This window comes from Sulfitobacter sp. M368 (assembly GCF_025141875.1).
GTDB lineage: Bacteria > Pseudomonadota > Alphaproteobacteria > Rhodobacterales > Rhodobacteraceae > Sulfitobacter > Sulfitobacter mediterraneus_A.
In genome coordinates this window covers 2,444,470-2,670,638 of record NZ_CP081113.1, presented here as the reverse complement: position 1 = coordinate 2,670,638, position 226,169 = coordinate 2,444,470, and the positions used below count along the sequence as shown (strand labels likewise).

The following is a 226,169-nucleotide window of genomic DNA, read 5'->3' as shown; positions in this document are numbered from 1 at the left end:
TTCGGCTTGCCCAGACGCGGATCATCGGCATCGGTCATCACCGCGAGACCCTCGGCGGTGATGTCGGCCACCACGGCTTTGCGCGCCTCGAACCTGTCCATGCCGCGATAGGCGTCAGGGACAAGGTTCATCGCGGCGATCTTCGCCACGTCGAATGCTTCCTCGCCAGCCGCGATGCGTTGGGCAATCGCGGCTTCTTCGGCGTAGGGGCGGCCATCGGCCCGCATGGCGCCCTTGGTGTCCATGAGGTTGTACATCGGAATGTTGCCGCGTTTGGCGACCTCATAGTCGTTGAAATCATGGGCGCCGGTGATCTTCACCGCGCCAGAGCCAAAATCCTTGTCCGGATATTCGTCCGTGATGATCGGGATCAAACGGCGGCTTTCCTTGGGGCCAACCGGAATTTCGCAAAGCTGGCCGACGATGGGCGCATAGCGTTCATCGGAGGGGTGCACCGCCACAGCGCCATCGCCCAGCATGGTCTCAGGCCGCGTGGTGGCGATGGAGATGTAGTCACGTTCCTCTTCCAGCGTGACGTTGCCGTCCTCGTCTTTTTCGACATAGGTGTAAGTGGCACCACCGGCGAGCGGGTATTTGAAGTGCCACATGTGGCCGTCAACTTCGATGTTCTCGACTTCCAGATCTGAAATCGCGGTCTCGAAATGCGGATCCCAGTTCACCAGACGCTTGCCGCGATAGATCAGGCCCTTGTTGTACATCTCAACAAAGACCTTGATCACCGCATCGTGGAAATTGCCCTCTTCGCCCGCAGGGGCATTCGGTGCGCCGGACATGGTAAAGGCATTGCGATCCCAGTCACAGGAGGCGCCAAGGCGCTTGAGCTGGTCAATGATGGTGTTGCCGGATTCGGCCTTCCATTCCCAGACTTTTTCAAGAAACGCCTCGCGGCCCATTTCACTGCGGGAGGGTTGCTGGGTCTCGGCCAGTTTGCGCTCCACCACCATCTGCGTGGCAATGCCCGCGTGGTCCTGACCGGGCTGCCACAGCGTGTCAAACCCGCGCATCCGGTGCCAGCGGATCAGGATGTCCTGCAGCGTGTTGTTGAACGCATGGCCCATGTGCAGAACGCCGGTGACATTGGGCGGCGGGATCATGATGGAAAAGGTCTCATCCCGGCTGGCATTTGCGCCCGCTTTGAAGGCCCCAGCCTTCTCCCATGCCGCATAAAGCCGCTTTTCCGCTTCGGCAGCGTCGAATGTTTTGTCCAGAGCCATGATCGTAAATCCTGTGGTCGTTTGGGATGGGGGTCTACCGGAGGATTGCAGCAAGGGAAAGGGTGGCCGGTCGCCGCTCCTGCGCAAAAGCCCAGATCGCCCCGCCCCACGGCCCGTGTTCTAGCGCTGCCGCCGCAAAAGCACGGCGAAAGCGGTGAGAGCGGGAGAGTTTTTGGAGCCAAATGAAACGGGATAAGGGCATGCCCCTTGTTGCACAGACTTCGTTTAATGTCAGAGCGGTTGTATTGCGTCATTTGGCAAGAAAAACTCTACCCTGCGTTACCAGCGCGATCTGCCGGTTCTGGCTGGACAAGCGGCCTCAGCCCTTTATCTGTTGTACCAGATATAGCGTTGGAGGTCCGCAGATGGATAAGTTTGGTAAAAGTCAGCCGGTCAAGCGGACCGAAGACATGCGGTTTCTCACCGGCGAGGGGCAGTATGTCGATGATATCGCGCCCGAGGGTGCGTTGCATGGTTTCTTCTTTCGCTCGCCGGTGGCCCACGGGGTGATCACCGAACTGGACGTCAGCGACGCTGCCGAACTTGAGGGCGTGCATCTGATCCTGACCTGCGCGGATCTTGAAGCGGCGGGCATGGATATTTCCATGGCCGGGGCCGTGGTCGACAACCGCGATGGCACCAAAGGGGCCGAGCCGCAGCGCCCGATGTTGGCCAAGGGCAAAGTGCGCTATGTGGGAGAACCGGTGGCCTTGATCGTGGCGGACACGCTGGCGCAGGCACGGGATGCGGCCGAGATGATCATGTTCGACGTCGACGATCTGCCGGCCAAGGTGGATATGGCCCGCGGCGGCGCAGCCGTGCACGATGAGGCGCCCGACAATTGTGCCTTTGATTGGGGCATGGGCGATGAGGCGGCAACGCAGGCCGCCTTTGACGCGGCGGCAAAGACCGTGGCCTTGCAGGTGGACGACAACCGCATCATCGTCAATTCGATTGAGCCGCGCGGCTGTTACGCCGAATGGGACAATGGCCGTGTGCATGTGTCGATCAACGGGCAGGGCGTCTGGGTGCACAAGGGGTTCTTGCAAAAGGCCTTTGGTCTTGAGGAAGAGCAGGTGCGCGTTACCAACCCTGACACCGGCGGCGGCTTTGGCATGAAGGGCATGACCTATCCGGAGTATTTCAGCGTGGCGCAGGCGGCGCGGGTCTTGGGGCGTCCGGTGCGCTGGATGTCGGAGCGGACAGAGGCGATGCTCACCGACAATGGCGGGCGTGATCTGACCTCATTGGCGGAATTTGCCTTTGACGAAAACCACAAGATCACCGCTTATCGGGTCAGCACGCGCTGTAACCTGGGCGCCTATAACTCGCAATTTGGCCAGCCCATTCAGACCTTGTTGTTCAGCCGCGTATTGATGGGTGTTTACGACGTTCAGACCACCTGGTTGCAGGTAGAGGGGTATTACACCAACACCGTGCAGGTGGACGCCTATCGCGGGGCCGGACGGCCCGAGGCGATTTATGTGCTGGAGCGGTTGATGGACCGTGCCGCCCGCGAGCTGGGCATTGACCCGTGGGAGCTGCGGCGCATCAACTTTATCAAACCGGACCAGTTTCCCTATACGTCGGCCACGGGTGAGACCTATGACGTGGGTGAGTTCAACCGCCTGTTGACGCGCATGGCAGCCGAGGCCGACCGCGCTGGATTTGAGGCCCGCCGCGCTGCGGATGCCAAGCGTGGTCTGCTGCGCGGGCAGGGCCTGTGTTACTATATCGAAAGCATTCTGGGCGATCCTTCGGAAGGGGCCAAGGTGGTCTTTGAAGAGGATGGCACGGTGAAGATCTTTGTCGGCACCCAAAGCAACGGTCAGGGGCATGAAACAGTTTATGCGCAGTTCCTGTCGGATCAGACGGGCATTCCCGCAGATCTGATCACCGTGGTGCAGGGAGATTCCGATCTGATCAAACAGGGTGGCGGCACCGGCGGTTCACGCTCGGTCACCACGCAGAACACCGCGACGCTGGCAACGGTTGCCAAGATGACCGAGGCTTTCACTGCCTTTCTGGCCGAGGAAATGGGCGTGCCTGCCAGTGCGGTTGAGTTTGATGATGAACGGTTCCGCGCCGATGGGTCCAACCTGACGCCCACGATGCTGGAGGTCGCCGAGATGGCCCGCGAGAAGGGGCGCGAGGATCTGCTAGAACATCACGAACGCGCCACCCTGCCGGGGCGCAGCTATCCAAATGGCGCACATGTTGCCGAGGTCGTGATTGATCCCGAGACCGGCGTTGTCACCACCGACCGATATACCGTGGTTGACGATTTTGGCAATCTTATCAACCCGATGCTGGCCGAAGGTCAGGTGCACGGCGGGGTCGCTCAGGGCATTGGACAGGCCGTGCAGGAACGGGTTGTCTATGACGAGGATGGCCAGCTGCTCACGGCATCGTTTATGGACTATGCCTTGCCCCGTGCGGCGGATCTTCCCAATATTTCTTTCACGTCAGAGCCGGTGCCCTCAACCGCCAATGTTATGGGGATGAAGGGCTGCGGCGAGGCGGGCACCGTTGGGGCGCTCGCGGCGATATCGAATGCAGTGCAGGATGCATTGTGGGATCAGGGGGTGCGGCAGGCGGATATGCCCTTCACGCCGCACCGAGTTTGGGAGATGTTGAAAGGTGCGTCCATCGCTGCGGAATGACAGCTTTCTGAGCCGCCTGTTCGGGCGGCTTTGGCACCGCCCTGCCTCTGACTTCGGTCCGCGGCGGGGCAACGTGACCCATGTGATCATCCTTGATGGCACGATGTCTTCATTGGACCCGGACGATCAAACCAACGCCGGCCGGGCCTATACCCTGCTGCGCGAGATGGGCAGCGAAATTTCCATCTACTACGAGCCGGGTTTGCAATGGCGCGACTGGCGGTCGGCGGTTGACGTGGCGATGGGGCGGGGGATCAATCGGCAAATCAAGCGCGCCTACGGGTATCTGGCCTCACGGTTTCGACCGGGTGACAAGATTTACATGCTGGGATATTCGCGCGGCGCCTATGCAGTGCGCAGCCTTGCCGGCATCATGGATCAGGTGGGCTTGCTGCGGGCCGATTGCGCGACCGAGCGGAACATCCGCGATGCCTACCGCCATTATGAGAACAACCCCGCAGGCGCAGCCGCCCGCGCCTTTGCCGATGTGCACTGCCACGAACGGGTTGAGATCGAGGCAATCGGCGTTTGGGACACCGTCAAATCACTGGGCATTAACGCGCCCGTGCTATGGCGCCTGACAGAGCCGCGCCATGCCTTTCACAACCATGATCTGGGCGGCACAATCCGCAACGGGTTTCAGGCCTTGGCGTTTCACGAATCCCGCCTTGCCTTCGCGCCGGTGCTTTGGGAAACCCATCCCGGTTTTGAGGGACATGTCGAACAGGTGTGGTTTCGCGGAACCCATGGCGATGTCGGCGGCCAGCTTGGCGGGTACGAGGCGGCCCGCCCCCTGGCCAACATCCCGTTGGTCTGGCTTTTGGCCCGGATTGAGGAAACCGGCTTGCCTATGCCCGCCGGATGGAAGCTGCGATTTGAGCAAGACATTGATGCGCCGTCGGCAGGCAAATGGCGCGGCTACGGTAAAATGTTCATGAGCCGCCGCAAGCGCAAGGTTGGGGCCGACCCGTCAGAGCGGTTGCACGAAACCCTGCTGGAATACAGCCAGAGGGCCAAACCCATCCGCGCAACCCTCGTTGATGCGGTCACGCGCTAACCCAGTTTCATGACGATGCAGGTGGTCGATCCGGTGGCATAAAGCTTGCCATCCTCAATGCCGCGAATTTCGCCGTGGGCCACACCGGTTGAGCGTCCGACGTGATCGGCGATCCCGATGCAGTCGATTTCCATGCCAGTCGGGATCGCCCGCAGGATGTTGATCTTGTACTCCAGCGTTGTGTAAACGCTGCCGCGCGGCACCTTGGTCATCACCGCGCAGGCCATCGCACTGTCAAGAAGCGTGCCGTACCAGCCGCCATGCACCGTGCCCATCGGATTGGTCATCATGAATGTGGGCGCACCCCGAAACACGGCGCGGCCGTCCTCGACGGAATGCAGGGCATAGCCCATGGTCTGCCCGATCGGCGGGCCGGGGTTGGTTCCGTCCACAATCCGCTGCATGAATTCGAGACCGGACAAGGCCAGTGCCTCGCTCTGGCTCAGCAGGTCTTCGGGGCGTTCGGCAACGCGGGGCATGGCTCTCTCCGATCTTGGTCCTTGCACAAATGCTAGGGTGCAAAACCGTGAAAGAGCAACCTGTTACGCCACGTCCGAAAGGGCAATCTGTGGCATGACACCCAGCGCCCGGCAAACATTGCGGGTCAGATCAGGGCGATTCAAGGTGTAGAAATGCAAGGCATCGACCCCTTCATCCACCAGTTTGCTGCACATCTCGGTGCACAGGGCCGTGGCCAGCAAATCATGCCGATCATCACGGATGGCCGCATCAAAGGCCTGATCCAGCCAATCGGGGATCGGCGTGCCGCAACGCTCGGCAAAACTGCGGGCGGATTTCCAGTTCACGATGGGCAAAATACCGGGGGTCACCGGCTTGTCGATGCCTGCCTTGGCACAGGCATCGCGGAATCGCAGAAAGCTGTCCGCATCAAAGAAAAACTGGGTGATCGCCTCATCCGCGCCTGCCTCGAACTTGCGTTTGAGCCAGTTTACATTGGCCTGCGCATCGGCGGCTTCGGGGTGCACATCGGGATAGGCGCCCACCCGAATGTTGAATGTACCAGTCTCCGCCAATGCGGTGATCAACTCGCAACTGTCTTCAAACCCGTCAGGGTGGGGGGTGAAACTGTCGCCCCCGCCTTCAGGATCGCCGCGCAGGGCAACGATGTCGGTCACACCGATCTCTGCATATCCTTTGGCAACCGCCAGCGTATCGGCGCGGCTGGCCCCGACGCAGGTCAAGTGCCCGGCTACCGGCAGCCCGGATGTGCGCGCCAGGACATGTGCGGCGTCATGAGTCAAATCGCGCGTTGTGCCGCCCGCGCCATAGGTGACCGAGAAAAACCGCGGGGCCAGCGGCGCCAGCGCCTGCGCGGTGTCCCACAGCTTGAACGCGGCATCGACGTTGCGGGGAGGGAAAACCTCAAAAGAAACGGCAGGGGTTGGCATATCGGTGATCCTCATGTGCGAATTTACCTGCTTGTCTCATGTTTGTTGATGTGAGACAAATTCATAACTTTCATCTTGAACATGAGTGATGCCTCATATGCACATCGAATTCCGCCACCTGCGTACCATTCAGGCCATCCACGAGGCTGGCGGTCTGGCCCGCGCCGCCGAACAGATGAACATCACCCAATCCGCGCTCAGCCATCAGGTGAAAGGGTTGGAGGATCAGGCCGGTGTGGAGCTGTTCGTCCGCCGCTCCAAACCGTTGAAGCTGTCGCCAGCCGGACAACGGCTGCTGAAACTGGCACAGCAGGTGTTGCCGCAGGTCCAGGCCTTGCAAGACGAATTTGCTGGTCTGCGCGAGGGCAGCACCGGACGCATGCATATCGCCATCGAATGCCACGCCTGTTTTGAATGGCTCTTTCCGGTGCTCGAACACTTCCGCCGCGCCTGGCCGGATGTCGATGTGGATATCCGTCCCGGACTGGCCTTTGACGCGCTGCCGGCGCTGCTGCGAGAAGAGGTGGATCTGGTGGTGTCTTCCGATCCCGAGGAACTGCCGGGCGTAAAATTTGTCGAACTTTTTGATTACAATCCGGTCTTTGTTGCTTCGGCCAATCATCCATTGGCGCAAAAATCCTATGTCGAGGCGGCAGATTTCCGCAGTGAAACCCTGATCACCTATCCTGTTGAACGCACAAGGCTGGATATCTTCAGCCAGTTGCTGATCCCCGCCAAAGTCGAACCCGCCGCCATCCGGCAGGTTGAACTGACGGCGGTGATCTTGCTGCTTGTTGCCTCAAATCGCGGCGTTTCGGTGTTGCCCGATTGGGTGGTGCGCGAAGTCAAGTACAGCTCTGACTACGTGACCCGCCCGCTGACAAAGGACGGCATCACCCGCCGCCTTTACGCCGCCGTGCGCGAGGATGATCTCGGCAAACCTTTCATGGATGAATTGTTGCGCCTGGCCGGTGAAGAGGCGCGCAAACTGCAGGCACAGTAGGGGGCCGGCCCCCATCGCCGCAAACGGCGATTCCCCCGGAGGTTTTTCTGGCCAAATGAAGCAGGGATCTTTCTTGCTTCATTTGGCCTTGGGGGCCGGGGCAAGGCACCGGATGTCAGCCGACTTTCACAATCGCTTTGCCCTGGTTGCCGCCGGTCAGCAACTCCATGAAGGCTTGCGGCGCGTTCTCCAGGCCTTCGGTGATGTCCTCTTTGTATTTGACCCGGCCATCGGCGATCATTGGGGCGACCTCAGCAACAAATTCCGGGAAGCGGTCCCAGTGGTTTGAGATGATAAAGCCGTTCACGCTGAGGAAATTGACGAGGATCGTCCGCCAGAGCTTGGGCGCGGTCAGCCCCTGACCCGCGGCGTTCGCACCAAGGCCACCGGCGTTGTACCATGCGATCATCCCGCAAACCGGAATGCGGCCATGGGGGTTCATCAAGGACAGCGCCGCATCCAGAACCGGCCCGCCAACGTTTTCAAAGTAGACGTCAATGCCATCTGGCGCGGCTGCCTTCATGGCATTGCGCAGGTCTTTGACGTTGTCATAGGCGCGGTGGTCGATGCAGGCGTCAAAGCCAAAGCTGTCTTTGGCCAAGGCACATTTGTCTGCGCCGCCAGCGATACCCACCGTGCGCAGCCCCTGCGCCTTGGCAAGCTGCCCGACCATGGAACCGACCGGCCCTGTCGCGGCGGCAACGGCAAGGGTTTCACCCGCCTTGGGGCGGCCATATTCCTTAAGGCCCAGCCAGCCGGTGAAACCGGGCATGCCCAGCACGCCGAGCGAGGTGGTCACGGGCGCTTGTGACGGATCCAGCTTGCGGCACATTTTGGCATTGGCGGTGCTGTGCGTGGCCCAGCCGAACGGGCCGAACACGTGATCGCCCTCGGCAAAACCCGGCGCGTTGGATGACAGGACCACACCAACGCTGCCGCCTTCCATCTTGCCACCGATGGGCACCGGGGCGGCGTAGGATTTGGCGTCGTCCATGCGGCCGCGCATATAGGGGTCCAGCGACATATGGCTGACCTTGACCAGGATCTCGCCCTCCCCGGGGGTCGGTATCGCGGCGGTTTCTAGGCGAAAATTCTCTTGGCTGGGCGCGCCCGTGGGGCGGCTGGCCAGCACGATCTGTTGCATCTGGTCGCTCATCTGTCTCTCCCTTTGATCTGTTGATTGGCGGTCATGGTGCCGCGTGGTGCAGCGATTGCAAGGGCAGATCAGAATCACGGTGCGTCAGTTTGGATCTGCCCCTTGGCATTCGCGGCATTGGCGCTTATACGCAGCGCCTGATCCATCGAAGGTACAGCAAATGGTTGGCAGTGCGAATCTCAACATCATGATCAAGGCTGCCCGCAAGGCGGGCCGTGCGTTGATCAAAGACTTCCGTGAAGTCGAAAACCTGCAGGTCTCTGTCAAAGGTGCCGGGGATTTTGTCAGCAAGGCCGATATCGAAGCGGAACGGACGCTGAAGAACGAGCTGATGGGCGCACGCCCGACCTATGGCTGGCTTGCCGAAGAGGGCGGCGAAGAGGTGGGGCAAGATCCTACGCGCCGCTGGATCGTGGACCCACTGGATGGCACGACCAATTTCCTGCACGGCCTGCCGCATTGGGCGATTTCTATCGCACTGGAGCACAAGGGCCAGATCGTTGCGGGCGTTGTCTTTGACCCCGCCAAGGACGAAATGTTTTTTGCCGAAAAGGGCGCGGGCGCCTGGATGAATGAAAGCCGGATGCGTGTGTCGGGCCGGAACCGGATGATCGAGAGCATCTTTGCAACCGGTCTGCCCTTTGGCGGGCGTTCTGATTTGCCTGCGACCTTGCAAGATCTGGCGCGTTTGATGCCGGTTTGTGCGGGCGTGCGGCGATGGGGCTCTGCGGCGCTGGATTTGGCTTACGTTGCCTCTGGCCGTTACGACGGTTTTTGGGAGCGTCGTTTGAATTCCTGGGATCTGGCCGCCGGCATGTTGATCGTCAAAGAGGCGGGCGGCTTGGTTGAGCCGATGAACCCTGCGGGCGACGTGCTGACCGATGGAGAGATCATTTGCGCCAATGAGGCGATCTTCTCGGGCTTTGCCAAGGTTGTGCGCGGTTAATCTATTGATCTGAGGGATGGTTTACGCCGTCGTTCCATGGGAACGGCTCGTGCTCCCATGTCTTGACCCCGTCAATACAACCCAGATTGATCCCGCATTCGTCGGGGTCTGACCGGCGTTGATGATGGGTGTAGATTCCGCAGGTTTTGCAAAAGTAATGCTGCGCGGTTTTGGTGCCCCATGTGTAGAGACCAAGGTTGTCGGCCCCTTGCTGGATCTTGAGGGAGGCCGTCGTTGCAGTGACCGCAGCGGCCTGTCTGCGGGCGCAGAACGAGCAGGTGCAGCGGGCCGCATCGGACAGGCCATGGGGCAGGGTCGCCGTCAAAACCACAGCGCCGCAGTGGCAACTGGCACGGATATGAATTGGGTCGTTGTTCATTTGCGCCGCACCTTTGGGATACTGCTTTTGAGCAGGGGATATTCGGCGGGCGGATGCGGTGGGTGCCCGTCATTGCGGGCCCAAAAAGAACCCGCTCCGCGCCGCAGCCACAGGGGCAGCGCAAAGATCAGCCCGGCCACAAAACCGCCCGCATGGGCCCAATAGGCCACGCCGCCTGTTTCGGCCTCTGCGGCGATGCCCCCCAGAAACTGCGCGCCAAACCACAGGGCCAGCATGATCCAGGCCGGGATCGGAAAAATGCGGAAGAACACCACAAAGATGATCAGGATATCGACCTTGGCCTTGGGGAACAGCAGCAGATAAGCGCCCATAACACCCGCGATCGCGCCTGACGCGCCGACCATCGGCACGCGCGATGTTGGCTCAAACCACACCTGTGCAAGACCGGCGGCCACCCCGCAGGCGATATAGAACAACAGATAGCGGGAGTGCCCCATCTCGTCTTCGATGTTGTCACCAAAGATCCATAGAAACAGCATGTTACCCAGAAGATGCATCCAGCCGCCATGCAGGAACATCGAGGTGAACAAGCCCTCGAACCCCTGGCCCATGCCGATCCGCGCGGGGATCAAGGCCCAAGCATCATAAAAGGCATAAAGCGCTCGCGGTTCGCTCAACAGCGGCACATAGCTGAGAAAAATGATGATGTTCAGCGCCATCAGCGCATAGGTGACATAGGGCGTGCGCCCTGACGGGTTGTGATCACGGATTGGAAACATATCCGCACGCTCTGCGATTGGCCCGCCGGGGTCAAGACAGGAGTGGTGCATCCGTAGAAAGGGCCGGGCGTGTTTGCCCGGCCCGGGCCGTTTAGGTCACCGCGCCCAGCAAGGCCGCGTTGCCACCAGAAGCAGTGGTGTCCACGCAAACGTGGCGCTCAGCCCGCACGCGTGCAGTGTCAGGCAGGCCGCGGATCAGGGGCAGGATCGGGCCGTTGCGCCGCGCCAGCGCCTGTTCGATCTGCCGTGCGACTTCTTCATCGCCCCACCACAGAACGCCGCCGTAGGCAGGGCCGTCTGTCAACGCCGTTGGATCGATACTGCCACTGGCCTGCACGGCAACGCCGCCGAGCGCCCTGACCGTGCGGGCCTGTTCGGCAGCGACATCCGCCCCTGGCCCCATACAAAGCAGTGCGGGGCGGGGCAGGGTGGACAGGCGATTGGATTCGCCGGTCGGCCCCGGCATCGAGAGTGTCTCAATCGGCTGGACCGGACCATGAGCTGGCAGCGGTGGGAGTGCGTCTTGGGTGCCATCCCATTTCCCATCGACGGTTTTCAGATCCGGAGCCGAGAACCGGGGCAGGTAATTTGGCCCGCCCGCCTTGGGGCCGGTGCCAGAAAGCCCCTCGCCGCCAAAGGGTTGGCTGCCGACAATCGCGCCGATCTGGTTGCGGTTGATGTAGATGTTGCCCGCCTCAATCCGTTCGGAGACATGTTGCACCCGATCATCAATGCGCGTGTGCAATCCAAAGGTCAGCCCATAGCCGGTGCCATTGATCGCGTCGATCACGTCATCCAGTTCATGCGATTTGAATGTGGCAAGATGCAGAACCGGACCAAAAATCTCACGCTCCAGATCGCCAATGCCGTTTACCCGGATGATGGTCGGTGCAACGAAGGTGCCGGCTTTTGGCGCGTCAATTTCGGCCAGAACACGGCCTGCAATGCGGGCAGATTCGATGTGGTCGGCAATGCCTTTGCGGGCCTGTTCGTCAATCACCGGGCCGACATCCGTGCGCAGCTGCCATGGATCGCCCATAGTGAGCGCCTTCATCGCGCCGATCAGCATTTTTGTGAGATCATCGGCAATGTCTTCTTGAACATAAAGACAACGCAAAGCCGAACACCGCTGCCCTGCGGATTGGAACGCGCTTTCGACAATTGCCTGCACGGCCTGTTCGGGCAGGGCAGTGCTGTCCACGATCATCGCATTCAGCCCTCCGGTCTCGGCGATCAAAGGGGTGCCGGGGGCGCAATGTTCGGCCATCGCCGCGCGGATGCGCATCGCGGTGGCGGTCGATCCGGTAAAGGCCACGCCGCCGATGCGCGGGTCTGAAGTCAGCGCTGCGCCCACAGCGCCGCCGCCGGGCAGCAATTGCAAGGCACTGCGCGGCACACCCGCCTTGTGCAGCAGCGACACGGTGACATGGGCCACCAGCGGAGTTTGCTCCGCAGGTTTGGCCAAAACCGCATTGCCCGCCGCCAAGGCCGCCGAGACCTGCCCGACAAAGATCGCCATCGGAAAGTTCCACGGTGAGATGCAGGTGAAGACGCCCGCGGGCGGCATATTGGTGGCTTGTCCGGCATAATAGCGCAAAAAATCAACGCCTTCGCGCAATTCGGCGACACAATCGGGCAGGCCTTTTCCGGCCTCCCGTGCCAGCAGTGCAAAAATCTCGCCATAGTTTTCTTCGATCAATGTGGCGGCTTTGAGCAGCACATCCCGGCGGGTCGCCAAGGGCGCATCCCAGGGCGCGGCGTGATCAAGGGCGGTCGCAACATCGGCAGCGGAAGCATTGCGAACAGTGCCCGGCGAGAGTTCGGGATCGGCGGGATTGACCACAGCGACAGCAGCATCAGGGGCCGCCTTGGCCGCCAGCAGCGGGGCAGCGTCCCACTGCTTGTCTGCAAACGGGCCCCGGGCATCTTCGATGGCCTGCAAGGTCGGTGTATGGGCCAGATCAAACCCGATGGCATTGCCGCGCTGGGGCAAAAAGACCTCTGGACCTTTCGGGATCACCATGCTGGCCTGACCAAGCGTTTCAAACGGATCGGCCGCGACGACCTCTGGCGGGACATCCTCATCGACGATCTGGTTCACAAAACTGGAGTTCGCGCCGTTTTCCAACAGACGCCGCACCAGATAGGCCAGCAAATCGCGATGCGCACCCACGGGGGCGTAGATGCGGCAGCGCGTGCCGTTTTGGTCCAGAACCAAGTTGTGCAGCGTCTCGCCCATGCCGTGCAAGCGTTGGAATTCAAATGCTTCCTTGTCCTGTGCCATTTTGAGGACGGCGCAAACCGTATGGGCGTTGTGGGTGGCGAACTGCGGATAAATCCGGTCCGTCATGCCAAGCAGTTTACGGGCATTGGCGATATAGCTGACATCGGTCGCGGCCTTCTCGGTAAAGACCGGAAAACCATCAATCCCTTCGACCTGCGCCCGCTTGATCTCGGTGTCCCAATAGGCGCCCTTGACCAAACGTACCATGATCCGGCGGTCATGCCGCTCTGCCATATCATAAAGTGCGTCAATCACGCGGCCTGCACGCGGGCCAAAGGCCTGTACCACAACGCCAAATCCGTCCCAGCCCGCCAGGGCCGGTTCGGACATCACGCGGTCAATCACCTCCAGCGACAGGGCAAGGCGGTCGGCCTCTTCGGCATCGACATTCAGACCCATGCCCGCCGATTTCGCGAGCAGCGCCAGCGCCCGCAAACGCGGCACCAGATCACGCATCACCGCATCATGCTGCGCCACCTCGTACCGGGGGTGCAGGGCGCTGAGTTTGACTGAAATACCGGGGTTCTTGCGAATATCCTCGTCCGTACAGGCCGTGGCAATCGCCGAAATCGCGCGGCTGTAGCTCAGGTGATAACGTTTTGCATCCGCCTCGGTCCGGGCCGCTTCGCCCAGCATGTCATAGCTGTAGGTATAGCCCTTTTTCTCCATCCCCTTGGCGCGGGTCATGGCGGCGTTGATATCCTCACCCAGCACAAACTGGCGGCCCATTTCCTTCATCGCGCGGGACACGGCGGTGCGGATCACCGGCTCGCCCAGACGTTTGATCGCGGCGCGCAGATGGCGCACGGGTCCGGGCTGATCGTCGTCCAGCACACGGCCAGTCAACATCAGCGCCCAGGTGGAGGCATTCACCAAACTTGAGGTCGAATGCCCCATATGGCGGCCCCAGTCAGAGGGCGCGATCTTGTCTTCGATCAGCGCATCGATGGTATCGGCATCGGGCACACGCAAAAGCGCCTCGGCCAGACACATCAGGGCGACGCCTTCATCCGTGGACAGACCATATTCGGCCAGAAACACCTCCATCATACCGGGGGCCGTGGCCCCGCGAATACCGCGGACAAGAGCAGCGGCATCCGCGCTGATTTCTGCGCGGGTGTCTGCGGACAGATCAGCAGTGCGGATCAATTCCGGCAAGACCTGTTCAGGATCGGCATAGGTGCCTTGATCAATCATCAAGCTCAGCGCGGAAGCGACGTCATGGGCCATTGGAAACTCCAGTCAGAAGGGATTTATCGTAAGTACACTGGATCTGGCGGGCTGACTGACTTAGTTTATGCATAATCAAGGTCGAATAGACTGAAATTCTGGAGATACGCGATGCAAAGTGGAAAGGTCAGTTTGGATCGCTTCGACTCGGCGATCCTTGCCGTTTTGGGGCAGGACGGGCGGATACCTGTTACGGAACTGGCCAAGCGCATCGGCTTGTCGAAGTCCCCGACGCAGGCGCGGCTACGACGGCTCGAGGAAAGCGGCGTGATCCAGGGCTACCGCGCCATGCTGGATCCGATCCGCCTGGGGCTGGATCACGTGGCCTTTGTCGAGGTGCGACTGGATGACACCCGCGAGGCCGCGCTGCGCAAATTCAACGCCGCCGTTCTCAAGGTGCCGGAGATTGAACAGGCGCATATGATCGCCAGCCACTTTGATTATCTGCTCAAGGTACGGACCCGCGATATGTCCGCCTACCGGCAGTTTCTGGGCGAGACAATCTCGGCCCTGCCGCATGTCTCCAACACCTCGACCTATGTGGCGATGGAGGTGGTCAAGGGCACGATGCTGACGGACGGCACTTGACGGAACTGCGCCGGGCGCTCTTTATTACAGGATGATCCGGCTTGGTTTGCTCCCTTCTTTCGTGATCGCCCTTTGGGCGGGACCGCTGTTTGCTGAGTGTCCTGCACCCGCCGACACCCGCTCGGAACTGCTTGATCTTTTTGCCGATGCGCAATCGGCACAGACCTTTACCGATGGTCGGCGGGCATCGCTGGCGATGTGGCAGGTTTGGCTGCGGGCCCCGGATGAAGCCGCCCAAGAGGTGCTGGATGCCGGGATGCGCAAACGCGATTCTTATGATTTTCTCGGAGCGCTGGCGGCTTTTGACCGGTTGGTCGCCTATTGCCCCGACTACGCCGAAGGGTTCAATCAGCGGGCCTATATCCATTTCCTGCGGCAGGACTACGCCAAGGCGTTGGTTGATCTCGATGCCGCGCTGGCGTTGCAGCCTTTACACGTCGCGGCGCAATCGGGCAGGGCGCTGACATTGATGAACCTGGGCCAACTTCCTGCGGCCCGCGAGCAGCTGCTGGAGGCGGTCAAGAACAATCCCTGGCTGTCCGAAGCGGCGCTTTTGGCGAAGGGCGCACCACTTGGACCGCAGGGGGAGGATCTATAGGCATTTACACCGCCCGCCGCATGACTATTGTGCGCCCATCACCCGGCGCGGGCGTGATGGAATGGTAGACATACCAGACTTAAAATCTGTTGGGGCGTAGCCCCGTGTGGGTTCGAGTCCCACCGCCCGCACCACAGTTCCTTTGCGCAGCAAAGGGACCACCCCACTCGAAGTGGTGCACTGGGCGGCAGTCGCTCTGAAAGAGCGATGAGAGCTTCGACAGTTCTAGCTTCGTCCCACCGCCCCCACCAAAGCCTCTTCCAAAGGAAGATGCCGAAACGACCGGATCAGTTGAATGCGGCAGTTGCTCGGCAGGAGCAATGAGAGCATCTGCTTCCAGATTTGTCCGCGCTGCCGCACCACCGTCGCTTTCTTGCAATACCAAAAGCTGATGCATGGCTGTCGTTCTGCAAGAACGATAAGAGCTTTGGCGCTAAACTTCACCTCACCCCGATCTGCCCGATCACCCCGCCCGTTGATTGACCCGTTTGATCAAGGCCGCGCCGGTTTCCTTGCGTTCGCTGTAGCGTTCCACCAGATAATCCGCCCGTCCGCGCGTCAGAAGGGTGAATTTGACCAATTCTTCCATGACATCCACCATCCGGTCGTAGTTGGGCGATGGCTTCATCCGGTCATTGTCGTCGAATTCCAGAAAAGCCTTGGGCGTTGAGGATTGGTTGGGGATCGTCAACAGGCGCATCCAGCGGCCCAGGATCCGCAACTGGTTCACCGCGTTGAAGCTTTGCGAGCCGCCGTTGACTTGCATCACTGCCAGCGTTTTGCCCTGTGTCGGTCGAACGGCGCCCAGCGACAGCGGGATCCAGTCGATCTGCGCCTTCATGATCGCCGTCATCGCCCCGTGCCGTTCGGGAGAGCACCAAACCATGCCCTCGCTCCAACTGACCAGATCGCGCAATTCCTGGACTTTGGCATGGTCGGCCTCGGTCTCATCGGGCAGAGGCAAACCGCGCGGGTCAAAGGTTTTGGTCTCGGCGCCAAAACGGTTCAACACGCGGGCGGCTTCTTCGGTCATCAGCCGGCTGAAGGACCGCTTTCGCAGGGAGCCATAGAGCAACAGTATCCGTGGAGCATGGTCGGATTGATCGGTTTCGAACAACCTGCCGGTGTCGATGGCGCGAAAGTGGTCCGTTTCGATGTTGGGGGTGTCGGTCATTTTGTCGTCTTTCGGTTTCATTGGCCTCATACCGCTGTGGGCAAGGACCGATCTCAATAGGGAGGGGACTGCAGCTATGCCGCCTCGTCGGAGTTCAACAGCCACCCGAAAAACAGGGTCGCCAAAACGGCCGCAATCAGCTGCACCGCGATGAACGCGGCCACATCCACAGGGGCGATCCCGGCAAACGTGTCTGAAAATCCGCGTGCGATGGTCACCGCCGGATTGGCAAAGGAGGTGGAGGAGGTAAACCAATAGGCCGCCGTGATATAGAGGCCAACCGCCATCGGAACCGCGCTGGGTTTCGCCTTGATACAGGCCAAAATGGTGCCAACCAGACCAAAGGTGGCAACAAATTCGCCCGCCCATTGGCCGGTCCCGCTGCGTATGGTGGCGGAGGGGTCAATCAGCGGATGTTCAAACATCACATGTGCGGCAAGGACACCGATGATGCCTCCAAACACCTGCGCAACCACATAAAGCGCGGCATCTCCCTTGGTGATTTCGCGGCGCATGACAAAGCTCAACGTAACCGCAGGGTTGAAATGTGCGCCGGAGATCGGGCCGAAAATGGTGATCAAAACCACCAAGATAGCCCCCGTCGGGATGGTGTTTCCCAATAGCGCAATGGCGATATTCCCGTCCGCCAACCGCTCCGCCATGATGCCCGATCCAATGACCGTCGCCAAAAGCGAAAACGTGCCCAACCATTCTGCCATCAACCGGCGTTCAAGTGTCATTCTGTGTCTCCAGTAAGGGCTGCTGCGATGGCGCCGCCGCCGAAATCTTCCGATTGCCCCATGCAAATGCACAGCGCGATATACGGCCAGGGCACTGGCCATTTGTTGCTTCTTTCTTACTCAATTCGGTAAATGCCGAAGTAACTCTGGGCTAAGTCAGGCTTTGCATCTTGTCAAGCTTCGATATTTCGGGCATTACCGAATAATGAAGCAAGACACCGCCATCGAGGCCTTTGCCGCCCTTGCGCAGCCGACGCGGCTCGAGGCATTCCGTCTTTTGGTCAGGGTTGGGCCGAAAGGCTTGCCCGCACTGGAAATCTCGCGGCAATTGGGGACAAAACCCTCAACCCTGTCGGGGCATCTGGCCATTCTGAAACGGGCAGGGGTGTTGTCCGCGACCCGCCATCAGCGCGAAATCCACTATTCGGCCAATCTGGCCAGTGTGAATGCGCTTGTGCAGTTTCTGATCGCCGATTGTTGTGGCGGGAAGATCGAAAACTGCTCAGAAATTGTTGCCCTGCTTGAGTGCCAAGGCACGGATTGCTAGGCCATCCAGCGGGCCAAAGCCATCTGCCAGATCAGTTCAACCGCAGCCCCGTGTCCGGCGCGAAATACGACACTTTGCCAAGGTCGAAGGCCAGCCGTTGTGCATTGCCGGGGGCAGCGTTGGTTTCGGAATGCAGACGTGCGGTGACATGTTTCCCGCCAAGTTGCATAACGGCATAGGTGTCCGCGCCCGCAGGTTCCACGATATCAATCAGGCACTCGGCCTCCTGTACATGGGCCCCCGACCGCATCGCCGCATCACCGATGTCCTCGGGGCGTACCCCCAAAATGACATCCTCGGGCAGATCGCGGTTCTTGGTGTCGGTCAGCACAATCGGATCACCGCGATCCTGGGCGATCTGGATGTCGGTTCCGCTGCCATTGGCGCGGGCTTTGGCCGGTATCAGGTTCATCGCAGGGCTGCCCATGAAATCCGCCACAAAGAGATTGGCCGGGCGATTGTAGATCTCTGCGGGGGTGCCGATCTGCTGGATCACGCCGCCTTTCATGACCACGATTTTGGTCGCCAGCGTCATCGCTTCAATCTGGTCATGGGTCACATAAACCATGGAGGCGCCAAGCCGTTGGTGCAGCTGCTTGATCTCGGTGCGCATCTCGACGCGCAGTTTGGCGTCAAGGTTGGACAGGGGTTCGTCAAACAAGAACAGCTTGGGATCACGCACCAGGGCACGGCCCATGGCGACCCGCTGACGCTGACCGCCCGACAGCTGGCCGGGCTTGCGCTTGAGCAGGTTCTCGATCTGGAGCTGTTGCGCCACATGGGCCAGCTTTTGGTCCTGCGTCGCTTGATCCACGCCGCGCACCTTCATGCCAAAGGTGATGTTCTTGGCAACTGTCATAGTGGGGTAGAGCGCATAGGACTGGAACACCATTGCGATATCGCGGTCTTTGGGGCTGACATCGGTCATGTCCTGACCGCCAATGTGCAGTGATCCGCCGGTGATCGGCTCAAGCCCCGCAATGCAATTGAGCAAGGTGGATTTGCCGCAACCGGACGGGCCAACCAGGACAAGGAAATCGCCCTGTTCGATCTCTACGTTGATGTCTTTGAGGATCTCGACGGATCCGTAGTTTTTGAAAAGATGTTCGATTTTCAGGATGTTGGCCATGGGATTATCCTTTCACGGATCCGGCGGTCAGACCGCGGACGAAATATTTGCCGGCAACGACATAAACAAGCAGGGTCGGCAACGCGGCGATGATCGCGGCGGCCATATCGACGTTGTATTCTTTGACGCCGGTGGTGGAATTGACGATGTTGTTAAGCGCGACCGTCACAGGCTGGGTTCCGGCCTGACTGAAGGACACACCAAACAGGAAGTCATTCCAGATCTGTGTGAACTGCCAGATCACGGTCACAACGATGATTGGCAGCGACAGCGGCAGGAAGATCGACCAGAAGATGCGGAAAAATCCTGCGCCGTCCACTTTGGCAGCCTTGGTCAGATCCGCCGGGATAGACACGTAATAATTGCGGAAAAACAAGGTGGTGAAGCCCAGCCCATAGATCACATGGACAAAGATCAAACCCGGAATAGTTCCGGCAATTCCCATCATCCCCAACACCCGCGCCATTGGCAGGAGAACCACCTGAAACGGGATGAAACAGCCAAACAACATTAGCGAAAAGATGATATTTGCGCCGCGAAACCGCCATTGCGCCACGACATAGCCGTTCATCGCGCCCAAAAGGGTTGAGATGGCCACGCCGGGAATGGCGATCAGGACAGAGTTCCAGAAATACGGCCGCACCCCTTCGCATTGGATGCCGGTGCAGGCTGTGGACCACGCGGTGCGCCATGCGTCGAATGTCACTTCGCGGGGCAGGGAAATCAGATCACCTGTCCGAATTTCATCCAGACTTTTCAGCGAGGTGGTGATCATGACGAACAGTGGCAGCAGATAGAACAGCGCAAACAGGCACAGCAGCGTATACAGCGACCAGCGCAGGGCGACTTTGCCCTTCTGGCTTTGCCCCGCGAGGGAGGCAGCGGAGACAGACAGATCAGCCATCTTTGGACCTCAATTCCGAATAAAGGTAAGGAACCACAATCGCAAACACGACCAGCATCATGATCATCGCGGAGCTGGCCGCCTGACCGATATCACCGCGCGAGAACGCCATGGCATACATATAGGTCGCCGGCAGATCGGTGGCATAGCCGGGGCCGCCGCCTGTGAGCGCGATAACCAGATCAAAGCTTTTGATCGCAAGGTGCGACAGCACGATGAACGCGGACAGGAAAATCGGGGCCATCGAAGGGATGATAATCGCGGTATAGACACGCCATGTGGGGATGCCATCGACCTGCGCAGCCTTGATGATCTCTTCGTCCACGGACCGCAGGCCCGCCAGGAACAGCGCCATCACAAAACCCGAGCTTTGCCAGATCGCGGCCAGCACAATGGTGTAGATCGCCATGTCCGGATCGACCAGCCAATCGAAGGTGAAATCTTCGAACCCCCAGCCGCGCACCATGGCTTGCAGGCCCAAACCGGGGTTCAAGATCCATTTCCACGCGGTGCCGGTGACAATCATCGAAAGTGCCATTGGGTAAAGATAGATCGTTCGGATCGCGCCTTCGGTGCGGATGTTTTGATCCAGCAGGATCGCCAGCACCAGCCCAAGGATCATCGCGATCACAATGAACAGGGTGCCAAATATGAAAAGATTGCCAAAGGCCGTGTCCCAGCGCGGCGATGCAAACAGCCGGTCATACTGGATAAACCCTTCGATCTCGTACTTGGGCAACAGCCGCGAGCGCGTCATCGAAACCCATGCTGTCCAGGCGATAAAGCCGTAGACGAACACGAGAATGGCAATGAAAGAGGGCGCCAGCACCAGTTTGGGTGTGTTTTCTTCAAGCCATTTTGTCATGAACGTTATCCCCCCGGAAAATCTGCCGCCCCGGCCAATGGGCGGGGCGGCAGCGTGGTTTACATGCTGTTTGCAACAGCCTCGGCCAGCATCTGAACCGCATCCGCAGAGGACATGTCAGAGTTGAAATGTGCGGTCACAACGTCGGTGATCGCTCCGGCCTGTGCGCCGCGCAGGGCCATGCCGTGTGCATAGCTGGGCAAGAGCGACCCGTTCTCAGAGCTGGCTGCCATATCTGCCGCAGACAGGACCGCGCAGCTGTCAAACTCGTCCAGTGGCACGTCCGTGCGTGCAGGGATCGAGCCTTTGTTCAGGTTGAACACCTTTTGGAAATTCTTGCCGACGACCAGCTCGGCCAGCAGGGCTTGACCCGCCTGTTTGTCCGCGCCGCCCACTTCGAACATCGCAAAGCTGTCGACGTTGTAGAGGAAACCGTCACCGGGGGTGGAGGCACAGAGGAAGTCCTCGCCGGGCGCTTTGCCCGCTGCCATAAATTCGCCCTTGGCCCAGTCGCCCATGATCTGAAACGCCGCTTCGCCGTTCATTACCATGGCTGTGGCCAGGTTCCAGTCGCGGCCAGAGAAGTTCGGATCAACATAGCCGCGCATTTTGCGCATCTGGTCGAAGGTGGCGACCATCGCATCAGAGGTCAGCGTGTCTTTGTCCAGCTCGACAAAGGCCTTGTGAAACCCCTCGGCGCCCAGAATGCCAAGCGCGACAGCCTCAAACACTGTCGCGTCTTGCCAGGCCTGACCGCCATGGGCCAGTGGAATGATCCCCGCCGCTTGCAGCTTGTCTGCGGCGGCGTTGAACGCGTCCCAGCTGGTTGGCATTTCGATGCCATTGGCCTCAAGCACATTTGCATTGGCCCAGATCCAATCCACGCGGTGGACGTTCACAGGGGCCGCACACCAGGTGCCCTCGCATTTCATGTGGCCCGCAATAGAGGCTGGCAATACCGCCTCCCAATTGTTGGCCTCGGCAACCGCAGAGATATCGGCCAGCACGCCTTCTTCGTACCATTCCTGAATGGCAGGGCCTTTCAGCTGTACGGCGGTGGGCGCATTGCCCGACAGAACCCGCGCCCGCAAAGCGGTCATCGCGGCATCACCGCCGCCGCCTGCCACTGGCATGTCCGTCCAGGTGCCGCCATTCGCGGCAAACTCTTCTTGCAACACGGCAACGGACTTGGCCTCACCGCCGGATGTCCAGTAATGCAGCACCTCGGCTTGCGGTTCGGCAAAGGCCGCGCCGGATGTGCCCAGTGCGACACCGCAGGCAATACCCAAAGCATAGGATTTCATGTGTGTTTCCTCCCAGAATTATCCGCAAAAGCGGTCATGATGGCGCAAGTCTGTGGGAATGGCGGCCCGCCATGCAATCCACTTATAGCGGCACGAGGGCGCAAAACGGCATTTAAACGGCGGCCCCGTTACCAGTTGTTACAAAGCCCTCGATTTTGTTGCATTGTGTTACATGAATTGGATCACCGGCGGTCAGAACGGCCCGCCACACAGGAGAGACAAAGGTGACAATCCCCCGGATTCTTGTGGTTGATGACGATCAGGACGTGCGCCAGATGGTGACGCAATTCCTGCGCCAGAACGGTGCGATGGCCCTGCCTGCGGGGACCGAAGCGGAAGTGCGCAAACATCTCGATGGCGGGCGGGTGGATCTGATCTTGCTTGATGTGATGCTGGGGGATGAAAACGGTCTTGAGATCTGTGCGAGGTTGCGCAGTGAACAGGACGTGCCGATCATCATGGTCTCGGCCCTGTCAGCCGATCATCAGCGCATGGAAGGCTATGAGGTTGGCGCGGATGATTACATCGCCAAACCGTTCAATCCTGATCTGCTTCTGGCGCGGGTCAAGGCCGTGCTGTCACGGGCGCGGCGGTCGTCGTCCTTGGTCCATCGGCGCAATACCAAGACTTTTGAATTTCACGGTTGGGTCTACAACGCCAAACGCGGCGAGGTTCTGTCGCCAGCGGGTATTCAGGTCACCCTGTCACGGCGCGAGCTGGCTTTGCTGCAAACACTGGTGGCCAATCCGCATATCCCCTTGACCCGCGAAGAGATCGCCGCCGCGCTGGATGTGACGGGCGAGGCGGGCCAGACAGCCGATGCCACGGGCCGCGCCATTGATGTGCTGGTGGGGCGGCTTCGGTCCAAGATTGAGAAAAACCCCAAAGACCCGCAAATCCTGCGCACTGAACGCGGGGTCGGCTATGTCTTTGTGGCGGATGTTACGGTGCAGGACCAGTGAAGGCTTTGCACAGCCTTCGCGCCATTGTCAGCGCCTTGGTGCTGGCGGCCTTTGTATCGGCAGCAATGGCTGTGGGCCTTTGGATGCAATCGACCCAAAACTGGAAATCCCATCTGGCAAAGGCGCAACTGGCGGGGACAACCCTTTATTATGCGATGCAAAACGGCACCGCCCCGCCCGAAGGCGTCCGCGTCACGCCCTTGTCAGGGGTGGATCAAAGCCACGCAGAGGCCGGGGCCTTTCACCAGATCAGTGGTGCACCCAATGGAGCGCGGATCACCAATGTGCCAATCCTTGCAGATGCCCTGAACCGCACCACCAGCAAACCGCTGATGCTGGCGATCCTGTCGCCTGACTTGACCTATCGTCTGGCCGGACTGCCACACCGCGACGGGCAAACAGCGGCGGAAACCACAGGCGCGGTGCTGCGGCTCCTGGCCTCTTATTGCAGCGATCCTGTGGTGGTGGCCCAGATGGGGCAGGCGCCCTGGGTGCGGATCGAGGGTGCACCCGTCTGGGGCTGCGATGCGGCGCCTGCGGACCTGCGCCTGCCTGCGGTTCTCTTTGCCATTGTCGCTTTTGGCATTCTGATAACCATTGCCCTCAACCAATCCTCCGACTTCGCCCGCTTTGCCGCGCAGTTGCGGGATCGCCGCCGGGTGGGCGGGCCAGCGAGCTATGATCTGCCCGGTCCGCAAGAGCTTCAGGACATCGTTGCGGCGGTGAACAGCTATCTAGAAGCGGAACGGGAGCAACTGGCCAATCGGGCTGCGGTTTTGTCGGGTGTCAGTCATGACCTTGGCACACCTGCCACACGGCTGCGGCTGCGCACGGCGCTTATTGGCGATCCCGAACTGCGCGGCAAACTGGACGCGGACATCGACAGCATGACCGGCATGATCGAAAGCGTTCTGACCTACACCCGCGCCGAGATGAACGTGGAGGAGCCGCGCAAGCTGTCGCTGAATGCGCTGATCGATGCGGTGGTGACGGACTATCAAGATATGGGCCGCGCCGTCAGTTTTCGCGCCGCACAGGATGTGGTGATGCAGGGGGGCGGCTCGGTTTTCATGTCCCGTCAGGGGCAAAGCGTGATGGCAGGAGATCGCCAGATCACGGTCACAGGCCGCCCGATTGCCCTGCAACGGGCGATGGCCAATCTGATCGACAATGCATTGAAATACGGGCGGCGGGCGACGGTTTCGTTTGAGGCAGACGCAGACACCGCAACGATCATTGTCGAGGATGAAGGCTCCGACAGTTCCGCCAAGGACATCGAGGCATTGCTGGCCCCGTTTCAACGGGGCGACAATACTGCCACGATTGATGGCTATGGTCTTGGTCTAACGATCGTCTCCACCATCGCCCAATTGCATGGCGGGGCATTGTCGTTTGAAGACACGGCTGTTGGCGTCTCGGCGCGGTTGATGATCAAGCGCGGGTAGAGGCCTACAAAACCACATCGTCAAGCGCTTTGGAGTGGTCCGTGATCTGTTCAAACCCGTCTTCGGTGATAATAAAACTGTCACCAACCTGTGCCCTGAAATGATCGGTGTTCACCGACCCGTCCACGGCCAGAACCATGCCGGGCTGCAGGATCGTGGTATCACCCGTCACCAGTTGTGGATCTTCGAGATAGCTAAACCCCGTCGCGCGGCCACAGCGGAACGGATACTCATAGCCCGCCGTCTGGATCACCTCGGCATAGGCGGCATGCACAGTCTCTGCCGTTACGCCGGGGCGCAAGATTTTGAGCGCGGCCTTTTGGCTGGCCACGGCAACATCATAGATTGGAATCTGCCGCGCATCCGCAACCTCGCCAATCCAGAAGGTCCGGTCAAAGCCCAGCTTGAAGCGGTGAAAATTGGTCATGCCGCAAAAGCAAAGAAACACCGGCTCTCCGCGCCGCATCACGCGGGTCGAGGCGCGGTGGTGGGTTTTTGTGATCTGATCCCCAGAGGCCATGATCTGCAGGAAATGGGTGTTGGGGGACATGTCGGCGTCATCATAATGCGCGGCCAGCAGTTGCGCGGCCTTCCGCGTGCCCGCCTGTGAGGTTGCGATGGCCACCTCAAATTCTGGCACACCGTCTCCTATGGCGTCCCGTCCCGCCTGCATCATCGCACTGGCGACTTGCCCGGCATGGCGGGCCAGCTGCAATTCGGCGGGCGATTTGATCATCCGCATCTTTGACAGGATCGGCGTGGCATCCACCACCATTTGCGCCCCTGCGAGGTCATCCACAAAACGGCGGACAGCGGGCGGCATATGCGCGGTTTCAAGCGCAATCTTGTGGGCTCCTTTCAAAGCGGCGGGAAGTTCGGCCCGCCATTCTGCGCCAGCCCCATCATTCCATGGGGCGATCCTGTCCACCTGCGCCGCATTTTGCGCCGCCACATAGTCAATGGTCGGGGTGATAAGAACGCTTGACCCGTCACGCGGCACAACCAAAATCGTCGGGCGGCCAAATTCCATATGCAAATAGTCGTAATAGCCGGTCAGGTAATAGACGCTGTCCTCATCCGTGATCAGCGCCACATCCAAACCCACCTCGGTCATCCTTATGCGAAAGGTCTCAAGGTTGCGTTGGAACATCGGCTTTCCCTTCATGTCTGGGCGGGCAGTCGGCTGCGCACAAGCTGCGCCCAAAACGCCGCGCCAATGGGCAACAGATCATCGTTGAAATCGTAATCTGATGCATGCAGAGGCCGCCCGTTGGCCCCCTCGGTCCCGTTGCCCATCAGCATGAAACACCCCGGAATGGCAGCACTGAAATGGGCGAAGTCCTCGGAAAAGCTCATCGGTTCGCGGTTTCCGATCACGTCAAGCTCCAAAGCTCGCCCTGCCTCCAAAGCAGCCTCTACCGGTTCGGGTGCATTCACCGTTTCAATAAATTCCGTGTTGAACGCCACAGTCACTTCAACGCCATGTGCCATGCCGATCCCCTTGGCGATCTGGTCCATCAATGCTGCGACGGCTTTCCTGTCCTCACCGGACCGGGCACGCACATCCCCCTTCAGAACCGCAGATCCGGGCAACACGTTGCGCTGACCATCGGTCAGAAACTCTGTCACCGAAACCACCACACCAGCGCCGGGTGCCAGTTTGCGCGATACGATGGTTTGCAAGGCCAGTACAATCTCAGATCCGATGGTGATACTGTCGCGCCCCGCCTGCGGCATCGACGCATGACCGCCCTGACCTTGGATGGTGACCTCAAACAGGCTTTCGCTGGAACAGATCAGGCCGGGACGGGTGGAGAGTTGCCCAAGCGGCGCGCCGGGCAGATTGTGAATGGCGTAGATCTCCTGAACAGGAAACCGTTCGAGCACCCCTTCATTTATCATGGCATTGGCGCCCAGCCCGTGCTCTTCGTTGGGCTGAAAAATCAGGACCACCGTGCCATCAAAACCATTATTGCCAGCCAGATCTGCCGCTGCCCCCAAAAGCATCGACATATGCCCGTCATGGCCGCAGGCATGCATTTTGCCAGGGGTCTGGGATGGGTAGTCGTGCAAACTGGTCTCTAGAATGGGCAAGGCATCCATATCGGCCCGCAGGGCGATGGCGCGATTGCCGGTGCCGCGCTTGAGGATGCCAATAATGCCCGCGCCGCGATGCACTTCGATCCCGAGATCCGTCAAAATCTCGGCCACTTTGTCCTTGGTTTGGTCTTCTTCGAAGCCGAGTTCGGGATTGCGATGAAAATGCCGCCGCAATTGGCGCAGATCTTTTGGCGTCATGGCATGGCTTTCCTGCAGTGTGCCGCGCAAGCCTAACCGCAAGCGCAGGCCGCGGGGAAGGGCAAACTAGGGGGCAGGGGTGCCCGCCATCTTGTGCAGAACCGCCCGCCGTGTGAGGCTTTCTGGGCTCCATACATCTTTGATGACGAAATATTCCTCAAAGGCAGGCGCATCCTGCGGCAACACCACCCACGGCTGTTTTGTCGAGGTGAAAATATGCACATCGGGCGGAAAGGCGTCAGGATTATCAAGGGTGCCAACCCGGATAAACCGCACCAATTGACCCAAACCGCCGCGCATCGCCAGATATTTGGTCCATAGTGTGACCTGACACTGCGGACACTTTGAAAACAACTGTCCGATGCCGCTTTGCGAGGGAACCAAAATATCGGCCACGTCACCCTTGGTGACCGTCACGCGGTCCGCTTCGATCAATGCATTCACCGCCAACGCGCCGCCACTTTCGCGCTGGCACCAACGGCAGTGACATCCGTGGACAATCATTGGAGTGCTGCTGATCTCATAGCGGACATGCCCGCAGGCGCATCCGCCCTGAAAGGGGCCATTTTGTGCGGTCATGATGTGATCCTTAAATGTTTCTGTCCCTCACTCTGTCAGCTCGGTGAGCATGGACCAGATCACACTAGGGCAAGAGGCCAGCCGCGCCTAGCGTCCAACAACATGCACAGAATCCACCTCGCCCAGCGATTGCAGCAGACTGCTGGTGTTGGCGACGCCGAATTTCTTGAGCAGCTTGGCACGGTAAATCTCGACCGTTCTATGAGAGATATCCAGCTTGATGGCGATCTCTTTGCTGGTCAGGCCAAGCGCAAGAAAAGAGACAATCTCGCGCTCGCGGCGGGTCAGGGGCTTGTAGGGGCGCACCTCGGACAGATCCGCGAAACTCCACACCGCGCGACCCAAGGGCGCGTCTGGGGTGAAGGAATGGCCGCGCACCCGGCACCAGAACAGGCTGCCGTCCTTGCGTGCCATGATCCGCTCGTCCCAATAGTGGTTGGTGGTTTGCAGCTCTTTCACACCGCGGTCGCGGATATTGGCGAACTCCTCGTCCGATGGATAGAGAACCGCAAAAACTTGATCGCGCAAGTCCTTGATTTCGTATCCGAACATGCTGGCAAATGTAAGGTTGCAATCGCGGATCACTCGGTTTTCCGTGACCACCAGACCCACAGGCGCATAAAGATAGGCCAGCTCTGCGAACTGCCCTTCTCGAAAGCTGTCGTCTATACGTGTTTCCACAATATTGCGCCCAATCGCACGACCTGAAACATTTCCACCTACAGAAGTAAGGGACCGATCAGACGGGCGCAATGCCCGGCTGTGCCAGGTTGCTGTAGGGAGAGAAAGAATGAAATTATTCACACGGCGGCTTGGGGCCGCCTTGTTTGGTCTGGCCATCGCGACCACTGCGCAGGCCGAAGATCCGGTCAAGATCGCGCTGGTACACGGCATTTCGGGGCACTCGTTCGAGGTGTTCTCAAAACAGGCCCAAACCGGGTTTGAGCTGGGCATCGAATATGCAACGGGCGGCACCAATATGATCAAGGGCCACCCGATCGAGATCATTCACAAGGACACGCAGTTCAAACCGGATGTGGCCCGCGCCGTTCTGGCCGAGGCTTACGGTGACGATGAGGTCTTGCTCGCCGTTGGGGCGACATCCTCTGGCGTGACCAAGGGATTGCTACCGATTGCCGAGGAATATGAGCGTATCTTGATCATTGAACCGGCCGTTGCCGACAGCCTGACCGGGCCGGACAGCAACCGCTATGTTTTCAAGACATCGCGCAACTCGTCGATGGACATGCAAGCGCAGGCTTTGGCCTTGGCACCGGATGAGAACCTTTTTGTGGCGACCTTGGCCGAAGACTATGCTTTTGGCCGTGATGGCATTGCCGCGTTCAAGGCGGCGCTGGATGGCTCTGGTGCCACCATCGTGACCGAGGAATACACACCGCAAGGCACCACAGATTTCACCGCTGCAACGGAACGAATGTTCAACGCGCTGAAGGACAAGGAAGGCCGCAAGGTTATCCTGATCTATGTGGCGGGCGGCGGCGACCCGATGGGCAAAATTCTGGCCATGCAGCCGGAACGCCACGGCATCGAGATCTCCACTGGCGGTCACATCCTGCCGGTACTGCCGACCTACAAACGCGCGCCGGGCATGGAAGGGGCGATCTACTATTACTACGAAATGCCCAAGAATCCGGTCAACGAATGGCTTGTGAAAACCCATCAGGAACGTTTCGACGGCCCGCCTGATTTCTTTACCGCCGGCGGGATGGCCGCAGCACTGGCCGTGGTCAAGGCGCTGGAGACAGCCGAAGACTGGGAAACCGAAGCGCTGATCACCGCGATGGAAGGCATGAGCTGGGAAACGCCCAAGGGCACAATGACCTTCCGCCCCGAAGACCATCAGGCGCTGCAATCCATGTATCACTTCAAAATCCGTGTGGATGATGATGTGGCATGGGCGATCCCTGATCTGGTGCGCGAAATCACCGCCGAAGAGATGGACATCCCCATCGGGCGCAACAATTAAACCCAATGCATCCGGCCCCTTATACAGGGGCCGGACAGCCACCGGACAAAATTCATGACAATGCAACCTTCCTTGGAAACGCGCGATCTGACGATCCGCTTTGGCGGCCATGTGGCCGTAAACGCGGTCTCATGCGCCTTTCATCCCGGCGAATTGACCGTGATTGTCGGCCCAAACGGCGCGGGCAAGACGACCTATTTCAACCTGATCTCGGGGCAACTGGCGGCCACGCGAGGGCAAGTGATGAAATCCGGCACCGACCTCACGCGCATGTCCCCTTCTGCACGGGCGCAGCGCGGCATTGGCCGGGCGTTCCAACTGACCAATCTGTTCCCTCAATTGTCGGTCCTTGAAAACATCCGCCTTGCGGTTCAGGCCCGCTCCGGCGACGGCTGGCGGATCCTGCGGCAGGTGGCGGGCCTGAGACATCTCGAAGAACAAGCCGAGCATTACCTTGAAGCCGCCAAGCTGAGCGGGGTCGCGCATTTACCAGCGTCGGCCTTGCCCCATGGCGATCAGCGCAAGCTGGAGGTGGCGCTTTTGATGGCGATGGAGCCGGATATCTATATGTTTGATGAACCCACTGCGGGCATGTCTCTTGATCATGCGCCGGATGTGCTGGACCTGATTGCAGGCATCAAGAAAGACACCACCAAAATCGTTCTGCTGGTGGAGCATAAGATGGACGTGGTGCGCAGCCTCGCCGACCGGATCATCGTTCTGCACAATGGAGAGCTGCTTGCGGATGGGGCGCCGGATGCGGTGATGTCCAGCGATATCGTGCGCGATGTCTACCTTGGCAAATCGGCGGTGCCCGCATGAGCCTTCTGACCCTCAATGCGATGAAAACCAACATCGGCCAATATGCGGTTTTGCATGATGTGACCCTTGATGTGCCCGAAGGTGGCGTGTTTGTCCTCTTGGGCCGCAATGGTGCGGGTAAAACAACCACGCTGCGCTCGATCATGGGGCTCTGGCAACCCTCGCCAGGATCGGTGCTGTTCAATGGCAAAGATATTTCCGCGATGCACACGGCAGACATCGCCCGGTTGGATATCGCCTTTGTCCCTGAAAATATGGGTGTTTTTGGAGGCCTGACCGTTGAGGAAAACCTGATCCTTGCCACCGCCAAAGGCCGGTTTGATCCTGCCCGTCTGAAACGGATTTACGAGCTGTTCCCCGCGCTTGAGACCTTTTGGACCAAACAGGCGTGGTCGCTGTCAGGGGGGCAGAAACAAATGCTGGCCGTGGCCCGCGCCATTATCGAGCCGCGTGCGCTGATCCTGATTGACGAGCCGACCAAGGGGCTGGCGCCCGCGATTGTGGATGCGATGGCCGATGCCTTTCGCGAGATCGCGCAGAACACGACAATCCTGCTGGTCGAACAGAACTTCGAATTCGCCAAATCGCTGGGCCGCGACATGGCGGTGATTGACGACGGCCGGATTGCCCACAGCGGCACAATGGCCGATTTCGCCGCAGATACGGCACTGCAAGACCGGCTGTTGAGCCTGTCAGCCTGAGGAAGAATGATGCAACAGATAAACGATTTTGCAGGCCGGTTGGGCGGGGTGTACCTCTTGCCGGTTGTGGTGGCGGCGCTGGCCTTTGTGATGATTGGTGCGCCGTCCTCCTGGGTGACGCTCACCGTGGCCGGATTGGCGATGGGCATGATGATTTTCCTGATGGCCTCGGGCTTGTCACTGGTGTTTGGCCTGATGGATGTGCTCAATTTCGGCCATTCGGCTTTTGTCAGCTTTGGCGCGTTTATCGCGGCCAGCGTGCTGGCTTGGCTTTCTGGCTGGCTTGAGGCAGATGCGGTCTCGCTCAACATTGCTGCGTTGTTTCTGGCCTTTGGTGCGGCGATCCTTTTTGGGCTGGTGGCCGGATGGTTCTTTGAAACTGTAATCGTCAAACCTGTCTACAAGGATCACCTGCGCCAGATCCTGATCACCATGGGGGCGCTTATTGTGGCCGAGCAGATGATCCTTGCGATCTGGGGCGGCACGCCGGTGTCTGTGCCGCGCCCTGAGTTTTTGGAAGGATCGCTGCTGATCGGGGATATCACGATCGAGATTTACCGGATCTTCGCCTTTCTTCTGGGGCTGGGGGTCTATGCCGCGCTGTATCTGACGTTGAACCGGACGCGCATTGGTTTGCTCATCCGTGCCGGGGTGGAAAACCGTGAAATGGTGGAGGCGCTGGGCTTTCGCGTGGACCGGCTGTTTGTGGCGGTGTTCATGCTTGGCTCTGCCCTCGCGGCCCTGGGCGGCGCGATGTGGGCGGGCTATGAGACCTTGATCACACCTGCGCTGGGCGCCGAGATGATGATCGTCGTCTTCATCGTGGTGATCATTGGCGGGCTCGGGTCGATCCAGGGAACGTTGCTGGGCGCGATCATGGTCGGGCTGATGGCCAACTACATCGGGTATCTTGCGCCCAAGCTGGCGTTGGCGTCGAACATGATCCTGATGGTGGCGATCCTTCTGTGGCGGCCCAATGGCCTCAAACCGGCGGTGAAGTAAGATGAACGCGTTGTCTCAAACCACCACCAGCGGCACCAAGGCCGTGAAAGCCGCCGTTTTGTTGATCTTTGCCCTGCTGCTGTTTGCACCTTTCCTGTTTCAGGATGTGCGGGCGCTGGAAGTTGCGGCGCGGGTCTGTGTGTTTATCGTTCTGGTGGCAAGCTACGACCTGCTGATCGGGTATACCGGGATCGTCAGCTTTGCCCATACGATGTTTTTCGGCTTTGGCGCTTATGGCGCTGCGATCAGCCTCAAACAGATGGGGCCGGGGTGGGATGCCGTTCTTGTCGGTGCCTTGGCCGGGATGGCGGTCTCGCTGATTGTGGCGGTTGCGATTGGCCTGTTGTCCCTGCGGGTCAAGGCGATCTTCTTTGCGATGATCACCCTTGCCACGGCCAGTGTGGCGCTGGTTCTGGCCTCACAGCTGAGCGATTTTACCGGTGGCGAAGATGGCATCACCTACCGCGCACCGGCGCTGTTCAAAACCGCGACCAAACTGATGCTGGATGAAAACGGCAAGGTGCTGCGGGTCTTCGGTGTCAAAATCAATGGCAAGCTGGCGGCTTATTACTTTGTGTTTTTCACCTGCCTCGCCCTGTTTGTGATGATGCTGCGCATGGTTGGATCGCCGCTTGGGACGGTCCTGAAAGCGATCCGGGAGAACGAGGCGCGGGCTGAGGCGATTGGCTATCGCGTGGTCAGCTACCGGACTTTCGTGTTTTGCATCGCGGCGCTGGTGGCCTCGCTGGCGGGTACGATCTACGCGATCTGGCTCAAATACACCGGACCGGACACCGCGCTGAGCTTTGCGATCATGATCGACATCCTGTTGATGGTGGTGATCGGCGGCATGGGCACAATGTGGGGCGCGGTGATCGGCGCGACGATGCTGGTGTTGGCGCAATATTACCTGCGCGATCTGATGGGGGCGGCGGCCAAGGCCACTGTGGATATTCCGGTCCTGCCGCATGTGCTGGACCCTGATCGCTGGCTGTTCTGGCTGGGCATCATCTTTATCCTGCTGGTCTATTTCTTCCCCAAAGGGATTGCGGGCACGGTGATGGCCAAAGGGGCCCCTCGGTGAGCCAGAGGGCACAGCCGCGCCATGCATTCTTTGCTGTGCTGGGGCATGAGGTGCATGTCACGGAATGGGGCGACCGATCCGCGCCGCCGCTGGTGATGTGGCATGGGCTGGCCCGCACGAGCCGCGATTTTGATGAACTGGCGGCAGGATTTGCCGCTGATCATTTTGTCATTTGTCCCGACACCATTGGCCGTGGGCAATCCAGCTGGTCGGAAAACCCTGAAGCGGAGTATTCAATCAAACACTACGCCCGGATCGCATTGGGCGTGATGGACCACTACGGGATGGCCAAGGCCGGATGGTTCGGCACCTCCATGGGCGGATTGATCGGGATGCGCATCGCGTCCGACCCGATGGCGGATCGGCTTCGCTATCTGATCATCAACGATATCGGCCCGGAAGTGCCGCAACCGGCCATTGACCGGATATTGGCCTATGCCGCGGATCTTCCCAGCTTTGCCACCGTGTCAGAGGGCGAAGCATGGCTAAGGACCACCTACGCCCCCTTTGGTGCGGCGGAAGATCCGTTTTGGCAGCGCATGGCCATGACATCTCTCAGGCGGATGGGCAACGGCAGGCTGACCCTGCACTATGACCCCAAGATCGTTGTGCAATTCACTGCCTCGGCCGAAGAGTTGCTGTCTTGGGAACGCTATGACCGGATTGGGGTGCCCATGCATGTCTTTCAGGGCGCAAACTCCGACATTCTGCCACCGCAGATCTTGCAGCGCATGTGCGCCAGCGGCCCTCGCCCGACATCAACCACAATGCAAGGGTGCGGCCATGCGCCCAGCCTTTCCCTGCCCGGTTATGTAGGTTTTGTCCGCGAGGTTGTGGCGAGATTGCAGACCCGCTGCGGCTAGGGGCGGGGCCCCTTAAACCTGCAAGACTTTTCCTGTTTCGGTCTTGATATGGATCAACGTGACCGCCCGGCAAAGCCGTTAGACCCGCATTGAACAAATGCGGCTGCGGTGCCGACGGAACAAAGGATCAATGACATGGCAAGCTGTAGACACTGGGGGAACGCGATCTTGGGTTTGATCGGCTATGCCTTGGTCTGTGTGATGCTACTTTCTGGTGCGGCGCAGAGTGAACCGATTGTCGGAAAGTTCATTGGCAAGGTACCCGTGGGTGAATTGGTGCCGGGCGCCGATGCCTACGGAAAAATGCACGCGGATCTGCCAGTTTTACCCGCGCAAAAAGACGGTAAAATAATCGGTTATGTCTTCCTGACCTCGGATTTCGTGACGACGACCGGCTATTCGGGCAAGCCCATTCATGTGCTGATGGGGGTGGATCAGGACGCCAAGGTGACGGGGGTGAACCTTGTCAAACATTCCGAACCCATTGTTCTGATCGGCATTCCGAACTCCGAGATCAGGGCCGTCACCGAAAGCTATAAAGGCATGGATCTGACCGAAGAAGCAGCGAGCGGCGGCAGCGCGCATGAGCTCGATATCGTCTCGGGTGCCACGGTGACGATCATGGTTATCGACGATTCCATCGTGCGGGCAGGGATCAAAGTCGCACGGCAGCTTGGCCTTGGCGGGCTGCAACCGACTGTTCGCAACAGCGGTCCGCAAAAAACCATCAAGCGGCCCGATGCGGCAGAGGCACCTGTTTCCGATTGGCAAACTCTTGACGGGGATGGCTCCATCCGGACGCTGCGACTGGACGTAGGGCAGGTCAACCAAGCCTTCATCGACAGCGGCGATGCTCGCGCCATTGCACGGCCCGACAAGGGCGCACCTGAGGATACATTCATCGAGATGCACGTCGCTTTGGCCAGCGCACCGGAGATCGGGCGCACGCTTTTGGGCGATGATGAGTATGCCAACCTGCTAGAGTGGCTGGACGAAGGAGAAGAAGCGATCCTCGTGCTGGGCCGCGGCAAATATTCGTTCAAAGGCTCGGGCTATGTGCGGGGCGGTATTTTTGACCGCATACAATTGATCCAGCAGGACAATTCGGCACGGTTCTTTGACAGGCAGCAGCGCCGCCTTGGCCGGCTGGCCCCCGAAGATGCGCCCTCCTTTACAGAGCTGGACATCTTCAAGATACCTGCCGATGTCGAGTTTGATCCCGCAGAGCCATTTCGACTGCAACTGCTTGTGCAGAGGGCCGTGGGGGCAATTGACAAGACCTTCATCACTTTCGATCTGGGCTACCGTCTGCCAGACCGCCATCTTGAAACCGTGACCCCCGCTGCGGCGCCGACAAACGGCGGATCGATTGCGGCCTCCAGCGATCCGGATGAGTTGAGCCACTTGTGGCTGCGCATCTGGGATCAAAAAAGGATCGAAGTGGCGCTGCTGGTCGCGGCCATCGGGGGGCTGACGGTGGTGTTCTTTTTCCAGATGCAGGTCACACGCAATGCGCGGTTTGCCTATTGGTTCCGCATCGGGTTCCTCAGCTTTACCCTGATCGTGCTGGGTTGGTATTCCAACGCGCAATTGTCGGTGGTGAACGTTCTGGCTTTTTTTGCGGCGGTCACGACAGATTTCTCATGGTCCGCATTCCTGATGGACCCGCTTGTCTTTATCCTTTGGTTCTCGGTGGCCGCGTCACTGTTGTTCTGGGGCAGGGGGGTGTTCTGTGGCTGGCTCTGCCCGTTTGGCGCATTGCAGGAACTTTCAAACAAGATCGCACGGTTCTTCAAAGTGCCGCAGATCACCGTGCCCTGGGGCCTGCACGAACGGCTTTGGCCGATCAAATATATGATTTTTCTGGGGCTCTTTGGACTGTCGCTCTATTCGCTTGAGTTGGCCGAACGGTATGCCGAGGTCGAGCCGTTTAAGACCGCGATTATCCTGAAATTCCAACGCTCATGGCCCTATGTTCTGTTTGCTGTGGCGCTGCTCGGGGCTGGGCTGTTTATCGAACGGTTCTATTGTCGCTATCTGTGCCCGCTTGGCGCGGCGCTGGCGATCCCGGGCCGGTTGCGGATGTTTGATTGGCTCAAAAGGTACAAGGAATGCGGCAGCCCCTGCCAGCGCTGTGCCAAGGAATGCATGGTGCAAGCCATTCATCCTGAAGGGAATATCAATCCCAACGAATGCCATCAGTGCCTGCACTGTCAGGTTTTGTATCAAAGTGAAAAGGATTGTCCTGTCTGCATCAAGAAGGCCGTGCGCCGGGCGCGAGACAAGGCAAACCATCCAAATGCATTTGTTGTCCCAGATCAAAGACAGAAAGAATCGACCTAGGTACTCAGTCCTTAATGTTACCGAATCTCGGAAACATATTCAAGATTTAATATCTGAAAAAGGAAGAGAGATATGTCTGCTGAAGAAACCCGGAAAAAAGGCTTCTCGCGGCGCGGTGTGCTGACAGCGGGTGCCGCTGCTGCTGCCGGTGCCGGTCTGGCGTCCGGCTTCGTCCCTGGGTCTGCCAAGCCTGCTGCGGCGGCTGGTGCGTCCAAAGTGAACCTCGCCCCCGGTGAGTTGGACCCCTATTACGGTTTTTGGTCGTCCGGCCAAACCGGTGAAGTGCGCATTCTCGGCTTTCCTTCCATGCGCGAACTGATGCGTATTCCGGTGTTCAACCGATGCTCGGCCACCGGTTGGGGCCAGACCAACGAAAGTCTGAAAATCCTGACCGAAGGTCTGATGCCCGAAACCAAGGAATTTCTTGCCGCCAAAGGCATGAAAACCTACGACAACGGCGATTTGCACCACCCGCATATGTCCTTCACCGATGGCACCTATGATGGCCGCTATCTGTTTGCCAACGACAAGGCCAACACCCGCGTGGCGCGTATCCGTTGTGACGTGATGAAATGCGACAAGATCATCGAAATCCCGAACGCCCAAGACATCCACGGCATGCGTCCGCAGAAATACCCGCGCACCGGTTACGTCTTTGCCAACGGTGAACACGAAGTGCCGCTGGTCAATGATGGCCAGATCCTGAACGAGCCTGAAAAATACGTGAACATCTTCACCGCCATTGATGGTGACGAGATGAAAGTGGCCTGGCAGGTGATCGTCAGCGGCAACCTTGATAACACCGATTGTGACTATCAGGGCAAATACGCCTTCTCGACCAGCTACAACTCTGAAATGGGTATGACCCTTGCCGATATGACCGAAGCAGAGATGGACCACGTGGTTGTATTCAACCTCAAAGCCATTGAAGAGGGCGTCAAGGCCGGTGACGTGCAGATGTTGAACGGTGTGCCTGTTGTCGATGGCCGCAAAGGTCAGAACAAGAAATACACCCGCTATATCCCGATCCCGAACAGCCCGCATGGCGTGAATACCGCACCGGACAAACGCCACGTGGTGATCAACGGTAAACTGTCCCCGACAGTGTCGATCATCGACGTTGAAAAACTGGATGCGCTGTTCGAAAGCGATATCGATCCACGGTCCTGCATCGTCGGCGAGCCAGAGCTGGGCCTTGGCCCGCTTCACACCGCCTATGACGGCAAAGGCAACGCCTTTACCACGCTGTTCCTCGACAGCCAGGTTGTGAAATGGAACATCGACAAAGCCATCCGCGCCTTTGCGGGCGAAGATGTCGATCCGATCATCTCCAAAGTGGACGTTCACTACCAGCCCGGCCACAACTCTACCTCGATGGGCGAAACCGCCGAGGCGGATGGTGAATGGCTAATCTCGATGAACAAGTTCTCCAAGGACCGGTTCATCAACGTAGGCCCATTGAAGCCTGAGAACGAACAGCTGATCGACATTGCCTCGGGCGACGAGATGTCTGTTGTGCATGACGGCCCAACATTTGCCGAGCCACATGATTCCATCATCGTTCGCGCCGACATTGTGAAGCCTGTGAATGTCTGGGATCGTGCTGATCCGGTTTTTGCAGATGCGGTCAAGCAAGCCGCGGCTGACGGTGTGGATCTGGAATCCGACGATGTGGTGATCCGCGACGGCAACAAGGTGCGGGTCTATATGACCTCTGTTGCGCCGCAGTTCGGTCTTGAGGAATTCACTGTCAAGCAAGGCGATGAAGTCACCGTTTACGTGACCAACCTTGATGATGTGGATGACGTGACCCACGGCTTCTGCCTCTCCAACCACGGCATCGCGATGGAAGTTGCGCCACAAGCAACCTCTTCGGTGACCTTCGTGGCCAACCGTCCGGGCGTGCACTGGTTCTATTGCCAGTGGTTCTGCCACGCGCTGCACATGGAAATGCGCGGCCGGATGTTTGTTGAGCCTCGAGCAACTTAAGGCAAGCTGACATGAAACGGATGGCCCTGACCTTTGCGAGCGTGCTCAGCCTTGTGCTGCCGGTGTCTGCCCTTGCGGCAGATATCCCGGTGGCACCGGGGCAGGGCAGCTTGGCCGGGGCCATCCGAACCGCTGACGCCGGCGACCGTCTGATCTTGCAGGCTGGCACCTATGGCGGTGGCGTAACTTTGGGAAAAACACTCTCCATCATAGGACAGAACGGATCAGAGGTGATCGGCCCGGACGCAGGATCGGTGATCACCGTCGATGCGCCTGATGTGACCATTGCGGGCCTGACAATTCGTGGCTCCGGATCGGACCACCAGAATATCGACAGCGGCGTGCAGCTGACCAAAAAGGCCAAGGGCGCGCAGATCACGAACAACCGGTTCGAGGGCAATCTTTACGGCGTGGATGTGCATGGCGCCAAGAACGCGCTGGTCGAGAACAACACAATCATTGGCCGCCGCGACCGCCTGATGAACCGCCGCGGCAATGGAATTTATATCTGGAATGCGCCGGGCACAAAGGTGGTCGGCAATTCCGTTCGCTATGGGCGGGATGGTATTTTTGTGAACTCCAGCCGCAAAAACGTGTTTTCGGACAACCGGTTCGAGGATCTGCGCTTTGCGGTGCATTACATGTATGCGGACAACACCGAAGTATCCGGCAACATTTCGATCGGCAATCACCTCGGCTTTGCCATCATGTTCAGCACACGGGTCAAGGTGATCGGCAACACCTCTATCCGTGACCGCGACCACGGCATCATGCTGAACTACGCCAATTCATCGGTGATCAAGGACAACATCGTGCGAGAGGGCGGCGAAAAATGCCTTTTCATGTACAATGCCAACAAGAACAAACTGCTGAACAACACCTTCGAGAAATGCCAAATCGGCATTCATTTCACTGCTGGATCGGACCGCAATACCATTGCCGGAAACGCCTTTGTCGGCAGTAAGACCCAGGTCAAATATGTCGGGACCAAAGACCATGTCTGGACCGGCAATTACTGGAGCGATCACAGCGCCTATGATGTCAACGGCGACGGCATCGCGGATCAGGCGTTCCGCCCCAACGACGCGATGGATCACATCCTGTGGACACAGCCTTCGGCCAAACTGCTGCTGGGCAGTCCTGCGATCCAGTTGATCCGCTGGGCGCAAAAAGAGTTTCCCGCGCTTTTGCCCGGCGGTGTGGTTGATGACGCCCCCCTGATGAACCCGCCGCCGCAGCCGGCAGCCCCTCTCGTACAACAGGCCTCCCTCAGATGACCTCCTTGCTCAATATTTCCAACGTTTCCATGTGCTTTGCCCACCGCGACGTCCTGTCAGATGTCTCCTTTGATGTGGCGCCGGGTGAACGGGTGGCCCTGCTGGGCCACAATGGCGCGGGCAAAACCACGCTCTTTCGCATCATTTTGGGTTTTTTGAGCCCCAGCGACGGACAGATCACCATCAATGGCGCGGCGCCCGGCACTTCGGCGGCCCGCAATACGGTGTCCTACCTGCCAGAAAGCGTGTCATTCCCCAAGCTTTTGACAGGCCGCGAAACAGTTGCCTTTTACGCCAAGCTGAAGGGCGTTGCGCCCGCTGCGGTGGATCAGGTTCTGGACGATGTGGACCTTACGGAGGCCGCAGATCAACGATGTGGCACTTATTCTAAAGGCATGCGCCAGCGGCTTGGCCTTGCGCAGGCGATGCTGGGCGATCCCAAACTGCTTTTGCTGGATGAACCAACCTCAGGTCTGGATCCTCTGGCGCGGCAACGGTTCTACCACCTGATCTCGAAAATGGCGGAACGCGGCACTGCGGTGCTGCTGTCCTCTCATGGTCTCAGCGAGATCGAAGCGCGCACCGACCGGGTTGCGATCCTGCGCAAAGGCAAGCTGGTGGCGGATGCGCCCCTGACCGATCTGCAACATTCGGCAAACCTGCCGCTGCGCATTCGGGTGCAAGCCGACACGGCGCATGTCGATAAAGTGCACCAGCAGATGGGCGGCCAGCGGATCAACGGCGCCACGGTCGAATTGGAATGCCGCTATCCCGAAAAAATGCAGCGTTTGACGGCCATCTCGGCCCTTGGCACGGTCGTACGGGATGTGGAGGTCTACCCACCCAGCCTTGATGACATTTACCGCCACTATTCGGCGGATACGGAGACAAGACAATGAGCGGCCTGATCGCCATCGCCCAGAACGAAGTGCGCATCGGTATGCGCAACAAATGGATCATGCTGGCAACCGCGATCCTGCTGGTGTTCGCGCTGTTGCTGGTTTTGCTTGGCTCTGGCCCCGCCACTTCTAGCAGCACGGACGGATTGACGATCATCTCCGCCAGCCTCGCGACACTTTCGGTCTATCTGGTGCCGTTGATCGCCCTGTTGCTGTCATTTGACGCGATTGCCGGGGAAATTGATCGCGGGACATTGCAACTGACCCTTGCCAGCCCGGTCAGCCGCGCCGCGGTGGTCATGGGAAAGTTTCTGGGTCATGTGATCGTTTTGTCCATTGCGGTATTGATCGGCTATGGCTTGGCGGGGGTCTGTGCCTTCTTCGCCATCGACAACGTGGCCTTGGCAGGTGTTCTGGATCTGGCGCGGGTGATTGGCACCAGCATTGCCCTGGGCGCCACATTCGTCGGCATCGGATATGTCGCCAGCGCCTGTGTGCGCCAGACCGGCACGGCTGCGGCCCTGGCCATTGCGATCTGGCTTTTTGCGGTGGTGCTGTATGATATGGCGCTGCTGGGCGGCTTGCTGGCAGATCCCGAAGGGGTTTTTGCCACCGATCTGTTTCCTTACCTTCTTGTGGCCAATCCGGCAGATGCCTTTCGCCTGTTTAACCTCACAGCTCTGGATGCTGCGGGTGCCAGCACCGGGTTTGCGGCGGGCGGTGACGTTTTGCCCTTCGCGCCTCAGCTAGCCATTGCCAGCCCATTCATCTGGATCGTTGTGGCACTTGCACTGACTGTTGTGATGATGCGGAGGATCAAACCATGAGACAGCATTTGAAGCTGGCCGCCCTGGCAATCTGTGCCTGCGTTGCCCTTGCTGGATGCAAGGAAGAGCTAGCCGCCGAACGCCCCGTTGCCATCGCCATGACCGAAGAGGCGGTTGGCCATTATTGCAACATGACCATTCTGGAACACACCGGACCCAAGGCGCAGATCCATCTCAAGGGCATCGACCATCCGATCTGGTTCTCGCAGGTCCGCGACGCCATCGCCTTTACCCGCTTGCCCGAAGAAACGCAGGAGCCCGTGGCGATTTACGTCAATGACATGGGCCGCGCGGCAGATTGGGATTTTCCCGCTGACGACACTTGGATTGATCTTTACGAGGCGTTCTTTGTGATCGAAAGCACCCGCACCGGCAGCATGGGCGCGCCTGAGGCAGTGCCTTTCGGAACGCAGGCCGCCGCAAATGACTTTGCCCAGATCCACGGCGGCCGTGTGCTGCAATTACACCAGATCCCCGATGACTATGTGCTGGGTCCGGTTGAACTGGGTTTTCAGGATTCTTAAGAAACAAGGACGCAGGCCATGACTGTTTCACGCCGCCGATTTATCGCGATCACCGCTGGTTTTGCATTGGTCTCAGGGCAGGCCAGTGCCGCCCAAGCCACGGCGGATTGGCAAGGCGTGGCGCTGGGCGCTCGGGTGCAGTTGCGGCTTGTCGGGCTGGATCAGGACCATGCGGCACATCTGATTGAAATCACCCGCAATGAACTGTTGCGGTTGGAAAAACTTTTTAGCCTTTATCAACCCGGCAGTGCCCTGTCGCAATTAAACGCCAAGGGGCGCTTGCAAGCGCCGCCGCCTGAAATGCTGGAACTTCTGGGGCAGGTCGGGGCCATCCACGGCGCCACGGATGGCCTTTTTGATCCCACCATTCAACCGCTTTGGACCGCCTATGCCAATGCCAACGGGACGCCCACACAGGACACAATTGCCTCCGCCCATGCCAAGATCGGCTGGGAAAAAGTCCGCTTTGGCGCGGGCGAAATCTCCTTTGACCAAGGGGGCATGCAACTGACCCTCAACGGCATCGCGCAGGGCTATATCACCGACCGCATCACCGCATTGCTTCGCAGCAACGGTGTGACAGATGCCGTGGTCGATATGGGCGAGATTTCGGCGATGGGGCATGGGCCGGACCAAAAGGCATGGCGCGTCGGGCTGGCCGAGAAAAGTGACCAACCGGCGGCGCAGTCTATCCGGCTGAGCAATAAATCGGTGGCAACATCTGCCCCGCAGGGCATGACAATCGCCGGACAGGCCAGCCATATTCTTGATCCCCGAACAGGCAACCCCGCCCCGCAATATTGGAGCCGTGTCAGCGTGATCCATCCATCCGCTGCGATAGCCGACGGGCTCTCGACCGCCGCGAGCCTGATGCAGGCAGATCAAATGCGTAGCTGTATCAAGGGCTTCGCTTGCGTTGATATTATCGCGGCAGGGCCGGAAGGGCGCCAGCTGCGGCTGCGCGTGACCTGACGTTCAGATATCTTTCACGAGTCGCAGCGCATCATAAATCGCCGCATGGGTGTTGCGGGCTGACACGGCATCACCAATCCGGAAGAGTTGAAACTGGCCCTCCGGGTTGGTCAGGATCCCCTGGGGCTGTCCCGCGATCAGTGCCTCATAATCCACCGCGCCGCCATTGGATGACTGCGGTTTGAGGTCGAAATAGAGATCATCCAGTGGCAGTGTACCGTAGTTCAGAACCACCTGATCATAGTCTTTCTCATAGGTGTGATCAGAGTAGTCGGTCCCGATGGTGGCCCGCATTTTGTTCCCCGCCGGGGCCACATCCACCAAGCGGCGCGTGACGGTAAAGGTCACATCCTTGTCCTGAAGGCTGCGCATATAGGGCACTAGGTTCATGCCCATCACCTCGGGGGCAAAGCTGCGATCGGGTGTCATGATCTCAACCGATGCACCGCTTTGTGCCGCAAGTTCAGCGGCTTGCAGGGCAGGGTGGTCACCGCTTTCATCATAGATCAGGATATGCCCGGCAGGTTTCACATCGCCCGAGATCAGATCCCAACTGGTGATCACATGCGGCGCCTCGCGCCCGGTCTCGAACAGTTCGGTGTTCGGCAGCCCGCCTGTGGCAACGATCACCACAGCGGGGTTAAGTGCAGTGACATCCGCCGCCTCGGCCCATGTGTTGAAGTGGAAAGTCACATCCCGCGCCGCACATTGCGCCATGCGCCAATCAATGATGCCGATCATCTCGCGCCGCCGTGGCGATTGCGCGGTCAGCCGGATCTGCCCGCCGGGGTCTGCGGCGGCCTCAAACACCGTCACCTGATGACCGCGCATCGCGGCCACCCGGGCGGCTTCCAATCCGGCAGGGCCAGCGCCGATGATCACCACCTTGCGCGGCTGCGGCGCTGGGGCAATATCATGCGGCATGCTCAGCTCTCGTCCCGTGGCGGCATTGTGAATGCACAGGGCCTCGCCTGCCTGATATATCCGGTCCAAACAATAGGTTGCCCCGACACAGGGGCGAATGTCATCCTCGCGCCCTTCGGTGATTTTGCGCACGATATGTGGGTCCGCCATATGGGCGCGGGTCATGCCAACCATATCCAGAAGGCCCGAAGCCACCGCATGCCGCGCCGTGGCCACATCGGGAATGCGGGCCGCGTGAAAGGTTGGCATGCCGGTCGCCGCTTTGACCGATCCGGCAAAATCCAGATGTGGGGCAGATTGCATGCCCTGAACCGGGATAATGTCGGTCATCGCCGGATCGGTATGAATGCGCCCCCGGATCACATTGAGAAAATCCACCTGACCGCTGTTTGCCAGCCGCTTGGAAATCTCAAGGCCTTCTTCGGCAGAGATCCCGCCCGCCTGCGCCTCATCAGCGGTATAGCGCAGGCCCACGATGAACTCCGACCCGACGCGTTTGCGGATCGCCTCCAGCACATCCATCGGAAACCGCATCCGGTTTTCCAGTGTATCGGCGCCATAAGGCCCGGTCAGATCATTGGTCAGAGGCGACCAAAGCTGATCCAGAAGATGGCCGTAAACCTGCAATTCAATTCCATCCATGCCGCCGTCTCTCATCCGTTCTGCGGCATCGGCAAAATCGGTGATGATCCGGTCAATATCCCAGTCTTCCAACAGCTTGGGAAAGGACCGGTGCGCCGGTTCGCGGTGTTTGGAGGACGACACAGACGGCAGCCAATCGCCCTTGTTCCACCCCGTGCGCCGCCCCAGATGGGTCAGTTGGATCATCACCGCGCAGCCATGTTCATGCACCGCATCTGTCAGTTTGCGCACCCATGGCACCACGTCATCGCGGTAGGCCAGAATATTGTTGAACACTGGCGGGCTGTCCCGGCTTACAGTCGCGGATCCGGCGGTCATCGCCAGCGCAACACCGGCCTTGGCCCGCTCTGCATGATAGGCGGCATAGCGGTCCTTGGGCATGCCGTTTTCGGGATAGGCGGGCTCATGGGCCGTGGTCATGATCCGGTTCTTGAGCGTCAGGTGTTTGAGCTGAAAAGGCTGGAGCAGTGGATCTTTTGACATGGGCCTCACCATCGGATTGCGCGGGCCAGTATTGCGCCCGCATGGGCAAAGCTTAGCGTCCCTTTTGAACAATCGAAAAACAAAAAGCGGCGCTTCCATGAACAGGAAACGCCGCTTTTCATTGGTATCGGGTCCTTGGCCGGGATTTAGGCCAGATCAAACCGATCCGCGTTCATCACCTTGGTCCATGCCGCGACGAAATCCGGGATAAAGGTATCCTTGGCATCCGCTGCGCCATACACCTCTGACAAGGCGCGCAATTGCGAGTTGGAACCAAAGATCAAATCGGTTCGCGTCGCGGTCCATTTGACCTCACCACTTGCGCGGTCACGCCCTTCAAACACCTCTTCCTTGTCGTCTACAGGTTTCCATTCGGTGCCCATGTCCAGAACGTTGACAAAGAAATCGGTTGTCAACGCACCGGGACGGTCGGTGAAGATGCCATGGGTTGAACCGCCTGCATTGGCACCAATCGCCCGCATCCCACCAACCAAAACGGTCATTTCGGGCGCGGTCAGGGTCAGCAGTTGCGCACGGTCCACCAACAGCTTTTCTGTTGGCACCGCATAATCCACCTTGAGATAGTTGCGGAACCCGTCTGCCTGCGGTTCCAGCACGTCAAAGCTTTCGGCATCGGTCTGATCGGCAGAGGCGTCCATGCGGCCCGGTGTAAACGGCACCTCGATGTCGTGGCCTGCCGCCTTGGCCGCCTGTTCGACCCCGACAGACCCGGCCAGCACGATCAGATCGGCAAGGGAGACTTTCTTGCCGGCAGCTGCAGATGCATTGAAGTCGGATTGGATCTGTTCCAGCGCATCCAGGGTTTTGGACAGCGTTGCCGGTTCGTTGACTTCCCAATCCTTCTGCGGGGCCAGACGGATACGGGCGCCATTCGCGCCGCCGCGTTTGTCAGAACCGCGGAAGGTCGCGGCAGAGGCCCATGCGGTCTTGACCAGATCGGCGGTGGACAGGCCAGTCTCGGCAATCTTACCCTTGAGGGCCGCGATGTCTGACGCATCCACCAACGGGTGATCGACGGCAGGGATGGGATCCTGCCAGATCAGATCTTCAGCCGGCACTTCCTTGCCCAGATAGCGGGCTTTTGGCCCCATATCGCGGTGGGTCAGCTTGAACCAGGCCCGCGCGTAGGCATCGGCAAACTCTTCGGGGTTTTCATGGTAATGCTTTGAAATTTTGGCGTATTCCGGATCAACCTTGAGTGCCAAATCGGCGGTGGTCATCATCGGTTGATACTTTTTCTCGCCGCTGGCCGCATCCGGCACGGTGCCCGCCATTGCATCGCCCTTGGGCTTCCACTGGTTGGCGCCTGCGGGGCTTTTGGTCAGCTCCCATTCGTTGTTCAGCAGAGTGTCGAAATAGCTCATATCCCAAGTGATCGGCGTCGGGGTCCATGCGCCTTCGATGCCGGAGGTTGTGGTATGCGCCGCCAGCCCGCTTTCAAATGTGTTGCGCCAGCCAAGACCCATCTCGTGGATCGGCGCTGCTTCCGGCTCTGCCCCCACGAGTGACGGATCGCCCGCGCCATGCGCCTTGCCAAAGGTGTGACCACCAGCAACCAATGCAACGGTTTCGGCATCATTCATCGCCATCCGCGCAAAGGTGTCGCGGATATCATGGGCTGAGGCCTGCGGATCGGGGTTGCCGTCCGGGCCTTCGGGGTTCACGTAGATCAGGCCCATCTGCACAGCGGCCAGCGGGTTTTCCAGATCGCGTTCGCCGGAATACCGGCTGCCGGGTTTGTCTGACGTGGCCAGCCATTCCTCTTCGGTGCCCCAGTAAATGTCTTCCTCAGGCTCCCAGATGTCCTCGCGGCCACCGGCAAAACCAAAGCACTCGAAACCCATGGTTTCCATGGCGACATTGCCGGTCAGTACAAACAAATCGGCCCAAGAGATCGCATTGCCGTATTTCTGTTTGATCGGCCACAGCAAACGGCGGGCCTTGTCGAGGTTGCCGTTGTCAGGCCAGGAATTCAGCGGCGCAAACCGTTGCGAGCCGGAAGAGGCGCCGCCGCGACCGTCGCCAGTGCGGTAAGTGCCGGCAGAGTGCCAGGTCATGCGCACGAACATCGGGCCGTAGTGACCATAATCGGCGGGCCACCAATCCTGCGAATCTGTCATCAGATCCGCCAGATCCTTTTTCAGCGCGTCCAGATCCAGAGATTTGAACGCTTCGGCATAGTTAAAGTCCTTGGCCATCGGATCAGACAGGGGGGTATTTTGATGCAAAATTCGCAGGTTAAGCTGATTGGGCCACCAGTCCCGGTTGGACCGGACGCTTTGTGTCGTATGCTTGGCCGCGCCGTGCATCACGGGGCATTTGCCACCTGTATCCATGTCATTGCCGTCCATTGGTCTCTCCCTTTTGTGTGATTTGGAATCTTTCTAACAAGGTGGCGCGGTAAATAAAAATTGGATTTTCGGATGGCTTTGATAGTTTGAGGTTATGATAAATCTAACACTGAAACAGCTCCGCTATTTCGAAGCCTTGGCGCAGCAGCAACATTTTGGCCGCGCTGCCGCCTTTTGCTCCATCTCGCAGCCCGCGTTGTCCGTGCAGATCAAAGAGATGGAGACCCAATTGGGCCGACCCCTGTTTGAACGTGGCGCCCGCGAGGTGCGGCTCACCGCCTTTGGGGCCGAAATCAGCGCAAAGGTGCGCGGTATCCTAAGTGCGGTGGATGATCTGGGCGATTTCGCCCGTGCGGGGCAGGACGGATTGGCCGGCACGTTCCGGTTGGGTGTCATCCCGACCATCGCGCCTTATTTGCTGCCCCGGCTAATTGGCGATCTGACGCGGCGCTATCCGCGGATGGACCTACATCTGCGCGAAACCTTGACAGCGCGGCTGGTGCAAGAGTTGCTGGAGGGCGGCCTTGATGCGGCGATCGTGGCATTGCCGGTGTCCGAGCCATCCCTGATTGAGACACCATTGTTTTCTGAAGATTTCCTTCTGGTGCGCCCGGCAACGCAAGCCGATGCGCCGGTGCCAACCCGCGAAGAATTGCGCGATATGCGGCTTCTTCTGCTCGAAGAAGGGCATTGCTTTCGCGATCAGGCTTTGTCGTTTTGTCAGGCGGATGCCAGCCCCCCTCGGAACGGTCTGGACGGCAGTTCACTTGCAACATTGGTACAGATGGTCGGCGCGGGCATCGGCGTGACAATGATCCCCGAAATGGCGCGGTCAGTTGAGACCCGTTCTGCGGCTGTGGATTGTGCGCGGTTTGCGGGTCAACAACCTTCGCGCACAATTGGAATGATCTGGCGGCGCACGACCCCGCTGGCATCACAATTGCAAGAATTGTCCGAAGTCGTGCGTTTGGCGGCGCAGGATCAACGACGCACAAACTAAGAAAAAAGCCATGGTGATTTGGGCGGCGTATGAGGCAATATGTTTTGATTTCAAAGTGTTGACGCCTTCCTGTGCCATTCAACTCACTCGTCCACGTTAATCTGGTTGTAACGACTGATGTTCTAGATGCCCCAAACGGACATGGCCGTCCGTGCAGGTCGAAGGAACACCATATGTCTGAAAGCGACAGCCAGAAACCGCGGATGAACCCCATTCACTCGCTGTTCTTCAAATGCACATTCATGGTGGCAATTTGTGTGATTGTTGTCGTGGCGGTTATCGAGTTCCGAAACAACGTTTATGTCCGCGCAAAGACACAGCAAAATATCGCCGAACGCGCCGAAGAGGTGACAAACCTGCTGGCGGTTCAAATGGGTGGATCGGTGAAATTTGGCAACACAGACGCGGTTGAAGGGATCGTCAGCGGCGTTGTGACCGAGGCGCGGCGGGAGGCCGTTGGCGCGGTTGTGATTGATCTCGATGGAAATATCGTATTTCAAGGTGAGACACCCGAGTTTGAACCCCTGCGCGAGACCGCCGAAGAACTGGCGCGGCAGTCGTTGTCCAGCGGTGAAGTTGTCTCGGCGGACAACGGGAAAATGATCGCAATGCCCCTGCGCTTCGGCCGGGAGAACGCGGTGGTTGGTTCCGTTGTCACCGCATGGAGCGATGCCTATGCCCTGCAAGCCTTGGCGCAGGAAAATGTGATAACGCTGGCGGTCGCGCTGGCCATTCTCCTCGCTGCATTGGGGGTCGCGGCGTATTATCTGCGCACACGGATGTCTCAACCCCTCGGCGCGTTGGAAGCCGCGATGGAGCGGATTGCGGGCGCAGACTATGAAACGTCGGTCCCCTTCATCAACCGTCGCGACGAGATTGGCAAGATGGCAGGCAAGCTGGATGCGTTTCGCGGGTCTTTGAGTAAGGCACATCAGGCACAGCGTGAAAATGCTTTCAAAAGTGCGGCTTTTGCAGGGTCTTCTGCATCCTTGATGGTTGTCGACGAGAACGCCAATGTGATTTTTGCCAATCCCGCCTGCATCGCCATTATCGAAAGCCTGATGCCCGAACTGGAAGAACATTGGCCGGGCATTTCGCCTCAGAACCTTGTTGGTGCGCCGCTGACGGAACTTTACGGGATGCAATCTGCGATCACCGGCATTCTGGACGGAGACGATGCACCCGCCGCATCCGGCGAAACTGAAGTGACTTTGCGCGTCGCGGATCGGATTTTGCGGATCCGGACCAACCCGGCCTGTGATGCGGACGGCCATGTGATCGGATGCGTGGTCGAATGGACCGACCGCACGGAAATCCAACATAATGCCGCCTTGCTGGACGCAATCAACACAGGTCAGTTGAGCGTGGAATTCTCGATCAATGGGCAAGTTCTGGATGCCAACGACAATTTCCTGAAAATGATCAATGGCACCAAGAAAGACACGGAAGTTTGCTCGCTTTTCTCGATGTTTGCGAACAATCTGGAAGGAGACACGGACGGGCGGCGCTTCGCGGCTGAAGCCTGCGCAGGCAGAATTCCCCCAGGTCGGTTCAAGGCCTACAGCATCCACGCCGACAAGGTGTTTGTTGTCGAAGGCAGCCTTGCCGTGATCAAGGATGAAAGTGGTGCACCGGAAAAGGTTATTTTCTTGGGTGCCGATGTGACCAGCCAGGATGAGGCAATGCGGGCGGCGGAGCAAAGCAATGCAAAATCTGCAGAAGAGCAAGGCAATGTCGTCGCCTTGCTTGGCGAGGCGTTGAACCGACTTGCGGATGGCGATCTGGAGGCGGAAATCTCTGATCATGTGCCGCCTGCCTACGAAAAGCTGCGCTCGGATTTCAACGGCACGGTGGACAGCCTGCGCAACGCCATCTCCACCGTGATCCACAATTCGGACTCGATCCGCAGTGAAACCAATGAGATCACCTCAGCGGCCGACGACCTGTCGCGGCGCACCGAAAAACAAGCCGCGACATTGGAAGAAACAGCCGCGGCATTGGACGAATTGACGGTGTCTGTGCGATCTGCGGCTGAGGGCGCAGATGACGCCAGCAAAATGTCGGCAGATGCCCAGAAAAATGCCGAGCAGGGCGGCGAAGTGGCGCGCCAGGCTGTCGAGGCGATGGACGGGATCAAGAATTCGTCACAGGAGATTTCCAAGATCACCAGCGTGATCGATGACATCGCGTTTCAGACCAATCTTCTGGCGCTCAATGCCGGGGTTGAGGCCGCGCGGGCAGGGGAGGCAGGCCGCGGGTTTGCCGTGGTCGCGACCGAAGTCCGGGCGCTTGCCCAACGGTCGTCTGACGCGGCGCGCGAGATCAACACCCTGATCTCTTCAAGCGGTGAACAGGTGCGCCAGGGCGTCGATCTGGTGGATCGCACCGGCAGTGCGCTGGCTTCCATCGTGACTTCTGTTTCAGAGATTTCCAACAGGGTGTCGAATATCGCCGCATCCGCAAGGGAACAATCCAGCGGACTGGCCGAGATCAACACAGCGGTCAACGAGCTGGATCACGTCACCCAACAAAACGCTGCCATGTTCGAAGAAACCACTGCGGCCAGCCATGCTTTGACCAGTGAGGCCGATGCATTGGCACAAGCGGTTGCGCGGTTCCGATTGGGCAGCAGCCATGCGGCGCACCCTACGACCATAAAAACGCCCGTCCCGGTGAGCCAAGCGAAACCACCCATGCCAGCATTGCCCACAAGCCAAGGCAACGCCGCCCTGAGTCTTTCCGCCGATGCGGATGGATGGGAGGAATTCTAGTGAAGTAACCGTTGCCCGGGAAGGTCGTCAAATGAGCCGTTTAAAAACAGTCCGCTGGAATGCAGAAGGCCGCTTGCCGGAAGTGGTTTGCACTGTAAGCCGGACGTCCCTTCAAAAAACGAATGTTGATCAATCGCGTGTTCCGGCAAAACGCTCTGCCCAGTTTTCGCGATCTTCATCGCTGATCTTTGCGAACAACACCTCGGGCACCTCGAATGCATGACCCGGCGCCATCACGGATAGCGTGGCAGGCACATCATCTGGCCAGACCTGATCCGAAAGATGCACGGCTGACAGCATTTTGGCGGCCGCATCAGGAATGAACGGCGCCGACAGGTTGGCGTAGAATGGGATCAGATTCAAAGCCAAACGCACTTGCGCTGCGGCTTTGTCCGGATCGGTCTTGAAGGTTGTCCAAGGCGCTTGTGCCTGCAGATATTCGTTGCCCGCTGCCCAGATTGCCCGCAATTCCTGCGCGGCCTTGCGCACTTCGATCGCATCCATATGACCTTGATACCGCGCAACCCGTTCCGTCAAATCTGCGATCAATGCCGTTTCCGCATCACCAAATTCGCCGGCCTCGGGCACGGTTTCACCAAACTTGGATCGGCAGAACTTGGTGATCCGGCTGACAAAATTGCCCAGAACATCGGCCAAATCCTTGTTTACCGACGTCTGGAAGTTCTCCCAGGTGAACTCCGCATCCGAAGTTTCCGGCGCATGGCTCAGAAGCCACCAGCGCCAGTAATCGGCAGGCAACAGCTCAAGCGCCTGATCCATAAATACACCGCGACCGCGCGAGGTGCTGAACTGGCCGCCATCATAGTTCAGGTAGTTGAAAGATTTGATGTAATCGACCAATTTCCATGGCTCATCCGACCCCATGATCGTTGCGGGGAAACTGAGCGTGTGGAACGGTACATTGTCCTTGCCCATAAACTGGGTATAGCGCACATCATCTGCGCCTTGATCGGTGCGCCACCAGCGCTGCCAATCCGTCCCCTTGCCCGCATCAACCCATTCCTGCGCACAGGCGATGTATTCGATCGGCGCATCAAACCAGACATAGAAAACCTTGCCTTCCATGCCCGGCCATTCCGCCTCGCCGCGCTTGACCGGCACGCCCCAGTCCAGATCTCTCGTGATGCCGCGATCTTGCAGTCCGTCACCATCATGCAGCCACTTTTTGGCAATCGACGTGGTCAACACAGGCCAATCGGCCTTGCTGTCAATCCATTGATCCAGTCGGTCCTTCATCTTGCTCTGCTTGAGAAACAGATGTTTGGTGTCGCGCATTTCAAGCTCGGTCGAGCCTGAGATGGTGCTTCGGGCGTCGATCAAATCAACAGGATCCAACTGCTTGGTGCAATTGTCACATTGATCGCCTCGGGCGCTGTCGAAGCCACAATTGGGGCAAGTCCCTTCAATATAGCGGTCAGGCAGGAAGCGCCCGTCAGCGACGGAATAAACCTGCTGTTCCACCACGTCCTCGATCAGACCTTGATCGGCCAGAACGCCCGCGAAATGCTGGGTCAGCTTGTGGTTTTGCGGGCTGGAAGACCGGCCGAAATGGTCAAAAGACAGGCCAAACCCATCCGCGATCCTGGACTGCACCGCATGCATTTCAGCGCAATATTCAGCGACCGGCTTGCCTGCCTTGGCGGCGGCCAACTCGGCGGGGGTGCCGTGTTCATCCGTGGCGCAGAGGAAAAGAACCTCATTGCCGCGCGCCCGCAGATAACGGGCATAGAGATCCGCAGGCAGTTGGCTGCCCACCAGATTGCCCAGATGTTTGATCCCGTTGATGTAGGGGATGGCCGATGTAATCAGATGTCGGGTCACGCGCGAAATGCCTTTAGCCGTTGTTTGATGCTGCTTTAGCAGGCGGCGGGATCACTTGCCAGCCTGCACAAACGGCATCCCCTATTTCTCGCGGCTGCGGCGCAAAAGGCGCCCTACCTGAAAGCTGGTGCGCGGCGCATAGACATAGCGGGTGCGATCCTTGCGGGTGGGCCGGGCGCGCATCCGGGTCAGGCCAAAGATCACCAGCACGGCGTGGCCGGCTGATATCATCAAGAACAGCGCCGATGCGCCGAAGTTCTCGATCAGGACCGAGGCCAGGTAGGGGGCAAAGATTGCGCCGAGGGCAAAGAAAAACATCAGTGCGGCGGACAGTTCCACCCGTTCTTCGCTGCTGGCGAAATCATGGGCATGGGCAGCGGCGACAGAATAAATTGGAAAGGTCGTCAATCCGAACAATCCGGCGGTCAGCATGATGCCGACAGTGCCCATCCCCGACGCCATCACGGTGATGAAACAACTGGCCATGGCCGCAACCGACAACCAGATCAACACCGCGCGGCGGTCGTATTTGTCCGCAAGCCAGCCAATGGGAAACTGCGCCAGAGCCCCGCCCAGAACAAAGGCCGAGAGGAACCAAGCGATCTGGCCCGCACTCAGCCCGACTTCCTGGCCGTAGATCGGACCAACCATCCGGAACGACGCGCTGGAGAGGGCGGCAACCACCACGCCCGCCGCCGCAAGAGGGGATCGCGCAACCGCCAGCATGGGCCGCAGCCGGGGGGATTCGGGTGTTTCTGGCTGCTGCACCTTGGTCAAGGTCAGCGGCAAAAGCGCAGCACAACAGCCCATCGCCAACAGGTTGTAGGAGATATAGCTGGCAGGTGCCAGAATGCCGATGATCATCTGTGCGCCCAATGATCCTGTCATATCCACAACCCGGTAAATGCCCATGGCGCGGCCGCGGGTCTCATTCGTGACTTTGGATTGCAGCCATGCCTCAATCACCGTGTAACAGCCCGCCACGCACAGGCCGGAGGCCACGCGCATCACGGCCCAGGCATAGGCATCAATGATGACCATATGCGCCATGAGGCCAATCGCACCGGTCGCGGTAAAGGCGGCAAAGGCGCGGCTGTGGCCCACCGATCCCATCAGGCGCGGCGCCCACCAGCATCCAATAAAAAAGCCGAAGAAATGCGCCGAACCGAGCATCCCGATCTCTTGCCGGGAAAAGCCCAGAACAGTGCCCGACAACACGTCCAAGGGGCCAGTGCCACCAGAGGAAAGTTGCAGCAAGATGACGGAAAAGAAGAGGGCGGCAAATGAAATGAGCAGGCGCATACCTGCTGATAGGCCGAATGCATTGGCAACCCCAAGAGGTTTAACGACAAAATCCGGTCGTTTTCGAAAAGCGACAGCACTTTTTAACGTTTTTCACAGACATAGGCTTGCGGGAAAGTGGCTTGCGACGGCCGGCAGAGGGCTTAGTGTGTCGCCAAAAGGAGAGGCGGAATGAAGCGGAACAAACTCGGCCAAAGCGATATCGAAGTGTCTGATCTGTGTTTGGGGTCGATGACATGGGGCACCCAAAACTCGGCAGAAGAGGCGCATGAACAGATCGACCGCGCGCTGGACGCGGACATCAACTTTGTCGATACGGCGGAGATGTATCCGGTCAATCCGGTGAATGCAGAGACCATTGGCCGAACCGAACGCATTATCGGCCTGTGGTTCGAACGCGACAGCCGCCGCAGCGATATGGTGCTGGCCACCAAACACTCGGGCGAGGGGATGACCCATGCCCGCGATGGTGCGCCGATCTCCTCAAAAACCATTCCCGAGGCGATTGAGGGCTCCTTGCGCCGCCTCAAGACCGATTACATCGACCTTTATCAATTCCATTGGCCCAACCGCGGCAGTTATATGTTCCGCAAGAACTGGAGCTATGATCCCTCAAACCAAAACCGGGCAGAGACAATTGCCCATATGGAAGACACGCTGGAAGCCCTGCAAAAAGAGGTCAAACGCGGCACGATCCGCGCCTTTGGCCTCAGCAACGAAAGCGCCTGGGGTCTGACCCAGTGGGTCAACGTGGCAGAGCGGGTTGGCGGCCCACGCCCGGTGTCAGTGCAAAACGAATATTCGCTGCTGTGCCGGATGGCCGATACCGATGTGTCAGAGACTTGCATCAACGAGGACATTGATATGCTGGCGTTTTCCCCCCTCGCGGCGGGGCTGTTGACCGGCAAGTACCAAGGCGGCGCCGTCCCTGACGGATCACGCATGTCGCTCAATGCGGAACTGGGCGGGCGCAAGACCGAACGTGCCTTTGATGCGGTGGATGCTTATCTGTCCTTGGCGCAGGCTTACGGCCTTGATCCGGTACAGATGGCGCTGGCCTGGTGCAGGCAGCGCCCCTTCATGGGCTCTGTCATCTTTGGCGCAACAAATATGGACCAGCTTGAGCGTGCCATCGGGGCAGGGGATCTGGATTTGCCGGATCAGGTTATCAGTGCCATTGATGACGCACATAAATCGCACCCGCTCCCGTATTAAGTGGGTCCGGTTTCGCGGCGTGTATCAGCGCCCGCCGCTTCGCTCTTGGCGCATCTGGGTGGCAGACATCCCAAACTGGGCCCGAAATGCGCGGGCAAAACTGGCCTGAGACGCAAATCCGGTTGCGAACGCAATATCCTGCAAGCTGTGGTGTGTCTGGCGGACCAGTCTTTCCGCCTCTGTCAAACGCAGTTGCAGGTAATGCGCCTGCGGACTGCGGCCCAATCGCTTTTGAAATTGCAATTGCAGCGCCCGTTGGCTGAGGCCAAGCCGTTGTGCAAGCTGCGCGACGGGCAGCGGTTCATCAAGTGCGGCCTCCATCAATTGCTGGGCTTTCGCGGTGACTGCGTTGTGGCGCGGATCGCTGCTGCGGCTTTGCGGCTTTGGCGGGGCGGGATCATAGATGAACGTCCCGGCGATCTTTTGCGCCAATGTGACCCCATGCTGTCTGCCAATCAGATCCAGCATCATCTCAATCGCCGGGGCCGCGCCGGCGCAGGTCAGACGGCTGCCGCTGATCTCGAACCGGCTGTTGACCACATCAATCAGCGGAAAACGCTCCGTAAATTTTTCCAAGTCTTCCCAATGGGTTGTCGCGCGATGCTGATCCAATAGCCCGGCCATTGCCATCACCCAAGGCCCGCCGTCAATACCGGCGATCACACTGCCTTCCCCTTCCAGGCGCCTCAAACTGGCAATCAAGGCCGGGGTCGATTGGGCCTCAAGGTCAAAACCTGCAACGATGATCAAAAGATCGGTGCGCGTGACCTTCTGCAAGGGCGCGGCGGGGATCGTCACACCACTGGTCAGGGTCACGGGGACCGCGCCGGGCGTCGCAAATTGCCAGTCAAACAGGGTCCGGCCCGCTTGCCGGTTCGCGGCCCGCAACGGATCAACCGCCGCCGCAAAGCTCAGCGTGTTGCAATCGTCGAGAACCAGAAGAGTGGTGTGTGTGATTTTACCGGATTTCATCAAGTCATCTTCGTATTTCGCAAAGTCTGCAAGATCAAGCTGTCTCATAGTTGTTGCAACTCAGATCAAGGGAGCCTGACAATGCCGCTCAATATGAACAAAGATGTTTTTATCACCTGTGCCGTGACCGGATCGGGAGGCACCCAAGATCGCAGCCCGCATGTGCCGCGATCCCCCAAGCAGATCGCCGACAGCGCCATCGCGGCAGCCAAGGCAGGCGCGGCGATTGTGCATTGCCATGTGCGTGATCCCGAAACGGGTGCACCCAGCCGGGATTTGCGCATGTTCCGCGAAGTCACAGACCGGGTCCGCGACAGCGACACAGACGTGGTGTTGAACCTCACGGCGGGCATGGGCGGCGATCTGGTTTTCGGCGATGTGGAACATCCAATGCAATTGTCACAGCAAGGCACGGATATGGCCGGTGCCTCAGAACGGGTCGCACATGTGGCGGAATGCCTGCCGGAAATTTGCACGCTGGATTGCGGCACCATGAACTTTGCCGAGGCCGATTATGTGATGACCAACACCCCCGGTATGTTGACAGCCATGGGGCGGATGATGACCGATCTAGGGGTCAAGCCCGAAATTGAGGCCTTTGACACCGGCCATCTTTGGTATGCAAAACAATTGGTTGCCGATGGTGTTCTGGACAGCCCTGCCTTGGTGCAGCTTTGTATGGGCGTGCCATGGGGCGCGCCGGATGATCTCAACACTTTTATGGCGATGGTCAATAACGTGCCTGACGACTGGACCTTTTCTGCCTTCGGTCTCGGGCGCAACCAGATGGCCTATGTGGCCGCTGCGGTGCTGGCAGGCGGCAATGTACGGGTGGGTCTTGAGGACAATCTGTGGCTGGAAAAGGGCGTTTTGGCCGAGAATTATCAACTGGTGGAGCGCGCCCAAACCATCATCGAAAACATGGGTGCGCGGGTCATTGGCCCGGCTGAGGTGCGCGAAAAACTGGGCCTGACCAAACGGGCGCCCAAGTGAAACGGGCGCTGGCCCTTGTGCTGATGCTGGCGGGGTGCGCGGCAGCGCCTTTGCAGGATGTCGGTATCGGCTTGCGCAACCCAACCGCGCCCATCGGCGGAACCAGCCGGTTTGACGCGGCCCGATTTGCCGGGGATTGGCATGTGCTGCGCTGCCTTGGGGACTGCGCGGCGCAGGTGCGCTATGACCTTGGTGCAAGCGGGAAAATACGGCGGCAGACCGGGGCGGATCAAACACTATTCACCGTCACAGCCCCCGGCGTTCTGCGATCTGAAACGCCTGAACAAACGCTTGTGGTGATGTGGGTGGACGAAGGGTTCAGGACGGCCGCCGTCGGCGATGCCCATGGCAGCTGGGCCGCGATCCTTGACCGCAACGCCACATCCTCGCCTGACCGGATCAAGGCGGCCACTGAGATATTGGATTTCAACGGCTGGGACATCAGCCAACTTCGGAAAGTGAACAAATGACCAAGACAGCAGCAATTATCGGCGGCGGCGTGATCGGTGGCGGCTGGGCCGCGCGGTTTGCGCTGAACGGGTGGACGGTGAATGTCTTTGACCCCGACCCGGAAGCGGAGCGTAAAATTGGTGAGGTGATGGCCAACGCCCGCCGGTCTTTGCCTGGATTGACCGATGTGGCTTTGCCCGAGGAAGGCGAGATCCGGTTCTGCGGCACAATCGCCGAAGCCGTGGCAGGCGTGGACTGGATTCAAGAAAGCGTTCCGGAACGGCTTGAGATCAAACACAAAACCTTTGCCGAAATACAGGCCCATTGCACGGCGGATGCTGTGATTGGATCGTCGACCTCGGGCTTCAAACCCTCCCAATTGCAGGAGGGGGCAAGCCGCCCGGGCCAGATCATGGTCGCCCATCCGTTTAACCCGGTGTACCTGCTGCCTCTGGTGGAACTGGTGCCGGGGGATGCGGGCGATCCGGCTTTGATTGAGCAGGCCAAATCATTGCTGTCCGGCATCGGCATGTATGCGCTGCACCTCAAGAAAGAGATCGACGCCCATGTCGCGGACCGCTTTCTCGAGGCGGTCTGGCGCGAGGCGCTGTGGCTGGTCAAAGACGGCATCGCAACGACGGAAGAAATCGACAATGCGATCCGCTATGGCTTTGGCATTCGCTGGGCGCAGATGGGGCTGTTTGAAACTTACCGCGTGGCGGGCGGTGAGGCGGGCATGAAACATTTCATGGCGCAGTTTGGCCCCTGTCTGAGCTGGCCATGGACCAAGCTGATGGATGTGCCTGAATTCACCGACGAACTGGTTGATCTGATCGCGGGCCAGTCGGATGCGCAATCGGGCCATATGTCTATCCGGGAATTGGAACGGACACGCGACAACAATCTTGTGACCATGATGCGCGGGCTCAAGGCGCAGGACTGGGGGGCAGGGGCGTTGCTGAACCAGCAAGAAGCCCTGATGCGGCAAGGCACCGATCTTGGGGCAAGCGCCGCCGACCTGCCAGCGGACCAGCCCGTGCCAACGGCGCGGCGTACAGTGCCGCTCGATTGGACGGACTACAACGGCCACATGACCGAGAGCCGCTATCTGCACGCCTTTGCCGATGCCACGGACCGGTTCATGGAACTCATCGGCTGTGATGCGGCCTATATCTCTTCGGGAGGCAGCTATTTCACGGCCGAAACCCATATCCGCCATCTCGATGAGGTACATGCCGGTGCGGTGATCACGATCACAACCCGCGTTGTTCTGGGGGAGGGGAAAAAGATGCACCTGTTCCATGAAATGCGCGAAGGGGATCGGTTGTTGGCAACCGGGGAACATTTCCTGCTGCATGTGGACCTGAAGACCCGCAAGCCCTCGCCGCCGTCGCCACAGATTGAGGCTAATCTTTTGCGGTTTGCCAAGGGGCATGCGCAACTGCCCGCGCCCGATGGGTTAGGCCGGGCCATTGGCGCGCCACGATGAAGCGGGCGCTGATCACTGCAGGCGCGGCCGGTATTGGCCGCGCTATGGCCGATGGGTTCGATGCGGCGGGCTATGAGGTCTGGGTGACGGATGTTGATGCGGACGCCTTGGATCAATGCCCCGATCACTGGCGTTGCCACCACGCCAATGCAGCAGAAGAAACTGCCGTGCGGGATGTCTTTGACCAGATGGATCATCTGGATGTGCTGTGCGCCAATGCCGGGATCGCCGGGCCAACAGCGTTGGTTGAGGATGTGGCTTTGGCCGACTGGCAGGCCTGTGTCAGTGTCAATCTGGAAGGGGCTTTTCTGGCCGCGAAATACGCCGCCCCCCTGATGAAACGGGCAAAATCCGGCGCAATGATCCTGACCTCGTCTACGGCAGGGATCTATGGCTATCCCAATCGTGCACCCTATGCGGCGGCGAAATGGGCGGTGATCGGACTGATGAAAACCCTCGCGATGGAGCTGGGCCCTTTCGGCATCCGCGCCAATGCGATCTGTCCGGGCGCGGTGGAAGGGCCACGCATGGAAGGGGTGCTGGAGCGCGAAGCGGCAGCCAAGGGCATGACCCGTGATCAGGTCTATGAGGGCTACGCCGCTGGCACCTCGATGCGCAGCTTTGTGACCGCGCAGGATATCGCAGATATGGCGGTGTTTCTGGGATCAGATCAGGCGCGGATGGTGTCAGGTCAGGTGATCGCAGTGGATGGCCATACGGAAAACCCCGACCCGAAACTTTAACGGATCAACGCCCGCATCTCGGTCAGGAAGTCGGGAAACTCGCGGGCGGTGGTGCTGGCCTCGCGGATCAGATTGTCGAAATCTTCGGTCATGGTCTCGATCCGCTGGCGGTCGCGAAAGGCCATGTAATGACCGCCCGTATACAGCACCGCCAGCAAGGGGCCAAAGACGGTAACAGGGGCGCTGTACATCTGGCGGGCGTCGAACTGGTAGATGCGCAACCGCGGGTACAATTGCCGCGACAGGGCGATCAATTGGTCGGTCTGGGCAATGCGCCGAGGGGCCGATAACCCGGAATAATATCCGACACCGCGCACAAAACACTCGATCTCCGGCAGGGGCATGGCAATCTCGTATTCCGACCCCGCTCCGCGCATCCAATCCAGCCTGTCCCGAGAGGCATTGATTGCCTGCTGCGTGGTCCGGCCCAGATGCGGCCCGTATTCCCATTGCAGCATGTCTTGGGTCTTGAGCATATCCGGCAGGGTCGCGGGCACATGGCGGATTTTGTAACCCGCAGCCTCCCGATGCCAGCTGAAAATCTGTTCATCCACCAATGCACGGGGGGCTTGGGATACTTCAAAGCTGTTGGTTACCAGATCAGCCGCCGTTTCGGGCCGGTCTGACAGACCCAAAAGCCAATCGGACGACACCCCCAGAACCTGTGCACAGGCCGCTACCACATGTGCGCCCGGCATCCGGGCGCCGCTGTCTGTCAGGGCCTGAGACAAGGTGGATCTGTCTGTCCCTATGGCACGGGCAAGGGCGCTTTGCGAAATGCTGGCATCCTTGATGGCCTGCGTCAGGCGGGCGCGAAATTGGGCGGCGCGGTCAAGTTTGCTGTCTTTACTACTCATTTGATGACTTTTGTCACAGTCTGATCGCTTTGTTAATCATTATCTGGGTGGGCAGACGGGAAAAATCCAGTCATCACAAAACCGTTACAATTCAAAAATGAAGCGGGACTATATGCAGGCGGAACAGGTGCAGGCGACAATTTTTCCTGACCGGATGGACACAGACCCCGTCCCGAATACCCAGAACCTGTCTTTCGAATGGCCAACGGTTTGCCTTTTGGCAATTTGCGCCGCGCTTTGGATTGTTGCGCTTGCCCTGCCTGCGGGATGGTGGCCGCTGGCCTTGCTTTTGCTGGTGCCGGCCTTGGCGCAGCATTCCTCGCTGAGCCATGAAATCCTGCATGGGCATCCCTTTCGCGCCGAATGGGCCTGCACCTTGCTCGGGCTGTTTCAGCCGGGATTGTTTGTGCCCTATCTGCGGTTCAAGGCGCTGCACCTTGCGCACCATCACGATGCGCGGCTGACGGATCCCTATGACGACCCCGAAACCAACTACCTTGATCCGGCCGTTTGGGCAAAGATGTCAGGCTGGCAAAAACAGATCCTTCTGTTCAACAACACCTTGCTGGGGCGGATGCTGATCGGGCCGGCCTTTGGCACCCTGTGTTTTGTCAAATCAGATATCAAGCAGATCCGGCAAGGGCATCTGGACGTGGCGATGCACTGGATTTTGCATCTGCCAGGCGTTGCCTTGACGCTTTGGCTGGTGAGCCTTTCGGCGCTGCCGCTCTGGGTCTATCTTCTGGCCTGCTATGCCGCGCTGTCGATCTTGAAAATCCGCACGTTTCTGGAACATCAGGCCCATGAACGCGCCTCGGGACGATCGGTGGTGATCGAGGATCGCGGGCCGCTGGCGTTGCTGTTTTTGAACAACAACCTGCATGTGGTGCATCACATGCACCCCACCGTTGCATGGTATCGTCTGCCGGGTCTGTACCGCGCTCAAAAGGATCGGTTCTTGCGGCGCAATCATGGCTATGTCTTTTCATCATACGCCGAGATTTTCGGAAAGTTCCTGCTGCGCAGCAAAGATCCGGTGGCGCATCCGCTCTGGAAGCCGAAGGGCGAATGAGCCTATAGGAAGGGATGAACATCCCGTTTCCTGATCTTTGGATCATCGTTTCTCTGGCTGCGGCCGCCTTTCAGACTGTCCGTTTCATGCTGCAAAAGCACCTTGCGACGGCAACCCTGTCGGCGGGCGGCGCGACCTTTTCGCGGTTTCTTTATTCGATCCCTTTCATTCTGGCGCTGCTGGCAGCGTATTTGTTGATCTCTGGCAAGCCGATGCCCCAGATCGGTGCGGGGTTCTGGATCTATGGTTTGGCGGGGGCCACAGCGCAGATTTTGGCGACTGTCTGTGTGGTCCTGCTGTTCAAACAGCGCAACTTTGCTGTGGGCATCACATTCAAGAAAACCGAAGTTATTCAAACCGTTCTGATGGGATGGATCCTGCTGGGCGAGGGGGTGTCGACCCTTGGATTTGCCGCGATTGCACTTGGTATCGTTGGGCTTTTGTTGCTGTCTGGCGGGCCAGAGGCCAAGGGCTGGCGACTTGGCGATTTGCGCAACCGTGCGGCGGGCCTTGGGCTGGCTTCGGGCATTTTGTTTTCGATCTCTGCGGTCAGCTATCGGGGCGCGTCTCTGACCGTGGTTGAAACCGACCCGATCCTGCGGGCGGCGGTCACGCTGGCGGCGGTGGTGACGATGCAAACGCTGATCATGGTGATCTGGCTGCGTCTGCGCGAACCCGGAGAAATCACTGCGGTCTGGTCTGCCCGCAAGGTTGCGATCTGGATCGGGCTGACCTCTATGGGGGGCTCGCTGTGTTGGTTTATCGCGTTTACCTTGCAGAACGCGGCCTACGTCAAGGCGGTAGGTCAGGCGGAGCTGATCCTGTCTGTCGCAGCCTCCACCTTGTTTTTTCAAGAGAAAATCACCCCGCGCGAATGGGCGGGTATGGCGATCCTGATGGGGTCAATCTTGATGCTGGTTCTCGTAATCTAAAACGTATTGTCAGCCGGACGATTGCAGTGCTTTCAGCACCTGCATCGCGGTCTCGCTTAATGCTTCGGGGACGAAGGCATGGTCGTGATGGAAGGCGGCGACCATGTTGCAGGCGATCCCGTTGGCGGCCAGGGCAGTGGCAACCGCCGCCGTCAGGCCAACCCCTTCCAGTGATGAATAGACGTTCAAGGTGATGCAGCGCATGGGGTGATCTACGGGCAGGCCTGCCGCCTTGGCAACTGACAAGGGCAAGAGCAAGGACAGCCCTTCATCCTCACGAAACACCGAAATCGCCTGTCCGATCAGGCCGGCGGCCAACTGATCATCCACAGTGGCAAAGACAAAAATGCCCGGTCGCAACTCAGGCGACATGCCAGAGATCATATCGGCGGCGGTATGGGCGATCTTTGGCATCAATCTGCCTTTCTCAATCGGTCATCGGATGGCCGCGCAGACGCAAGAACAGGCTTTCTTCGTCGTTGTTTTTGAAAAACGGCACCGATGCGGGCGGGGCCAGATCGCGGGCGCGGGCCTGCACTTCTGCCATGACCACCTCGGTGATGAACGGCATGTCAAAGGAACGTGCCTCACTCAGCGCGACCCATTGCAGGTGTGAAAGCTCATCACAGGCGGCGCCGAAATCATCCAGATCGCTGGCGATGTCTTCGGCGTCCACAAGGAAGAACCGCGCATCAAAGCGGCGCGGGCGGCCCGGCGGTGTGAGCGCACGAAACACGAACTGCAACGGCGCGGCATGGGGCAAATGCCCGGTGGCAGCAAAGCTGGCCCAATCGGCGGGCGGCTCGATGTCCCATGTGCCGGGTTGGCCAAGGATCAGACCGGTTTCCTCCCATAACTCCCGCACCGCGGCCACGGCAACTGCATGGGCCAGCGCCGGATCTGCGTCTTCGCGCAGGCGGGCGGCGCAAGTTTCGGGAAGCGGGGCGGCCAGCGGGATTTGTGCATCTTCTGCATCTACAGCACCGCCGGGAAACACAAATTTATTGGGCATAAACGCCGCTTTTGCGCCGCGTTGACCCATCAGGATCTTGGGATCGTCATGGCGATCACGCAAAACGATCACGGTGGCCGCATTGCGGATCTTGCTTTTGTCGATGGTCATCTGTGGTTCCCCGTCCTGCCTCGGACCGAAGGGACAGATCAGGTGCCGCTGCCGAAGCCGCCCATTTCCTTGGCCCATTGAAAGCCGATCATGGCCCCCTTCAGTCTGGGCAGAAGGTAAAGCGACAGGCCGACACATCCAACCGCAAAAATCGTGAACAGCGTCAGCGGCTCGGGGCGCCATTGCACAAACACGATATGCAGCAGCGGCGCCATCAAATGACCCACGATCAAAATCGTCAGATAGGCAGGGCCGTCATCGGCGCGGTGATGGTGGAATTCCTGATGGCAAACAGTGCAATTGTCGCTGACCTTCAGATAGCTCTTGAGCAAGGGACCGGACCCGCAGTTGGGGCATTTGCGCCGCCACCCGCGCAGCATTGCCGCGCCGCGCGCACGTCCGCCTTCGGCATCTGTGGCGTAGGTTTGCATATCGGCCTCTGCGATCACGTTCTGGGTCATTTCAGCATCCTTTGATCGGTCCTAGATGGGGGGAACGCGGGCAAAAAGAAAGAGGGCAATTCTCGCTTGCGGCGGGATGTCGCAAATTCTCTTCAAGGATTTTATCAAAAAAACTTCGACGGAAATTCTGTTTGGCTCCGTTTGACCTGTATCGCACCTCAAAAGGGGGCGCAGAAAACAAAACCAAGGAGATCACACATGACTGTTCGAGCAACCCTTCACATCGTGTCTTTGGCCGCATTGATTGCCATCGGGGGCCAGGCCGCCGTGGCCAAGGGCGACGGCCAGGCATCCAAATTTGCCGAGATCGACAGCGACAGCAACGGACAAGTGACCGAGGCCGAAATGCGCGCCCATGCCGCCGCCCGCTTTGCTGCGGCTGACAGCAATGGTGATGGCTTTCTGACCACCGATGAGATGTTGTCGGCCCGCAAGGCACATGGCGGTAAACATGCCGAAAAGATGCTCAAGAAATTCGACAAAGACGGCAATGGATCGCTGGATGCCTCCGAACTTGAGGCCGCAGCAGAAAGCCGCCAAGGCAAACGCGGCAAACGTATGATGTCGCGTCTGGACGCCAATGACGATGGCAAGCTGGCGCTGGAGGAAATGACCGCCAGACGGGATCCGGCCAAGATGATCAAAACCTTGGACAAGGACGGCAACGGCACGTTGAGCGCCGATGAATTTGCCGAAATGCGCAAACATGGCAAGAAACGCCATGGCAATTACGGCTCTGACTAAGATCGGGCAGGGGGCGCTTGTCATGATCGCCCCCACAGCCTAGCACTGATGAATATGCACGCGGGCCATACCGAACCGGACACTGAGGCGGAGCTTCTGACGCGCTACGCGGCGGGTGATCCTGCGGCGGCCCGACTGTTGGCTGCACAGGTGACGCCGCGCATATTTGCCCATGCGCTTCGGGTTTTGGGAGATCCGGCCGACGCCGAGGACGTCACGCAAGATGCGATGATGCGGCTCTGGCGCATTGCGCCGGAGTGGCGGGCAGGCGAGGCAAAGGTCAGCACATGGCTGTACCGCGTGGTGGCCAATCTGTGCATTGACCGCCTGCGCAAACGCGGCGGTGTCCCGCTTGACGATGTCGCCGAACCGGCCGATCCGGCACCTTCGGCTGTGCAGGGCATGCAGCAGGCAAAACGGCTTGATGCCTTGCAAACCGCGCTCGATACCTTGCCGGACCGGCAGAGACAGGCGGTTGTGCTCCGCCATATTGACGGGCTTAGCAACATGCAGATCGCCGCTATTCTGGAGATCGGCGTGGAAGCCGTGGAAAGTTTGACAGCGCGAGGCAAACGGGCGCTGAAATCCGCACTTGAGGGGCAAAGGGACGCATTGGGGTTTGAAGATGACAGCATCTGACAAGAACACATCCGAAACAGATATCGAAACTTTATTCGCCACGGCGCGATCCGCCGCGCCGCGCGTGCCGGATGCCCTGATGATGCGGGTCTTGGCCGATGCGCAACAAATGCAGCCGGTCCAGCCGGTGCAAGGCGGCGTGATGTCGTGGCTGCGGGCCTTGGGCGGGGGGCCGGGTGTCGGCGGTCTGGTGTTCGCCACCTGTGTCGGGTTCTGGATCGGCGTCGCTCCGCCTTCCAATCTACCAGATCTGGCCGGGCAACTGTTGAACCTGCAATCCAGCGCGGACATTGACGACAGCGATCTGACCAGCTTTGGCTGGGATATCGAAGAGGGATAGATCTATGGACCATCAGACACCCACATCCAAAGCCAGCCGCAAGATCCGCTGGGCCTTGGGCCTGTCGCTGGCAGTGAACCTGTTGTTTGTCGGTGCAATTGGCGGCGCGATTTATCGCAACGCGGGCGGGCCGGGGCTGGACCGGTATCACGCCCCCGACCTGCGCAGCTATGGCACCCCTTACGTTCGCGCCTTGCCCCGCAAGGACCGACGTGACCTGCACGCGTATCTGAAGAAGAACAATGGCGCTGGGCGGCCCTCACGGGCAGAGCGGCGCGCCCAGTATGACAACATGCTGTCCGTGCTTCGGGCCGAGCCGTTCGAGGTTGACGCCGTGCAGGACATTCTCAAGGCGCAGGGCGCTGCTGCCCACGAGATGCAAACGGCTGCGCATCGCGCATGGCTTGACCGGATCAGCGCCATGTCTGCAGAAGAACGGCAAGCCTACGCAGACCGGCTTGAGCGGGAGCTGAAAAAGCCCAAACGTAAATTGCGCAAGCCGCTGCGAGACTAGGGTCAGGTGTCCCTGACCGTGTCGCGCTTGACTTGCTCTCTTTGGACCGGCGCGATAGGCACAGGCGGTATGAATTGGAGCAGCCGATGAAGTTCAAAGACAATGACGAAGTGGTTGCCACTGTGCAGGCGTCTTCAGGACGGCGGTTTTTGGGCGTTGTCTCGCTTGGGATATTGGGCGTATTGCTGATTTATATCGCGATGCTGCGCTCTCCGGGCTGGGAATGGCAGCTGTTCCTCATCGGCATCGGTGCCGCGTCGCTTTGGATGGCGCAGGCGATGTGGCGGGCCACGGCCAGCGCGGTTGAGCTGACGCCATTGGTGCTGCGGGATGCGGATGGCACCGTGATTGCAGAGGTGGCGGATATCGTCGGAATGGACCGCGGATTCTTCGCGTTCAAACCATCAAACGGTTTTTTGCTGAAGGTCGGTAGCGGCAGCACGCGCAACTGGCGACCGGGGCTGTGGTGGCGATTTGGCCGCCGGATCGGCATCGGCGGGATGACCCCCGGCAGCCAGACCAAATTCATGTCCGAGATTATCTCGGCAATGATGGCCACCCGCGATGCGGATATGCCTGAGATTTAGATGCCGTCCGGGCAGGTCTCCCAGCACACGCGCGGTGCATAACGGGGCCGTGTAAACACAAAGTTGCGGATCTCACGCTCTTCCAGCCCAGTTCTGAAAGGGGCTTCATAAGTCGTGAATGTCTCAACCACAATAACGCGTTCGCGGTCGGGCATCACCGGCAAAACATTGTGCCAGTTCTCGACATCCGAATTGCTGAGCGGCAGAGCACCGCCACCACGGGTTTGCGACCAATCCCGATAATAGCGATCCTCGGACTGATCATACAAGATCGACGTCACACGGATCGTTGAATCGCCCTGGCTGTTGCTGAGGTATTCAAACAGCTGGTGCAAACCGGTCAGGTATTCCCCATCAATCGGAACCGTCTCGCGAGAAATGGCATCGCCCAGGGAATAGGCTGCCCGCTGCGTCAGACCGTGGGTGCGAAACGAATGGAAGATCGAAAACATCGTCAGGAATGCCCAGAACATGGCGGGCAGAATGATCATGGCCTCAAGGGCGATCACACCGTCCTCGCGGCGCATGAAGTCCGCGCGAGCGATGTATCTCAGAGTGACTTTGAAACGCTGGTAAAGCATTAACCCGGCTCCTGAACAAATGTGGAGGATGAGAGCATCCTGGCCTTGCCAGAACCGTCCTTTTCAAACGCATAGCCAAGTCCGCTGGTCGGATAGACCGGATCAAAGCGCACACAGGCCCGCAGCATCATCAGCTCGTGTTGTTGGCCCAATGTAAACCCGCGCACCGGCTGGACCGGCTCCGCAGTGTCCACGCAGTCCGCTTGCTGATCAAAGGTTGCAAAGTTGCGCGGATCGACCGGCGTCATTTCAAGGCGCAGGGAGGAATCACAATCCTCAAGGAACCCGGCATTGTCACAAATCATGGTTTTGATCTGGTCATGGGTCATGGCGACATTGGTGTTCAACCGGATATAGCGCACGGCAATATCAAGCCCGCGATCCAGATACATCTGGCGCATGGAATAAAGGCCCATTTCGACCGACATCAGGAATGCACCAAACAAGATAGGCACGAAGATGCAGAATTCGATGACCAGCGCCGAGCCGTCCTCGTCACGGCGAAAACGCCGCAACTGTTTTTTAAGAACCGTCTTCATTGAGTCAGCCTCAACTGGTTGATCTGGCGGGCAATCGCCGAGAAGGCTTCGCTGATTTCCACACCTTCCACACGGAAGAAGTGGCTGGGCGAGGAGGCGCAGTTACGCATCACGGATGCACCGTGATCGGTGACCTCAAAGCCAATGGACCAAATAACCATTCTGTGCACCTTGGCCGCGTCGCAGATGTTGTCCAGCAGGCTGTCACCCAGCGATGCGGTGTACCGGCGCCAGTAGTAACGCGAACGGCGCGACGAGCTGACGGAGTTGTACAGGTAGTACTGCAGGTTATAGCGGTTCCAGTGCGCATACTCACTGTCGGAGTTGTAGTAGCGGTCTGAGATCCGATAGCTTTGGTCGTTCTGGCCATCGGTCATCAGAATGATGGTTTTCAGAGTTTCGTGATCACCATAAGTCGCTGGACGGTCGGCAAAGACCGCATCCACGTGACCTGCGTCGGACAATTGGCCGGTAATGGTCGTGAAGGAATTGTCCAACATCGAAACGGCCCATTTCATGCCAAGGAAAATCGACGTACCGGCACGTGGCTTGAACAGATCAATCCGGTTCTTCAGATCGTTCGCATCCTGGCTGAACGGCACAATCTCTTCGTACCAGTTGCGCGGGCAGACCGTGTCGTAACGTGTGTTACGCGTGCTGCCGGACTCGTTGGAATAATAGTTCCACTGGAAATGCTGCATCTGGTCGTAGGTCCGCCCATGGTTCAAGGACGCATGGCTGTACTCTGTGTCCGGCATTTCAAGGCAGTGGGAGAAATTGTGAACCTGATTGACGTTCAATTGGTCCATGATCTTTTGGCCCACATTCACATGTTCGGAATAGGGGATCATTGAGACCGAGATCAAATCGCGGTTGCCCGGCGTCAAGACAGTGTCGATGAAATCAGAGGCCGCATCTTGCAGGTTTTCCATCTTGTTGTTGTTTTTCATCGAACCGGAGATATCGAGCACCAGAGAGATTTCGACTTTGTTGATTTTTTCCTGCGCTCTTGAACGGGCGGGCACGTTCAGCTCTTCGACACCCATGGTGTCCATAAACTGTGTGTTCATGGTCATCTCGGCATCAACAGTCACTGTGCGGTAGTTCAGCCCCTCGTCGACGTCGACGTTTGACACATAACCGGCCATGCCCGATTTATCGAAATAGTCGCGCACAACGGCTTCGGGATCCAGGGTCTGGTCAAGGTCGGCCGCGGCCAGCACGGCCCGGTCAGAGACAGCTTGAATGCGCGTGCGCTCCATTTCGTGGCGCATCATGTCTGCGCCAATGCCGCCGATCATCACCATCATCAAGACCATGAACATCGCGAAGATGGTAATTGTACCTTCCTCTTCGCGGGCAAATTTCCGCGGTTGCCGCATGATCGCATCGATCATTTGTAGGTTCATATCTGGTTTCATTTCGTCACCTTTTCATGGATAGGCTGTTTCCAGCCCGCAGCGCGGATTACGCACTTAGCCTTAAGAAGGTTGTGATCCCGAAACGTGTCTTAAATAGGGCCATTGCGTGTCAATGCGGGCCCTTTTGACGGACATTTTAGCGTCAATGCAGATGCTTGCTTTGCTCTGTTTCCAGCCTGGGAACAAAAAGGCCGGTTTCCGGCGAATCACCGCTTGTGCTTACAAATTGAGCATTAACTATGAATATTGTCGCACCTTGCAATTCTGGCGGTTAGGGTGGTGACGCAGGGTAACACCAACTGAGTCGTCCTGCATAGGTTGCATCACTGGAATAATACAGGAGCCCCCAATGAACCCCTCCAACGAGCCGAGCTTTCGCGACAGCGTTGATATGATGTTCAATCGTGCTGTTGCACTGATGGACCTGCCGCCGGGCCTGGAAGAGAAAATCAGGGTGTGTAACGCAACCTACACCGTTCGTTTCGGGGTCCGCCTGCGCGGCAAGATCCAGACCTTCACAGGTTACCGTTCGGTGCATTCGGAACATATGGAACCGGTAAAGGGTGGCATTCGCTATTCCATGGCCGTGAACCAGAACGAGGTGGAGGCGCTTGCGGCGCTGATGACCTATAAATGCGCTTTGGTTGAGGCACCCTTTGGTGGGTCAAAGGGCGGTTTGTGCATTGATCCTCGCGAATATGACGATCATGAACTGGAACTGATCACCCGCCGCTTTGCCTATGAGCTGATCAAACGAGACATGATCAACCCCGCGCAAAACGTACCCGCACCCGATATGGGCACGGGCGAGCGTGAGATGGCGTGGATTGCGGACCAATACAAACGCATGAACACCACCGACATCAATGGCGTTGCCTGTGTGACGGGCAAACCGACCAACGCGGGCGGCATTCAAGGCCGGACCGAGGCCACGGGCCGCGGTGTCCAATATGCGCTGCGCGCCTTCTTCCGCGACGAACAGGGCAAGAAGAAAGCCGGCCTTGAGGGCAAGCTGGATGGCAAAAAGGTCATTGTTCAGGGTCTGGGCAACGTGGGCTATCACGCGGCGAAATTCCTGTCGCAAGAGGATGGCTGCAAGGTTGTCGGCATCATCGAACGCGACGGCGCGTTGCATGACGATGATGGTCTGGACGTCGATGCCGTTTATCAGTGGATCGCCAAGCATGGCACCATCACCGGCTATCCAAGCGCCAATTGCGAGGCCGATGGTGCCAAGCTGCTTGAGGGGGAATGTGACATCCTGATCCCTGCCGCTCTGGAAGGCGTTATCAACCTCAGCAATGCCGAGCGTGTGCAAGCACCGCTGATCATTGAGGCGGCCAACGGTCCGGTGACGGCGGGTGCGGATGAGATCCTGCGCAAAAAGGGCACGGTGATCATCCCTGACATGTACGCAAACGCAGGCGGTGTGACGGTGTCCTATTTCGAGTGGGTCAAGAACCTCAGCCATATCCGCTTTGGCCGGATGCAGCGCCGACAAGAGGAATCGCGTCACCAGCTGGTGGTGGACGAGCTGGAGCGGCTGTCTGCGGACAGCGGCATCGGCTGGCAACTGAGCCCCAATTTCAAGGAACAATACCTGCGCGGCGCGGGTGAATTGGAATTGGTCCGCTCCGGCCTCGATGACACCATGTCGACGGCCTACGATTCCATGGCAGAGGTCTGGCACAGCCGCGATGATGTCGATGATCTGCGCACCGCAGCCTATCTGGTGTCGATTGACAAGGTTGCCGCCAGCTACCGCGCCAAAGGTCTGTGATCCAATGACAAACGCAGCAGGGCGGGCGTTCTCGCCCTGCTGCCACCAGCCCAATTTTCCCAAATCGGCACTTTTTGGAATAGCTGCCCGATCTGAGGCGGACAGCCTGCGAACCTGCGCATAAGGTGCGGCTATGTTGTTTGATTTGCCTGATGACGACGCGCTTTATGCAGCGTTGCTGGACCGTGACGCGGATTTTGATGGCCGCGCCTATGTCGGGGTCACCTCGACCGGTGTCTTTTGCCGGTTAACCTGTCCGGCCCGCAAACCCAAGCGCGAGAACTGCCGCTTTTTTGGAACCGTTGCCGCCTGTGTCGAGGCCGGGTTCAGACCATGCAAACGTTGCCATCCCATCGGCACGGCGGCAGAGGCAGACCCGATGATCGTGCAATTGATGCAGGCGTTGCAGGCCGATCCCGCCCGCCGTTGGGGTGAGGCGGATGTGCAGGCACTGGGCCTTGACCCTTCCACCGTGCGCCGCAGTTTTAAACGGCATTTCGGCATGACTTTTCTTGAATTGGCGCGGCTCACGCGGCTGCGCACGGGGGCGGCTGAGTTGCCCAATGGGGCACGGGTGATCGACGCACAACTTGAGGCCGGGTACGACAGCCTCGCCGCGTTCCGCAGTGCCTTTGCCCGCTGGATGGGGATGCCGCCCGGACGTTTTGCCAAGGATGCCATGCTGCGCGCCGATTGGATCGACACCAAACTGGGTGTGATGATCGCGGTCAGTGACGCCCACGCGCTGCACCTGCTCGAATTTGCTGAACGCCGTGCTTTGCCGGGCGAGCTTAGGAAGCTATACGCCATGGCCAAGGGCAGTCTCGGCTTTGGCCGTTTTGCCCCCACGGACCAGATCGAAGCAGAGCTGGAGGCGTTTTTTGATCTGCGCTGCGCCCGCTTTGAAACACCGCTGGCCCCTCTTGGTACGCCATTCTCGAAACAGGTCTGGCAGGCCTTGCGAGAGATCCCCGCGGGCCAGACCCGCAGCTACTCCGATCTGGCCCGCGCCATGGGCCGCCCGGATGCCACCCGCGCCGTGGCCCGCGCCAATGGTGCAAATCCGATTGCAATCGCGATCCCCTGCCACCGGGTTTTGGGGGCGGATGGGGCGCTTACCGGATATGGCGGCGGGCTGTGGCGCAAGCAGGCGCTGATTGATCTGGAGCGCCAATTTGGTGCAGATACCCCTCAGAAAAGGAAGACCCGATGGTAAACCAAACAGACAAGGCGTTGGCCTTTGCAAAACTGCACGTCAAAGGCGCGCCGCTGGTTCTGTGCAATGCATGGGACGCAGGATCAGCCAAGGCCGTGGCGCAGGGCGGTGCACCCGCGATTGCAACAGGCAGCTGGTCGGTCGCAGCGGCGCAGGGCTATGCGGACGGGCAGGCCTTGCCGCTGGATCTGCTCTTGCAAACCGCCGGTCAGATTGTTGGCGCTGTTGATTTGCCGGTGAGTGTTGATTTTGAGGGCGGCTATGGGGTTGAGGCAGATGAGGTCGGGAAAAACGCGGCACGTTTGTTGGAGACCGGTGCCATTGGACTGAATTTCGAGGACCGGATTGTAGGGGGCGACGGACTGCACCCCGTGGCAGATCAGGCTCGCAGGATCGCCGCCATTCGCGCCGCGGCTGATGCCGCAGGCGTGCCATTGTTCATCAACGCCCGCAGCGATGTGTTCTTTCAAAAAGACAGTCTGCCACATGCCGATCTGATGGAAGAGGCCCTGACCCGCGCGGCGGCCTATGCAAAGGCAGGGGCAAACGGGATCTTTGTTCCCGGACTGTCAGACCTGAACCTGATCAAATCACTTTGCGACGCCCAAAGCCTGCCCGTGAACATCATGCGGATGGGCGGCGGCACGGCCATTGCTGACCTGGCGTCGGCAGGTGCCGCCCGGATCAGCCATGGCCCCGGCCCCTATTTCGCGGCCATGGAGACCCTGACCAAAGCAGCGGCCCAGCTTTACCAGTGATTGGTCGCTGCTAGGATGATCCATGACGCTAATTGCTGCAAAATCCGGCAGGGACGTTGATAGTTCTGTCTCAAGCTGACTAGAGTGAACAGTCTGCACGAAACAGGAGTATCTGATGCGGTTTTCTGGCTTGCGCGTCTTGCGTGAAGGTTTGACCGGCAACAAGGGTTGGGCCCCCCATTGGCGGGATGCCGAACCCAAGGCGGAATACGACGCGATCATCATTGGCGGCGGCGGTCATGGCCTCAGCACGGCCTATTATCTGGCCAAGAACCACGGCATGACCAACATTGCGGTGCTGGAAAAAGGCTATATCGGGGGCGGCAATGTGGGCCGCAACACCACGATTGTGCGGGCCAACTACATGCAGCCGGGCAACTCGGAGTTCTATTCCCATTCCCTTAAACTGTGGGAAGGGATGGAGCAGGATCTGAACTACAACGCCATGCATTCGCAGCGCGGGATCATCAACCTGTGCCATTCCGACGGGCAGCGCGATGCCTTTGCGCGGCGCGGCAATATGATGATTGCGCAGGGCGATGATGCCGAATTGCTGGACCGCGAAGGCGTGCGCAAATACCTGCCTTATCTCGATTTCGACAACGTCCGCTTTCCGATCTACGGCGGGCTGCTGCACCGGCGTGGCGGAACAGCGCGGCACGACGCGGTGGCCTGGGGCTATGCCCGCGGGGCCAGTGACCGGGGCGTGGACATCATCCAGCAGTGCGAAGTCACCGGCATTGATATTGAAAACGGTCAGGTGCGCGGCGTGCAAACCACCCGCGGCGCGATCAAGGCCAAGAAGGTGGGCATCGTTGTGGCGGGCCGGTCCGGACAGGTCGCGGCGATGGCCGGGATGCGCCTGCCGATCGAAAGCCACATCCTTCAGGCCTTTGTCACCGAAGGCATCAAGCCGGTGATCGACCATGTGGTCAGCTTTGGCATGGGCCACTTCTATATCAGCCAGTCGGACAAGGGTGGTCTCGTCTTTGGCGGCGATCTGGATTTCTACGCCTCTTATGCCTCGCGCGGCAACATGCCGATGATGGAACATGTGATGGAAGCGGGCATGACCCTGATGCCGATGATCGCCAAGGCCAAGGTGCTGCGGTCCTGGGGCGGGATCATGGACATGACCCCTGATGGCAGCCCGATCATCGACAAGACCGACACGGATGGTTTGTTCATTGATTGCGGTTGGTGTTACGGCGGGTTCAAGGCGGTGCCGGGATCCGGCTTCAGCTTTGCGCATCTGATGGCGACCGGTAACCACCATGCGCCTGCCGCGCGGTTCCGTCTTGACCGGTTCCGCACCGGACGCGGGATCATGGATGAAGAGGCCACCGGGTCTCAGCACAACCTGCACTGAGGGTTGAGAGCATGGAATATGAGTTTTTTTGGCCAAATGAAGCAGGGGCGCAGCGCCCCTCGGGGAGCCTGTTGTGAGAATTGAATGTCCGATCTGCGGCAGCCGTGACCGGCGTGAGTTTTACTATCAAGGTGCCGCTGTGGCGCTGGATCGCCCGGCGCCGGACGCGGGCGAGGCGGCCTGGGACAGCTATGTGCATCTGCGTGACAACCCGGCAGGGGAGACCCGCGATCTGTGGCATCATGAGGGCGGTTGCGGGTCATGGCTTGTGGTCACCCGCGATACAGTCACCCATGCGGTTCACAAGGTCGAGCTGGCCAGTGATGTGAAGGGGGCGATGTCATGAGAGTGAATGGCAAAGGTCTGATCGACCGGTCCAAACCGGTCAGCTTTAGTTTTGATGGAAAGTCCTATCGCGGCTATGCCGGGGATACGGTGGCCTCGGCCTTGCTGGCCAATGAGGTCAAGCTGATGGGGAGGTCCTTCAAATATCACCGCCCCCGTGGCCCTCTGACCGCAGGCAGCGAAGAACCAAATGCCCTGATCACCGTGGGGCGCGGTGCGCAGCAGGATCCAAACGTCCGCGCCACTGTGCAAGAGCTCTATGACGGGCTGGTCACCCGGTCCCAGAACGCCTGGCCGTCGCTGGATTTTGACGTCATGGCGATCAACGATCTGGCCGCACCATTTCTGGGCGCTGGGTTCTATTACAAGACTTTCATGTGGCCCAAAAAGTTTTGGGAAGCGGTCTATGAGCCAATCATCCGCAATGCGGCGGGCCTCGGGGCGCTGGGCGGCGAGACCAACGAAGACAATTACGAGCGGGCCTATGCCTATTGCGATTTGCTGGTCATCGGCGCGGGGCCAACGGGCCTGATGGCCGCGTTGACCGCCGCGCGGTCCGGCGCGGATGTGATCCTGGCCGACGAAGACGCGATTATGGGCGGGCGGCTGAATGCCGAAACCGGCGCGATCGGCCACCAGTCCGGTGCGGCTTGGGCGGCAGAGATCGTTGCGGAACTCGGCGCGATGGACAACGTGCGCCTGATGACCCGCACCACGGTCACAGGGGCCTATGACGGCGGGATGTATGGCGCGCTTGAACGGGTCAACCACCACACCGGGAAACGCGGCGGCGGCGCCCCGATGGAGACCTTCTGGCGGATTTCCACGAAACAGGCGATCCTGGCCGCAGGTGCAATTGAACGCCCCGTGGCGTTCCGCAACAACGACCGTCCGGGCATCATGACGGCCTCCGCTGTGCGGTCCTATCTGAACCGTTGGGGTGTCAGCCCCGGCAAGTCGGTCACCGTCTTTGGCAACAACGATGATGCGCACCGCACCGCCCTTGATCTGTCGGCGGCAGGTGTGCGCGTTGCGGCCCTGATCGACAGCCGCCATGACGCGGCCATCGAAGGGGCGGATTTCCCTGTCTATACCGGTGCGCAGGTTTGCAACTCCGGTGGGCGCAAGGAATTGGAAAGCATCACCATCCGCACCACTAGCGGCGAGCAATCCATCCAGACCGATTGTCTGGCGATGTCCGGCGGCTGGAACCCGACGGTGCATCTGACCTGTCACATGAACGGGCGGCCCACTTGGCGGCCAGACATTCAGGCGTTTGTGCCGACCGAGGGCATGATCCCCGATATGACCGTGGCCGGGGCCTGCAACGGCACGTTTTCGACCCACGGCTGTTTGCAGGCAGGGGTTGAGGCCGCAAAAACCGCCTTGTCTGCATTGGGCAAGAAGTCGGCCGATGTGACCTTGCCGCAAGCCGAGGATGCACCTTATAACCTCTCGCCGCTTTGGGCTGTGGCAGGCAAGGGGCGTGCCTGGCTGGACTTCCAGAACGATGTTTCGGTCAAGGATGTCAAACAGGCGGCCACCGAAAACTTCCGCTCGGTCGAGCATATGAAGCGTTATACCACGCAAGGGATGGCAACCGATCAGGGCAAGAACTCCAACGTGGGGGCGCTGGCGGTTTTGGCAGATGCCACCGGGCGCGGCATTCCTGAAACCGGCACGACCACATTCCGTCCGCCCTATTCACCAGTGGCCATTGCCGCGATGGGGGCAGGGGCGCAGGGCAAGGGGTTTGCCCCGCAGCGGTTCACCACCAGCCACAAAGCCAGCCTGCGCATGAACGCGCCGATGATCGAGGCCGGCCTGTGGTATCGCCCCAGCTATTTCCCGAAATCGGGCGAAACCAACTGGCGGCAATCGTGTGACCGCGAGGTTGGCTATGTGCGCAATGCGGTTGGTATCTGCGACGTGTCCACATTGGGCAAGATCGACATTCAGGGGCCGGACGCCGCGGCGCTGCTCGACTTTTGTTACACAAATATGTTCTCGACCCTCAAGGAAGGGCGGGTGCGCTATGGGCTGATGCTGCGCGAAGATGGCTATGTCATGGACGACGGCACCTGTGCGCGGCTGGGCGAAAACCACTATGTCATGACCACCACCACCGCTGCGGCGGGGCTTGTGATGCGGCATCTGGATTTTGTGACCCAGTGTTTGCACCCGGAGTGGCAGGTGTCCTTTACTTCTGTTACCGAACAATGGGCGCAGTTTGCTGTGGCGGGGCCAAAATCCCGCGATCTGCTGAACCGCATTCTGGAGCAGGAGATTGACAACGAAAGCTGGCCGTTCATGGCCTGTGGTCCGGCAAAGGTTTGCGGTGTCGACGGGCGCTTGTTCCGCATCTCGTTCTCGGGTGAACACGCCTATGAGGTTGCTGTGCCAGCCCGCTACGGCGCGGCGCTGTTTGATTTGCTGGTGGAACGCGCCAGCCAGATGGGCGGGGGTGCCTACGGGATGGAAGCGTTGAACGTGCTGCGGATCGAGAAAGGCTTTCTCACGCACGCTGAGATCGAAGGTCGGGCGACCGCCTTTGACATCGGGATGCAAGGGATGATGTCACAAAAGAAAGACTTTGTCGGCAAGACCATGGCCGCGCGGCCCGGCTTGGTGGATGAAGATCGTCCCCAACTGGTGGGCCTCAAGCCCGTCGGCGCGGTCAAGAAACTGACCGCGGGCGCACAGCTTTACCCGCAGGGCGCAGAGGCCGTCGCGAACAATCTGGAGGGGCATATCTCTTCGGTCGGGTTCTCGCCGGATGTGGGCACGTTCATTGGCATGGGGTTCCTCAAACGGGGCCGTGACCGCATGGGGGAGGTGATCCGCATGGTGGATCATATGCGCGGGCTGGAAAGCGATGTCGAAGTGTGCAGCACAGTCTTTGTCGATCAAGAAGGGGAGCGGGTACGTGGTTGAACTCAAAGCGAAAACACCGTTTGAAGGCTTGCTTCCGCTGACCATTGGTCAGGCCAAGCTGACAGAAATGGATGCGGGCAACCTAACCTCCTTGTCGCCATTGGGTGAGGAAAAGGCGATGGCAGCGGCGCTTGAAAAGGCGCATGGCATGGCCTTGCCAAAGCCCAATCGGTCCACCGGCAAAGAGGGGGCAAGGTGCATCTGGTTTGGCCGGGGCGAGGCGCTTTTGATGGGGCCTGCACCGGACGCAAGCCTGAACAAACATGGCGCGGTGGTGGATATATCCGATGCCTGGTCGGTGGCCTTGCTCGAAGGGCCGGCGGCGGTTGATGTTCTGGCCCGTTTGGTGCCTGCGGACCTGCGCGACAGCCAGTTCAAGCGCGGCCATTCCATCCGGACGCAGGTCTTTCACATGGCGGCATCCATCACCCGGCTTGGCCCGGAGAAGTTCATGATCCTGGTGTTCCGGTCGATGGCAGGCACCTTGGTGCATGATCTCAAGGCGGCTATGGCAGCGGTGGCCTCTCGCGGTTAACCTATGGGCGGGGTGCGAATCCCGCAGGTAAACCTAAGTGGAGACCATTAACGATGAAGCATGTTGCATTGGCATTGGCTGGGGCATTGGCCCTGAGCGCAGGATCCGTGGCGGCAGACGCCGCCAAAGAAGAAGACTGCGGCCATCAGGCGGCGATTGTGTCGGCGATCCAGAAGGCCCGCATGGACCGGGTGAAGGAACGCAAGGTACAAGAGGCAGTCTTGGCCGGTGAGGTCACATGGCCAGAGCGCTACAATGCCGCGATTCCGCTGTTTACCGGAGAGATCTACAAGCTGAAAAAGCGTGATCTGCGCAAGACCGATCTGGGCGCGCAGTGGAAAGCAGCCTGTCTGGCAAACTGATGCTGACGCAAGGCGGTGCTAATTTGCAAAAGGCAGCGCCGCTCTGTGGACTTTGATCCACCGGACCCAATATAAAGTGGTATGAGCCTGCCACCCGGATTTTTGGACGAATTGCGCAGCCGTTCCAGCCTGTCACAGGTGGTCGGCCGCAAAGTTATATGGGATCCGCGCAAATCCAATCAAGGCAAGGGCGACATGTGGGCGCCTTGTCCTTTTCACCAGGAAAAATCTGCGTCTTTTCATGTGGATGACCGAAAAGGCTTTTACTATTGCTTTGGCTGTCACGCCAAGGGCGATGCCATTTCCTTTGTGCGCGAGACAGAGAATGTCGGCTTCATGGAAGCGGTGGAGATCCTTGCCCGAGAGGCCGGGATGCCGGTACCCAAGCAAGACCCCAAAGCGCAGGAAAAAGCGGACAAACGCACGCAGCTTGCCGAGGTTATGGAATTGGCGGTGCGCTGGTTCCGGCTGCAACTGCGCACCGGTGCGGCGGAGGAGGCACGCAATTACTTGGACCGGCGCGGGCTAAACGCCGATGCGCTGGAACGCTGGGAAATCGGATTTGCACCGGATCAATGGCAGGGACTTTGGGATGCGCTCAAAGGCAAAGGGGTCGAAGATGACCTGATCCTGAGCGCGGGTCTGGCCAAGCCGTCGACCAAGGGCGGCAAGCCCTATGACACGTTTCGCGGGCGGATCATGTTCCCGATCCGGGATGCGCGGGGCCGGGCTATCGCCTTTGGCGGGCGGGCGATGGACCCCAACGACAACGCCAAATACCTCAACTCACCCGAGACCGAACTTTTTGACAAGGGCCGCAGCCTCTACAACGTGCGCGAGGCCCGCACTGCGGCGGGCAAGGGCATGCCGCTGTTGGTCGCCGAAGGGTATATGGACGTCATTGCCCTGCATGGCGCTGGGTTCGAGGCGGCGGTCGCGCCCCTTGGTACCGCCATCACCGAAAACCAGCTTCAGATGCTGTGGCGCATCGCGCCAGAGCCGATCATCACGCTCGATGGCGACACCGCTGGACAACGCGCCGCGATGCGGCTGGTGGATTTGGCGCTGCCACTGCTGGAGGCCGGGCAATCACTGCGCTTTGCGGTGATGCCAGAAGGGCTCGATCCAGATGACCTGCTCAAGGCGCAGGGGGCACCGGCGTTGCAGAAACTGATTGATCAGGCGATCCCGATGGTTCAGCTGCTGTGGCAGCGCGAAACAGACGGCAAGGTCTTCGACAGTCCCGAACGCAAGGCGGCCCTCGACAAGGCGCTGCGCGAAAAGATCAAACTGATCAAAGATCCGTCCATCCGCAGCCACTACGGACAGGAAATCAAAGATCTGCGTTGGCAGCTGTTTCGCCCGAAAAGCAACGCATCGCGGCCCATGGGGCGGGGCGGCAAGGGCCGCTGGCAATCCAATGCGCCACAGCCACCCGTGCCATCGACCAAAGCATCGGTGCTGGCCACGGCAGCGGATGACAGAACCACCGAACATCTGCGCGAAGCGGTGATTTTGGCGGCGTTCCTGACCTGTCCGCAAATCGTCGAAGACTTTGAAAGCGGGCTGGAAACGATGACTTGCGCTGATCCCTTTCATGCGCGCCTGCGTGATCTTATCCTCCGGTATGGCCCGGACGGCGAAGCGGTGTTGCGCGAAAAAATATCCGACGCACTGGGCTATGACGCCCTTGAAAACCTGATCACACAGCGCCATGTCGCCATTACACCCTGCATTCGCAATCCGGGCGACGCCGAGATGGCCGCGATGACCGTGGCCGAGGAACTGGCCAAATTAAGCGCGATGCGGGGTTTGGATGCGGAAATAGCCGAAGCGATGGAAGACCTGACCGGCGTTGCAGACGAAGGCGTCACCTGGCGGCTCAGCGAAGCGGCACGGGCCGCGGACCAAGCCACCCGCACGGGCCAGGAAGACAAGGCAGAATACGAGGTAGGCGACAATGGCGCCCGCATGAGCAGAGACGAACGCAGTGCGCTGGATACACTGCTTGGAAACATCAAATACGAAAAGCCAAAACGCAGGAGGTAAATCGCTCCGTGACCTTTTGGCAGGTACTTTAGGAAAAAGCAGGGTAACGGGTTTAAGAATCACCCCGAACCCCTCATGATTCGGAAAATTCGAATCACCCCCAGATGATTCGCGCGATTGCGCCGGAGGAGACGACATGGCCGCCAAGGATACAAACGACGACGCCAAGCGGGACGAGAACGACAGCGGCCATTCGCTGGATATGTCCCAGGCTGCCGTCAAAAAGATGATCGGTGAGGCCCGCGAGAAGGGCTATATCACCTATGATCAGCTGAACACCGTTCTGCCGCCCGATCAGGTCAGCTCTGAACAGATCGAAGACGTGATGTCGATGCTGTCTGAGATGGGCATCAACATTATCGAAGATGAAGACGCCGAAGAGGAAGAGGCCAAGGGCTCTACCGAGCTGACAACGACCGACAGCAACAAAGAGGTCGCGCTGTCCTCTGGCACCAGCGAAAAACTGGACCGCACCGACGATCCGGTGCGCATGTACCTGCGCGAGATGGGGTCGGTTGAACTGCTGTCCCGTGAAGGCGAGATCGCAATTGCCAAGCGTATCGAGGCTGGCCGGAACACGATGATCGCGGGCCTGTGTGAAAGCCCGCTGACCTTTCAGGCGATCACCATCTGGCGCGACGAACTTTTGTCCGAAGACATCCTGCTGCGTGATGTGATCGATCTGGAGGCGACCTTTGGCAACCAGATGGGCGACGAAGAAGAAACAACACCTGTTGTTCCTGCCGCCGGTGCCGCAGCGTCCGAAACCAAGACCGAAGAGACCAAGCAAGAGCTGGACGCGGACGGCAACCCCATCACCACCGACGACGACGATGATGAGGACGAACAGGCCAACATGTCTCTCGCAGCCATGGAAGCAGCGCTGAAACCGCAGGTGCTTGAGGCGCTGGACATCATCGCGGACGACTACGTCAAGCTAAGCGAGATGCAGGACAGCCGGATTTCGGCGACCTTGAACGAGGATGGCTCCTTCTCGAAAAAGCAGGAAGACACCTATCAGAAATTGCGGGCGGAGATTGTGCTGCTGGTGAACGAATTGCACCTGCACAACAACCGTATCGAAGCCCTGATTGACCAGCTTTATGGCATCAACCGCCGGATCATGCAGATCGACAGCGCGATGGTAAAGCTGGCCGACCAGGCCCGGATCAACCGCAAGGAATTTGTGGATTCCTATCGCGGTTATGAGCTCGATCCAAACTGGATGGAGCGGATGGCCGAAAAGACCGGCCGCGGCTGGCAGATGTTCATTGAACGCTCCAGCGACAAGGTTGAAGAACTGCGCGCCGACATGGCGCAGGTGGGGCAATATGTCGGTTTGGATATCTCTGAATTCCGCCGCATCGTGCAGCAGGTTCAGAAAGGCGAAAAAGAGGCCCGTCAGGCCAAGAAAGAAATGGTCGAGGCAAACCTGCGCCTCGTGATTTCCATCGCGAAGAAATACACAAACAGAGGTCTGCAATTCCTTGATTTGATTCAGGAAGGTAACATCGGCCTGATGAAGGCGGTCGATAAATTCGAATATCGCCGCGGCTATAAATTCTCCACCTATGCGACATGGTGGATCCGTCAGGCGATCACCCGTTCGATTGCCGACCAGGCCCGCACGATCCGTATTCCGGTGCATATGATCGAAACCATCAACAAACTGGTGCGCACGGGCCGCCAGATGTTGCATGAGATTGGCCGCGAGCCGACGCCGGAAGAATTGGCCGAAAAGCTGCAGATGCCGCTTGAGAAGGTCCGCAAGGTGATGAAAATCGCCAAGGAGCCGATCAGCCTTGAAACCCCCATCGGTGACGAAGAAGACAGCCAACTGGGCGATTTCATCGAGGACAAGAATGCCGTGCTGCCGCTCGACAGTGCCATTCAGGAAAACCTCAAGGAAACCACGACGCGTGTTCTGGCCTCGCTTACCCCGCGTGAGGAACGTGTTCTGCGGATGCGTTTCGGTATCGGCATGAACACCGACCATACGCTTGAAGAGGTCGGCCAGCAGTTCAGCGTAACACGCGAACGGATCCGCCAGATTGAGGCCAAGGCGCTGCGCAAGCTCAAGCACCCAAGCCGGTCCCGCAAGCTGCGGTCGTTCCTCGATCAGTAAAATGGCCTGACGTGAATAGACAGAAAACGCCCGGTTTCCGGGCGTTTTTTTGTGCATGGCGTTTGATGATCCCTGCGCCAAATGCCGCCGATGTGAGACGGTTTGAATTTGAACTCCGGCCCGGAGCACCTATTTGTAAGGCAACAATGAAAGGTCTCCTTATGCGGTCTGCTCTTCTTGCGCTTGCGATCACACTCGCGCCCGGCCTTGCCGCTGCGCAATCTTTCACCGCTGTGAACCAGCTTAAGGTGGTTCCGCTCAACAACAGCACCTTCGAAGTGATCGAAGCCCGCGGCGAGGGCGCGCGGGGCATATGGTGCGCGGCATCTGACTTTGCCCAAAAACGTTTGGGGCTGACACAGGGTGGTCGCATCTATGTGCATACCGCGCGCGGCCCTTCGATCAGCGGTCTGGGCCGCAAGGGCGTGGTGTTCACGGCTGATCCCTCCGCCCTGTCTGTGCCGCCAAGCGCCTCGGTGTCGGTCAGTGTGCGTCAGGTCGGTCAGGGCCTTCCGATCCAGCATGCCTATCTCTTTTGCAAAGATTATCTGATTGAACTGCGCGACATCAAACTTCGCCGTTTGGGGGCGGACGCATGGTAAAATTTGCATCTGCCCTTTTGCTCGCCCTTGCCGGTGCCACCACCGCAACAGCACAGGATTTCCGAGCGGAAAACCGTGCAACGGTCACGCCTGTAGCTGGCGGATTTCAAATCGCGGATGGTGCGGGCTTTGGCGCACGCGGCATGTGGTGCGCCGCCGCGGATTACGCCAATGACGTTCTGGGTGCCCGCAGCACTGCACGGATTTATGTGGTCGGGCCGCGCCTTTCATTTGATGCGCCTGTGACCTTCTCGCTCGATCCGTCGGACGTTTCTCCCAGGCAAGTCCAGATCCTTTCGCAATCTCTGCGCGTTGCCGGGGCCAACCTTTCCTTGGCCCATGCGCAAAGTTTTTGTGCAGATGCGCGTCTGATCAACCGATGATCCGCGGGGTCTGCTTTGCACTGTTGGCGATGTATTTGCCCATCGCGGCAGGCGCTGGCACCGAAGGAGAGGAAGACCGGTTCTTGGTGATCAACCCGCTGACCACTTCGGATTTCGAGGTTGTGCAAGGCATGAACATGGGCGCGGCAGAGTTTTGGTGCGGCGCGGCCAGCTATGTTGAGCGGCGCCTTGGCCTGTCCGAAACCACCCCGATCTATCTCAAACGCCCACGAGGCCCGTCGCGGACCGCGGCAGGGCGCAAGGCCGTGACCTTTTCCCTCAGCGCAGCCGGCCTGCCGCCCGATGACCCCGCGCGGTTGACGCTCACTGTCAAACAGCCGGGCGCGATGGTGAAATCAGTCAATGCGCGGCGGTATTGCCGTGATGCATTTACCCGTTCCACAAAATAGAGCGATTGCCATTCCGGCCCGCGCAAGTCACCCTTTGCCCATGCAAACCCGGTTCTCCATTTCGACCCATGGTCAGGGTCTTTACGAATTTACGCCGCGAGTTGCCTCGTGGCTGAAGGGGCAGGGCGATGGCCTGCTGACATTGTTCGTGCAGCACACCTCTGCCTCCCTTTTGATACAGGAAAACGCCGATCCAGATGTGCAGCGTGATCTCTTGGCCTATTTTGCCCGCCTTGTGCCGCCGTCGGACGATCCAGCCATGCGCTATCTGCGGCATACGATGGAGGGACCGGACGACATGCCCGCCCACATCAAGGCCGCGATGATGCCGGTATCGTTGAACATTCCGGTCACCGCAGGGCGCATGGCCCTTGGCACGTGGCAGGGCATTTATCTTTTTGAGCACCGCACGGCCCCGCACAGCCGCCAGATCGCAGCGCATTTTGCCTGAGGTTGGCGAAAGCCGCAGTTTAGTCGCATCATGGCCCCAGATGTAGTGGTCAAATTGCCCCCTACCCAAAACCTCGTGAACCCCCTATAAGTTTAGACAAGAGGGCGGGTTGCGCCCCTATAGAGGCGGAATGACAAAGAGGGGGACGGCCCATGCGCTGCCCGTTTTGCGGAAATATCGACACCCAAGTGAAAGACAGCCGTCCGGCAGAAGATCACGTTTCAATCCGAAGACGCCGGTTCTGCCCAGCCTGCGGCGGGCGATTTACCACCTACGAACGGGTCCAGCTGCGCGATCTGGTGGTGATCAAGACCAGCGGCAAACGCGAAGACTTTGACCGCGACAAGCTGGAACGCTCCATCCGCATCTCCATGCAGAAACGTCCGATTGACCCCGAACGGATTGATCAAATGATCAGCGGCATCGTGCGGCGCCTCGAAAGCATGGGCGAAACCGACATAGGCTCCAAACAGATCGGCGAGATCGTGATGGAGGCTCTGGCCCGGATTGACACCGTTGCCTACGTGAGATTTGCAAGCGTTTACAAAAACTTCCAGGCGGCAGACGATTTTGACAAATTTGTTCAGGAATTGCGGCCAGATCACCCTGTAGAAGAAGAGTGAGCGACCAACGATACATGGCGCTGGCGCTGTCCCTCGGGCGGCGCGGGCAGGGGCGTGTCTGGCCCAATCCGGCGGTCGGCTGTGTGATCGTGTCGCAAAACCGGATCGTCGGGCGGGGCTGGACCCAACCGGGCGGGCGGCCCCATGGCGAGGTTGAAGCATTGGCGCAAGCGGGCGCTGCAGCGCGCGGCGCGACGGCCTATGTCACACTTGAGCCTTGTTCACATCACGGACAAACCCCGCCCTGCGCACAGGCCCTGATCGACGCGGGCGTGGCGCGTGTCGTCGTGGCCACCACCGACAGCGACGCGCGGGTAAATGGGCAGGGTTTACAAATGCTGCGTGATGCAGGCATCGAGGTAACCCTAGGAGTGGGCGAGGCCGAGGCCCGCCGTGATCATGCCGGGTTCTTCCGGCGTGTTGAATTGGGGCGGCCGCTGCTGACCCTCAAACTGGCCAGTTCCTTTGATGGCCGCATTGCCACCGGCACGGGGGAAAGCCAATGGATCACCGCCCCGCAAGCGCGGCGCGTGGTGCATGCCATGCGCAGCCGCCATGATGCGGTAATGGTGGGCGGCGGCACCGCGCGGGCGGATGATCCCAGTCTGACAGTGCGAGATTTGGGTGTGGATCACCAACCCGCCCGCGTGGTGGTATCCCGCCGCCTGGATATCCCATTGATGGGGCAACTGGCCCGCACGGCGGCTGAGATCCCGGTGATTTTGTGCCATGGCAAAGACGCCGATCCGATGCTGGTGCAAACATGGCGCGATCTGGGTGCGGTTTTGCTGCCTTGCGCGGCACGGGGCGGACAGCTTGATCCGGCGGATATCATGCAACAACTTGGCGCCCATGGGCTGACCCGCGTATTCTGTGAGGGTGGCAGCGCCTTGGCGGCGTCTTTGCTGGAAGCCGATCTTGTGGATGAACTGGTCGGCTTCACCGCCGGTCTGGTGATCGGGGCCGAGGGTTTGCCGGGGGTTGGCGCGATGGGGCTGGAGACCCTGCGCAACGCGCCCCGTTTTGATCTGCGCCAAACACTGGCTTGCGGGCCGGATATCCTGCACGTCTGGACACGGCCCTAGACCGCTCAACGGCCCCGCCAAAGATGGGCGCGGCTGGCCATAAGTCCCTGTAATTTCGACAAAATCCGAAGGCCCAATCCCCGCGCGGACACCTCGCCCGCAAGCAGGCGGTCGATGATCAACTCCACGGGGCAGGGCAAGCCGGTTTGCGGATCGAGATAACGCGGATAATCAATCAGGGCTGCATGGACCAGCCCTTCAAGCGGCACGTCAATCCGCCGCCGTGGTGGCACATCGCCGCGATCTTCGCTAAGCCCCCATCCGGCGTAAAACGGCGCGCCAAAGGTCACGACAGGCACCCCGCGCAGCAAAGCCTCGAACCCCAAGAGCGAAGTCATGGTCCAAACCCCATCCACTTGGCCCAGCAAACCCGCCGGATCGATGCCTGCAGCGATGTGATCGGCAAGACCGGTGGCATCAATCACACCATCGCGCAAACCCGCTTCCACATCTGGATGCGGTTTGTAGATGAGGTAGTCATCGGGGTTGGCCGCACGGGCGGCTTGCAATAGCGCAAGATTGTCCGAGATGTCCTGCGTGCCCAGACGGACAGAGGCATCATCGGCCACCTGGCCGGGCACCAGAATGCGTTTTTGACCGGGACCATCGTCCAAATCACTTGCCGCACCTGTATTGTATTTGCTCAGCCCGGCTGAGGTCAGCGCGGTGATCAAGGCCCGGGCGCGGGCTGTCTGATCGGGCCGCATCTGTGCCCGCGTTTCGATCCAATGTTCCAAACGACTGGGGCGGGAGGGATCGTAGTAAATGCCCAGGTCGTCACAAACCAACGACAGCGGCGGCACCAGCGCGGCGCCCAATCCCTTGGACCGCAAGAAGCCGTCTTCGACCCGTATGGCGTCCTCATGGCCGACCTGTGCCTGACCAGACCAAACCATCCAGGGACGTCCCGTATTGCGCGCTTTGGCCGGATCATCTTGGAATATCAGCGGTTTGAACTGTCCGAACATCTTGTTCAGCGGACGACGTTTCCACATCCGCATACCTGAGGCCACCCAGCCGCGATGATCTTCGCGCCACGCACGGGCCTGCGCGGCCTGCGCCTCGATGGCGGTTTCCAGCTCGCAAAGCTGATCACGGTGCGGATCATACCACTTTGGGTAAAGGATCATCGCCGCCGCAAACAACTGGGCCCGCGTCAGGCTGCGCTGGCGGCGCTGCACCGGAAATTCATCCGTGGTCAGGCCCCATCCGGCATAGAACGGCTTGCCAAACACGCGCGGTTTGTGGCCCGCAAAAATTGCCTCAAAGCCAAGCTGTGAGGACACGGTGTAGACCCCCACAGCCCCTTCAAACAGTGCCCAGGGGCTGACCGGATCAGTAAGCAGAGAGATCTTGTTATTAATGTCTTTGTCGGTGAAATACCCCGCGCGATGGCCCTGCGCAGTTTCGGGGTGCGTTTTGATAATGACCCTGGCACCGGGGTGTTCCTCTTGTGCAAACACCAGCATCTCAAGGAACCGGCCGCGGTCGGCCTCAGAGGCGGTGACAGAGGCATCGCCCTGTGTCTGGTCAATCACCAGCACATAGCCGGGCGGCGGGGCCGGGGCACACGGATCAAACCCGCTGTATTTGGTCAGTTGCGCCTCGGCCATCCGTGCCATCGCACCACGTGCGCGGTTCAAAAGCGCGGTGTCATCCAGTGGGTGTTCGGCCAGCAGCATCTCAAGGTCTGATGGCTGTGCGGGATCAAAATGTACGCCGCGATGGTCCACCAACAGGCCCAAGGGCGGCTCGCCCGCGCGCCCTGGATGCAAGGATCTGATCCATGCATCCTCAACCCGCACAATTGGGGCCTCATGTTTGGCGGCAACGGCAAGTCCGCGATGCGCGGTGGGCGAATTGCCCCAAACCGCAACGGCATCGCCTTCTTTTGGCAGTCCCAGATGCAGGGAATAGCCCGAAAGCTGCAGAATGCGGCGGACGCGCCGCTGGGTCAGAAACCCGCCATTATAGACAAAAAGCCGCCGGTCCCTGTCAGGTCCGGCGGCCGGTGTGTCATATATTTCAGGCCCGAGAGCCATGATCAGGGGTTACTCGCCAGTGAGCGATGTCAGGCTGGCCGCAGATCCGGCCGTGCCTGTGATGGCCGAGATGACCTTGCTCCACTGCGTGAACGGTGCCTCTGTCACATAAAGTGTATCGCCGTCCCGCACCACAAAATCGCGGGCCATGAACATGCCGTTGGGTTTGGTCAGGTCCAGAACATAGACCATCCGCTGTGCGCCCTGAAAATCGTTGCGACCCAGAACTTGCCCGGCAATCTCTGCCGGTTCGTTGCGGAAAATGAACACGCCGGTCGGATCCGCCGAAGAGGCGCTGAGCCCGCCAACCTGTGCGATACCTTCAAGCGCGGACAGATTTTGCGACTCAAAGGGCACCTGCGCCTGGCTGCCGGTGGCGCCCAATGCGGTGAAGGACCGTGTGTCTTCTTCGACAAGGATGCGATCTCCGGCACGCAATGCGATGTCCAGTTCGGGGTGGTCATAGAGATCCTGCAACCAGATCTTGCCGCGCATCTTGCCGCGGATCACGGTGATTTGGGCAATCTCGGGTTCGATCGAAACACCGCCCGCACGGGCCATCATGGTGCCCAAGGTGCGCGTCGGCCGTTCAATCGCATAAACGCCCTGCGCCCCGACCGCGCCGATCAGCGAAACGGTTGAACCATCTCCGGCGGCGCGGCGCACTTCGACCTGTGGGTCAGGGGTCTGCTCGCCCAGTTTGGTGGTGATGATACGGCGGATGGCGTCAGGGGTATTGCCCGCCGCCTTGATCCGGCCCGCATAGGGGATAAAGATAAAGCCCGCGCCATCAACCTGCACTTCTTCGAGCAGGGTCGCGGGGGAGCCTTCGACGCCCAGAAGCGGATCGTCAACGTTTTCATAGACCGTGATACCCAGAACGTCGCCAGGACGGATCGTGTCAGACCCAAGCGGAGCTGCGCGTTTGAACTCTTCAGAGAAGCCCAAGGCCGGGGTCAGGGCCGTGGCGCGGGTCACGCGGTCATTGACGGAGACGACAAAGGCGTCGCCTTCCTTTTGCACGGATCCTGCGAAAATCTGGCGTTTGTTGGGGCCGACCTGCGGCAAACCACAAGACGAAACAACGGCCAACGCCGCGATTGCTGCGATGGGGTGCGCCCACCGGAAAGATACGGATTTCACTGCCCGGTCTCCTCGACCTATTCACTTCTGCCTCAGTATTCGCCGGTTTTTTCGGCGTAATTGCGGCCAAGCTACCGCAGTTGTCTGTAAAAATCTAGCGTGCAGAGGTGCTTGGCTCAGGTGACGATGCGCAACTGTTGCCTTGGGGCCGCGGTCCCTTGATCAAAGGCCTGATAGGGATCCTCACCAGCAAGCATCATATCCACCACCAGACGCAGCAATTGCCGTCGCCCCTTGGAGGAATAATAACCCCCCGGAATTTGTGAGGTTTCAAGAAGATAGCGGCGGTAATCTTTGTAGGCGCGGCTATCGGGACGGCTTGGCCCCTTGAAAAACTCTGGCAGGGATTGATCTGAGACAAACTCGGGCTTGGCATAGACCGCATCGCCAAACACCTTCAGCGGAATGCCGCGCCAAAGAGCCTGCTGTCCGGCGGTCGAGTTGACCGTGACAGCGGTGCGGGCATCGTCCAAAAGTCGGGCCAGCTTACCACCGCGGACAAAATGCACCCGGTCTGCGACACCGGCTGTCCGGGCCAGACGTTTGATATCGCGGCGTACGGGCACGCGGCCGTCCTCAAGCGGATGCGCCTTGAACACCAGATGATGATGGGTCGGCGCCCCCTTGGCAAATCCGTCGATTACCAGCGCCAGAAACTCCGTCATCGTGCCGAAGGGCGAATGCATCTGGAATGAGCTGTCATGTTCCAGTTGCAGCAGGGCCAGATGATAGGGAAAGCCGCCGTTTCTCACCCGCCAGGTGGCCAGGAACCGCTGTAACCAGATCACCGGCATCAAGAGCAACCGTTTGAGATAGAGTTGGAATTCCTTCGATACGGGCAAACTGCGATGGGGGCGGAAATGCCGGTACTTGCGGTTCGCGAACATAACGAACCAGTGATAGGCGGCCCCGTAAAAGATGTGTTGGCGCATGTCGCCCCAATGGCCGGGGGGCAGGGGCGCTTCCATGTCGGATTGGGCCATGACGCTGCGCATCTGGTCGATGCTCATCCCCATCAGATGCGAATTGCCGTTGCTGCCGCCCCGTTCGTAAGTGACCCAATAGGGCCGCATATAGCCTTCCTCAAAGACATGCACCGCAATGCCTGCCGCCTTGGCCGCCGCAACAGCGCAGGCATGGATCGGGCGCGTGTCGCCATATAGCACGATGTCGGTCACAGATTTTTCGACCATCAGATCGGACAGGAAAGGCTCCCAATCGTCACTGGGCGCGGAAAACGGGATATAGCTGGCCTTGTCGCGCCAAAACGCCTGATCCCCCGCATTGAATCCGACCCGCCAGACCTCAGCGCCCGCAAGGCGCAGCATCCGGCCAAGCCTGTCAAAGAACGGCCCGTGTGGCCCTTGCAGGAATAAAAAGACCCGGTTTTGGCAATCTTCAGAGGACATTCTGCCCTTTCATCTTTGCATGCCATATTTTTAATCAGGATATGGCCCCTGTCGCAACAACACTGTGCTTTCACTTGCCTGTACCACAGGTGAAGGTTACGGAAAGTTAACGACGATTGCGAAAAAGAGGAAAACCCATGTTCACCGGGATTATCACCGACGTAGGCGAGGTTATCGCGCTGGAGCAGGAAGGCGATCTGCGGGCGCGGATCAAAACCGGCTATGACACCTCCGGCATTGATATGGGCGCCTCTATCGCCAGCGACGGGGTTTGCCTGACGGTCGTGGATCTTGGGCCAGATTGGTATGAGGTTCAGATCAGTGCGGAAACGGTCGAGAAAACCAACATTGGCGGCAATGGCTGGCACAAGGGCAAACGGCTGAACCTTGAGCGGGCCTTGAAAGTCGGCGACGAGTTGGGCGGGCATATCGTGTCGGGCCATGTGGACGGAGTGGCCGAGATAATCGCGATGCAGGACGAGGGCGACAGCACCCGCGTGACCCTGCGTGCGCCTGCCGATCTGGCCCGTTTCATCGCGCCCAAAGGGTCTGTCGCGTTGAACGGCACGTCCCTGACCGTAAATGAGGTGGACGGTTGCGATTTTGGCATCAACTTTATCCCCCACACCAAGGACGTCACCACATGGGGTGGTGTCAAAGTGGGCGATCAGATCAATCTTGAGATCGATACGCTGGCCCGCTACGTCGCGCGGCTGGCAGAAATGTCGTGACACCGGGTATCGGGCATAATCAGGGGCCAAGCATGGAGCGCGGCCAGAGGTTCCGCGCCTTCCAGTGGAAAAAAGCGCGTGAGGCGGCGATGCCCAAGACCATGCCTTTGATGGTGGTGCGCATGCATGTGCGGCGCGCCCATGCGCTGGGTCTCGATTATCCGACCTATGCCTCAATCCGCAAAGCCAGCGGTCGTGACATTATGGGCTTGTTGTTCTCCTCCAACGCGCTGCGCGTGGTTAAGGCATCAGAGCCGCAGATGCCCTTGCCACGCAGTGAGGTCGTCTCAGCCATCGAAGGTGCACAGAAACTGGCGCTCGTGCATCGGCCCTTGCATGCGGGGCAGGTGGCGCAGGCCAATCCGGCACTGGATCATGTGGATGCGGCGCCAAAGTTCACAGACAGCTGGTCAGACATGCGTGATCATCTGGGCAGGGTGATCACCAGCCGCAGGCTGGTTTCGGATCAGGTGCTGATCATCGGCGACACCACGTTTGAGCGAGATTGGAGCGCCGCCGCCCGCGCCGCCGGATATGTCGATGCCGCGCGGTATTTCGGCGCGGGCGCTTGAGGGCAAATCCGCTCTATTTTGTTGGGCTTTGACGGCAGTGATGCTGCGGCACCTCTGGCCATCGCCGGGCGCTTGAGCTATGTGCGGGCGAGAACGGCGATAGGATATGTCATGAATTTTGAAACACCCGGACCGGTCGAAGAAGGGCTGGCAAGCGCCATTGCCCCGATCGAAGAGATCATCGCAGAGGCCCGCGCAGGCCGGATGTTTATTCTGGTTGATCATGAGGACCGCGAAAACGAGGGCGATCTGGTGATCCCGGCACAGTTTGCGGATGCCGATGCAATCAATTTCATGGCCACCCACGGCCGCGGCCTGATCTGTCTTCCGATGACGGCTGCACGGATTGAGACGCTGGAACTGCCGATGATGGCGGTCAACAATTCCTCCCGCCACGAGACCGCCTTTACCGTCAGCATCGAGGCCCGCGAAGGGGTCAGCACCGGCATTTCCGCTGGCGACCGTGCCCTGACCGTGGCCACCGCCATCAACGAAGATCTCGGCGCGGCGGACATCGCCACCCCCGGCCATGTCTTTCCCCTGCGGGCCCGTGACGGCGGCGTGCTGGTCCGTGCGGGTCACACAGAGGCCGCCGTGGACATCAGCCGCCTTGCCGGATTGCACCCCTCCGGCGTGATCTGCGAGATCATGAAGGAAGACGGCACCATGGCCCGCCTGCCGGATCTGGTGGAATTTGGCGCAGAGCATGGCCTCAAGATCGGGACGATCAGCGATCTGATCGCCTACCGCCACAAGCATGACAACCTGCTGGTAGAACGCGACCGCCGCACAGTAACCTCCGCCTATGGCGGGGAATGGGATATGCGGATTGTCGCGGACGAGATCACCGGCACCGATCACGTTGTCCTGACCAAAGGTGACATCAGCACCGATGCGCCTGTGCTGGTTCGGACCCATGCGATCAATGCACTCGAAGATATCCTTGGACTGGGGCCCAGCCCTGCGGACGAGCTGCCCCGCGCCATGCAGATCATCGCGGACGAAGGCCGAGGCGCAGTGATCCTGTTCCGCGATCCATTCCCGCGCCTGCGCCTGGACGACGACGAAGAAGACGCGCCGCGCACCGTCAAACGCACTGGCCTTGGCGCGCAGATCCTTTCTTCCATGGGGCTGCATCAGCTGATCCTGCTGACCGACAATCCCGAAACCCGTTATCTGGGCCTTGATGCCTATAACATCGAAATCGTGGGCACCCGGCCCATCACGGCGGAGTAATTCACATGGCAGCAACCGAAGATCACACCGTTCTGGCGCGTCCCAGCTTTGACAAACCGCTGAAGGTTCTGATCGTTGTTTCACCCTACTATAGCGATATCGCGGGCGGCCTGCTGACCGGTGCCAAGGCCGAGCTTGAGGCGGCAGGGGCCAGTTACGAGGTGGTCGAAATGCCCGGCGCGCTGGAAATCCCCACCGCCATCGGCATCTCGGACCGGCGCAGCAACTTTGACGGCTATGTCGCGCTGGGCTGCGTGATCCGCGGCGAAACCACACATTATGAAACCGTCTGCAACGACAGCTCGCGGGCGTTGCAATTGCTGGGCCTTCAGGGGCTGTGCATTGGCAATGGTATCCTGACGGTTGAAAACCGGACCCAAGCCGAAGTGCGTGCCGATCCGGACGGTCAAAACAAGGGCGGCGGAGCTGCCGCTGCGGCCTTGCATCTTATTGCGCTCAGCCGTAAGTGGGGCAGCCAAAGCAAAGGCATCGGTTTTAAACCGCTGGGCGCAGACACGCTCTTGGCGGGCGATACGGACGGAAACACACACGCATGACCCAATCGGCACCCGGCCTGTCCGGCAACCAGAAACGCAAGATGAAATCGGCATCGCGGCTTTATGCTGTGCAGGCGTTGTTCCAGATGGAGCATTCCGCGCAGACCATTGACCGTGTGCGCCGCGAATTCATTGAGCACCGCTTTGGCGCGGTCTACGAAGACGGCGAGATGCTGGACGGTGATCTGGATCATTTCTCATCAGTGCTGGAAAACGCCGTGAACCACCAGGCGGCGATTGACCAGATGACAGACCGTGCATTGGTGGCCAAATGGCCGATTGCCCGGATCGACCCGACCTTGCGGGCGCTGTTTCGCGCGGCTGGCGCCGAACTGCGCGGCAAAGACACACCAGCGCGTGTGGCGATCAAGGAATATGTCGACATCGCCGGCGCGTTCTTTCCCGATGGCAAGGAACCCAGCTTTGTGAACGCGGTACTGGATCATATGGCCCGCGAAGCCCAGCCCGAGGCATTCTGACACCTTTTGCCTGCTGCGCAAAATGGGCTATCTTCTTGTCAGGAGGGCTGCCCATGCCTGTGATCGTTCGGTTCTACATTCAACACACCATCATTGGATTTGTCGCCTCAGCGGCATTTATCGGGGCGCTGCTCTATTTCAACGTTGCCAACCTCTGGCACCTGATCAGCACCTCTGACATCGGGCTGCTGGCAGGGTTTTTACTATGGTTTTTCAATGGCATCGTTTTTTCAGGGGCACAGACCGCCGTGGCCGTCCTGTTGATGAGCGAAAGCGATGAGGACGATGGCCCGAAGGGTGGCAAAGGCATCGCTGTGCCGGTCTTGGCTCAGGTGCGCCGACCCTGAAATCGGGGGAGTGTGACGGGACCGCACCTGCCGGTCAGCTTTTTATTCCCGAGGACCTGTATGTACAGGTGGGCGCCAGATAAATGAACCAGGGCTCAAACAGAGCCAGCTCCCTCGGATTTGCTTAAGGCCACTGGAATGTAGCGTCACACGCACAGGGCAGTACCCGTCACGGACCTTAGGTAGGCCCGTAACGGGGAGGCGGCAAGGGGTCAGTCCGCTTTTTCGTGAATGTGCGCGCGCATCCGCCCGATATGATCGTCCCACCCTTTGTCGAGCGCCAGTGTGAGGCCGAATGCCGCTTCGCCTTGGGGCAAGCCGTCATGCTCCAGCGCCAGTTTCGTGCCGCCAGGCACCTCGGTCAGGGTCCATTTGACAGTGCTGACCGCATCACCCATGGGTTTGACGGTAAAGGTATATTCCAGATACTCGGGCTTGCGGGCCACGCGGACCTCTCCCCAGATCAGCAAATCACCACTTTCGGTGCCGAACATTTCCAGCTTTGCCCCGGCGGCCAATGCTGTCTTGGGCGCATGAAACCACTTGGCCAGATGTTCCGGCTCGGTGAGATAGTCCCAGACCGCCACGCGATCGGCCTCAAGAAAGATGGTTTTGCGGATGTTTGTCTCAGTCATGTCTTGTCCTTTTCAATGGCAGTTTTCAAATCGCTCAGGCGGTCGTCCCAGAATCCGTCGAAATAGTCGAACCAGCTCAGAACGGGGCCAAAGCCCAGCGGGTTGATGCTGTTGATGCGTTCGCGGCCACGCGGCTCGACCGTGATCAGACCGCCATCACTCAGAACGGTGAGGTGTTTTTTGACGGCTGCGCGGGTCATATCGAAACGTCCCGCAACATCTGCGATGGTCATGTCTTGCTGACTGAGCATCTTGAGAATGTCGCGCCGCGTCGGATCTGCCAAAGCGCGAAAGCAAAGCTGTGCGGGATCGGGCATCGTGTCGGGATCCTTTTATGATACTTTCTGGTATCATTAAATTAGAAACCATATGGTATTATGTCAACTCTGGCAAAGGAGTGGCCTCAGAACACTGTTTTTACTAGGAAAATTGCCGTTTTTATTAACCGCTGGAAAGCCAGATAGCCGCTGCTAAGGGGCCGCGATTCAGCCTGACACCTTCAGATTCGATAGGTGGCCTTGCAAATGTTCACGTAATGTTCATAAATTGAACCATGGCATATGTTGACCTCTCCCCCGACACACCGACCCCGCAACCCGGACAATTGCTGGCCCGTGGCGTGGCGCGGCATCTGGTCAGCCACGGCTTTGCCTGCGTTGAGGAATTGGTGCCGGCACGCGGGCTGCGCGTTGATGTGATGGCGCTTGGCCCAAAAGGCGAGATTTGGGTGGTGGAATGCAAATCCTCCCGCGCCGATTTTACATCAGACAACAAATGGCGGGGTTATCTGGAATGGGCCGACCGGTTTTTTTGGGCCGTGGATGATGTCTTCCCGACAGAACTACTGCCGGATGAGACCGGGCTGATCATTGCCGATGCCTATGGAGGAGAGATCCTGCGCATGGGGCCGGAAACCAAACTGGCCCCGGCGCGGCGCAAAGTCATGTTGCAAAAGTTCGCATTTCACGCCGCCCGCAGGCTGCACCACCTGCGCGACCCGGAAATGCGGTTCAGCGACAGCTAGAGATCACCGCTTGCCGCCGCCTGCGCGATGCGCAGCCGCTGTGATTTCTTCGGCAATTTCGATGGCCTCTTCCGGCGTGAAATCCATCGGAATTTCGATGCCGTCACCCTCGACAAAAAGCCGCACCATTCCTGCATCGGTTGGCCCGATTTGCAGGTTTGCTTCGATATCGCGTTCGGTGTTGATACCCATGTCATTCTCCGGTCTTGCTGGGCGATATCGCTATCCTGCCCGGCCTTGAAAGGCAAGCGGACTGCGGCGCAGACTACAACGATGGACAAGATAGAGATTCGCAAGTTTACCCCGCAGGACCGGGATTGGCTGCATGAGCAGCACAAAGTGCATTACGCCACCGAAGAGGGTTTTGATGACAGCTTTGGAGCGCTGGTCGGCTCGATCCTTGATGATTTTATCGCAGATCACGATCCAAGCTGCGAGGCCGGCTGGATCGCATGGCAGGGGGGACAGCGGCTTGGCAGTGTATTCTGCGTGAAGCTCGACGAACAAACCGCCAAACTCAGGCTGTTCCTGCTGGTGCCCCAGGCCCGCGGCACCGGACTGGGCCGCCGGATGCTGGACACCTGCATGGATTTTGCCCGCACCCAAGGCTACCACAAGATGCAACTGTGGACCCACGAATCTCACCGCGCGGCAGGGGCGCTCTATGCCAAGGCGGGTTGGGAATTGGGAGAAACCAAGCATGTGATCTCATTCGGCAAGGAAAATGTCGAACAAACCTGGCGGATTGCCCTCTAACTTCTCAATTGATCGGGCGCTTAGGGTCTTGCAATCTTTGGGCACGGCAGCTAAATCCGCCCCAGTGCCGCCTTAGCTCAGTAGGTTAGAGCGCCTGATTGTGGATCAGGAGGTCCCCCGTTCGAGCCGGGGAGGTGGTACCACCCTTCACCCCCATCTGTAATTTTTGCGCCTTTCTGGCTCTAAATATTCCGGGGGTTTGGGGGCTGGCCCCCATATGCGCCCGCCGCAGGCGATACCTTTTGGCTCAAGCAAAGCCGTCTTCAAGCCTCAAACCCAAGCCGGGGCGCTGCTGCAATCCCCGTTCCGGCGCCTTGCACGGCCCCCAAAACACAGTCCGTCAGCGCATTGACAGGCAAAAGCCGTTCCATCGCCGCCTGATACTGCCAGCATTTGTGGATATAGACCTGCCGCGCGGATGTGCCGCCGTTCAAACGGATAGGTTTCAGCGTCCGGCTGTAGCCGTCTGCATTGGCGGGTGCACCTGGCCCATAGCAGGCCAACATTGGCGCCTTCAGCCGGACAGCGTTGATATAGGAAAGTTGCGCGGGATCCCCGCCGTACCATTCATGCAAAAGGGCCAGAACGCCATGCAGCGCCGAAGCCCCGGAAGAACGTCCCTGAACAAGAGCGCTGCCGTCCACCCCGAAATGGTCGCTGATCCGCCGGTACTCGAAGGGTGTAAACCACCAAGCGCCGAAGTCGCCGGGCGTATCCTCCTTGTTCAGCACTGGTTTATAGAGGCGTAGCAGGACAGCATTTGCCGGGAGCGTGACCACGATAGGCCGCTCAATGCCGCCGCCGCGATGGCCTGATGCATCAAAGCCAAGCGCGCCCAGTTTTGCCTCCTGACCGGCTTGGCCATCTGGATAATCGGCATCGTTGATCGGCATTGTAACGTCCTTCGCACAGGTCAAAGGATAATAGACTGATTTCCCTGTAAGGTGAAATGGCCTGGACTATTCGCCTGCGGCGGGCGTGCATGGGGGCCAGCCCCCATACCCCCGGAGTATTTAGGGCCAAAAAGGGTTCAGGGGGTGATCGTCACCGTTTGGCGGAGTGTTCCGGTCAGGCGATCATAGATCAGGATCTCGTCACGGTTGGTGACAATGGCGTACCAATCGGGCCCTTGGGTGAAGGCAACAGCGCTGGCGCCTTCTGGCAGCGCGATTTCCTGGGGCAAAATCGGGCTATTGCGGTTCAGCCGCGTGACAAGCAGGCCAATCACCACTAGAACCCCGCAAATCATTACGGTGGTCAGCACAGTTACCAGCCGCCGCAGAAACCGCAGATTTGCAGGCTCAATCGGATCATCCATGTCACACCGCCTTGTTACCTTTGTTTTTGGCGAAGCGCCGCCATCCCGTCTTGATAAGGCGCTGGCGCGGGATGTGCCAGAGGATGCAAACCTGTCACGGACCCGCATGGCGCGTCTGATTGAGGCCGGCTCTGTTCAGATCAATGAACAGGTTGTGCAAGACCCCCGCGCCAAGGTGGCCGAGGGGGACCGGGTTGCCATCGCGGTGGAGGAGGCCGAGGACAGCCATATCCTGCCGGAGGCGATCCCGCTGGACGTGATCTTTGAGGATGACGATCTGATCGTGATCAACAAACCCTCCGGCATGGTGGTGCATCCTGCGCCCGGTACGCCGTCGGGCACTTTGGTCAATGCCTTGCTGGCCCATTGTGGTGACAATCTGTCCGGCGTTGGCGGTTTGAAGCGCCCCGGCATTGTGCACCGGATCGACAAGGAGACCAGCGGTCTGCTGGTCGTGGCCAAATCGGATGCCGCGCATCAGGGTTTGGCCAAGCAATTTGAGGCCCATTCGGTGGAGCGCTATTACCGCGCAGTTGTCTACGGTGTACCCGATGCCAATGATCCGCGGTTGCGCGGTATCAAGGGGGCGTCCTTCGAGCCGGGCAATATTCTCAAGCTGACCACGCAATTGGCCCGGCATAAGACTGATCGCCAGAAACAGGCGGTGCTGTTCAACGGGGGGCGTCACGCGGTGACCCGGGCGCGGACGGTGGAACGCTTTGGAATGCCCGAAGTGATTGCCCTGATGGAATGCTGGCTTGAGACCGGGCGCACCCATCAGATCCGTGTGCATATGGCGCATGCGGGACACGGATTGGTCGGCGATCCCACTTATGGCGGCAAGCGCAAGTTGCCCAAGGCGGCCATGCCCGAAGCCGCGGCCGACCATGTGCGCAACTTTCCGCGTCAGGCGCTGCATGCGGCGGTATTGGGATTTGAGCATCCTGTAACCAAAGAAAACCTCCGGTTCGAAGCGCCATTGCCACTGGATATGCAGGATTTGCTTTGTGCCTTGCGCAGTACGTCCTGAGCCAGATGTTGCGAAGTGCACGAGCCCGTGAGGACACGGTAACGTAACTTATCTTTCACATGTCTTATGCCAATATTAACGCAACAAGCGTAAAGACAGGGTCTTGAAACCGCCGATACCGCTACCATATCTATGTTAAGCTCATAAACATGAGCCCCGAAACAATGGGGAAAGGGACAAAGATGGCCAATTATGCAAACTTACCGGCACCAACACCGGAAGGCGGGCTGAACCGCTATATGCAGGAAATCCGCAAGTTCCCGCTGCTGGAGCCTGAAGAGGAATATATGCTCGCCAAGCGCTGGGTTGAGCAGGAAGATACCGAAGCCGCGCACAAGATGGTCACATCACACCTGCGTCTGGCAGCCAAGATCGCCATGGGCTATCGCGGCTATGGCCTGCCGCAGGCCGAAGTGATTTCGGAGGCGAATGTCGGCCTGATGCAGGCGGTCAAACGGTTTGACCCAGAAAAGGGGTTCCGTCTGGCGACCTATGCGATGTGGTGGATCCGGGCTTCTATTCAGGAATATATCCTGCGGTCCTGGTCCTTGGTCAAACTTGGGACGACCTCGGGGCAGAAAAAACTGTTTTTCAACCTGCGCAAGGCCAAGAACAAGATCGGCGCCTTGGAAGAGGGCGATCTGCGTCCCGAAAACGTCAAACGGATTGCAACCGATCTGGGCGTGACCGAAGCCGAAGTGATCTCCATGAACCGGCGGATGTCGGGCGGCGATGCGTCACTGAATGCGCAGGTCGGCTCTGACGGTGAAGGCACGATGCAATGGCAGGACTGGCTCGAAGACGAAGACGCCGATCAAGCGGGTGATTACGCCGAGAAGGATGAGCTGGAGACCCGCCGCGAGATGCTGGCTGAGGCTTTGGATGTGCTGAATGACCGGGAAAAGGACATTCTGACCCAACGCCGCCTGTCGGACGAGACCATCACGCTCGAAGATCTGAGCAGCCAATACGATGTGTCCCGCGAACGCATTCGGCAAATTGAAGTCCGCGCTTTTGAAAAGTTGCAAAAGCGGATGCGCGAACTGGCCAAGGAAAAAGGGATGCTTGCCAACGCCTGATCCCGGCTTGAGCTGAAAGAGACGCCGCCGTCTGCCAATGGCAGGCGGCGGACTAGACATCAGACGCGCCGTCAATTTCAACGAAGGCGCCAAACGTCCCCCAACCGCTTTTTGGAAACCGTCCGGTTCCGCAATGAATTACCCGCAGGCTAATCAACCTTGGCGGCTGGGCAAGGGTGACGTACCGTAGGGCGAGCGATCAGCGGGAGCATGTCATGGCAGGCGGATGGGCAAAAGACGGCGCGGTGAGCGAACAGATTGAGGCGTCGATCAACGATGAACTGGCCCGTCTCAAGGCCCGCAAACAGCCGCAAGGAGAGAGCCTGACCCATTGCGCGGAATGCGAAGAGCCGATCCCGGAGGCGCGGCGAGTGGCCCTTCCGGGTGTGAAATTATGCATCGATTGCGTGCAGGAACGGGACGCCCAATTCAAGGCGCGGGGCGGGATCAACCGGCGTGGATCAAAGGACAGTCAGTTGAAGTGAGGGGTCAATTCGGCCGGCTGAGAACATAGACCGCCGCGCCCGACATGCAAATCGCCTGAATGACCAGAAGCACAATTGGCAAACCCAGCGCCAGACTAACGGCGAAGGTCAGTGCCATCATCGCCACGGCAATCGCCTTGAAACGCGGGGCAATTGCCCCCCGCGCGCGCCAGTCCTCCAAAATCGGGCCAAAGATGTGATGACCATCCAACATCGCCGCCAACCGCGGTGACCCTTTGGTGAAACAGAACGCCGCGAGGATGATGAAGGGCGTGGTTGGCAATCCGGGCAGCACAACGCCAATCGCACCCAATGCAAGGGCGATAAGTCCGCAGGCCGTCCAGATCAGTTTGGTCATTCTGTCTGTCTTTCCTCCGGCTGTCGCTCGCTTGGCAAAGGTGGCGCGGCGGTTATCAGTTGGTGCCGCGCCGTTGAAAAAGGATCACTCCTCCATCGCCTCCAGCTCATCAATAAAGCCCGATATCATCGACAAGCCTTTATCCCAGAACGCCGGGTCCGAGGCATCAAGACCAAAGGGCGCCAGCAGCTCTTTGTGGTGTTTGGAGCCGCCCGCTTTGAGCATATCAAAGTATTTCTCTTCAAAGCCCGCCTCACCCTCGGCGTAAACCGCATAAAGTGCGTTCACCAAACCGTCGCCAAAGGCATAGGCGTAGACATAAAACGGCGAATGCACAAAATGCGGAATGTAGGACCAGAAGGTCTCATAGCCATCCATGAATTCAAAGGCAGGCCCAAGCGATTCCGCCTGCACCGACATCCAAAGCGCGTTAATGTCATCGGGCGTTAGCTCTCCGCCCCGGCGGGCCTCGTGCAACTTGCATTCAAAGTCGTAGAACGCGATCTGCCGCACCACGGTGTTGATCATGTCTTCGACCTTGCCGGCCAGCAGAACCCGGCGCTCGTCCTTGGTCTTGGCCCCGTCCAGCATCTTGCGGAAGGTCAGCATCTCGCCAAACACACTGGCGGTTTCGGCCAGCGTCAGCGGGGTGGAAGACAACATTTCACCTTGTCCCGCCGCCAGAACCTGATGCACGCCGTGGCCCAATTCATGCGCCAGGGTCATCACATCACGCGGTTTGCCCAGATAATTCAGCATCACGTAAGGATGCACATCTGTCACCGTAGGATGCGCAAAGGCGCCGGGTGCCTTGCCCGGTTTCACCGCCGCGTCGATCCAGCCTTTGGTAAAGAACGGCTCGGCCAGCTCTCCCATACGTGGATCAAAGGCGGTGTAGGCATCCATGACGGTCTTTTGCGCCGTGTCCCAATCCACCACGCGCGGATCTTCCATCGGTAGGGGCGCGTTGCGGTCCCAGACCTGCATCACGTCCAGACCCAGCCATTTGCGTTTCAGCTCATAATAGCGGTGGCTCAGTTTGGGATAGGCCTGCACAACCGCATTGCGCAGCGCCTCGACCACCTCGGGCTCCACCTGATTGCTCAGATGCCGGCCGGTTTGCGGGGTTTCCATGCCGCGCCAGCGGTCGATGATTTCTTTTTCCTTGGTCTGGGTGTTGTGCACCCGCGCAAAGGTTTTGACATTCGCGCCCAGAACATCTGCCAGCTCATGCGAGGCGGCCTCACGCTTTTCGCGGTCCGGATCGGTGAGCAGGTTCAAAGTGCCTTCGATATTCAACGGCTCACCAAGCACATTAAATTCAAGCCCGGCGATGGTTTCGTCGAACATCCGTTCCCATGCATCCCCCACAACCCCCAGATCGTGCAGGAATTTTTCAAGCTCATCAGACAATTGATAGGGCTTCATCGCCCGGATGCGGTCAAACACCGGCTTGTAACGGGCCAGATCCGCGTTCTGCGCCAACAGCCCGTCCAGATGGTTGTCTTCCAGCCGGTTCAGTTCCAACGTGAAGAACACCAGCGGAGTGGTGAAATTGGTGATCTTCTCCTGGCAGTCGGACATGAACTTTGCCCGGCCCGCATCGGTGGTCAGCTGGTAATAGCGCAGCCCGGCAAAGGACATGATGCGCCCGGCGATCATATTGATCCGTTCATTGCGCAGCACACAATCCAGCAAACCTGCCGCGTCAAGATCGGCCAATTTGCCTTCGTAATCCGCGGCAAAGCTGGCGCAGGCCTGCTCCAACCAGTCGAGATCGCGTTTGAGTTCCGGTGCATCCTCGCCTGCGTAAAGATCGCTCAGATCCCATTCGGGCAGATCGCCAAAGGGGCTGTTGCCTCCGGCGGCATTGGCATCACGAACAGGAAAGGGCAGCTGAAACATATTGGACCTCATTTGGTGTTTGGGAATACCTATGCGCGAGGGGCAGGGGGAACAACCTTTTACCCGTATATGCGCAGCATTTCGTTTAGATCATCCAGCGTATTGGCCTCTTGCAGGGGCTTGTCCTGACGCCAACGTTTCATACGCGGGAACCGCAAGGCGACGCCGGATTTGTGGCGCGGACTGGCCTGGATCCCTTCAAAGGCAATTTCAAACACATGATGCGGCGTGACCTGCCGCACCGGACCGAACCGTTGCAGGGTGTTTTTTCGCACCCAAGCGGTGATTTGCCGGAACTCTGCGTCCGTCAGGCCGGAATAGGCCTTGGTGAAGGGCACCAGATCATTGCCGTTCCAGACCGCAAAGGTGAAATCAGTAAACAGGTTCGCCCGTCGCCCTGATCCGGCCTGCGCATAGATCATCACCGCATCGATGGTCAGCGGCTCCAGCTTCCATTTCCACCAATCGCCCTTTTTGCGACCTGCCAGATAGGGGCTGTCTGCGCGTTTGAGCATGAGACCCTCGGCATGGGCCTCCCGTGCGCCGCTGCGCAAGGCGGCCAGATCATCCCATGTGTCAAAGGCCAGTTGTGGCGACAGGCGCACCGGTGCATCGTCGGGCAGGGCGGATGTGGCCTGTTCCAGAAGGCCGCGCCGCCGGGAAAAGGGGCGATCGCGTACATCGGCGCCTTCCCATTCGAGCAGGTCATAGGCATGCAGCACCACGGGTGCCTCCGCCAGCAGCTTTTTCGGCACGGTTTTGCGCCCGATCCGTTTCTGTAACACGTTGAAAGAGGAAGGTTTTTCAGCGCCCTGTTGCCAGACCAGCAACTCCCCGTCCAGCACCGTTCCGGGCGGCAGGTGATCAATGGCGCGGGCGAGTTCGGGAAAGCGATCCGTCATCAGCTCCTCGCCCCGTGACCAGACAAAATAATTGCCATCGCGCAGGATCAATTGCCCGCGAATGCCGTCCCATTTCCATTCGGCCCGCCAATTCGCAGGATCATCCAAGGCTTCTAGCCCGTCTTCCAGCGCATAGGCCAGATAAAACGGATAGGGTCGGGAGGCATCCGCGCTGGCGTCTTCGGCTTCGATCAGACTGTGCCAGCTTACCTCGTCGGGGTGCCAGTTGCCCATCAACCTGTGCGCCAATTCCGCCTCGGGCTTGCCGGTGGCTCTGGCCAGCGCGCGGGTCATCAGTTTTTGACTTATCCCCACCCTGAAACCGCCTGTGAGTAACTTGTTGAACAGGAATCGCTCCGCCCCGCCAAGCCGTTGCCAGGCCTCCAGCACAAAGGTCTTGCGCTGGGAATCGTCCACATCCGCAAGCCCCCGCAAGGCATTGATCCAGAACGTCAAAGATCGGTTGTCCACAGAAGGGTTCGGCGGCAAGATAAGGGCAATTGTTTCTGCCAGATCGCCAACAACGCTATAGCTTTCTTCAAACAGCCACAGTGGCAGCTCTGCGACCTCGGCCGCCCATTCCCGCAGGCGGGTGGTGGTCACGGCCCGCTTGGGCCGACGGCCGGAAAACAGCGCAACGGTCCACAAACGGTCCTCTTCGGGAGCCTCGCCGAAATAATCGGCCAGTGCGGCCACTTTCACCGTGGTTTTGGTGCTTTGGTCAATGGCGGCAAAGAGTTTCGCAAATTCCTTCATGCGGCATCTCCGCTGTCCAAATTTTCCCCCTCGAACTGGGTGGGGACAACTTGAGCGTTCCAGCCCTTGTCATTCAAAAACCGCGTGAAGACATCAGTGTAACCATGTGTAACATAGATATTTTCCGCGCCTGTTTCGCGGATTGCACAAATCAGACCTTGCCAGTCTGCATGGTCGGAAATGACAAATCCGCGGTCTCCGGCACGGCGCCTGCGCACGCCGCGCAATGCCATCCAGCCTGAGGCAAACGCGCTTTCCGAGGGGCCGAACTTACGCGCCCATTGACTGCCCAACGCGGAGGGCGGCGACAGAACCAAAGCGCCGGGGTGGTCCTTGGGCGCAATGTCGGGTCCGGCCAGCACCGTTTCGGGCAGTCCATATCCTTGGCCGCGCAACACCGCATTGGTGTTTTCCACCGCCGTGTGGGTGAGGATCGGGCCAATCTCTGGGTTCAACATCGACAAGAGCCGCTGCGCCTTGCCCAAAGCATAGGCCCCAAGAAATGCGGTTTTACCCTGTGCGGCGCAGCCTGCCCACCATGTGTTGATCTCATCCGCCACCCGCGTTTGTGGTTGCCAGTTGAACACTGGCAGGCCAAAGGTGCTTTCGGTGATGAAATGGTGGCACTTGATCGGCTCGAAGGCTTCGGAAAACCCATCATCAATGATTTTGTAATCGCCAGAGGCGACAAAGACCTCGCCGGCAACCTCAACCCGGATCTGCGCCGAACCCGGCACATGTCCGGCGGGGTGAAATGACACATCAGCCCCGCCAATGCGCCTGACCTCACCATAGGCGATGCCTTCGGCGTTGATCTCGCCCAAGCGGTGCCGCATCACCGGCAGGGCGGCATGGGTGGCAAGGTAGCTGCCCATGCCCGATCTTGCATGATCGGCATGGCCATGGGTGATCAAGGCCCGCGCCACGGGCCGCCACGGGTCGATATAGAAATCGCCCGCGGGGCAATAAATGCCCTTGTCGGTAAAGATCAGCACGCCGGTTTGTGTCATGCATCCAATCTAGGCGGGCATGCCGAAAGGAACAGACCCGCAAGCGATTTTTGCACGTTTAGCTGGTGACGGTGTCCAGAAACAGCTTGGCCATATCGTCCATAATGGGGGTACGCATGGCACGGCTTTCCATCAAAACTTCATGTTCGCCGCCCTCGACGATCTCAAGGCGGCCACCCTTCCATGTTTCCATCCGTTGATGAATGCGGCCGGTTTCAACAATGCGTTCGTTGCTGCCAAGCCAGCTGACGGCGGGCAGATTGGGCGCGGATCGCCCCGCCAGATGCTGGGTTTCCGCCAGCGCCTCGCGCAACCAGATAAAGCTGGGCGCACCAAGGGCCAGCTCGGGATGCGCGGCCAGTTGATCGCGCATCATGTCGTACATTTCGCTGTCCGTGGTCAGCATGTTGTCCTCAAAGGGTTGCACCGTCACGTAAGGATCGATCTTGGTGCCGGGCGGCAGGCTTAACCCCTTGCCGAGGGCGGGCATCACCCGGGCCATCATGCCAGCCACCGCCCGAAGATGTGGCGCAATAAATACGCCCCACATCGGGCCGGTGAACGCCGCCGCCTTGACCGGCAGCCCTTCCATCACGGCCCGCAGGCCAATGCAGCCACCCATCGAATGCGCCAGCAGGAAATAGGGCCGGGGCAAAGCCAGCTCACGGGCCGCCCTCAACATGGCCGAGACGTCTTTTTGATAATCGGAAAAGGCATCCACATGGCCGATGCGCGGATCATCACACAAACGTTCCGCCAAACCCTGACCGCGCCAGTCAATGGCGATGGTGGCCAGCCCGCGATCCGCCAGATCCTGTGCAATCACCCCATATTTTTCGATATATTCAGTACGTCCGGGAAACAGCAGCACCGTGCCCTTGGCCCCGGACAAAGGCCAGTGGCCCACACGAATACGTTTTCCATCAGACGTTTGCGCCCAATGGGCCTGCCCCCCCTCTGGACCGGGGTACACATCGGTAAAAAAGGGGGCAGGGGCAAGTTCCATCAAGACAGAACAGAGGCCAGCTTCATCGCCATGCCCATGTCGCCGTCAACCTTCAGCTTGCCGGTCATGAAAGCAGACGTAGGGTTGGTGTCGCCCTCAAGAATGCCGCGAAAGGTCTCTGCGTCCGCGCTCAATGTCACATCCGCGTCTTCATCGGCAGCCCGTGCGCCGGAGCCGTCGATCATCACTGCGCCTTCGCCTTCGATGTCGAACTTTGCCGTGCCGTCAAAATCGGCATCTGCCATCTTTGCATTCAGTGCGGTTACCGCTTCGTTCACAATATCGCTCATTTTGGGCCCTTTTTGCCTAATTGGTCACCGTCACGTCTGGAATTGCGGCGGCAGCCTGCTACATTCACTCTTGTTATGCGCAACAGACCCGTCAACCTCAAACATACCGTTGCGGCAATTGGGCCGTTGCTGTTGCTGTCCGGCATGGCTTTGGCCGATGTGCCGCCGCCAGAACTGTTCGACAAGCTGCGTGAGGCCGAACCTGCGGAGGCCAAGCGGATCGAAGGCGAAGTGGCGCGGATCTGGTCGCGCTCCGGCTCTGCTTCGATGGATCTGCTGCTCAAACGGGGACGTGAGGCGATGGAGGCAGGCGACAACCGGCTGGCTATTGAACATCTCACCGCGCTGACCGACCACGCTCCTGACTTTGCCGAAGGGTTCCACGCTCGCGCCCGTGCCTATTTCCGCAGCGATCTTTATGGGCCGGCGCTGGCCGATCTGGAACGCGCATTGGCGCTGGATCCGCAGCATTACGAGGCAATTTTTGGCTTCGCCGTGATGGTGCAGGAATTTGGAGATTTGCGCCGCGCGGCGGAATTGTACCGCCGTGTCTTGGCAATTCACCCCAATCATGAAAATGCACAAACCGCGCTGTCCCGTCTGAAACGGGACGGTATCGGGCGCGAACTCTGAACGGGGAACAACGTGGCAAGGAATGGACGTGTCGTGGCCGTATTGGGCCCGACCAACACTGGCAAGACAACCTATGCCATTGAGCGGATGCTGGGCCACCGGACCGGGATCATCGGCCTGCCCCTGCGGCTCTTGGCGCGTGAGGTCTATGACCGGATCGTTGCCCTGCGCGGCCCCTCTGTCGTGGCGCTGGTCACGGGCGAGGAACGCATCGTGCCGCCGCGCACCCAATACTGGGTCTGCACGGTCGAGGCGATGCCCGAAGGGATGGGCGCGGATTTTGTTGCCATCGACGAGATCCAGCTTTGCGCCGATCCCGAGCGCGGGCATGTGTTCACCGACCGGTTGCTGCGGTCGCGCGGCCTGCATGAGACGCTGTTTCTGGGGGCTGATACGATGCGCGGCACCATCGCGTCATTGGTGCCCGAATCCGAATTTATCCGCCGCGAGCGGATGTCAGAGCTGGTCTATGCCGGTCAGAAGAAGATCAGCCGCATGCGCCCCCGCTCTGCCATTGTCGGATTTTCCGTAGAAAACGTCTACGCCATCGCGGAACTGATCCGCCGGCAAAAGGGCGGCGCGGCGGTGGTCATGGGCGCCCTCAGCCCGCGCACCCGCAACGCGCAGGTAGACATGTACCAGAACGGCGAGGTTGATTACCTCGTTGCGACAGATGCCATAGGCATGGGGCTCAACCTCGATGTGGATCACGTGGCCTTCTCCGCGCTGGCCAAGTTTGACGGACGCCGCATGCGCCCCTTGGCCCCCAATGAGCTGGCGCAGATCGCTGGCCGGGCCGGGCGCGGCTTCAAAAGCGGAACATTTGGCGTCACCGGCGATGCGCGGCCCCTGGATGACAGTGTGGCGCGGGCGATCATGGATCATTCGTTCACGCCGCAAAACAAGATCAACTGGCGCAATCCGGCGCTGCAATTTGGCTCCATCGACCGATTGATCCAGACACTTGAGGCACCGCCGGACCACGAACGATTGGTCAAGGCGCGTGAAGCGGACGACCTTCGGGCGCTCAAGGTGCTGGGGCAGGTGGATGAGGTTTTTGCCCGCTGCACGGATGGTCCATCGGTGAAATTGCTCTGGGATGTGTGCCGCATTCCCGATTTTCGCGGCATCAGCCATGCCGAACACGCAAATTTGCTGGAGATCATTTTCAACGATCTGCATCAGCGTGGTACAATCCCCGATGACTGGCTTGCCCGGCAAATCAAGCGCATTGATCGAACCGACGGGGACATTGATGCGTTGTCCAAGCGATTGGCATTTATCCGCACATGGACTTATGTCGCTCAACGTAAGGGCTGGACCAAAGACGAAAGCCATTGGCGCGGGGCCACTCGTGTCGTAGAAGACCGCTTGTCAGATGCGCTGCACGAACGTCTGACCCAAAGATTTGTAGACCGGCGCACATCCGTGCTTTTGCGCCGGCTAGGACAGAAGGAAGCCATGGTGGCCGATGTAAACGAGACCGGTGAAGTCACCGTTGAAGGTGAATACGTAGGCAAGCTGGACGGATTCCGTTTCCGCGCAGACAAGGGCGCAGGCGGGGCCGAAGAGAAAACCATCAAGGCGGCTGCATTGCAGGCGCTGGCACCCCAGTTCCATCTGCGGGCGGATCGGTTTTATAACGCGCCGGACACCGAGATTGATTTCACCGAACAGGGCGGCCTGATGTGGGGCAACTCTGCGGTTGGTAAATTGGTGGCAGGCTCTGACGCGCTTAAGCCGCAGGTCGAGGTTTTTGTGGATGATGTGGCCGGTCCGGAAGTCGCCCAAAAGGTGCAGCGCCGCTTGCAGCATTTCATTGATCGCAAAGTCGCGGCCCTGTTTGAACCGCTGCTGAACCTGTCCAAAGACGAAGCGTTGACGGGGCTTGCTCGCGGCTTTGCTTTCCAGATGGTCGAGAACTTTGGCCTGCTGCCGCGTGCGCAGGTGGCCGATGACGTCAAAGCGCTGGATCAGGACGCCCGCGGCGCGTTGCGCAAGCACGGCATCCGGTTTGGGCAATTCACGATCTTTATGCCGCTTTTGCTCAAGCCCGCACCTACGCGCCTGCGTCTGGTGCTGTGGTCGCTGTCCAAAGGTCTGGCCGAATTCCCGGAAAGCCCGCCTCCCGGTCTGGTCACGATCCCTGTTGAAAAAGACGCGCCCGAAGGGGCGGACACGATGTCCGGCTACCGCAACGCAGGCAGCCGCGCGATCCGCATCGACATGCTGGAACGCCTGGCTGACATGCTGCGGGCAGAGGATTCGCGCGGCGGGTTCGAGGCCAAGGCAGATATGCTGTCGATCACGGGTATGACGCTGGAACAATTCTCGGAGCTGATGCAGGGTCTCGGCTACAAGGCCGAAAAAGGCGAACGGGTGAAGGTCAAGGCGGTGGATGCCGTTGTGCCCAAAGACGGGGCAGGTACGGCAGACGCGGGCGACACGCCGGTTATGGATGTGGCCGCAGATGTCCCCGAAGGTGGCGTAACCGAGGTTGCAGAGACGCCAACACCGGCAGACACACCGGCTGAGGTTGCCGATATTCCGGATGCAGGCATTGCACCTGTTGCGGCCGAAGCGGCGGAAACGCCTGCGGTTGCCGATGGGATCCCCGCCCAATCCGAAGGGGAGGTGCCGCAAGGCACTGCCGCCGATGCGGCCATAGCAGAAACCGAGATGGAGACCTTCTATACCTTCACTTGGGGCCGCGCCCCACGCGGGCAGCAAAATGCCCGCCGCGGTGGTGGTGAGCGCCCGCAGGGCAAAGGCGGCAAAGGCCGCCCGCAAGGCCAAGGCAAAGGTCGCGGCAAAGGTGGCCCGCGCGGCGACAAGGGTGGCGACAAAGCCAAGAGTTTCTCGGCGCGTCCGCCGCGCAAGGAAAAGCCCATCGATCCGGACAACCCTTTTGCCGCGGCCCTCATGGGGCTCAAGGACAAGACCTAAGTGGCAGAACCGGGCGCAAAACTGCGCGTGGACAAATGGCTGTGGCATGCGCGATTTTTCAAAACCAGATCGCTTGCCGCAGCCCGCGTACAGGCGGGTACTGTGCGCATCAATGGGGACATTACCCAGAAACGCGCCAGCACCATCAGCCCCGGTGATGTGCTGACCTTTGCGCAGGGCGATCATATCCGCGTGATCCAGATCGATGCGCTTGGCACCCGCCGGGGACCGGCGCCCGAAGCACAGGCGCTTTACACCGATTTGTCCCCGCCAGAGCCGCGTTCAAAGGACAAACCCCCCGAGAATCCCGCCTTTGAGGGAAAAGGCCGCCCGACCAAACGTGACCGGCGGCAGCTTGATCTTTCTAAATCGCGCCATCTTGAATGATCGGGCACTCTGGAATAGCTAGTCCACAAACAAATCGGATGAAGATCATCACATGACCTATATCGTCAACGACGCCTGCATCGCCTGCAAATACACCGATTGCGTGGAAGTTTGCCCAGTGGATTGTTTCTACGAAGGGGAAAACATGTTGGTGATTCACCCCGATGAATGCATCGATTGCGGTGTCTGTGAGCCCGAATGCCCGGCCGATGCGATCCGCCCCGACACGGAGCCGGATATGGAAAAATGGGTCGAGTTCAATCGCAAGTATTCCGAAATGTGGCCGGTGATCATCACCAAGAAAGACCCGCTGCCCGAAGCGGAAGAGCGTGACGGCGAATCCGGCAAATTGGAAAAGTACTTTTCCGAAGCGCCGGGCGAGGGTGGCTGATTCGGCCTTTGATTCGCGTGATACGTGAAGAAAATGCTGCAAATTACTGAGAAATATCCGTTTTCTTGTGGTTTCCGTAGGGGCAGCTTTCGGTGGGCCGGTTTTTGTGGTATAGTTATCCAAAGCTGAAACTGACGGTCGAACTCTACGGACATACGTGTGACACAACCAAGCTGCCAAGGTTGACACCCACATCCTAAGAATAACGCAACCGGACGCGGGCCAAGGGGCCGCCGCCCGCCTGTGTTTTTGACGTCTTTTAGCCCATGAATTCAACTGCGGGTCCGCCCGCGCCACAGGAGCCACTACATGACCAAATCGAAAAAGCTTGATTTCCGCCCCAATGAGTTTGTCGTCTATCCCGCGCATGGCGTTGGGCAGGTTGTCTCCATTGAAGAGCAGGAAGTCGCCGGCATCACGCTGGAGCTGTTTGTGATTGCGTTTGAGAAAGACAAGATGACTTTGCGGGTGCCAACGCACAAGGCAACCGAGATCGGCATGCGCGCGCTCAGCTCGCCGGATGTGATCACCCACGCGATGAAGACCCTCAAGGGCAAGGCCAAGGTCAAACGCGCCATGTGGTCGCGCCGCGCACAGGAATATGAGCAAAAGATCAACTCCGGTGATCTGATTGCCATCGCCGAAGTGGTGCGTGACCTGCACCGCACCGATGACCAGCGTGAGCAAAGCTATTCCGAGCGTCAGTTGTACGAAGCCGCGCTCGAGCGGCTGACCCGCGAAGTCGCTGCTGTTGGCGGTGGTGACGAACTGGCTGCTGCGAAACAGGTTGGTGACGTTCTGGAAAGCCGCGTCGCAGCCTAAGCTATTGAAAAATCAGACCGAACGCCGCGCCTTTGGTGCGGCGTTTTGCGTTTAGGGGCTGTGTGCGGCGATCAGGCACAGCCAGACGCCAACCTCTGTCATCTGCTGCGTGGCGCCCAACACATCGCCGGTCTGTCCGCCGATCTTGGATTTTGCCAGCCTGCCAAGGCCCAGCAGGATCGCCGCTGTTGTCATCAAAACCCAAAGAAACGAAACCCCCGGTAGACACAGTGCCGCCACAAGGCCTAGCGCCCCTGCGGTCAGTGTGGCTGCCCTGCTTGGCCGCCCAGTCTGCCGCGAAAGTCCGCCTTTGCGGGCCTGCGGCAGTTGGTACATCACCGCCACCATCGCCCCGCGCGAAAGAACCGCAGCGCCAATCAACGCGGGCCATAAAACGCCCTGTTCAATCACCAGACTGATCGCCGCCCACCGCAGCAGCAGGGACAGCACCAGTGCAATCACGCCGTAGCTGCCGATCTGGCTGTCTTTCATGATCTCCAGACGCCGCTCGCGGGTCCAGCCGCCCCAGAACCCGTCGGCGCAATCGGCCAAACCATCCTCATGCATCGCCCCCGTTGTGACGATCAGAGCCAGCAAGACCAGCACGGCCTGCGCCATCGGCGGCAGGCCAAACCATTGGCCAATTCCGCCGATGAGGGCCGCAATCACCGCAATCACCACGCCGACCAATGGATAGGCCCAGGCCGCATGCGCCGCGGGACGCGTTGAGCTGGCGTCATAAGCCGGATAGGGCAGCGGCAGACGGGTCAACAAACCCAGCGCCACGGTCAGATCTGAACGCCGAAACGTTGCTCCAAACCCTTTGATGTCGCTATCATCCATTAATTTGCCCCTCCCGCACTTTCGGCCCGGCCCTGCCGCAGATAGACATGGGCGCAGTTCAATTTGCAAGCCGAGCGTGCCCATGTCCCAGTCTTTCGCAACCCTGCCTGAATTCCGCGCCCTTCTGGCCGCGCAACATGTTGTTGACGAGGCCGCCGCAGCGGCGGCGCAGGATCACAACATGCAGCTGACCAAGCCCCCCGGTGCCTTAGGGCGGCTCGAGGATTTGGCAATCTGGTATCGCGGTTGGCGCGGCGGCGATCGGGCCGAGATTTCCGCGCCGCAGGTGATCGTCTTTGCGGGCAACCATGGCGTCGCCGCGCGGGGTGTCTCGGCCTTTCCGGCGGAAGTCACCGAACAGATGGTGCTGAATTTTCAGCATGGCGGCGCCGCGATCAACCAGATTGCCCGCGCAAACGGGGCCAAGCTGGATGTGGTGGCCTTGGATCTGGACAATCCGACACAGGATTTCACCCAAGGCCCCGCGATGTCGGAGGAGGATCTGGTGGCGGCGCTCAAGGCGGGCTGGGATCAGGTCGATGAAACCGCCGATCTGCTGGTGGTGGGCGAGATGGGCATCGCCAACACCACATCGGCGGCGGCGCTGTCATGTGCCTTGCTTGGCGGAGAGGCCGGTGACTGGACCGGTCGCGGCACCGGTGTGGATGACGCGGGGTTGGCCCTGAAAACCACCGTGGTTGCCGAAGGTGTAGCGCTGCATGGCGGGCAGGGCGACGGGCTTGAGACCTTGCGCCGCTTGGGCGGGCGTGAATTGGCCGGAATGGCGGGCGCGATGGCGCGGGCCCGTGCCCTGCGCATTCCGGTGATCCTCGACGGCTTCATCTGCTGCGCAGCGGCGCTGTGCCTTGAGCAGACGCAAACAGGTGCGCTGGATCACGCCGTGGCTGGCCACCAAAGCGCCGAGGGCGGCCATGCGCGGTTGTTAGAAGCCTTGGGCAAAGAACCCTTGCTGCAACTGGGCCTGCGCCTTGGCGAGGCTTCCGGCGGCGCATTGGCGATTGCGGTGATGAAGGGGGCAATGGCCTGTCATGCAGGCATGGCGACATTTGCCCAAGCGGGCGTCAGCGACGGCTAGGGCTGGGTCTTCTGGCAGTGGCACATTTTTTGCGGTGCGTTGGACGGTTCATGCTGATCCTAGGGCTGGGGCAATGTCGGCTCTGTGGACTTTGTTGCCCATAAAGTGCCACCGCGCCCGAACCGAGGGGCAGGAAGCAAAGCGCCCGCCCCGTGGGGGCGGTTCGGGCGCTGCCAAATCGGAGATTTGGCAAATCGTGCTCCGTTTCTAAGGGCATTTTGGGGCTCCAAGCCGACATCTGGCAATTCCAGTCAGCCGTTCGATCAACCAGTTCCCGCTCATGGCGCAGCCTACCAACACCACACCTCATCCCAAACCCACCTAGGCCCGTTTCTGATCCTCCTCATCAACCCGGTTCAGAAACGCGGTTTCCAGATCTTTCTGTAGCTCCTTGGCCCGCTCGACATAGGCCTTGTTCTGCGATGGCTCGACATCGGCCCGCCACAGCGCCGCCAATTCACGCACCGACAGGCGGTCATGGGCATAGAACATGCGCTGCGCCTCTGCCGCCTCGTATTCCGATAGCCCCATGTTTTCGAGCACATAACGCCCCGCACGCAGCGAGCTGTCGAACATCTCGCGCACGATGTCATTGGCACCGGCCTGATACTGGCGGTAGACATCCGTGCGGTCATGGGCGCGGCTGACGATGTGCAGATCCGGCCGTTGCTTGCGCGCATAGGTGATCAGTTGCAGCGCGGCCTCGGGGCTGTCGAGCGCGACGACAAGAACCCGTGCGTCTTTCAACCCGGCTTTGCGCAGGATGTCGGGGCGGGTGGGATCGCCCAGAAACGCCTTGAACCCGAACCGCCGCATCACGGCGATGGTTTCGGGGTTGTGGTCAAGAACAACGGTTTGAAAGCCACTGGCTTGCAACAGCCGGTTCACGATCTGGCCAAAGCGGCCAATGCCCGCGATGATCACCGGGCCTTCTTCGTCAATCTCATCGGGAACGAAGGGGGCAGATTCATCAAAACGGCGGCTGATCATCTCGTGCAGGATAAACAGCAACGGTGTGATCAACATCGACAGGGCAATCACCAACAGCAGGGTTTCCGCGACGCCATTGGGCATCACGCCGGTGGCCACGGAGAAACTGATCAGGACAAAGCCGAATTCACCCGCCTGCGCCAGACCCAGCGCAAACAGCCATTGGTCGCGCCCGCGCAGTTTGAAGGCCCAGCCAAGCGCATAAAGGATCAACCCTTTGACGATGATCACCAGCAGGGCCATGCCCATGATGATCACGAAATCCGCAAACAGCAGCTCAAAATTGATGCCCGCCCCGACGGTGATAAAGAACAGGCCAAGCAGCAGCCCCTTGAAGGGTTCAAGGTCTGTTTCCAGCTCGTGACGGAACTCGGAACTGGCCAAGACCACACCAGCCAGAAATGCGCCAAGGGCAGGGGAGAGCCCCACCAGCATCATCACAAAGGAAATGCCAACCACAATCAACAGCGCCAGCGCAGTATACATCTCGCGCAGCTTGGCAGAATGAATATAGCGGAACACGGGACGGGTGAAAAATACGCCCACTACGATAATGGAAATCACCGCCCCGATGGTCAGCAGGGTCACGCCCCAGCCCGGCAGACTTTGTACGAAGCTGAACGCGGCGTCGGCGGCTTCTGATCCGCTGTGGCCGCCGTGTTCATGGGCTTTTTCAACCTCTTCCGGGTTCAGCGATATCGATCCGTCCGGCAACAGCCCGCCAATTGTGTCCACCGCCAGGAGCGGCAAAAAGGCGAGAATGGGGATGACCGCGATATCCTGCGTCAGCAGCACCGAAAAGACAGAACGCCCACCGCTGGTTTGCATAAGGTTCTTTTCCGACAAGGTCTGCAACACGATCGCCGTGGAGGACAGTGCCAGCGTCAGACCAATGGCCAGCGCCACATTCCACGCCTGATCATAGGCCATCGCAATACCCATCAGCGCGGCGGTGGACAGTGCCACCTGCAGCCCGCCGAGGCCCAACAATCTGTGCCGCATGTCCCAAAGGGCACGCGGTTCCAGCTCAAGCCCGATGAGGAACAGCATCATCACCACGCCAAACTCGGCGAAGTGTTGCAGATCCTTGGTCTCTGCGCCGACCAGCCCCAGCACCGGACCAATCAGGATGCCCGCCGCCAGATAGCCCAACACAGACCCAAGCCCCAAGCGCGAGGCGATGGGCACCGCAATGACCGCCGCCGCCAGATAGATACTTGCTTGAAACAGGAAACCTTCCATTGTGGTCCTTTCAGGAGGATCAGGTGGGCAAAGGCCCGTCGCGTTTAAGTTGGTCCATCACGATCTGACTGTGCACCCGTGAGACCGCCGGATGGGGCAACAGCACCTCATGGATAAGCCGGTTCAGGCTGGGCAGATCTTCACAATAGACCCGCAAGAGATAGTCCGCATCCCCTGTCATGGTCCAGGCACTCACTATCTCGGGGCGGGTGGCCAGCAATCGGCCAAATGTCGCCGAGTTTTGCGGGCCGTGGGTGTCCAGATGCACCTGAACAAAGCCTTGCACGTTCAGGCCCAGCTTTACCGGATCAAGCCGGGCGGTGTAGCCCTGGATAAATCCTTCCGCCTCCAGCCGTTGCCGCCTCCGTCCGGCCTGCGAGGCAGACAGGTGCAATTGTTCGCCCAGCTCCTGTGCGGTGAGATGGGCGTTCTTTTGCAACGCGGCCAGCAGCCTGGTGTCGGTTTCATCCAAATTCATGCAGATTCCCCGCGTAGTTGTCCGGTATCATGCGGCATATCCGTAAAAATTGCCAGAAAGAAGCCCATCAATGCGCAGAATTGGCAAGCTCTTGCGCATATCTTCGCTTTAATACCCCTCATGTTAAGAAAAGGTGACACAATGGGCCCTTTCCCTCACGACGCCCCCAAATCAGTGATCTCTGAAGAGAACCCTGCCGGTACCGACGGTTTTGAATTTGTTGAATTCGCCAGCCCCGATCCGCAAGAGCTGCGCGATTCCTTCCTTCGCATGGGTTACACCCATGTCGCCAATCACAAGACCCAGAAGATCGAGCTGTGGCAGCAGGGCGATGTGACCTATATTCTGAACGCTGATCCCGACAGCTTTGCCGCCAAATTTGTGGAAAAGCACGGGCCGTGCGCCCCATCCATGGGCTGGCGCGTTGTCGATGCGCAAAAGGCATTGGCCCATGCGGTGGCCAATGGTGCCGAAGAATATACCGGTCCCGGCAAGGCGCTGGATGTACCTGCGATTATGGGGATCGGCGGCTCGCTGCTGTATTTTGTGGATCAGTATTACGACACCTCGCCCTACAACTGGGAATACGATTGGATCGCCCAGTCCAAGCCGGAAGGTGTGGGGTTTTATTACCTCGATCACCTGACCCATAATGTTTTCAAAGGTAATATGGACGTCTGGTTCAAGTTCTACGGTGATCTGTTCAACTTCAAGGAAATCCGGTTCTTCGACATTCAGGGCAAGTTCACCGGCCTGACCAGCCGCGCGCTGACCTCGCCTTGCGGGCGTATCCGTATCCCGATCAACGAGGACCGTGACGAGAAAGGCCAGATCGTGGCCTATCTCAAAAAATACAACGGCGAAGGCATTCAGCACATCGCGGTGGGTTCGAACAACATTTACGATTCGACCGATGCGATTGCCGAGAACGGCCTGAAGTTCATGCCCGGACCGCCGGATGCCTATTACACGATGAGCAAGGACCGCGTTGCGGGCCATGAAGAACCGCTCGACCGGATGAAGAAACATGGCATCCTGATCGACGGCGAAGGTGTGGTGGACGGCGGCGAAACCCGCATCCTGCTGCAAATTTTCTCGAAAACCATGGTTGGTCCGATCTTCTTTGAGTTCATCGAACGCAAAGGCGACGACGGCTTTGGCGAGGGGAATTTCAAAGCCCTGTTTGAAAGCATCGAGCAAGAGCAGATCGACACGGGCGAGCTTGCAGAAACATGATAAAACCGAGGGGCCTCTCTGCCTCGGACAACAGGGGATCAACCCCTGACTGGGAACGCCGCATCCACTGGGTGCGGCGTTATCCTTTTGGCATCTTCAGGACAACGTTGCGCCCGCGTTTGGTATAGCGCAATTCGCTGTCGCCGATAGCGGACACCCGGCCTCCGTCGATCCGATCTCCCACAACAACCTTCTTGTAGCGGCCATTGCTGAGCCGGACCAAGGCGCGGCGGCTGGACGGTTTTCCGTAAACGCCGATCAGGTTGACCTTCTTGAGGTTGATGGCGTTCTTCACGGTTGCCTGCTTGGCAACGGACGTTTTCGTCGGGATCTTGGGTTTGACAGTCCGCGGTGCCACGGCGGCCGCGCTGGCGACGCGCACCTCGTCTTTGGGCGCGCTACGCTCGGCGCGTTTGACGATCCGCGCAAAGTTCCGCGGGCGGGTATCGGGCCGTATAGAAGCGGCAACCGCTTGGCGTGTGGCGCTGTCAAATGGGTCTTCGGTCGCTTCTGGCACGGCCAGCGCGGCTGCGACCGCTTCGTTGGTGTCGGCTGGGCTGACCAATTGGGCGCGGGCGGCTTCTTGCACCGACAGGGGGCGCAGAACCGGGCGCAATCCGGCCAATTCACTGCGGGTTAAGCCGTCCAGTTGGGCGCGCTCGGTCTGCTCTTCCAGATCACCGGGGCGCAGCTTGGGCCTAAATGCGGCCAGCGCATCTCGCACACCCAAATCTTGCGGGGCAGATTGAAAACGGGTTGGCGTGGCGGGCGGAACAATCGGCGGCTTGCCCAAAAATACGGTAATGCCATCCGGGCTGAGGGCCCCCTGAACCGTGGGCCGCACCAGCCCGCGTGCATCCAGCGCAAAGCGGGTGCCAGCGGCCACCGGCGATGACACGGACGCCAAGGCCACGTCGGTTGCGTATTTGTCAGCGGGGGGCAGGGCGACCGCATCGTTTGCTGTGCTCACAGGGTCGATGCTGGTCAGGTAAAAGTCGTCAATGTCGATCAGGCTTGCAGGCTCTGGCGGTACGTCAGGGGCGCGCGGCCAGATACCGGAGGTGGCATAATGCGCCTCAAGCTCTGCCTCGGTCATCACCTCTGGCGGGGCAGGCTGCACCGGCTCACGCAGGGCATCCAGCACCGCCCCGTCCTCATCCGACAGCGCCGGATCAAGGGAGGCTGTTTCAATGGCCGCCTCTGTTACCGGATCTTCGGCAGGCGCGGCTGGTGGTATATCCTGCGCCTGTTCCACGGTCGCTTTGCCGCCAAAGAGGCGTGACAGGCTGAAATCTTCATCGAGAAACACGGAGGCCCAGGCCGCGACACCTGCCAGGAAGATCAGCAACACGGCAGTCAGGATCAAGCCAAGGAACCGAGGCTTGCCGCGCACGTCGGATTTGCGTGCGCCAAATACGGTCAGCCGTTCTGTCTCGGAGGTGGCGTTGTCGCCCTGCGGCGCGGTGACGGGTCCTTCAGGCTTGGCTTTGCGGCGGCTCAGAAAGCCGCTTTTGGCCGGGGCGGTTGGGGGGGCTGGATCAGGATCCGCAAAAGAGCTGCTGTCAGGCTCGATCGGAATGCCCGGCGCGGTGACGGATGCATCCGGGGCAGGAATCGGTGGCGGCGGCACTGCCCGACTGGCGGCCCCCAGAACCGGAGCTTTTGATGCACCATTGCCGCGACGGCTGGCAAATCCGGCAGAGGCGCCTTCACGACTGGGCGGGGGCGGCAAATCCTCAACGGGCGGCGCGTCGCTGCGGGCCTCTTTGACACCGTTCAGCGGCGGCAGCACCGGCAGAGGGGTGTCCTCTTGCGGCGCGGCATCGGTGTGACCTTCGCCCTGACCAATAGCCTGATCCGCAACCGGTTCTGTTTCTGCCGCGTCTTCCGGCGCAGATGTTCGGGAGACATCAGCGATGTCGGTTTCTTTTTCTGCTGCTGCGGAACCGTCAACCAATTCAGGCGCTGGTACGGCGGCGGGGTCTTCGGCATTGGCCTTGGGCCATTCCACATCCCCGATCACCACAACGGCAATGCCGTCCGGCTCTACCGTGTCACCCGGCTCCAGCAGATCGTCGGAAGCGGCGGTTGGTCCAAAGAAGGGCTCTCCCAAGAAGGGGTTGTCGTCCGGCACAGCGACGTAGCACAGCGGGTGAAACCGGTATTGTGTGGCAAAACCTTCGGCCTCGGCCATCGTCTCACGCGCCACGGCGGCGATATGGGTCTGGTCGCCATCCATGCAAATATCAAAGGCCAGATCGGACACTGCATAGGGGGTGGCTCCATCCAGCGCCCGCGCGGCGGCCTCGCGGCGGGTCGCCGCGTCCAGTCCGGGGGTGTCGATGGTCAGATATTTGATCTGGTCATTGGGCAAGATCAGCTTGGTCTCGACCCCGCCGGGATCGAGCGTCAGCGCCTTTTGGCGCAAGCCCTCAAGATCAGCACCCAGATCGGCGACATCCAGCGGCACCTCGCCCACCACGCGCCAGCCACCCGCCGCACGGTGCAAGAGCCTGATTCCTTGGAATGACAGGGATAGGGCAAAATTCGGCTTCATTGGGCGATCTTTAACATATTGCACGGACCCGGATCGAGACAGCTCCGGTCAGGTTCAAGAATAGCGCGGGTCTTTGCCTAAGGAAAGGGAAAGGCGGCGGCGAGGCTTGCCCCCATGGATGGCGCGGGGGCATTGTGAGGCCAATTATAGCGCATGAAAGGTTAAATGGTATGAGATGGATCAATTGGGCGGCTGCGATCTGGCTGTTGGCAGTGCCTGCCGCATGGGGGCAATCCGCCACCGAGACCGGGATCATCGTAACGGGTGAGGGGCGTGTGGCCCTGGCGCCGGATATGGCGGCCATCACCCTGGGCGTGCGCCACAGAGGAGACACGGCGCAAGAGGCGATGGCGCGGGTGACTGCAGACGTTGCGGGCATTCTGGGCGCATTGACCAATTTGGGCGTCGCAGGCATCGATCAACAGACCAGCGGGTTTTACCTGCGACCGGTCTATAACTCCCGCGGTATCAACGATGGATCTCCGCCTGATCTTGTGGGTTATGAGGCCGGAAACACTGTGACGGTGCGGGTAAGGGATTTGTCGATTCTGGGATCGACCCTTGATGCGGTGATTGAGATCGGAGCGAATGAATTCAATGGCTTGCGATTCGATCTTCAAGATCCCAGCGCTGCGCAATCCTTGGCCAGGCAACTTGCCGTGGAAGATGCACGGGACAAGGCCGAAGAACTGGCACAGGCGGCCGGTATTGAGCTTGGCCCATTGGTGCGGCTCAGCGAGGTCGGCAGCCATGCCGGACCGCGGATGATGGAAATGTCGGCTGGACGCGCCAGTATGGACAGCGCCATCGCAAGCGGAGAAGTGGGCGTAGAGGCGCGGGTGACGCTGGTTTTTGAAATCCGCCAGCCTTAAAAATTGCGTGCTGGACGGTGGCGCGGCTGACTGCGTTCCATATTTGATGTCTGGGATGTGGACGAAGATGCGCTAATGGAACCACTGCGCCCGCCGCGTCAAACCGTAGGTTTGCCTTCGGCAAAACGGGGCGGTTCGGGCGCTTCCAAATCGGAGATTTGGCAAATCGTGCTTCATCTCTCAGGGCATCTTGTGCGCGGAGTTGACAATCGCCCGCAAAGGAAAGGCCCCGCCTTTGCAGACGGGGCCAAAACGCTCATGAGGCAGGCGATCAGCCTGTCGCTTGGGCCAAAGCCTGATCGAGATCGGCAATCAGATCATCGGCGTTTTCTGTGCCGATGGAGATCCGCACCACATTGGCGCCCGCGCCTGCGGCCTCTTGCTGTTCCGGGGACAACTGGCGGTGGGTGGTGGATGCCGAGTGGATGACCAGCGAACGGGTATCGCCGAGGTTGGCCACATGGCTGAAGATCTCAAGCGAATTCACCAGCTTGACGCAGGCGTCATAGCCGCCCTTGACCGCAATGGTGAACAAGGCACCGGCGCCCTTGGGGCAAACCTTGGCGACACGATCATAATAGGGCGAGGACTCCAGACCGGCGTAGGTCACAGCATCAATGCGGTCGTCCGCTTCGAGCCATTTGGCAACCTTCACAGCGTTTTCCACATGGCGTTCCATCCGCAGGGACAGGGTCTCTGTGCCCATCAGCGTGTAATGCGCCGCCTGCGGGTTCATCGTCATGCCCAGATCGCGCAGGCCGATGGCAATGCCGTGGAAGGTGAAGGCAAGATTGCCAAAGGTCTCGTGGAACTTGAGGCCATGATAGGCCGGTTCCGGCTGGCTCAGCGAGGGGAATTTGTCATTGGCGGACCAGTCAAACTTGCCCGAATCCACAACGCAGCCCCCCGTGACGGTGCCGTTGCCGGTGAGGTATTTGGTGGTGGAATGCACAACCAATGTCGCGCCCAGATCAATCGGGCGGCACAGGAACGGCGTTGCCGAGGTGTTGTCGATGATCAGCGGAATGCCAGCGGCATCGGCCACATCGGCCACGGCCCGCACATCCATGATATAGCCGCCCGGGTTGGCGATCGCCTCGCCAAAGACTGCGCGGGTGTCATCGTCTATGGCGTCGCGCACCGCGTCCAGATCATCAAAATCAACAAATTTGCAGGACCAGCCAAAGCGTTTGATCGTGTGGCTGAACTGGGTGACCGTGCCGCCATAAAGCCGGGTTGAGGCGACGATGTTCTTGCCCGGACCCATCAACGGGAAGAGCGCCATGATCTGCGCCGCGTGACCCGAAGAACAGCAAACCGCGCCAACCCCACCTTCGAGGGTGGCAATGCGTTCCTGCAATACTGCAACCGTCGGGTTGGTCAGGCGCGAGTAGATGTAGCCCACCTCCTGCAGGTTGAACAGCGCCGCCGCGTGATCGGCATCGCGAAACACATAGGCGGTGGTCTGGTAGATCGGCGTTTGCCGTGCGCCGGTGGCCGGATCGGGCCTTGCGCCGGCGTGGATTTGCAGGGTGTCAAAGCCGTATGTGGCATCTGTCATGGGTGTCTCTCCTCTGTTTGGGAATATGGTTACGGCAATGGCTATGGGCGCACAAGAGAAGGGTGTTTTTCAGGGAACCTATGCGGCGTGGCGATGCGCGAAAGAACCTGCGTTCTGCCTGGGCGCGCGTTCGCGAACATATGTTTTGGATGGTATTTGCGGCCTGCCGCTGGGGGTTTCACACCCCCAGACCCCCGTGAAGTATTTATTGCCAAAAAGGGGCAGCGGTCAGCGCATCCAGAAGCCGTTGGATTTGATCTTGTTGCGGATCGCCTGTTCCTTGCGGGGCAGGTTGTCGCGATCAAATAGGGCGCGGACTTTCTGGCCGCGGCCCTGATAGATCATGCGTTTGATGGCGTCATAGCCCTTGAGCACTTTTTTGATCTTGTTGGGTGCGGTCACCTGTTCGAGCACCTCGACCACCCGGTCGTTTTCGCGGGCGTAAAGCAATGGGAGAACCCGGTAGTGACAGGACACCTCGCCATCCAGAAGGCCCTCTGGCAGCGTATCGCGCCCGCCGCCGAGCGCGTGGATCACCAATGGCAGCGCGATCTGGTCGAGCCATGGATCAAGGCTTTGGGCGCAAAGCTCCACGGGGGGCGTGTCGCGGATGGCGCGGGCGTATTCGAGGAACAAAGCACCAAACTCATGCGGGCAGCGGTAAAAGAAAAAGCCCGCATTGAAGTAGAGGTAGCGTTTCCAGTATTCGTCCGGTTGGCTGAGATCGAGACTGCTGTCGAAATCCAAGCCAAATTTGTCATAGAGAGACTTCCACAGGCCAGCATAGCCGGGACCGTAAAGCTGGGGCTGGGGCCAAGTGCCTTCGCGGCGCAAAGAGGCACTGGGCTTGCCAAAATCGAACGGCACGCGGGACAGATCGCCCGTGATGAGCGTGTCGGTGTCAAAGAACACAAATGGCTCCCCCTTGGGCAGGGCCTGCAGCATTTCGATCTTGTTGCCATAGGGATAGTTTTCGCCAAAAACCGCGTTGCTGAACGGGATGATCTCGGCACCCAGGTCCTCAAGCGCCTCCCGCAGGGCGACGTTCTGGATTGCGGGGTTTCCCTCCCACAGGGGCCCCGCTTGGGGTTCCGCGATCAGCAGGCGGCCGGAAAAATCGGGGCTGCACTGCCGCAGCGAGGCAGCAAAAATCAGTGCTTCATAAGACAATCTGCCCTGTTGGCCGACAACAACAACGTTGAAGGTTTGCGGCTTGGCCGTTTTGCGTGCCATACTTGTTCTGCCCTTTGGTCTTTTGTGACCACTATAGGGGCAGATGTTGCATGGCAAAAGACGGCAATTGAGCCGCGGCCAGGGGGAGATAGAATATGATCGATTTCTTTTTCGCGATGATGGCGGCAGGGTTGAACGCGGCGGACGGATCCGGCGCGGACGAGAGCGCCTTGGCCGAGAGCCAGAGCGCCGCGCCCAGCGTGGTGATTTCAGAGCAATCCGTTGTGATGGGCGAGGGCGTTCAAATTGGCGGCGCAACGGCAACCGCCAGCGTGCCTGCTGTGCCCGCAGTGCCGCAGGTACAGGCGCCCGCAGTCGGGGCCGGGTTCAACATGGCCGTAGTGCCTGCCGGGCTGGTTGCTGAACCACAGACCCCGACCGGCAAGTTCACCACCGCAGCCGAGGTCAAGCCGATCCTGAATGCGACGAAGGGCAATTGGGTGGCGGTGCGCGACTATGATGGCAATGATCTGCTGTATGTCACGCACCTTTGGAGCTGGCGGTGCGGGCTGGCGGCGATGGCGATCTCCGTCAATAACGAGCCAATGCAGAATTGGCCGCTGCCGCCCTGTCACACGCAGTTTTCAACGCCCAACGCGATTTTGGAAGATGACGGTTTCCCCTATCTCAAGCTTAAGCAAGGCGCGGTGCATTCTATCACGATCCAAGTTGTCTATGATGATCTGAGCATGGATGTCGCAACCTTCCAGCGCGGCGATGTTCTAGTCCCCTGATGGGGCGGCCCTGGATGCATTTGCGCCCGCTTCGGCGGTGCGCAAGCCCGGCCCTGAGCGTCGCGGCGTTGGACCTGAAGCCCGTTTTCCACTAAAGTTACCCAACCGACCCATTGGCGCAGGCACCATTGGATCCCCCTTTGACGCATGGCGCATGCGGCGAAGGGCAATGCCGCCTGCTGAATTCTGATCTCATACAGACCAATGGAAGGACACCGCCATGCCGGCCACAGCCAATGAAAAACAAGTTGCCAGTACTGCCGATCATATCCTCACAGCCGCTCAACAGACCCGCAAGGAAATCGAATACAGCCTGCGGGATCTGACACGGCTGGAACAACGATACGCACAGGGCAAAAAGATGGAAGACTGGGCGCCAAAACGGCTGGCTGAACTGTCCGAGGCGCGGGCCAGTGCGGTCCGGATGTACACCGGTTATCACCAGCTTGTCCGGGCAGGGAACGAGCAACTGGCATTGCAGCGCGAGGGGGTCACAATCCGCCGGGCCACTGGAACGGCCTATGCGCTGGTAGCGGCAGGCAAGCTGGCGGAGTGCTTTATCGCCGGGGCCAAGGTGCTACGAAAGTTTGAGGCGCTGACCAAGGGGTCCAAGATATTTGCAAAGGCCGAAGGGCTGAAGACCGCATTGGACATTGGCAAGGACAGCCAAGAGGCGGTTCGGGCGATGGCAGCGGGCAAGGGCAAAGAGGCTGGCGAGAAAGGCGGGCAGGCGCTTTTGAAATTATCAAGTGCGACGCGGGATTTTGCCGATATCGTTGACACGGTTTTTGCGCTTGCCGGTCTGTCAGACAGAAAACCGGACGCCTCGATGAAATCTGCCGCCGATGTCATGGTCAAAATGATGAAGGCAACCAAATCCCTGTTGCTGGCCTGCCGAGAGATCGAGCAGAGCAGCATGTTCAAGGCCGGCGCGTCCAAGGCGGCGATGAAAGCCTCTGCCGATCAGTTCGTTGGCGGGATGGAAACGCTTGGCATCATTGGCAATATCATTGAGGCGCTGGTGGCCATTGTTGATGCGATCGAACAATTCCAGGAGGCCAACAAACTGGCCGAAGTCTCGGCCAAGCAGGAGGCCTATAACACCAAGATCGGCGGATCGGCCCTGACCACCAAACAGATCATGATGCTGCGCGTTGCGGTTGGCGCTGAAACGGGCGAGACCGATCTCGCCAGCATACGCAAATCGATCACCAGTCTGGCGTCGGCCAAGGCGGTCACGCGGGAGTTGAACGAGAGCCTGTCTGACCTGGGCGCAAAATATAGCCATGCCCAGACCCATGTGACCGGGTTCACGGCGGCCTATGCGCGGCGGCTCGAGTGGTTGTCAAAATACTATGCCACCGCGCAAGTCCAATTGCCGCAATTGATGGCAAATTACGAATCTGCGGTGAAAGAACAAAGGGCAGGCGGCACGGGGTGGCGCGGCGCTATTGGGTTTTTGCCGGAACGGATGAACTCCGAACTGGCGCTGCTGGTGAACGCGATGACGCGGGCGCATATCCGGCTGTATTGTTGAGGCGGATAGACGTTCCGTGACGGGCAAAACGCCGAAAATCACTAAATCGCTTGATTGGTTTGCAAGACCAAACCACCATGCCCCCCAGCATAACCGCCTGCGAACGGCCTGAACCATTGGAAAAAACATGAGAATTAGGGTCAAGAACCCAGCCGCCGACCAGGATCTTACCGAATATGTGATGGGGATCGCGGAAGAAAGCGTCAGGTTCCCCGGTATCGCGCAATGCTTTGGCATCGTTGGTCTTTTTGGCAGCAGGATGCTTTGCGTTCATGTCAGTCCGGGCACGACGCAGGAGGAGATGGACACCATCTTCGCAAATCTGAACCTGATGGGCGGCGACAATGTGCTCGATTGGTACATTATCGGCCCGTTTGACGAGCATTTTGCCATCGGCAGTGCATTGTGGCGTTCCAAGAAAGACATCAAGAAGACCTTTCGCCAGTCTTTTCCCAAAAAGGCTCGGTTTCATATTATGGATGTCACGGCCGAAAGATCGGCCCGAGTTCTGTTTGAAGGCAACATGTGGCCCATCGGCGCAATTGACATACGTGTTGTGCGCAATTCCTTCAGTTTGGCCTTTGCCTACAAAGAGGGGCGGTTGTCGGTCACCACATGGACGCCGCTCGATTTGACGAAATTCAAACGGCTTTGATCCGGGGGGATCAATCGGGGTGTTCTTGGCGTTTGATTTGAGAGGGTGTGCGCTGTCACTTTGCTGCGCAAAATGACTTTGCGCACTCAAACAATTTTTCGCTGAAAAATGGTTTGATGGTGGGCGACCCTGGAATCGAACCAGGCGTGCGTCTCCGCGAGGGAACCGCAGGTGGCCCCTGCCACGAAGAAACGCGCAGGATTGATCCGGGGGATCAATCGGGGTGTTCTTGGCGTTTGATTTGAGAGGGTGTGCGCTGTCACTTTGCTGCGCAAAATGACTTTGCGCACTCAAACAATTTTTTCGCTGAAAAATGGTTTGATGGTGGGCGACCCTGGAATCGAACCAGGCGTGCGTCTCCGCGAGGGAGTTACAGTCCCCTGCCACACCTTGCGGCCTGTCGCCCACTTACCTTCTGTGCATTGCACCGAACGTGGAGGCGTGATTACAAGCGACCCTGACAGGCGTCAAGGCGAAAACCGACCAAAGGGCGCGACAATTTTTTGAGGATGGCACAATGAAAAAACCAAAGTGGGTCGTGCAGAAAGAGCAGGACAAAAAAGCCGAGGCAAATACGACGCTTTGGCTCTTTGGTTTGCATGCGGTGCGCGATGCATTGGTGAACCCCGCGCGGGAGAAATTGACGTTGATGGTCACACCAAATGCGCAGATCAAACTGGAAGAGGCCATTGCAACTGCGGGCATCACGCCGCAGGTCGTCGATCCGCGCAAGTTCCATCCGCCGATTGACCCCGGCTCGGTCCATCAGGGGGCGGTCTTGGAGGTCAAACCGCTCAACTGGGGGCGGCTTGAGGATGTCTGCATCGGCGATTCAGCGCCGCGTGTGCTGTTGTTGGACCGCGTGACCGATCCGCATAACGTGGGCGCGATCCTGCGCTCTGCCGAGGTGCTGGGCGCCTCTGCGGTGATAGGCACGCGTCACCATTCCGCGCCGGAAACCGGGGCGCTGGCCAAGACCGCCTCTGGTGCGCTGGAACGGCAGCCTTACTTGCGGGTGCGCAATCTGGCCGATGCGATCCGGGCGTTACAGAACATGGGCTATCTGGTACTGGGCCTTGACGGTGAGGCGACCCAAACCATCGAGGCGGCAGTGGAGGGCAAACGCGACCGCCCTGTAGCGCTTGTGTTGGGGGCCGAGGGGCCGGGCTTGCGGGAAAAAACCCGCGAAACGGTGGATGCACTGGTACGGATTGACGCATCAGGGCAGTTTGGATCGCTCAATGTCTCCAATGCCGCCGCAATCGCCCTATATGCCACCAAGGAGCATTTCTAAGAGGGCGCAATGGCCGGGCCAACCAAGATCGCGACCTGCTGCCACTGCGGCAGCAAGGCGGCACTGAAACTGGGCAAAGGACGGCATGAGCTGTCCTGCGCAAGCTGCGGCGCGCCCCTGCGGCAGTTGAAGGCCTTGCCGGTGAAACCCGCGCCGCGCCCGGCGGCGATCAGCCATCAACCGGCCCTGCGCGATTTTGCAGGGCAGGCGCAGCCGCAGCGCAAGCGGCGAAAAAAGCCCAAGAAAAAGAAGATCTTCGGTGGCAAGTTCAAGGACTTCGCCGAGGATCTGTTCGATTTTGTCGAAGACATCTTTGACTGAAACCGCGCGGATCGGCGGGATATTGCCCGTTTTTTAACAGATTGTTCATCTGCGCCCTGCTACCCCTTTGAAAGCAGCGCAGGAAACTTACCTTTTATGTGCAGGCCGGATTGGAACCGCCGGCTGATGCTTTACTGTCCCTCGTTCCGTACCTTCGCGCCCCCTTGCCCTTTGGCAATCGGGGCGCTTTTTTCTTTTGATGCACGAGGGTAGGGTGAGACATGACCTATTCTGATGCCTGGCTGAAAACCATCCTGACCCGCACCAAACGCATTGCTGTTGTGGGTGTTTCCATGAATCCGGTGCGCCCCAGCTATTATGTGGCGCGGTATCTGGGCCTGCGCGGCTATCAGGTCGTCCCGGTCAATCCGCGCCATGCCGGTGAAACGCTGTTTGGCCAAACGGTGGTTGCCGGTCTGGGGCAGATCGAAGGCGGCGTTGATATGGTGGATATTTTCCGGCGCTCCGAAGCGGTGCCGGAAATTGTCGATGAGGCGCTGGAGGCGTTTCCCAACTTGCAAACCATTTGGATGCAGATCGGGGTTGAGCACGCCGAAGCTGCGGCCAAGGCCGAGGCGCGCGGCGTCGATGTGGTACAAAACCGTTGTCCCAAAATCGAATATCAACGGCTGTTCGGAGAACTGCGGCAGGGCGGCTTTGCCACGGGCGTGATTTCCAGCAAGCTTTAGGGCGCGCGAGAAGCTTTCTCGGCGATGCCAGACTGGCTTTGCCTTGCGGCGAGCGTATCCAGCACATCGGACAGCGGCACATCACGGGCAGCCAACATCACCAGCAGATGATAGAGGACATCTGCCGCTTCGCCGGTGAGGGCATCGCGGTCGCCCTTGACCGCTTCGATGATGGCCTCCACGGCCTCCTCGCCAAATTTCTCGGCGCATTTCTCCGGGCCTTTGGCCAAAAGCTGTGCAGTCCAGCTGCTGGATGGATCTGCATCCTTGCGGGCGAGAATGGTAGCGTAAAGATCGTCCAGGGTCATGTCAGCCTCATCGGGATGCCAGCGGCGGCCATATGCGCCTTGGCTTCGGCGATGGTATATTCGCCAAAGTGAAAGATCGAGGCGGCCAGCACCGCAGAGGCGCCGCCTTGGGTCACGCCATCCACCAGATGATCAAGCGTGCCAACCCCGCCAGAGGCGATCACCGGCACATGGACAGCGTCCGAAATGGCGCGGGTCAGCGGCAGGTTGAACCCCTGTTTTGTGCCGTCCCGGTCCATTGAGGTCAACAGGATCTCGCCCGCGCCCTTCGCTGTCACGGTGCGGGCAAATTCCACCGCGTCTATGCCTGTGGGCTTGCGGCCGCCATGGGTAAAGATTTCCCATTTGCCGGGTGAGACTGTTTTGGCGTCAATCGCGCAGACGATGCATTGGCTGCCAAATTGGTTGGCAGCCTCTGCGATCACATCCGGGTTGGCCACAGCAGCGGAATTGAAGCTGACCTTGTCCGCCCCCGCCAACAACAGCGCCCGCACATCGGCAGAGCTGCGCACCCCGCCGCCCACTGTCAGGGGGATATAGCAATGCTCCGCCGTGCGGCGCACCAGATCAAACATCGTGCCGCGGTTTTCATGGGTTGCGTGAATGTCGAGAAAGCACAGCTCGTCCGCGCCAGCGGCGTCATAGGCAATGGCGGCATCCACCGGATCGCCTGCATCGCGCAGGCCGACAAAGTTCACGCCTTTGACTACGCGGCCATCGGCAACGTCAAGGCAGGGGATGATGCGGGTTTTGAGCATGAGGGTGGTTTAATCCGCTGTTGTCCTTGGGGCAAGCGCCGGGGGGCATTGCGCCCCCCGGACCCCCCGCAGAGGTTTTTTGGCCAAATGAAGTTAGGGGGCGAGGGCCGAGAGAGCAGCCTCGAGATCAATGGCGCCATCATAAAGAGCGCGGCCAGAGATGGCCCCCTCGATCACGCCGGTCTGTTTGAGAGCAATAAGATCGTCCAGCGAAGACACGCCGCCCGAGGCAATCACCGGGATCGAGACCGCGCGGGCCAGATCGGCGGTGGCCTCGATGTTGGGGCCGCCCATTGCGCCATCGCGCATGATGTCAGTGTAGATGATGGCCGCAACGCCTGCGTCCTCAAAGGATTTGGCAAGATCGGTGACCATCACATCGGTCTCTGTGGCCCAGCCTTTGGTGGCCACGCGGCCATTGCGGGCATCAATGCCCACTGCAACCTGGCCCGGAAAGGCCTTTGCAGCCTCGCGCACCAGATCGGGGTTTTCGACGGCAACCGTGCCAAGGATGACCCGCGCCAGCCCTTTTTCCAGCCAGCCCTCGATGGTGGCCATGTCGCGGATGCCGCCGCCCAATTGCGCGGGCACGTCACAAGCCTTCAGGATCGCCTCAACCGGCGCCGCATTCACAGGTGTTCCGGCAAAAGCGCCATTGAGATCAACCAAATGCAACCATTCACAACCCGCCTCAACAAAGCTGCGGGCCTGCGCGGCGGGATCGTCGTTAAACACGGTCGAGCGGTCCATATCGCCATGTACAAGGCGCACAGCCTGGCCGTCTTTGAGGTCAATTGCGGGATAGAGGATCATGGCCTGTCCTTATGATCTGAAGTTGGGTCCGGTTATGCATGTTGCGGGGCGATTTGCAACGCGACCCAAGGTCAGCCTTGCCTGAAAGGGGGGTGATCGCACAAACTGGCCTCAGAAAACGGGGAGGAATGACATGAAAACGATAATCACTGCGGCGCTGTTTGCCTTTGGATTGGCAGGGGGTGCCTTGGCCGAACCTGCGATTGGGACGTGGAAAACACAAGTCGATGACGGGGCATATGCCCATGTCAAAATGGCGCCTTGCGGCAACGCAGTCTGCGGCAAAATCGCTCGCACGTTCAATGACAGCGGCGAATACAAATCCAAAAATCTGGGCAAGACCCTTGTGATCGACATGAAACCGGAGGGGGGCGGCAAATACAAAGGCAAGGTTTGGCGGCCCTCCAATGACAAGATCTATATCGGCAAGATGGCGGTCTCTGGCAATTCTTTGAAACTGTCTGGTTGCGTCGCCGGCGGTTTGATTTGCTCAAAACAGACATGGCAGCGACTGAACTAGGTTCGGCGAGACATTGAAAGTTGAGGCGCAGAGAGGTATTTCTTTCTGCGCCTTTTCTGTTGGGGGAGAAGCTGAACATGAGCCTTTGCAAATTGATTGCCGTTGCGGCCCTTGCCATGATGTCAGGCGGAGCCGCGCTGGCGCAAAATGCGCAGGTTGAGGTGCCGCTGGGCCTGTGGAAGTCAGAGCCGGACCGCCTCGGCGTGGTGTTGAATGTACGCACCAAACCATGCGGTCGCGCGATGTGCGGCCGGGTGGAGCGGGTCAAGGACCGGCGCGGCTATGACACGCCCTCCACCATGGTGGGGCAAAAGATACTTTGGGATATGAAGCCGCAGCCCGACGGCAGCTTTCTGGGCAAAATGATCGACACCCGCGGCATCTGGCATCCTGAAACACGGATCGAGGAACGTGCTGGTAAATTGCAGGTGCGGGCCTGCGGTGAGGAAGGGTGCCGAGATATGGTTTGGAAACGGCTGCGTTAAGGTTTCCAATTGAGGAAATTGGCGATCAGCCGCAGGCCAGTGGCTTGGCTCTTTTCCGGGTGGAACTGCATGCCCAGCATGGTACCGCGTCCGATGATCGCGGTCACATCACCGGCGTAATCGACATGTGCGAGCCGCTGTGCTTCATCTTGCACAACCATATGATAAGAATGCACAAAATAGGCGTGATCGCCGGTCTTGATCCCATCAAACACCGCGTGGGGATGATCGATCACCAGATCGTTCCAGCCCATATGCGGCACCTTTAAACCGGGGTCCGCCGGGGTGATTTTGGTCACTTCGCCGCCGACCCAATCCAGACCCGGCGTGTCAGCATATTCGCGGCCCAATGTCGCCATCAGCTGCATCCCGACGCAGATGCCAAGAAAGGGGCGGCCTTTCTCTTCAACTGCCTCGACCATCGCATCATAAAGGCCGCCCGAGCCCTTGAGCGCCGCCATGCAGGCCGGAAATGCGCCATCGCCGGGCAGCACCAGCCGGTCGGCCTTTGCCACGACATCGGCGTCGGCAGTGACGATCACCTCGCCTGCGCCAACCTCGCCTGCCATCCGTTCAAACGCCTTGTGCGCGGAATGCAGATTGCCGGATTCGTAGTCAATAATCGCGGTCAGCATGGAGCTTTTCCTCAGAGTGCGCCTTTGGTCGACGGAATATCACCTGATTTGCGCGGATCAACCTCGACCGCCTCGCGCAGCGCCCGCGCTACGGACTTGAACGCCGCCTCGACGATGTGGTGGCTGTTGATCCCGTGCAGCATATCAACGTGCAGGGTAATACCGCCCTGGGTGCCGAAGGCTTGGAAGAACTCGCGCACCAGTTCGGTGTCAAAAGTCCCGATCTTTGAGGTGGGAATATCCACGTTCCAGATCAGGAAGGGCCGCGCCGAAAGATCCAGCGCCGTACGGATCTGCGCGTCATCCATCGGCAGCAGACAGGCGCCATAACGGCGGATACCACGTTTGTCGCCCAAGGCCTTGGCCAGTGCCTGACCCAGTGTGATGCCCACATCCTCAACCGTGTGGTGATCATCAATGTGCAGATCACCCTTGGCGCGGATTTTCATATCAATCAGCGAATGCCGCGCCAGTTGGTCGAGCATGTGATCGAAAAAGCCAACGCCGGTCTGGTTATCATATGCGCCGGTGCCGTCGAGATTGATCTCAACCGTGACATCAGTTTCGGCAGTGGTGCGGGTCAGGGTCGCTGTGCGCATGGGGATCTCCTGCGGTTTCGCGCCCTTATACCAGCGCAGGCGGGCAGGCCAAGGGCAATGGCACCTGCGATCAGGGATTGCGGCGCATTGGGGCATGTGAGAGTCTGGACCAAACCAGAATGAGGCTGTCATGACCACTTGTGTTTTTATCCAGATCCGCTGCCGTCCCGGTTCGACCTACCGTGTGGCCGAAGAAATCGCCCTGCGTGAAATCCATTCGGAGCTGTATTCGACGTCGGGTGATTTTGATCTGTTGATGAAGCTCTATATCCCCAAGGGGGAGGATGTTGGCGTCTATATCAACGACAAATTGCTAGATATCGACGGGATTGAACGCTCGCTCACCACGATGACATTCAAGGTTTTTTGATCTTGCGCCGACCTTTGACGCTATGGGCTGCGGTTCTCGCGGCTTGTTTGCTTGCGTATCCGGCCTCTGCCGCGCGCACCTACGAAGGGGAGGAGGCCGCGGCGCTGCGCTGTGCCAATATGCTGGCGCTGACCGCTGTTGTATTGGCCGGGGCGGATCTGATCGGGGATCAGGAAAAAGAGATCATGCTGGGCGTGACCGTGTTGATCCTTGAGCGGCATGTCAGCGGCACATGGCGGCAAAAGAAAGCCGCGCTTGAGATTGTCCGCGACCGGCGCAGCTTTCCCGACACTCTGGAGGACTACAGGCGCAACGCCGCACGGTGTCTGGCGCAATTTCCGATCAACTAGGATTAGACCAGATGAACGCCCGGTGTGATCGCCTTGCGCGCCGCAGCGGAAGCCCGGCCAATTTTGGCTTTGCTCTTTTCGCGCATCATGGCGCGGCCAATGGCACGGTCAAATGTCTTTTTTACCCGCTGGTTGCGGCTGGCATTCGGGGTGATCGGATTGCCGATAGACACGCTGAGCCCCATCGAGGTGCCGTCATCAAAGAGGGCCGCACCCTGGTCAAGAACCGCATGCACCTGATCTTCGATTTCGGGCCATTGTGGTGGCTCGCTGCCCTGCATGATCGACAAAAACACGCCGTCGCCCTGATAGCTCATCAGCATATGTGGACAATCGACAACCTCTGAAATGGCATCGACAACCTCGGTCAAGGCAATGGCAAATTCATGGGTCTGGCACCGGGCAAACAGCCCGTCGATGTCTTCGATCTTGGTGGCAAAGATGGTGCAGGCGTCCAGCCGGCGGCGCGAAAGCTGTGACAGGTAATTGCCCAGCGAAAACGGCAGGATCAACTGGTTGAGATGGGAAATCCGGACAGGATCGCTCAGGTCAAAGGGGTGTTGGCCCGGTTCTGCGACGATCTGCTCCAGCGGATCAAGACGCGGGACGAGGTCCGTGGTTTCTGTCATCCGGCGGGCAACGCGCACCCGTGTAACCATCTCTTTGACGTCAAAAGGTTTGGTGATGTAGTCGTTGGCACCCGCGGCAAAGGCGTTTTCGATGCGTTTGTGATCTGTAACCGAGGTCAGCATCAGGATCGGCGTATTGCGATACCGGGGCAGGGCGCGGATGCGCTCGCACAATGTGATACCATCCATTTCAGGCATCTCGACATCCAGCAAAAGGCAATCGTATTCAACATCCGGATCGGCCAGATGGTTCAGCGCGGCCGGCCCGTTGCTGGCCAGGGTAATATCCGGCAGGTCAGCTTGTTTGAACACAAGCGGCAAAAGATCAAGGATCAGTGGATCATCATCAACAGCCAAGAGTCTCATTGCGTACCTTTCCGATTTATTCCCGCGCCTTCTGGCAAGTGGATTGTCGTTCTTGTTATCCATTAACCCTGAGAAATCGGCGAAATTATGACGCTGTTGCCCACATTGCCCGCACATTTGGGGTTTTTCGAGGTGATATGTGGCACACGCGCAGATTGTTGCCGATTTGCAAGATCGCTTAATCCGTCCGTAAAAACCAAAAAGGCCGCCCGAAGGCGGCCTTTTGATGTCCTGTTGGGTGACAGGATCCGAATGGAGCGGGCGAGGCGATTCGAACGCCCGACCCTAACCTTGGCAAGGTTATGCTCTACCCCTGAGCTACGCCCGCATCCTTCGGATATGGGGGGAATACCCATCTGCGCTGGGGGCTGCAAGAGGGAAAAACAGCCAAACAGCACTTTTTTTGTCTGATCCGGATTTTGTTTGTTTTGGCCGAGTTGGAGCGGCCAGTCTGCATTGGAATTTTGACCTGTCTGCCGGGGCAGGGCGTAAATTGGCAGGGCTCTGCGGTTCTTTCGAAACACCCGCGCCCTGTTGTTGCCGCGAAGGCGATCGGCGCTTGACCTTGCCCGGTATTCATCGTGGCCTGCCCAAAAAGGGGCGCCGATGCAAAAGTCACTTCTTGTCCGATTCATTACAGCCAGCGGCGTAACCAACCTTGCAGATGGTGTCGCGACAGTGGCCTGGGCCTGGCTGGCTTCGCTGTTGACCCGCGATCCTTTGATGATTGCCCTTGTCCCTGTGGCCTTGAGGCTGCCGTGGTTTGTTTGCGCCATTCCAGCCGGGATCATCACCGACAGGGTCGACCGCCGCAAACTGATCTTGTGGATGGATGTCCTGCGCGGCTTGGCCTTTGTTGCCGTTGCGATGGTGCTCTGGTCGGTTGTGCCGCTGGCGGATGCGCCGCAAACCGGCACCTCCTATCCAGCGGTGTTCGGCATGGTAATACTGGCGGCGCTGGCGGTCGGCGTGGCCGAAGTGTTTCGCGACAATGCGGCGCAAACGATGCTGCCCGCCATCGTTCCGCATGAAGCATTGGAAAAGGCCAATGGCCGGTTGTGGAGCGTCGAACTGGTCGGCAATGCGCTATTGGGCCCTGCCGTGGGGGCGACGCTGATCGCGATTGCCGTGCCCTTGCCCTTTGCCCTGAACGCGCTCGCCTATGTGATGGCCGTTGTTCTGATCTGGCAGATGGCAGGAAGCTTCCGCCCAGAGAGCCAGCCCGACCGCCACTGGCGGCGCGAATTGATGCAGGCGGTGCACTTTCTGCGCAGCAAGCCGCTGCTGATGGCGTTGGCATGGATCACCGGCTTCTGGAACCTGCTTTATGAAATGGTCGCCATCGGGCTGATCCTGCATGCACAGGAGAACCTGAATATCGGGGCGCAGGCCTATGGCCTGATCCTCGCGGCAGGGGCGGTGGGCGGCATCTTTGGCGGCTGGTGTGGCGATCCGATCATCCGCCGCTTTGGCGGCAAGCGCACCGCGCAATGGATGCTGGCACTCTCTGCGCCCGCCTTTGCCGGAATGGCCCTCGCGCCTGGTCCTGTGGCCTTGGGTGTTGTGCTGATGCTCTTCAGCTTTACCGGTCTGGTCTGGAACACGGTTTCGGTGTCTTACCGGCAACGCGCGATCCCCGATGCGATGTTGGGACGGGTGAACAGCCTGTATCGTTTGATGGCCTGGGGCATGATGCCCGTCGGATTGTTGCTTTCCGGGGTAATTGTCCGCATTGCCGAAGCGCCTCTTGGCCGCGATCTGGCCCTGACCGCGCCGTTCTGGGTCGGCACCTTGGGGGCGGCGGCCTTGGGGGCAATGGGCTGGCGCGCCCTGAACCGCTGGTTCCCTGCCTAGATCACCGCATGGGCCAACAGGCCCAAGGCGGTCACCGCCATCATCAACAGGGTCAAGAGCATCCCCAACTGCCGCAGGATAATCTTTTGCGGCGTGGCGGCAAAGCCAAGCGCATGCAGCACACGCCCCGCCACCAGCGTCAGCCCCATCAAATGCAGCGCCACGGCAGGGCTGCCCATCAACTCGCTCATCACCATCAGCAACAGGGCCAGCGGCGCATATTCCGCGCAATTGGCTTGCGCCCGCATCCGCTTAAGCAGGTTCTTGTCTCCAGTATCGCCCAGGGACAATCTGTGCGCCCGCCGGTACAGGATCACCCGCCAGCTGAGGACAAGGAACAGCAAGACGATAAGGGCGGCATAAATTGGCGTGATGGACAGGGTCATGATCGGGCTCCTTTGCGCCAACCCTAACCCGTTTTGCCAAGTGGCAAAGCCTGACCCTGCGTCGCGCTGCCCGCTGCTTCATTTGGCAAGAAAAACTCAAGAGCCCGATTTGCCTGAAACGCACCCGCAGCGGTGGGCGCCAACCCGCCAAAGAAAAAGGCCCCAACCGCCGTTGGAGCCTTTGCTGTTATTAAACCGTCACCTTAGTGGCCGGGTTGTTTGTCCCAGTCTTCCTGCTTGGGCAGGATTTCGAAGGTATGCTCCGGTGGTGGGCTTGGCAAAGTCCACTCAAGCGTATCGGCATATTCGTTCCATGGGTTGTTGGCCGTGCTGATCGCGCCGCGACGCAGTGAATAGGCCATGATCCCGAAGAAGAAGATGAACGAGGCAAAGCTCAGGAACGCGCCCCAGCTCGACCACTGGTTCCAATAGGCAAAGGCCTCAGGATAGTCGATGTAGCGGCGTGGCATGCCCTGACGACCCAGGAAGTGTTGTGGGAAGAACGTCAGATTGGCGCCAATGAACATCGCCCAGAAGTGCAGCTTGCCCGCCCATTCAGGATACATACGGCCCGTCATCTTGGGGAAGTAGAAATATACCCCTGCAAAGATCGCGAACACCGCACCAAGGCTCATCACATAGTGGAAGTGCGCCACAACGTAGTATGTGTCGTGGTAATAGCGATCCACAGCGGCCTGTGACAGAACGATACCGGTCACGCCGCCAACGGTGAACAGGAACAAGAAGCCAAAGGCCCAAAGCATGGGTGTTTTCATCTCAACCGAACCGCCCCACATGGTGGCAATCCAAGAGAAGACTTTAACCCCTGTCGGCACCGCAATGACCATGGTGGCCAGCATGAAGTAAGCCTGCTGGTTGAGGGTCATGCCCACGGTGTACATGTGGTGCGCCCACACAACAAAGCCCAATGCGCCAATCGCTATGATCGCCCAGACCATTGGCAGATAGCCAAAGATCGGCTTGCGGCTGAAGGTGGCGATCACATGGCTGATGATACCAAAGCCGGGCAGAATGATGATGTACACTTCGGGGTGGCCGAAGAACCACAAGATGTGCTGGTAAAGAACCGGATCACCGCCGCCCGCTGGATCGAAGAAGGCAAAGCCAAAGTTGCGGTCCATCAACAGCATGGTGATCGCACCCGCCAGAACAGGCAGTGACAGCAGGATCAGCCAGCTTGTGACAAAGATCGACCAGCTGAACAGTGGCACCTTGAACAGGGTCATGCCCGGGGCACGCATGTTCAGGAAGGTGGTGATCATGTTGATCGCACCCAGAATGGACGAGGCACCCGAGACGTGTACCGCAAAGATCGCCAGATCCATCGACATGCCGCCTTCTTTGACGGACAGCGGTGGATAGAGAACCCAGCCTACACCGGACCCCAGCTGGCCATTGCCGCCGGGCGACAGAACCGAGCAAACAGCCAATGTTGTACCGGCCACATAAAGCCAGAACGACAGGTTGTTCATCCGCGGGAACGCCATGTCAGGCGCGCCGATCTGCAATGGCATGAAGTAGTTGCCAAAGCCGCCAAAGAGCGCCGGAATAACCACGAAGAACATCATCAAGATGCCGTGGCCGGTGATCAGAACGTTCCACAGGTGGCCGTTTGGCGTACAATCTGCCGATGCATCGGCAAAGAAACGCGCGCCTTCCATACACATGTACTGGACACCGGGATCCATCAGTTCAAGCCGCATGTAAACGGTGAACGCGACCGAGATAAAGCCGACGACGGCTGACACGATCAGGTACAAAATACCGATGTCTTTGTGGTTTGTGGACATGAACCAGCGGGTAAAGAACCCGCGATCGTCATGGTGGTCTTGGCCGTGAATGGCTGCGTCTGCCATGCGGTGCCTCCTAGATAAAGATTTTTGATACACCACGCCTGTTGGCTGACGCGGTGCGCAGTCCCGTTTGTTCTAGTGCGGCTTTCGCTGGGGGGCAATGGGCGGGTTTGCCGCAGGAGCAGGTTATTTTTGCCAAGTCCGTTGGAAAGCGTGCCGATTTGCCTTGATCTTGGGGCAAAGCGTCGGAATGCCCAAAATCGGGCGGAGTTTCGCAGCGCGGAGGACCGCCAAGGGGGGGATCTGCCTGCACAATGATTCCCCGCCGAATGAAACGGGCGGTGATCGCGCTCAATCGTGCCAAAGGGTCATCCCTGCAGCGGCTGATCGGGCAGGGGGCCAAAGCTGCGCAAAGGCGGATTTGAGCAAGGCTTCGTCATATTCACTTTGGGCGTTGCTGTCATACACCACCCCGCCACCGACATTCAGCCGCGCCTGGCCGGTGGGTCCACAGATCAAAGTGCGGATTGCCACGTTGAACTCCATCGCGCCATCGGGCGCGATCCAGCCGATCATGCCGCAATAGGCCTCGCGGGGGCCGATCTCCAAATCGGCCAATATCTCCATCGCCCGGATTTTCGGCGCGCCTGTGATTGATCCACAGGGGAAAATCGCCATCAAGATCTCGGCAAGGCCGCAATCCGGTCTGATGGTGGCCGTCACCTCAGAGATCATTTGATGCACAGTGGCATAGCTTTCGATCTCGAAAAGCGATGGAACCTGAACGCTGCCCACTTCAGAGATCCGCGCAAAATCATTGCGCAGCAGGTCGGTGATCATCAGGTTTTCCGCCTGATCCTTTTCCGATGCTGCCAAACAGGCCTTTAACATTGCATCTTCTGCGGCATCTGCACTGCGTTTGATCGTGCCTTTCATGGGACGCGCCCGCAGCTGTCCGTCCGAAGACAGGGAAAAGAACAATTCAGGTGAACGGCACAGCAGTTTTGTCGCCCCCAGATCGACAAATGCACCATAGGGCACGGTCTGCTTCTGCCTGAGCCTTTCATATAGCTGCCGCAAGCAACCGTCATAGGTTGCAGCAAGAGGGAAGGTCAGATTGGCCTGATAAATATCGCCGGATTTGAGGAATTCATGAACGGTATCAAAGGCTTCTTTGTAGGTCTCAAAGCTCCATTCCGGTGCGAATGGGCCAAGGTGGGCGGCGTTCCCTTCGGGTGGCGGGTCGGTGGGGCGAACCTGGTCAAACACCCCAAACCGCAGCAGCGGCTCTGCGCTTGCACTGCGGAAATTGGGAAAGACATCAGGGCAAAGCACATAGCCCAGTTCGTATGATGCGTATCCGGCAAGCCATTTGCCGCCGCGCTGGGCCGCATCCATCGCATGCAGTGCCGCGTCAATCTCATCGCGATGCCATGCTTCGACAAGGTGTTCGGGAGCCCGAAACAATGAGCCGGTTTCGAGCGGCCCCCGATCAAACAGGACGGATGCCTGCGAGATGCCTTGCGTCATCTAGAAGTCGGCAGCGATGCGCAGATCGCGAAGGGGGCGCACGATATCAATACAGTCCTGATAGATCTGGTGGGCGCGGTAGGCAGACAAAGCCTCTTCGTTTTCAAATTCTGCGTAAACAATGACATCGACCTCGTTGCCAAAGCGATCTTCATTCCGGTTGCGCGACACTTCAAAGTGTTTGACCGACGGGATCTCGGCCAGTTTTGACAAGCCGTCAACGATGCGGTCAATGTCATCCACTTTCTTGCTGCTGAAGAAAACGACATGGCGGATGAAATCGGTGCGGTGTTTTTCTTCTGACACTTCAGTGTTCCTGCGCGACATTTGGGGAAATTGGGCGATTGCCAAAACGGCTGGTGGGTTCAATCCCGCCTCTTGCTACACAACCCTTTGCCCTGACAAGGGCAAAACGGGCAGGGGGCGGACATTTGAGCACTCCGGGTTTGGACGCGCCAGATCAGGCAACTCTGCCTAGCCGGGCAGAGTGCATTCCCCGGCAGGTTGTTCTGCAAACACGTCTTCAAAGGTCGTCCGCAGCGCGACATCGACGTCATCCATGGTGACGGGCAGGCCCATGTCCACCAGCGATGTCACCCCGTGCTGGGTGATCCCGCAGGGCACGATGCCGCTGAAATGTTCCAAATCGGGTTCCACATTGATGCTGATGCCGTGAAAGCTGACCCATTTGCGCAGGCGAATGCCAATCGCAGCGATCTTGTCCTCGGCAGGGCTGCCATCCGGCTGTGGCGGTTTTTCAGGGCGCTGCACCCAAACGCCAACGCGGCCATCGCGGATCTCCCCGCGCAAGTTGAATTGATCCAGCGTCGCAATCACCCAGGCCTCAAGCTGGCGCACAAAGCAGCGCACGTCGCGGCCACGTGCGGCCACGTTCAGCATGACATAAGCCACACGCTGACCCGGCCCATGATAGGTGTATTGTCCACCGCGTTTTGTCTCATAGACGTCAAACCGGTCCGGGTCTGTCAAATCTTCGATCTTGGCAGAGGTGCCAGCAGTATAAAGCGGCGGATGTTCGACCAGCCAGATACATTCCTCAGCCTCGCCCGCCGCGATGGCGTTGGCGCGTGCCTCCATCCAGGTTTCGGCCTCGCGGTAATCGGTCAAGCCGTCTGTTGTGATCCATTCTACCATGGGCAGGGTTTAGCCTGTCGCGGGAGGCGGGGAAAGAGATCAATCGCGGTTCAGGACGGTCTGATCCCCTGCGGGAAAGGGTAGGGATCGACAATAACCGGGCAAGGCAACACCATAGCGGGCCCAACGCCGCGCTATCATTCTGCGTTTGGAGATACAGACCAAGCTGCCCTTGCGAACCTGCACCAGCCGATCTGCAGTACGCACCAGCCGCGTCCGGCCATCGGCTTCAAACAGAACGACGCGCTCAGACATATCTTTGCCCGCGACCTGCTGCACATCCAGAACCACCGACCAGCGGTAATCGACACTCCACACGCCGTACAGCCCAACCGCAATTGCCATAAAGAGCCCGGCAAGCCCGAACTGTACTGCCCAGCCGGAGGGCTGGGTCGGTGAGATGTCCAGATTGATGCGCGAGGTCGGTGCCATCTGGTCCAAATGCCAAAGCTTTTGGACATTCTTATGGCGTCATGGTGCGATCAGTGGCTGTGACCACGTTCTGATCTCTCCGTCAGGCCGCCTCATCGGCCTCTTGCACCACCTTCATCAGCATTTGCGCATAGTTTTCCGCGCCCTGCGCTCCGGTCAGCAGGTATTTGCCTGCAAACACCATCGACGGCACGCCCGAAATCCCCCGCGAGGTCCAGAATTGCTGCCGTGCGCGGGTGTCCTCTGCGTGACTGCCGCTCTCAAGCACTTCTGCGGCGGCATCTCGGTCAAGGCCCACCGACTGCGCCGTGTCTAGCAGAACCTCCTGCGTCGAGACATCCTTTCCATCCTGAAAATGCGCCGCAAACAAAGCCATCTTCAGGGGATGTTGCAACCCGTGTTCCTGCGCCCAATCCAACAGTTGATGCGCGGCAAAGGTGTTTACAATCCGGCTGTCCGGCCCGAAATTGAATGGAAACCCAAGCGATTGCCCCAAATCGGCCAGATGCTTGCGGTTCTGCGCGGACTGCTCGGCCGAAGCGCCATATTTCTCTGCGATATGCTCGGTCAGGTTCTGACCTTCGGGCGGCATGGCCGGGTTCAATTCAAACGGATGCCACCGGATATAAGCGCCCACGCCGGTCATCCCCAGCGCCTGCTCAAGCTGTTTGAAACCGACAATGCACCAAGGGCACATCACGTCAGAGACGATATCGATTTGAATGACCGGGGCGTCGGGCTGGGCTGTTTGGTCTGACATGAGGGCCTCGCAATTGGGGGTTAAGCGGCCAAGATTGGCACGAAAATGCCGTGTTTCAAGGGCAAATGCGCGATTTGTGATCAACTTTAGCTTGGCCCCCAAGCAACCTGTGGTAGCCTTGCTGCCAATAGAGTGATTCAATTTTTGGAGCGGAAAATGTACTTTAAGGTCATGACAGGTGCCGTTTTGGCGGCATCGCTAAGCCTGCTTCCGGCGGAACGTGTGGAAGCAGATGCAGGGGATTTCATCGCAGGTGCGATCATCGGCGGGATCGTGGGGGCGAATGCGAAAAAGCAGCGGCGCTCGACCAGAACCTACCGCAAAAAGTCATCCCGCTCCACATTGCCATCCACCCAGGAAGGTAAAAGCATTCAGGCGTCGCTGAACTATTTCGGCTTTGATGCAGGATCCGTGGATGGCCAGTTGGGCCGCAAGACGCGCAACGCCGTGTCGCAGTATCAGGCCTACCTTGGCTATCCGGTGACAGGGCAACTGTCGGCGTTTGAACAGAACCTGCTGATCTCCAGCTACAACCGCGCGCAGGCGGGCGGCTATGCGGTGCAGCAGCAGGTCGCCTCCACACCGGACGGCACGCGCGGGCTGCTGAAAACCTACCGCGCCGAAATGGCCGGGCAGGCGGCACCGGCCGCCGCGCCATCCACCACCATCGTGGTCGCGCCGCAGCAGGTGCCGCAAACCCAACAGGTTGTCACTGCCGCCGCGCCCCTGTCCGGTGTGGCAGGGCTGGCCAATGCGGTCGCACCCGCCGCATCCGGCTTGCCCAACTTCATGGGCGCGGGGACACAGGCCTCACTGGCCTCCCATTGCAACACGGTGTCTTTGATCACCAACACCAATGGCGGCTTCACCACCTTGGCCACGATGAGCGACCCGAACGTGGCGCTCAATGAACAGTTCTGTCTGGCGCGGACCTATGCCATCGCAAAATCCGAAGAACTGGTCAGCCAGATCCAGGGGTTCACCCCCGATCAGATTGCCCAGCAATGCGCGGGCTTTGGCCCCGCGATGCAGGACAAGGTCGCCTCGCTTTCGCTCAAGCCGCGGGATGCGGTGGTGGCGGATGTGTCCTCCTTTGTGCTGACCACCGGCATGTCCCCGGCGCAGCTGGCAGGCACCGCCCGGATCTGTCTGGGCGTTGGATACCGCACCGACAATATGGATGTGGCGATCGGCTCGGCTCTGTTGCTTTATACGATGGGTGAGGGGGTCTATGGCGAATTGATGGGCCACCACCTCAGCCAGGGGTTCGGCCCGGCCAAACGGATCGACATGGCGCAAAGCTGGTATCAGGCGGCATTGATGGCGGCGGATACGGGCGCCGCCGCGGTGTTTGTCCCCGGCCAGCCGGAACGGACAGAGTTGCTGCGCCAGGCTTCCATGCGTATGGCCGGGGCACCGGCCAGCACGCTGCCGCAAGTGCAGCCTGCCTCAAGCTCCGGTTTGCCGACCTTTTCGATCAGCGAATAGGCCAGAGCCGACCTTCCAAAAATCAAAGCCCCGTTGCCCGTTGGCAGCGGGGCATTTTGTTGCCGATTGCCTCTTCACAAGCTCTGCATCTTTGTCTAAACGGTGCCCACCTACCACGGCGTGCGGCTGTGGCGGAATGGTAGACGCGCAGCGTTGAGGTCGCTGTGGGGTAACACCCGTGGAAGTTCGAGTCTTCTCAGCCGCACCAAAGGCTCTTCCAAAGGAAGATGCCGAAACGACCGGATCAGTTGAATGCGGCAGTTGCTCCGCAGGAGCAATGAGAGCATCTGGTTATGGATTTGTCCGCCCTGCTGCACCACACTCCCTTTTCGCAGAGAAGCGACGGCCCTCGTCCAATTGAGGCGCAGGAATGTGCGGTCCTTCCCGCAATTTTCCAACCGGGAGGGGAATCTCTGACAAATATGCTGGCAAAAACCGGTACAGCTTGCCTTGGCTGCAACCTTTATCGCGCCGCAACAGAATCCCTTGGGACCAACTCGCACTCCAGCTTTTCTGCGGCGGGCCCGTGTCCGTGATCGTCGGTCCCGATCAGCCGTTCAACGGCCCATTCACCCATTTCGCGGTGGGGCAGGTTGACCGTGGTCAGCATCGGCGTCAGATGGCGCGAGATTTCCTCGTCGTCATAGCCGATCACCGACACATCCTCAGGAATGCGCAGGCCGTGTTCCTTGAGGTATTCATAACAGCCGATCGCCATCCGGTCGTTCTGGCAGAAAATTGCGGTGGGAGGATTGTCCGCTTCCATCAGCGCCTTGGTGCCGCTGTAGCCCGCGCTGGCCGACCAATCGCCCGGCTGCACGAGCGCGGGATCAAACGGGATGTCCGCCGTGGCCAATGCGCGCCTGTACCCCTTGAGACGGTCTTGCGCCGCGCTCATGAAGTCTTCTCCCATGATGGTGCCAATCCGCTGATGGCCGGCCGCGATCAGGGCGTTGGTGGCGCTTTGGCCGCCGGCGATCTCGCTGGGCACGATTGATGGCGCCTCTGCAGTCTTGTCAGTGCAATTGAGCAGGACATAAGGCCGGTCCAGCGACCGAAGCGCATCGGGTACCGTGATTTCACGGGTGAAGATGCAGGCATAGATAAAGGCCTCGACCCCGTCCTGGACCATGGCATCAATGATGGCGGGCGCTTTCTTGGGGTCGTTGCCCACCTCATAGATGACCAGCACTGCGCCGGTGTCTTGCAAGGCATTTTGAACACCGCGGATCGCCATTATGCCTTCGGGGCTGGTGGAAAGGGAATCGATCAAGAACCCGACGCGGCGCAATTCCGGCGCGCGTGTGCTGGTGGTGTTCAACAACTGGGCCTGGCGGATTTTGTAGCCCATGCTGCGGGCCGCTTCGATCACCTTCTCTCGGGTGTCGGGCGAGATCGAGATGCTCTGATTGCCATTGAGAACAATCGAAACAGTGGACTGGGAACAGCCGACCGCCCGCGCAACGTCGCTCATTGTAACTCTTTTATCGCGGTGGCTTGTCTTGGGCATCAGTCTCTCCTGACCGGCTGTATTGTCTTAACCTAGCCCTGAAAAGAGGGCTCATCAAGTCGATTACTAAAAAATATTAGTTGACAGCTAATAGATAATAGTAATGTTGTCGTACGGCAAACATTAGGGAGGAACTTATGAAACTGAGTACATCACTTGCAACGCTCGCCGCCGTACTGGTGACAACCGCTGCAACCGCGCAGGGGCTGCCACCGCTTGAGCAAAAAGACCGATATACCGTTGGTTTTGCACAAACAGAAAGCAACAACCCCTGGCGTATTGCCCAGACCAAAAGCTTTCAGGACACAGCGGAAAGCTGCAACTGGAACCTCGTTTATACGGACGCCGCCGGGTCTGCGGCCAAGCAGGTCGCCGATGTCGATTCGATGATTGCCCAGGGCGTCGATGCGATTTTCCTGCCGCCGCGCGAAGAACAACCCTTGTTGCCCGCCGTGCTGCGCGCCAAAGGGGCGGGCATTCCGGTGTTCCTCGTGGACCGTTCGGTTGATCCCAATGTGGCCAAGGCGGGCGTTGATTACGTCACCTTCATGGGCTCCGACTTTATTGAGCAGGGCCGCCGCGCCGCAGAATGGCTGATCGCCAATTCCGACGGCACTGAAGTGATCGTTGAATTGGAAGGCACCACCGGATCATCCCCGGCCAATGACCGAAAAAAAGGCTTTGATGACGCGGTCGCCGGGCAGCCCGGCATGAAGATCGTAGCCAGCCAATCCGGCGATTTTGCCCGCGACAAGGGCCGTCAGGTGATGGAAACGCTGCTGCAATCGCATCCGGACGTCACTGTGGTCTATGCCCACAACGACGAAATGGCGATCGGTGCCATTCAGGCGCTTGAGGCTGCGGGGCGCAAACCCGGCGAAGACGTGACGCTGGTTTCCATCGACGGCACGCGCGATGCCTTGCAGGCCATCATCGACGGCAAGCTCGGCGTTTCGGTTGAATCCGCGCCGTTCTTTGGCCCGGTCGCCTGCGACACGATGAAAGCCTATGCCGCCGGCGAAGATGTCCCGACATGGGTCAAGGTCGAAGACCGCGTGTTCACAAAAGACAACGCGGCTGACCACATCGGCGAAGCATACTAAGCTAAGCGAATGACCAAACTCGGCGAAGCATACTAAGCTAAGCGAATGACCAAACGGACCCTGCGCCATGGGTGCGGGGTCCGACTGAATTTTGGGGGCAAAGATGGTCGAAACTCCGGTCCTGAAGATGACCGCAATCCGCAAATCATTTGGCGATGTGCCAGCGCTGACAGATGCGGCGCTGACGATCCGCCCCGGCGAGGTGCACGCGCTGATCGGGCAAAACGGCGCGGGCAAATCCACGATGATCAAGATCCTCAACGGCGCTTATCGCAAGGACGCGGGCGAGATTGAGCTGGACGGAAAGCCTGTCCGATTTTCATCTCCTCACGAGGCCCAACTGGGCGGCATCAGCACGATTTTTCAAGAGGTCAATCTGGTGCATTACCGCTCTGTCACCGAAAACATCGTGCTGGGGCAGGAGCCGAAGAAATTCGGCATGATTGATTGGCCCAAAGCCCATCGCCGCGCCGAAGAGGTGTTGCAGCGCTTCGGTCTGAACCTCGACGTGCGCCAGCCCTTGCATCATTGCAACATCGCGGTGCAACAACTGATCGCCATTGCCCGCGCTGTGTCATTTGATGCGCGGCTGGTGATTATGGACGAGCCGACCTCGTCGCTGGACAATCAGGAAAAGCAGGTGCTGTTCCGGGTGATCCGTGATCTGTCCGCGCAGGGCGTTGCTGTCCTGTATGTCTCGCACCACCTTGAAGAGCTGTTCGAGGTTTGCGACCGCGTCACCGTGATGCGCAATGGCAGCATGATTGCCACGCACGAGATGTCGGATGTCACAAAACTGGGTCTGGTGTCCGAGATGATCGGCCGCGATGCCAACCAGATCGCCGAAAGTGGCGCCACCGGATTTGGCAAGACCCACGCAGGCAGCAAAACCGTCGTGCTGGAGCTTCAGAGCCTGTCGAACGGAACCAACGTCAAAGACGCCTCATTGATCGTGCATCAGGGCGAGATTGTCGGTCTGGCCGGATTGCTGGGGGCAGGGCGCACGGAAACCGTTGCGATGATCTTTGGTGCAGACCAACCCGCGGGCGGCAACATGGCGTTCAAGGAGCGCAGATCCTTTTTCCGCGAACCGGCAGACGCGATCAATGCCGGTATCGGCTACTGCACCGAAGACCGCAAAGCCGAGGGGATCATCCCCGGCCTGTCGATCCGCGAGAACCTCACCCTTGCGATGATCCCGCGCATGGCCAAACGCGGGGTCATCCCGCGCGTGGCCGAACGTGAGATGGTGGCGGATTTCATTGACAAACTCAGCGTCAAATGTGCCGGCATGGACCAGCCCATTCGTGAGCTGTCGGGCGGCAACCAGCAAAAGGTACTGCTGGCCCGCTGGATGGCGACGCAGCCGGTTTTGCTGATCCTTGATGAACCGACACGCGGCATTGATGTGGGCGCGAAACGCGAAATCCAGACCCTGATTGAGGGGCTGTCGGCAGCGGGGCTTTCGGTGCTGATGATCTCGTCTGAATTTGAAGAACTGGTCGAAGGCGCAAACCGCGTTGTGGTTTTGCAAGAGGGCAAGACGATTGCCACACTGACCGGCGATGACCTGAACGAAGACAACCTGCTCGCGGCGGTCGCCGGTGAAGCGGCAGGTGCAGCAGTATGACGATGGCAAAGGCAAAAGATATGACCGGCTCTTCCACTGTGGCGAAAATCAATCTTGGGCAATTGGCCCGCGACAATGGCACCTTTCTGGCCCTGATCGCGCTTATTGTGATCAACATGGTGATCACCCCGAATTTCCTTCAGGTGCAGACCCTTTATGTGAATCTCACGCAGGTGGCGACCATCGCGATCGTGGCCATCGGCATGACCCTGGTCATCGCATCGGGCGGCATCGATCTGTCGGTTGGGGCGGTGATGGCCCTGTCCGGGGCATTGGCGCCTTTTGTGTTCCTGTCCGAATTTGGCATGGCCAGTCCGGGGTTGGCGCTCGTGCTGTCCATCACGGTGGCACTGCTGGCCGGATTGCTCTGCGGGATGTTCAATGGCTGGCTGATCAACCAATTCGCCATTCAGCCGATTGTGGCCACGCTGGTCTTGTTTATCTCGGCGCGGGGGCTGGCACAGGTGCTGACCAACGGCAACTTGCAGGTTTTTGACAACCCGGCGTTTGAATTCATTGGATCGGGCCGGGTGCTGGGCATTCCGTTTCAGGCGTTGATGGCAGTTGTTTTTGCCCTGATCCTGAGCTGGGTCGTCCGGCGTACGGCCTACGGTCGCTATCTGCTGGCGGTGGGCGGCAACGCCAAGGCGGCGCGGCTGTCAGGTATCTCGGTGAACCGGGTGCGCCTTGCCACCTATGCGATCTGCGGGGTGCTGGCCGGATTTGCGGGGATGGTGGTCTCTGCCATCAATTCGGCCTCGGATGCGAACCAGACCGGGCAATTGATGGAACTGGACGCCATCGCGGCGGCAGTGGTGGGCGGTGCAAACCTGATGGGCGGCAAGGCTCCTATCATCGGCGCCTTGATCGGCGCGGCGATCATCCAACTGGTGAAATACACCCTGCTGGCCAATGGGGTGCATGACGCCGTGGCGTTGATTGCCAAGGCGGTGATCATCATCCTTGCCGTCTATTTTCAATTCAACCGGGCGGAGTGAATGTGATTTTTGGAATGTTCAACCGGTCCCGTGATCTGCGCACGGAGGGTGTCTGGATCGCCGTTGTGCTGGTCGTGATCTTTGCGACCCTGCGGTACGACAACTTTATGGGTCTGTATAATGTACAGACGTTCTTTGGCTACAACTCCATGTTCATCCTGATCGCGCTGGGCATGGCGCTGGTGATCATGACGGGTGGCATTGACCTGTCGGTCGGGTCAGTGGTGGCGTTGTCCTCGGTGGTCGCCGCCTATACCAGCCCCTACGGCATCGAAGTGGCGCTGCCCGCCGGGCTTCTGACCGGCATTGCGGCAGGGGCGATCAACGCGTTCCTGATCACTAAGATGCGGATCGTGCCCTTTATCGCGACCCTTGCGATGATGCTGGGCGCGCGTGGCATGGCGTTGGTGCTGGCGGATAACAAATCGGTCTCGGTGGACTGGACCTCGAATTTTACCAAGTTTGGCCTGACCCGCGCCTTTGGTCTGATCCCATGGGCGGTGATCCTCGCGGCACTGGTGTTTCTTGCCCTCTGGATCATGCTGGAGCGGACAACGCTGGGCCGCCGCATCCTGACCATCGGCGGCAACCCCGAGGCAGCCAAACTCATGGGCGTGCCGGTCAACCAGACCCTTGCGATCACCTATATCATTTCGGGCGGTTGCGCCGGGCTTGCAGGTGTGATCCTTGCCTCCGGCTTTGGTGCGGGCCAGCCCCTCGAAGGGCTTGGCTGGGAGCTTTCGGCGATTGCATCCGTTGTTGTGGGCGGCACTTTGCTGACGGGCGGGGTCGGGTCGATCCCGGCAACGCTGGCGGGCGCAGTGCTGCTTGGGCTGATCTTCAACATCCTGAATTTTGAAAACGGTCTGGGGGTGATTTCCCTGTCGGCCTATTGGCAATCGGTCATTCGCGGGGGCTTCCTGTTGATCGTCGTTATTTTGCAATCCCGAAGCGGCGGCGGTTTGGTCCGGCGGCGCAGCACGACCTGAGCTTGACCAGTTGACCCACGACGGAGCGTTCCGATGAAGATTACCAAACTGACCACCTATATTGTTCCGCCGCGCTGGTGCTTGCTGAAGATCGAAACGGATGAGGGGATCTCCGGTTGGGGCGAGCCGGTGCTCGAAGGCCGCGCATTGGCGGTCGAGGCGATGGTGAACGAGCTGGCCGATTACCTGATTGGCAAAGACCCCCTGTTGATCGAGGACCATTGGAACGTCCTATATCGGGGCGGCTTCTACCGGGGCGGCGGCATTCACATGTCGGCCATCGCGGGCATTGATCAGGCGCTGTGGGATATCAAGGGCAAGGCTGCGGGCCTGCCAGTGCATGCGCTGCTGGGCGGCAAATGCCGGGACAAGATCAAGGTTTATTCATGGATCGGCGGGGATCGCCCTGCAGATGTGGCGCAAAACGCGCGGGATGTGATGGCGCGGGGCTTTCAGGCGATCAAGCTGAACGGCTGCGAAGAGATGCAGATCATCGATTCAAACGCCAAGATCGATGCCGCCGTGTCCACCATCGGCACAATCCGTGATGCGGTCGGGTACGATCTGGGCATCGGCATCGACTTTCACGGGCGGGTGCAGAAACCGATGGCCAAAGTGCTGGCCAAAGAGCTCGAACAATTTCGCCCGATGTTTCTGGAAGAGCCGGTCCTGTCAGAAAACAGCGAGGCCCTGCGCGAGATCGCCAATCATGTCTCGACGCCCATTGCGGTGGGCGAACGGCTTTATTCCCGCTGGGATTTCAAGAAAATCCTGCAAGACGGCTATGTGGATATCATCCAGCCCGATCTGTCCCATGCGGGCGGCATCACCGAATGCCGCAAGATCGCCTCCATGGCCGAGGCTTTCGATGTGGCGCTGGCCCCGCATTGCCCCTTGGGTCCGGTGGCCCTGGCCGCCTGCCTGCAGATTGATGCGGTGTCCCACAACGCCTTTATCCAGGAGCAATCTCTGGGCATCCACTACAACAAGTCCAACGATATCCTCGACTATCTGGTGAACAAGGATGTCTTTGCCTACGAGGACGGTTTTGTCAAAATACCCGATGGCCCCGGTTTGGGGGTCGAGATTGACGAGGACTATGTCAAGGAACGCGCCAAGGTAGGCCACCGCTGGCGCAACCCGATCTGGCGTCACGAGGATGGAAGTCTGGCGGAATGGTGAACCTGTCCGGCGCAGTGGGCGATCCGGCCCCGTCATTGACCGGCAAGTCGGTCATGATCACCGGCGGCGGCAGCGGCATCGGCGCGGCGCTGACGCTCGGGTTCCTGTCGGCAGGGGCCAAGGTGACATTCGTGCAAAACCAGGACGGCATCGGCTTTTGTGATCAGGCAGAGCAGGAAACCGGCACCCGCCCGCATTATATCGAATGCGATCTGACAGATGTGCCTGCGCTCAAACGGGCGATGGAACAAACCCGCGAAATCCAAGGGCCGCTTTCGGTGCTGATCAACAATGCCGCCAATGATCAGCGGCACAGCACCGAAGACGTTACCGAGGCGTTCTGGGACTGGTCCCAATCCATCAACCTCAAGGCACAGTTCTTTGCCTGTCAGGCCGCAATTGCAGACATGCGCGGCCTTGGCGGCGGGACAATCATCAACGTCTCGTCGATCTCGTACATGATGGGCAATGCCGGCTATCCCGCCTATGTCGCCGCCAAGGCGGGAATCGCCGGCATGACCCGCAGCCTTGCCCGTGAGTTTGGCGCAGACAACATCCGCATCAACACATTGATCCCCGGTTGGGTGATGACTGAGCGTCAAAAGGCGCTGTGGGCCACCGAAGACGCCGTGGCGGCGCATATGGAACGCCAAGCCCTCAAACAGGTGTTGATGCCGCAAGACATGGTGGGGCCGGCGCTGTTTCTGGCTTCGGATATGAGTTTCGGTATGACGGGGCAGGCCCTCGTTATCGATGGCGGGGTGGTGGCCACCGGATGACCCGTCGCACCGCATCATCGCCCTTGCGCCAGATAAGAAAGAAAACCATTGGCTGACCACATCGCAACGACACCTGACCGTTCAGCGGCTTTCACCCCAATTGAAATTTCAAACGGGGGGCTGACGGCAACAATCCTGCCGTTCGGGGCCAGCTTGCAGGATCTCAGGTTGGACGGCGTGGATCATCCGCTGGTGCTGGGTCTGGCTGATCCGAAGGACTACCAAACCGGCACCGCTTACCTGGGCGCGATTGTCGGGCGCTGCGCCAACCGGATCGCGCACGGGCGCTATGATCTGGCCGGCCAGACCTTTCATACCGATCAGAACTTTCTGGGGCGGCACACCCTGCACGGCGGGGCTGGCAGCGTGGACAAGATGGTCTGGACGGTGACGGATCAGTCCGCGGCATCCCTGACCTTGCAACTGCATGTGCCTGACGGCCATTTGGGCTTTGGCGGGGGGCTGGATGTTCGGCTTCGATACAGCGTTGAGGCACCGGCCAGCTTGCGTCTGGAGATATCGGCACGGGGGCAAGAGGCCACACCGTGCAATTTCGCGCCGCATTTCTATTTCAATCTCGATGGCGCGGGCGATGTGCGGCAACACGAACTTGCCATCGCGGCAGAGCATTATTTGCCGGTCAATGAAGATCTGATTCCAACGGGCGAGGTGGCAGCGGTCGCAGACACGCCTTTTGACTTTTGCAATGCGCGGCAGATCGGCGATCACCTGCTTGACCACAATTTTTGCACCGCCAAGGGACAGGTCGTTTGCCGCCCGATCTGCACGCTGGCTGCGCCGGAGTCAGGGGTATCAATGACCCTGTCCTCAACCGAACCGGGCCTGCAGGTCTACAGCGGCGAATTTCTGGATGAACCCGCAGGCACGACGCTGACCGGTAAGCCCTTCAAGGCCTTCGAAGGTTTGGCGCTGGAGCCGCAAGGCTGGCCGGATGCGCCGAACCAGCCCAGCTTTCCCAGCGTGATCCTGCAGCCCGGTCAGACCTACCGCCATGTGTCGGAATATGCGTTCAGCCGCAAATAGGCTTTGCCCCTAGACCGACGCCTCAAGCAATTGTTTGGAATAGGGATGGGCGGCATTCATCGCCCGCAAGGCTTCGACATCCAGCACCTCGACGATCTCGCCGTCTTTCATCACGGCCAGCCGGTCACACATATGCCCGACCACTGACAGATCGTGCGACACCATCAGATAGGTCAAATCCCGGTCCGCCCGCAAATCTGCCAACAGGTTCAGGATCTCGGCCTGCACCGACACATCCAGCGCCGAGGTTGGCTCATCCAGCAACAAAAGCGCCGGTTCCGGGGCCAGCGCACGGGCAATTGCCACCCGCTGACGTTGCCCCCCCGAGAGTTGGTGCGGATAGCGAAAGCGGAACTTCTGTCCCAAGCCGACATCGTCAAGAAGTTTGACCACACGGCTGTCGATGTCCTTGAACCCATGCAAATGTAACGTTTCGCCCAGCACCTGATCCACCGAATGACGTGGATGCAGTGAAGCATAGGGATCTTGAAACACCATTTGCACGGTCTTGAAGAACGTCTTGGGCCGGACCTTGCCGATCTGCTGACCATCCACCGTGATTGTGCCCGACCAATCGGGCGCCAATCCGGTGATCGCCCGCAGGATCGTCGATTTGCCCGATCCGCTTTCGCCGACAAGGCCAAAGCTTTCGCCGCGCGGGATGTCAAAGCTGGCTCCAATAACAGCATCCACGCGGTCGCGGTTGCTTCCGAACCAGACGTTGAGGTTTTGAACGCTTAACATGCTCATATCCGGCCACTCACACTTGGGGCAGTGGACCATTCCGGATCACGCTGCAACACTTCGAGCCGCTTGCGCGGCGCATCCAGACGGGGCAGGGAGTTCAGCAATCCGCGCGTATAGGGATGCTGCGCCTCGTGCAGCTTGTCAGCATCGCAGACCTCCACGATCCGGCCCGCATACATGATCAACACCCGGTCGCAGAAATCGGCGACGAGGTTCAGGTCGTGACTGATAAAGATCAGCCCCATCCCGCGCTCCTTGACCAGCCGGTCCATGATATCCAGCACCTGCCGCTGGACCGAGACATCCAGCGCCGAGGTGGGTTCATCCGCGATCAGGATCTCGGGGTTGGGGATCAGCATCATCGCGATCATGATCCGCTGCCCCATGCCGCCTGACATCTCATGTGGATAGGCCCGCATCACCCGTTCGGGATTGCGGATCGACACGGCTTCAAGCATCTCAAGCGATTTTGCGTAGGCCTCCGATTTGGAGGCTTTGGAATGCAGGCGATAGGCTTCCATGATCTGATCGCCGATGGTCATCACCGGATTGAGCGAGAATTTCGGGTCCTGCATGACCATCGAAATTCGCTGGCCGCGCACGGCGCGCATGTCTTTCTCGGATTTGCCCATCAGGTCTACGCCGTCCAGCGCGATCTGATCGGCCTCCACAATGCCCGGCGGGCGGATCAGGCGCAGGATGGCGCGGCCCGTCATGGATTTGCCCGAGCCGCTCTCGCCGACAATACCCAGACGTTCACGGCCCAGCGTGAAAGACACCCCGCGCACCGCGTCAAAGACACCCTGACGGGTTGGGAATTTGACCCAGAGGTTTTCAACATCAAGTAGCTTGGTCATCATTCGCCCGCCTTTGGATCAAGCACATCGCGCAGCCCGTCGCCAAGCAGATTGAACGCCAAAGACACGGTAAAGATCGCCAGTCCGGGCATGGTGGCAACCCACCAGTGATCAAGGATAAACCGGCGCCCCTCGGAAATCATCGCGCCCCATTCCGGGCTGGGCGGCTGTGCGCCAAGGCCAAGAAAGCCAAGGCCGGCTGCGGCCAGAATAATGCCCGCCATATCCAGTGTCACCCGCACGATCAGCGAGGAAATGCACAACGGCCAGATGTGTTTGGTGATGATCCGCAAAGCACCTGCACCCTGCAATTTGATCGCACTGATGTAATCGGACGACCGGATGGTCAGTGTCTCGGCCCGTGCAATCCGTGCATAGGGTGGCCATGCGGTGAGCGAGATTGCCAGCACCGCATTTTCAATGCCCGCCCCAAGGGCCGCGACAAATGCCAGTGCCAGAACTAGGCGCGGAAAGGCGAGAAAGATATCGGTGATCCGCATCAGAACTGTATCGGTCCAGCCGCCCACATAGCCCGACACCGTGCCGACGAGCAGCCCGGCGATGGGCGCAATCAGGGCCACCAGCGCCACGATATAGAGGGTAATCCGCGCCCCGTAGATCAGCCGTGACAGGATATCCCGCCCCAGACTGTCGGTGCCAAAGATATGCCCTTCCGACCCCAACGGGGCCAACCGGTTCCCAAGATCCTGCACATAGGGATCATGCGGTGCGATCAGCGGGGCTGCGGCGGCAATAAACACCAGCGCCACCAGAATGCCCAGGCCGACCATTGCCATCGTGTTGGACCGGAAGGAAAGCCACCCCTGATACAGCGCAGACATCTTGGCATGGCGGCGCGAGGTGGGCGTTTCTGTCAACAGCCATTCGCGCAACGTTTGTGTGTCAGCCATCTATTTCGCCCTCGGATCAAAGACCTTGTAAAGCAGGTCAGAGAAAATATTCAGCAGGATGAAGATCAGCCCGACCACCACAGTACCGCCCAGAACCGCGTTCATATCAGCGCTAAGAAGGGCGGTGGTGATATAGCTGCCGATACCGGGCCATGAGAAGATGATCTCGGTCAGAACCGACCCTTCGAGCAGGTTGGCATAGCTCAGCGCGATGACGGTGATCAGCTGCACGCGGATATTTTTGAATGCGTGTTTCCAGATCACATCCCACTCGGACATACCTTTGACGCGCGCCGTGGTCACATATTCGGCGCTGAGTTGTTCAAGCATGAAAGACCGTGTCATCCGGCTGACGTAGGCCAGCGAATAATAGCCAAGCAGTGAGGCCGGCAGGATGATGTGGGAAAAGGCATCCTTGAACACGTCCCAATTGCCATCCAGCGCTGCATCCACAAGGATCAGCCCCGTCACGCTTGGCACCACATCCACATAAAAGATCCCGACGCGGCCCGGCCCGCCGACCCAGCCCAGAATCCCGTAAAAGACCAAAAGCCCCATCAGGCCCAGCCAGAAGATCGGCATCGAATAACCAACCAAAGCGACCACGCGGGCGATCTGGTCAATCCATGATCCTTTGCGCACCGCGGCCAGAACGCCAAGCGGCACGCCCAGGATGACGCCAAAGAAAATGCCCAGCGTGGCCAGTTCCAAGGTTGCGGGGAACACCCGCGCGATGTCTTCCGAGACGGGTCTGGCATTGAGCAACGACGTGCCAAAATCCAGATGCAGCACATCCCAGAGATAATATGCAAATTGCACCAGCAGCGGCTTGTCCAGCCCAAGCTGTTGGTAAACGGCGTCATAGGTGGATTGTGAGGCCCTTTCGCCCACGATCGCCAGCACAGGATCAATCGGCATGACGCGGCCGATGATAAAGGTGATGAACAACAGACCCAGCATCGTCACCGCGATGGAGCCCAGCGTCAGCAGACTTGCCTTGAAAAACGGCATGAAACTGCTGGCAAGAGGCGCCCGCGATGGGCGCCCCCCGTTATTGTCCTCAGTGAGGGCCATTTACTTTGTCACCTGCCAGTAAGCGGCGGATGTCACAGCCTGACCTGTGGACCAGTTGGTCACATTGTCACGCAGGGCAGATTGTTCGATCTGCTGGAACATTACCACAAACGGCGAGGTTTCGCGGAACTCTTTCTGGATATCCAGATACATCTGAACCCGCTTGTCCCGGTCATTCTCGGTCACGGCTGCGGCAACCTTGTCAGTCAGACCGCCTGTGTCCCAACCGGTGCGCCATGCCAGAAGGCCGGTCGCATTGGCGGCGTCAGAGTTGTCCGGGTTGTAGGCAAAGGTGCCCGCATTGGTCTGTGGATCAGGATAATCCGGACCCCATGCCCCAAGGTAGACGTCCAGTTCCCGCGCGCGGTAACGGGCGAGGATCTGTTTGGCTGTGCCAACCGTGATGTTGACCTTGATCCCGGCCTGCGCGGCCGCGTTCTGGAAGGACTGGCCGATCTCGATACGTTCCTGCGCTTCGCGCACACCAATCTCGACTTCGAGGTTCTCAACACCGGCAGCGGCCAACAGTTCTTTGGCCTTTTCGATGTTGTAAGAGAACGGGTTCTCATCCGACGCACCCAGATAGGTGGCAGGCAGGAAGTTCTGGTGGATCGTATACTGACCCTTGAGGAAGCTGTCGCGCATACCTTCATAGTCGATCAGATATTTGAACGCCTGACGCACCTCTGGCTTGGACAGAACAGGGTGTTTCTGGTTCAGCGCCAGATACATCAAACGGCCCTTCAGTTCATCCACCACTTTGACGCCATCCGCGCTTGTTGCACCGGCGATGTCTTCGGGGTTCAGGTTGCGCGCAATGTCGATGTCACCGCGTTCCAGCAGCAAACGCTGTGAGGCGCTTTCCAGAACGTGGCGCACGATCACGCGCTCCATGGCGGGCGCACCGGCATAGTAATCGGCATTGGCGGACATCGTGACGCTTTCGTTGGGCTTCCAACCGTCCAGTTTGTACGGGCCGGAACCGGCAGAGTTTGTCTTGAGCCACGTGTTGCCCATGTCGCCGTCAACTTCGTTGGCCATGACCACTTCTTTGTCGACGATGCCGCCGATGGTCGCAGTCAGACAGTTCAACACAAAGGAGGTCGCATAGCGCTTGTCCGTCGTGATCATGAGCTTGTTGCCGTCTGCGCGGATGGTTTCTGTCGCATTTTCAGGCGTAAAGCCGAACTGCGTCAGAATGAACGCAGGTGTCTTGTTCAGGATCACAGCGCGTTGCAGTGAAAACGCCGCGTCCTCGGCCCGCACCGGATTGCCGGAGTGAAACTTGACCCCCTCACGCATGGTGAAAGTGATGGTCTTGCCGTCTTCGGAAACTTCCCAGCTTTCGGCGAGATCCGGCTTGTAGCCTGCACCCAGATCCAGCGGATCAAGGTTGACCAGGCGGTTGTAGACATTCCGGCTGATGTCGGAGCCTGCAAATTCAAAGCTTTCGGCCGGGTCCACGGTTGTCACATCGTCAATCCGGTGGGCAATGACCAGCATATTGGCTGGCGTTTCAGCATGGGCCGCAAAGGACGACATGCTGACCGCGATACCAATCGCGGCGCTTGTCAGTAATCGGTTAATAACATTCATTTTTGGAACCTCTCCCGTTCTGTTTCATTTTCAAATGTACGTGGCTCAGGGTTATTGACCCCAGGTTTTTTCAAGCACACGCATCCAGTTTCCATGGCAAAGTTTGGTCATCAACGCATCGTTGTAACCGTGTTTAGCCATGGCCTGTCTCAATCGGGGCAGAGTTGCACAAGACGTAAGCGCCTCGGGAACAACGGCCCCATCATAATCTGATCCCATGCCGACCCGGTCTTCACCCAAGTGTTCTATCAAGTGGTCAAGGTGGCGCAGCATCTGTTCGAGTGGAACATCATCCAGCATCCGGCCATCCTCGCGCAGGAAGGCCACTGCAAAATTCAAACCCACCATACCATCACTTTCGCGAATGGCGGCAAGTTGTTTGTCGGTCAGGTTGCGGCTGTGCGGGCAGATGGCATGGGCGTTTGAATGTGTGGCCACAAGCGGTTTACCCGAATGCCGCGCGACATCCCAGAAACCGGCCTCGTTCAAGTGCGACAGATCGATCATTATACCCAGCTCATCACAGCGCTGCACCAGTCGCAGGCCATGATCGGTCAGCCCCGGTCCGATGTCTGCGGTGCTGGGATAACGGAACGGAACCCCATGCCCAAAGATCGTGGGTCTACTCCACACCGGGCCGATGGACCGCAGCCCCGCCTGATAGAGGATCTCAAGTGTGTGGAGTTCGGCGTCAATCGCCTCCGCCCCTTCGATGTGGAAAATCGCGGCCAGCTTGCCGCTGCCCAGCGTCGCCCGCAATTCTGCCACCGTGCGACATACCTTCAGCGCACCGCGTTTCTCCAGATCAAACAACACCGCCGCCTGCGCCATCACCACGGGAAAGGCATCTTCCCAATCAATGGGCTCCGGCAGGGGGAGATCATAGGTCGGCTTGGACATTTCCGCGTATTTGAATTCAAGATTGCTGGGCGAGGGCACGTAAACCGCAAAAAAGCCTCCGCCAAATCCACCGGTCTGCGCTGAGGGTGTATCAATCGCGCCCTCCCGCCCGGTGACGAAAGTCCCGGACGCGGCCAGCCCGCCAGCGCGGTGCAATTTCAATAGAACATCATTGTGCCCGTCAAAGATGACGGGATGGGTAAATTCGGTCACGATTGTCTTGTCCCCCCGGATCAGGTCACTTTATTCCAGAAATTCTCATAGACCACAGATAAGGACATGATATTGTCTCATACACCGATGAGGATTCCGCAGCGCACCTATGGTTGTCAAAGCATGGCATAGTCTGTCCGAGTACCAGGCGCTCCGGGCGCTGATGGAAAGCGGCACCACCTCCAAGGCGGCGATCCGTCTGGGGTTGTCGCAATCTGCCATCAGCCGCTCGATCTCCAGCCTTGAGGCGCGCACAGGCAAGATGTTGTTTGAGCGTGACGGCGGACGGCTGCGGCCAACCGGTGAGGCTGCACAACTGAACCGCCGCCTTGATCCGTTGTTCGAGGCCTTGGACAGGATCGACGGGCCGCCGCAGGTCGCACAGGAAACCCTGCGCATTATCGCACCACCAACCTATGCCCACAGGTTCTTGGTGGAACACATCGCCAGCTTTCTCAAAACCAATCCGCATTTCTTTGTCAGCCTTGAGGTCGCCCCTTCTGAGGATGTGATCCGCGGCATTCTGGAAAATCGGTTTGATCTGGGTCTGACGGGGGTGGAACTGTCCCGTGATGGCGTCAAACTGACACCCTACCGCCGCTCCGGTGCGGTCTGCGCGATGCCTGCCGATCATCCGCTGGCCGCGCAGGATGTGATCCGGCCAAGAGATCTGCATGATCAAGCCTTGGTGGCGCTGTCCCATCGTCATGCCAGGCGGGCGCAGCTTGAAAAGGTGCTGCACCAGGTTGCCAGCAAACCCCGCATCGTTGCCGAGGCGTCGACCTCTTTTGCCGCGGTGGATCTTGCCAAGGCGGGACTGGGCGTAACGGTCGTAAACCCGTTCCCAATTGTGCAATACAGGTCCGACGATCTGGTGTTCCGCCTGTTCGAAAGCCAGATCGAATACCGAAGTTATTTTGTCTCGCCCGATCACCGGCCTGCGCCCAGTGTGGCCCGTGCATTTATGCGCCATCTTCGGTTGCACACCGCCAAGGATAGGTTTTCAGAAAAGGCCTGACCGGTCAGGGAAGGGCGCAATTTCATGGTGAAGTGGTTGCCGCCGTGCCAAACTGGCACTCCGAAGGATCAAGAACAGCGCCCAAATAGGTTGGCCTTTTTTCGAAATCGGCCATTGTTAGCGCTATCATTGCGCAAATCGCTGTGCTATTGGGCAAAAAAAGGATCTTTCGATCCGCTGTGCCGCAGGGCCGACTTGGGCCGTGCCAATCGTTTACCGGCCAATGGCCACCCGCAAAGGACCACGCCCCATGGTATCGCGCGTCATCCCTGTAGACCCTTTTGATCTGGTTATTTTTGGCGTCACCGGCGATCTGGCGCGCCGCAAAATTCTGCCCGGTTTGTTTCACCGCTTTCTGGTTGGCCAAATGCCGCAGGAGGCCCAGATCATTGGCGCTGCGCGTTCAAAAATGACGAAAGAACAATTCCGCACTTCGGTGCGGGAAACCTTGCTCGAATTTGCCAAGGAGGCACCCGATAACGCAGAGACGCTGGATCAATTCCTTGAACGGCTCAGCTATGTCGCGGTCGATGCAACAGGGGCAGGGGGCTGGCCCGAACTGGCCCAGATGCTGCGCCCCGGATTGGTGCGGGCGTTTTACCTGTCGGTGTCACCGAACCTGTTTGGCACCATCGCGGCCAAGCTCAACGAGCATGACATCGCCACGGCCGAAAGCCGGATCGTGGTCGAAAAGCCCTTTGGTCATGATCTGGCCTCCGCACAGGCGCTGAACGCGGATCTGCGCCGCAGCTTTGCCGAGCATCAGATCTACCGGATTGATCATTATCTGGGCAAAGAAACCGTGCAAAACCTGATGGCGCTTCGCTTTGCCAATTCCCTGTGGGAGCCGCTCTGGAACGCGACCCATGTGGATCACGTGCAAATCACCGTGGCCGAAAGCCTGGGCGTCGAGGGGCGCGGCGAATATTACGACAAGTCCGGCGCGATGCGGGACATGGTGCAAAACCATCTGATGCAGCTTCTGTGCCTGACCGCGATGGAGCCGCCTTCGCGCTTTGTGCCCAATTCGGTCCGCGATGAAAAGGTTAAGGTGATCGAAGCGCTGGAGCCTGTGGCGCAGGCCGACATCGTGCGTGGCCAATATCGCGGTCGTGACGGCGAGGGCAGCTATCGCGATCACGCAGGTGATGACGCCAGCACCACCGAAAGCTTTGTCGCGATGAAGGTCAACATCGGCAACTGGCGCTGGGCGGGCACACCGTTTTACCTGCGCACGGGCAAGAAACTGCGGGCGCGCACCTCCGAGATCGTCGTCGTATTCCGTGACCCGCCCCATATGATCTTCCCCAAGTTTGACAATCAGCGCGGCAATGCCCTGATCATCCGTTTGCAACCGGATGAAGGCATTACCCTTCGCACCACCATCAAAGAACCGGGGCCGGGCGGCATGCGGCTGGCCGAGGTCACACTTGATATGACCTTTGCCGAGGCTCTGGGCGAACATGCAGCACCGCAGGACGCTTACGAGCGGCTGATCATGGATGTGATCCGGGGCGATCAGACTTTGTTCATGCGCGGCGACGAGGTTGAGGCGGCCTGGGGCTGGGCAGATCCGATCCTGGATGAATGGAGCCGCAGCCGCACCACGCCCGAACCCTATGATCCCGGCAGTTCCGGCCCGGAAGACGCGCTGATGCTGTTGCACCGCGATGGCCGCCGCTGGCGCGAAATTGGTTGAAAGGACAGACCATGACACTTCACCCAACCGTTAAATCCGTTACGGATCGCATTATTGAGCGCAGCGCGCCAACCCGTGCCGCCTATCTGGAGCGGATGCGCATCGCGCAGGGCAAAGGTCCGGCCCGCGCCCATCTGTCTTGCAGCGGTCAGGCCCATGCCTATGCGGCGTCGGGCGAGGACAAAGATGCCTTGGCGCAGACCTCTGCGGGCAATCTGGGCATCGTCACCACCTACAACGACATGCTCTCGGCGCATCAACCCTTTGAAACCTATCCCGAACAGATCAAAGCGGCGGTGCGGTCCATCGGCGGCACCGCGCAGGTGGCGGGCGGTGTGCCTGCGATGTGCGATGGCGTAACCCAGGGCGAAGCGGGGATGGAGCTGAGCCTGTTTTCGCGCGATGTCATTGCCCTCGCGGCCTCTGTCGCGCTCAGCCACAACACCTTTGACGCTGCTGTATTTCTTGGCGTCTGTGACAAGATCGTGCCGGGCCTTGTGATTGCGGCGCAGGCCTTTGGCCATTTGCCAGCGGTGTTCCTGCCTGCAGGTCCGATGCAAAGCGGTCTGGCCAATGACGAGAAAGCCAAGGTGCGGCAGAGGTTTGCCGCGGGCGAAGTGGGCCGCGATGCCCTGATGGCCGCCGAGATGGCCGCCTACCACGGCCCCGGCACCTGTACCTTTTACGGCACTGCCAACACCAACCAGATGTTGATGGAATTCATGGGGCTGCACCTGCCCGGCGCCAGCTTTGTCACGCCAAACACCCCGCTGCGCGAGGCGCTGACCGTGCATGGGGCGAAACAGGCGCTGTTGCTGTCGGCCTTGGGGGAAAATTACACCCCGGTCTGCGATATTCTGGATGAACGTGCCTTTGTGAACGGGATTGTCGGGCTGAACGCAACGGGCGGCTCCACCAACCTGCTGATCCACCTTGTTGCCATGGCCAAGGCGGGCGGGATCATATTGGATTGGCAGGATTTTTCGGAGCTCAGCGATATTACCCCATTGATGGCGCGGGTCTATCCCAACGGTCTGGCAGATGTGAACCATTTCCATGCGGCAGGCGGTCTGGGCTATATGATTGGCGAGTTGCTGAGGGCGGGCCTGCTGCATCCGGACACCAAGACCGTCGCAGGGACCGGACTGGCCCATTACACCCGCGATCCCAAGCTGCTGGATGGTGAATTGTCATGGCAGGACGGGCCGGAAACATCGCTCAACCCCGGCATCCTGCGCCCGGTGGCCGAAGCCTTTGCCCCGACGGGCGGTTTGCGGCGTTTGACCGGCAACCTTGGCACTGCTGTGATGAAGGTTTCTGCCGTCGCGCCAGAGCATCAGATCGTCGAAGCGCCCGTGCGGGTCTTTGCCGATCAGGACAGCGTCAAAGCGGCTTTCAAGGCGGGCGAATTGACAGGCGATGTAATTGTCGTGGTGCGGTTTCAGGGGCCGAAAGCCAACGGCATGCCTGAATTGCACAGCCTCACGCCGCTGTTGTCGATCTTGCAGGGGCGCGGGCAAAAGGTCGCGCTGGTCACCGATGGGCGCATGTCGGGCGCATCGGGCAAAGTGCCCGCCGCGATCCATGTCTGCCCCGAAGCCTTGGACGGCGGGCCGATCGCCAAATTACAGGACGGCGATGTGCTGCGCGTGGATGCGGTGGCAGGCACATTGCAGATCCTCACAGAAGGGGTGGCGGAGCGCCATGCCGCCGCCGCCGATCTGTCGGGAAATCAGGCCGGAACGGGCCGTGAACTTTTTGCCATGTTCCGAAACACCGTGGGCGGTGCGGACAGTGGCGCAACAATTTTTGGAGGTTGATCCATGACCCTAAGCGCAAAAGACGCAAGCCGCCAAACCCGAGCGATCTGCGCATTGGCCCCGATTGTGCCGGTTTTGGTGATCGACGATCCGGCCACCGCGCGCCCCTTGGCAGAGGCGCTGATCGCGGGCGGTTTGCCTGCCCTTGAGGTGACTTTGCGCACCCCCGCAGCGCTTGAGGCCATTGCGATCATGGCGCAGGTGCCGGGCGGGCATGTCGGGGCAGGGACATTGATCACCCCCGAAGATGTTCGCGCCGCCAAGGCGGCTGGCGCGACCTTTGGCGTATCTCCGGGCGCGACGGAGGCATTGTTGGCGGCCTGCGCAGAAGAGGACATGCCGCTGCTGCCCGGCGCGGCGACAGCAAGCGAAGCAATGGCGCTGCTGGCGCGGGGCTATGACATGCTCAAGTTCTTTCCCGCCGAAGCGTCTGGCGGCGCACCCGCGCTCAAGGCCATTGGCGCCCCTCTGCCACAGATCAGCTTTTGCCCCACCGGCGGCGTCAGCCCTGCCAATGCGGAAAGTTACCTGTCACTGTCCAATGTGATCTGCGCAGGCGGCAGTTGGGTCGCCCCCAAGGATCTGGTCGCTGCGCAGGATTGGGATGGCATCACCGAGTTGGCCCGCGCCGCATCGCAACTGGGGCGCTAACCCGCATCCCATATGTGCGGATTATTGCCGCTTTTGCCCCGAATGACCGACGATCACGGAAAATTGCCAGATTTAGTGGTCTGAATGGCCCACTGCCGCAAGAGACAGTTTGCGGCCACGGGAGAAATCACGCTAAATCGCCCTAAGTGCTTCGACAGAGTTTTGACCGCGGACAACCGCGGCGGTGGTGTAGCGAAGGGCAATTGAGTGCGTGTGATGTCTATGGGTTTTCAGGCCGGGCGGTTGGCTGTGCTGAGCGCAGCCGTGTCTATTGGTGTGGCTTTTGCGGCTGAGGCAGCGGATGTCCGCATCACTGGCGTGCCGGAAGGCAGCGATCTTTATCAAACACTTCTGGGCGGCTCGCTGTTGGTTGAGCAAGGGCAATCCGACACACAGCCCTCCACGCAGGAAACCGTCGCGGCGGCGCAGGCCGATTATGGTCGTCTTCTGGCGGTGCTTTATGACAACGGGTATTTTGGCCCCGTAATCAAGATCACGCTGGATGGCACGGATGCGGCCAATATCCCTCCCGTCAGACCGCCGCGCCGCATCGACCGCGCGGTGATCTCGGTCACGCCTGGCCCCCTGTTCCGCTTTGGCGGTGTGGAAATCGCGCCGCTGGCCCCCGGCACAGAGCTTCCCGAAAGGTTTGCGAAGGGGCAAGTGGCAGGTCTGGGGGTTTTGAAAGAGACCGTGTCGGATGGCATCGACGGATGGCGGGCGCAGGGCCATGCCAAGGCCGCGCTGGCGGATCAACAACTGACGGCACGGCATCCTGACAAGACCATCACCGCCAGACTGCGCCTCGCCCCCGGACCCAAGCTGCGCTTCGGTCCGTTGCAGGTGAAGGGCAACAAGGATGTGCGCACCAAACGCATTCGCCAGATCGCCGATCTGCCAGTGGGCAAGGTGTTTTCGCCGGATGATCTGAAATTATCCCAGCGCCGTCTGCGCCGCACGGGTGCGTTCAGTTCTGCCGCCTTGATCGAGGCCGACATGATCGGGCCAGGCGATACATTGCCCATCACCGCCCAAATCACCGAAGCGCCCAAGCGTCGGTTCGGTTTTGGTGCAGAGCTGTCCTCGCTGGAAGGTCTGACGCTGAGCGGATTCTGGCTGCATCGCAACCTGCTGGGCGGGGCGGAAAGCCTGCGGCTGGAGGGTGAGGTCAAGGGCATCGGCGGCAATTCTGGCGGCGAGGATTACCGTTTGTCCGCGCGGTTTGATCGCCCCGCGACCTTTAACGCGGATACGGATTTTTATGCGCTGGCCAGCCTTGCGCAGTTGGACGAGGTCAATTTCTTCTCGCGCCAATTGGATCTGGAGGCAGGGATCAAACGCTATGCCAATGAACAGCGCACCTATACGCTGGGCCTTGGTTTACGCCGAGCCGAGACCCGAGATGCCTTTGGTACGAACCGGTATACGTTGCTGACCCTGCCATTGTCGGCGGAGTTTGACTATCGCGATGATCGGCTGGACGCCAAATCAGGCTATTACCTCAAGGCTGCCGTGACCCCCTTTGTCGCGCTCAGCGGGTCTGACAATGGTTTGCGCACCTATGTGGACGCCCGTGCCTATCGCACTTTTGGCAGCGCCCGTCCGGTCACTTTGGCGTTTCGCGGACAGTTCGGATCGGTCTATGGCCCGGATCTGAGCACGGCGCCGGCGGATTACCTGTTTTATTCCGGCGGGGGCGGGACAGTGCGCGGACAACCCTATCAGGCACTTGGCGTTGATCTGGGCGGCGGCAACGTGGTTGGCGGGCGCAGCTTTGTCGGCCTGTCGGCAGAGGCGCGGATGTCCCTCACAGACCGTATCGGTTTGGTAGGCTTTGCCGATGCCGGATATATCGGCGCGGAAGAATTTATTGACGGCTCGGGCGAATGGCATTCCGGCGCCGGGCTTGGCCTGCGCTATGCCACAGGCATCGGGCCGATCCGCTTTGACGTGGCGGTGCCGACCTCCGGCCCCGACACGGGCGAGAATGTGCAAGTTTATATCGGTATCGGGCAGTCGTTTTAATGGGTTGTTTTCGTTTCCTCCTCGTTATTGTGTTCTGGGCTTTGGGGCTGACAGCAGCCTTGGCCCAAGAGGATGACAAAGGCTTCTTGACCCGCAGCATCCAAGACGCCCTCAGCGGGGCGGGGCGCGATGTCAGTATTGATGGGTTCAAAGGCGCGCTGAGCTCCTCTGCGTCCTTTGACCGGATGACCATCGCCGACAGGGATGGCGTCTGGCTGACCCTTGATGGGGTTGAACTGGTCTGGAACCGTTCGGCCTTGCTGCGCGGACGCCTTGAGGTGGAAAAACTTACCGCCCAAACACTGGACGTTCCGCGCCTGCCTTTGCCCGATGAAAACGCATTGCCGCAGGCAGAGGCCACCCCGTTCAGCCTGCCGGAATTGCCGGTCTCGGTGGAATTGGCCGAATTCGCTGTGCGGCAGATCAATCTGGGCGCGCCATTGCTGGGCGAGGCGGCGCAGCTTTCGGTGCGGGCGTCGGCGCGGCTGACTGATACGGTGGCGGATGTGGATGTGACCGCAGATCGCACAGACGCCAAGCGCGGCAGCTTTGCGATCCGGGCCAGTTTTGCCCGCAGTGACAACATATTGGATCTGCTGGTCAAACTCAGCGAAGGCGAGAATGGCATCGCAGCCAGGCTCTTGAACCTGCCGGGGCAACCTTCGGTGGATCTGCAAGTGGCAGGCAAAGGCCCGCTGGATGATTTTGCCACTGACGTTGTGGTTGCAACAGAAGGGCAGGAACGGCTGTCTGGCGAGATCACCATTGGTGCGCAGGCCCCGCGCCGCGCCAGCGACACGCCGGACCGGCGCATTCAGGCGGACATCGGAGGCGACATCACCGCCTTGCTCGCCCCGCGATATCGCGCCTTTTTTGGCGATGATGTGCGCCTGACACTTGATGCGGTGCAGGAGGCCAACGGCGCATTGGCAGTGGATGCCTTCGCCCTCAAGGCGCAATCGGCGCAGGTACAGGGCAAGTTGGCGCTGAATGCGGAAAGCTGGCCTGTGCTCATCGACATCGACGGCCAGATCACCAGCCCTGACGGCACGCCTGTGGTTTTGCCCGCAGGTGGCGCGGGTTTGAGCGTGGAAAAGACGGACCTGAAAATCATCTATGACGCATCCAGGGGCGAAGCTGTCAAAGCTGTGTTTGATACGGCAGGCTTGGTCGCCGGCGGCACTGCGGTACGGCAAAGCCGGGTCGCGTTGGACGGGACATTGCAATCGGCGCAGGGCAATCTGCGGGCCTTTGACGGTGATGTGACGCTTGAGGCGACGGGCATCGCGCTTTCTGATCCGGCTCTGTCTGAGGCGCTGGGTGAGCGGATTACGGGCGCGGCGGCGGTCTCTTATAGCGAGGGCCAGCCCACCAGAATCGACGGTCTGACGCTGACCGGAACGGACTACGGGCTGTCAGGCATGGCTGTGGTTCAGGGGCTTGCCGAGGGCTTTGCCACCCAGTTGGATCTGCTGCTCAAGGCCGATGACCTGAGCCGGTTCTCGGCTCTGGCGGGGCAGGAACTGGACGGGCGCAGCGATTTGGCCGTGGCCGGTGAGGTGACGCCGCTGAGCGGGGAATTCGATGTCCAAATCAAGGGCACGACCCAGGATCTCGCCCTCGGAGTCCCGCAGGCGGATGCCCTGCTGCGCGGGCGCACGGTTCTGGATGTTTTGGCCAAACGCACTTCCGATGGTACTTTCCTGCGCGATCTTTCCTTGCGCAACGCGGCGCTGAACCTCAGCGGTGATGCCGAATTGCGCAGCGAAGGCAGCCGCGCTGAGCTGAACGCAACGCTCAAGGATATCGGGACGGTGCTCCCGCAATACAGCGGACCGGTGCAGGCAGCAGTGGTCGCTACCCAAGACGCAAGCGGCTGGCGCATCGAGGCGCAGACCGACGGGCCTTACCGCGCTGTGGCCACAGTGAACGGCGCGGTGACGCCTACGGTGGATATCCGCTTCGATCTGGATGTGCCGGAGGTGCGCCCGCTGGCCGAACAGCTTAGGGGACCACTCAAGGCAAGCGGCACGGTCAAACAAACCGACAAAGGCTTTTTCATCGACACGGCGGCCAGCGGCCCCTTTGGCGCTAAGGCGTTGGTCGAAGGGCTTGCCACAGGGCCGGACATGTCACTGACCTTTGATGTCTCGCTGCCCGATGTACGCCCGCTCGCCCCCGGTGTTTCCGGTCCCCTGGCGGCCAAAGGGGTCTTGCGGCAAACCCCGGAGGGGATCGCCGTGGATACGAATGCCACCGGACCTTATGCCACCCGCGCCTCTGTTCAGGGGGTGGTAACAGGCCCGAATGCGGCAGTGAACTTTACGCTGGCGATGCCAAACATCGGGGCTGTGGTGGACAAGGTGAACGGACCGCTCAACCTCACAGGCAACGCCCGCAAAGAAGGGAACGGCTGGCGTGTAGATACCGATGCAAATGGTCCGTCCGGTACGCAGGCCACATTTGCGGGGCTGATCAACACAGACGGCACGATCAACGCAACGCTGCGCGGGGATGCGCCCCTTGGCATGAGCCGCCCGTTTCTGGCGCCGCGCAATTTGCAGGGGCAGGCCCGCTTTGATCTGGCAATCAACGGCCCGGCCGCGCTGTCCTCGCTCAGCGGGACGGTGGTCACGAACAATGCCTCCTTTACCGCGCCCAATCTGCGAGTCGCGTTGAACAATATCGCGGCAAGGGTCCAGCTGGGCGGCAACCGCGCGGTGATTGATGTGCAGGGGCAGGCGGTCAATGGCGGCTCTCTGCAGGCAGAAGGGGCTGTGACCCTGACGCCCGCCTTGCCTGCCGATTTGAGCATTGTACTGCGCGATCTGGTGCTGATTGATCCCCAGCTTTACCAAACCTCGCTGCGCGGGGCGCTGCGCCTTGCCGGACCATTGACGGGCGGTGCAAGGATCAGCGGGCAGATCGACGTGGGCGAAACCAATGTGAGCGTGCCCTCGACCGGCATGACAAGCATTGGTGACATTCCGCAGATCACCCATATCGGCGCAACCCGGCCGGTTCTGTCCACCCGCAGAAAGGCCGGTTTGAACGGTGCAGGCGCGGGCACAGATCCAGCCGCGCGCGGTGGCGGGCCGGGGTTTGCTCTGGACATTCAGGTGAACGCACCGCGCCGCATCTTTGTGCGCGGTCGCGGACTGGACGCCGAACTCGGCGGCAGTCTCAAGGTGACAGGCAGCACCAACCGGGTGATCTCTACCGGTGCGTTTGATCTGGTCCGGGGACGGCTCGATATTCTGGGCAAGAGGTTCAATCTGGTCGAGGGATCGATCTTTTTCCTAGGGGATCTGATCCCTTTCATCCGCTTTGTCTCCTCGACCGATACCAAGATGGGTGAGGCACGGGTGATCGTGGAGGGCCCCGCCGATGATCCCAGGGTGTCGTTCGAATCCACACCTGATGCTCCGCAGGACGAAGTGCTCGCGCAGCTTTTGTTTGACCGCAACCTATCGGACATCTCCGCCTTCCAGGCGCTGCAATTGGCGGGGGCCGTGGCCACCTTGGCCGGTCGGGGCGGCGGCGGGGTGATCTCAAACCTGCGGGACGGTTTCGGTCTGGATGATTTTGATGTCACCACAAACAGCAATGGCGCAACCGCCGTGCGGGCGGGAAAATATATATCCGAGAACATCTATACCGATATAACCGCGGCCTCAGACGGCACTGGTGAGGTGTCCCTGAACCTTGATCTTACGCCAAATCTCAAGGCCAAGGGCACGCTTGGCTCAGACGGGAACAGTGGTCTGGGGATCTTCTTTGAGAAAGACTATTGAGGGTTAGCTGTTGGGCTGAAAACGCCCGAACCGGCCCTGATCAAACATCAACCCGGCGCCTTTGCCGCGCCGCTCTGTGACCTCGGTGACTTTGCCGAGAACGATCGAATGATCGCCAGCCGGATGCACCGCAAAAGTCTCGCACTGGAACGCGGCCAGACAGCCCGCCAGATGCGGTGTGCCCTGATCACCAGCGGTCCAGTCAAAGCGGTCAAACCCATCGCCGTTACGGGCAAAATGGTCTGCAAGGGGCTGCTGGTCGTCGCCCAATACGTGAATGCAGAAATGCGAGGCCTGCACGAAAGCGTCATGACGCTGCGAGCGTAAAGCAGGGGACCAAAGCACCAAAGGCGGGTCCAAAGAGATCGACGAGAAACTGTTGGCCGTCATGCCAATGGGCCCCATCGGGGTATCCACAGTGACCACGGTCACACCGGTGCCAAATCGACCAAAGGCATGGCGCAGGGCCGCGCCATCGTCAGACTGCGGGGCAAAAGTGATCACATCGTCATCCATCGCGCCAAGCGGTGCCACGGCTGCCTGTAATTGTCCATAACGCGCCATGTGTGGTTGCGCCTTTTCTGTTCTGGATCGGTTTCTCAGACCTTCTATCTAGGGCGCGAATGCGCATTGCGCAGGGTCAAAATACGGCATTTCCAAGAATTCTTCGCCCAAGTGGGTTTGAATTTGATGTTTTGCGGCGCTGTGGGCGGCAAAATTCGAAAATTAACCTCTTCTCAAGAATTGCACTTTAGCGATCGTTCCACCCGCAAACCAGCACACGAACAGACATTCCGGAGCAGGTGTGAAAGACAACAATTATCTCAAAGCGGAATTGACCGATCTGATCCAATCGGACGAAAGCACCTGGAATTTTATTCAGCAAGGTTCGCTTGACGGAATCTGGTATTGGGATCTCGAAGATCCGGCAAACGAATGGATGAGCCCCGAGTTATGGGAACTGTTCGGCATTGACCCAGCAACCAAAACCCATTGCCCGGATGAATGGCAGGACATCATCTTTCCCGAAGATCTGGCCTTGGCGCTCAAGAATTTCGAGGCCCATTGTGCAGATCCCGAATGCCCATACGATCAGGTGGTGCGATACCGCCATGCGGATGGATCGGTGGTTTGGGTGCGCTGCCGCGGCCTTGCGATCCGTGATGAGACAGGCAAACCCATTCGAATGCTGGGCGCACATACGGATTTGACCGCTGTCAAGAAGTCGGAAGAAAACGCCCGCAATGGCTGGCGGGCGGCAGAACTGGCCAATTCTGAGCTGAAGTCTTTTGCCTATTCCGTGTCGCACGACATGAAGGCTCCCGCAAATACGCTCAAGCTGCTTTTGGACGAGTTGGAGCATCTTGGCCTTGGCTCAGAGCGGTCCGAGGCACAATCCATTCTGGATATGGCCCAAAAAACTGTCACGAGAATGCAGACCCAGATCGATGATATTCTTGATTACACCAGTGTCATCGGCTTTGAGCCCAAGCTTGAACCGCTTGATCTGTCAAAGGTCGCAGCCGATGCCGTGGCCGCGTTGCAGGCCGATATTCGCGGCGCAAACGGTGAGGTGCAAATCGGCCCGCTGCCTTGGGTTGATGGGGCCGCCACCCAGATGAACATCTTGTTTCAAAACTTGATCAACAACGCGATCAAGTTTCACCGCGATGGTGTCGCGCCGGTGGTGCGTTTGGATGCAGAAACAGATCCGGCGAACGGCAAGGTTACTATTCGGTTCACCGACAATGGCATTGGCATACCTGAGGCGGATCAATCGCGCATCTTCGCCCTGTTTCAGCGGTTGCACACCCGCGAAAATTTTGCCGGAACCGGCATTGGTTTGCCGCTGTGCCTGCGCATTGCGATGATCCACCAAGGCACGCTTGAAGTGGCATCTAATCCCGGCGAGGGCAGTTGTTTTTCACTGATCCTGCCCGCAAAATCTGGCGGAGAGATATCATGACAGACCAGGCCTCCATCGGTTGTGCAATGATTGTTGACGACGAACCCTTTGACCAAATGATGTATGAACGCATCCTGAAACGGTCCGGGCTGGTCGATCAGGTGATCGGTTTTCCATATGCGGCAGAGGCGCTGGAATACCTTGCGCGGGAGGACAGGCCCAAGGTCGATGTCATTTTTCTGGATATCAATATGCCGCGGATGAACGGCTTTGAGTTTCTGGAGGCGGCGAGCCGTGATCTTGGCCCCCGGTTTGTGAAAGTCTGCGTTGTCATGCTGACCACATCCATCGCGCCCGAAGACCGTGCGCGCGCTGCAAGCTTTGAGGCGGTGCGCGACTTTCTTTCCAAACCGCTCAGCCATGAAGACGTGGTGCATGTCGCCAATCTGCTGGCGGAGGTTGAATAGGGTCCGGCTCTGGTGATCTTGGGGGGGGCAGGGCCCCCCGCCATAAGATCAGCGGTTCATCCGGTTCTCGATCAGGTCATCCACCACCGACGGGTCGGCCAGAGTCGATGTGTCCCCCAATGCGCCATAATCATTCTCGGCAATCTTACGCAGGATCCGCCGCATGATTTTGCCCGATCTTGTTTTCGGCAGGCCCGGCGCCCATTGGATCAGATCGGGGGAGGCAATCGGCCCGATTTCCGTGCGGACCCAATTGCGCAACTCAAGGCGCAGCTCCTCGCTTGGCTCTTCGCCGCCCATCAAGGTCACATAGCAATAAATGCCCTGGCCCTTGATCTCATGTGGATAGCCGACCACCGCCGCCTCGGCCACCTTGGCATGCGCCACAAGCGCACTTTCCACTTCGGCGGTGCCCATCCTGTGCCCTGAGACATTGATCACATCATCGACACGGCCGGTGATCCAATAATCCCCATCCGCATCGCGTTTGCAGCCATCGCCGGTGAAGTAATAGCCGGGGTAATCGGCGAAGTAGGTTTTTTCGAACCGTTGATGATCGCCCCAAACGGTGCGCATTTGACCCGGCCAGCTGTTGGCGATGCACAACACGCCCTCAACAGGATTCTCCGTTAACACCTCGGCGGTTGTGGGCTCCAACACCACGGGTTTGATCCCAAAAAACGGCTTCATCGCGGCGCCGGGTTTCATGTCATGGGCGCCGGGCAGCGGTGTCATCAAATGCCCGCCGGTTTCGGTCTGCCACCATGTGTCGACAATCGGACAGCGCCCGCCGCCCACCACGTCGTTGTACCAATTCCATGCCTCGGGGTTGATCGGCTCTCCCACGGTGCCCAGCACCTTGATGCTGCTCAAATCGCATTTGGAAACAAAATCATTGCCTTGCCCCATCAGCGCCCGAATGGCGGTCGGCGCGGTGTAGAACTGATTGACCTTGTGCTTTTCGCAAACCTGCCAGAACCGGCTGGCATCGGGATAGGTTGGCACCCCTTCAAACATCAGCGTGGTCGCGCCATTGGCCAGCGGCCCATAGACGATATAGCTGTGCCCCGTGACCCAACCAACGTCCGCGGTGCACCAGTAAATATCGCCCTCCTGGTAATCAAAGGTGATCTCATGGGTCATCGCCGCATAAACCAGATAGCCGCCCGTGCTGTGCACCACGCCTTTGGGCTGTCCGGTAGAGCCGGAGGTATAGAGGATAAACAGCGGATCTTCGGCGTTCATCTCTTCGGGCTCGCAGGTGTCGGCGGCATCTGCTGCCAAGGCGTTGTAATCAAAATCGCGCCCGTCCACCCATGTGGTCTGGCCGCCGGTGCGCTTGACCACCAGAAGTTTCACGCTGTCCGGACAATGCAGCAGCGCCTGATCGGCATTGGTCTTGAGCGGGGTGGCCCGTCCGCCGCGCGGGGCATAATCGGCGGTGATGACCACCTTTGCCTCTGATCCATTGACCCTCGCCGCCAGTGCATCGGGGGAAAATCCAGCAAAAACAATGGAATGGATTGCACCGATCCGCGCACATGCCAGCATGGCATAGGCCGCCTCGGGGATCATCGGCATATAGATAATTACCCGGTCGCCTTTTCCAACGCCCAAATCGCGCAGGATATTCGCCATCTTGCAGGTCTGGCTGTGCAGCTCGCGATAGCTGATGTGTTTGGCGTCTTCGTCGGGGCTGTCCGGCTCCCAGATGATGGCGGTTTGGTCGCCGCGGGTTTCCAGATGCCGGTCTACGCAATTGGCCGAAACATTCAGCGATCCATCGGCGTACCAGTTGATATGAACATTGCCCAAGGTGAAATCGACATCCTGCACCTGAGTGAAAGGTTTGATCCAATCCACACGGGCCGCTTGTTCGCGCCAAAACCCATCGGGATCATCCATGGATGCCTGATACATCTGAGCATACCGCTCTGCATTCACATGGGCATTTGCGGCCATCTCGGCGGATGGCGGATAGGTCTTGGCGGCGTCGTCGGACATGATGGTCCCCTCCCTTGGCAATCTGTCGTCTGTGATGCGTGCGGGCCAATGGCCCTTTGCATCCCTCCTGAGCGGATCATAGCGGGCTGAGAAAGGAAGGGAACACGCAACTGTGACGCCGTGCAGCCTTGGCGCATCATTTTACAGACAATCGGGCAGATCCTGATTGGCTGCGCGACGCTTGGCTTGTCGGGCAAATGCAAGGTGCGGCGTGGGGCACCCAAATCTTGTTCAGCGATCGGGCTTGGCAGTCGGGTCTTGGCGGGCTAGCCTTGACCCCAAGCGCACGAAAGTGTTGCGCGTATTAATGGGAGAGACATCAATGACCAAATATTTGAGCGGTGCAGCTGCCTGCGCCCTGAGCCTTGCCTTTGTCACCGAAGCGGCCGCGACCGAATGGAACGTGTCGGTCTGGGGCAAACGTCGCGCCTTTACAGAACATGTTGAAAAACTTGCTGAACTGGTTTCGGAAAAAACCGGCGGCGAGTTCACCATGAACGTCAGCTATGGCGGGCTGAGCAAGAACCGCGAGAACCTTGACGGGATTTCCATCGGCGCGTTCGAGATGGCGCAATTCTGTGCCGGCTATCACCGCGACAAGAACCGGGTTGTGACCGTGCTGGAACTGCCGTTCCTCGGCGTTGAAAATCTGGAGCAGGAAGTGGCGGTCTCCAAGGCGGTTTACGCGCATCCCGCGGCCACCGACGAGATGGCGCAATGGAATGCCAAGCTGCTGATGACCTCGCCAATGCCGCAATACAATCTGGTGGGGACAGGCGATCCGCGCACCACACTGGCCGACTTCGAGGGCATGCGTGTGCGTGCCACCGGCGGGTTGGGCAAAGCGTTTGAAGCAGTGGGCGGTGTGCCGACATCCGTGACCGCGACCGAAGCATATCAGGCGATGGAATCGGGCGTGGTGGACACCGTTGCCTTCGCACAGCATGCTCACCTCAGCTTTGGCACCATCAACCAGGCCGATTGGTGGACCGCGAACCTGAACCCCGGCACCGTGAACTGCCCTGTGGTGGTGAACATCGACGCCTACGAATCCCTGTCTGACAAAGAGCGCGAGGCGCTGGACAGCTCGGTTGATGAAGCGCTGGATCACTATCTGGCCAACTACGCCGCATTGCTTGAAAAATGGGACAGCGTGCTGGCCGAAAAAGGCGTGCAAAAAGTTGAGATCGCCCCTGAGGTGATCGCAGAGTTCCGCGCCAAGGCGGCCGATCCGATCCGCGATGCGTGGATCAAAGACATGGAAGCGCAAGGCCTGCCGGGTCAGGAGCTTTATGATCTGGTTGTGAAAACACTGGCCGAGGCCAAAGGCAGCTAAGCCTTTCGGGGCGGGTGTATTCCCGCCCCAAAGCTACATAGGTAGGGCGGGGTCCACCCCGTCTTGCCCTCCCATAAAAGGACGACGCATATGGCTGGATCTGCCGCAGTGCTGGAAGACTCCAGTATACTCAGCAAACTTGACCGGGCCTTGCTTCCCATCGAACGGTTCTGTGCCTTGCTCAGTGGATTGGCGATCTTTTCGCTGATGTTTCTGGCGGCCTATTCCGTCACGGGCCGCAAGTTTTTTGCCTCTCCCTTGGCGGGATATGTCGACTATATCGAAGCGGCAATGCCGATCATTGCGATCATGGGCGTGTCCTATGTACAGCGCGACGGCACCCATATCCGCATGGATATGCTGGTCGGGGCGCTCAAGGGGCGGCTTTTATGGCTGTTTGAGCTGATCTCGGTGTTGTTGATGCTTTTGCTGATTGTTGCCCTGACATGGGGCGCCTGGGAACATTTCGACCGCTCCTTTGACTGCGCGCGCCCCCTGTGCAGCCGCGACAGCTCCATTGATATCGGTATCCCGATCTGGCCGAGCAAACTGGTGGTCCCGGTCGCGTTTTTTGTGCTCAGCCTGCGATTGTTGTTGCAGGCATGGGGCTATGGACGTGCCCTCGTTCTGGGGTTGGAGAACCCTGTGGCGGTGCCGTTGAACCTGACGGTGGCAGAACAGGCCATGCATGAGGCAGAGATGCTGGAAGGGGCCGACTGATGGAACCCATTGAAATTGGCCTATGGGTCTCGGGCGGGATGCTGCTTTTGGTTGTGCTGGGCATGCGTGTGGCCTTTGCCGCCGGTATGGCGGGCTTTGTCGGGCTGGTCTGGCTGCGCTGGAACGGGTTCGATTATGATCCGGATCGGTTTGGCAAGGCATTGGAAATCAGCGTCAAAATCGCCGGATTGACACCCCATTCCAAGGTCAGCGCACAGGTGCTGTCGCTGATCCCGGTGTTTATCATGATCGGCTATCTTGCCTATTATGCAAAACTCACCACGGCCCTGTTCGAGGCCTGCAAACGCTGGTTTGCCTGGGTGCCAGGCGGGCTGGCGGTCTCAACCGTATTTGCCACCGCCGGGTTTGCCGCAGTGTCGGGCGCATCCGTGGCCACGGCGGCAGTCTTTGCCCGCATCGCCATCCCGGAAATGCTCAAGATCGGCTACAACAAACAATTCGCCGCTGGCGTTGTGGCGGCGGGCGGCACTCTGGCCTCGCTCATCCCGCCATCGGCCATTCTGGTGATCTATGCGATCATCGTGGAACAGGACGTGGGCAAACTGCTGCTGGCCGGGTTCATCCCCGGTGCGTTCTCCGCCGTGGTCTATGCGATGCTGATCATTGGCATTGCGGTCGTCTTCAAATCTGTCGGACCGCCGGTCAGCGGCTTTACCTGGCGCGAGCGCTTTGCATCCTTGCCACCCGCGCTGCCGATTGTGGCGGTGGTCGTGATCATCATCTTCTTTGTCTACAACCCCTTTGGCGATGCTTGGGGCACCCCCACCGAAGGCGGCGCGGTGGGCGCATTCATCATCTTCCTGATGGCGCTTTATCGGGGCATGCGCTGGGGGCAGCTGAAAGAGGCGCTGCTGGAAACAGCCAAGCTGACAGTGATGATTTTCACCATCATCTGGGGCGTGCTGATCTATGTACGGTTCTTGGGCTTTGCCGAATTGCCCGATGCCTTTGCCGATTGGATCACCTCGCTGGAAATGTCACCACTGGTGATCTTGGTCTGTATCCTTTTGGCCTATGCGGTACTGGGCATGTTCATGGATGCGATCGGGATGCTGCTGCTGACCCTGCCTGTGGTCTATCCGGCGGTGATGGCCCTGAACGGCGGAGAGGCAGTCGCAGCAGCGGACAGTGCCTTTGGCATGTCCGGTCCAATGTGCGCGATCTGGTTCGGGATACTGGTGGTCAAAATGGCAGAGTTCTGCCTGATCACCCCGCCCATAGGCCTCAACTGTTTCGTGGTTGCCGGCGTGCGTGATGATCTGACGGTTCAAGATGTGTTCCGTGGCGTGATGCCGTTCTTCGTCGCCGATGCCGTGACAATCGCCTTGCTGGTGGCCTTTCCGGGGATCGTCCTGTGGCTGCCCTCGCTGGTGAGCTGATCGTCTGACGCGGGGGCATTGGCAGGGCAATACCTCTCAGCGGCAGGGCGGCTCTATTGTTGCCCTGCCCAATTTGTTCTAATCCACGGGCTGACCCGACCCAAGCACAGAGCGCCCATGCAACATCTGTCCAACACCCTCGATTGGCACGCCCGCCTGTCCGTCGCACCGATGATGGATTGGACCGACCGTCATTGCCGGTACCTGCACCGATTGCTGAGCCGGAATACGCTGCTGTACACCGAAATGGTCACTTCGCCCGCATTGGTGCGGGGCGGGGCGCTCCATCTGTTGGACTTTGACGCCTCTGAACATCCCGTGGCCCTGCAACTGGGCGGATCGGATCCAGCTGAGTTGGCAGAGGCGGCGCGGCTGGGAGCAGAGGCTGGATATGACGAGATCAACCTCAATGTGGGTTGCCCGTCGGACCGGGTACAATCGGGGCTCTTTGGTGCGGTGCTGATGGAGAACCCTGCGCTTGTGGCCCGCTGCGTGTCGGCCATGCGGGCGGCGGTGGATGTGGATGTGACCGTGAAATGCCGGATTGGCGTGGACGATCAAGACCCCGAAGAGATCTTGCCGGAGTTTCTTGCAAGGGTCATTGCAACAGGCTGTACCCGCGTCAGTATCCATGCCCGTAAAGCCTGGCTTCAGGGTCTGTCACCCAAGGAAAACCGCGACATCCCGCCGCTGGATTATCCGCTGGTCCACCGTATGAAAGAGCTGTTTCCAAATCTGCATATTTCGGTCAACGGCGGGGTCACTTCGCTTGAGGAGGCGGAGGCGTTTCTGGACGCTGGGTTGGACGGGGTGATGATCGGGCGCAGCGCCTACCACAGCCCGGCCGATATTCTGTGCCAGGCAGATCGGCGGATTTATGGCGATGGTGCCGACACAACGCCCGAAGAGGCCGTACGGGCCATGGTGCCCTATATCGAGGCGCATCTGGACAGCGGCGGGCGTTTGCATCAGATCACCCGCCACATGCTGGGTCTCTTTGCAGGGCGTCCCGGCGCACGTATCTGGCGGCGGACGCTGTCCGAAGGTGTCAGCAAACCGGGGGCCGATGTGTCACTGGTGCTCGAAGCGCTGGAACAGATCGAGACACTGGCACAGACCCGCGAAGCGGTGTAGCAAAACCAAGACCCTGAGGGAGAGTGCAAATGCCGGAGACCGCTTTGCTGTTACAGATGGCCCTGATGTTGATGGCCATCGGCGCCTTTGCCGGGGTGTTGGCCGGATTGCTCGGCGTGGGCGGTGGCATCGTCTTGGTCCCTGCATTTTTCTATGCGTTTCAAACCCTTGGCTATGATGGCCCGCAATTGATGCAAATGTGCCTCGCGACATCTTTGGCGACAATCATCGTCACTTCCCTACGGTCCGTGCACAGCCACAACAAAAAGGGCGCGGTGGATTGGCAGATCCTGCGGAGCTGGGCACCGGGGATTGTGATCGGCGCAATCATCGGCATGCTATTGGTGGCACAGCTGAGGTCCGGCACCTTGCAGGCGATCTTTGGTGCTCTGGCCTTGATCGTGGGCCTCTACATGGGCTTTGGTCGCGCCGAATGGCGGCTGGGGCAAGCGATGCCCACGGGGCTTTTGCGGGCGGCGCTGTCCCCCAGTGTCGGGTTTCTATCGGTCCTGATGGGCATTGGTGGCGGCAGTTTTGGCGTGCCGCTGATGAGCCTGTTTAACACGCCCATCCACCGGGCTGTGGCCACCGCCGCCGGATTTGGCGTGCTGATCGCGGTGCCCTCGGTGATCGGTTTCCTGTTCGTGGATATGCAGTCGGGCAAGCCGCCGCTGACCCTTGGCGCGGTCAATCTGGTGGCCTTTGCAATCATCATTGCGATGACCTTGATCACCGCACCCTTAGGGGTGAGACTGGCCCATGCGATGGACCCAAAACCGCTCAAACGGGTGTTTGCGGTGTTTCTGGTGCTGGTGGCCATCAATATGCTGCGCAAGGCGCTGGGGTGGTAAGGGATCTGCCGAGCAAAGGCTTTGCCGTCTTTGAACCGGATGACGCGACCCGAAACTGGGCGCAGGCCGCGAGGCAAGTGGCCAAGGCGGTTGCCGCTGATCCGAAGGTGCAGGAGGTCAATCTGCGCCATGGCAAGACATGGTTTGTCGGGGTGGATGCCTTGCCCAATGCGCCGGATGGATCGGTTTCCGGCGTGCCCCTGACGGGTCCATGGCAAGATCATATTGCGCCGCCCGCAGAATGGCACCGCGCCCAGCTCTCTATTGTTTATCCCGGCTATCCCAAAAGGGATGCCGATGAAGGTGATGGCAACCACCGATACCGCGTGACCCGCTTTGCCGCGCATGTGGATGGCTTGTTGGCCATAGGGCCAGATCGCCGCCGGTATATGCAGGAACCGCACGGGTTTATTCTTGGTCTGCCCCTGAACCAAAGCGATGCTGCGCCGCTGATGGTCTGGCCCGGAAGTCATAAGATCATGGGGCAGGCATTTCGGGCAGAAATCGGCAAACGCGATCCGAAGACTGTCGATATTACAGACGCTTATCATGCGGCCCGCCGCGCGGTCTTTGACAGTATCACCCCCACGCCGGTGCGGGCCGCTCCGGGGCAATCGATCTTGCTGCATCGGCATTTGCTGCACGGTGTCGGCCCATGGGGGCCGCAGGATATTGCGCCGCCCGAAGGCCGGATGATTGCCTATTTCAGACCTGAAATTGCACCCGTAGACTGGCTTTCGTAGGATAATTCTACCCGCCAAAGTAGAATTTTTACCTACAATCACCTTGGGGTCGCCACAATGTTGCCATTTCAGAAACGATAATAGCCAGTGTCGAAACAATGCTATTGAGGCATCACGCTATGAAAATCATTCTGACAGGACCGCAGGGCAATCTGGCATATTACGCCCGGCAAACACCGCGCAGAACCAAACGTGCGTTTGGCTTTCAGGGACGGTTCAAGCATCAGCAAGCGCTTGGTTTTGCCCGGCTTCCGGCATTTGGTGCCAATGGCAATCACGCGCCTACAGGGTATGAGGGTGCCGTGACGTCAAATCTGGCTTTGGAACTGCTGTTCAACATCGCTGGCAAGCGCTGAACTACCTGAATCGACTACCGCCGCGCCATCCGCGCTGCGCGCCCGCCGCGCCGCTTGCCAAATGCACCGGCCCGCGACGGCAATTCCGCCATGACCTCGCGCCGCTCTTCGGGGCTCATGCGTGACCAGCGGCCAATCTCATCAATTGATCGCAAACAACCGGTGCACAGCCGCGCCTCGGGATGCACCACGCAGATCTTGATGCAGGGGCTTTCGACCTCGTCGCGCTTCCAGATCTCGTCTGTCATTCCTGATCTCCCCGCCGCCGTATCACTGCCATCCGGTCCAGCACCCCCTGAAGGATATACCCGGCCGCCACATGGTCGATCACCTCTGCGCGACGTTTGCGTGTCGTATCTGCCTCAAGCAAGGCGCGTTCGGCGGCTACAGTGGACAGACGCTCATCCCAGAATGTGATCGGCAAGGGGGCCAGTTTGTCAAAGTTGCGGGCAAAGGCGCGTGTGGATTGGCATCGCGGCCCTTCGGAGCCATCCATATTACGCGGCAGGCCCAGCACCAGACCACCAATGCGCCGGTCGTTGATGATCTCGGTCAGGCGCGCCGCATCCAGCCCGAATTTCTTGCGCCGAACCGTTTCCAGCGGAGAGGCAACGCTGTGAAAGCTGTCACTGACCGCAACGCCGATGGTCTTTTCTCCAAGATCAAGACCGATCAGCGCCTGCATCGGGGGCAGGGCGGCAACAAAATCGGTGATGTCTTCGTAGATCATTCCGCCACCCCGGCCTGGCTGCCTGCGTTTCGGATGATGTCCAACGCGCCGGGGTTGCCGGCAAAGACCTGCATGGCATTGTTGAAGATTGCCAATGCCTGTTCGCTTTGTCCCAATACACCCAGCGATGTGATCAGCCGCGCCCAGTCTTCGGGCGGCCCGCCTTCGGTGGCCAATCTGTCGGACAGACCCGCCACCATGCCGCCGATCATCTCCATGCGTTCAGCGGCGGTCATTTCTCCGGCGGCTTCGATATCTTCGGCGGAGGGGCCTTTGGCCGCTCCGTTGCCGATTGTGGGCAGGCTATAGCGGGTTTCACCGGCAAGCGCGGCAACCTCCATGATCTGGCCCTTGATCGGTTCTATCCATGGGGCATCAGCCGGGCCGCGCCGCAACAAGGCATTCCAGATGCGGAAAGAAATATCGGGACGGCCATTCTGCACCATCATCAGCCCGACGTAATACTGCGCACGCCCGTCTTCGGGATCGGCATCCAGTGCAGCGCTGAGCGCCTGTTCCGCCTCGGGCGACACATATCCCCCCGCCGCCATCACCATCAGTTCGGCAAAGTCAGTGATCTCGCTGGCGGTCGCGTCTGTGCCCTTTATCTGCAGGACACGGCGCTGTGCCTCGGCGGCCCCTGCGAAATTGCCAATGCTTGCCTCGTTCTGGGCCAGCAATTGTTGCCCTTGCAAATCATCAGGCCGCTGCGCCACGGTTTCACGCAGCTTTTCCATCAGCTCTACGTAACGCGGGCTGAGATCTTGCGCCGGGGGCAGGGGTGGCATCCGGTCCAGCGCCTCTTGCTGGCCGGGGCGGGTTTTGCGCATTTCTTCGGCAAAGGCGATCCGGTCGGCCAGCGCCAGATCACCATAGCCCGGTTGCCCGATGCGGAAATACAGCGCCAGACTGCCTGCAACCACCAACAGCGCCACCAATGCGATCACCACAGGTTTTGGCCCCGTGCCCGCTGCTGCGCCCGATTGCAGCGCCGTGTCGGCGGCCAGAATACGGCGTGAAATCTCAGTTTTGATGCGGCCCGCGTCCTCGGCGGGCACAACCCCGCGTGCGACGTCCCGCTCCACCTCGGCCAGTTGGTCGCGGTACACCTGCATGTCAAAGCTGGCCGCATCTGCGACGTCGCCGCCGTCATTTCGGATCAGCGCCCGGATCAACAAAAGCGAAACAACAGCCGTCATGGCCAAGGTGATGATCCAGAATGTCATGTGTCGCCCTGCTAGATTCTCTGCCTCACACACCTAATCAATGGGACCGCATGAAAAAAGGGGACAATTCGCCCTCCCGGCCCACGCAGAGTGCCGCGCGATTTCTCAATCCACATCCATGTCGCAAATCCGTCAAGGAATGCCGTGGTGAGTATCCTTTTTTCTGGGTATATCTTCAGAACAGAAACAGCCGTCCCAGACGGCATCGAATCTTATTCCGTGGCCCAATCTAGGGGTGCCGGTTCCCTGTCGGAGAAGACCGCAATGAAAAAATACTCCGTTTTTGCCGTGGCCCGCGAGGCAATGCGCCATCACACTGGTTGGAACCGCGCATGGCGCGATGCGCAACCCAAGAAACGTTACGATGTGATCATAATCGGTGCGGGCGGGCATGGTCTTGCAACCGCCTATTACTTGGGCAAGAACTTTGGCATCACCAATGTTGCAATCCTGGAAAAAGGCTGGCTGGGTGGTGGCAATACCGGCCGGAACACCACGATCATCCGGTCAAACTACCTGCAAGATCCCTCGGCAGCGATCTACGAAAAGGCCCGGTCCCTTTACGAGACCATGAGCCAGGATCTGAACTACAACGTCATGTTTTCGCCGCGCGGCGTGATCATGCTGGCGCAAACCGAACATGAGGTGCGCGGCTACAAGCGGACCGCCCATGCCAATATGCTGCAAGGGGTGACCACCGAATTCATCGGCCCTGAAAAGGTCAAGGAACTGGTGCCGATCATCAATCTGGATGGCCCGCGCTATCCGGTTCTGGGCGGCCTGTGGCAGGCACGCGGCGGGACAGCGCGGCACGATGCGGTGGCCTGGGGTTATGCACGGGCCTGTTCGGACATGGGCATGGACGTGATCCAGAAATGCGAAGTCACCGGCATCCGACAGGAGAACGGCAAGGTTGTGGGCGTCAGCACCAACCGCGGCGATATCGACTGTGGCAAGCTGGGCATGGTGGTTGCAGGGCATTCGGGCCATCTGGCCGATATGGCCGGTTTCCGTCTGCCAATCGAATCTGTTGCGCTTCAGGCGCTGGTGTCAGAGCCGATCAAACCCTGCATGGACGTGGTTGTGATGGCCAATACCGTGCACGGGTATATGTCGCAATCTGACAAGGGCGAAATGGTCATCGGTGGAGGTACCGACGGCTATAACAACTATACCCAGCGCGGCAGTTTCCACCACATCGAAGAAACCGTGCGGGCTTTGGTCGAGACCTTTCCGATGGTGTCGCGCCTCAAGATGCTGCGCCAATGGGGCGGCATCGTGGATGTAACCGGTGACCGCTCGCCGATCCTCAGCAAAACGCCCGTCGAGGGCATTTTCATCAACAGCGGCTGGGGCACCGGCGGGTTCAAGGCGATCCCCGGATCTGGCTGGGGTTTTGCCGAATTGATGGCCAAGGGCCATTCGCCGCTGACCGAAGCCTTTGGTCTGAACCGCTTCCAAGAAGGCCGGTTCATTGATGAAAGCGTTGCAGCGGGCGTGGCGCACTGATGAACCTATCCTGTTCATATCAGGACCAAATGTCGGCGCTGCGGAACCTTTCCGCAGGGCGGGGCGTTGTTGTTGCGATATCCAGATCAAAAGGAGACGCACAATGGCACACCCCGATCACACCGTTTCGGAACGCACAACCACAACAACCACCACAAACACCGGTGGCGCAGGCATGGGCTTTGTCCTTGGTGCCGTCGTCGTGGTCGTCGCGGTCCTGGCTTATGTTGTCTTCGCGAGCGGCGAAAGCAGCGGCGCGGATGACGTCAACATCACCATCGAAGGGGCAGGCGACGCCGTTCAAGGCGCAGCCGAAGCCGTCGAAGGGGCCGCAACAGCCTCGGAATGATTTGTCATTCCTTAAGGGTTTCATGACATGGATCAGTCCCGCAGCTGGGGCTGATCAACCTGTTCACGATGCGTCGTTTTTCGCCAAAACCGCGTCGGCCAATCCCAGCCAAATATCAAACGGCAAGCAGCAAAAGCTTGCGTTAAATGCGCATGATGGCATCCTTGATGCATCAGCACAGGAGATTGAACCATGGCTGGAGAGACCATTCACAACGGCGGAACCAAACGCGGAGTTATCATCGCGCTTGTCGTTCTTGGGGTCTTTGTCGCGGGCATCGCAATGCTCGGCAACGGCTCTGCGCCCAGTGACACCTCCTCAGGCACGGCAGTGTCAGACAGCAACTGACGCTCGGCTCGGCCCGACAGTAACACCCGCGCCAGCCCGGCAGGCCGCCCGGCTGCAAGGGTCCGCTTTCGCAAAAATCAGGTCAACGGTGATGCGTATCCGTACGGATCACGCCGGTGATATGCTCACGCAGGATTTCGGTGTGCGGATCCGCTTGCCGCGCCTTGTTCAGATCATGCTTGAGCAAGGTTCGCTTGCTACGCCATTCGTAAATCGCAATGCCGACGCCGGCCAGCGCCACGGCGCCAAGAACAAGATACAAAACAATCATTCCATCAAGATGGGCCTTTCACGCCCAATTCTCAAGCCCGGAGCCGCGCTATGCTGATCCTGACCTGTCCCGTTTGCGGGGTCACCGCAGAAGAAACCGAATTCCATGCTGGCGGCGAGGCGCATCTCAAACGCTTTGGCCCCGGTTCGACGGATGACGAGTTTGAAAACTATCTGTTCATGCGGGCCAACCCCAAGGGCGTGCATTTTGAACGCTGGCGCCACAACAACGGCTGCGGCAAGTGGTTCCATGTCGCCCGTGACACCACCACGCTTGAGGTTTTCACCAGCTATTCGGCGCAAACGGTTTCTCCGCCGCAAGAGGTTCTTGATCTCATCGAAGACCGCCGGCCCGGTTGGTCCAAAGGCAGCGGCGCGTGATGCGCGGCCTGTCATTCGTCCTTTTTTCTGATTTCTCCGCTATCAAGGAGCCCCGCTCATGAGCACAAGACTTGCCACAGGTGGCCGCCTGCTGAACACTGACAAACCGGTCAATTTTTCCTTCAACGGCAAACAGATGCGCGGTTATGAAGGCGATACGCTGGCCTCGGCCTTGTTGGCCAACGACCAGATGTTGATGGGCCGTTCGTTCAAATACCACCGCCCGCGCGGCGTGGTCGCTTCCGGCGCAGAAGAACCCAACGGCCTGGTCAATCTGGGGTCCGAGGGCAAATTTGAGCCGAACCAGCGTGTCACCACCACCGAGATTTTCGAGGGGCTTGAGGCAACGAGCCAGAACCACTGGCCCAGCCTTGAATTTGACGTGGGCGCGATCAACAAACACCTCAGCCGGTTCCTGCCTGCGGGGTTCTACTACAAGATGTTCATGTACCCCCGCGCCGCGTGGAAACATGTCTACGAGCCGATCATCCGACATTCCGCCGGTCTGGGCAAAGCGCCCAAAAACACCGACGTGGACACCTATGAGCATTTCTATGCCTTCTGTGATGTTCTGGTGATTGGTGGCGGTGTGGCCGGGCTTGAGGCCGCGCGAACCGCCGGCCTCAGTGGTGCCAAGGTGCTGCTTCTGGAACAGACCGAACATTGGGGCGGTCGTGCGCCAGTGGATGGCGGTACGGTTGACGGCAAACCCGCCACGGAATTCGTCGATGACCTGGTTGCAGAATTGCAGGGCATGGAGAATGTCCAGATGCGCAGCCGCACCATGGGGGCAGGGGTTTATGACCACGGTTATGTGCTCGGCTATGAACGCCTGACGGACCACGCGCCACAAAAGGCCGGCCCGCGTCACCGCCTGTGGCGCATCCGCGCCGGTCATGTGATCACCGCAACCGGCGCGATTGAACGTCCGCTCAGCTTTGCGGGCAATGACATTCCCGGCGTGATGCTGGCCGCTGCTGTGCGCGACTATGTGGTCAACTGGGGCGTGTCGATTGGCGATCGCACCGTGGTCGTGACCAACAATGACAATGCCTATCTTACCGCGATCGCGCTAAAACATGCGGGGCTTGATGTGCCCGCGATCCTCGATGCGCGGGTGCTGCCGCAAGACAGCATGCTGATGGCGCAGGCCAAGGCTTTGGGCATACGGGTGATGATGGGCCACGCGATTGCCTCCGTCAAAGGCGGCAAGCGGGTCACAGGCGTGAGCGTTTGTTCGCAAGCGGGCGAAGGCGCTGTGCTGGAAGAGATCGCCTGTGATGCCGTGGCCATGTCTGGCGGCTGGTCTCCGGTGGTGCACCTGTGGTCCCATTGTGGCGGCAAACTGCGCTGGGACACGACGCAGGCCTGCTTTAGCCCCGATCTGGACAACCCGCCTAAAGGCGCAGACGGCATGGGTTTTGTGACCCCGGCAGGCGCGGCATCGGGCATGTTCCCGCTTGATGATGTGCTCTGTGACGCTCATGCGGCGGCCGATGGCGTTGTCACCAGCCTTGGCTTCAAACTGCCCAAGGATGCAGCTGCCCCAAGCGCCGAACGCCGTGAAGAGGCGCCGATGGCCCCTGTATGGCTGATGCCGCAGGGCGCAAACGTCAAACTGCGTGAAAAGACATGGCTTGATTATCAGAACGACGTAAAAGTGTCGGACGTGCGTCTGGCCGCCCAAGAAGGCTTCGTTTCAGTCGAACACGCCAAGCGCTATACCACCTTGGGCATGGCGACGGATCAAGGTAAGCTGAGTAACATCAACGGCTTGGCTACGTTGGCCGGGGCGCTGGACGCGGATATCCCTACGGTTGGCACCACCACATTCCGCCCGCCCTATCACCCGATTTCGATGGCCTCCATCGGCGGTGAGGCGCGCGGTCCGGTGTTCCAGCCCATCCGCCGCACACCGATGCATGACTGGCACGAGGCCAACGGGGCAGAGTTTGAACCGGTCGGCCAGTGGCGTCGCCCCTATGCCTTCAAACGTGGCAACGAAACCACTCATGACGCGGTCAACCGCGAGGTCACGAACACCCGGACCAACATGGGCCTGCTCGATGCCTCCACCCTTGGCAAGATCATCGTCAAAGGGCCGGACGCGGGCAAATTCCTCGACATGCTCTACACCAACATGATGTCGACCCTGAAGCCGGGCAAATGCCGCTACGGCCTGATGTGCAGCGAGAACGGTTTTCTGATCGACGATGGCGTGGTTGCGCGGATCGATGAGGATACATGGCTGTGCCACACAACCACCGGCGGCGCGGAAACCATCCATGGTCACATGGAAGAATGGTTGCAAACCGAATGGTGGGATTGGGATGTCTATGTGGCCAATGTGACCGAACAATACGCACAGGTTGCGGTCGTTGGCCCCAACGCCCGCAAATGCCTTGAAAAGCTGGGCGGCACCGATGTCTCGAAAGAGGCGCTTGGCTTTATGGAGTGGGTCGATGGTGAATTGGGCGGTTTCAAATGTCGCATTTACCGGATCTCTTTCTCGGGCGAGCTGTCTTACGAGATCGCCGTGGATGCCAGCCATGGGCAGGCCTTCTGGGATGCGCTGATGGTGGCGGGCAATGATCTGGGCGTGATGCCTTATGGCACCGAATGCCTGCACATTCTGCGCGCTGAAAAGGGCTTTATCATGATCGGGGACGAGACCGACGGCACCGTGATCCCGCAGGATCTGGGCCTGCACTGGGCCTTGTCGAAAAAGAAAGAAGACTATCTGGGCAAACGGGCGCAGGAACGCAGCCATATGGCGGATCCCAGCCGGTGGAAGCTGGTCGGCCTTGAAACCACCGATGGCAGCACCTTGCCGGATGGCGCCTATGCGGTGGGCGAAGGCACCAATGCAAACGGCCAGCGCAATATGATCGGGCGGGTCACATCGACCTATCATTCGGCCAATCTGGACCGCGGCATTGCCATGGGTCTGGTGCTCAACGGGCCGGACCGCATGGGCGAGGTCATCGACTTCCCCGGCACCGATGGCAAGACCTACCACGCCCGTATCGTGGACCCTGTATTTTATGACAAAGAAGGGGAGAAGCAGAATGTCTGAGCCCGTCACAGCCCTGAACAATGCCAGCGAAACCAATGGCATCGCCGCGATCCGCGAGTTGGGCCCACTGGGCATGATCACCCTGCGCGGTGATCTGTCTGCCGCTTATCTGCGCACCCTCACGACCAAGCTGACGGGCGCAAAATTTCCCGATGTGCGGGAATGTCATGTGGATGGCGAGAACGGATTGGCGTGGATGTCACCGGATGAATTGCTGGTGATGTGTCCCTATGCAGAGGCGAACGGTCATGTGGCCCGCATGAGCGAAGCCCTGTCAGGGAAACATGCGTTGGTGGCCAATGTGTCAGACGCCCGCGCGGTGTTTGAAGTCAAAGGCCCCAATGCCCGTGAGGTGATGGCCAAACTGGCCCCTGTGGACCTGGCGCCCGCAAGCTTCACCCCCGGCATGTTCCGCCGCAGCCGGATGGCACAGGTGCCCGCCGCCTTTTGGATGCGCGACGCAGAGACCTTTCAGATCATCTGTTTCCGCTCCGTCGCGCAATACATGTTTGACCTGCTCAAGATCGCGGCACAGCCGGGGTCCGAAGTGCGGCATTTCTGACACCCGCAACGCAAGTTTCAGGGTAGACTTAAAAGTGGGCGGCATTACCAAACGGTAATTTGCCGCCCATTTTCACTTTTGGGTTGTGTCTCAGGTGTACAGTGATATTCACACCTTGAAACACAACTGAAAGATGAATGAATGACTCGTTTTTTCCTTGCCGCCATGACGGCTCTCGCTTTGCCAATGGGCGCGATGGCTGAAGCCTACGATTGTGAAACCAAGCATTTTGGTAGTGGAGGCTGGGTGCCTGAGCGGATCATTCTTGCGTATGACACCGAGGCAAAGGTCGGATCGGCCTTTGATTCGATGATCAATCATCTTCACAAAGCGCCCATTCCAGTTGATTGGTCCGCACGCTCTGACACGTCTTTTACTTTCAAGTGGAAATTACGAGGCCTCAAGGCGACAAACGGCGGCAAAGGCATCAACAGCTATCGCGTCACGCTATTCACATCTCTAAACAAGTTCACTTTGAGCGGGCAGCGTCATGGTTATGACAATGTGATCAGTGCCTCGGGCACCTGCAAAAAGATCAAGTAGACTAGGATGATGTAATGAAGAATTTTCTGTTTTCTGTCGTTGCTATGTCTCTTCTTGCGAAAGCTGCGGCGGCATCCCCCGGTTATATGTATGACTGCGACCTGCAGGGTACCGATAAGGCCTATGGCTGGATCACGCCCAAAATGGCCTTTGTCGTTGAAGAACAAGGCGACGTGAAGGTCGTGGATGGGGTGGTGCTGCACTTCAACAACGCCCCACTTGAAACCAAAGTTCTGAGGAACGACAGCAAGCGGATGATCCTCAGATGGGTGGTGACAAACGCAAGAGCCGACAGCGGCCGCACCTTCAACAACTTTCGATACCGCGCCTCTCTGAGCAAGAGTTCGGGCAAGGTCGAAGTCACTGCTATACCGGCCCATTATGACACCGGTGTGCGTGCGACAGGGGTTTGCAGGAAACGGACGAAATAACGCCTATAGCCTCCATTTGCACGACTGGACCTTGACGAATGCCCTTCAGGCACTCCATGTGATGCAGACGCAATTTCTAATCAGGAGGCCCACCTCATGGCTTTTTCACTTCCCGATCTTCCTTATGCACACGATGCTCTTGCCTCAAAGGGCATGAGCGCTGAAACCCTCGAATTTCATCACGATAAGCACCACAATGCTTATGTTGTGAACGGCAACAAAGCCATTGAGGGCACCGAATGGGAGGGCAAATCGCTCGAAGAGATCATCAAGGGCACCTATGATGCGGGTGCCGTTGCGCAGAATGGTATCTTCAACAACATCAGCCAGCTTTGGAACCACAACCAGTTCTGGGAAATGATGGGGCCGGATGGCAATGCGATGCCGGGCGAGCTTGAAAAAGCGATCAACGAAAGCTTTGGTTCTGTCGACAAGATGAAAGACGAATTCAAAGCGGCTGGCGCGGGTCAGTTCGGCTCTGGCTGGGCATGGCTCGTCAAGGACACCGACGGTGGTTTGAAAGTGACCAAAACAGAAAATGGCGTGAACCCACTGTGCTTTGGCCAGACTGCGCTGCTCGGCTGTGACGTATGGGAGCATTCCTACTACATCGATTTCCGCAATGCCCGTCCGGACTACCTGTCGAACTTCCTCGACAACCTTGTGAACTGGGAAAACGTGGCGTCGCGCCTGTAAGCCCTTTCTAAGTTATGCGCAGCGTGCCGCACGGCCGGCACGCTGCGTCCCGACCAATTCTGGCTGTCGATGCACATTTGCATCCGCCAAGCCGCCGGCATCCTTACCTTTCCCGTCAACTAGAACCTTCAACAGCTCGGTCACCGCGAGGCGATCTTGCCTGACCTGAGCCGGGCGCCACCCGGCGAGTTCCGTCCATGATTTCGGCTTGAGAAACAGCGTTCAGACAGACCTCGCAATGGAACTACTCCGCCCCCCAAACGTTGATTTTCAGATGGAAATACAACAAACAGGAGGCCCCAATGGCAGAGCGACACCGCTCCAACGACGGCAGCAAAGACAGCGAAAAGATCCTCGGAGACACCACCCGGATCAGCCAGCAAGGCCGCTCCGGCGGAGATTTGCAACGCGATGTGGCGACGCAGGATGAGGAAAAACGCGCCAAGGAACGCCCCGCTGGCGCGACCCGCGTCACCGGCCAAGACAAACGCAACCATGGAGATGCAGCATGACCCAGATCGACAATGGCACTTGGGTTTTGATCGCAGATGGCGAAAAAGCCCTTTTTCTTGAAAACAAGACGGACGGCCAAGATCCTTTTCTCGAAGTCTTCCGCGAAGAGGAACAGGACAATCCACCCAACCGCGAGCAGGCCGCCAATCGGCCTGGACGGTTCAACGACGGACCTTCCGTGCATCGTTCAGCGGTTGATGATACGGATTGGCATGAACTGGCCAAGGACCGGTTTGCCCATGACCTTGCAGATATTCTCTACAAACAGGCGCACAAGGGTCGGTTCGACAAGCTGGTGATCGTCGCGCCGCCCAACACGTTGGGAGAATTGCGGCAGGAATTGCATCAGGAGGTCACGCAAAAGGTGATCGGCGAAGTGCCCAAAACACTGACCAATCACCCGATTGACGAGATCGAAAAGATTGTGAGCACGGAGTTGGCCGCAGCCTAAGCTTGTGCAATCCGGTGGCGGGGCAGGGGCCTGGCCACCGGAGACCGGTTTTGGCCCTAGCAGATGTGGCAAACGCGCCACATGATGCAATCTGTTCAGATCACTGATTTGAACGTCTGTCGCAGGCCATTTTGGGAGGCGGCAGCCGCAGCGCGGTTCCGGCAAGTCCACCTGCGCCGCTGCCCGGTTTTACGGTCGAAACTTGGACTGACGGCGCCTGACGTTGGCTTTCCGGCCACTGAAAGTTGGTCGCCAATCCTCGGCCTGGCCGCCCGCCGCAGCATCCAAAAAGACCTGAGGAGATGCCCATTTCGTCAGGTCAAATCGGTTTGAATCTTATCCAATGCAATCGCAGCACTGTCGCAAATCGTGATATATCCAAGCACGCTGGCATCCGCGAAGCCGCGCGCAACGACATGCTCCAGCAGTGACATGAGCGGATCCCAATAACCATTTGTATTTACAAGATAAACGGGTTTCTCATGCAGGCCCAGTTGCCGCCAGGTCAGCACCTCGAACAGCTCGTCCAATGACCCTGCACCGCCGGGCAAGACCGCCACGGCGTCACAGTTCATGAACATCACCTTTTTGCGTTCATGCATGGTTTCCGTCACCACGTAACTGGTCAAATCGGTCTTTCCGACCTCCCAGTCGACGAGGTGTTTGGGGATCACACCAAAGGTGGTTCCACCCGTCGATTGCGCGGCCCGTGCCACGCTTCCCATAAGCCCGACATCGCCCGCACCATAGACCAGCCGCAGGCCCGATTTGGCCAATCCGCGGCCCAAACCTTCTGCGTCTGCGGTATAGGCCGGATCGTCGCCGGGCCGCGATCCACAATAAACGCAAACTGATTTCTGTGCCATGTTGCCTCCTGAGCCAAAAAAAATGCAGCGCTTTGGGGGCGCGTTTTGACCCGTGTTAGACTGCTTGCTAGAAAGGCTCAACCTTGGGGGAACGAAAGTCATGAGCAAGTTTTTGGCCGGTCTGGGTGGCGCGTCAGGCGTCACGGTGGCGGGTGTTATCGGTGTGGTCATCGCGGGAGTGGTGGCATGGGTGCAGTTTGGCCGCGAGGACAGCGTCGCCGTGATACCCGCTGCACAGGTAGAGCCAGACCCCGCGCCGGTGGTGCAGGAGACCGAAACCGCAAGCGCGACCAAGCCGGAAACCGCCCCCGCGCCTGAGGTAAACGTGGACGCGGAGACCCCAACCACAGCAGAGCCAGAAGCCGAAGTCCCCTCGGAAGAGCCAGAGGTGGTCCAAGCCCCCCTGCCGCCAGCCTTTGACGAAGTGCGCCGCGAGGCGGACGGGATGACAGTGATCGCCGGACGCGCGGTGCCGGGTGCAGTTGTACAAATCCTTCAAGATGGCGTGCAGATTGCCAAAACCACGGCTGATGGGTCGGGCAAGTTTGCGGCCTTGATGATGATCCTGCCTGACGGAAAGCCGCATGCGTTGTCCTTGTTGCAGGTGATCGACGGGGCTGAGGTCTTGTCGGAGGGCGAGATCATTCTCGCGCCGCTGTCTGCACCTGTGGTGGTGGCAGAAGTCGAAGCGGACGCCGGAGCCGAAGTAGAAGCGGACGCCGGAGCGGACGCCGGAGCCGTAGCGGAAGCCAAAGCCGAAGCGGAAGCGCCAGAAACGGGAACCCAAGCAACAGCGCCGCAAACCGTGGATGTGACAGCTGCGGCAGAGCCACCAGCCAAGGCAGGTGAGACGCCGCAGACAGCGCAGATCGCAACGCCGGTAACGCCCGAGCCCACAGCGCAGGTAGCGTCAGAAAACGTGACCCAACCGGCGCCCCAAGTCGCGCAAGCCGGGGAAGAAAGCAGCGAAAGCGCCACGCCTTCGGCAGCGGTCCCGCAGGCGATGCAGGAGGCTCCGACCGAAACAGCGGAACCGGCAAAAGCGGTCGCCGCAGCAGACGTTGAACCCACCGATGCACCGAAGGTATCAGAAGCACCTGCCGCGTCAGCCCCCGCAACCGTCGCCACCGCAGAAACAACAACGGAAGAAACGGCTGAAGCTGCACCCGCAGCATCAGTAACTGTGCCAGAGCCGACTGAGACCAAAGTGGCAGAGGCTGCACCGACAGCCGAAGCCAAGGTCGAACCCAAGGCCGAGAAAACGCCTAAGGAAGAAGCCCCAGCGCAGGTGGCGGTGCTCAAATCCACCTCGGAAGGTGTTGAATTGCTCAACCCTGCCACGCCGGTGATCGACAATAGCGTCGCACTTGACACGATCAGCTATGCAGACAACGGCGACGTTTTGCTGTCGGGCCGGGCAAAGGGTGACACACGCAGCGTCCGGGCTTATCTGGACAATGCTGCAATCGCCGATTTCCCGGTTGCCGATGACGGGCGTTGGGGCGGTACGGTGCAAGGCATCGCGGCGGGCATCTATACCCTGCGGGTTGACGGGCTTGCCCCATCCGGCAGCGTGACACACCGGCTTGAAACCCCCTTCAAACGTGAATCCCAGACGGTTCTGACCGAGGCCACGCAAGACCTTGAAGGGCCGATCAAAGCGATCACGGTCCAGAAAGGTGCAACGCTTTGGGCCATTGCGCGGGACCGTTACGGTGACGGGTTGCTTTATGTGCGGGTGTTTGACGCCAATCGCGATGCGATCCGCGACCCTGATCTAATCTACCCCGGACAGGTGTTTGATCTGCCCGACTGATGGAAAAGGGGGCCAGCCCCCATCGCCGCTGCGCGTCGATTCCCCCGGAGGTTTTTTAGCCAAATGAAGACAAGAGCGCCTTTTTCTTCATTTGGCCCTTAAACCTCTGGGGTCCGGGGCAAAGCCCCGGGTGCCTGCTTCAGGCGCTGGCGAGAGTTGGGTCTAGGCCTCAAGAGCCTTGATCATGTCAACGCGGATCGCGTGGCGTCCGCCTTCAAACTCGGCACTTAGGAAGGCGTCGACGATGCTCAACGCCAGCCCTTCGCCGATCACCCTTGCGCCCAAAGACAGAATGTTGGCGTCATTGTGCTGTCGGATCATCGCGGCCGAGAAGGTGTCAGAGCAGACGCCGCAGCGCACGCCTTTGACCTTGTTGGCCGCCATCATGATCCCTTGACCCGTGCCGCACAGGATGATCCCGAAGCGACAATCGCCCGATGCCACCTTTTGCGCGGCGGCTTCCCCATGATCTGGGTAATGGGTGCTTTCAGGTGTTGTTGGGCCGATATCCACGGCCTCCCACCCAAGCGACGTGATATGCGCGGCAATTGTTTGGCGCAGATCAATAGCCGAGTGGTCACTTGATAGCACGATGCGTTTTGTGGCGGTCATGGAAGGGGCGTCCCGTTTTCAAGGCAGATTGGAATGTGCCGCCCTTGGACCACCTGTACATGGGTTTGTCAATTTTGATGGGCGCATTGAGCGCAAAGAGATCAGCCCTCCGTTGCCAGAGACCCATCCGGTTGCGGATATTGGGGTGGCGCAAATGGCCTTTGGCGAAAAGGGTCAGATCGGAAGAATTGTCCTGCAAGTGGGGTGATGAAAGCCGGAAAAAACCGCAACCACTGGCAACTGCCGGATCAGCGGCCTATGTAACGGGGAACCCGAACTGGAACTCCTATGCCTTCTGATACAGCCCGCGCCGCGCCTGCCAAATCCGGCGATCCCAAAAAACTGCTGAGTGATGCTGAACTGGCCGATCAGGCCGAACGCCAATCGGCGCTTTTGGTGCTGCGCAAGGTGGCACCCTATTTGTGGCCGTCAAATATGCCGTGGGTCAAACACCGGGTGGTCTGGGCCATGGTGGCACTGGTTGTGTCCAAGTTGATCTCGGTGGCCACGCCATTGTTCTACAAAGGGGCAGTGGACAAGCTGGCGGGTGAAGGCGTGCCGATGCTGGCACTGGGGGCCATTGGTCTGACGGTGGCTTACGGCATGGCACGGCTTATGACCGTGGGCTTTCAACAGTTGCGCGATGCGATTTTTGCCCGCGTCGCCCAGCGGGCTTTGCGGATGCTGGCGCTAGAGACCTTCAACCATATTCACCGCCTGTCCATGCGCTACCATATCACCCGCAAGACCGGCGGCCTGTCCCGGATCATTGAGCGGGGAGTAAAGGGGGTCGAGTTCCTGCTCCGGTTCTTGCTGTTCTCCATCGGGCCGCTGATCCTTGAGCTGCTGTTGATCGGGGTGATCCTGACGATCCTGTTTGATGCGTGGTATCTGGCCATCGTCGCGGTCACCATCGGCCTTTATGTCTGGTTCACCTTTGCCGTGACCGAATGGCGGGTGAAGTTGCGACGCCAGATGAACGATCAGGACACCGATGCCAATCAAAAGGCCATCGACAGCCTGCTGAATTATGAAACCGTCAAATATTTCGGGGCCGAAGCGCGCGAGGCCGCCCGCTATGATGCGGCAATGGAAGGCTACGAGGTTGCCGCGATCAAGACCAACTATTCGCTGGCTTTCCTGAACTTTGGTCAATCCCTGATCATCACCTGCGGTCTGGTTGGCGTCATGGTGCTGGCCGCGGTTGGCGTGCAGAACGGCACATTGACGGTGGGCGATTTTGTCATGGTCAACGCCTATATGGTGCAGATCACCGTGCCGTTGAATTTCCTTGGCACGGTGTATCGCGAAATCCGTCAGGCCTTGGTGGACATGGGCCAGATGTTTGGCCTTTTGGAACAACCGGCCGAGATCAGGGACCGCGACGATGCCCCGGATCTCAAGGTCAATGGCGGTCAGGTCACATTGGAAAACGTGGTTTTTGGCTATGACCCGGACCGGACCATTCTCAGCGGCGTGACCATTGATGCCAAACCGGGGCAAACCGTTGCGATTGTCGGTTCTACCGGATCGGGCAAATCAACCATCGGGCGGCTGCTCTTCCGGTTTTATGACGTGCAATCCGGCGCGGTGAAAATCGACGGGCAGGACGTGCGGGATGTGACCCAGTTGAGCCTCCATCAGGCCATCGGGGTGGTGCCGCAGGACACGGTGCTGTTCAATGACACGATCCGCTACAACATTGCCTATGGCCGCGATGGAGCCAGCCAGGAAGAGGTCGAAGCGGCTGCAAAGGACGCGCAGATCCACGACTTTATTGTCGGCCTGCCCGATGGCTATGACACCACGGTGGGTGAGCGTGGCCTGAAACTGTCAGGCGGCGAGAAACAGCGGGTGGGCATTGCGCGGACCTTGTTGAAAGACCCGCCAATCCTGCTGCTGGATGAGGCGACCTCGGCGCTGGACAGCGAGACAGAGCATGAAATTCAGGACGCTTTGATGCGGGCCGGGCAGGGGCGCACGGTTCTGACCATCGCGCACCGGTTGAGCACAATTGCAGATGCTGATCTGATTGTGGTTTTGGAAAAGGGCAAGGTTGTTGAGCAAGGGCGGCACGACGCATTGCTGGAGCAGGATGGCCGCTATGCGCAGCTGTGGCATCGCCAGCAGGCCGAAGAGGGCTAATCGCCGCATCATCGCAGGCGAGTGTGCTTGTCGCTCGGGCGGGATTGAGTTTTTCTTGCCAAATGAAGCAGGGGCGTGGTGGTCCGCCGTCACTGCGGTGGTTGTTGCTCTGGGTCTGGACCCATTTATTCAATTCTTGCGGCGGTGCCCGCGCTTGTTGCACTCACAAACGAAATCGCCCGCAGTGTTGCGCACTGCGGGCGATTTTGGTTTTGGGGCGGCTGTGAGGGCCGGAGCCCAGACGAAGGCGCGGTTGCTATTCCGCTGGTGTAGGCGCCGCGGCGGTGCTGTCATCCCAGATGATCTCATGGGTGTTTTTGCGCCGGGCGTCCCGTTGCAGCGACCAGTCTTGCGCGGCGCGGCTGGCCCGGCCCAGTGACATCTTGGCCAGCAGACGTGCCACCCAACGGATATAGGTCGTCGCCCAGACCCGGATGGCCAGCATTGACGGCGTGACAATCAGGGTCAGCACAGTTGCAATCCCAAGGCCAAAGACCACAGCCGTTGCCAGCTGTTTCCACCACAGCGCGGTTGGGCTGTCGATGGTATAGCCACCCTCGGCAAAGTTCAGACTAAGCCCGAACATCATCGGTGCGAGGCCCGCCATTGTTGTGATCGTGGTCAGGAGCACCGGCCGGATCCGTGCCTGCGCGGTGCGGATGATCGCCTCAATCCGTGGCATGTAGCGTTCATATTCCTGGTAGGTGTCGATCAGGATGATGTTGTTGTTCACCACAATCCCCGCCAGCGCGACAATGCCGGTGCCGGTCATGATGATCGAGAAGGTTTGATCCATCACCAGCATTCCGATCAGCACGCCCGTGGTCGACAGAACCACCGCCAACAGCACCAGAACCGCATTATAGAACGAGTTGAACTGCGCCAGCAGGATGATGAACATCAGACCCAGCGCGGCGGTAAAGGCCGAGCTGAGGAAGGCCTGGCTTTCCGCCTGATCTTCCTGATCTCCGGTCCATTCATAGGTCACGCCAAGGCCCAGCGGCTTGGTGTCCAGCCATTTGGTGATCTCGGCGATCCGTTCGTTGGGATTGATCGGAACCAGACGAAGTTCGCCCGCCGACAGTCCGGCTTGCAGGTCCGTATCGCCCGCCGCCTCTGTGCGGTCGGTGATCTTGTAGGCGATGCCATCGACGGTTCTGATATCCGCGTCATTGCCCGCGGGGCGCAGAGTGGCGAGGGTCACTGTCGCATCGGTCCGGTCGGTGCCGGTGGATTTGACCAGCTTCATCAGGCCGGGCGCCACGTCCGCCTTGACATCAAGATAGCGCTTTTGATCCACACGGTTGACCTCGGCCAGCTTTGGCACCGGCGTCCGGGTGATGAAATTGCTCAGCGGGATCAACCCATCAGCTGTGCGCACCTTAAGCGTGTCCAGCGTGCTGAGCACGCGGTCTTTTTCGGGCAGGCGCACGCGGATTTCGATCTCTTCGTCCGAGCTGTCGACCCGCATCGTGTCCAGCAACAAGCCGCGTGTAACCAATTGCACCATCGCGCCAACGGTCAGAACATCCGCGCCATAGCGGCCCGCTTTTTCCACGTCCACGTCGATTTTCCAGTCGATGCCGGGCAGGGGGCGGGTGTCTTCGATTAGGGTCAGGCCTGGGGTCTTTTCATATTGTTCCCGCGCCAGCGCCGCTGCTGCGATCAGGTCGGTATAGCTGTCGGACTTGAGCCTCAGATGCACGGGCTTGCCCGAAGCCGGGCCGCGGGCCTGTGCCAAAATTTCAACGCGGATGCCGGGAATATTCTCCAACTGTTCGGTCAGCTCTGCGATAATGACATCCCCGTCATAGGCCGGATCCTGCGTTTCACGGCGCACCTCGAAGCCGACGAAGGGCACCGTGAACAGGACAGAGCTGCGGTTCGGACGATCCTCCCACGGGATGGTTTCAAGCTGTACCTGCCCAATGCTGTCTTTGGGGGTGACGGCGCCGCCGGTGTTGCTGTCCAAGCCTCCTTCACCGGCAAAGGCAAAGGCTGTCTGGATGCCGGGATGCTGCAAAACGATCTCTTCGGCCTTTTGCAAAAGCGCATCCTTTTCATCGAGGCTCAGGTTGCCGCGGGCCAGCACATAAACGATGGCCTGCTCCGGCTCGGATTCCACAAAGAACTCAACCCCTTTGGAGTTGTTGGAAAAGTAGATCAGGACCGATCCGACAAAGACGAACACAATCCCCGCCATGGCCAACGGCATCACCGGATTGCCCGCAATAAAGGCGATCACCCGGCCAAAACCGTTGCGGCGGTAGCCTGCGTTGATCTTGTCAGGGGGTTTGCGGAACAGTTTCGAGGTGACCCAGCGACCACCGCGCCCCAAACGGGTGAAAATGCCGAAGAACGACAGCAGCCCCATCATCGCGCCCGACAGCCCGACCGCCAGCAGCGCGGCCAGCACGACCACACAGAGGAACACAACAGCAAAGGTTGGCACCACAGAGCCAATCACATTCAGCGCGTCCATCTCGGCAAAGCGGGCAGAGATCACAGCAAAAAGCGGCGGCATGCCTGCCATTGGCAGCAAGATCATGGCCAGTGCAACAGGGAACAGCAGGATATGCAGATACCAGCGCAGACCGGCAATGGCCTCCATGTTGTTGGCCATCCAACGCTCAAGCCGGCCTGTGACCCCGCCCATCACGGGCAGATAGACCAAGGCCACCACCAGAGAGGCAGACAAAACAAAGATCAAGGTCACAGGTAGCATACCCATGAATTCGCCCGGTACGCCGGGCCAGAACAGCATCGGCAGGAAGGCACAAAGCGTTGTCGCGGTGGAGCTGATGATCGGCCAGAACATCCGCTTGGCCGCATCCACATAGGCGTGCATCGGGCCGACGCCCTCCTGCTGACGGGCATCGGCGTATTCAACGACCACAATTGCGCCATCCACCAGCATCCCGACCGCCAAAATCAGGCCGAACATCACGATGTTTGAGATCGAGATCCCCATCAGGGCCAAAAAGGCGAAACACAACAGGAACGAGGTGGGAATTGCAAAACCAACCAGCAACGCCGCGCGAATGCCAAGCGCTGCCAGAACCACGATCATCACCAGCGCCACGGCGGTAAAGACCGAACCAAGAAGCTGTTGCACCATGCTGTCCACGATGCGGCTCTGGTCGTTGGAGGTGCCGACCGTCACTGCCGCCTGAAGGCCATCGGGCCATTCGGCGCTGCGTTCGGCCACGATTTCCTTGACCAGTTGCGCGGTGTCGATCAGGTTAAACCCCTTGCGTTTGACGACCTGAAGCGCCAACGTCTTTTCGCCGTTAAAGCGGGCGGTGCCTTTGCGGTCTTCGAAGGTCAGGTTGATCTCGGCCAGATCCCCAAGGGTCACAACCCGGTCGCCGTTGGTCTTGACCGGCAGGGCGTAAACATCGCGGGGCTCGTCAAATGACGAGGGGATCTTGACCGCAAAGGAGCCTTGCTCGCTTTCGATTTCGCCTGCAGCAATCAATTGATTGTTGTTCTTGACCACATTGATCAATTCGCCCGCCGTCACGTTATAAGCCTCAAGGCGCAGAGGATCGATCAAGACCTCAAGCATCTCGTCGCGGTCACCCGCGAGACCGGCCTCAAGCACCGCATCCAGCGCCTCAAGATCGTCCTGAAGGTCGCGGGCCACGCGGGCCATGGTGCGTTCCGGCACGGGGCCGGTGAGGTTTACAATGATGATCGGAAACTCGGAAAAATTGATCTCGTTGATCGTGTATTTTTCAGCGCCTTCGGGAAAATTCGCCTCGGCCGTGGACATCGCATCGCGCACATCGGCCATGATTTTGGTCTTGTCCCAGCCAAATTCAAACTCCAGCGCCACACCGGCGTAGTTCTCCGCTGCGGTGCCTGACATCTTTTTCAGGCCATCGAGATCGGCCAGTTCGGTCTCCATCGGTTTGACCAGCAGTGTCTCACTGTCTGCGGCCGAAATGCCGGGGAAAGGGACCGATACAAAAAGAGCCGGGATTTCAATGTCCGGCTCACCCTCTTTGGGAAGTGTGGAATAGGAATACCCGCCCACCACGAGGCTGAGCAGGATAAAGGCCATCACCATTCGGGCACGGCCAGCGGCCCAATCGACGATACCGGTCATTGGCTCAACTCCTCCCAGGTCGGCGCAACGGTAACGCCTGCGGTGACGTATTCCTGACCGACCACAATGATATCCGCCTCAAGGGGCAGGCCCGTCACCCAGATGCCATCGGGCGTATCGCGCATGATCTCGACAGGGGCAAATGCCACGACTGCTGCGTCATCGATCATCCGAACGCCCAAAGCGCCATCGTCATTCAGGGTCAACGCCGATTGTGGAATGAGATGTGCTTTGACACCTGCAGAAGCGATGCCGATCTCGGCGGTTTGGCCATCCCGGATCGCCAGATCGCTGTTTGCTACGTCGATCTCTACTCGGAAGGTGCGGGTTTGCGGATCGGCAGAGCGAGACAGGAACACCACCTCGCCAAAGACCTGCTTGCCGCCGGCGGCCAGTTGCGCACCGGCGCGGGCGCCAAGGCTGACGCGGTTCACTTCCGTTTCCGGAACGAAACCCACCAGCTTGATCGGATCAAGCTGGATGATTGTTGCGCAAAGGGCGCCGGGCTGCAGCAAGCTGCCCAGTTCCGCCGTGTCACTTTCCAGCAAACCGCCAAAGGGCGCGCGGATGGTCAGGCGTTCAATCTCTTTTTCGGCGCTTGCCACAGATGCTGTCGCTGCTTCGATGCTGGCCTTTGCGGAGGATAGGCCGGAGGTGGCAGAACTGACCGCCGCCTTGGCTGCCGCAACCGAGGCATCGGCAGAGGCCACACGGGTCTGCGAGGCGAAACCGTCCTGAATGAGGCGGGAGGCAGCGTTCTGGTTGATTTTGGCCTCTTCAAGCCGCGCTTGCGCTTCGTCTACGCGGGCCTCGGATTCGGGGACGCGGGACCGCGCCTCAGCCAGACGGGCGCGTGCCTCATCCAGTGCAGAGCCGCGCGTGCCGGGGTCCAGCACACAAAGCGCCTGACCTTCCTCAACGGTGGTGCCCTTGCGCAGCGGTGCAGAGGCAACAATGGCAGAGGTCTCAGATTTCACATCGACCTGCCGCGCGGCGGCGGTTTGGCCGCGCAGGATCACCGCGCTGTCCACTTGTTCCGCGATCACCTTGCGCACCAGAACCTTGACCAGTTTTTGTGTTGCGGCCTCTGCGGTGCCCGCTTCGCCGGTGGTCAATGTGCTGTCCTGCGCCGCCTCGGCGTCGCCGTTCATGCCCAGAAGGGCCATAAGCTGTGGGCGGGCCAAAATTGACATTGCCAGAATAACGGTCACGACCAAAGCGGCCAAAATGGAGAAAATGCGCATCTGAGTGCCTCGCAATAATTTGATGGACCAATCCCTTCAGGCCCGGCCATGGGCACTATTTAGGGTATGTTATCTAAACTGACTAGTTTAGGTGCGCATTTTTTTTATATTGAATCGATTGCAAGCCGGAAAATCAGGCAGATACAGAGCGGGCAAGGCCTTGGCTTGATGCGGTAGGCAGGCTAAGAGGGTCAAAATCGAAGGCCGGGGGCAGGCGCAATGAGCGATACCGACAGTTTCATCGAAGAGGTCAACGAAGAGGTCCGTCGGGATCGGCTTTATAAAATGCTGCGCCGTTATGGCTGGATCGCGGTCCTTGCCATTTTTCTGGTCGTCGGCGGGGCTGCATGGAACGAATACCAAAAGGCACAAAGCAAGGCGCAGGCCGAAGCCCTGGGCGATGCGATGCTGAACGCGCTTGAACAAAACGAAAGCGCCGCACGTGCCAGCCAGTTGGCGGCGATTGACGCGGGCACGCCGGGGGCAAAGGCGGTGTTGCGCCTGATGACCGCAGCCGAGCAATCCACCTCGGGCGATGCGGCCGCAGCTGTCGAAACCCTTGATGCATTGGCCATCGACGGCGAAGTGCCGCAGATCTACCGCCAGATTGCGCAGTTCAAGTCCTTGACCTTGCAAGCGGGCATGACACCGGCAGATGACCGCCGCCTGTCCTTTGAGGCGATGGCGCAGCCGGGCAACCCGCTGCGGCTGTTGGCGGTGGAACAATTGGCGTTGATCGACATTGAAACCGGTGCCCCAGAGACGGCGGTTGAGCGGTATCAAGCCATTCTGGCAGATGCCGAGACGACCTCGGACTTGCAACAACGTGCGCTACAGGTGATTGTGGCCTTGGGCGGCGAACCTGATCTTGACGGCATTGCCGGTTTGGATGGGGCAGAGGCGCCCGCAGGCGAGAATTGATGAACGGGGTGCGCCCCGAACAGACGAAACAGAAGTGAGCAGGGCGATGATCCAACCAAAGCGTTTTGCGGTCCATCCGGTGATTTGCGGCCTTTTTGCCGGTGCGCTGGTGCTGAGCGCCTGCACCGAAAGAGAGACCTATCTGGTCGGCGAACGGGAAAACGTCCGTGCGGTGCTGACGGATCCCGATCTTGCTCAGCCGCTTCAGGTGCGTGACACCAGCCCGAATGAAAGCCGCCCCATCGCGCTGGGCGCCGCCACCAACAACGCCAGTTGGAGCCAGAGCCCCGGCACCCCGAAATACCGCACATCCCATCCGGCCCTGCGCGCCGCTCCGCAACTGGCATGGAGCGCGGACATCGGGCAGGGGGACAGCCGCAAACTGCGCATCTCTGCAAACCCTGTTGTCGCCTCCGGGCGGGTCTTTACCCTTGATGCATCGGCCACTTTGACAGCCACATCCACCTCTGGCGCGACCCTGTGGTCGCGTGATCTGACCCCCGCGTCAGACAAGGCTGGGCAAAGCTCCGGTGGCGGCCTCGCGGTTGAGGGCGACACGGTCTATGTCTCGGTAGGTTACGGTTATCTGTCGGCCATCGACGCGGCTTCCGGCGCGGTGCGTTGGACGCAAGACCTCGATGCCAGCGGCACAGGCACTCCAACTGTTTATGGCGATCTGGTCTATCTGACCGCAGGGGATGACATGGGCTGGGCTGTGCGCAAATCCGACGGCCGCATCCAATGGCAGGTGTCCGCAACGCCAAGCCTGCAGAACGTGCTGGGCACACCGGCCCCCGTGGTAAATGACCAATTGGCGATTTTCTCTTTCGGGTCGGGCGAAGTGCAGGCGGTGTTCCGCCGTGGCGGTTTGCCGCGCTGGAACACGGCCGTTGTGGGCAAGCGTCCCGGCCGCGCGATGTCCTCTATCTCTGACATCACATCTGCGCCGATGCTGTCGGGCGATACCCTTTATGCTGGCAACCAGTCGGGCCGCCTGATGGCGCTCAAGCTGGGCAGCGGCCAACCCCAATGGACCGCCCGCGAGGGCGCAATCGGCCCGGTCTGGCCCATAGGGGGCAGCGTCTTTGCTCTGACAGATCTCAATGAGCTGGTGCGTCTGGATGCCAATGACGGCAGCCGCATCTGGGGCGTGCCTCTGCCGAATTTTGTGAAATCCAAGCCTAAGCGGCAGTCCGAGGTCTATGCGCACCACGGCCCTGTTGTGGCGGGCGGGCGCGTGATCGTGGCCTCCAGCGACGGGCTGCTGCGCAGCTTTGATCCGCGTGACGGCAGCCTTCTGGGCACCACCGAAATCCCCGGCGGCGCGACCACTGCGCCGGTTGTGGCGGGCGGCACGCTTTACCTTGTCTCGCGCAAGGGGCAATTGCACGCTTTCCGTTGACCGCGAAATGGTCTAAAGCGCAGGCTTGATTTGGCCTGATCCGGCCTGGAGCCTTAAAATGTCCTTTACTCTCGCCATCGTGGGCCGCCCCAATGTGGGCAAATCCACGCTGTTCAACCGTCTTGTCGGCAAACGTCTTGCGCTGGTGGATGACCAGCCCGGTGTCACGCGTGATCTGCGTGAAGGCGCCGCGCGTCTGGCCGACCTGCGCTTTACCGTGGTGGATACCGCCGGTCTGGAAGAGGTCACCGATGACAGTCTTCAGGGCCGGATGCGCCGTCTGACTGAACGCGCAGTGGACATGGCTGACATCTGCTTGTTCATGGTAGATGCGCGGGTCGGGATCACCCCGTCCGATCTGGTCTTTGCCGATATTCTGCGCAAACGCTCTGCCCATGTGATTCTCGCCGCCAACAAGGCCGAAGGCAAAGCCGCCGATGCCGGCGTGATCGAGGCCTATTCATTGGGTTTGGGCGAACCGATCCGCATGTCCGCCGAACATGGCGAGGGCTTGAACGATCTTTATTCCGTGCTTATGCCACTGGCCGATCAATTTGCCGAACGCGCCAGTGAAGACGCGCCTGAAACCGATGTCGATCTGACTGAGGACGAGGCCGAAGATCCCGATGCGGTGCCGGTGCCGACCCATGCCAAGCCTTTGCAGGTGGCTGTGGTGGGGCGCCCCAATGCCGGTAAATCTACCCTGATCAACCAGATCATGGGTGAGGACCGCCTGCTCACCGGGCCGGAGGCAGGCATCACCCGTGATGCGATTTCCCTGCGCACCGAATGGAACGGCGTGCCGATGCGGATCTTTGACACAGCCGGCATGCGCAAAAAGGCCAAGGTGCAGGAAAAGCTGGAAAAACTCAGCGTCAGCGATGGTTTGCGGGCCGTGAAGTTCGCCGAGGTCGTGGTCGTCCTTCTGGATGCCGAAATCCCGTTTGAACAGCAAGACCTGCGCATCGCCGATCTGGCCGAACGCGAGGGCCGCGCCGTTATCATCGCGGTCAACAAATGGGACATTGAAGACGAACGTCAGGCCAAACTCAAGACGCTCAAGGAAAGCTTTGAACGCCTGCTGCCGCAGTTGCGCGGTGCGCCGCTGATCACAGTGTCGGCCAAGACGGGCCGGGGGCTGGACCGTTTGCATGAAGCGATCATGCGGGCCTATGACGTCTGGAACCGCCGGATCACCACCGCGCAGTTGAACCGTTGGCTGGCTGGCATGATGGAAGCACACCCGCCGCCCGCGCCGCAGGGCAAGCGGATCAAGCTGCGCTATATGACGCAGGCCAAGACACGTCCGCCCGGTTTTGTGGTGATGTGCAGCCATCCCGACAAGGTGCCCGAAAGCTATAGCCGCTATCTGGTGAATGGTTTGCGGGTCGATTTTGACATGCCCGGAACGCCGATCCGGCTTTGGATGCGGGGGCAAAACGATGCCAACCCTTACAAGGGCCGAAAAAAGGCGCCGCCGTCGAAGTTGCGGAAACATATGGCAGGTCGGCGCAAGGATTAAGAAGCACGGGTCGGACTTTTTCAAAAGTCCGACCCGTATCCATTCAAGAAAGCAAATTTGCGGTGTTTTCGTGCCAATCCTCCAAAATCTTTGAAGGTTTGGCGCGGAAATCTCAAAATTCCCGCCAGCCCTCAGCCGCGCATCAAGGCTTTCAACGTTGGGATAACCATCACCAAGGCACCGCCGCCCGCCACATAGGCCACCATCGGCGCGGTTTCCAGATTGTTCACAACCACCGCCGCCAGTGCCCAGATGACCGCCGCTCCATAGGTCGGCGCACGGCCCAATGCGCCTTGTACAAATCCGCCCAGTACAATGGCAAGTCCCACAAACAACAGCGCTGCCGTGGTCTGATCCAACCAGCCGTAGCCCGCCGCCAACAGGCCCAGTGACACGCAAGACGCCGCGCTGAGCCAACCGGCATAAAGCCCGACCGGCCATGCCGCCCAGACCCGATCCCCGACCGGCGCCATAAACAGCGCCGCCAGAGCGGTCAGAAGCATCGCCCAGATCAACACCGCAGCCCAAACGGGGCTCGCCACCGCCACCGCAAGCCAGCCAGTGCCAAAGGCCAGCGACAGGCACAGCGGCACGCGCATGTCATGCCATTGCCCGTCCCGCAACGCCCGCAATGCGCCCCAGCCCATACCAAGGATCAACCAGACGTAAATCAGCCCCCAGATCCCGAAGGCATAGCCGGCCGGCTGCACAGGGGGATTTTCTTGGGGGACCGGAAACTGGTTGGGATCAAACCCGCCAAATCCCTCCACGAAAAACGGAGATGCGGCAAAAGACAGGCTCAGCAGAACAGCCAAAAGGGCAAAGGCAGGGCGCATGGGGTCGGACATAGACAATCCTCGGTCAGTCAAAGGGGCAGGGCTGTGACCCTACCCTCAAGCTAGCCGAGGATGTGTATTTTTCAACTGGTGCAATCCCGGCCGCGCAAAGCAGCCGGCCCTTGCCGGATCAGGCCAGCGTGCCATCCGACGCGATGGTGGTCTTGCCGCCCAGATAGGGGGCCAGAACATCGGGCAACTTCACAGAACCGTCGGCTTGCTGGCCGTTTTCCAGCACCGCAATCAAACAGCGCCCGACCGCAAGGCCGGAGCCGTTCAATGTATGCACGAACTGCGGCTTGCCGCCGTCTTTGGGTTTGAACCGGGCATTCATCCGGCGGGCCTGAAAATCACCCGTGGTCGAAACCGACGAAATCTCGCGGTAGGTGTTCTGCCCGGGCACCCAGGCCTCGATGTCATAGGTGCGCCGTGCGCCAAAGCCCATGTCTCCGGTGCACAGGATCACCGTGCGATAGGGCACGCCCAGCCGTTCCAGCAGATCCTCTGCGCAGCGCAGCATGCGCTTTTGCTCGTTATCGCTTTCGTCCGGATGGGTGACGCTGACCATTTCGACCTTTTCAAACTGGTGCTGGCGCAGCATGCCCGCGGTATCGCGCCCGGCGCTGCCTGCCTCGGAACGGAAGCAAAGCGTATGGGCGGTATAGCGTTTGGGCAGCGCGGTTTCGTCCAGCACCTCTTCCGCCGCGGTATAGGTCAGCGGCACCTCGGACGTTGGCACCAGCCACCAGCCATTGGTGGTTTGATAGCTGTCCTCGCCGAATTTCGGCAGTTTGTCCGTACCATACATGGCTTCGTCGCGCACCAGAACGGGGGAGTTCACTTCGGTTAGCCCGTTGTGATCCACATGGGTGTCCACCATGAACTGCGCCAAGGCCCGGTGCACCCGCGCCACAGCACCCTTGAGCATCACAAACCGGGCGCCGGATGTCTTGGCGGCGGTTTCAAAATCCATGTTCGGGGCCACGCCCGCGATCTCGTAATGCTCCTTGGGCTCGAAATCGAATTCCGGCAAATCGCCCCAGCGGTGCACTTCGACATTCTCCGCCTCATCCGCGCCGCTTGGCACATCATCGGCAGGGGAGTTGGGAATGCGGGCCAGCATATCGGTCAGCTGCGCGTCCAGCTCCTTGGCCTCGCCCTGCATCGCCGCCACTTCGGCCTTTTTGTCAGCCACAAGCGCGCGCAGCCGCTCAAACTCGGCCTCGTCACCCTTGGCCTTGGCCGCGCCCACCAACTTGCTGGCCTTGTTCTGTTCGGCCTGGGCGGCCTCAGCCGCACCGATCTTGGCCCGCCGTGCCTCGTCCAGGGCCAGCACCTTGGAGGACATCGCATCTTCGCCCCGCCGCGCAAGGGCAGCGTCAAGAAACTCAGGATTTTCGCGGATGGCGCGGATGTCATGCATGGGATGCGTCCTTGGAAATGAATCGTCTCGCCGCGTTATGCCGGATTGCGCAGCAAAGGGGTAGAGCGGAGTGAGGGGGCGGGGCAGGCTATTGGGGATTGTCCGGGTCTTGACCGATGGAACGTTGGAAGGCGCGCCATTGGTCTCGAAATTCTTCGAATGCGAGGGTTTCTTTCGGCCAATGCTCAGGGGCGTGCTTTGCGTTGTTGGGAAGAGTTACACTGGTGTCACCAAACACTCTAGGCAATGCGGGCTCTATCTGAGGCACGGTACTTAGGTCAGTAAATTGTAGCGCAGCACCGTCGAGTACCGTATCCAAAAGATCAGTTCTAGCATCAAATTTCGCAGCTGCGAGATCGGCAAACTGGAGCTCGGCGCTCTTTAGGCATGCCCCATGAAGTTCCGTACCTCGAAGGTCTGAACATTGCATTTCCGCACAGAGAATGTAGGCCTCGCTTAGGTTAGAACATTCAAAATCGGCTCCCTGAGCGAAGATTGCGAAAAGGTCTGCACCATTGAAATCAAGCTCCCGAAGGTCCATCCCTTGAAGATTCGCTTTGCTTAGATTGATTTCGACCTGACTGGCATCTACACCTTTTATGCTTTTCAGACGGCCAATAGTCTGGACAGCATTTTCTAGGTCTGGGCGAACACGAATTCGGCATTCCAGGAAGCGGTCATGTTGTTCTTCGAATGTAAGGGTGTTGTCCCAATCCAAAGGCGGAAAGCTCTCTCGTTCTGTTCGAACAAGGGCGCAAAGCATCTTGGATACGCGGCTAGCGAATGCCGGCCGCTCACGGACAAGTTCCTCTAGGCGGTCGATAGCTGCAATCCTTCGGGTAGGGTCATCCGTCCATCCATTGCTTGCCCTGTTTCCCTCCCATTTCGTGACTTGTTTTTGGGTGTAGAGGTCTGCAACGGCGGAATTGAACCTTTCGTTTAGAAGAGCATCGTTTTCGATCTCTCGTTGTCTCTCCATCAGCGTCGTCTGTTCCCGGTTCAGCTTCAGTCGAATAATCGTAAAGGGCAGGGCGACTACCGCGCCCAGAACAGCAGTGAGCGCCGTCAGCTTTGCGATCGAAAACCGCCAGTCCCAAATTGCCGCGCTGTCATCGGCCAACATCCCCGGTGTCGCCCGCCAGATCGTATCGAAGATCGTGATCAGGATGCCAATCAACAGAACCAGAAAAATAGCACCCCAGCTTGTAACCATCAGGAAAAACACAGCCGTTGGCAGCCGGTCCAAACCCATTTGAGATTGGAACGACGCGATTGCCTCTCTGGGTTTTGCCTTGGCGGGCATCATTGCAAAGACAACCAGCGCGGATGCCAGCCCAAAGGCGAGCAGCACGCCAATGGCCAAAACCAAGCTATGAGGGAGCGGGATTGTAATCTGGGTCATTCAATTACTTCTTTGGCCATAACGGGCAGTTCCACAACTTATCCGAGACTACCTGCTTCCTCCGTCCCGTCCACCCAAAACTCCCCTTTGCACCTTGCGCCTTGCCCTTGCCACGCATAGGTTCTGCCAAACTTCGTGGTGGGGCGTTCTGCGCCCTCAACAGCAGCTAAAAGGACCACCTCCATGCAAGGCATCCAGCAATTTATCCCGCTGATCCTGATCTTCGGTATCATGTATTTCCTCCTGATCCGTCCCCAGCAGAAAAAAGCCAAGGAACATCAGGCGATGGTTGCGGCCCTGCGGCGCGGGGATCAAGTTGTGACCCAGGGCGGCATGATCGGCAAAGTGGTCAAAGTGCGCGAAGATGGCGAGCTGGAGATCGAGATTGCCGATGGCGTCAAGGTTCGCGTGATCCAATCCACCATCGCCACGGTTGTCTCCAAGACCGAACCGGCCAAATAAACCGCCCCTGCGGCCAACGCTTAAGATAAAGGCGGACCCATGCTTCAGATTGATCTGTGGAAACGGATTGCTATTGCGCTGACCTGTGCCATCGGGCTCTGGCTGGCGCTGCCCAATGCGTTTTACGGCCCCGTGGAACAGCACAATGATGCCGCCAAGGCGATTGAGCTTTCCGGATCCACCCCCGAGCTTCAGGCGCAATTGGCGCTTTGGCCCGACTGGATGCCATCGGGGCTGGTCAATCTGGGTCTGGACCTGCGCGGCGGGGCGCATCTTCTGGCCGAGGTCAAGGTGCAGGACGTTTATGCTGCACGGATGGAGGCGCAATGGCCCGAGGTCCGCGACGCCTTGCGCAGCCTGACCCCCGTGCGCCGCCAGCAATCTCCCGAAGATGAGCTGCGCGTGCGGCTCAACGATACGGACAAGATGGCGCAGGCGTTGGAGATCGTGCGCGGTTTGGCTCGACCGGTGACCACGCTGACCGGGGCAGGGTCCAATGACATCGATGTGCGCGGCGAAGACGGGATGATCATCGTCACCCTGTCGGATGCGGAAAAGCAGGCGACCGATGAGCGCACGATGCAACAATCGCTTGAGATCATCCGCCGCCGGATTGACGAGGTCGGCACCCGCGAGCCGACGATCCAGCGCCAGGGCGCGGACCGGATCCTCATTCAGGTGCCCGGCATCGGTTCGGCGGCCGAGCTGAAAGCGATCATCGGCACCACCGCGCAGCTGACCTTCAACCCGGTTGTGAGCCGCGGGTCGGATGCCAACGCCAACCCCGGTATCGGCAACAAAGTGTTGGCCTCCGTGGATGAGGAAGGTGCCTATTACACCGTTGAGGCCGCGCCTGTCGTCACTGGCGAGGAACTGGTCGATGCGCAGCCCAGCTTTGACCAGAACGGATCGCCCGCGGTCAGTTTCCGGTTCAACACCACCGGCGCACGCAAGTTCGGCAATTACACCGCTGAAAACATTGGTGCGCCCTTTGCGATCATCCTTGATGACAAGGTGATCAGCGCCCCCACGATCCAAAGCCATATCCCCGGCGGATCGGGCATTATCACCGGCAATTTCAATGTCGAGGAAAGCACCAACCTCGCGATCCTTCTGCGCGCCGGTGCGCTGCCTGCGGGGCTGGAGTTTCTGGAAGAACGCACCATCGGCCCCGAACTGGGCCAAGACAGCATCGATGCGGGCAAGGTGGCAACCATCATCGCCTTTGTTGCCGTGCTGGTCTTTATGTTCCTGAGCTATGGTCTGTTCGGCATTTTCGCCAATATCGCGCTGGTCATCAACGTCGGCATGATCTTTGGCCTGCTCAGCCTTGTCGGTGCGACGCTGACCTTGCCGGGCATTGCGGGGATCGTTTTGACGGTCGGCATGGCGGTGGACGCCAACGTGCTGATCTTTGAGCGCATCCGCGAAGAGTTGAAAACCGCCAAAGGGCCGGCCCGCGCGATCTCGCTTGGCTATGAAAAGGCGCTATCGGCGATCGTAGACGCCAATATCACCACATTGATCACAGCCGTGATCCTGTTCGTCATGGGCTCCGGCCCGGTGCGCGGCTTTGCGATCACGCTGGGCTTTGGCATCATCACATCTGTGTTCACCGCGATCTTTGTCACCCGCCTGTTGGTGGTGATCTGGTTCGAGGCACGCCGCCCGAAAACGATTGAGGTCTGACATGCGTTTGCGACTGTTCAAGGAAAACTCGAACTTCGATTTCTTCAAGCACTGGAAGATGTGGCTGGGCATTTCGGGGCTGATGATGGTCATCGCCTTTGCCTCCTTCATGATCCAGGGTTTGAACTTTGGCATCGATTTTCGCGGCGGCACCACAATCCGCACCGAAAGCCCGTTGGCGGTGAACGTGGCCGAATACCGCGGCGCGATGGAGCAACTGGATCTTGGCGATATCACCATCACAGAGGTGTTCGATCCGACTTTCCGCGAAGATCAGAACGTGGCGATGATCCGCATTCAGGCGCAGGACGAACAAGAAGCGGTGTCAGTGGACACCATCGAGGCGGTTCAGGCCGCGCTGAAAGACATCCGTCCGGACATCAAATTTACATCCGTTGAATCCGTTGGCCCCAAAGTATCGGGCGAATTGATCCAAACCGCTGCAATTGCCGTGGTCTTGGCGATTGGCGCGGTCCTGATCTACATCTGGCTGCGGTTTGAATGGCAATTTGCCGTCGGTGCGGTGCTGGCGCTGGTGCATGACGTTTTGCTGACCATCGGGATTTTCTCTGAGCTTCAGATCCGGTTCGATCTGGCGATTATCGCAGCGCTGCTGACCATTGTGGGTTACTCGCTCAACGATACGGTGGTGGTGTTTGACCGGGTGCGTGAAAACCTGCGCAAATACAAGAAACGCGATCTCAAAGAGGTTCTGAACCTGTCGATCAACGAAACAATGAGCCGGACGTTCATGACCTCTGTCACCACCCTGCTAGCGCTGATTGCGCTGTTTGTGCTGGGCGGCGATGTGATCCGCGGCTTTGTCTTTGCGATGATCTGGGGCGTGATCGTCGGTACATACAGCTCGATCTTTGTGGCCTCCGCGGTGCTTTTGTACCTTGGCGTGAAACGTGACTGGTCCAAGCCGGATGCAAACGCAGGCAACCAATACGCCAACATAGATGCCTGATTGGCTGCTTCCAGCCGGATCGCCCGAAGGGCTGATCTGGCTGGTGGGGGCTGTTTTTGTCGCGGGCATCGTGCGCGGTTTCTCCGGCTTTGGCTCCGCGATGATCATCATGCCAGTGGCCGCTTCGGTGCTGTCGCCGGTCGAGGCTGTGATTTTCCTGACAGCGGCTGAAATCCTTGGCCCGGTGCCCAACCTGCGGCCCTCAATGCGTGATGGGACACCGCGCGATGTGGGGCGGCTGATCCTGGGTGCATTGATCTGTCTGCCCGTCGGTCTGTGGCTTTTGACACAACTGGATCCATTGGTTTTTGGCTGGATCATCTCCGGCATTGTCTTGGCGCTGCTGGTGCTGGTCATCTCCGGCTGGCGCTACACCGGAGCGTTGACCGCAAGTCTTACCGTCGGCGCAGGCGGCATTGGCGGATTCATGACCGGTTTTGCCGGTATACCCGGCCCGCCGGTGATCATGCTCTATATGGCCAGCACATTGCCCGTGGCGACCATCCGCGCCAATCTGATGCTGTACCTGTTTGCGGTGGATCTGGTGCTGTTTCCCGTGCTGTGGCTGAGCGGGCTGATGGTCTGGCCGGTCTTTGCACTGGGTCTGATGCTCGGCGTGCCAAACCTGATCGCCAATGTCATCGGCGCGCGTCTGTTCAACCCCAAGGCGGCGCGGCTTTTTCGTTTTGTGGCCTATCTCGTGATTTTCAGTTCCGCTATCCTGGGGCTGCCGATTTGGAAAGGATGATCCATGCGTCTCAATGAAGTTGAATATAACAACGCCCAGCCGGTCGAAGGGTATGGACCCGGATTCTTCCGCATCGGCGGGCAGGTCATTGAGGGGCCGGTGATCACCGGCGCAGATGGCCCGAAACGCTGGGGCGGGTTGGAGGACACAGCGCCGCTTTTGGCAATGGCGGGAGAGATTGACGTTTTGTTTGTCGGCACCGGCGCCGAGATCGCCCATCTGCCCGATGATCTGGATCAGCAATTGCAAGAGGCCGGTATCGCGGCAGAGCCGATGTCTTCCCCCGCCGCATGCCGCACCTATAACGTGCTGCTCAGCGAGGGCCGCCGGATCGCGCTGGCAATGATCCCCGTCTGATGTGCTGCAATGCCGCTTTTGCATGACGCGCCAATCAGGTAGGGCTGTGCCATGACCTTGCGTGTGGACAACCTGACCCTTGCCCGTGGCGGCGTGCCTGTGCTGACGGATGTATCGCTGACGGTACGGCCCGGTCAGGCGCTGATCCTTCGCGGGCCAAACGGGGCGGGCAAAACCACGCTTTTGCGCAGCATCTCTGGATTGCAACCGCCGCTGTCGGGACAGATCACCGGCGCAGAGGATCAGATTGCCTATGCTGGCCACGCCGATGGTCTCAAGGCGATGTTGAGTGTACGCGAAAACCTGATGTTCTGGGCGCAGGTCTTTGGCCGCACCGGTATCACCGCAGCGCTGGACGCCTATGCCCTGCACCCACTGGCGGACCGATTGGCAGGCACCCTGTCGGCCGGGCAAAAGCGCCGCTTGGGTCTGGCGCGATTGTTGGTGACCGGGCGACCCATCTGGATTTTGGATGAACCGACTGTGTCGCTCGACAAAGATGCCGTGGCGCAATTTGCTGCGGCGGTGCGGGCACATCTTGGGCAGGGCGGTTCGGCCCTGATGGCCACGCATATTGATCTGGGGCTGGAGGCCGAGGTGCTGGACCTCACACCGTTTCGCGCCCGTGCCAGCGCCCGCGCCGGGGCCAGCGATGAGGCGTTCCTGTGATTGCCCTGCTGATCCGCGATCTGCGTCTTGCCTTGCGGGCGGGCGGCGGATTTGGTCTTGGCCTTGCGTTTTTCCTCATCGTGACCGTGCTGGTCCCGTTCAGCGTTGGCCCGCAGCCGGAACTGCTGGGCCGGATCGCGGCAGGGGTCTTGTGGCTGGGCGCATTGCTGGCTTGCCTGCTGTCGCTGGATCGTCTGCTGGCGCTGGATTACGAGGACGGGACGCTGGATCTGCTGGTCACGGCTCCCCTGCCGCTTGAGGCGGTGGTGAGCATCAAGGCACTGGCCCATTGGTTGACCACGGGCCTGCCGCTCGTGCTGGCCGCGCCGGTTCTGGCGGTGTTGCTGAACCTGCCGCCGCAAGGGTTTTTGCCGCTGGTCATTTCGCTGGCGCTTGGCACGCCAGCGCTGTCGGTGATCGGCACCTTTGGTGCGGCGCTGACCGTGGGCATCAAACGTGGCGGGCTGCTTTTGTCGTTGCTGGTGCTGCCGCTCTATGTACCGACGCTGATTTTCGGGGCCGAGGCTGCGCGGCGCGGGGCGATGGGAATGCAGCATGACACCTACCTGATCATGCTGGCCGGGATCACCTTTGCCACCATCGCGCTGATGCCCTTTGCCAGCGCCGCTGTTCTGCGCATGGGTCTGCGATGATCGCGTCTTTTTGTCCATCCCGCCCCGTTCACGCGTTTGACCATTGAGCGGGCCGCAGCGGAGCGTTAGATAAACCCCATGTCCATTTGGCAATATGCAAACCCCGTGAAATTTCTCGCTTTGTCAGAGCGGGTGCAGCCTGTGCTTTGGGTGCTCGCCGCCGCGAGCGTGGCCACTGGTCTGGTCTGGGGGTTCTTTGGCACGCCCGATGACTACCGGCAGGGATCAACGGTCAAGATCATCTTTATCCACGTGCCATCCGCGATGATGGCAATCAACGCGTGGGGCATGATGCTGATCACCTCGCTGATCTGGCTGATCCGGCGGCACCACGTCAGCGCGCTGGCCGCCAAGGCTGCCGCGCCGGTGGGCATGGTGATGACCGTAATAGCCCTGATCACCGGGGCCCTTTGGGGCCAACCGATGTGGGGCACATGGTGGGCTTGGGATCCGCGCCTGACCTCGTTTTTGATCCTTTTCCTGTTTTACCTGGGCTACATCGCCCTGTGGGCCGCGATCGAAGACCCGGACACGGCGGCGGATTTGACCTCCATCCTGTGTTTGGTCGGCTCTGTCTTTGCGCTGCTGTCGCGCTATGCCGTGCGGTTCTGGAACCAGGGCCTGCACCAGGGCACCTCGGTGCCTGTGGCCACGGGCGGGCGCACAGTGGATGATACGTTTTTTGTGCCACTGGCGATTTCGATGGCGGGTTTTGTGCTGCTGTTTCTGGCAATGGTGCTCTACCGCACCGGCACAGAAATTCGCATCCGCAGGGCCGCCGCATTGCTGGCGCGGTCGGAGAGGGGGCTGTGATGCCGGATCTGGGGAAATATGCCTTCGAAGTGCTGTCGTCCTATGGCGCGACACTGCTTTTGCTTGCCGGGCTTCTGGCGCTGACCCTGCGCCGTGGCCGGACGGCGCGCGCCGCCCTGAGAAAGATCGAAGCGGAGATCAAGAAAAATGGCTAGGATACGCCCCTTGATGATCGCCCCACCGCTGATCTTTGCCGGATTTGTGGCGCTGGCTGCCGTTGGCATGTTCCGTGATGACCCCGAGGGGCTGCCCTCCACCCTGGTTGGGCAAAAGGCACCCGGCGTGCCAGAGCTGCCGCTGGACGGGTTTCCGCCTGCCACCGCCAATATGCTGGCCTCGGGCGAGGTGACATTGGTGAATTTCTGGGCCAGCTGGTGCCCGCCCTGCCGCGCCGAACATCCCAAGCTTCTTGAAATGGCTGCAGAGGGCATGCCCATCGTCGGCATCAATTTCAAAGACCTCGAAGGCAATGCCCGCGATTATCTGACCGAAGACGGCAATCCCTTTATCGGCGTCGGGTTCGATCCACAGGGGCGCACCGCGATTGACTGGGGCGTGACCGCGCCGCCGGAAACCTTCATTCTGGATGGCAGCGGCACGGTGCTGTTCCGCTATGCCGGACCGCTGGTTGGCAGCGACTACGAGCAACGGTTCCTGCCCGCGCTGCGCGAGGCGCTTGGCCGATAAGCGGGATTGAGTTTTTGGCCAAATGAAGCTGGCAAAGAAAAAGGCCCCGGACGCAATGCCGGGGCCTTTTCTATTTGACTGATCGCAGTTCTAGCCTGCTTTGGCCAGATCGCGCAGCACGTAGTGCAGCACGCCGCCATGTTCGATGTATTCGATCTCGATCGCGGTATCGATCCGGCATTTGATCATGATGTTCTTGACCGTTCCGTCCGCCATGGTGATCGCGCAAGGCACTTCTTGCAGGGGCTGGATTGTGTCCAGACCAGAGATCGACACAGTTTCCTCGCCCGTCAGGCCCAGAGATTTGCGGTTGTCACCGCCAGTGAATTCAAACGGGATCACGCCCATGCCAACGAGGTTGGAACGGTGGATACGCTCAAAGCTCTCGGCAATCACCGCCTTGACGCCCAGCAGGGCTGTGCCCTTGGCCGCCCAGTCACGGCTGGACCCGGCGCCGTATTGTTCACCGCCAAAGACCACCAGCGGGGTGCCATTGGCCTGATGCGCCATGGCCGCGTCGAAGATCGAGGTCTGCGCGCCATCGGGGCCTTTTGTATAGCCGCCCTCAACGCCATCCAGCATCTCATTCTTGATGCGAATGTTGGCAAAGGTACCGCGCATCATCACTTCATGGTTGCCCCGGCGGGAGCCGTAGGAGTTGAACTCGCGGACTGGCACCTGACGTTCGGTCAGATACTGACCGGCAGGGGTGTCCGCCTTGAATGAACCGGCGGGGGAAATGTGGTCAGTGGTGATCATATCGCCCAGAACCGCAAGCACCTTGGCACCTTCGATGTTGGTGATCACACCGGGATCTTTGCTCATCCCCTGGAAGTAAGGCGGGTTCTGAACATAGGTGGATTGTACCGGCCAGTCGTAGGTCTGGCTGTCTGTGGTTTCCACTGCCTGCCACTTTTCGTCGCCTTTGAAGACGTCGGCATATTTGGTCTGGAACGCCTCGCGGGTGACAGTCTGTTCGACCAGTTCCGCGACCTCTTGCGTGGTGGGCCAGATGTCCTTGAGATAAACATCATTGCCATTCTGATCCTGACCCAGCGGGCTGTTTGCCAGATCATGGTTCATGTCACCGACCAGCGCATAGGCCACCACGAGGGGAGGCGAAGCGAGGTAGTTGGCGCGCACATCAGGGGAAATGCGCCCTTCGAAGTTGCGGTTGCCCGACAGGATCGAGGTGCCGATCAGATCATAGTCGTTGATTGCCTTGCTGATCGCTGGCTCAAGCGGGCCGGAGTTACCAATACATGTGGTGCAGCCATAGCCGACAAGGTTAAAGCCGATGGCGTCCAGATCTTCCTGCAGGTTCGCAGCCTCAAGATAGGCCGACACCACTTGCGAGCCGGGGGCCAGCGATGTTTTGACCCAAGGCTTGCGGGTCAGACCCAGCGCGCGTGCCTTGCGTGCCACCAGACCCGCGCCGATCATCACATAAGGGTTCGAAGTATTGGTGCAGGACGTGATCGAGGCGATCACGATAGACCCGTCATGCAGCTGGTAATGACCGTCGTCGGTTTTCACATAGCCACGTTTGTGGCTGCCTTCATCACCGGGGATTTCACGTGGTTCAGGCTGGCCACCTTCGCCTTCCCAGCGAATTTCTTCTTTCGGGGAGGCATCCTTGCCCGCGCGGACACCTTTGACGTATTCACCAAACGCCGTGTGCGCCGAGGTCAGTGCAATATAATCCTGCGGGCGTTTCGGGCCGGAGATCGCAGGCACGATGGTGCCCATATCAAGGCTCAAGGTGTCGGTGTAGATCGGCGCGTAATCGTCGCCGCGCCACATCCCGTTTTCCTTGGCATAGGCTTCGACCAGCGCGACGCGGTCCTCATCACGGCCCGTGGTGCGCAGGTAACGCAGGGTTTCACCGTCGATCGGGAAGAAGCCGCAGGTCGCGCCATACTCAGGTGCCATGTTGGCGATGGTCGCACGGTCTGCCAGGGGCAGGTGATCAAGACCCTCGCCGTAGAATTCGACAAATTTGCTGACCACGCCTTTTTCACGCAGCATTTCAACAACTTTCAGCACAAGGTCGGTGCCTGTAGTGCCTTCCATCATGCGGCCGGTCAGCTCAAAACCGACCACTTCGGGGATCAGCATCGAAATCGGCTGACCCAGCATGGCGGCCTCGGCCTCGATCCCGCCAACACCCCAGCCCAGAACGGCCATGCCGTTGACCATTGTGGTGTGGCTGTCTGTGCCGACCAGCGTATCAGGATAGGCCACTTCATCGCCGTTCTGGTCTTTGTCGGTCCAGACCGTTTGTGCAAGATATTCAAGGTTCACCTGGTGACAGATACCTGTGCCGGGGGGCACAACACGGAAGTTGTTGAACGCCTTCTGGCCCCACTTGAGGAAGGTGTAGCGTTCCATGTTCCGCTCATATTCGCGGTCCACGTTCATCTGGAACGCGCGCGGGTTGCCGAACTCATCAATCATCACCGAGTGGTCGATGACCAGATCAACAGGGTTCAGCGGGTTGATCTTTTCCGCGTCACCGCCAAGCGCCACCAGACCGTCGCGCATCGCGGCCAGATCGACAACCGCCGGAACGCCGGTGAAATCCTGCATCAATACGCGGGCAGGGCGATATGCAATCTCGCGCGGGTTCTTGCCGCCCTTGGCACCCCATTCGGCAAAGGCCTTGATGTCGTCCACGGTGACGGTCTTGCCATCCTCGAACCGCAGCATGTTTTCCAGCACGACCTTGAGCGCGGCGGGCAGCTTGGAAAAGTCGCCAAGCCCGGCGTCCTGCGCGGCGGGGATCGAATAATAGGCAATCGTCTGGTTGCCCGCAGTGATGGATTTGCGGGTCTTTGCGGTGTCCTGACCAACGGTAATTGTCATGGAGTGGCTCCCTTCGGGGTCTGATGGGTGGCGTTTCTGGCGTCTCAATGCCATCTGGCGAGGCACGTTTCAACCACTATTAGTGGCATTTGAGCTATTTTGTATACCATGGTGTACCGAAATTCCATGTTTTATTGGTCCATCGCTCACGCGGGCTCTCAAGAAACCTTGATTGGTTATTTCAGGGCCGGACGGTTAGATGCTGTATATCCCGGCGTGTTGTGATGGAATCAGATGAAATTTCTAAAATACTCTCTTCTTGCAGGTTTGATGGCGCTGGCCGCGCCGCTGTCTGCGCAAGACACACCCGTGGTGGTCGAACTTTATACCTCGCAAGGATGTTCATCCTGCCCGCCCGCCGATCAGATCCTGCATGAATTGGCAGACCGGGACGATGTGATCGCGCTGGCCCTGCATGTGGATTATTGGGATTACATCGGCTGGAAAGACCCCTTTGGCGATCCCGCCCATGCCGAGCGGCAGCGGGCCTATGCCGCGGCAGGGCATCGCCGCTCAATCTATACCCCGGAAATGATCGTACAGGGGCAGACCGATATTGTCGGCGCAAAACCCATGGCCTTGGCCAAGGCGATTGCCGAACACGCCCGCCAGGCGCCCAAGGTTGCCGTAACACTGTCCCGCGATGGCAATGCCCTCAAGATCACAGCCAAGCGCCTGGCGCAGGTCCAGGGCGGTATGACGGTCCATATGCTGCGCTATGAGCCGCGCCAAACGACCCATATCAAACGCGGAGAGAATGCAGGTAAAACCGTGGAATACGCCAATATCGTCGAAGGATGGACCGTTCTGGGCCACTGGGACGGCCGTGAGGCGCTGGATCTTGTGGCGCAGGTGGAAGGCGACAAACCCTCCGTAGTGATCATTCAGGGGCGCAACGCCGGGCCAATTTTTGGTGCGGCCCGCCTGCGCTGATCGCAAATCAACCTAGGGCTCGTGACTGCGCCAGCGGCGGTGAACCCAGAACCATTGTTCAGGACGTTTTGCCACTTGCGCGGCAAGGCTGTCGTTGATTGCCTGCGTCATGGTCTGGGCGTCTGAATGGGGAACGGGTGCCTCTAGCAGTGTTTGAAACGACAAGCCATCTGGCTGGCGAATGCCATAGAACGGGATCAGCAAAGCATCATAGCGCAGCGCAAGTTCCGCCGCTGACAAGGCTGTGCGCGCCGGTTCGCCCATAAAATCAAGGATCGGCGCATACATCACATGCTGATCAAACAGCAGCACCAGTTGCCCGCCGCCCTTGAGATGTCGCACAAATCCGGCAGTGCCTTTGCGCCCCTGCGGAAACACCGGCCCGCCAAAAGCCTCCATGGTTTTCACATAATGGGCGTTGAAATAGGGGTTCTTCATGTCCCTGTAGAGCCCGCCAATATCGAAGCCACGTGCCACCAAGGCGGCGCGGGTGGCCTCGTAATTGCCGAAATGCCCGGTGACAAGGATCACCGGACGGTTCGCGGCGGCGGCCTCTTCCAGCGCGGCAAAGCCGGGCCCTTCGGGTGTGATCTGGGCCATGCGGGCGGGAAAATCGCGGGCAGAATAGTTTTCGATAAAACTGCGCCCGACGTTGTTGAGACAATCGGAGGCGATCTGTTGCCGTTGGTCTTCCTCCATCTCAGGATGGATCAGCGCCAGATTGTCCAATGCGCGTTTGCGGTATCCGGCCAGCGGGCCGATGACATGCTGCACCAACCACCCGACAAAGCGCACGCGCAGGGCATAAGGCAATGCCAGCGCCAGCCGGATCACCGCGACGATCATCAGGTTGGTGGTGTAATGGACAAATTTGCGCAGCCGTGGCGGATCATTTGCGTCTGTGGGGGCAGGGGCGGACATAAGCCTCGATCAGCTGTGGCGATTACGCCAGACATAGCCCGCCCGCCCAGCGGCAACAAGACACCACCCGCAGGATGGGCAGTGATCCTCTGCGAAGAAGGGGACCGGAGCCTAGTCTTCGTCGTCGTCTTCAACCACCAACAACAGATCGCCCGATTGTTCCATCGCGCGGATCACATCGACGATACCTGACATGGCCGCCTCGACCTCGGCGGCCTTGACCTTGCCGGCCTCTTCAATCTCTTCGCGCAATTGATCGGCCATGCGGCCTGACATGTTCTCCAGCACGAAATCACGCGATGCGGCAAATCCAGCCGCCTCTGCACCGGCGAGGGCCAGCACCAGCTTGTCCTGATCCACCTCCCGCAGGATGCGGGGAATGTCGCGTGGGGCGATGCGGGCGGGGATATTGGCAAAGGTAAAGATCGCCTTGCGCACTGCATTGGCAAAGCCCTGATCGGTTTCGTCGAGGCCCGTCAGCACATCGTCGCGGGTCACATTGGTGGAGGAATTCAGGATCGCGCCGACCCTTTCAACCGGATCACTGTCAAAGGCGGTGGCGGGCTGGGCGTCCAGCTGGCTGGCCAATGACAGGCCAATCCGGTCGACCGCCTCTGGCGTGACAGCGCCCGTCAGGGACACCGCATAGGTGATACGCCGCGCCTGTGGGCCGGGCAATTTGCCGAGGATCTCGGCGGACATGGCAACGGGCAGTTTCGACAGCACCACCGCCGCCACCTCAATGCTTTCGTTCTCAACGGCGGGCAGCAGGCGCTCTGCGCCCAATTCGCCAAGCCGCGCCCAAGGGTTGCCAAACTGGCGCACGCCGGCCTCTTTGCGCAGGCGTGCGGCGGTGTGTGGACTGATCTTGCCGTCCAGCGCATCCAGCGCCCCGGCGATGCCCGCAGGAAAGGACAGGCCGACCTTTTCGACCTCGTTGGCGAATTCCTCAACCACCGCCATCATTGTATCGCGGTCCACCACGCGCATTTGCCCCATCTGGTGGGTCAGGCTCGCCTGCAATTCATCCGGCAGGTCCTCAAGCGGGATATCGGCCCCGTCGTTCAGCAAAAGCCGCACAATGATTGCCGCCTTCGCGCGGCGGCTGAGCGACACAGTGACGCCGCCCCCGTCAAGGACAGGAAGCGGCGCGAGACTGTTCATCGGAACCACATCGTTCATCTTGGCCTGTCCCCCGCAGAATGCCGGGACGTTGTGACAGGCAAAGGTGAAAAAAGGTTGAAATCAGTAGTTGTAAGTGCGTCCAGCAGCGATGGCCTTGCGCAGGGAGGCTTCGGCCCATGTGCCGCTGCCGCCATGGCTGCGGATCAGGCGCAATTGTTCCAGCGCATCGGCCACACGGCCCTCTTCAACAAACCCCTGGCCCATATAGGACCGGGCCAGCACATTGGCCGGGTTCACCACCAGGGCGCGATTGTAATAGGACATCGCCAGATCGGTCTTGCCCATCTTGCGGTTGGTAAAGCCCAGATAGGTCAAGGTGCGGTCATCATCCTGTGGCATCGCGGCCAGAACGGTCTGCGCATCGTCGTAACGGCCTGCATAGGCCAGCTGGCGCACGGTTTGATAAAGCGTGTCTGTGTCCAAATGGCTTTCTTCGGCGTTCACGCAAGCCTTGGTCTTTTTGTCATAGACCTGACCATTCTTGCACTTTGGTTTGGACGGCGCGGTCTCATCTCCGCCGCCTGCCGCATAAAGGGCCGTACCCATGCTGAGCGGAAGGGCGAGGGCGGATGCCATAACAAAATACTTCATAAAAACTCCTGATGTTCGTGTCTGAAGGGTATCACACAGAGATAACCCGCAGGGCTGCCAATTTATTCGCTCACGAATGTTTGATTTTTGGAAAAATGGATCAGCTTGCCGAAAAGTATAACCTTTCCGGCAGCTTGGATGTTTGGGCGTCTTGAATGTCTCGGTTCCGATCAGGTGCTGACAGGCAGGCAACTGTGGCTGGCGCTGTCATAGGCTGTGCCGGCGGCACATGACATTGCCTGTTTCTCCTTGCCATGCGAACAGCCCATCGCAAGGCTCAGGCTGGGGGCCGCGATCAGGGTAAGGGCAATCAAAAGGGTCTTGGTCTTCATGGTCCGTCTCCTTTGGTTGATAAGTCAAAGCTACACCGAAGGGCGGATTTTTC

At 59.4% G+C, this 226,169-nt stretch carries 219 protein-coding genes and 5 tRNA genes (1 of these 224 running past the window's edge); 135 read left to right on the top strand and 89 right to left on the bottom strand.

Annotation, left to right across the window (positions count from 1 at the left end; translation table 11 throughout):
* Positions 1-1,235, bottom strand: the 5' portion of a protein-coding gene (locus K3754_RS13355) for a valine--tRNA ligase (RefSeq protein WP_259937937.1). Its footprint begins 1,843 nt before the window's first position; the window shows 1,235 of its 3,078 coding nt (coding positions 1-1,235); its start codon is at positions 1,233-1,235; its stop codon lies beyond the left edge, outside the window.
* Positions 1,236-1,600: 365 nt separating this feature from the next.
* On the opposite strand from K3754_RS13355, the gene K3754_RS13350 reads away from it, so the two are divergent.
* Both K3754_RS13350 and K3754_RS13345 read left to right on the top strand, forming a co-directional pair.
* Positions 1,601-3,898, top strand: coding sequence for a xanthine dehydrogenase family protein molybdopterin-binding subunit (locus K3754_RS13350; protein WP_259937936.1), 2,298 nt, complete (start codon positions 1,601-1,603; stop codon positions 3,896-3,898).
* Between the two features lie 16 nt (positions 3,899-3,914).
* Positions 3,915-4,955: a DUF2235 domain-containing protein gene (locus K3754_RS13345; protein WP_409202390.1), complete on the top strand. Its 1,041-nt coding sequence runs from the start codon at positions 3,915-3,917 to the stop codon at positions 4,953-4,955.
* On the opposite strand, the gene K3754_RS13340 is transcribed toward K3754_RS13345, so the two are convergent.
* Together K3754_RS13340 and metF are read right to left on the bottom strand one after the other, a co-directional pair.
* A complete protein-coding gene (locus K3754_RS13340; protein ID WP_259937934.1) occupies positions 4,952-5,434 on the bottom strand; it encodes a PaaI family thioesterase in 483 nt (160 codons plus the stop codon). The genes K3754_RS13345 and K3754_RS13340 overlap by 4 nt on opposite strands.
* A 63-nt stretch (positions 5,435-5,497) precedes the next feature.
* Positions 5,498-6,364 carry a methylenetetrahydrofolate reductase [NAD(P)H] gene (gene metF / locus K3754_RS13335; RefSeq protein ID WP_259937933.1) on the bottom strand — a complete coding sequence of 289 codons (867 nt, stop codon included), beginning with the start codon at positions 6,362-6,364 and terminating at the stop codon, positions 5,498-5,500.
* A gap of 97 nt (positions 6,365-6,461) precedes the next feature.
* Here metF and K3754_RS13330 point away from each other — a divergent pair, with 97 nt between their 5' ends.
* Positions 6,462-7,367: a LysR family transcriptional regulator gene (locus K3754_RS13330; RefSeq protein WP_203210621.1), complete on the top strand. Its 906-nt coding sequence runs from the start codon at positions 6,462-6,464 to the stop codon at positions 7,365-7,367.
* Positions 7,368-7,482: 115 nt separating this feature from the next.
* Here K3754_RS13330 and K3754_RS13325 read toward each other — a convergent pair whose 3' ends face one another.
* Positions 7,483-8,523 carry an NADP-dependent oxidoreductase gene (locus K3754_RS13325; protein ID WP_259937932.1) on the bottom strand — a complete coding sequence of 347 codons (1,041 nt, stop codon included), beginning with the start codon at positions 8,521-8,523 and terminating at the stop codon, positions 7,483-7,485.
* A 160-nt stretch (positions 8,524-8,683) separates the two neighbouring features.
* On the opposite strand from K3754_RS13325, the gene K3754_RS13320 reads away from it, so the two are divergent.
* Complete coding sequence (locus K3754_RS13320; RefSeq protein WP_259937931.1) at positions 8,684-9,469, top strand: inositol monophosphatase family protein; 786 nt, start codon at positions 8,684-8,686, stop codon at positions 9,467-9,469.
* Between the two features lies 1 nt (position 9,470).
* Here K3754_RS13320 and K3754_RS13315 read toward each other — a convergent pair whose 3' ends face one another.
* From K3754_RS13315 to putA, 3 genes are all read right to left on the bottom strand, one after another.
* Positions 9,471-9,848: a GFA family protein gene (locus K3754_RS13315; RefSeq protein WP_259937930.1), complete on the bottom strand. Its 378-nt coding sequence runs from the start codon at positions 9,846-9,848 to the stop codon at positions 9,471-9,473.
* Complete coding sequence (locus K3754_RS13310) at positions 9,845-10,588, bottom strand: rhomboid family intramembrane serine protease (RefSeq protein ID WP_259937929.1); 744 nt, start codon at positions 10,586-10,588, stop codon at positions 9,845-9,847. The genes K3754_RS13315 and K3754_RS13310 overlap by 4 nt, the downstream gene beginning before the upstream one ends.
* Positions 10,589-10,679: 91 nt before the next feature.
* The gene (putA, locus tag K3754_RS13305) at positions 10,680-14,102 is read right to left on the bottom strand and encodes a bifunctional proline dehydrogenase/L-glutamate gamma-semialdehyde dehydrogenase PutA (protein ID WP_259937928.1); all 3,423 of its coding nucleotides are present in this window, start codon (positions 14,100-14,102) and stop codon (positions 10,680-10,682) included.
* 111 nt (positions 14,103-14,213) lie between these two features.
* On the opposite strand from putA, the gene K3754_RS13300 reads away from it, so the two are divergent.
* From K3754_RS13300 to K3754_RS13290, 3 genes are all read left to right on the top strand, one after another.
* Positions 14,214-14,690: an Lrp/AsnC family transcriptional regulator gene (locus tag K3754_RS13300; RefSeq protein WP_259937927.1), complete on the top strand. Its 477-nt coding sequence runs from the start codon at positions 14,214-14,216 to the stop codon at positions 14,688-14,690.
* Between the two features lie 31 nt (positions 14,691-14,721).
* Positions 14,722-15,288, top strand: a complete 567-nt coding sequence (locus tag K3754_RS13295; protein ID WP_259937926.1) for a hypothetical protein — start codon at positions 14,722-14,724, stop codon at positions 15,286-15,288.
* A gap of 47 nt (positions 15,289-15,335) precedes the next feature.
* Positions 15,336-15,422 (top strand) — tRNA-Leu (locus tag K3754_RS13290).
* A gap of 329 nt (positions 15,423-15,751) precedes the next feature.
* Here the strand turns inward: K3754_RS13290 and arsH are convergent.
* Both arsH and K3754_RS13280 read right to left on the bottom strand, forming a co-directional pair.
* Entirely contained in the window at positions 15,752-16,462 is a 711-nt protein-coding gene (gene arsH, locus K3754_RS13285; RefSeq protein WP_259943354.1) for an arsenical resistance protein ArsH, read from the bottom strand.
* A 74-nt stretch (positions 16,463-16,536) separates the two neighbouring features.
* Positions 16,537-17,202, bottom strand: coding sequence for an MIP/aquaporin family protein (locus K3754_RS13280; RefSeq protein WP_259937925.1), 666 nt, complete (start codon positions 17,200-17,202; stop codon positions 16,537-16,539).
* A gap of 205 nt (positions 17,203-17,407) precedes the next feature.
* On the opposite strand from K3754_RS13280, the gene K3754_RS13275 reads away from it, so the two are divergent.
* The gene (locus K3754_RS13275) at positions 17,408-17,749 is read left to right on the top strand and encodes a helix-turn-helix transcriptional regulator (RefSeq protein ID WP_259937924.1); all 342 of its coding nucleotides are present in this window, start codon (positions 17,408-17,410) and stop codon (positions 17,747-17,749) included.
* 31 nt (positions 17,750-17,780) lie between these two features.
* Here K3754_RS13275 and K3754_RS13270 read toward each other — a convergent pair whose 3' ends face one another.
* From K3754_RS13270 to K3754_RS13255, 4 genes are read right to left on the bottom strand one after another with little or no spacing between them, the layout of a single operon-like run.
* Positions 17,781-18,878, bottom strand: a complete 1,098-nt coding sequence (locus tag K3754_RS13270; protein WP_259937923.1) for an ABC transporter ATP-binding protein — start codon at positions 18,876-18,878, stop codon at positions 17,781-17,783.
* 4 nt (positions 18,879-18,882) lie between these two features.
* A complete protein-coding gene (locus K3754_RS13265) occupies positions 18,883-19,782 on the bottom strand; it encodes a carbohydrate ABC transporter permease (RefSeq protein ID WP_259937921.1) in 900 nt (299 codons plus the stop codon).
* On the bottom strand, positions 19,775-20,647 hold the full coding sequence (locus K3754_RS13260) for a carbohydrate ABC transporter permease (RefSeq protein ID WP_025046707.1): 873 nt from the start codon (positions 20,645-20,647) through the stop codon (positions 19,775-19,777). Before K3754_RS13260 ends, K3754_RS13265 begins: the two co-directional genes overlap by 8 nt.
* Before the next feature lie 59 nt (positions 20,648-20,706).
* Positions 20,707-21,951, bottom strand: coding sequence for an ABC transporter substrate-binding protein (locus K3754_RS13255; RefSeq protein ID WP_203210631.1), 1,245 nt, complete (start codon positions 21,949-21,951; stop codon positions 20,707-20,709).
* 224 nt (positions 21,952-22,175) lie between these two features.
* On the opposite strand from K3754_RS13255, the gene K3754_RS13250 reads away from it, so the two are divergent.
* A complete protein-coding gene (locus tag K3754_RS13250) occupies positions 22,176-22,913 on the top strand; it encodes a response regulator transcription factor (protein WP_259937920.1) in 738 nt (245 codons plus the stop codon).
* Between the two features lie 5 nt (positions 22,914-22,918).
* Complete coding sequence (locus K3754_RS13245) at positions 22,919-24,358, top strand: HAMP domain-containing sensor histidine kinase (RefSeq protein ID WP_311201427.1); 1,440 nt, start codon at positions 22,919-22,921, stop codon at positions 24,356-24,358.
* Between the two features lie 4 nt (positions 24,359-24,362).
* On the opposite strand, the gene K3754_RS13240 is transcribed toward K3754_RS13245, so the two are convergent.
* From K3754_RS13240 to K3754_RS13225, 4 genes are all read right to left on the bottom strand, one after another.
* Positions 24,363-25,508 carry a Xaa-Pro peptidase family protein gene (locus tag K3754_RS13240; RefSeq protein ID WP_259937918.1) on the bottom strand — a complete coding sequence of 382 codons (1,146 nt, stop codon included), beginning with the start codon at positions 25,506-25,508 and terminating at the stop codon, positions 24,363-24,365.
* Positions 25,509-25,519: 11 nt separating this feature from the next.
* Complete coding sequence (locus K3754_RS13235) at positions 25,520-26,656, bottom strand: amidohydrolase (protein ID WP_259943349.1); 1,137 nt, start codon at positions 26,654-26,656, stop codon at positions 25,520-25,522.
* 66 nt (positions 26,657-26,722) lie between these two features.
* On the bottom strand, positions 26,723-27,235 hold the full coding sequence (locus K3754_RS13230; RefSeq protein WP_259937916.1) for a GFA family protein: 513 nt from the start codon (positions 27,233-27,235) through the stop codon (positions 26,723-26,725).
* 87 nt (positions 27,236-27,322) lie between these two features.
* Positions 27,323-27,919 carry a LuxR C-terminal-related transcriptional regulator gene (locus K3754_RS13225; protein ID WP_409202389.1) on the bottom strand — a complete coding sequence of 199 codons (597 nt, stop codon included), beginning with the start codon at positions 27,917-27,919 and terminating at the stop codon, positions 27,323-27,325.
* 106 nt (positions 27,920-28,025) lie between these two features.
* Here K3754_RS13225 and K3754_RS13220 point away from each other — a divergent pair, with 106 nt between their 5' ends.
* The 13 genes from K3754_RS13220 to K3754_RS13160 all read left to right on the top strand — a co-directional run bounded on the left by K3754_RS13220 (position 28,026) and on the right by K3754_RS13160 (position 42,525).
* Positions 28,026-29,222: a substrate-binding domain-containing protein gene (locus K3754_RS13220; RefSeq protein ID WP_203210636.1), complete on the top strand. Its 1,197-nt coding sequence runs from the start codon at positions 28,026-28,028 to the stop codon at positions 29,220-29,222.
* A 54-nt stretch (positions 29,223-29,276) separates the two neighbouring features.
* Positions 29,277-30,044, top strand: coding sequence for an ABC transporter ATP-binding protein (locus K3754_RS13215; RefSeq protein WP_259937915.1), 768 nt, complete (start codon positions 29,277-29,279; stop codon positions 30,042-30,044).
* Complete coding sequence (locus K3754_RS13210; RefSeq protein WP_259937914.1) at positions 30,041-30,745, top strand: ABC transporter ATP-binding protein; 705 nt, start codon at positions 30,041-30,043, stop codon at positions 30,743-30,745. Before K3754_RS13215 ends, K3754_RS13210 begins: the two co-directional genes overlap by 4 nt.
* 9 nt (positions 30,746-30,754) lie before the next feature.
* Complete coding sequence (locus K3754_RS13205; protein ID WP_025046718.1) at positions 30,755-31,747, top strand: branched-chain amino acid ABC transporter permease; 993 nt, start codon at positions 30,755-30,757, stop codon at positions 31,745-31,747.
* A gap of 1 nt (position 31,748) precedes the next feature.
* The gene (locus tag K3754_RS13200) at positions 31,749-32,831 is read left to right on the top strand and encodes a branched-chain amino acid ABC transporter permease (RefSeq protein ID WP_259937913.1); all 1,083 of its coding nucleotides are present in this window, start codon (positions 31,749-31,751) and stop codon (positions 32,829-32,831) included.
* Positions 32,828-33,694 (top strand): alpha/beta fold hydrolase, encoded by an 867-nt coding sequence (locus tag K3754_RS13195; RefSeq protein ID WP_259937912.1) that lies wholly within the window; start codon positions 32,828-32,830, stop codon positions 33,692-33,694. Before K3754_RS13200 ends, K3754_RS13195 begins: the two co-directional genes overlap by 4 nt.
* 135 nt (positions 33,695-33,829) lie before the next feature.
* Positions 33,830-36,037 carry a NosR/NirI family protein gene (locus tag K3754_RS13190; protein WP_259937911.1) on the top strand — a complete coding sequence of 736 codons (2,208 nt, stop codon included), beginning with the start codon at positions 33,830-33,832 and terminating at the stop codon, positions 36,035-36,037.
* Positions 36,038-36,109: 72 nt separating this feature from the next.
* Positions 36,110-38,026, top strand: a complete 1,917-nt coding sequence (nosZ, locus tag K3754_RS13185) for a TAT-dependent nitrous-oxide reductase (protein ID WP_259937910.1) — start codon at positions 36,110-36,112, stop codon at positions 38,024-38,026.
* Positions 38,027-38,037: 11 nt separating this feature from the next.
* The gene (locus K3754_RS13180; protein ID WP_259937908.1) at positions 38,038-39,303 is read left to right on the top strand and encodes a nitrous oxide reductase family maturation protein NosD; all 1,266 of its coding nucleotides are present in this window, start codon (positions 38,038-38,040) and stop codon (positions 39,301-39,303) included.
* Positions 39,300-40,202, top strand: coding sequence for an ABC transporter ATP-binding protein (locus K3754_RS13175; RefSeq protein WP_259937900.1), 903 nt, complete (start codon positions 39,300-39,302; stop codon positions 40,200-40,202). The genes K3754_RS13180 and K3754_RS13175 overlap by 4 nt, the downstream gene beginning before the upstream one ends.
* A complete protein-coding gene (locus tag K3754_RS13170) occupies positions 40,199-41,029 on the top strand; it encodes an ABC transporter permease (RefSeq protein ID WP_259937899.1) in 831 nt (276 codons plus the stop codon). Before K3754_RS13175 ends, K3754_RS13170 begins: the two co-directional genes overlap by 4 nt.
* A complete protein-coding gene (locus K3754_RS13165; protein WP_259937897.1) occupies positions 41,026-41,553 on the top strand; it encodes a nitrous oxide reductase accessory protein NosL in 528 nt (175 codons plus the stop codon). Before K3754_RS13170 ends, K3754_RS13165 begins: the two co-directional genes overlap by 4 nt.
* An 18-nt stretch (positions 41,554-41,571) precedes the next feature.
* Positions 41,572-42,525 (top strand): FAD:protein FMN transferase, encoded by a 954-nt coding sequence (locus tag K3754_RS13160; protein WP_259937895.1) that lies wholly within the window; start codon positions 41,572-41,574, stop codon positions 42,523-42,525.
* 3 nt (positions 42,526-42,528) lie between these two features.
* Here the strand turns inward: K3754_RS13160 and K3754_RS13155 are convergent, their stop codons facing one another.
* Positions 42,529-44,574 (bottom strand): NADH:flavin oxidoreductase, encoded by a 2,046-nt coding sequence (locus K3754_RS13155; RefSeq protein WP_203210646.1) that lies wholly within the window; start codon positions 44,572-44,574, stop codon positions 42,529-42,531.
* A 146-nt stretch (positions 44,575-44,720) separates the two neighbouring features.
* Complete coding sequence (gene katG / locus K3754_RS13150) at positions 44,721-46,946, bottom strand: catalase/peroxidase HPI (RefSeq protein ID WP_203210647.1); 2,226 nt, start codon at positions 46,944-46,946, stop codon at positions 44,721-44,723.
* Between the two features lie 94 nt (positions 46,947-47,040).
* On the opposite strand from katG, the gene K3754_RS13145 reads away from it, so the two are divergent.
* Both K3754_RS13145 and K3754_RS13140 read left to right on the top strand, forming a co-directional pair.
* On the top strand, positions 47,041-47,946 hold the full coding sequence (locus tag K3754_RS13145; RefSeq protein WP_259937891.1) for a hydrogen peroxide-inducible genes activator: 906 nt from the start codon (positions 47,041-47,043) through the stop codon (positions 47,944-47,946).
* Between the two features lie 173 nt (positions 47,947-48,119).
* Positions 48,120-50,717, top strand: a complete 2,598-nt coding sequence (locus K3754_RS13140) for a methyl-accepting chemotaxis protein (protein ID WP_259937889.1) — start codon at positions 48,120-48,122, stop codon at positions 50,715-50,717.
* Between the two features lie 129 nt (positions 50,718-50,846).
* On the opposite strand, the gene metG is transcribed toward K3754_RS13140, so the two are convergent.
* Both metG and K3754_RS13130 read right to left on the bottom strand, forming a co-directional pair.
* A complete protein-coding gene (metG, locus tag K3754_RS13135) occupies positions 50,847-52,559 on the bottom strand; it encodes a methionine--tRNA ligase (RefSeq protein ID WP_203210650.1) in 1,713 nt (570 codons plus the stop codon).
* Between the two features lie 81 nt (positions 52,560-52,640).
* Positions 52,641-53,861, bottom strand: a complete 1,221-nt coding sequence (locus K3754_RS13130) for an MFS transporter (RefSeq protein ID WP_259937887.1) — start codon at positions 53,859-53,861, stop codon at positions 52,641-52,643.
* Between the two features lie 171 nt (positions 53,862-54,032).
* Between K3754_RS13130 and K3754_RS13125 the strand changes: the two genes are divergently transcribed.
* Positions 54,033-55,076 (top strand): aldo/keto reductase, encoded by a 1,044-nt coding sequence (locus K3754_RS13125; protein ID WP_203210652.1) that lies wholly within the window; start codon positions 54,033-54,035, stop codon positions 55,074-55,076.
* Positions 55,077-55,100: 24 nt separating this feature from the next.
* Here K3754_RS13125 and K3754_RS13120 read toward each other — a convergent pair whose 3' ends face one another.
* Positions 55,101-56,096 carry a GlxA family transcriptional regulator gene (locus tag K3754_RS13120; protein WP_259937884.1) on the bottom strand — a complete coding sequence of 332 codons (996 nt, stop codon included), beginning with the start codon at positions 56,094-56,096 and terminating at the stop codon, positions 55,101-55,103.
* A 33-nt stretch (positions 56,097-56,129) separates the two neighbouring features.
* Here K3754_RS13120 and K3754_RS13115 point away from each other — a divergent pair, with 33 nt between their 5' ends.
* From K3754_RS13115 to K3754_RS13100, 4 genes are read left to right on the top strand one after another with little or no spacing between them, the layout of a single operon-like run.
* Positions 56,130-57,041: a 3-keto-5-aminohexanoate cleavage protein gene (locus tag K3754_RS13115; RefSeq protein WP_259937883.1), complete on the top strand. Its 912-nt coding sequence runs from the start codon at positions 56,130-56,132 to the stop codon at positions 57,039-57,041.
* Complete coding sequence (locus tag K3754_RS13110) at positions 57,038-57,511, top strand: lipocalin (protein ID WP_259937882.1); 474 nt, start codon at positions 57,038-57,040, stop codon at positions 57,509-57,511. Before K3754_RS13115 ends, K3754_RS13110 begins: the two co-directional genes overlap by 4 nt.
* Entirely contained in the window at positions 57,508-58,980 is a 1,473-nt protein-coding gene (locus tag K3754_RS13105) for a carnitine 3-dehydrogenase (RefSeq protein ID WP_259937881.1), read from the top strand. The genes K3754_RS13110 and K3754_RS13105 overlap by 4 nt, the downstream gene beginning before the upstream one ends.
* Positions 58,977-59,723, top strand: a complete 747-nt coding sequence (locus tag K3754_RS13100) for an SDR family oxidoreductase (RefSeq protein WP_259937880.1) — start codon at positions 58,977-58,979, stop codon at positions 59,721-59,723. The genes K3754_RS13105 and K3754_RS13100 overlap by 4 nt, the downstream gene beginning before the upstream one ends.
* On the opposite strand, the gene K3754_RS13095 is transcribed toward K3754_RS13100, so the two are convergent.
* Positions 59,720-60,580 carry a helix-turn-helix domain-containing protein gene (locus K3754_RS13095; RefSeq protein ID WP_259937879.1) on the bottom strand — a complete coding sequence of 287 codons (861 nt, stop codon included), beginning with the start codon at positions 60,578-60,580 and terminating at the stop codon, positions 59,720-59,722. The two genes, K3754_RS13100 and K3754_RS13095, sit on opposite strands and share 4 nt — an antisense overlap.
* 97 nt (positions 60,581-60,677) lie before the next feature.
* On the opposite strand from K3754_RS13095, the gene K3754_RS13090 reads away from it, so the two are divergent.
* Together K3754_RS13090 and K3754_RS13085 are read left to right on the top strand one after the other, a co-directional pair.
* Positions 60,678-61,652: a fatty acid desaturase gene (locus K3754_RS13090; protein ID WP_259937878.1), complete on the top strand. Its 975-nt coding sequence runs from the start codon at positions 60,678-60,680 to the stop codon at positions 61,650-61,652.
* A gap of 14 nt (positions 61,653-61,666) precedes the next feature.
* The gene (locus tag K3754_RS13085; protein WP_203210658.1) at positions 61,667-62,584 is read left to right on the top strand and encodes a DMT family transporter; all 918 of its coding nucleotides are present in this window, start codon (positions 61,667-61,669) and stop codon (positions 62,582-62,584) included.
* Positions 62,585-62,593: 9 nt separating this feature from the next.
* On the opposite strand, the gene K3754_RS13080 is transcribed toward K3754_RS13085, so the two are convergent.
* The 3 genes from K3754_RS13080 to K3754_RS13070 are packed head-to-tail and all read right to left on the bottom strand — an operon-like array spanning position 62,594 to position 64,138.
* A complete protein-coding gene (locus K3754_RS13080) occupies positions 62,594-62,998 on the bottom strand; it encodes an ACT domain-containing protein (protein WP_259937877.1) in 405 nt (134 codons plus the stop codon).
* A 13-nt stretch (positions 62,999-63,011) separates the two neighbouring features.
* Entirely contained in the window at positions 63,012-63,707 is a 696-nt protein-coding gene (locus tag K3754_RS13075; RefSeq protein WP_259937876.1) for an NUDIX hydrolase, read from the bottom strand.
* 38 nt (positions 63,708-63,745) lie between these two features.
* The gene (locus K3754_RS13070; RefSeq protein WP_231024167.1) at positions 63,746-64,138 is read right to left on the bottom strand and encodes a DUF983 domain-containing protein; all 393 of its coding nucleotides are present in this window, start codon (positions 64,136-64,138) and stop codon (positions 63,746-63,748) included.
* Between the two features lie 228 nt (positions 64,139-64,366).
* On the opposite strand from K3754_RS13070, the gene K3754_RS13065 reads away from it, so the two are divergent.
* The 5 genes from K3754_RS13065 (at position 64,367) to K3754_RS13045 (ending at position 66,992) form a co-directional block, all read left to right on the top strand.
* Positions 64,367-64,912 (top strand): EF-hand domain-containing protein, encoded by a 546-nt coding sequence (locus K3754_RS13065; protein ID WP_259937875.1) that lies wholly within the window; start codon positions 64,367-64,369, stop codon positions 64,910-64,912.
* A 48-nt stretch (positions 64,913-64,960) separates the two neighbouring features.
* On the top strand, positions 64,961-65,551 hold the full coding sequence (locus K3754_RS13060; protein ID WP_409202355.1) for an RNA polymerase sigma factor: 591 nt from the start codon (positions 64,961-64,963) through the stop codon (positions 65,549-65,551).
* Positions 65,538-65,891 (top strand): hypothetical protein, encoded by a 354-nt coding sequence (locus K3754_RS13055; RefSeq protein WP_203210663.1) that lies wholly within the window; start codon positions 65,538-65,540, stop codon positions 65,889-65,891. Before K3754_RS13060 ends, K3754_RS13055 begins: the two co-directional genes overlap by 14 nt.
* 4 nt (positions 65,892-65,895) lie before the next feature.
* The gene (locus tag K3754_RS13050) at positions 65,896-66,405 is read left to right on the top strand and encodes a periplasmic heavy metal sensor (protein ID WP_259937872.1); all 510 of its coding nucleotides are present in this window, start codon (positions 65,896-65,898) and stop codon (positions 66,403-66,405) included.
* Between the two features lie 86 nt (positions 66,406-66,491).
* On the top strand, positions 66,492-66,992 hold the full coding sequence (locus tag K3754_RS13045) for a hypothetical protein (RefSeq protein ID WP_259937870.1): 501 nt from the start codon (positions 66,492-66,494) through the stop codon (positions 66,990-66,992).
* Here K3754_RS13045 and K3754_RS13040 read toward each other — a convergent pair.
* From K3754_RS13040 to K3754_RS13030, 3 genes are read right to left on the bottom strand one after another with little or no spacing between them, the layout of a single operon-like run.
* Positions 66,989-67,573, bottom strand: a complete 585-nt coding sequence (locus K3754_RS13040; protein WP_259937868.1) for a TadE/TadG family type IV pilus assembly protein — start codon at positions 67,571-67,573, stop codon at positions 66,989-66,991. The genes K3754_RS13045 and K3754_RS13040 overlap by 4 nt on opposite strands.
* Positions 67,573-68,112 (bottom strand): TadE/TadG family type IV pilus assembly protein, encoded by a 540-nt coding sequence (locus K3754_RS13035; RefSeq protein WP_203210667.1) that lies wholly within the window; start codon positions 68,110-68,112, stop codon positions 67,573-67,575. Before K3754_RS13035 ends, K3754_RS13040 begins: the two co-directional genes overlap by 1 nt.
* Positions 68,109-69,533, bottom strand: a complete 1,425-nt coding sequence (locus tag K3754_RS13030; RefSeq protein WP_259937867.1) for a Tad domain-containing protein — start codon at positions 69,531-69,533, stop codon at positions 68,109-68,111. Before K3754_RS13030 ends, K3754_RS13035 begins: the two co-directional genes overlap by 4 nt.
* 349 nt (positions 69,534-69,882) lie before the next feature.
* Here K3754_RS13030 and K3754_RS13025 point away from each other — a divergent pair, with 349 nt between their 5' ends.
* The 16 genes from K3754_RS13025 to ribD all read left to right on the top strand — a co-directional run bounded on the left by K3754_RS13025 (position 69,883) and on the right by ribD (position 86,560).
* Positions 69,883-71,313: a Glu/Leu/Phe/Val dehydrogenase gene (locus K3754_RS13025; RefSeq protein WP_203210668.1), complete on the top strand. Its 1,431-nt coding sequence runs from the start codon at positions 69,883-69,885 to the stop codon at positions 71,311-71,313.
* 133 nt (positions 71,314-71,446) lie between these two features.
* Positions 71,447-72,529, top strand: coding sequence for a bifunctional transcriptional activator/DNA repair enzyme AdaA (locus tag K3754_RS13020; RefSeq protein WP_259937865.1), 1,083 nt, complete (start codon positions 71,447-71,449; stop codon positions 72,527-72,529).
* A complete protein-coding gene (locus K3754_RS13015) occupies positions 72,523-73,287 on the top strand; it encodes an isocitrate lyase/phosphoenolpyruvate mutase family protein (RefSeq protein WP_259937864.1) in 765 nt (254 codons plus the stop codon). Before K3754_RS13020 ends, K3754_RS13015 begins: the two co-directional genes overlap by 7 nt.
* Before the next feature lie 115 nt (positions 73,288-73,402).
* Positions 73,403-74,656, top strand: a complete 1,254-nt coding sequence (locus tag K3754_RS13010) for a sarcosine oxidase subunit beta family protein (protein ID WP_259937863.1) — start codon at positions 73,403-73,405, stop codon at positions 74,654-74,656.
* Between the two features lie 73 nt (positions 74,657-74,729).
* Positions 74,730-75,002, top strand: a complete 273-nt coding sequence (locus K3754_RS13005; RefSeq protein ID WP_037909270.1) for a sarcosine oxidase subunit delta — start codon at positions 74,730-74,732, stop codon at positions 75,000-75,002.
* Positions 74,999-77,935, top strand: a complete 2,937-nt coding sequence (locus K3754_RS13000) for a sarcosine oxidase subunit alpha family protein (RefSeq protein WP_259937862.1) — start codon at positions 74,999-75,001, stop codon at positions 77,933-77,935. The genes K3754_RS13005 and K3754_RS13000 overlap by 4 nt, the downstream gene beginning before the upstream one ends.
* Positions 77,928-78,470 (top strand): sarcosine oxidase subunit gamma, encoded by a 543-nt coding sequence (locus K3754_RS12995; protein WP_203210673.1) that lies wholly within the window; start codon positions 77,928-77,930, stop codon positions 78,468-78,470. Before K3754_RS13000 ends, K3754_RS12995 begins: the two co-directional genes overlap by 8 nt.
* 53 nt (positions 78,471-78,523) lie before the next feature.
* Entirely contained in the window at positions 78,524-78,832 is a 309-nt protein-coding gene (locus K3754_RS12990) for a hypothetical protein (RefSeq protein ID WP_203210674.1), read from the top strand.
* Between the two features lie 81 nt (positions 78,833-78,913).
* Positions 78,914-80,881 carry a DNA primase gene (gene dnaG, locus K3754_RS12985; protein WP_259937861.1) on the top strand — a complete coding sequence of 656 codons (1,968 nt, stop codon included), beginning with the start codon at positions 78,914-78,916 and terminating at the stop codon, positions 80,879-80,881.
* A 136-nt stretch (positions 80,882-81,017) separates the two neighbouring features.
* On the top strand, positions 81,018-83,006 hold the full coding sequence (gene rpoD, locus K3754_RS12980; RefSeq protein WP_203210676.1) for an RNA polymerase sigma factor RpoD: 1,989 nt from the start codon (positions 81,018-81,020) through the stop codon (positions 83,004-83,006).
* A gap of 161 nt (positions 83,007-83,167) precedes the next feature.
* Entirely contained in the window at positions 83,168-83,608 is a 441-nt protein-coding gene (locus K3754_RS12975; RefSeq protein WP_203210677.1) for a hypothetical protein, read from the top strand.
* Positions 83,602-83,991, top strand: coding sequence for a hypothetical protein (locus tag K3754_RS12970; protein WP_259937858.1), 390 nt, complete (start codon positions 83,602-83,604; stop codon positions 83,989-83,991). The genes K3754_RS12975 and K3754_RS12970 overlap by 7 nt, the downstream gene beginning before the upstream one ends.
* On the top strand, positions 83,988-84,401 hold the full coding sequence (locus tag K3754_RS12965; protein WP_259937857.1) for a hypothetical protein: 414 nt from the start codon (positions 83,988-83,990) through the stop codon (positions 84,399-84,401). Before K3754_RS12970 ends, K3754_RS12965 begins: the two co-directional genes overlap by 4 nt.
* A gap of 40 nt (positions 84,402-84,441) precedes the next feature.
* Positions 84,442-84,852, top strand: coding sequence for a secondary thiamine-phosphate synthase enzyme YjbQ (locus K3754_RS12960; protein ID WP_259937856.1), 411 nt, complete (start codon positions 84,442-84,444; stop codon positions 84,850-84,852).
* A gap of 152 nt (positions 84,853-85,004) precedes the next feature.
* Positions 85,005-85,475 (top strand): transcriptional regulator NrdR, encoded by a 471-nt coding sequence (gene nrdR / locus K3754_RS12955; RefSeq protein WP_025046768.1) that lies wholly within the window; start codon positions 85,005-85,007, stop codon positions 85,473-85,475.
* Complete coding sequence (ribD, locus tag K3754_RS12950) at positions 85,472-86,560, top strand: bifunctional diaminohydroxyphosphoribosylaminopyrimidine deaminase/5-amino-6-(5-phosphoribosylamino)uracil reductase RibD (RefSeq protein WP_259937855.1); 1,089 nt, start codon at positions 85,472-85,474, stop codon at positions 86,558-86,560. Before nrdR ends, ribD begins: the two co-directional genes overlap by 4 nt.
* A 5-nt stretch (positions 86,561-86,565) precedes the next feature.
* Here the strand turns inward: ribD and K3754_RS12945 are convergent, their stop codons facing one another.
* The 3 genes from K3754_RS12945 to K3754_RS12935 form a co-directional block, all read right to left on the bottom strand.
* Positions 86,566-88,602, bottom strand: a complete 2,037-nt coding sequence (locus tag K3754_RS12945) for a capsular polysaccharide biosynthesis protein (RefSeq protein WP_259937854.1) — start codon at positions 88,600-88,602, stop codon at positions 86,566-86,568.
* 9 nt (positions 88,603-88,611) lie between these two features.
* Positions 88,612-89,745: a polysaccharide biosynthesis/export family protein gene (locus tag K3754_RS12940; RefSeq protein ID WP_203210682.1), complete on the bottom strand. Its 1,134-nt coding sequence runs from the start codon at positions 89,743-89,745 to the stop codon at positions 88,612-88,614.
* 116 nt (positions 89,746-89,861) lie between these two features.
* Entirely contained in the window at positions 89,862-91,154 is a 1,293-nt protein-coding gene (locus K3754_RS12935; protein WP_203210683.1) for a capsule biosynthesis protein, read from the bottom strand.
* 137 nt (positions 91,155-91,291) lie between these two features.
* Between K3754_RS12935 and K3754_RS12930 the strand changes: the two genes are divergently transcribed.
* The 6 genes from K3754_RS12930 to K3754_RS12905 all read left to right on the top strand — a co-directional run bounded on the left by K3754_RS12930 (position 91,292) and on the right by K3754_RS12905 (position 95,076).
* Entirely contained in the window at positions 91,292-91,885 is a 594-nt protein-coding gene (locus K3754_RS12930) for a riboflavin synthase (RefSeq protein WP_259937852.1), read from the top strand.
* A complete protein-coding gene (locus tag K3754_RS12925; protein ID WP_259937851.1) occupies positions 91,882-92,457 on the top strand; it encodes a hypothetical protein in 576 nt (191 codons plus the stop codon). Before K3754_RS12930 ends, K3754_RS12925 begins: the two co-directional genes overlap by 4 nt.
* A 111-nt stretch (positions 92,458-92,568) precedes the next feature.
* Positions 92,569-93,693 carry a 3,4-dihydroxy-2-butanone-4-phosphate synthase gene (ribB, locus tag K3754_RS12920; protein WP_259937849.1) on the top strand — a complete coding sequence of 375 codons (1,125 nt, stop codon included), beginning with the start codon at positions 92,569-92,571 and terminating at the stop codon, positions 93,691-93,693.
* A 5-nt stretch (positions 93,694-93,698) separates the two neighbouring features.
* On the top strand, positions 93,699-94,250 hold the full coding sequence (locus tag K3754_RS12915) for a 6,7-dimethyl-8-ribityllumazine synthase (protein ID WP_259937848.1): 552 nt from the start codon (positions 93,699-93,701) through the stop codon (positions 94,248-94,250).
* Positions 94,247-94,729 (top strand): transcription antitermination factor NusB, encoded by a 483-nt coding sequence (gene nusB / locus K3754_RS12910; protein WP_259937847.1) that lies wholly within the window; start codon positions 94,247-94,249, stop codon positions 94,727-94,729. The genes K3754_RS12915 and nusB overlap by 4 nt, the downstream gene beginning before the upstream one ends.
* Before the next feature lie 53 nt (positions 94,730-94,782).
* Positions 94,783-95,076, top strand: coding sequence for a hypothetical protein (locus K3754_RS12905; RefSeq protein WP_259937846.1), 294 nt, complete (start codon positions 94,783-94,785; stop codon positions 95,074-95,076).
* 212 nt (positions 95,077-95,288) lie between these two features.
* Here the strand turns inward: K3754_RS12905 and K3754_RS12900 are convergent, their stop codons facing one another.
* Together K3754_RS12900 and K3754_RS12895 are read right to left on the bottom strand one after the other, a co-directional pair.
* A complete protein-coding gene (locus K3754_RS12900; RefSeq protein ID WP_259937845.1) occupies positions 95,289-95,711 on the bottom strand; it encodes an SRPBCC domain-containing protein in 423 nt (140 codons plus the stop codon).
* A complete protein-coding gene (locus K3754_RS12895; RefSeq protein WP_203198683.1) occupies positions 95,708-96,028 on the bottom strand; it encodes a helix-turn-helix transcriptional regulator in 321 nt (106 codons plus the stop codon). Before K3754_RS12895 ends, K3754_RS12900 begins: the two co-directional genes overlap by 4 nt.
* Before the next feature lie 236 nt (positions 96,029-96,264).
* Between K3754_RS12895 and K3754_RS12890 the strand changes: the two genes are divergently transcribed.
* Complete coding sequence (locus K3754_RS12890; RefSeq protein WP_203210691.1) at positions 96,265-96,735, top strand: MmcB family DNA repair protein; 471 nt, start codon at positions 96,265-96,267, stop codon at positions 96,733-96,735.
* Between the two features lie 3 nt (positions 96,736-96,738).
* Here K3754_RS12890 and K3754_RS12885 read toward each other — a convergent pair whose 3' ends face one another.
* On the bottom strand, positions 96,739-96,927 hold the full coding sequence (locus K3754_RS12885; RefSeq protein ID WP_203210692.1) for a DUF6324 family protein: 189 nt from the start codon (positions 96,925-96,927) through the stop codon (positions 96,739-96,741).
* Positions 96,928-97,008: 81 nt separating this feature from the next.
* Here K3754_RS12885 and K3754_RS12880 point away from each other — a divergent pair, with 81 nt between their 5' ends.
* Together K3754_RS12880 and K3754_RS12875 are read left to right on the top strand one after the other, a co-directional pair.
* A complete protein-coding gene (locus tag K3754_RS12880) occupies positions 97,009-97,491 on the top strand; it encodes a GNAT family N-acetyltransferase (RefSeq protein WP_259937839.1) in 483 nt (160 codons plus the stop codon).
* Positions 97,492-97,557: 66 nt separating this feature from the next.
* Positions 97,558-97,634 (top strand) — tRNA-His (locus tag K3754_RS12875).
* Between the two features lie 120 nt (positions 97,635-97,754).
* Here K3754_RS12875 and K3754_RS12870 read toward each other — a convergent pair.
* Positions 97,755-98,384, bottom strand: coding sequence for a hypothetical protein (locus K3754_RS12870; protein ID WP_259937837.1), 630 nt, complete (start codon positions 98,382-98,384; stop codon positions 97,755-97,757).
* Between the two features lie 137 nt (positions 98,385-98,521).
* Entirely contained in the window at positions 98,522-98,809 is a 288-nt protein-coding gene (locus K3754_RS12865) for a DUF6476 family protein (RefSeq protein WP_203210695.1), read from the bottom strand.
* On the opposite strand from K3754_RS12865, the gene K3754_RS12860 reads away from it, so the two are divergent.
* The 3 genes from K3754_RS12860 (at position 98,808) to K3754_RS12850 (ending at position 101,403) form a co-directional block, all read left to right on the top strand.
* Positions 98,808-99,839 carry an RluA family pseudouridine synthase gene (locus tag K3754_RS12860; RefSeq protein ID WP_203210696.1) on the top strand — a complete coding sequence of 344 codons (1,032 nt, stop codon included), beginning with the start codon at positions 98,808-98,810 and terminating at the stop codon, positions 99,837-99,839. The two genes, K3754_RS12865 and K3754_RS12860, sit on opposite strands and share 2 nt — an antisense overlap.
* 182 nt (positions 99,840-100,021) lie before the next feature.
* Positions 100,022-100,918 (top strand): RNA polymerase sigma factor RpoH, encoded by an 897-nt coding sequence (gene rpoH / locus K3754_RS12855; protein WP_203210697.1) that lies wholly within the window; start codon positions 100,022-100,024, stop codon positions 100,916-100,918.
* A 215-nt stretch (positions 100,919-101,133) separates the two neighbouring features.
* On the top strand, positions 101,134-101,403 hold the full coding sequence (locus K3754_RS12850; RefSeq protein ID WP_203210698.1) for a DksA/TraR family C4-type zinc finger protein: 270 nt from the start codon (positions 101,134-101,136) through the stop codon (positions 101,401-101,403).
* 4 nt (positions 101,404-101,407) lie between these two features.
* Here K3754_RS12850 and K3754_RS12845 read toward each other — a convergent pair whose 3' ends face one another.
* The 6 genes from K3754_RS12845 to K3754_RS12820 all read right to left on the bottom strand — a co-directional run bounded on the left by K3754_RS12845 (position 101,408) and on the right by K3754_RS12820 (position 107,630).
* Positions 101,408-101,761 (bottom strand): YbaN family protein, encoded by a 354-nt coding sequence (locus tag K3754_RS12845; RefSeq protein ID WP_259937832.1) that lies wholly within the window; start codon positions 101,759-101,761, stop codon positions 101,408-101,410.
* Positions 101,762-101,845: 84 nt separating this feature from the next.
* A complete protein-coding gene (locus tag K3754_RS12840; protein WP_259937830.1) occupies positions 101,846-103,666 on the bottom strand; it encodes a M3 family oligoendopeptidase in 1,821 nt (606 codons plus the stop codon).
* Positions 103,667-103,725: 59 nt separating this feature from the next.
* On the bottom strand, positions 103,726-105,324 hold the full coding sequence (locus tag K3754_RS12835; protein ID WP_259937828.1) for an ATP-dependent DNA ligase: 1,599 nt from the start codon (positions 105,322-105,324) through the stop codon (positions 103,726-103,728).
* Positions 105,321-106,334, bottom strand: a complete 1,014-nt coding sequence (locus K3754_RS12830) for a ligase-associated DNA damage response exonuclease (protein ID WP_259937827.1) — start codon at positions 106,332-106,334, stop codon at positions 105,321-105,323. The genes K3754_RS12835 and K3754_RS12830 overlap by 4 nt, the downstream gene beginning before the upstream one ends.
* Positions 106,335-106,392: 58 nt before the next feature.
* Positions 106,393-107,340 carry an alpha/beta fold hydrolase gene (locus K3754_RS12825; RefSeq protein WP_203210703.1) on the bottom strand — a complete coding sequence of 316 codons (948 nt, stop codon included), beginning with the start codon at positions 107,338-107,340 and terminating at the stop codon, positions 106,393-106,395.
* The gene (locus tag K3754_RS12820) at positions 107,340-107,630 is read right to left on the bottom strand and encodes an SCP2 sterol-binding domain-containing protein (protein ID WP_203210704.1); all 291 of its coding nucleotides are present in this window, start codon (positions 107,628-107,630) and stop codon (positions 107,340-107,342) included. Before K3754_RS12820 ends, K3754_RS12825 begins: the two co-directional genes overlap by 1 nt.
* Positions 107,631-107,705: 75 nt before the next feature.
* On the opposite strand from K3754_RS12820, the gene K3754_RS12815 reads away from it, so the two are divergent.
* From K3754_RS12815 to K3754_RS12795, 5 genes are all read left to right on the top strand, one after another.
* Complete coding sequence (locus K3754_RS12815; protein WP_259937825.1) at positions 107,706-108,263, top strand: tetratricopeptide repeat protein; 558 nt, start codon at positions 107,706-107,708, stop codon at positions 108,261-108,263.
* Between the two features lie 87 nt (positions 108,264-108,350).
* The gene (locus K3754_RS12810; RefSeq protein ID WP_409202388.1) at positions 108,351-111,209 is read left to right on the top strand and encodes a helicase-related protein; all 2,859 of its coding nucleotides are present in this window, start codon (positions 108,351-108,353) and stop codon (positions 111,207-111,209) included.
* Entirely contained in the window at positions 111,210-111,596 is a 387-nt protein-coding gene (locus K3754_RS12805; protein WP_203198694.1) for an RNA-binding S4 domain-containing protein, read from the top strand.
* Positions 111,597-111,648: 52 nt separating this feature from the next.
* Positions 111,649-111,987 carry a ferredoxin FdxA gene (fdxA, locus tag K3754_RS12800; protein ID WP_203210707.1) on the top strand — a complete coding sequence of 113 codons (339 nt, stop codon included), beginning with the start codon at positions 111,649-111,651 and terminating at the stop codon, positions 111,985-111,987.
* 309 nt (positions 111,988-112,296) lie between these two features.
* The gene (locus K3754_RS12795; RefSeq protein WP_025046802.1) at positions 112,297-112,809 is read left to right on the top strand and encodes a CarD family transcriptional regulator; all 513 of its coding nucleotides are present in this window, start codon (positions 112,297-112,299) and stop codon (positions 112,807-112,809) included.
* Positions 112,810-112,860: 51 nt separating this feature from the next.
* Here the strand turns inward: K3754_RS12795 and cobS are convergent, their stop codons facing one another.
* On the bottom strand, positions 112,861-113,652 hold the full coding sequence (gene cobS, locus K3754_RS12790; RefSeq protein WP_259937820.1) for an adenosylcobinamide-GDP ribazoletransferase: 792 nt from the start codon (positions 113,650-113,652) through the stop codon (positions 112,861-112,863).
* 82 nt (positions 113,653-113,734) lie between these two features.
* On the opposite strand from cobS, the gene cobT reads away from it, so the two are divergent.
* Entirely contained in the window at positions 113,735-114,748 is a 1,014-nt protein-coding gene (gene cobT / locus K3754_RS12785) for a nicotinate-nucleotide--dimethylbenzimidazole phosphoribosyltransferase (RefSeq protein ID WP_259937819.1), read from the top strand.
* Positions 114,749-115,069: 321 nt separating this feature from the next.
* Here the strand turns inward: cobT and K3754_RS12780 are convergent, their stop codons facing one another.
* Complete coding sequence (locus K3754_RS12780; RefSeq protein WP_203210710.1) at positions 115,070-116,980, bottom strand: cation:proton antiporter; 1,911 nt, start codon at positions 116,978-116,980, stop codon at positions 115,070-115,072.
* A 19-nt stretch (positions 116,981-116,999) separates the two neighbouring features.
* Complete coding sequence (locus K3754_RS12775; protein WP_203210711.1) at positions 117,000-117,458, bottom strand: Lrp/AsnC family transcriptional regulator; 459 nt, start codon at positions 117,456-117,458, stop codon at positions 117,000-117,002.
* Positions 117,459-117,599: 141 nt separating this feature from the next.
* On the opposite strand from K3754_RS12775, the gene hppD reads away from it, so the two are divergent.
* Positions 117,600-118,694: a 4-hydroxyphenylpyruvate dioxygenase gene (hppD, locus tag K3754_RS12770; protein WP_203210712.1), complete on the top strand. Its 1,095-nt coding sequence runs from the start codon at positions 117,600-117,602 to the stop codon at positions 118,692-118,694.
* A 79-nt stretch (positions 118,695-118,773) separates the two neighbouring features.
* On the opposite strand, the gene K3754_RS12765 is transcribed toward hppD, so the two are convergent.
* Positions 118,774-121,251 (bottom strand): hypothetical protein, encoded by a 2,478-nt coding sequence (locus tag K3754_RS12765; RefSeq protein ID WP_259937818.1) that lies wholly within the window; start codon positions 121,249-121,251, stop codon positions 118,774-118,776.
* Between the two features lie 170 nt (positions 121,252-121,421).
* Here K3754_RS12765 and K3754_RS12760 point away from each other — a divergent pair, with 170 nt between their 5' ends.
* On the top strand, positions 121,422-122,123 hold the full coding sequence (locus K3754_RS12760; protein WP_259937816.1) for an SIMPL domain-containing protein: 702 nt from the start codon (positions 121,422-121,424) through the stop codon (positions 122,121-122,123).
* Positions 122,124-122,394: 271 nt separating this feature from the next.
* Here K3754_RS12760 and K3754_RS12755 read toward each other — a convergent pair whose 3' ends face one another.
* Both K3754_RS12755 and K3754_RS12750 read right to left on the bottom strand, forming a co-directional pair.
* Positions 122,395-123,684: an O-acetylhomoserine aminocarboxypropyltransferase/cysteine synthase family protein gene (locus tag K3754_RS12755; protein WP_203210716.1), complete on the bottom strand. Its 1,290-nt coding sequence runs from the start codon at positions 123,682-123,684 to the stop codon at positions 122,395-122,397.
* A gap of 228 nt (positions 123,685-123,912) precedes the next feature.
* Positions 123,913-124,917 carry a hypothetical protein gene (locus K3754_RS12750; RefSeq protein ID WP_259937814.1) on the bottom strand — a complete coding sequence of 335 codons (1,005 nt, stop codon included), beginning with the start codon at positions 124,915-124,917 and terminating at the stop codon, positions 123,913-123,915.
* 95 nt (positions 124,918-125,012) lie between these two features.
* Here K3754_RS12750 and K3754_RS12745 point away from each other — a divergent pair, with 95 nt between their 5' ends.
* From K3754_RS12745 to K3754_RS12735, 3 genes are all read left to right on the top strand, one after another.
* Entirely contained in the window at positions 125,013-125,651 is a 639-nt protein-coding gene (locus K3754_RS12745; RefSeq protein WP_259937813.1) for a hypothetical protein, read from the top strand.
* A gap of 220 nt (positions 125,652-125,871) precedes the next feature.
* Positions 125,872-127,188, top strand: a complete 1,317-nt coding sequence (locus K3754_RS12740) for a hypothetical protein (protein WP_259937811.1) — start codon at positions 125,872-125,874, stop codon at positions 127,186-127,188.
* A gap of 127 nt (positions 127,189-127,315) precedes the next feature.
* Positions 127,316-127,843, top strand: coding sequence for a hypothetical protein (locus K3754_RS12735; RefSeq protein WP_203210719.1), 528 nt, complete (start codon positions 127,316-127,318; stop codon positions 127,841-127,843).
* Between the two features lie 322 nt (positions 127,844-128,165).
* Here K3754_RS12735 and K3754_RS12730 read toward each other — a convergent pair.
* Positions 128,166-128,249, bottom strand: a tRNA-Tyr gene (locus K3754_RS12730).
* A gap of 111 nt (positions 128,250-128,360) precedes the next feature.
* Between K3754_RS12730 and rlmB the strand changes: the two genes are divergently transcribed.
* From rlmB to K3754_RS12715, 3 genes are all read left to right on the top strand, one after another.
* Positions 128,361-129,137 carry a 23S rRNA (guanosine(2251)-2'-O)-methyltransferase RlmB gene (rlmB, locus tag K3754_RS12725; RefSeq protein WP_259937809.1) on the top strand — a complete coding sequence of 259 codons (777 nt, stop codon included), beginning with the start codon at positions 128,361-128,363 and terminating at the stop codon, positions 129,135-129,137.
* A 9-nt stretch (positions 129,138-129,146) separates the two neighbouring features.
* Positions 129,147-129,458 carry a hypothetical protein gene (locus tag K3754_RS12720; RefSeq protein ID WP_203210721.1) on the top strand — a complete coding sequence of 104 codons (312 nt, stop codon included), beginning with the start codon at positions 129,147-129,149 and terminating at the stop codon, positions 129,456-129,458.
* A 221-nt stretch (positions 129,459-129,679) separates the two neighbouring features.
* Positions 129,680-130,147: a CoA-binding protein gene (locus K3754_RS12715; protein WP_259937808.1), complete on the top strand. Its 468-nt coding sequence runs from the start codon at positions 129,680-129,682 to the stop codon at positions 130,145-130,147.
* Here K3754_RS12715 and K3754_RS12710 read toward each other — a convergent pair.
* The 3 genes from K3754_RS12710 to hisA form a co-directional block, all read right to left on the bottom strand.
* Positions 130,144-130,455 carry a phosphoribosyl-ATP diphosphatase gene (locus tag K3754_RS12710; protein ID WP_259937807.1) on the bottom strand — a complete coding sequence of 104 codons (312 nt, stop codon included), beginning with the start codon at positions 130,453-130,455 and terminating at the stop codon, positions 130,144-130,146. The two genes, K3754_RS12715 and K3754_RS12710, sit on opposite strands and share 4 nt — an antisense overlap.
* The gene (gene hisF / locus K3754_RS12705) at positions 130,452-131,213 is read right to left on the bottom strand and encodes an imidazole glycerol phosphate synthase subunit HisF (protein ID WP_259937805.1); all 762 of its coding nucleotides are present in this window, start codon (positions 131,211-131,213) and stop codon (positions 130,452-130,454) included. The genes K3754_RS12710 and hisF overlap by 4 nt, the downstream gene beginning before the upstream one ends.
* A 93-nt stretch (positions 131,214-131,306) precedes the next feature.
* Positions 131,307-132,026, bottom strand: coding sequence for a 1-(5-phosphoribosyl)-5-[(5-phosphoribosylamino)methylideneamino]imidazole-4-carboxamide isomerase (hisA, locus tag K3754_RS12700; RefSeq protein ID WP_259937804.1), 720 nt, complete (start codon positions 132,024-132,026; stop codon positions 131,307-131,309).
* 133 nt (positions 132,027-132,159) lie between these two features.
* On the opposite strand from hisA, the gene K3754_RS12695 reads away from it, so the two are divergent.
* Positions 132,160-132,546 carry a DUF2147 domain-containing protein gene (locus K3754_RS12695; RefSeq protein WP_203210726.1) on the top strand — a complete coding sequence of 129 codons (387 nt, stop codon included), beginning with the start codon at positions 132,160-132,162 and terminating at the stop codon, positions 132,544-132,546.
* Positions 132,547-132,623: 77 nt separating this feature from the next.
* Positions 132,624-133,031 (top strand): DUF2147 domain-containing protein, encoded by a 408-nt coding sequence (locus K3754_RS12690; protein ID WP_203210727.1) that lies wholly within the window; start codon positions 132,624-132,626, stop codon positions 133,029-133,031.
* Here K3754_RS12690 and hisH read toward each other — a convergent pair.
* Together hisH and hisB are read right to left on the bottom strand one after the other, a co-directional pair.
* Positions 133,028-133,666, bottom strand: coding sequence for an imidazole glycerol phosphate synthase subunit HisH (gene hisH, locus K3754_RS12685; protein WP_259937802.1), 639 nt, complete (start codon positions 133,664-133,666; stop codon positions 133,028-133,030). The genes K3754_RS12690 and hisH overlap by 4 nt on opposite strands.
* 11 nt (positions 133,667-133,677) lie before the next feature.
* Positions 133,678-134,265 (bottom strand): imidazoleglycerol-phosphate dehydratase HisB, encoded by a 588-nt coding sequence (gene hisB, locus K3754_RS12680; protein ID WP_203210729.1) that lies wholly within the window; start codon positions 134,263-134,265, stop codon positions 133,678-133,680.
* Positions 134,266-134,395: 130 nt separating this feature from the next.
* Here hisB and K3754_RS12675 point away from each other — a divergent pair, with 130 nt between their 5' ends.
* Complete coding sequence (locus K3754_RS12675; RefSeq protein ID WP_203210730.1) at positions 134,396-134,635, top strand: Lrp/AsnC ligand binding domain-containing protein; 240 nt, start codon at positions 134,396-134,398, stop codon at positions 134,633-134,635.
* 47 nt (positions 134,636-134,682) lie between these two features.
* Entirely contained in the window at positions 134,683-134,985 is a 303-nt protein-coding gene (locus K3754_RS12670; protein WP_259937795.1) for a hypothetical protein, read from the top strand.
* A 2-nt stretch (positions 134,986-134,987) separates the two neighbouring features.
* On the opposite strand, the gene K3754_RS12665 is transcribed toward K3754_RS12670, so the two are convergent.
* Positions 134,988-135,980 carry a PleD family two-component system response regulator gene (locus tag K3754_RS12665; RefSeq protein ID WP_203210732.1) on the bottom strand — a complete coding sequence of 331 codons (993 nt, stop codon included), beginning with the start codon at positions 135,978-135,980 and terminating at the stop codon, positions 134,988-134,990.
* Positions 135,981-136,233: 253 nt separating this feature from the next.
* Positions 136,234-136,308, bottom strand: a tRNA-Gly gene (locus K3754_RS12660).
* A 278-nt stretch (positions 136,309-136,586) separates the two neighbouring features.
* On the opposite strand from K3754_RS12660, the gene K3754_RS12655 reads away from it, so the two are divergent.
* Positions 136,587-137,834 carry an MFS transporter gene (locus K3754_RS12655; protein ID WP_259937794.1) on the top strand — a complete coding sequence of 416 codons (1,248 nt, stop codon included), beginning with the start codon at positions 136,587-136,589 and terminating at the stop codon, positions 137,832-137,834.
* Here the strand turns inward: K3754_RS12655 and K3754_RS12650 are convergent.
* The 7 genes from K3754_RS12650 to K3754_RS12620 form a co-directional block, all read right to left on the bottom strand.
* Entirely contained in the window at positions 137,831-138,220 is a 390-nt protein-coding gene (locus K3754_RS12650; RefSeq protein WP_259937793.1) for an MAPEG family protein, read from the bottom strand. The two genes, K3754_RS12655 and K3754_RS12650, sit on opposite strands and share 4 nt — an antisense overlap.
* A 203-nt stretch (positions 138,221-138,423) precedes the next feature.
* Positions 138,424-140,097, bottom strand: a complete 1,674-nt coding sequence (gene ctaD / locus K3754_RS12645; RefSeq protein ID WP_203210735.1) for a cytochrome c oxidase subunit I — start codon at positions 140,095-140,097, stop codon at positions 138,424-138,426.
* A gap of 288 nt (positions 140,098-140,385) precedes the next feature.
* Positions 140,386-141,564, bottom strand: a complete 1,179-nt coding sequence (locus tag K3754_RS12640; RefSeq protein ID WP_259937792.1) for an aminodeoxychorismate synthase component I — start codon at positions 141,562-141,564, stop codon at positions 140,386-140,388.
* Positions 141,565-141,891 (bottom strand): Dabb family protein, encoded by a 327-nt coding sequence (locus K3754_RS12635; protein ID WP_259937790.1) that lies wholly within the window; start codon positions 141,889-141,891, stop codon positions 141,565-141,567.
* Between the two features lie 147 nt (positions 141,892-142,038).
* Positions 142,039-142,719: a lipoyl(octanoyl) transferase LipB gene (lipB, locus tag K3754_RS12630; protein ID WP_203210738.1), complete on the bottom strand. Its 681-nt coding sequence runs from the start codon at positions 142,717-142,719 to the stop codon at positions 142,039-142,041.
* A gap of 39 nt (positions 142,720-142,758) precedes the next feature.
* Entirely contained in the window at positions 142,759-143,151 is a 393-nt protein-coding gene (locus K3754_RS12625) for a hypothetical protein (protein ID WP_259937788.1), read from the bottom strand.
* A gap of 82 nt (positions 143,152-143,233) precedes the next feature.
* Positions 143,234-143,911, bottom strand: coding sequence for a DsbA family oxidoreductase (locus K3754_RS12620; protein WP_203210740.1), 678 nt, complete (start codon positions 143,909-143,911; stop codon positions 143,234-143,236).
* A 156-nt stretch (positions 143,912-144,067) separates the two neighbouring features.
* Between K3754_RS12620 and K3754_RS12615 the strand changes: the two genes are divergently transcribed.
* Together K3754_RS12615 and K3754_RS12610 are read left to right on the top strand one after the other, a co-directional pair.
* Positions 144,068-145,399 (top strand): peptidoglycan-binding domain-containing protein, encoded by a 1,332-nt coding sequence (locus K3754_RS12615; protein WP_259937787.1) that lies wholly within the window; start codon positions 144,068-144,070, stop codon positions 145,397-145,399.
* Positions 145,400-145,521: 122 nt separating this feature from the next.
* Positions 145,522-145,607, top strand: a tRNA-Leu gene (locus tag K3754_RS12610).
* A 255-nt stretch (positions 145,608-145,862) separates the two neighbouring features.
* Here K3754_RS12610 and K3754_RS12605 read toward each other — a convergent pair.
* Positions 145,863-146,873, bottom strand: a complete 1,011-nt coding sequence (locus tag K3754_RS12605; RefSeq protein ID WP_203212095.1) for a LacI family DNA-binding transcriptional regulator — start codon at positions 146,871-146,873, stop codon at positions 145,863-145,865.
* 173 nt (positions 146,874-147,046) lie between these two features.
* Here K3754_RS12605 and K3754_RS12600 point away from each other — a divergent pair, with 173 nt between their 5' ends.
* From K3754_RS12600 to K3754_RS12570, 7 genes are all read left to right on the top strand, one after another.
* Complete coding sequence (locus tag K3754_RS12600; protein WP_259937785.1) at positions 147,047-148,012, top strand: ABC transporter substrate-binding protein; 966 nt, start codon at positions 147,047-147,049, stop codon at positions 148,010-148,012.
* A 127-nt stretch (positions 148,013-148,139) separates the two neighbouring features.
* Positions 148,140-149,642, top strand: coding sequence for a sugar ABC transporter ATP-binding protein (locus tag K3754_RS12595; protein ID WP_259937784.1), 1,503 nt, complete (start codon positions 148,140-148,142; stop codon positions 149,640-149,642).
* Positions 149,643-149,662: 20 nt separating this feature from the next.
* Positions 149,663-150,640: an ABC transporter permease gene (locus tag K3754_RS12590; RefSeq protein WP_259937783.1), complete on the top strand. Its 978-nt coding sequence runs from the start codon at positions 149,663-149,665 to the stop codon at positions 150,638-150,640.
* A 14-nt stretch (positions 150,641-150,654) separates the two neighbouring features.
* Positions 150,655-151,629 carry an ABC transporter permease gene (locus K3754_RS12585; RefSeq protein ID WP_259937782.1) on the top strand — a complete coding sequence of 325 codons (975 nt, stop codon included), beginning with the start codon at positions 150,655-150,657 and terminating at the stop codon, positions 151,627-151,629.
* Positions 151,630-151,662: 33 nt separating this feature from the next.
* Positions 151,663-152,811, top strand: a complete 1,149-nt coding sequence (gene dgoD, locus K3754_RS12580; protein WP_259937781.1) for a galactonate dehydratase — start codon at positions 151,663-151,665, stop codon at positions 152,809-152,811.
* The gene (locus K3754_RS12575) at positions 152,805-153,590 is read left to right on the top strand and encodes an SDR family NAD(P)-dependent oxidoreductase (protein WP_259937779.1); all 786 of its coding nucleotides are present in this window, start codon (positions 152,805-152,807) and stop codon (positions 153,588-153,590) included. The genes dgoD and K3754_RS12575 overlap by 7 nt, the downstream gene beginning before the upstream one ends.
* A 48-nt stretch (positions 153,591-153,638) precedes the next feature.
* Positions 153,639-154,634 carry an aldose epimerase family protein gene (locus K3754_RS12570; RefSeq protein ID WP_259937777.1) on the top strand — a complete coding sequence of 332 codons (996 nt, stop codon included), beginning with the start codon at positions 153,639-153,641 and terminating at the stop codon, positions 154,632-154,634.
* A 9-nt stretch (positions 154,635-154,643) separates the two neighbouring features.
* Here the strand turns inward: K3754_RS12570 and K3754_RS12565 are convergent, their stop codons facing one another.
* The 6 genes from K3754_RS12565 to K3754_RS12540 are packed head-to-tail and all read right to left on the bottom strand — an operon-like array spanning position 154,644 to position 160,932.
* Positions 154,644-155,384 (bottom strand): ABC transporter ATP-binding protein, encoded by a 741-nt coding sequence (locus tag K3754_RS12565; RefSeq protein ID WP_259937776.1) that lies wholly within the window; start codon positions 155,382-155,384, stop codon positions 154,644-154,646.
* The gene (locus K3754_RS12560; RefSeq protein WP_203210749.1) at positions 155,381-156,238 is read right to left on the bottom strand and encodes an ABC transporter ATP-binding protein; all 858 of its coding nucleotides are present in this window, start codon (positions 156,236-156,238) and stop codon (positions 155,381-155,383) included. The genes K3754_RS12565 and K3754_RS12560 overlap by 4 nt, the downstream gene beginning before the upstream one ends.
* Entirely contained in the window at positions 156,238-157,149 is a 912-nt protein-coding gene (nikC, locus tag K3754_RS12555) for a nickel transporter permease (protein WP_203210750.1), read from the bottom strand. The genes K3754_RS12560 and nikC overlap by 1 nt, the downstream gene beginning before the upstream one ends.
* A complete protein-coding gene (locus K3754_RS12550) occupies positions 157,150-158,223 on the bottom strand; it encodes an ABC transporter permease (RefSeq protein ID WP_203210751.1) in 1,074 nt (357 codons plus the stop codon).
* On the bottom strand, positions 158,224-159,819 hold the full coding sequence (locus K3754_RS12545) for an ABC transporter substrate-binding protein (RefSeq protein WP_203210752.1): 1,596 nt from the start codon (positions 159,817-159,819) through the stop codon (positions 158,224-158,226).
* A gap of 51 nt (positions 159,820-159,870) precedes the next feature.
* A complete protein-coding gene (locus K3754_RS12540) occupies positions 159,871-160,932 on the bottom strand; it encodes a dipeptidase (protein WP_259937772.1) in 1,062 nt (353 codons plus the stop codon).
* Between the two features lie 109 nt (positions 160,933-161,041).
* On the opposite strand from K3754_RS12540, the gene K3754_RS12535 reads away from it, so the two are divergent.
* From K3754_RS12535 to K3754_RS12510, 6 genes are all read left to right on the top strand, one after another.
* Entirely contained in the window at positions 161,042-161,950 is a 909-nt protein-coding gene (locus K3754_RS12535) for a LysR substrate-binding domain-containing protein (RefSeq protein WP_259937771.1), read from the top strand.
* 250 nt (positions 161,951-162,200) lie between these two features.
* Complete coding sequence (gene zwf, locus K3754_RS12530) at positions 162,201-163,649, top strand: glucose-6-phosphate dehydrogenase (protein WP_203210755.1); 1,449 nt, start codon at positions 162,201-162,203, stop codon at positions 163,647-163,649.
* Positions 163,650-163,660: 11 nt separating this feature from the next.
* On the top strand, positions 163,661-165,469 hold the full coding sequence (edd, locus tag K3754_RS12525; protein WP_259937769.1) for a phosphogluconate dehydratase: 1,809 nt from the start codon (positions 163,661-163,663) through the stop codon (positions 165,467-165,469).
* Between the two features lie 3 nt (positions 165,470-165,472).
* Positions 165,473-166,120, top strand: coding sequence for a bifunctional 4-hydroxy-2-oxoglutarate aldolase/2-dehydro-3-deoxy-phosphogluconate aldolase (eda, locus tag K3754_RS12520; protein ID WP_259937767.1), 648 nt, complete (start codon positions 165,473-165,475; stop codon positions 166,118-166,120).
* A 216-nt stretch (positions 166,121-166,336) separates the two neighbouring features.
* Positions 166,337-168,145 (top strand): autotransporter assembly complex family protein, encoded by a 1,809-nt coding sequence (locus tag K3754_RS12515; RefSeq protein ID WP_259943345.1) that lies wholly within the window; start codon positions 166,337-166,339, stop codon positions 168,143-168,145.
* Positions 168,145-171,939, top strand: coding sequence for a translocation/assembly module TamB domain-containing protein (locus K3754_RS12510; protein ID WP_259937765.1), 3,795 nt, complete (start codon positions 168,145-168,147; stop codon positions 171,937-171,939). The genes K3754_RS12515 and K3754_RS12510 overlap by 1 nt, the downstream gene beginning before the upstream one ends.
* Before the next feature lie 3 nt (positions 171,940-171,942).
* On the opposite strand, the gene K3754_RS12505 is transcribed toward K3754_RS12510, so the two are convergent.
* A complete protein-coding gene (locus K3754_RS12505; protein WP_311201426.1) occupies positions 171,943-172,503 on the bottom strand; it encodes a flavin reductase family protein in 561 nt (186 codons plus the stop codon).
* 241 nt (positions 172,504-172,744) lie between these two features.
* Between K3754_RS12505 and K3754_RS12500 the strand changes: the two genes are divergently transcribed.
* Together K3754_RS12500 and K3754_RS12495 are read left to right on the top strand one after the other, a co-directional pair.
* Entirely contained in the window at positions 172,745-173,905 is a 1,161-nt protein-coding gene (locus tag K3754_RS12500) for an ATP-binding protein (RefSeq protein ID WP_203210759.1), read from the top strand.
* The gene (locus tag K3754_RS12495; RefSeq protein WP_231024120.1) at positions 173,902-174,312 is read left to right on the top strand and encodes a response regulator; all 411 of its coding nucleotides are present in this window, start codon (positions 173,902-173,904) and stop codon (positions 174,310-174,312) included. The genes K3754_RS12500 and K3754_RS12495 overlap by 4 nt, the downstream gene beginning before the upstream one ends.
* A gap of 48 nt (positions 174,313-174,360) precedes the next feature.
* Here K3754_RS12495 and acs read toward each other — a convergent pair whose 3' ends face one another.
* The gene (acs, locus tag K3754_RS12490) at positions 174,361-176,316 is read right to left on the bottom strand and encodes an acetate--CoA ligase (RefSeq protein ID WP_259937764.1); all 1,956 of its coding nucleotides are present in this window, start codon (positions 176,314-176,316) and stop codon (positions 174,361-174,363) included.
* 322 nt (positions 176,317-176,638) lie between these two features.
* Here acs and K3754_RS12485 point away from each other — a divergent pair, with 322 nt between their 5' ends.
* The 7 genes from K3754_RS12485 to K3754_RS12455 all read left to right on the top strand — a co-directional run bounded on the left by K3754_RS12485 (position 176,639) and on the right by K3754_RS12455 (position 182,856).
* Positions 176,639-177,652, top strand: a complete 1,014-nt coding sequence (locus K3754_RS12485) for a C4-dicarboxylate TRAP transporter substrate-binding protein (protein WP_203210761.1) — start codon at positions 176,639-176,641, stop codon at positions 177,650-177,652.
* A gap of 90 nt (positions 177,653-177,742) precedes the next feature.
* A complete protein-coding gene (locus K3754_RS12480) occupies positions 177,743-178,372 on the top strand; it encodes a TRAP transporter small permease subunit (protein WP_203210762.1) in 630 nt (209 codons plus the stop codon).
* Positions 178,372-179,772, top strand: coding sequence for a TRAP transporter large permease (locus K3754_RS12475; protein ID WP_259937763.1), 1,401 nt, complete (start codon positions 178,372-178,374; stop codon positions 179,770-179,772). Before K3754_RS12480 ends, K3754_RS12475 begins: the two co-directional genes overlap by 1 nt.
* Before the next feature lie 117 nt (positions 179,773-179,889).
* Positions 179,890-180,906 (top strand): tRNA dihydrouridine(20/20a) synthase DusA, encoded by a 1,017-nt coding sequence (gene dusA / locus K3754_RS12470; protein ID WP_259937761.1) that lies wholly within the window; start codon positions 179,890-179,892, stop codon positions 180,904-180,906.
* Positions 180,907-180,935: 29 nt separating this feature from the next.
* Positions 180,936-181,757 carry a sulfite exporter TauE/SafE family protein gene (locus K3754_RS12465; RefSeq protein WP_259937759.1) on the top strand — a complete coding sequence of 274 codons (822 nt, stop codon included), beginning with the start codon at positions 180,936-180,938 and terminating at the stop codon, positions 181,755-181,757.
* Positions 181,751-182,500, top strand: coding sequence for a hypothetical protein (locus K3754_RS12460; RefSeq protein ID WP_259937757.1), 750 nt, complete (start codon positions 181,751-181,753; stop codon positions 182,498-182,500). Before K3754_RS12465 ends, K3754_RS12460 begins: the two co-directional genes overlap by 7 nt.
* Before the next feature lie 119 nt (positions 182,501-182,619).
* The gene (locus K3754_RS12455; protein ID WP_203210766.1) at positions 182,620-182,856 is read left to right on the top strand and encodes a hypothetical protein; all 237 of its coding nucleotides are present in this window, start codon (positions 182,620-182,622) and stop codon (positions 182,854-182,856) included.
* Between the two features lie 14 nt (positions 182,857-182,870).
* Here the strand turns inward: K3754_RS12455 and K3754_RS12450 are convergent, their stop codons facing one another.
* Genes K3754_RS12450 through ccmI form a run of 3 tightly spaced genes read right to left on the bottom strand, consistent with a single transcriptional unit; the run spans position 182,871 to position 184,812 of the window.
* Complete coding sequence (locus K3754_RS12450) at positions 182,871-183,104, bottom strand: DUF1289 domain-containing protein (RefSeq protein WP_025048683.1); 234 nt, start codon at positions 183,102-183,104, stop codon at positions 182,871-182,873.
* On the bottom strand, positions 183,101-183,586 hold the full coding sequence (ruvX, locus tag K3754_RS12445) for a Holliday junction resolvase RuvX (protein ID WP_259937753.1): 486 nt from the start codon (positions 183,584-183,586) through the stop codon (positions 183,101-183,103). Before ruvX ends, K3754_RS12450 begins: the two co-directional genes overlap by 4 nt.
* On the bottom strand, positions 183,583-184,812 hold the full coding sequence (gene ccmI, locus K3754_RS12440; RefSeq protein ID WP_259937752.1) for a c-type cytochrome biogenesis protein CcmI: 1,230 nt from the start codon (positions 184,810-184,812) through the stop codon (positions 183,583-183,585). The genes ruvX and ccmI overlap by 4 nt, the downstream gene beginning before the upstream one ends.
* A 264-nt stretch (positions 184,813-185,076) precedes the next feature.
* On the opposite strand from ccmI, the gene K3754_RS12435 reads away from it, so the two are divergent.
* From K3754_RS12435 to K3754_RS12425, 3 genes are all read left to right on the top strand, one after another.
* Positions 185,077-186,321 carry a sarcosine oxidase subunit beta family protein gene (locus tag K3754_RS12435; RefSeq protein WP_259937751.1) on the top strand — a complete coding sequence of 415 codons (1,245 nt, stop codon included), beginning with the start codon at positions 185,077-185,079 and terminating at the stop codon, positions 186,319-186,321.
* Between the two features lie 103 nt (positions 186,322-186,424).
* Positions 186,425-186,670, top strand: a complete 246-nt coding sequence (locus K3754_RS12430) for a hypothetical protein (protein WP_203210770.1) — start codon at positions 186,425-186,427, stop codon at positions 186,668-186,670.
* 192 nt (positions 186,671-186,862) lie between these two features.
* Positions 186,863-187,018: a hypothetical protein gene (locus tag K3754_RS12425; protein ID WP_259937749.1), complete on the top strand. Its 156-nt coding sequence runs from the start codon at positions 186,863-186,865 to the stop codon at positions 187,016-187,018.
* 82 nt (positions 187,019-187,100) lie between these two features.
* On the opposite strand, the gene K3754_RS12420 is transcribed toward K3754_RS12425, so the two are convergent.
* Positions 187,101-187,289 (bottom strand): hypothetical protein, encoded by a 189-nt coding sequence (locus tag K3754_RS12420; RefSeq protein ID WP_259937748.1) that lies wholly within the window; start codon positions 187,287-187,289, stop codon positions 187,101-187,103.
* Between the two features lie 50 nt (positions 187,290-187,339).
* Here K3754_RS12420 and K3754_RS12415 point away from each other — a divergent pair, with 50 nt between their 5' ends.
* From K3754_RS12415 to K3754_RS12380, 8 genes are all read left to right on the top strand, one after another.
* On the top strand, positions 187,340-187,669 hold the full coding sequence (locus K3754_RS12415; protein WP_203210772.1) for a sarcosine oxidase subunit delta: 330 nt from the start codon (positions 187,340-187,342) through the stop codon (positions 187,667-187,669).
* Positions 187,670-187,727: 58 nt separating this feature from the next.
* A complete protein-coding gene (locus tag K3754_RS12410) occupies positions 187,728-190,745 on the top strand; it encodes a sarcosine oxidase subunit alpha family protein (RefSeq protein ID WP_259937747.1) in 3,018 nt (1,005 codons plus the stop codon).
* Positions 190,738-191,307: a sarcosine oxidase subunit gamma gene (locus tag K3754_RS12405; protein ID WP_259937746.1), complete on the top strand. Its 570-nt coding sequence runs from the start codon at positions 190,738-190,740 to the stop codon at positions 191,305-191,307. Before K3754_RS12410 ends, K3754_RS12405 begins: the two co-directional genes overlap by 8 nt.
* Before the next feature lie 141 nt (positions 191,308-191,448).
* Positions 191,449-191,850, top strand: a complete 402-nt coding sequence (locus K3754_RS12400) for a hypothetical protein (protein ID WP_259937745.1) — start codon at positions 191,449-191,451, stop codon at positions 191,848-191,850.
* Between the two features lie 14 nt (positions 191,851-191,864).
* Positions 191,865-192,281 (top strand): hypothetical protein, encoded by a 417-nt coding sequence (locus K3754_RS12395; RefSeq protein ID WP_259937744.1) that lies wholly within the window; start codon positions 191,865-191,867, stop codon positions 192,279-192,281.
* Positions 192,282-192,377: 96 nt separating this feature from the next.
* Positions 192,378-192,977, top strand: a complete 600-nt coding sequence (locus K3754_RS12390) for a superoxide dismutase (protein WP_203210777.1) — start codon at positions 192,378-192,380, stop codon at positions 192,975-192,977.
* A 302-nt stretch (positions 192,978-193,279) separates the two neighbouring features.
* A complete protein-coding gene (locus tag K3754_RS12385) occupies positions 193,280-193,489 on the top strand; it encodes a hypothetical protein (RefSeq protein WP_203210778.1) in 210 nt (69 codons plus the stop codon).
* The gene (locus K3754_RS12380) at positions 193,486-193,941 is read left to right on the top strand and encodes a host attachment family protein (protein WP_203210779.1); all 456 of its coding nucleotides are present in this window, start codon (positions 193,486-193,488) and stop codon (positions 193,939-193,941) included. The genes K3754_RS12385 and K3754_RS12380 overlap by 4 nt, the downstream gene beginning before the upstream one ends.
* A 314-nt stretch (positions 193,942-194,255) precedes the next feature.
* Here the strand turns inward: K3754_RS12380 and K3754_RS12375 are convergent, their stop codons facing one another.
* Entirely contained in the window at positions 194,256-194,807 is a 552-nt protein-coding gene (locus tag K3754_RS12375; RefSeq protein ID WP_259937742.1) for a TIGR00730 family Rossman fold protein, read from the bottom strand.
* 100 nt (positions 194,808-194,907) lie between these two features.
* Here K3754_RS12375 and K3754_RS12370 point away from each other — a divergent pair, with 100 nt between their 5' ends.
* Positions 194,908-196,623 (top strand): LysM peptidoglycan-binding domain-containing protein, encoded by a 1,716-nt coding sequence (locus K3754_RS12370; protein ID WP_259937740.1) that lies wholly within the window; start codon positions 194,908-194,910, stop codon positions 196,621-196,623.
* Between the two features lie 162 nt (positions 196,624-196,785).
* Here the strand turns inward: K3754_RS12370 and rpiB are convergent, their stop codons facing one another.
* Complete coding sequence (rpiB, locus tag K3754_RS12365; RefSeq protein ID WP_203210782.1) at positions 196,786-197,235, bottom strand: ribose 5-phosphate isomerase B; 450 nt, start codon at positions 197,233-197,235, stop codon at positions 196,786-196,788.
* Between the two features lie 288 nt (positions 197,236-197,523).
* On the opposite strand from rpiB, the gene K3754_RS12360 reads away from it, so the two are divergent.
* Complete coding sequence (locus K3754_RS12360; protein ID WP_259937738.1) at positions 197,524-199,380, top strand: ABC transporter ATP-binding protein/permease; 1,857 nt, start codon at positions 197,524-197,526, stop codon at positions 199,378-199,380.
* A 256-nt stretch (positions 199,381-199,636) separates the two neighbouring features.
* Here the strand turns inward: K3754_RS12360 and K3754_RS12355 are convergent, their stop codons facing one another.
* Together K3754_RS12355 and K3754_RS12350 are read right to left on the bottom strand one after the other, a co-directional pair.
* Positions 199,637-203,491 carry an efflux RND transporter permease subunit gene (locus K3754_RS12355; RefSeq protein WP_259937737.1) on the bottom strand — a complete coding sequence of 1,285 codons (3,855 nt, stop codon included), beginning with the start codon at positions 203,489-203,491 and terminating at the stop codon, positions 199,637-199,639.
* The gene (locus K3754_RS12350) at positions 203,488-204,735 is read right to left on the bottom strand and encodes an efflux RND transporter periplasmic adaptor subunit (protein ID WP_203210785.1); all 1,248 of its coding nucleotides are present in this window, start codon (positions 204,733-204,735) and stop codon (positions 203,488-203,490) included. Before K3754_RS12350 ends, K3754_RS12355 begins: the two co-directional genes overlap by 4 nt.
* 219 nt (positions 204,736-204,954) lie before the next feature.
* Here K3754_RS12350 and K3754_RS12345 point away from each other — a divergent pair, with 219 nt between their 5' ends.
* From K3754_RS12345 to der, 3 genes are read left to right on the top strand one after another with little or no spacing between them, the layout of a single operon-like run.
* Entirely contained in the window at positions 204,955-205,656 is a 702-nt protein-coding gene (locus K3754_RS12345) for a hypothetical protein (protein ID WP_259937736.1), read from the top strand.
* A 46-nt stretch (positions 205,657-205,702) separates the two neighbouring features.
* Positions 205,703-207,058: a PQQ-like beta-propeller repeat protein gene (locus tag K3754_RS12340; RefSeq protein ID WP_259937735.1), complete on the top strand. Its 1,356-nt coding sequence runs from the start codon at positions 205,703-205,705 to the stop codon at positions 207,056-207,058.
* Between the two features lie 58 nt (positions 207,059-207,116).
* On the top strand, positions 207,117-208,580 hold the full coding sequence (der, locus tag K3754_RS12335; protein ID WP_259937728.1) for a ribosome biogenesis GTPase Der: 1,464 nt from the start codon (positions 207,117-207,119) through the stop codon (positions 208,578-208,580).
* Positions 208,581-208,711: 131 nt separating this feature from the next.
* Here the strand turns inward: der and K3754_RS12330 are convergent, their stop codons facing one another.
* The 3 genes from K3754_RS12330 to K3754_RS12320 form a co-directional block, all read right to left on the bottom strand.
* Positions 208,712-209,428, bottom strand: a complete 717-nt coding sequence (locus tag K3754_RS12330; protein WP_259937726.1) for a tryptophan-rich sensory protein — start codon at positions 209,426-209,428, stop codon at positions 208,712-208,714.
* A gap of 118 nt (positions 209,429-209,546) precedes the next feature.
* Positions 209,547-210,839: a serine--tRNA ligase gene (gene serS / locus K3754_RS12325; RefSeq protein ID WP_259937724.1), complete on the bottom strand. Its 1,293-nt coding sequence runs from the start codon at positions 210,837-210,839 to the stop codon at positions 209,547-209,549.
* Between the two features lie 88 nt (positions 210,840-210,927).
* Positions 210,928-212,241 (bottom strand): pentapeptide repeat-containing protein, encoded by a 1,314-nt coding sequence (locus K3754_RS12320; protein WP_259937722.1) that lies wholly within the window; start codon positions 212,239-212,241, stop codon positions 210,928-210,930.
* A 183-nt stretch (positions 212,242-212,424) separates the two neighbouring features.
* Between K3754_RS12320 and yajC the strand changes: the two genes are divergently transcribed.
* From yajC to K3754_RS12270, 10 genes are all read left to right on the top strand, one after another.
* The gene (gene yajC / locus K3754_RS12315; RefSeq protein ID WP_203210790.1) at positions 212,425-212,703 is read left to right on the top strand and encodes a preprotein translocase subunit YajC; all 279 of its coding nucleotides are present in this window, start codon (positions 212,425-212,427) and stop codon (positions 212,701-212,703) included.
* Positions 212,704-212,742: 39 nt separating this feature from the next.
* A complete protein-coding gene (gene secD / locus K3754_RS12310; RefSeq protein ID WP_259937719.1) occupies positions 212,743-214,392 on the top strand; it encodes a protein translocase subunit SecD in 1,650 nt (549 codons plus the stop codon).
* 1 nt (position 214,393) lies between these two features.
* A complete protein-coding gene (gene secF, locus K3754_RS12305) occupies positions 214,394-215,362 on the top strand; it encodes a protein translocase subunit SecF (protein WP_203210792.1) in 969 nt (322 codons plus the stop codon).
* Positions 215,355-216,110, top strand: coding sequence for a sulfite exporter TauE/SafE family protein (locus K3754_RS12300; protein ID WP_203210793.1), 756 nt, complete (start codon positions 215,355-215,357; stop codon positions 216,108-216,110). The genes secF and K3754_RS12300 overlap by 8 nt, the downstream gene beginning before the upstream one ends.
* Positions 216,111-216,113: 3 nt before the next feature.
* Positions 216,114-216,467, top strand: a complete 354-nt coding sequence (locus K3754_RS12295) for an Mth938-like domain-containing protein (protein WP_203210794.1) — start codon at positions 216,114-216,116, stop codon at positions 216,465-216,467.
* Between the two features lie 51 nt (positions 216,468-216,518).
* Positions 216,519-217,136: a heme ABC exporter ATP-binding protein CcmA gene (ccmA, locus tag K3754_RS12290; RefSeq protein WP_259937710.1), complete on the top strand. Its 618-nt coding sequence runs from the start codon at positions 216,519-216,521 to the stop codon at positions 217,134-217,136.
* Positions 217,133-217,789: a heme exporter protein CcmB gene (ccmB, locus tag K3754_RS12285; protein WP_203210796.1), complete on the top strand. Its 657-nt coding sequence runs from the start codon at positions 217,133-217,135 to the stop codon at positions 217,787-217,789. Before ccmA ends, ccmB begins: the two co-directional genes overlap by 4 nt.
* 78 nt (positions 217,790-217,867) lie before the next feature.
* Positions 217,868-218,602 carry a heme ABC transporter permease gene (locus K3754_RS12280; RefSeq protein WP_259937709.1) on the top strand — a complete coding sequence of 245 codons (735 nt, stop codon included), beginning with the start codon at positions 217,868-217,870 and terminating at the stop codon, positions 218,600-218,602.
* Entirely contained in the window at positions 218,602-218,757 is a 156-nt protein-coding gene (ccmD, locus tag K3754_RS12275) for a heme exporter protein CcmD (protein ID WP_203210798.1), read from the top strand. The genes K3754_RS12280 and ccmD overlap by 1 nt, the downstream gene beginning before the upstream one ends.
* A gap of 13 nt (positions 218,758-218,770) precedes the next feature.
* Positions 218,771-219,289 carry a DsbE family thiol:disulfide interchange protein gene (locus tag K3754_RS12270; protein WP_259937702.1) on the top strand — a complete coding sequence of 173 codons (519 nt, stop codon included), beginning with the start codon at positions 218,771-218,773 and terminating at the stop codon, positions 219,287-219,289.
* Between the two features lie 90 nt (positions 219,290-219,379).
* On the opposite strand, the gene acnA is transcribed toward K3754_RS12270, so the two are convergent.
* Positions 219,380-222,154: an aconitate hydratase AcnA gene (acnA, locus tag K3754_RS12265; RefSeq protein ID WP_259937700.1), complete on the bottom strand. Its 2,775-nt coding sequence runs from the start codon at positions 222,152-222,154 to the stop codon at positions 219,380-219,382.
* A gap of 234 nt (positions 222,155-222,388) precedes the next feature.
* Here acnA and K3754_RS12260 point away from each other — a divergent pair, with 234 nt between their 5' ends.
* Positions 222,389-223,087, top strand: coding sequence for a thioredoxin family protein (locus K3754_RS12260; RefSeq protein WP_259937699.1), 699 nt, complete (start codon positions 222,389-222,391; stop codon positions 223,085-223,087).
* A gap of 12 nt (positions 223,088-223,099) precedes the next feature.
* Here the strand turns inward: K3754_RS12260 and K3754_RS12255 are convergent, their stop codons facing one another.
* From K3754_RS12255 to K3754_RS12240, 4 genes are all read right to left on the bottom strand, one after another.
* Positions 223,100-224,008 carry a lysophospholipid acyltransferase family protein gene (locus tag K3754_RS12255; RefSeq protein ID WP_259937698.1) on the bottom strand — a complete coding sequence of 303 codons (909 nt, stop codon included), beginning with the start codon at positions 224,006-224,008 and terminating at the stop codon, positions 223,100-223,102.
* A gap of 111 nt (positions 224,009-224,119) precedes the next feature.
* Positions 224,120-225,190, bottom strand: a complete 1,071-nt coding sequence (locus K3754_RS12250) for a flagellar motor switch protein FliG (protein WP_203210803.1) — start codon at positions 225,188-225,190, stop codon at positions 224,120-224,122.
* A gap of 63 nt (positions 225,191-225,253) precedes the next feature.
* Positions 225,254-225,784, bottom strand: coding sequence for a hypothetical protein (locus K3754_RS12245; RefSeq protein ID WP_203210804.1), 531 nt, complete (start codon positions 225,782-225,784; stop codon positions 225,254-225,256).
* A gap of 170 nt (positions 225,785-225,954) precedes the next feature.
* Complete coding sequence (locus tag K3754_RS12240; protein ID WP_203210805.1) at positions 225,955-226,116, bottom strand: hypothetical protein; 162 nt, start codon at positions 226,114-226,116, stop codon at positions 225,955-225,957.
* Positions 226,117-226,169: the final 53 nt, after the last annotated feature.

Excerpts from the sequence above, each read along its gene's own strand:
- K3754_RS12650 (WP_259937793.1), bottom strand. The coding sequence starts at position 138,220 with ATGACCCTGTCCATCACGCCAATTTATGCCGCCCTTATCGTCTTGCTG.
- K3754_RS12990 (WP_203210674.1), top strand. The coding sequence starts at position 78,524 with ATGAAGCATGTTGCATTGGCATTGGCTGGGGCATTGGCCCTGAGCGCA.
- K3754_RS12675 (WP_203210730.1), top strand. The coding sequence starts at position 134,396 with ATGACCACTTGTGTTTTTATCCAGATCCGCTGCCGTCCCGGTTCGACC.
- K3754_RS12420 (WP_259937748.1), bottom strand. The coding sequence starts at position 187,289 with ATGATTGTTTTGTATCTTGTTCTTGGCGCCGTGGCGCTGGCCGGCGTC.
- K3754_RS12345 (WP_259937736.1), top strand. The coding sequence starts at position 204,955 with ATGAGCGATACCGACAGTTTCATCGAAGAGGTCAACGAAGAGGTCCGT.
- K3754_RS13295 (WP_259937926.1), top strand. The coding sequence starts at position 14,722 with ATGATCCGGCTTGGTTTGCTCCCTTCTTTCGTGATCGCCCTTTGGGCG.
- K3754_RS12850 (WP_203210698.1), top strand. The coding sequence starts at position 101,134 with ATGGCAGGCGGATGGGCAAAAGACGGCGCGGTGAGCGAACAGATTGAG.
- edd (WP_259937769.1), top strand. The coding sequence starts at position 163,661 with ATGACACTTCACCCAACCGTTAAATCCGTTACGGATCGCATTATTGAG.
- K3754_RS13175 (WP_259937900.1), top strand. The coding sequence starts at position 39,300 with ATGACCTCCTTGCTCAATATTTCCAACGTTTCCATGTGCTTTGCCCAC.
- K3754_RS12475 (WP_259937763.1), top strand. The coding sequence starts at position 178,372 with ATGGAACCCATTGAAATTGGCCTATGGGTCTCGGGCGGGATGCTGCTT.
- K3754_RS13080 (WP_259937877.1), bottom strand. The coding sequence starts at position 62,998 with ATGCCAAAGATCGCCCATACCGCCGCCGATATGATCTCTGGCATGTCG.
- K3754_RS12400 (WP_259937745.1), top strand. The coding sequence starts at position 191,449 with ATGACTCGTTTTTTCCTTGCCGCCATGACGGCTCTCGCTTTGCCAATG.
- K3754_RS12890 (WP_203210691.1), top strand. The coding sequence starts at position 96,265 with ATGGCATATGTTGACCTCTCCCCCGACACACCGACCCCGCAACCCGGA.
- K3754_RS12565 (WP_259937776.1), bottom strand. The coding sequence starts at position 155,384 with ATGAGCATGTTAAGCGTTCAAAACCTCAACGTCTGGTTCGGAAGCAAC.
- K3754_RS12300 (WP_203210793.1), top strand. The coding sequence starts at position 215,355 with ATGCCTGATTGGCTGCTTCCAGCCGGATCGCCCGAAGGGCTGATCTGG.
- ruvX (WP_259937753.1), bottom strand. The coding sequence starts at position 183,586 with ATGATCTACGAAGACATCACCGATTTTGTTGCCGCCCTGCCCCCGATG.
- K3754_RS12595 (WP_259937784.1), top strand. The coding sequence starts at position 148,140 with ATGACCGCAATCCGCAAATCATTTGGCGATGTGCCAGCGCTGACAGAT.
- K3754_RS13275 (WP_259937924.1), top strand. The coding sequence starts at position 17,408 with ATGAAGCAAGACACCGCCATCGAGGCCTTTGCCGCCCTTGCGCAGCCG.
- K3754_RS12320 (WP_259937722.1), bottom strand. The coding sequence starts at position 212,241 with ATGACCCAGATTACAATCCCGCTCCCTCATAGCTTGGTTTTGGCCATT.
- dnaG (WP_259937861.1), top strand. The coding sequence starts at position 78,914 with ATGAGCCTGCCACCCGGATTTTTGGACGAATTGCGCAGCCGTTCCAGC.
- acnA (WP_259937700.1), bottom strand. The coding sequence starts at position 222,154 with ATGACAATTACCGTTGGTCAGGACACCGCAAAGACCCGCAAATCCATC.
- arsH (WP_259943354.1), bottom strand. The coding sequence starts at position 16,462 with ATGACCGACACCCCCAACATCGAAACGGACCACTTTCGCGCCATCGAC.
- K3754_RS12245 (WP_203210804.1), bottom strand. The coding sequence starts at position 225,784 with ATGAAGTATTTTGTTATGGCATCCGCCCTCGCCCTTCCGCTCAGCATG.
- K3754_RS13330 (WP_203210621.1), top strand. The coding sequence starts at position 6,462 with ATGCACATCGAATTCCGCCACCTGCGTACCATTCAGGCCATCCACGAG.
- K3754_RS12255 (WP_259937698.1), bottom strand. The coding sequence starts at position 224,008 with ATGTCCGCCCCTGCCCCCACAGACGCAAATGATCCGCCACGGCTGCGC.
- K3754_RS13325 (WP_259937932.1), bottom strand. The coding sequence starts at position 8,523 with ATGAGCGACCAGATGCAACAGATCGTGCTGGCCAGCCGCCCCACGGGC.
- K3754_RS12425 (WP_259937749.1), top strand. The coding sequence starts at position 186,863 with ATGGCTGGAGAGACCATTCACAACGGCGGAACCAAACGCGGAGTTATC.
- K3754_RS12775 (WP_203210711.1), bottom strand. The coding sequence starts at position 117,458 with ATGAATTTGGATGAAACCGACACCAGGCTGCTGGCCGCGTTGCAAAAG.
- K3754_RS12505 (WP_311201426.1), bottom strand. The coding sequence starts at position 172,503 with ATGGCGCGTTATGGACAATTACAGGCAGCCGTGGCACCGCTTGGCGCG.
- K3754_RS13155 (WP_203210646.1), bottom strand. The coding sequence starts at position 44,574 with ATGTCAAAAGATCCACTGCTCCAGCCTTTTCAGCTCAAACACCTGACG.
- ccmI (WP_259937752.1), bottom strand. The coding sequence starts at position 184,812 with ATGACATTCTGGATCATCACCTTGGCCATGACGGCTGTTGTTTCGCTT.
- K3754_RS12250 (WP_203210803.1), bottom strand. The coding sequence starts at position 225,190 with ATGAACGATGTGGTTCCGATGAACAGTCTCGCGCCGCTTCCTGTCCTT.
- K3754_RS13180 (WP_259937908.1), top strand. The coding sequence starts at position 38,038 with ATGAAACGGATGGCCCTGACCTTTGCGAGCGTGCTCAGCCTTGTGCTG.
- K3754_RS12280 (WP_259937709.1), top strand. The coding sequence starts at position 217,868 with ATGTCCATTTGGCAATATGCAAACCCCGTGAAATTTCTCGCTTTGTCA.
- hisH (WP_259937802.1), bottom strand. The coding sequence starts at position 133,666 with ATGCTGACCGCGATTATTGACTACGAATCCGGCAATCTGCATTCCGCG.
- K3754_RS13170 (WP_259937899.1), top strand. The coding sequence starts at position 40,199 with ATGAGCGGCCTGATCGCCATCGCCCAGAACGAAGTGCGCATCGGTATG.
- K3754_RS12810 (WP_409202388.1), top strand. The coding sequence starts at position 108,351 with ATGCTGGGCCACCGGACCGGGATCATCGGCCTGCCCCTGCGGCTCTTG.
- K3754_RS13020 (WP_259937865.1), top strand. The coding sequence starts at position 71,447 with ATGTTGTTTGATTTGCCTGATGACGACGCGCTTTATGCAGCGTTGCTG.
- K3754_RS13045 (WP_259937870.1), top strand. The coding sequence starts at position 66,492 with ATGAAGTTCAAAGACAATGACGAAGTGGTTGCCACTGTGCAGGCGTCT.
- K3754_RS13210 (WP_259937914.1), top strand. The coding sequence starts at position 30,041 with ATGAGCCTTCTGACCCTCAATGCGATGAAAACCAACATCGGCCAATAT.
- K3754_RS12395 (WP_259937744.1), top strand. The coding sequence starts at position 191,865 with ATGAAGAATTTTCTGTTTTCTGTCGTTGCTATGTCTCTTCTTGCGAAA.
- K3754_RS13090 (WP_259937878.1), top strand. The coding sequence starts at position 60,678 with ATGAAGCGGGACTATATGCAGGCGGAACAGGTGCAGGCGACAATTTTT.
- K3754_RS13215 (WP_259937915.1), top strand. The coding sequence starts at position 29,277 with ATGACAATGCAACCTTCCTTGGAAACGCGCGATCTGACGATCCGCTTT.
- K3754_RS12375 (WP_259937742.1), bottom strand. The coding sequence starts at position 194,807 with ATGGCACAGAAATCAGTTTGCGTTTATTGTGGATCGCGGCCCGGCGAC.
- K3754_RS12535 (WP_259937771.1), top strand. The coding sequence starts at position 161,042 with ATGGTTGTCAAAGCATGGCATAGTCTGTCCGAGTACCAGGCGCTCCGG.
- K3754_RS12715 (WP_259937808.1), top strand. The coding sequence starts at position 129,680 with ATGACCTATTCTGATGCCTGGCTGAAAACCATCCTGACCCGCACCAAA.
- fdxA (WP_203210707.1), top strand. The coding sequence starts at position 111,649 with ATGACCTATATCGTCAACGACGCCTGCATCGCCTGCAAATACACCGAT.
- K3754_RS12340 (WP_259937735.1), top strand. The coding sequence starts at position 205,703 with ATGATCCAACCAAAGCGTTTTGCGGTCCATCCGGTGATTTGCGGCCTT.
- K3754_RS13010 (WP_259937863.1), top strand. The coding sequence starts at position 73,403 with ATGCGGTTTTCTGGCTTGCGCGTCTTGCGTGAAGGTTTGACCGGCAAC.
- K3754_RS12415 (WP_203210772.1), top strand. The coding sequence starts at position 187,340 with ATGCTGATCCTGACCTGTCCCGTTTGCGGGGTCACCGCAGAAGAAACC.
- K3754_RS12860 (WP_203210696.1), top strand. The coding sequence starts at position 98,808 with ATGTCACACCGCCTTGTTACCTTTGTTTTTGGCGAAGCGCCGCCATCC.
- K3754_RS13115 (WP_259937883.1), top strand. The coding sequence starts at position 56,130 with ATGCCGCTCAATATGAACAAAGATGTTTTTATCACCTGTGCCGTGACC.
- K3754_RS13340 (WP_259937934.1), bottom strand. The coding sequence starts at position 5,434 with ATGCCCCGCGTTGCCGAACGCCCCGAAGACCTGCTGAGCCAGAGCGAG.
- K3754_RS13145 (WP_259937891.1), top strand. The coding sequence starts at position 47,041 with ATGATAAATCTAACACTGAAACAGCTCCGCTATTTCGAAGCCTTGGCG.
- K3754_RS12410 (WP_259937747.1), top strand. The coding sequence starts at position 187,728 with ATGAGCACAAGACTTGCCACAGGTGGCCGCCTGCTGAACACTGACAAA.
- K3754_RS13055 (WP_203210663.1), top strand. The coding sequence starts at position 65,538 with ATGACAGCATCTGACAAGAACACATCCGAAACAGATATCGAAACTTTA.
- K3754_RS12655 (WP_259937794.1), top strand. The coding sequence starts at position 136,587 with ATGCAAAAGTCACTTCTTGTCCGATTCATTACAGCCAGCGGCGTAACC.
- K3754_RS12760 (WP_259937816.1), top strand. The coding sequence starts at position 121,422 with ATGAGATGGATCAATTGGGCGGCTGCGATCTGGCTGTTGGCAGTGCCT.
- K3754_RS12545 (WP_203210752.1), bottom strand. The coding sequence starts at position 159,819 with ATGAATGTTATTAACCGATTACTGACAAGCGCCGCGATTGGTATCGCG.
- K3754_RS12945 (WP_259937854.1), bottom strand. The coding sequence starts at position 88,602 with ATGGCTCTCGGGCCTGAAATATATGACACACCGGCCGCCGGACCTGAC.
- K3754_RS12295 (WP_203210794.1), top strand. The coding sequence starts at position 216,114 with ATGCGTCTCAATGAAGTTGAATATAACAACGCCCAGCCGGTCGAAGGG.
- K3754_RS13070 (WP_231024167.1), bottom strand. The coding sequence starts at position 64,138 with ATGCAAACCTACGCCACAGATGCCGAAGGCGGACGTGCGCGCGGCGCG.
- K3754_RS12835 (WP_259937828.1), bottom strand. The coding sequence starts at position 105,324 with ATGAAGGAATTTGCGAAACTCTTTGCCGCCATTGACCAAAGCACCAAA.
- K3754_RS13140 (WP_259937889.1), top strand. The coding sequence starts at position 48,120 with ATGTCTGAAAGCGACAGCCAGAAACCGCGGATGAACCCCATTCACTCG.
- K3754_RS12885 (WP_203210692.1), bottom strand. The coding sequence starts at position 96,927 with ATGGGTATCAACACCGAACGCGATATCGAAGCAAACCTGCAAATCGGG.
- K3754_RS13270 (WP_259937923.1), bottom strand. The coding sequence starts at position 18,878 with ATGGCCAACATCCTGAAAATCGAACATCTTTTCAAAAACTACGGATCC.
- K3754_RS12495 (WP_231024120.1), top strand. The coding sequence starts at position 173,902 with ATGACAGACCAGGCCTCCATCGGTTGTGCAATGATTGTTGACGACGAA.
- zwf (WP_203210755.1), top strand. The coding sequence starts at position 162,201 with ATGGTATCGCGCGTCATCCCTGTAGACCCTTTTGATCTGGTTATTTTT.
- K3754_RS13220 (WP_203210636.1), top strand. The coding sequence starts at position 28,026 with ATGAAATTATTCACACGGCGGCTTGGGGCCGCCTTGTTTGGTCTGGCC.
- K3754_RS12900 (WP_259937845.1), bottom strand. The coding sequence starts at position 95,711 with ATGACTGAGACAAACATCCGCAAAACCATCTTTCTTGAGGCCGATCGC.
- serS (WP_259937724.1), bottom strand. The coding sequence starts at position 210,839 with ATGCATGACATCCGCGCCATCCGCGAAAATCCTGAGTTTCTTGACGCT.
- K3754_RS12485 (WP_203210761.1), top strand. The coding sequence starts at position 176,639 with ATGACCAAATATTTGAGCGGTGCAGCTGCCTGCGCCCTGAGCCTTGCC.
- K3754_RS13205 (WP_025046718.1), top strand. The coding sequence starts at position 30,755 with ATGCAACAGATAAACGATTTTGCAGGCCGGTTGGGCGGGGTGTACCTC.
- K3754_RS12380 (WP_203210779.1), top strand. The coding sequence starts at position 193,486 with ATGACCCAGATCGACAATGGCACTTGGGTTTTGATCGCAGATGGCGAA.
- K3754_RS13160 (WP_259937895.1), top strand. The coding sequence starts at position 41,572 with ATGACTGTTTCACGCCGCCGATTTATCGCGATCACCGCTGGTTTTGCA.
- K3754_RS12625 (WP_259937788.1), bottom strand. The coding sequence starts at position 143,151 with ATGGCACCGACCTCGCGCATCAATCTGGACATCTCACCGACCCAGCCC.
- K3754_RS13280 (WP_259937925.1), bottom strand. The coding sequence starts at position 17,202 with ATGACACTTGAACGCCGGTTGATGGCAGAATGGTTGGGCACGTTTTCG.
- yajC (WP_203210790.1), top strand. The coding sequence starts at position 212,425 with ATGCAAGGCATCCAGCAATTTATCCCGCTGATCCTGATCTTCGGTATC.
- K3754_RS12270 (WP_259937702.1), top strand. The coding sequence starts at position 218,771 with ATGATCGCCCCACCGCTGATCTTTGCCGGATTTGTGGCGCTGGCTGCC.
- K3754_RS12450 (WP_025048683.1), bottom strand. The coding sequence starts at position 183,104 with ATGACAGACGAGATCTGGAAGCGCGACGAGGTCGAAAGCCCCTGCATC.
- K3754_RS13320 (WP_259937931.1), top strand. The coding sequence starts at position 8,684 with ATGGTTGGCAGTGCGAATCTCAACATCATGATCAAGGCTGCCCGCAAG.
- K3754_RS13050 (WP_259937872.1), top strand. The coding sequence starts at position 65,896 with ATGGACCATCAGACACCCACATCCAAAGCCAGCCGCAAGATCCGCTGG.
- eda (WP_259937767.1), top strand. The coding sequence starts at position 165,473 with ATGACCCTAAGCGCAAAAGACGCAAGCCGCCAAACCCGAGCGATCTGC.
- K3754_RS12430 (WP_203210770.1), top strand. The coding sequence starts at position 186,425 with ATGGCACACCCCGATCACACCGTTTCGGAACGCACAACCACAACAACC.
- K3754_RS12435 (WP_259937751.1), top strand. The coding sequence starts at position 185,077 with ATGAAAAAATACTCCGTTTTTGCCGTGGCCCGCGAGGCAATGCGCCAT.
- K3754_RS12870 (WP_259937837.1), bottom strand. The coding sequence starts at position 98,384 with ATGCCGATCAACGATGCCGATTATCCAGATGGCCAAGCCGGTCAGGAG.
- nosZ (WP_259937910.1), top strand. The coding sequence starts at position 36,110 with ATGTCTGCTGAAGAAACCCGGAAAAAAGGCTTCTCGCGGCGCGGTGTG.
- K3754_RS12515 (WP_259943345.1), top strand. The coding sequence starts at position 166,337 with ATGTCTATGGGTTTTCAGGCCGGGCGGTTGGCTGTGCTGAGCGCAGCC.
- secF (WP_203210792.1), top strand. The coding sequence starts at position 214,394 with ATGCGTTTGCGACTGTTCAAGGAAAACTCGAACTTCGATTTCTTCAAG.
- K3754_RS13165 (WP_259937897.1), top strand. The coding sequence starts at position 41,026 with ATGAGACAGCATTTGAAGCTGGCCGCCCTGGCAATCTGTGCCTGCGTT.
- K3754_RS12620 (WP_203210740.1), bottom strand. The coding sequence starts at position 143,911 with ATGTCAGACCAAACAGCCCAGCCCGACGCCCCGGTCATTCAAATCGAT.
- putA (WP_259937928.1), bottom strand. The coding sequence starts at position 14,102 with ATGGCCCATGACGTCGCTTCCGCGCTGAGCTTGATGATTGATCAAGGC.
- der (WP_259937728.1), top strand. The coding sequence starts at position 207,117 with ATGTCCTTTACTCTCGCCATCGTGGGCCGCCCCAATGTGGGCAAATCC.
- K3754_RS13260 (WP_025046707.1), bottom strand. The coding sequence starts at position 20,647 with ATGACAAAATGGCTTGAAGAAAACACACCCAAACTGGTGCTGGCGCCC.
- nrdR (WP_025046768.1), top strand. The coding sequence starts at position 85,005 with ATGCGCTGCCCGTTTTGCGGAAATATCGACACCCAAGTGAAAGACAGC.
- rlmB (WP_259937809.1), top strand. The coding sequence starts at position 128,361 with ATGAAAAAACCAAAGTGGGTCGTGCAGAAAGAGCAGGACAAAAAAGCC.
- K3754_RS12360 (WP_259937738.1), top strand. The coding sequence starts at position 197,524 with ATGCCTTCTGATACAGCCCGCGCCGCGCCTGCCAAATCCGGCGATCCC.
- K3754_RS12915 (WP_259937848.1), top strand. The coding sequence starts at position 93,699 with ATGGCAGCAACCGAAGATCACACCGTTCTGGCGCGTCCCAGCTTTGAC.
- acs (WP_259937764.1), bottom strand. The coding sequence starts at position 176,316 with ATGTCCGACGACGCCGCCAAGACCTATCCGCCATCCGCCGAGATGGCC.
- cobT (WP_259937819.1), top strand. The coding sequence starts at position 113,735 with ATGTCCCAGTCTTTCGCAACCCTGCCTGAATTCCGCGCCCTTCTGGCC.
- nusB (WP_259937847.1), top strand. The coding sequence starts at position 94,247 with ATGACCCAATCGGCACCCGGCCTGTCCGGCAACCAGAAACGCAAGATG.
- rpiB (WP_203210782.1), bottom strand. The coding sequence starts at position 197,235 with ATGACCGCCACAAAACGCATCGTGCTATCAAGTGACCACTCGGCTATT.
- rpoD (WP_203210676.1), top strand. The coding sequence starts at position 81,018 with ATGGCCGCCAAGGATACAAACGACGACGCCAAGCGGGACGAGAACGAC.
- K3754_RS13085 (WP_203210658.1), top strand. The coding sequence starts at position 61,667 with ATGAACATCCCGTTTCCTGATCTTTGGATCATCGTTTCTCTGGCTGCG.
- K3754_RS13030 (WP_259937867.1), bottom strand. The coding sequence starts at position 69,533 with ATGAAACCAGATATGAACCTACAAATGATCGATGCGATCATGCGGCAA.
- K3754_RS13350 (WP_259937936.1), top strand. The coding sequence starts at position 1,601 with ATGGATAAGTTTGGTAAAAGTCAGCCGGTCAAGCGGACCGAAGACATG.
- K3754_RS12390 (WP_203210777.1), top strand. The coding sequence starts at position 192,378 with ATGGCTTTTTCACTTCCCGATCTTCCTTATGCACACGATGCTCTTGCC.
- K3754_RS12825 (WP_203210703.1), bottom strand. The coding sequence starts at position 107,340 with ATGGAACTTGCCCCTGCCCCCTTTTTTACCGATGTGTACCCCGGTCCA.
- K3754_RS13265 (WP_259937921.1), bottom strand. The coding sequence starts at position 19,782 with ATGGCTGATCTGTCTGTCTCCGCTGCCTCCCTCGCGGGGCAAAGCCAG.
- K3754_RS12905 (WP_259937846.1), top strand. The coding sequence starts at position 94,783 with ATGCCTGTGATCGTTCGGTTCTACATTCAACACACCATCATTGGATTT.
- K3754_RS12720 (WP_203210721.1), top strand. The coding sequence starts at position 129,147 with ATGGCCGGGCCAACCAAGATCGCGACCTGCTGCCACTGCGGCAGCAAG.
- K3754_RS12750 (WP_259937814.1), bottom strand. The coding sequence starts at position 124,917 with ATGGCACGCAAAACGGCCAAGCCGCAAACCTTCAACGTTGTTGTTGTC.
- K3754_RS12845 (WP_259937832.1), bottom strand. The coding sequence starts at position 101,761 with ATGACCAAACTGATCTGGACGGCCTGCGGACTTATCGCCCTTGCATTG.
- K3754_RS13120 (WP_259937884.1), bottom strand. The coding sequence starts at position 56,096 with ATGAGACAGCTTGATCTTGCAGACTTTGCGAAATACGAAGATGACTTG.
- K3754_RS12740 (WP_259937811.1), top strand. The coding sequence starts at position 125,872 with ATGCCGGCCACAGCCAATGAAAAACAAGTTGCCAGTACTGCCGATCAT.
- K3754_RS13315 (WP_259937930.1), bottom strand. The coding sequence starts at position 9,848 with ATGAACAACGACCCAATTCATATCCGTGCCAGTTGCCACTGCGGCGCT.
- hisA (WP_259937804.1), bottom strand. The coding sequence starts at position 132,026 with ATGATCCTCTATCCCGCAATTGACCTCAAAGACGGCCAGGCTGTGCGC.
- ctaD (WP_203210735.1), bottom strand. The coding sequence starts at position 140,097 with ATGGCAGACGCAGCCATTCACGGCCAAGACCACCATGACGATCGCGGG.
- K3754_RS13075 (WP_259937876.1), bottom strand. The coding sequence starts at position 63,707 with ATGACCATCGACAAAAGCAAGATCCGCAATGCGGCCACCGTGATCGTT.
- K3754_RS13255 (WP_203210631.1), bottom strand. The coding sequence starts at position 21,951 with ATGAAATCCTATGCTTTGGGTATTGCCTGCGGTGTCGCACTGGGCACA.
- K3754_RS12480 (WP_203210762.1), top strand. The coding sequence starts at position 177,743 with ATGGCTGGATCTGCCGCAGTGCTGGAAGACTCCAGTATACTCAGCAAA.
- K3754_RS13230 (WP_259937916.1), bottom strand. The coding sequence starts at position 27,235 with ATGACCGCACAAAATGGCCCCTTTCAGGGCGGATGCGCCTGCGGGCAT.
- dusA (WP_259937761.1), top strand. The coding sequence starts at position 179,890 with ATGCAACATCTGTCCAACACCCTCGATTGGCACGCCCGCCTGTCCGTC.
- K3754_RS12795 (WP_025046802.1), top strand. The coding sequence starts at position 112,297 with ATGACCAAATCGAAAAAGCTTGATTTCCGCCCCAATGAGTTTGTCGTC.
- K3754_RS12840 (WP_259937830.1), bottom strand. The coding sequence starts at position 103,666 with ATGTTTCAGCTGCCCTTTCCTGTTCGTGATGCCAATGCCGCCGGAGGC.
- K3754_RS13025 (WP_203210668.1), top strand. The coding sequence starts at position 69,883 with ATGAACCCCTCCAACGAGCCGAGCTTTCGCGACAGCGTTGATATGATG.
- K3754_RS12830 (WP_259937827.1), bottom strand. The coding sequence starts at position 106,334 with ATGACACAAACCGGCGTGCTGATCTTTACCGACAAGGGCATTTATTGC.
- K3754_RS12240 (WP_203210805.1), bottom strand. The coding sequence starts at position 226,116 with ATGAAGACCAAGACCCTTTTGATTGCCCTTACCCTGATCGCGGCCCCC.
- K3754_RS12510 (WP_259937765.1), top strand. The coding sequence starts at position 168,145 with ATGGGTTGTTTTCGTTTCCTCCTCGTTATTGTGTTCTGGGCTTTGGGG.
- K3754_RS13105 (WP_259937881.1), top strand. The coding sequence starts at position 57,508 with ATGACCAAGACAGCAGCAATTATCGGCGGCGGCGTGATCGGTGGCGGC.
- ribB (WP_259937849.1), top strand. The coding sequence starts at position 92,569 with ATGAATTTTGAAACACCCGGACCGGTCGAAGAAGGGCTGGCAAGCGCC.
- K3754_RS12815 (WP_259937825.1), top strand. The coding sequence starts at position 107,706 with ATGCGCAACAGACCCGTCAACCTCAAACATACCGTTGCGGCAATTGGG.
- hppD (WP_203210712.1), top strand. The coding sequence starts at position 117,600 with ATGGGCCCTTTCCCTCACGACGCCCCCAAATCAGTGATCTCTGAAGAG.
- K3754_RS12455 (WP_203210766.1), top strand. The coding sequence starts at position 182,620 with ATGAAAATCATTCTGACAGGACCGCAGGGCAATCTGGCATATTACGCC.
- K3754_RS13100 (WP_259937880.1), top strand. The coding sequence starts at position 58,977 with ATGAAGCGGGCGCTGATCACTGCAGGCGCGGCCGGTATTGGCCGCGCT.
- K3754_RS13235 (WP_259943349.1), bottom strand. The coding sequence starts at position 26,656 with ATGACGCCAAAAGATCTGCGCCAATTGCGGCGGCATTTTCATCGCAAT.
- K3754_RS12560 (WP_203210749.1), bottom strand. The coding sequence starts at position 156,238 with ATGACCAAGCTACTTGATGTTGAAAACCTCTGGGTCAAATTCCCAACC.
- K3754_RS12665 (WP_203210732.1), bottom strand. The coding sequence starts at position 135,980 with ATGAGACTCTTGGCTGTTGATGATGATCCACTGATCCTTGATCTTTTG.
- K3754_RS12600 (WP_259937785.1), top strand. The coding sequence starts at position 147,047 with ATGAAACTGAGTACATCACTTGCAACGCTCGCCGCCGTACTGGTGACA.
- K3754_RS12880 (WP_259937839.1), top strand. The coding sequence starts at position 97,009 with ATGGACAAGATAGAGATTCGCAAGTTTACCCCGCAGGACCGGGATTGG.
- K3754_RS12635 (WP_259937790.1), bottom strand. The coding sequence starts at position 141,891 with ATGTCGCGCAGGAACACTGAAGTGTCAGAAGAAAAACACCGCACCGAT.
- K3754_RS13065 (WP_259937875.1), top strand. The coding sequence starts at position 64,367 with ATGACTGTTCGAGCAACCCTTCACATCGTGTCTTTGGCCGCATTGATT.
- K3754_RS12350 (WP_203210785.1), bottom strand. The coding sequence starts at position 204,735 with ATGCGCATTTTCTCCATTTTGGCCGCTTTGGTCGTGACCGTTATTCTG.
- nikC (WP_203210750.1), bottom strand. The coding sequence starts at position 157,149 with ATGGCTGACACACAAACGTTGCGCGAATGGCTGTTGACAGAAACGCCC.
- K3754_RS12615 (WP_259937787.1), top strand. The coding sequence starts at position 144,068 with ATGTACTTTAAGGTCATGACAGGTGCCGTTTTGGCGGCATCGCTAAGC.
- K3754_RS13190 (WP_259937911.1), top strand. The coding sequence starts at position 33,830 with ATGGCAAGCTGTAGACACTGGGGGAACGCGATCTTGGGTTTGATCGGC.
- K3754_RS12405 (WP_259937746.1), top strand. The coding sequence starts at position 190,738 with ATGTCTGAGCCCGTCACAGCCCTGAACAATGCCAGCGAAACCAATGGC.
- K3754_RS13035 (WP_203210667.1), bottom strand. The coding sequence starts at position 68,112 with ATGAAGACGGTTCTTAAAAAACAGTTGCGGCGTTTTCGCCGTGACGAG.
- K3754_RS12755 (WP_203210716.1), bottom strand. The coding sequence starts at position 123,684 with ATGACAGATGCCACATACGGCTTTGACACCCTGCAAATCCACGCCGGC.
- ccmD (WP_203210798.1), top strand. The coding sequence starts at position 218,602 with ATGCCGGATCTGGGGAAATATGCCTTCGAAGTGCTGTCGTCCTATGGC.
- K3754_RS12895 (WP_203198683.1), bottom strand. The coding sequence starts at position 96,028 with ATGCCCGATCCCGCACAGCTTTGCTTTCGCGCTTTGGCAGATCCGACG.
- cobS (WP_259937820.1), bottom strand. The coding sequence starts at position 113,652 with ATGGATGATAGCGACATCAAAGGGTTTGGAGCAACGTTTCGGCGTTCA.
- K3754_RS12935 (WP_203210683.1), bottom strand. The coding sequence starts at position 91,154 with ATGTCCTCTGAAGATTGCCAAAACCGGGTCTTTTTATTCCTGCAAGGG.
- K3754_RS12780 (WP_203210710.1), bottom strand. The coding sequence starts at position 116,980 with ATGGAAGGTTTCCTGTTTCAAGCAAGTATCTATCTGGCGGCGGCGGTC.
- K3754_RS12710 (WP_259937807.1), bottom strand. The coding sequence starts at position 130,455 with ATGACCCTGGACGATCTTTACGCTACCATTCTCGCCCGCAAGGATGCA.
- K3754_RS12735 (WP_203210719.1), top strand. The coding sequence starts at position 127,316 with ATGAGAATTAGGGTCAAGAACCCAGCCGCCGACCAGGATCTTACCGAA.
- K3754_RS13015 (WP_259937864.1), top strand. The coding sequence starts at position 72,523 with ATGGTAAACCAAACAGACAAGGCGTTGGCCTTTGCAAAACTGCACGTC.
- K3754_RS13040 (WP_259937868.1), bottom strand. The coding sequence starts at position 67,573 with ATGCTTTACCAGCGTTTCAAAGTCACTCTGAGATACATCGCTCGCGCG.
- K3754_RS12690 (WP_203210727.1), top strand. The coding sequence starts at position 132,624 with ATGAGCCTTTGCAAATTGATTGCCGTTGCGGCCCTTGCCATGATGTCA.
- K3754_RS12575 (WP_259937779.1), top strand. The coding sequence starts at position 152,805 with ATGGTGAACCTGTCCGGCGCAGTGGGCGATCCGGCCCCGTCATTGACC.
- K3754_RS12970 (WP_259937858.1), top strand. The coding sequence starts at position 83,602 with ATGGTAAAATTTGCATCTGCCCTTTTGCTCGCCCTTGCCGGTGCCACC.
- katG (WP_203210647.1), bottom strand. The coding sequence starts at position 46,946 with ATGGACGGCAATGACATGGATACAGGTGGCAAATGCCCCGTGATGCAC.
- dgoD (WP_259937781.1), top strand. The coding sequence starts at position 151,663 with ATGAAGATTACCAAACTGACCACCTATATTGTTCCGCCGCGCTGGTGC.
- K3754_RS13310 (WP_259937929.1), bottom strand. The coding sequence starts at position 10,588 with ATGTTTCCAATCCGTGATCACAACCCGTCAGGGCGCACGCCCTATGTC.
- K3754_RS12960 (WP_259937856.1), top strand. The coding sequence starts at position 84,442 with ATGCAAACCCGGTTCTCCATTTCGACCCATGGTCAGGGTCTTTACGAA.
- K3754_RS12745 (WP_259937813.1), top strand. The coding sequence starts at position 125,013 with ATGATCGATTTCTTTTTCGCGATGATGGCGGCAGGGTTGAACGCGGCG.
- K3754_RS12765 (WP_259937818.1), bottom strand. The coding sequence starts at position 121,251 with ATGAAGCCGAATTTTGCCCTATCCCTGTCATTCCAAGGAATCAGGCTC.
- K3754_RS12330 (WP_259937726.1), bottom strand. The coding sequence starts at position 209,428 with ATGTCCGACCCCATGCGCCCTGCCTTTGCCCTTTTGGCTGTTCTGCTG.
- K3754_RS12260 (WP_259937699.1), top strand. The coding sequence starts at position 222,389 with ATGAAATTTCTAAAATACTCTCTTCTTGCAGGTTTGATGGCGCTGGCC.
- K3754_RS12550 (WP_203210751.1), bottom strand. The coding sequence starts at position 158,223 with ATGGCCCTCACTGAGGACAATAACGGGGGGCGCCCATCGCGGGCGCCT.
- K3754_RS12370 (WP_259937740.1), top strand. The coding sequence starts at position 194,908 with ATGAGCAAGTTTTTGGCCGGTCTGGGTGGCGCGTCAGGCGTCACGGTG.
- K3754_RS13300 (WP_259937927.1), top strand. The coding sequence starts at position 14,214 with ATGCAAAGTGGAAAGGTCAGTTTGGATCGCTTCGACTCGGCGATCCTT.
- K3754_RS13125 (WP_203210652.1), top strand. The coding sequence starts at position 54,033 with ATGAAGCGGAACAAACTCGGCCAAAGCGATATCGAAGTGTCTGATCTG.
- lipB (WP_203210738.1), bottom strand. The coding sequence starts at position 142,719 with ATGGTAGAATGGATCACAACAGACGGCTTGACCGATTACCGCGAGGCC.
- K3754_RS12865 (WP_203210695.1), bottom strand. The coding sequence starts at position 98,809 with ATGGATGATCCGATTGAGCCTGCAAATCTGCGGTTTCTGCGGCGGCTG.
- K3754_RS12965 (WP_259937857.1), top strand. The coding sequence starts at position 83,988 with ATGATCCGCGGGGTCTGCTTTGCACTGTTGGCGATGTATTTGCCCATC.
- K3754_RS12695 (WP_203210726.1), top strand. The coding sequence starts at position 132,160 with ATGAAAACGATAATCACTGCGGCGCTGTTTGCCTTTGGATTGGCAGGG.
- K3754_RS12355 (WP_259937737.1), bottom strand. The coding sequence starts at position 203,491 with ATGACCGGTATCGTCGATTGGGCCGCTGGCCGTGCCCGAATGGTGATG.
- hisF (WP_259937805.1), bottom strand. The coding sequence starts at position 131,213 with ATGCTCAAAACCCGCATCATCCCCTGCCTTGACGTTGCCGATGGCCGC.
- K3754_RS12930 (WP_259937852.1), top strand. The coding sequence starts at position 91,292 with ATGTTCACCGGGATTATCACCGACGTAGGCGAGGTTATCGCGCTGGAG.
- K3754_RS12585 (WP_259937782.1), top strand. The coding sequence starts at position 150,655 with ATGTTCAACCGGTCCCGTGATCTGCGCACGGAGGGTGTCTGGATCGCC.
- K3754_RS12975 (WP_203210677.1), top strand. The coding sequence starts at position 83,168 with ATGCGGTCTGCTCTTCTTGCGCTTGCGATCACACTCGCGCCCGGCCTT.
- K3754_RS13130 (WP_259937887.1), bottom strand. The coding sequence starts at position 53,861 with ATGCGCCTGCTCATTTCATTTGCCGCCCTCTTCTTTTCCGTCATCTTG.
- K3754_RS13200 (WP_259937913.1), top strand. The coding sequence starts at position 31,749 with ATGAACGCGTTGTCTCAAACCACCACCAGCGGCACCAAGGCCGTGAAA.
- ccmA (WP_259937710.1), top strand. The coding sequence starts at position 216,519 with ATGACCTTGCGTGTGGACAACCTGACCCTTGCCCGTGGCGGCGTGCCT.
- hisB (WP_203210729.1), bottom strand. The coding sequence starts at position 134,265 with ATGCGCACAGCGACCCTGACCCGCACCACTGCCGAAACTGATGTCACG.
- metF (WP_259937933.1), bottom strand. The coding sequence starts at position 6,364 with ATGCCAACCCCTGCCGTTTCTTTTGAGGTTTTCCCTCCCCGCAACGTC.
- secD (WP_259937719.1), top strand. The coding sequence starts at position 212,743 with ATGCTTCAGATTGATCTGTGGAAACGGATTGCTATTGCGCTGACCTGT.
- K3754_RS13095 (WP_259937879.1), bottom strand. The coding sequence starts at position 60,580 with ATGAGTAGTAAAGACAGCAAACTTGACCGCGCCGCCCAATTTCGCGCC.
- K3754_RS13000 (WP_259937862.1), top strand. The coding sequence starts at position 74,999 with ATGAGAGTGAATGGCAAAGGTCTGATCGACCGGTCCAAACCGGTCAGC.
- K3754_RS13240 (WP_259937918.1), bottom strand. The coding sequence starts at position 25,508 with ATGTTCCAACGCAACCTTGAGACCTTTCGCATAAGGATGACCGAGGTG.
- K3754_RS12385 (WP_203210778.1), top strand. The coding sequence starts at position 193,280 with ATGGCAGAGCGACACCGCTCCAACGACGGCAGCAAAGACAGCGAAAAG.
- K3754_RS12590 (WP_259937783.1), top strand. The coding sequence starts at position 149,663 with ATGACCGGCTCTTCCACTGTGGCGAAAATCAATCTTGGGCAATTGGCC.
- K3754_RS12640 (WP_259937792.1), bottom strand. The coding sequence starts at position 141,564 with ATGACGCAAGGCATCTCGCAGGCATCCGTCCTGTTTGATCGGGGGCCG.
- K3754_RS13060 (WP_409202355.1), top strand. The coding sequence starts at position 64,961 with ATGAATATGCACGCGGGCCATACCGAACCGGACACTGAGGCGGAGCTT.
- rpoH (WP_203210697.1), top strand. The coding sequence starts at position 100,022 with ATGGCCAATTATGCAAACTTACCGGCACCAACACCGGAAGGCGGGCTG.
- K3754_RS12605 (WP_203212095.1), bottom strand. The coding sequence starts at position 146,873 with ATGAGCGACGTTGCGCGGGCGGTCGGCTGTTCCCAGTCCACTGTTTCG.
- K3754_RS12465 (WP_259937759.1), top strand. The coding sequence starts at position 180,936 with ATGCCGGAGACCGCTTTGCTGTTACAGATGGCCCTGATGTTGATGGCC.
- K3754_RS12820 (WP_203210704.1), bottom strand. The coding sequence starts at position 107,630 with ATGAGCGATATTGTGAACGAAGCGGTAACCGCACTGAATGCAAAGATG.